The 230,686-nt window shown below is 72.3% G+C and carries 167 protein-coding genes, 1 tRNA gene and 2 pseudogenes (1 of these 170 cut by a window edge); 100 read left to right on the top strand and 70 right to left on the bottom strand.

The features are described from left to right. Together WMF24_RS00850 and WMF24_RS00845 are read right to left on the bottom strand one after the other, a co-directional pair. On the bottom strand, nucleotides 1-344 hold the beginning of the coding sequence (locus WMF24_RS00850) for a cytochrome P450 (RefSeq protein ID WP_437734430.1). Its footprint begins 847 nt before the window's first position; 344 of the gene's 1,191 nt are visible here — the first part of the coding sequence; its start codon is at nucleotides 342-344; its stop codon lies beyond the left edge, outside the window. A gap of 200 nt (nucleotides 345-544) precedes the next feature. Further along, a complete protein-coding gene (locus WMF24_RS00845; protein ID WP_437734429.1) occupies nucleotides 545-1,339 on the bottom strand; it encodes a DUF6585 family protein in 795 nt (264 codons plus the stop codon). A 504-nt stretch (nucleotides 1,340-1,843) separates the two neighbouring features. Between WMF24_RS00845 and WMF24_RS00840 the strand changes: the two genes are divergently transcribed. The 11 genes from WMF24_RS00840 (at nucleotide 1,844) to bla (ending at nucleotide 22,078) form a co-directional block, all read left to right on the top strand. Then, a complete protein-coding gene (locus WMF24_RS00840) occupies nucleotides 1,844-3,700 on the top strand; it encodes an OmpA family protein (RefSeq protein WP_437734428.1) in 1,857 nt (618 codons plus the stop codon). After that, nucleotides 3,697-7,824, top strand: coding sequence for a hypothetical protein (locus WMF24_RS00835; protein WP_437734427.1), 4,128 nt, complete (start codon nucleotides 3,697-3,699; stop codon nucleotides 7,822-7,824). The genes WMF24_RS00840 and WMF24_RS00835 overlap by 4 nt, the downstream gene beginning before the upstream one ends. Before the next feature lie 246 nt (nucleotides 7,825-8,070). Continuing rightward, a complete protein-coding gene (locus WMF24_RS00830) occupies nucleotides 8,071-9,666 on the top strand; it encodes a DUF2169 family type VI secretion system accessory protein (protein ID WP_437734426.1) in 1,596 nt (531 codons plus the stop codon). Between the two features lie 168 nt (nucleotides 9,667-9,834). Beyond that, entirely contained in the window at nucleotides 9,835-11,295 is a 1,461-nt protein-coding gene (locus tag WMF24_RS00825; protein WP_437734425.1) for a type VI secretion system Vgr family protein, read from the top strand. Then, nucleotides 11,292-14,063, top strand: coding sequence for a type VI secretion system Vgr family protein (locus tag WMF24_RS00820; protein WP_437734424.1), 2,772 nt, complete (start codon nucleotides 11,292-11,294; stop codon nucleotides 14,061-14,063). The genes WMF24_RS00825 and WMF24_RS00820 overlap by 4 nt, the downstream gene beginning before the upstream one ends. 57 nt (nucleotides 14,064-14,120) lie before the next feature. Then, nucleotides 14,121-16,505 (top strand): DUF2169 family type VI secretion system accessory protein, encoded by a 2,385-nt coding sequence (locus tag WMF24_RS00815; protein ID WP_437734423.1) that lies wholly within the window; start codon nucleotides 14,121-14,123, stop codon nucleotides 16,503-16,505. Next, on the top strand, nucleotides 16,502-18,508 hold the full coding sequence (locus tag WMF24_RS00810) for a pentapeptide repeat-containing protein (protein ID WP_437734422.1): 2,007 nt from the start codon (nucleotides 16,502-16,504) through the stop codon (nucleotides 18,506-18,508). The genes WMF24_RS00815 and WMF24_RS00810 overlap by 4 nt, the downstream gene beginning before the upstream one ends. Before the next feature lie 44 nt (nucleotides 18,509-18,552). After that, complete coding sequence (locus tag WMF24_RS00805; protein WP_437734421.1) at nucleotides 18,553-19,275, top strand: DUF3540 domain-containing protein; 723 nt, start codon at nucleotides 18,553-18,555, stop codon at nucleotides 19,273-19,275. An 11-nt stretch (nucleotides 19,276-19,286) separates the two neighbouring features. Beyond that, nucleotides 19,287-19,700: a DUF4150 domain-containing protein gene (locus tag WMF24_RS00800; protein ID WP_437734420.1), complete on the top strand. Its 414-nt coding sequence runs from the start codon at nucleotides 19,287-19,289 to the stop codon at nucleotides 19,698-19,700. 65 nt (nucleotides 19,701-19,765) lie between these two features. Then, a complete protein-coding gene (locus WMF24_RS00795) occupies nucleotides 19,766-20,617 on the top strand; it encodes a transglutaminase family protein (protein ID WP_437734419.1) in 852 nt (283 codons plus the stop codon). A gap of 468 nt (nucleotides 20,618-21,085) precedes the next feature. Beyond that, nucleotides 21,086-22,078 carry a class A beta-lactamase gene (bla, locus tag WMF24_RS00790; RefSeq protein WP_437734418.1) on the top strand — a complete coding sequence of 331 codons (993 nt, stop codon included), beginning with the start codon at nucleotides 21,086-21,088 and terminating at the stop codon, nucleotides 22,076-22,078. A gap of 36 nt (nucleotides 22,079-22,114) precedes the next feature. On the opposite strand, the gene WMF24_RS00785 is transcribed toward bla, so the two are convergent. Beyond that, on the bottom strand, nucleotides 22,115-23,110 hold the full coding sequence (locus WMF24_RS00785; RefSeq protein ID WP_437734417.1) for a hypothetical protein: 996 nt from the start codon (nucleotides 23,108-23,110) through the stop codon (nucleotides 22,115-22,117). A gap of 1,181 nt (nucleotides 23,111-24,291) precedes the next feature. Between WMF24_RS00785 and WMF24_RS00780 the strand changes: the two genes are divergently transcribed. Next, nucleotides 24,292-24,705, top strand: a complete 414-nt coding sequence (locus tag WMF24_RS00780; protein WP_437635455.1) for a PilZ domain-containing protein — start codon at nucleotides 24,292-24,294, stop codon at nucleotides 24,703-24,705. Between the two features lie 105 nt (nucleotides 24,706-24,810). Here WMF24_RS00780 and WMF24_RS00775 read toward each other — a convergent pair whose 3' ends face one another. The 3 genes from WMF24_RS00775 to WMF24_RS00765 are packed head-to-tail and all read right to left on the bottom strand — an operon-like array spanning nucleotide 24,811 to nucleotide 25,781. After that, nucleotides 24,811-24,957, bottom strand: a complete 147-nt coding sequence (locus WMF24_RS00775) for a hypothetical protein (protein WP_437734416.1) — start codon at nucleotides 24,955-24,957, stop codon at nucleotides 24,811-24,813. Further along, nucleotides 24,954-25,430 carry an ArsI/CadI family heavy metal resistance metalloenzyme gene (locus WMF24_RS00770; RefSeq protein ID WP_437734415.1) on the bottom strand — a complete coding sequence of 159 codons (477 nt, stop codon included), beginning with the start codon at nucleotides 25,428-25,430 and terminating at the stop codon, nucleotides 24,954-24,956. The genes WMF24_RS00775 and WMF24_RS00770 overlap by 4 nt, the downstream gene beginning before the upstream one ends. 45 nt (nucleotides 25,431-25,475) lie before the next feature. Continuing rightward, nucleotides 25,476-25,781, bottom strand: coding sequence for an ArsR/SmtB family transcription factor (locus tag WMF24_RS00765; protein ID WP_437734414.1), 306 nt, complete (start codon nucleotides 25,779-25,781; stop codon nucleotides 25,476-25,478). 259 nt (nucleotides 25,782-26,040) lie between these two features. Here WMF24_RS00765 and WMF24_RS00760 point away from each other — a divergent pair, with 259 nt between their 5' ends. The 3 genes from WMF24_RS00760 to WMF24_RS00750 all read left to right on the top strand — a co-directional run bounded on the left by WMF24_RS00760 (nucleotide 26,041) and on the right by WMF24_RS00750 (nucleotide 30,183). Next, a complete protein-coding gene (locus WMF24_RS00760; protein ID WP_437734413.1) occupies nucleotides 26,041-26,901 on the top strand; it encodes a class I SAM-dependent methyltransferase in 861 nt (286 codons plus the stop codon). 32 nt (nucleotides 26,902-26,933) lie between these two features. Then, nucleotides 26,934-27,761 carry an SDR family oxidoreductase gene (locus WMF24_RS00755; protein WP_437734412.1) on the top strand — a complete coding sequence of 276 codons (828 nt, stop codon included), beginning with the start codon at nucleotides 26,934-26,936 and terminating at the stop codon, nucleotides 27,759-27,761. A 232-nt stretch (nucleotides 27,762-27,993) separates the two neighbouring features. Further along, nucleotides 27,994-30,183 carry a DUF2169 domain-containing protein gene (locus tag WMF24_RS00750; protein WP_437734411.1) on the top strand — a complete coding sequence of 730 codons (2,190 nt, stop codon included), beginning with the start codon at nucleotides 27,994-27,996 and terminating at the stop codon, nucleotides 30,181-30,183. Nucleotides 30,184-31,073: 890 nt separating this feature from the next. On the opposite strand, the gene WMF24_RS00745 is transcribed toward WMF24_RS00750, so the two are convergent. Then, on the bottom strand, nucleotides 31,074-31,652 hold the full coding sequence (locus tag WMF24_RS00745) for a Uma2 family endonuclease (RefSeq protein WP_437734410.1): 579 nt from the start codon (nucleotides 31,650-31,652) through the stop codon (nucleotides 31,074-31,076). A gap of 238 nt (nucleotides 31,653-31,890) precedes the next feature. On the opposite strand from WMF24_RS00745, the gene WMF24_RS00740 reads away from it, so the two are divergent. The 6 genes from WMF24_RS00740 to WMF24_RS00715 all read left to right on the top strand — a co-directional run bounded on the left by WMF24_RS00740 (nucleotide 31,891) and on the right by WMF24_RS00715 (nucleotide 36,674). Continuing rightward, nucleotides 31,891-32,163: a hypothetical protein gene (locus WMF24_RS00740; RefSeq protein ID WP_437734409.1), complete on the top strand. Its 273-nt coding sequence runs from the start codon at nucleotides 31,891-31,893 to the stop codon at nucleotides 32,161-32,163. Beyond that, entirely contained in the window at nucleotides 32,160-32,540 is a 381-nt protein-coding gene (locus WMF24_RS00735) for a type II toxin-antitoxin system VapC family toxin (RefSeq protein ID WP_437734408.1), read from the top strand. Before WMF24_RS00740 ends, WMF24_RS00735 begins: the two co-directional genes overlap by 4 nt. A gap of 153 nt (nucleotides 32,541-32,693) precedes the next feature. Beyond that, complete coding sequence (locus WMF24_RS00730) at nucleotides 32,694-33,677, top strand: TauD/TfdA dioxygenase family protein (RefSeq protein ID WP_437734407.1); 984 nt, start codon at nucleotides 32,694-32,696, stop codon at nucleotides 33,675-33,677. Further along, a complete protein-coding gene (locus WMF24_RS00725; RefSeq protein ID WP_437734406.1) occupies nucleotides 33,674-34,525 on the top strand; it encodes a dienelactone hydrolase family protein in 852 nt (283 codons plus the stop codon). Before WMF24_RS00730 ends, WMF24_RS00725 begins: the two co-directional genes overlap by 4 nt. A 274-nt stretch (nucleotides 34,526-34,799) precedes the next feature. Next, nucleotides 34,800-35,600, top strand: coding sequence for a dienelactone hydrolase family protein (locus WMF24_RS00720; RefSeq protein WP_437734405.1), 801 nt, complete (start codon nucleotides 34,800-34,802; stop codon nucleotides 35,598-35,600). Between the two features lie 213 nt (nucleotides 35,601-35,813). Further along, nucleotides 35,814-36,674, top strand: a complete 861-nt coding sequence (locus WMF24_RS00715; RefSeq protein WP_437734404.1) for an alpha/beta fold hydrolase — start codon at nucleotides 35,814-35,816, stop codon at nucleotides 36,672-36,674. A gap of 45 nt (nucleotides 36,675-36,719) precedes the next feature. On the opposite strand, the gene WMF24_RS00710 is transcribed toward WMF24_RS00715, so the two are convergent. The 4 genes from WMF24_RS00710 to WMF24_RS00695 all read right to left on the bottom strand — a co-directional run bounded on the left by WMF24_RS00710 (nucleotide 36,720) and on the right by WMF24_RS00695 (nucleotide 40,097). Continuing rightward, nucleotides 36,720-37,196, bottom strand: coding sequence for a DUF2059 domain-containing protein (locus WMF24_RS00710; RefSeq protein ID WP_437734403.1), 477 nt, complete (start codon nucleotides 37,194-37,196; stop codon nucleotides 36,720-36,722). Between the two features lie 78 nt (nucleotides 37,197-37,274). Next, the gene (locus WMF24_RS00705) at nucleotides 37,275-38,096 is read right to left on the bottom strand and encodes an MOSC domain-containing protein (protein WP_437734402.1); all 822 of its coding nucleotides are present in this window, start codon (nucleotides 38,094-38,096) and stop codon (nucleotides 37,275-37,277) included. An 89-nt stretch (nucleotides 38,097-38,185) separates the two neighbouring features. After that, entirely contained in the window at nucleotides 38,186-38,974 is a 789-nt protein-coding gene (locus WMF24_RS00700; protein WP_437734401.1) for a hypothetical protein, read from the bottom strand. Between the two features lie 136 nt (nucleotides 38,975-39,110). Continuing rightward, a complete protein-coding gene (locus WMF24_RS00695) occupies nucleotides 39,111-40,097 on the bottom strand; it encodes a hypothetical protein (RefSeq protein ID WP_437734400.1) in 987 nt (328 codons plus the stop codon). 80 nt (nucleotides 40,098-40,177) lie between these two features. Between WMF24_RS00695 and WMF24_RS00690 the strand changes: the two genes are divergently transcribed. The 5 genes from WMF24_RS00690 (at nucleotide 40,178) to WMF24_RS00670 (ending at nucleotide 44,664) form a co-directional block, all read left to right on the top strand. Next, entirely contained in the window at nucleotides 40,178-40,834 is a 657-nt protein-coding gene (locus WMF24_RS00690; protein ID WP_437734399.1) for a ferritin-like domain-containing protein, read from the top strand. A 32-nt stretch (nucleotides 40,835-40,866) separates the two neighbouring features. Then, nucleotides 40,867-42,024, top strand: coding sequence for a sensor histidine kinase (locus WMF24_RS00685; RefSeq protein WP_437734398.1), 1,158 nt, complete (start codon nucleotides 40,867-40,869; stop codon nucleotides 42,022-42,024). Further along, nucleotides 42,021-42,677 (top strand): response regulator, encoded by a 657-nt coding sequence (locus WMF24_RS00680; RefSeq protein WP_437734397.1) that lies wholly within the window; start codon nucleotides 42,021-42,023, stop codon nucleotides 42,675-42,677. Before WMF24_RS00685 ends, WMF24_RS00680 begins: the two co-directional genes overlap by 4 nt. Before the next feature lie 127 nt (nucleotides 42,678-42,804). After that, nucleotides 42,805-43,527, top strand: coding sequence for a DUF2306 domain-containing protein (locus WMF24_RS00675; protein WP_437734396.1), 723 nt, complete (start codon nucleotides 42,805-42,807; stop codon nucleotides 43,525-43,527). A 147-nt stretch (nucleotides 43,528-43,674) separates the two neighbouring features. Beyond that, nucleotides 43,675-44,664: an AraC family transcriptional regulator ligand-binding domain-containing protein gene (locus WMF24_RS00670; protein ID WP_437734395.1), complete on the top strand. Its 990-nt coding sequence runs from the start codon at nucleotides 43,675-43,677 to the stop codon at nucleotides 44,662-44,664. A gap of 115 nt (nucleotides 44,665-44,779) precedes the next feature. Here WMF24_RS00670 and WMF24_RS00665 read toward each other — a convergent pair whose 3' ends face one another. Beyond that, nucleotides 44,780-46,459, bottom strand: a complete 1,680-nt coding sequence (locus tag WMF24_RS00665; protein WP_437734394.1) for a VWA domain-containing protein — start codon at nucleotides 46,457-46,459, stop codon at nucleotides 44,780-44,782. Nucleotides 46,460-46,623: 164 nt separating this feature from the next. Next, nucleotides 46,624-52,107, bottom strand: a complete 5,484-nt coding sequence (locus tag WMF24_RS00660; protein WP_437734393.1) for a DNRLRE domain-containing protein — start codon at nucleotides 52,105-52,107, stop codon at nucleotides 46,624-46,626. Nucleotides 52,108-52,575: 468 nt separating this feature from the next. On the opposite strand from WMF24_RS00660, the gene WMF24_RS00655 reads away from it, so the two are divergent. Then, the gene (locus WMF24_RS00655; protein ID WP_437734392.1) at nucleotides 52,576-53,331 is read left to right on the top strand and encodes a methyltransferase domain-containing protein; all 756 of its coding nucleotides are present in this window, start codon (nucleotides 52,576-52,578) and stop codon (nucleotides 53,329-53,331) included. Nucleotides 53,332-53,519: 188 nt separating this feature from the next. Continuing rightward, on the top strand, nucleotides 53,520-53,996 hold the full coding sequence (lspA, locus tag WMF24_RS00650) for a signal peptidase II (RefSeq protein WP_437734391.1): 477 nt from the start codon (nucleotides 53,520-53,522) through the stop codon (nucleotides 53,994-53,996). 56 nt (nucleotides 53,997-54,052) lie between these two features. Here the strand turns inward: lspA and WMF24_RS00645 are convergent, their stop codons facing one another. Next, entirely contained in the window at nucleotides 54,053-54,508 is a 456-nt protein-coding gene (locus WMF24_RS00645) for a lectin (protein ID WP_437734390.1), read from the bottom strand. A gap of 790 nt (nucleotides 54,509-55,298) precedes the next feature. Between WMF24_RS00645 and WMF24_RS00640 the strand changes: the two genes are divergently transcribed. The 6 genes from WMF24_RS00640 (at nucleotide 55,299) to WMF24_RS00615 (ending at nucleotide 65,333) form a co-directional block, all read left to right on the top strand. Continuing rightward, on the top strand, nucleotides 55,299-55,637 hold the full coding sequence (locus WMF24_RS00640; RefSeq protein ID WP_437734389.1) for a four-helix bundle copper-binding protein: 339 nt from the start codon (nucleotides 55,299-55,301) through the stop codon (nucleotides 55,635-55,637). A gap of 509 nt (nucleotides 55,638-56,146) precedes the next feature. Next, a complete protein-coding gene (locus WMF24_RS00635; RefSeq protein WP_437734388.1) occupies nucleotides 56,147-56,782 on the top strand; it encodes a LysE family translocator in 636 nt (211 codons plus the stop codon). Between the two features lie 155 nt (nucleotides 56,783-56,937). Then, nucleotides 56,938-57,597: a glutathione S-transferase family protein gene (locus WMF24_RS00630; protein ID WP_437734387.1), complete on the top strand. Its 660-nt coding sequence runs from the start codon at nucleotides 56,938-56,940 to the stop codon at nucleotides 57,595-57,597. Nucleotides 57,598-58,179: 582 nt separating this feature from the next. Next, complete coding sequence (locus WMF24_RS00625; protein WP_437734386.1) at nucleotides 58,180-59,817, top strand: hypothetical protein; 1,638 nt, start codon at nucleotides 58,180-58,182, stop codon at nucleotides 59,815-59,817. 243 nt (nucleotides 59,818-60,060) lie between these two features. Beyond that, complete coding sequence (locus tag WMF24_RS00620; RefSeq protein WP_437734385.1) at nucleotides 60,061-62,295, top strand: ATP-binding cassette domain-containing protein; 2,235 nt, start codon at nucleotides 60,061-60,063, stop codon at nucleotides 62,293-62,295. 530 nt (nucleotides 62,296-62,825) lie between these two features. Further along, entirely contained in the window at nucleotides 62,826-65,333 is a 2,508-nt protein-coding gene (locus WMF24_RS00615) for a penicillin acylase family protein (protein ID WP_437734384.1), read from the top strand. Here WMF24_RS00615 and WMF24_RS00610 read toward each other — a convergent pair. After that, nucleotides 65,311-65,466, bottom strand: a complete 156-nt coding sequence (locus WMF24_RS00610) for a hypothetical protein (protein WP_437734383.1) — start codon at nucleotides 65,464-65,466, stop codon at nucleotides 65,311-65,313. The two genes, WMF24_RS00615 and WMF24_RS00610, sit on opposite strands and share 23 nt — an antisense overlap. Before the next feature lie 51 nt (nucleotides 65,467-65,517). On the opposite strand from WMF24_RS00610, the gene WMF24_RS00605 reads away from it, so the two are divergent. Then, nucleotides 65,518-65,814, top strand: coding sequence for a hypothetical protein (locus WMF24_RS00605; protein ID WP_437734382.1), 297 nt, complete (start codon nucleotides 65,518-65,520; stop codon nucleotides 65,812-65,814). Nucleotides 65,815-66,482: 668 nt separating this feature from the next. Here WMF24_RS00605 and WMF24_RS00600 read toward each other — a convergent pair. Continuing rightward, nucleotides 66,483-67,370, bottom strand: a pseudogene (locus WMF24_RS00600) (PA4780 family RIO1-like protein kinase); the annotation flags it as partial. A 640-nt stretch (nucleotides 67,371-68,010) separates the two neighbouring features. On the opposite strand from WMF24_RS00600, the gene WMF24_RS00595 reads away from it, so the two are divergent. Together WMF24_RS00595 and WMF24_RS00590 are read left to right on the top strand one after the other, a co-directional pair. Then, on the top strand, nucleotides 68,011-69,831 hold the full coding sequence (locus WMF24_RS00595) for a glycoside hydrolase family 43 protein (protein WP_437734381.1): 1,821 nt from the start codon (nucleotides 68,011-68,013) through the stop codon (nucleotides 69,829-69,831). A gap of 368 nt (nucleotides 69,832-70,199) precedes the next feature. Beyond that, complete coding sequence (locus WMF24_RS00590) at nucleotides 70,200-70,790, top strand: MmyB family transcriptional regulator (RefSeq protein WP_437734380.1); 591 nt, start codon at nucleotides 70,200-70,202, stop codon at nucleotides 70,788-70,790. A gap of 14 nt (nucleotides 70,791-70,804) precedes the next feature. Here WMF24_RS00590 and WMF24_RS00585 read toward each other — a convergent pair whose 3' ends face one another. The 7 genes from WMF24_RS00585 to WMF24_RS00555 form a co-directional block, all read right to left on the bottom strand. Beyond that, nucleotides 70,805-71,488, bottom strand: a complete 684-nt coding sequence (locus tag WMF24_RS00585; RefSeq protein ID WP_437734379.1) for a hypothetical protein — start codon at nucleotides 71,486-71,488, stop codon at nucleotides 70,805-70,807. An 87-nt stretch (nucleotides 71,489-71,575) separates the two neighbouring features. Beyond that, on the bottom strand, nucleotides 71,576-72,415 hold the full coding sequence (locus WMF24_RS00580; protein ID WP_437734378.1) for a dienelactone hydrolase family protein: 840 nt from the start codon (nucleotides 72,413-72,415) through the stop codon (nucleotides 71,576-71,578). Nucleotides 72,416-72,540: 125 nt separating this feature from the next. Next, complete coding sequence (locus WMF24_RS00575) at nucleotides 72,541-73,293, bottom strand: DUF4336 domain-containing protein (RefSeq protein WP_437734377.1); 753 nt, start codon at nucleotides 73,291-73,293, stop codon at nucleotides 72,541-72,543. A 90-nt stretch (nucleotides 73,294-73,383) separates the two neighbouring features. Further along, the gene (locus tag WMF24_RS00570; protein ID WP_437734376.1) at nucleotides 73,384-74,976 is read right to left on the bottom strand and encodes a basic secretory protein-like protein; all 1,593 of its coding nucleotides are present in this window, start codon (nucleotides 74,974-74,976) and stop codon (nucleotides 73,384-73,386) included. Between the two features lie 686 nt (nucleotides 74,977-75,662). Beyond that, nucleotides 75,663-76,994 carry a hypothetical protein gene (locus tag WMF24_RS00565; RefSeq protein WP_437734375.1) on the bottom strand — a complete coding sequence of 444 codons (1,332 nt, stop codon included), beginning with the start codon at nucleotides 76,992-76,994 and terminating at the stop codon, nucleotides 75,663-75,665. 255 nt (nucleotides 76,995-77,249) lie between these two features. After that, nucleotides 77,250-77,645: a PIN domain-containing protein gene (locus WMF24_RS00560; protein ID WP_437734374.1), complete on the bottom strand. Its 396-nt coding sequence runs from the start codon at nucleotides 77,643-77,645 to the stop codon at nucleotides 77,250-77,252. After that, nucleotides 77,632-77,895 carry an AbrB/MazE/SpoVT family DNA-binding domain-containing protein gene (locus WMF24_RS00555; RefSeq protein ID WP_437734373.1) on the bottom strand — a complete coding sequence of 88 codons (264 nt, stop codon included), beginning with the start codon at nucleotides 77,893-77,895 and terminating at the stop codon, nucleotides 77,632-77,634. Before WMF24_RS00555 ends, WMF24_RS00560 begins: the two co-directional genes overlap by 14 nt. A gap of 221 nt (nucleotides 77,896-78,116) precedes the next feature. Between WMF24_RS00555 and WMF24_RS00550 the strand changes: the two genes are divergently transcribed. Next, nucleotides 78,117-79,913 (top strand): glycoside hydrolase family 15 protein, encoded by a 1,797-nt coding sequence (locus WMF24_RS00550; protein ID WP_437734372.1) that lies wholly within the window; start codon nucleotides 78,117-78,119, stop codon nucleotides 79,911-79,913. Nucleotides 79,914-79,951: 38 nt separating this feature from the next. On the opposite strand, the gene WMF24_RS00545 is transcribed toward WMF24_RS00550, so the two are convergent. Next, nucleotides 79,952-80,863, bottom strand: a complete 912-nt coding sequence (locus WMF24_RS00545; RefSeq protein ID WP_437734371.1) for a LysR family transcriptional regulator — start codon at nucleotides 80,861-80,863, stop codon at nucleotides 79,952-79,954. 226 nt (nucleotides 80,864-81,089) lie between these two features. Here WMF24_RS00545 and leuC point away from each other — a divergent pair, with 226 nt between their 5' ends. From leuC to WMF24_RS00520, 5 genes are all read left to right on the top strand, one after another. Next, entirely contained in the window at nucleotides 81,090-82,499 is a 1,410-nt protein-coding gene (leuC, locus tag WMF24_RS00540; RefSeq protein ID WP_437734370.1) for a 3-isopropylmalate dehydratase large subunit, read from the top strand. Between the two features lie 27 nt (nucleotides 82,500-82,526). Continuing rightward, entirely contained in the window at nucleotides 82,527-83,144 is a 618-nt protein-coding gene (leuD, locus tag WMF24_RS00535) for a 3-isopropylmalate dehydratase small subunit (RefSeq protein WP_437734369.1), read from the top strand. A gap of 296 nt (nucleotides 83,145-83,440) precedes the next feature. Next, nucleotides 83,441-83,986 (top strand): hypothetical protein, encoded by a 546-nt coding sequence (locus tag WMF24_RS00530; RefSeq protein WP_437734368.1) that lies wholly within the window; start codon nucleotides 83,441-83,443, stop codon nucleotides 83,984-83,986. 555 nt (nucleotides 83,987-84,541) lie between these two features. Further along, nucleotides 84,542-86,125: a hypothetical protein gene (locus WMF24_RS00525; protein ID WP_437734367.1), complete on the top strand. Its 1,584-nt coding sequence runs from the start codon at nucleotides 84,542-84,544 to the stop codon at nucleotides 86,123-86,125. A gap of 309 nt (nucleotides 86,126-86,434) precedes the next feature. Further along, nucleotides 86,435-87,361 (top strand): fibro-slime domain-containing protein, encoded by a 927-nt coding sequence (locus WMF24_RS00520; RefSeq protein ID WP_437734366.1) that lies wholly within the window; start codon nucleotides 86,435-86,437, stop codon nucleotides 87,359-87,361. Nucleotides 87,362-87,459: 98 nt separating this feature from the next. Here WMF24_RS00520 and WMF24_RS00515 read toward each other — a convergent pair whose 3' ends face one another. Genes WMF24_RS00515 through WMF24_RS00500 form a run of 4 tightly spaced genes read right to left on the bottom strand, consistent with a single transcriptional unit; the run spans nucleotide 87,460 to nucleotide 90,812 of the window. Next, on the bottom strand, nucleotides 87,460-88,200 hold the full coding sequence (locus tag WMF24_RS00515; RefSeq protein WP_437734365.1) for a lycopene cyclase domain-containing protein: 741 nt from the start codon (nucleotides 88,198-88,200) through the stop codon (nucleotides 87,460-87,462). 13 nt (nucleotides 88,201-88,213) lie between these two features. After that, the gene (locus WMF24_RS00510; RefSeq protein WP_437734364.1) at nucleotides 88,214-89,125 is read right to left on the bottom strand and encodes a prenyltransferase; all 912 of its coding nucleotides are present in this window, start codon (nucleotides 89,123-89,125) and stop codon (nucleotides 88,214-88,216) included. Further along, nucleotides 89,122-89,856: a ferrochelatase gene (locus WMF24_RS00505; RefSeq protein ID WP_437734363.1), complete on the bottom strand. Its 735-nt coding sequence runs from the start codon at nucleotides 89,854-89,856 to the stop codon at nucleotides 89,122-89,124. Before WMF24_RS00505 ends, WMF24_RS00510 begins: the two co-directional genes overlap by 4 nt. Then, a complete protein-coding gene (locus WMF24_RS00500) occupies nucleotides 89,853-90,812 on the bottom strand; it encodes a prenyltransferase (protein ID WP_437734362.1) in 960 nt (319 codons plus the stop codon). The genes WMF24_RS00505 and WMF24_RS00500 overlap by 4 nt, the downstream gene beginning before the upstream one ends. A 375-nt stretch (nucleotides 90,813-91,187) precedes the next feature. Here WMF24_RS00500 and WMF24_RS00495 point away from each other — a divergent pair, with 375 nt between their 5' ends. From WMF24_RS00495 to WMF24_RS00470, 6 genes and pseudogenes are all read left to right on the top strand, one after another. Continuing rightward, nucleotides 91,188-94,976: a UvrD-helicase domain-containing protein gene (locus WMF24_RS00495; protein WP_437734361.1), complete on the top strand. Its 3,789-nt coding sequence runs from the start codon at nucleotides 91,188-91,190 to the stop codon at nucleotides 94,974-94,976. A 36-nt stretch (nucleotides 94,977-95,012) separates the two neighbouring features. Further along, a pseudogene (locus WMF24_RS00490) lies at nucleotides 95,013-95,258 on the top strand (Uma2 family endonuclease); the annotation flags it as partial. An 88-nt stretch (nucleotides 95,259-95,346) separates the two neighbouring features. Next, complete coding sequence (locus tag WMF24_RS00485) at nucleotides 95,347-95,649, top strand: Uma2 family endonuclease (protein WP_437734360.1); 303 nt, start codon at nucleotides 95,347-95,349, stop codon at nucleotides 95,647-95,649. Nucleotides 95,650-95,861: 212 nt separating this feature from the next. After that, a complete protein-coding gene (locus WMF24_RS00480; protein ID WP_437734359.1) occupies nucleotides 95,862-96,866 on the top strand; it encodes an Rpn family recombination-promoting nuclease/putative transposase in 1,005 nt (334 codons plus the stop codon). A gap of 127 nt (nucleotides 96,867-96,993) precedes the next feature. Continuing rightward, on the top strand, nucleotides 96,994-97,893 hold the full coding sequence (locus WMF24_RS00475; protein WP_437734358.1) for a hypothetical protein: 900 nt from the start codon (nucleotides 96,994-96,996) through the stop codon (nucleotides 97,891-97,893). Next, nucleotides 97,875-98,714 carry a GNAT family N-acetyltransferase gene (locus WMF24_RS00470; protein ID WP_437734357.1) on the top strand — a complete coding sequence of 280 codons (840 nt, stop codon included), beginning with the start codon at nucleotides 97,875-97,877 and terminating at the stop codon, nucleotides 98,712-98,714. Before WMF24_RS00475 ends, WMF24_RS00470 begins: the two co-directional genes overlap by 19 nt. Nucleotides 98,715-98,738: 24 nt before the next feature. On the opposite strand, the gene WMF24_RS00465 is transcribed toward WMF24_RS00470, so the two are convergent. Beyond that, nucleotides 98,739-99,050, bottom strand: a complete 312-nt coding sequence (locus WMF24_RS00465; RefSeq protein WP_437734356.1) for a hypothetical protein — start codon at nucleotides 99,048-99,050, stop codon at nucleotides 98,739-98,741. Nucleotides 99,051-99,672: 622 nt separating this feature from the next. Here WMF24_RS00465 and WMF24_RS00460 point away from each other — a divergent pair. Next, on the top strand, nucleotides 99,673-100,674 hold the full coding sequence (locus tag WMF24_RS00460; protein ID WP_437734355.1) for an N-acetylornithine carbamoyltransferase: 1,002 nt from the start codon (nucleotides 99,673-99,675) through the stop codon (nucleotides 100,672-100,674). A 5-nt stretch (nucleotides 100,675-100,679) separates the two neighbouring features. Then, nucleotides 100,680-102,020, top strand: coding sequence for an acetylglutamate kinase (locus tag WMF24_RS00455; RefSeq protein ID WP_437734354.1), 1,341 nt, complete (start codon nucleotides 100,680-100,682; stop codon nucleotides 102,018-102,020). 45 nt (nucleotides 102,021-102,065) lie between these two features. Here the strand turns inward: WMF24_RS00455 and WMF24_RS00450 are convergent, their stop codons facing one another. Continuing rightward, nucleotides 102,066-102,884: a GNAT family N-acetyltransferase gene (locus tag WMF24_RS00450; RefSeq protein ID WP_437734353.1), complete on the bottom strand. Its 819-nt coding sequence runs from the start codon at nucleotides 102,882-102,884 to the stop codon at nucleotides 102,066-102,068. Nucleotides 102,885-103,089: 205 nt separating this feature from the next. Continuing rightward, the gene (locus tag WMF24_RS00445) at nucleotides 103,090-103,698 is read right to left on the bottom strand and encodes a superoxide dismutase (RefSeq protein WP_437734352.1); all 609 of its coding nucleotides are present in this window, start codon (nucleotides 103,696-103,698) and stop codon (nucleotides 103,090-103,092) included. 418 nt (nucleotides 103,699-104,116) lie between these two features. On the opposite strand from WMF24_RS00445, the gene WMF24_RS00440 reads away from it, so the two are divergent. The 3 genes from WMF24_RS00440 (at nucleotide 104,117) to WMF24_RS00430 (ending at nucleotide 111,351) form a co-directional block, all read left to right on the top strand. Continuing rightward, the gene (locus WMF24_RS00440) at nucleotides 104,117-105,943 is read left to right on the top strand and encodes an OmpA family protein (protein WP_437734351.1); all 1,827 of its coding nucleotides are present in this window, start codon (nucleotides 104,117-104,119) and stop codon (nucleotides 105,941-105,943) included. Between the two features lie 14 nt (nucleotides 105,944-105,957). Continuing rightward, nucleotides 105,958-110,208 (top strand): hypothetical protein, encoded by a 4,251-nt coding sequence (locus WMF24_RS00435; RefSeq protein ID WP_437734350.1) that lies wholly within the window; start codon nucleotides 105,958-105,960, stop codon nucleotides 110,206-110,208. Between the two features lie 276 nt (nucleotides 110,209-110,484). Further along, nucleotides 110,485-111,351 carry an Hsp33 family molecular chaperone HslO gene (locus WMF24_RS00430; RefSeq protein WP_437734349.1) on the top strand — a complete coding sequence of 289 codons (867 nt, stop codon included), beginning with the start codon at nucleotides 110,485-110,487 and terminating at the stop codon, nucleotides 111,349-111,351. Nucleotides 111,352-111,384: 33 nt separating this feature from the next. On the opposite strand, the gene WMF24_RS00425 is transcribed toward WMF24_RS00430, so the two are convergent. Further along, nucleotides 111,385-112,020: a TetR/AcrR family transcriptional regulator gene (locus tag WMF24_RS00425; protein WP_437734348.1), complete on the bottom strand. Its 636-nt coding sequence runs from the start codon at nucleotides 112,018-112,020 to the stop codon at nucleotides 111,385-111,387. Nucleotides 112,021-112,022: 2 nt separating this feature from the next. Further along, a complete protein-coding gene (locus tag WMF24_RS00420) occupies nucleotides 112,023-113,684 on the bottom strand; it encodes an FAD-dependent monooxygenase (protein WP_437734347.1) in 1,662 nt (553 codons plus the stop codon). Nucleotides 113,685-114,057: 373 nt separating this feature from the next. Between WMF24_RS00420 and WMF24_RS00415 the strand changes: the two genes are divergently transcribed. Beyond that, the gene (locus tag WMF24_RS00415; protein WP_437734346.1) at nucleotides 114,058-114,522 is read left to right on the top strand and encodes an SRPBCC family protein; all 465 of its coding nucleotides are present in this window, start codon (nucleotides 114,058-114,060) and stop codon (nucleotides 114,520-114,522) included. A gap of 45 nt (nucleotides 114,523-114,567) precedes the next feature. Here the strand turns inward: WMF24_RS00415 and WMF24_RS00410 are convergent, their stop codons facing one another. From WMF24_RS00410 to WMF24_RS00400, 3 genes are read right to left on the bottom strand one after another with little or no spacing between them, the layout of a single operon-like run. Beyond that, complete coding sequence (locus WMF24_RS00410) at nucleotides 114,568-115,788, bottom strand: sugar ABC transporter permease (protein ID WP_437738948.1); 1,221 nt, start codon at nucleotides 115,786-115,788, stop codon at nucleotides 114,568-114,570. Next, on the bottom strand, nucleotides 115,788-116,558 hold the full coding sequence (locus tag WMF24_RS00405) for an ATP-binding cassette domain-containing protein (protein WP_437734345.1): 771 nt from the start codon (nucleotides 116,556-116,558) through the stop codon (nucleotides 115,788-115,790). Before WMF24_RS00405 ends, WMF24_RS00410 begins: the two co-directional genes overlap by 1 nt. Nucleotides 116,559-116,581: 23 nt before the next feature. Then, a complete protein-coding gene (locus WMF24_RS00400; RefSeq protein WP_437734344.1) occupies nucleotides 116,582-117,727 on the bottom strand; it encodes a sugar ABC transporter substrate-binding protein in 1,146 nt (381 codons plus the stop codon). 288 nt (nucleotides 117,728-118,015) lie between these two features. Between WMF24_RS00400 and WMF24_RS00395 the strand changes: the two genes are divergently transcribed. After that, the gene (locus tag WMF24_RS00395) at nucleotides 118,016-118,828 is read left to right on the top strand and encodes a nucleotidyltransferase domain-containing protein (RefSeq protein ID WP_437734343.1); all 813 of its coding nucleotides are present in this window, start codon (nucleotides 118,016-118,018) and stop codon (nucleotides 118,826-118,828) included. A gap of 196 nt (nucleotides 118,829-119,024) precedes the next feature. Here WMF24_RS00395 and WMF24_RS00390 read toward each other — a convergent pair whose 3' ends face one another. Continuing rightward, nucleotides 119,025-119,846, bottom strand: a complete 822-nt coding sequence (locus tag WMF24_RS00390; RefSeq protein WP_437734342.1) for a hypothetical protein — start codon at nucleotides 119,844-119,846, stop codon at nucleotides 119,025-119,027. Nucleotides 119,847-119,859: 13 nt separating this feature from the next. Between WMF24_RS00390 and WMF24_RS00385 the strand changes: the two genes are divergently transcribed. Then, nucleotides 119,860-120,306 (top strand): cellulose binding domain-containing protein, encoded by a 447-nt coding sequence (locus tag WMF24_RS00385; RefSeq protein ID WP_437734341.1) that lies wholly within the window; start codon nucleotides 119,860-119,862, stop codon nucleotides 120,304-120,306. A 572-nt stretch (nucleotides 120,307-120,878) separates the two neighbouring features. Beyond that, nucleotides 120,879-122,063, top strand: coding sequence for a PLP-dependent aminotransferase family protein (locus WMF24_RS00380; protein WP_437734340.1), 1,185 nt, complete (start codon nucleotides 120,879-120,881; stop codon nucleotides 122,061-122,063). 691 nt (nucleotides 122,064-122,754) lie between these two features. Here WMF24_RS00380 and WMF24_RS00375 read toward each other — a convergent pair. Next, nucleotides 122,755-123,138, bottom strand: coding sequence for a hypothetical protein (locus WMF24_RS00375; RefSeq protein WP_437734339.1), 384 nt, complete (start codon nucleotides 123,136-123,138; stop codon nucleotides 122,755-122,757). Beyond that, nucleotides 123,135-123,917 carry a hypothetical protein gene (locus tag WMF24_RS00370; protein WP_437734338.1) on the bottom strand — a complete coding sequence of 261 codons (783 nt, stop codon included), beginning with the start codon at nucleotides 123,915-123,917 and terminating at the stop codon, nucleotides 123,135-123,137. Before WMF24_RS00370 ends, WMF24_RS00375 begins: the two co-directional genes overlap by 4 nt. 376 nt (nucleotides 123,918-124,293) lie before the next feature. Between WMF24_RS00370 and WMF24_RS00365 the strand changes: the two genes are divergently transcribed. From WMF24_RS00365 to WMF24_RS00340, 6 genes are all read left to right on the top strand, one after another. Continuing rightward, nucleotides 124,294-124,968 carry a dienelactone hydrolase family protein gene (locus WMF24_RS00365; protein WP_437734337.1) on the top strand — a complete coding sequence of 225 codons (675 nt, stop codon included), beginning with the start codon at nucleotides 124,294-124,296 and terminating at the stop codon, nucleotides 124,966-124,968. 159 nt (nucleotides 124,969-125,127) lie between these two features. Then, on the top strand, nucleotides 125,128-126,483 hold the full coding sequence (locus WMF24_RS00360; RefSeq protein ID WP_437734336.1) for a cyclic nucleotide-binding domain-containing protein: 1,356 nt from the start codon (nucleotides 125,128-125,130) through the stop codon (nucleotides 126,481-126,483). 274 nt (nucleotides 126,484-126,757) lie between these two features. Beyond that, nucleotides 126,758-128,353: a protein kinase domain-containing protein gene (locus WMF24_RS00355; protein WP_437734335.1), complete on the top strand. Its 1,596-nt coding sequence runs from the start codon at nucleotides 126,758-126,760 to the stop codon at nucleotides 128,351-128,353. An 8-nt stretch (nucleotides 128,354-128,361) separates the two neighbouring features. Continuing rightward, the gene (locus WMF24_RS00350) at nucleotides 128,362-129,372 is read left to right on the top strand and encodes a tetratricopeptide repeat protein (protein ID WP_437734334.1); all 1,011 of its coding nucleotides are present in this window, start codon (nucleotides 128,362-128,364) and stop codon (nucleotides 129,370-129,372) included. Then, nucleotides 129,372-131,042: an SBBP repeat-containing protein gene (locus WMF24_RS00345; RefSeq protein ID WP_437734333.1), complete on the top strand. Its 1,671-nt coding sequence runs from the start codon at nucleotides 129,372-129,374 to the stop codon at nucleotides 131,040-131,042. Before WMF24_RS00350 ends, WMF24_RS00345 begins: the two co-directional genes overlap by 1 nt. Nucleotides 131,043-131,389: 347 nt before the next feature. Further along, nucleotides 131,390-132,061, top strand: coding sequence for a hypothetical protein (locus WMF24_RS00340; RefSeq protein ID WP_437734332.1), 672 nt, complete (start codon nucleotides 131,390-131,392; stop codon nucleotides 132,059-132,061). Nucleotides 132,062-132,299: 238 nt separating this feature from the next. On the opposite strand, the gene WMF24_RS00335 is transcribed toward WMF24_RS00340, so the two are convergent. Both WMF24_RS00335 and WMF24_RS00330 read right to left on the bottom strand, forming a co-directional pair. Continuing rightward, on the bottom strand, nucleotides 132,300-136,184 hold the full coding sequence (locus WMF24_RS00335) for a lamin tail domain-containing protein (protein WP_437734331.1): 3,885 nt from the start codon (nucleotides 136,182-136,184) through the stop codon (nucleotides 132,300-132,302). Nucleotides 136,185-136,294: 110 nt separating this feature from the next. Further along, nucleotides 136,295-137,638 (bottom strand): hypothetical protein, encoded by a 1,344-nt coding sequence (locus WMF24_RS00330; RefSeq protein WP_437734330.1) that lies wholly within the window; start codon nucleotides 137,636-137,638, stop codon nucleotides 136,295-136,297. Between the two features lie 80 nt (nucleotides 137,639-137,718). Between WMF24_RS00330 and WMF24_RS00325 the strand changes: the two genes are divergently transcribed. The 4 genes from WMF24_RS00325 (at nucleotide 137,719) to WMF24_RS00310 (ending at nucleotide 143,484) form a co-directional block, all read left to right on the top strand. Continuing rightward, on the top strand, nucleotides 137,719-139,455 hold the full coding sequence (locus tag WMF24_RS00325) for a hypothetical protein (RefSeq protein ID WP_437734329.1): 1,737 nt from the start codon (nucleotides 137,719-137,721) through the stop codon (nucleotides 139,453-139,455). Between the two features lie 71 nt (nucleotides 139,456-139,526). After that, the gene (locus WMF24_RS00320; RefSeq protein ID WP_437734328.1) at nucleotides 139,527-140,405 is read left to right on the top strand and encodes a hypothetical protein; all 879 of its coding nucleotides are present in this window, start codon (nucleotides 139,527-139,529) and stop codon (nucleotides 140,403-140,405) included. Nucleotides 140,406-140,572: 167 nt separating this feature from the next. Next, a complete protein-coding gene (locus WMF24_RS00315) occupies nucleotides 140,573-141,466 on the top strand; it encodes a hypothetical protein (RefSeq protein WP_437734327.1) in 894 nt (297 codons plus the stop codon). A gap of 74 nt (nucleotides 141,467-141,540) precedes the next feature. Further along, nucleotides 141,541-143,484, top strand: coding sequence for a glutamate-cysteine ligase family protein (locus WMF24_RS00310; RefSeq protein ID WP_437734326.1), 1,944 nt, complete (start codon nucleotides 141,541-141,543; stop codon nucleotides 143,482-143,484). A gap of 233 nt (nucleotides 143,485-143,717) precedes the next feature. Here the strand turns inward: WMF24_RS00310 and WMF24_RS00305 are convergent, their stop codons facing one another. Together WMF24_RS00305 and WMF24_RS00300 are read right to left on the bottom strand one after the other, a co-directional pair. Further along, nucleotides 143,718-143,924 carry a hypothetical protein gene (locus WMF24_RS00305; RefSeq protein WP_437734325.1) on the bottom strand — a complete coding sequence of 69 codons (207 nt, stop codon included), beginning with the start codon at nucleotides 143,922-143,924 and terminating at the stop codon, nucleotides 143,718-143,720. Further along, a complete protein-coding gene (locus WMF24_RS00300; protein WP_437734324.1) occupies nucleotides 143,921-144,100 on the bottom strand; it encodes a hypothetical protein in 180 nt (59 codons plus the stop codon). Before WMF24_RS00300 ends, WMF24_RS00305 begins: the two co-directional genes overlap by 4 nt. Nucleotides 144,101-144,500: 400 nt before the next feature. On the opposite strand from WMF24_RS00300, the gene fadI reads away from it, so the two are divergent. Both fadI and fadJ read left to right on the top strand, forming a co-directional pair. After that, nucleotides 144,501-145,805 (top strand): acetyl-CoA C-acyltransferase FadI, encoded by a 1,305-nt coding sequence (gene fadI / locus WMF24_RS00295; RefSeq protein ID WP_437738947.1) that lies wholly within the window; start codon nucleotides 144,501-144,503, stop codon nucleotides 145,803-145,805. Beyond that, complete coding sequence (gene fadJ / locus WMF24_RS00290) at nucleotides 145,802-148,036, top strand: fatty acid oxidation complex subunit alpha FadJ (RefSeq protein ID WP_437734323.1); 2,235 nt, start codon at nucleotides 145,802-145,804, stop codon at nucleotides 148,034-148,036. Before fadI ends, fadJ begins: the two co-directional genes overlap by 4 nt. A gap of 42 nt (nucleotides 148,037-148,078) precedes the next feature. Here fadJ and WMF24_RS00285 read toward each other — a convergent pair whose 3' ends face one another. The 9 genes from WMF24_RS00285 to WMF24_RS00245 form a co-directional block, all read right to left on the bottom strand. After that, nucleotides 148,079-149,083 carry a hypothetical protein gene (locus WMF24_RS00285; protein ID WP_437734322.1) on the bottom strand — a complete coding sequence of 335 codons (1,005 nt, stop codon included), beginning with the start codon at nucleotides 149,081-149,083 and terminating at the stop codon, nucleotides 148,079-148,081. Nucleotides 149,084-149,272: 189 nt separating this feature from the next. Next, a complete protein-coding gene (locus WMF24_RS00280; RefSeq protein WP_437734321.1) occupies nucleotides 149,273-150,880 on the bottom strand; it encodes a protein kinase domain-containing protein in 1,608 nt (535 codons plus the stop codon). A gap of 370 nt (nucleotides 150,881-151,250) precedes the next feature. Next, on the bottom strand, nucleotides 151,251-152,342 hold the full coding sequence (locus WMF24_RS00275; RefSeq protein WP_437734320.1) for a formylglycine-generating enzyme family protein: 1,092 nt from the start codon (nucleotides 152,340-152,342) through the stop codon (nucleotides 151,251-151,253). 271 nt (nucleotides 152,343-152,613) lie between these two features. After that, a complete protein-coding gene (locus WMF24_RS00270; protein WP_437734319.1) occupies nucleotides 152,614-153,846 on the bottom strand; it encodes a formylglycine-generating enzyme family protein in 1,233 nt (410 codons plus the stop codon). Between the two features lie 162 nt (nucleotides 153,847-154,008). Then, a complete protein-coding gene (locus WMF24_RS00265) occupies nucleotides 154,009-154,272 on the bottom strand; it encodes a Uma2 family endonuclease (protein ID WP_437734318.1) in 264 nt (87 codons plus the stop codon). Between the two features lie 15 nt (nucleotides 154,273-154,287). Next, nucleotides 154,288-154,647, bottom strand: a complete 360-nt coding sequence (locus tag WMF24_RS00260) for a hypothetical protein (protein ID WP_437734317.1) — start codon at nucleotides 154,645-154,647, stop codon at nucleotides 154,288-154,290. Nucleotides 154,648-154,722: 75 nt separating this feature from the next. Next, the gene (locus WMF24_RS00255) at nucleotides 154,723-159,216 is read right to left on the bottom strand and encodes a restriction endonuclease fold toxin (protein ID WP_437734316.1); all 4,494 of its coding nucleotides are present in this window, start codon (nucleotides 159,214-159,216) and stop codon (nucleotides 154,723-154,725) included. After that, nucleotides 159,203-160,231 (bottom strand): DUF2169 family type VI secretion system accessory protein, encoded by a 1,029-nt coding sequence (locus WMF24_RS00250; RefSeq protein ID WP_437734315.1) that lies wholly within the window; start codon nucleotides 160,229-160,231, stop codon nucleotides 159,203-159,205. The genes WMF24_RS00255 and WMF24_RS00250 overlap by 14 nt, the downstream gene beginning before the upstream one ends. A 23-nt stretch (nucleotides 160,232-160,254) precedes the next feature. After that, the gene (locus tag WMF24_RS00245) at nucleotides 160,255-162,501 is read right to left on the bottom strand and encodes a type VI secretion system Vgr family protein (protein ID WP_437734314.1); all 2,247 of its coding nucleotides are present in this window, start codon (nucleotides 162,499-162,501) and stop codon (nucleotides 160,255-160,257) included. A gap of 456 nt (nucleotides 162,502-162,957) precedes the next feature. Here WMF24_RS00245 and WMF24_RS00240 point away from each other — a divergent pair, with 456 nt between their 5' ends. From WMF24_RS00240 to WMF24_RS00205, 8 genes are all read left to right on the top strand, one after another. Then, a complete protein-coding gene (locus WMF24_RS00240) occupies nucleotides 162,958-165,219 on the top strand; it encodes a DUF2169 family type VI secretion system accessory protein (RefSeq protein WP_437734313.1) in 2,262 nt (753 codons plus the stop codon). A gap of 156 nt (nucleotides 165,220-165,375) precedes the next feature. Beyond that, a complete protein-coding gene (locus WMF24_RS00235; RefSeq protein WP_437734312.1) occupies nucleotides 165,376-166,356 on the top strand; it encodes an SDR family oxidoreductase in 981 nt (326 codons plus the stop codon). Between the two features lie 230 nt (nucleotides 166,357-166,586). Further along, nucleotides 166,587-167,996 (top strand): serine/threonine-protein kinase, encoded by a 1,410-nt coding sequence (locus WMF24_RS00230; RefSeq protein ID WP_437734311.1) that lies wholly within the window; start codon nucleotides 166,587-166,589, stop codon nucleotides 167,994-167,996. Next, the gene (locus WMF24_RS00225; protein WP_437734310.1) at nucleotides 167,983-169,026 is read left to right on the top strand and encodes a tetratricopeptide repeat protein; all 1,044 of its coding nucleotides are present in this window, start codon (nucleotides 167,983-167,985) and stop codon (nucleotides 169,024-169,026) included. Before WMF24_RS00230 ends, WMF24_RS00225 begins: the two co-directional genes overlap by 14 nt. Nucleotides 169,027-169,312: 286 nt before the next feature. Further along, on the top strand, nucleotides 169,313-170,098 hold the full coding sequence (locus WMF24_RS00220; RefSeq protein WP_437734309.1) for an SRPBCC family protein: 786 nt from the start codon (nucleotides 169,313-169,315) through the stop codon (nucleotides 170,096-170,098). Between the two features lie 4 nt (nucleotides 170,099-170,102). After that, nucleotides 170,103-171,299 carry a zinc-dependent alcohol dehydrogenase gene (locus WMF24_RS00215; RefSeq protein WP_437734308.1) on the top strand — a complete coding sequence of 399 codons (1,197 nt, stop codon included), beginning with the start codon at nucleotides 170,103-170,105 and terminating at the stop codon, nucleotides 171,297-171,299. 205 nt (nucleotides 171,300-171,504) lie between these two features. Beyond that, entirely contained in the window at nucleotides 171,505-172,239 is a 735-nt protein-coding gene (locus tag WMF24_RS00210) for a hypothetical protein (protein ID WP_437734307.1), read from the top strand. 164 nt (nucleotides 172,240-172,403) lie between these two features. Then, nucleotides 172,404-173,732: an alkaline phosphatase PhoX gene (locus WMF24_RS00205; protein WP_437734306.1), complete on the top strand. Its 1,329-nt coding sequence runs from the start codon at nucleotides 172,404-172,406 to the stop codon at nucleotides 173,730-173,732. A gap of 19 nt (nucleotides 173,733-173,751) precedes the next feature. Here the strand turns inward: WMF24_RS00205 and WMF24_RS00200 are convergent, their stop codons facing one another. Continuing rightward, complete coding sequence (locus WMF24_RS00200) at nucleotides 173,752-176,187, bottom strand: penicillin-binding protein 1A (RefSeq protein WP_437734305.1); 2,436 nt, start codon at nucleotides 176,185-176,187, stop codon at nucleotides 173,752-173,754. Nucleotides 176,188-176,854: 667 nt separating this feature from the next. Further along, on the bottom strand, nucleotides 176,855-178,069 hold the full coding sequence (locus WMF24_RS00195; RefSeq protein WP_437734304.1) for a serine/threonine protein kinase: 1,215 nt from the start codon (nucleotides 178,067-178,069) through the stop codon (nucleotides 176,855-176,857). Between the two features lie 87 nt (nucleotides 178,070-178,156). Here WMF24_RS00195 and pgeF point away from each other — a divergent pair, with 87 nt between their 5' ends. Beyond that, nucleotides 178,157-178,969, top strand: a complete 813-nt coding sequence (pgeF, locus tag WMF24_RS00190; RefSeq protein WP_437734303.1) for a peptidoglycan editing factor PgeF — start codon at nucleotides 178,157-178,159, stop codon at nucleotides 178,967-178,969. Between the two features lie 9 nt (nucleotides 178,970-178,978). Next, the gene (locus WMF24_RS00185; protein WP_437734302.1) at nucleotides 178,979-180,241 is read left to right on the top strand and encodes a bifunctional nucleoside/nucleotide kinase/histidine phosphatase family protein; all 1,263 of its coding nucleotides are present in this window, start codon (nucleotides 178,979-178,981) and stop codon (nucleotides 180,239-180,241) included. Between the two features lie 91 nt (nucleotides 180,242-180,332). On the opposite strand, the gene WMF24_RS00180 is transcribed toward WMF24_RS00185, so the two are convergent. The 3 genes from WMF24_RS00180 to rpoN all read right to left on the bottom strand — a co-directional run bounded on the left by WMF24_RS00180 (nucleotide 180,333) and on the right by rpoN (nucleotide 183,981). Beyond that, nucleotides 180,333-181,331: a hypothetical protein gene (locus WMF24_RS00180; protein ID WP_437734301.1), complete on the bottom strand. Its 999-nt coding sequence runs from the start codon at nucleotides 181,329-181,331 to the stop codon at nucleotides 180,333-180,335. A 28-nt stretch (nucleotides 181,332-181,359) separates the two neighbouring features. Further along, the gene (locus WMF24_RS00175; protein WP_437734300.1) at nucleotides 181,360-182,352 is read right to left on the bottom strand and encodes a hypothetical protein; all 993 of its coding nucleotides are present in this window, start codon (nucleotides 182,350-182,352) and stop codon (nucleotides 181,360-181,362) included. Between the two features lie 108 nt (nucleotides 182,353-182,460). Beyond that, nucleotides 182,461-183,981, bottom strand: coding sequence for an RNA polymerase factor sigma-54 (gene rpoN, locus WMF24_RS00170; RefSeq protein WP_437734299.1), 1,521 nt, complete (start codon nucleotides 183,979-183,981; stop codon nucleotides 182,461-182,463). Nucleotides 183,982-184,327: 346 nt separating this feature from the next. Here rpoN and WMF24_RS00165 point away from each other — a divergent pair, with 346 nt between their 5' ends. After that, nucleotides 184,328-185,077 carry a Crp/Fnr family transcriptional regulator gene (locus tag WMF24_RS00165; protein WP_437734298.1) on the top strand — a complete coding sequence of 250 codons (750 nt, stop codon included), beginning with the start codon at nucleotides 184,328-184,330 and terminating at the stop codon, nucleotides 185,075-185,077. Here the strand turns inward: WMF24_RS00165 and WMF24_RS00160 are convergent. Continuing rightward, on the bottom strand, nucleotides 185,031-185,702 hold the full coding sequence (locus tag WMF24_RS00160; RefSeq protein ID WP_437734297.1) for a response regulator: 672 nt from the start codon (nucleotides 185,700-185,702) through the stop codon (nucleotides 185,031-185,033). The two genes, WMF24_RS00165 and WMF24_RS00160, sit on opposite strands and share 47 nt — an antisense overlap. Before the next feature lie 545 nt (nucleotides 185,703-186,247). Here WMF24_RS00160 and WMF24_RS00155 point away from each other — a divergent pair. The 5 genes from WMF24_RS00155 (at nucleotide 186,248) to WMF24_RS00135 (ending at nucleotide 191,515) form a co-directional block, all read left to right on the top strand. Continuing rightward, nucleotides 186,248-186,332, top strand: a tRNA-Leu gene (locus WMF24_RS00155). Nucleotides 186,333-186,698: 366 nt separating this feature from the next. Continuing rightward, on the top strand, nucleotides 186,699-189,734 hold the full coding sequence (secA, locus tag WMF24_RS00150) for a preprotein translocase subunit SecA (RefSeq protein ID WP_437734296.1): 3,036 nt from the start codon (nucleotides 186,699-186,701) through the stop codon (nucleotides 189,732-189,734). Nucleotides 189,735-189,874: 140 nt separating this feature from the next. Continuing rightward, nucleotides 189,875-190,525, top strand: coding sequence for a fructose-6-phosphate aldolase (gene fsa, locus WMF24_RS00145; protein WP_437734295.1), 651 nt, complete (start codon nucleotides 189,875-189,877; stop codon nucleotides 190,523-190,525). Nucleotides 190,526-190,533: 8 nt separating this feature from the next. Then, entirely contained in the window at nucleotides 190,534-191,142 is a 609-nt protein-coding gene (gene ybeY, locus WMF24_RS00140; protein ID WP_437734294.1) for an rRNA maturation RNase YbeY, read from the top strand. A 64-nt stretch (nucleotides 191,143-191,206) separates the two neighbouring features. Continuing rightward, the gene (locus WMF24_RS00135; RefSeq protein WP_437635220.1) at nucleotides 191,207-191,515 is read left to right on the top strand and encodes an HU family DNA-binding protein; all 309 of its coding nucleotides are present in this window, start codon (nucleotides 191,207-191,209) and stop codon (nucleotides 191,513-191,515) included. On the opposite strand, the gene lnt is transcribed toward WMF24_RS00135, so the two are convergent. Together lnt and WMF24_RS00125 are read right to left on the bottom strand one after the other, a co-directional pair. Further along, nucleotides 191,502-193,274: an apolipoprotein N-acyltransferase gene (gene lnt, locus WMF24_RS00130; protein WP_437734293.1), complete on the bottom strand. Its 1,773-nt coding sequence runs from the start codon at nucleotides 193,272-193,274 to the stop codon at nucleotides 191,502-191,504. The genes WMF24_RS00135 and lnt overlap by 14 nt on opposite strands. Before the next feature lie 114 nt (nucleotides 193,275-193,388). Further along, nucleotides 193,389-194,306: an outer membrane beta-barrel protein gene (locus WMF24_RS00125; protein WP_437734292.1), complete on the bottom strand. Its 918-nt coding sequence runs from the start codon at nucleotides 194,304-194,306 to the stop codon at nucleotides 193,389-193,391. Nucleotides 194,307-194,541: 235 nt separating this feature from the next. Here WMF24_RS00125 and WMF24_RS00120 point away from each other — a divergent pair, with 235 nt between their 5' ends. The 3 genes from WMF24_RS00120 (at nucleotide 194,542) to WMF24_RS00110 (ending at nucleotide 198,669) form a co-directional block, all read left to right on the top strand. Next, nucleotides 194,542-195,741, top strand: a complete 1,200-nt coding sequence (locus WMF24_RS00120; protein ID WP_437734291.1) for a class I SAM-dependent rRNA methyltransferase — start codon at nucleotides 194,542-194,544, stop codon at nucleotides 195,739-195,741. 10 nt (nucleotides 195,742-195,751) lie between these two features. Next, the gene (locus tag WMF24_RS00115; RefSeq protein WP_437734290.1) at nucleotides 195,752-196,606 is read left to right on the top strand and encodes an HAD hydrolase family protein; all 855 of its coding nucleotides are present in this window, start codon (nucleotides 195,752-195,754) and stop codon (nucleotides 196,604-196,606) included. A gap of 167 nt (nucleotides 196,607-196,773) precedes the next feature. Next, the gene (locus tag WMF24_RS00110; protein ID WP_437734289.1) at nucleotides 196,774-198,669 is read left to right on the top strand and encodes a serine/threonine-protein kinase; all 1,896 of its coding nucleotides are present in this window, start codon (nucleotides 196,774-196,776) and stop codon (nucleotides 198,667-198,669) included. A 116-nt stretch (nucleotides 198,670-198,785) separates the two neighbouring features. Here WMF24_RS00110 and WMF24_RS00105 read toward each other — a convergent pair whose 3' ends face one another. Beyond that, entirely contained in the window at nucleotides 198,786-199,394 is a 609-nt protein-coding gene (locus tag WMF24_RS00105; RefSeq protein ID WP_437734288.1) for a zinc-ribbon domain containing protein, read from the bottom strand. Nucleotides 199,395-199,790: 396 nt separating this feature from the next. Between WMF24_RS00105 and WMF24_RS00100 the strand changes: the two genes are divergently transcribed. Genes WMF24_RS00100 through WMF24_RS00090 form a run of 3 tightly spaced genes read left to right on the top strand, consistent with a single transcriptional unit; the run spans nucleotide 199,791 to nucleotide 204,993 of the window. Next, nucleotides 199,791-201,209 (top strand): hypothetical protein, encoded by a 1,419-nt coding sequence (locus tag WMF24_RS00100; protein ID WP_437734287.1) that lies wholly within the window; start codon nucleotides 199,791-199,793, stop codon nucleotides 201,207-201,209. A gap of 26 nt (nucleotides 201,210-201,235) precedes the next feature. Further along, nucleotides 201,236-203,029: an ABC transporter ATP-binding protein gene (locus tag WMF24_RS00095; protein WP_437734286.1), complete on the top strand. Its 1,794-nt coding sequence runs from the start codon at nucleotides 201,236-201,238 to the stop codon at nucleotides 203,027-203,029. Beyond that, nucleotides 203,026-204,993: an ABC transporter ATP-binding protein gene (locus tag WMF24_RS00090; protein WP_437734285.1), complete on the top strand. Its 1,968-nt coding sequence runs from the start codon at nucleotides 203,026-203,028 to the stop codon at nucleotides 204,991-204,993. Before WMF24_RS00095 ends, WMF24_RS00090 begins: the two co-directional genes overlap by 4 nt. Before the next feature lie 90 nt (nucleotides 204,994-205,083). Here the strand turns inward: WMF24_RS00090 and WMF24_RS00085 are convergent, their stop codons facing one another. From WMF24_RS00085 to WMF24_RS00075, 3 genes are all read right to left on the bottom strand, one after another. Then, on the bottom strand, nucleotides 205,084-205,617 hold the full coding sequence (locus WMF24_RS00085; RefSeq protein WP_437734284.1) for a hypothetical protein: 534 nt from the start codon (nucleotides 205,615-205,617) through the stop codon (nucleotides 205,084-205,086). A 45-nt stretch (nucleotides 205,618-205,662) separates the two neighbouring features. Then, nucleotides 205,663-206,646, bottom strand: a complete 984-nt coding sequence (gene hemB, locus WMF24_RS00080; RefSeq protein WP_437734283.1) for a porphobilinogen synthase — start codon at nucleotides 206,644-206,646, stop codon at nucleotides 205,663-205,665. Nucleotides 206,647-206,859: 213 nt separating this feature from the next. After that, complete coding sequence (locus WMF24_RS00075; RefSeq protein ID WP_437734282.1) at nucleotides 206,860-207,222, bottom strand: DUF4339 domain-containing protein; 363 nt, start codon at nucleotides 207,220-207,222, stop codon at nucleotides 206,860-206,862. Nucleotides 207,223-207,362: 140 nt separating this feature from the next. On the opposite strand from WMF24_RS00075, the gene cobA reads away from it, so the two are divergent. Further along, nucleotides 207,363-209,033 (top strand): uroporphyrinogen-III C-methyltransferase, encoded by a 1,671-nt coding sequence (cobA, locus tag WMF24_RS00070; protein ID WP_437734281.1) that lies wholly within the window; start codon nucleotides 207,363-207,365, stop codon nucleotides 209,031-209,033. Nucleotides 209,034-209,376: 343 nt separating this feature from the next. Here the strand turns inward: cobA and WMF24_RS00065 are convergent, their stop codons facing one another. Both WMF24_RS00065 and WMF24_RS00060 read right to left on the bottom strand, forming a co-directional pair. Next, a complete protein-coding gene (locus tag WMF24_RS00065; RefSeq protein ID WP_437734280.1) occupies nucleotides 209,377-212,250 on the bottom strand; it encodes an ArnT family glycosyltransferase in 2,874 nt (957 codons plus the stop codon). Nucleotides 212,251-212,343: 93 nt separating this feature from the next. Next, nucleotides 212,344-213,408: a response regulator transcription factor gene (locus WMF24_RS00060; RefSeq protein ID WP_437734279.1), complete on the bottom strand. Its 1,065-nt coding sequence runs from the start codon at nucleotides 213,406-213,408 to the stop codon at nucleotides 212,344-212,346. 239 nt (nucleotides 213,409-213,647) lie between these two features. On the opposite strand from WMF24_RS00060, the gene WMF24_RS00055 reads away from it, so the two are divergent. Further along, a complete protein-coding gene (locus WMF24_RS00055; RefSeq protein ID WP_437734278.1) occupies nucleotides 213,648-214,502 on the top strand; it encodes an RluA family pseudouridine synthase in 855 nt (284 codons plus the stop codon). Here WMF24_RS00055 and hrcA read toward each other — a convergent pair. Continuing rightward, on the bottom strand, nucleotides 214,495-215,541 hold the full coding sequence (hrcA, locus tag WMF24_RS00050) for a heat-inducible transcriptional repressor HrcA (RefSeq protein WP_437734277.1): 1,047 nt from the start codon (nucleotides 215,539-215,541) through the stop codon (nucleotides 214,495-214,497). The two genes, WMF24_RS00055 and hrcA, sit on opposite strands and share 8 nt — an antisense overlap. 354 nt (nucleotides 215,542-215,895) lie before the next feature. On the opposite strand from hrcA, the gene WMF24_RS00045 reads away from it, so the two are divergent. From WMF24_RS00045 to WMF24_RS00035, 3 genes are all read left to right on the top strand, one after another. Further along, nucleotides 215,896-216,687: an extensin family protein gene (locus WMF24_RS00045; protein ID WP_437734276.1), complete on the top strand. Its 792-nt coding sequence runs from the start codon at nucleotides 215,896-215,898 to the stop codon at nucleotides 216,685-216,687. A gap of 70 nt (nucleotides 216,688-216,757) precedes the next feature. Further along, entirely contained in the window at nucleotides 216,758-217,828 is a 1,071-nt protein-coding gene (locus WMF24_RS00040; RefSeq protein WP_437734275.1) for a hypothetical protein, read from the top strand. Between the two features lie 178 nt (nucleotides 217,829-218,006). Continuing rightward, entirely contained in the window at nucleotides 218,007-218,531 is a 525-nt protein-coding gene (locus WMF24_RS00035; RefSeq protein ID WP_437734274.1) for a Fur family transcriptional regulator, read from the top strand. A 50-nt stretch (nucleotides 218,532-218,581) separates the two neighbouring features. Here WMF24_RS00035 and WMF24_RS00030 read toward each other — a convergent pair whose 3' ends face one another. Together WMF24_RS00030 and WMF24_RS00025 are read right to left on the bottom strand one after the other, a co-directional pair. Beyond that, nucleotides 218,582-221,020, bottom strand: coding sequence for an HAD-IC family P-type ATPase (locus WMF24_RS00030; protein ID WP_437734273.1), 2,439 nt, complete (start codon nucleotides 221,018-221,020; stop codon nucleotides 218,582-218,584). Between the two features lies 1 nt (nucleotide 221,021). Further along, a complete protein-coding gene (locus WMF24_RS00025; protein ID WP_437734272.1) occupies nucleotides 221,022-222,284 on the bottom strand; it encodes an aspartate aminotransferase family protein in 1,263 nt (420 codons plus the stop codon). A gap of 256 nt (nucleotides 222,285-222,540) precedes the next feature. Between WMF24_RS00025 and grpE the strand changes: the two genes are divergently transcribed. From grpE to WMF24_RS00010, 3 genes are all read left to right on the top strand, one after another. Further along, nucleotides 222,541-223,140 carry a nucleotide exchange factor GrpE gene (gene grpE, locus WMF24_RS00020; protein ID WP_437734271.1) on the top strand — a complete coding sequence of 200 codons (600 nt, stop codon included), beginning with the start codon at nucleotides 222,541-222,543 and terminating at the stop codon, nucleotides 223,138-223,140. Nucleotides 223,141-223,325: 185 nt separating this feature from the next. Then, the gene (gene dnaK / locus WMF24_RS00015) at nucleotides 223,326-225,188 is read left to right on the top strand and encodes a molecular chaperone DnaK (RefSeq protein WP_437734270.1); all 1,863 of its coding nucleotides are present in this window, start codon (nucleotides 223,326-223,328) and stop codon (nucleotides 225,186-225,188) included. 120 nt (nucleotides 225,189-225,308) lie between these two features. After that, entirely contained in the window at nucleotides 225,309-229,223 is a 3,915-nt protein-coding gene (locus tag WMF24_RS00010; protein WP_437734269.1) for a serine/threonine-protein kinase, read from the top strand. Nucleotides 229,224-229,270: 47 nt separating this feature from the next. Here the strand turns inward: WMF24_RS00010 and dnaA are convergent, their stop codons facing one another. Then, the gene (gene dnaA / locus WMF24_RS00005; RefSeq protein WP_437734268.1) at nucleotides 229,271-230,686 is read right to left on the bottom strand and encodes a chromosomal replication initiator protein DnaA; all 1,416 of its coding nucleotides are present in this window, start codon (nucleotides 230,684-230,686) and stop codon (nucleotides 229,271-229,273) included.

Raw genomic sequence — 230,686 nt, 5'->3', positions numbered from 1 at the left:
ATCTCCCCCCGCTCCATGTGCTGATCCAGCAGATCGCGCGAGAGCTCCCGGACGCGCGGCTCGAGGGCCGCGACGGATCGCGCGGTGAAGGCCCGCATCACGATGGCGCGGAGCTTCGTGTGGCGCGGCGGGTCCGAGAAGAGGAGCCAGTCGGGGGCCTTGCCGGTCGCTGGCGTGACGACGGAGCTGAACGCCTCGTGGTCCGTCAGCGCCCGCTTCACGCCCTCGTAATCGAAGAGCATCCAGAGATCGAGCGGCGCGACGTGGAGCACGGGAGCGCTGCTCCGCATCTGGTCATAGAGGGGATAGGGATCGCGCCGCGTCTCTTCCGGGAAAAGATTCATGGCCAGGACCTCCGTCGTCTCGTCGTCTGGAATGGCCGGGAGCTGCCGCCGGCTGGAGCCGGAAGACGATGCTAGGCCATGCAGACGGGGGATGGCGCGCCTGAACGAACCGCGGTTCGAGCGTCCGCGGTGCACCTGCACGCTGTTCGTTCGTGACGTCGGGCTGCCGAAGGGTCGCTCCGAGCGCGCGGGGCCTCACATCACCCGGTCCACGCCGCCCACACGTCGTCGCGCTCCACGCGCGGCGCCCGCTCGGTCACCAGCCTGGCGAACACCGTCGGGTGCGGGACGCTATCGAGGCTCACCGTCCGCCAGGGGAGCACGGTCTGTCCCCGGAACAAGGCGACTCGGCCCGATTGCAGGCGCACGAGCGAGAGATCGCCCCAGGCGGCGTGGGCGTCGCGGATCGCGATCCCCTGCCGGTCGAGGCGCACCGGACCGAACGTGAGGACCTCGCCGTCCTTGACCGCGCGCCGCGCCTCGTCGAGCAGGGGATGAGAGCAGCGCTGGAGTATCCGGCGGGCGACCTCCTGGCCGTCCGCCACCTCGACAGGCACCGAGCGCTGCTTGCCGGAGTGCTCCACGAGGCGGACGCCGCGGAGGAACACGAAGCTCCCGAACGGCGTCGAGCTCCGGTCGAGGTCGAACCACACCTCGTCCACGTCGTCGAACACAGCGACCTCGCGCCCCTCCCGGCGCGCCACGACGAGGCCGTGGTCGTACAGCTCGATCCGCAGGCCCCGGTGGCGCAGCGCAGCGGCCGCGAGCACGGCGGCGCCCGCGATCCCGAACGGCAGCGAGAGGAGGAAGCCTTGCCATCCGGCGATGACCGCGCCGAGGACGCTCGTGAACACGAGGAGCAGCGCGCCCCGCGCGACGTGAAACAGCGCGGCGTTCCGGCGCTGGCCGTGAACGGAGAGGAGATCGCCGAGGCGCTGATCCTCGGGAGGCGCCGTCGGGCGCTCCGCCGGCTGGCGGAAGGGGTGCGGCTGCACGCAAGGGTGCGTAGCACATGGCCGGCCGCGGCCGCGAGTTCTGCGCGGGAGCGCGACAGCGAGTCTCCTCGGCGGCGTCGCCGTCGCGCCACGCCCGAGCGCCGCCCGCGCGACGACGCGCGATGGCGCCGAGCGCCCGCACGTCCCCCGATGCTCGTGGGCCGCAGCGCTGATGCCTGTAGGCCTCTATCGACCCGCCGCGGAGCCGCACAGTCGCCGCGCGGCGCCGGCGTCGACGCCGCGCCGTGCGTGCACACGGATTGCATGGGCAGCCGCTGCGAAGCCCGGATCGCAGCAGGAGCCGCCTGCCGAGGTCGCCTCTTTTCGGTCGACCGCCGTTCGAAAAGTCCACCGGAGACATCCGGCGGCGTCCTATAAGACGGCCCGGGATTCGCGGCAGCGTGCCGTTCCTCCGCTGGAGGATGCGGCCTTTTCCACAACTCGCCTGCGCGCCGGAGCAGTCGACGGCCGCTCGCCCCGTGCACTCAGAAGGTGATCCTGCGCATGAGAGCCCTTTCTCCCCCTCGATGGATCTGCGGCGCCGCCGCGCTAGCGGCGGCGGCGTGGGCCGCGCCAGCGTCCGCTCAGGAGGCGGACGCTGAGCGCGGCCTCGCCCTCGACCGCTTCAGCCCGGCGCCCGCCGGCGACCGGATGTTCGGCGTGCCGTCGCCCTACGCGGCCTCGCCCCGGCAGGACGGCAGCCCGACGCTCCACCTGATGCTGCTCGGCGACTACGCGCACAACCCGCTCGTGCTCACGCGCCTGGGGCAGGACGAGCCCATCGACTCGATCGTGGAGCACCAGCTCTTCCTCCACCTGAACGGCTCGTTCACGATCTGGGACCGGCTGCACGTCAACGTCGACGTGCCGCTCGCCGTGCTCCAGGAGGGCGGGAGCCCGGCGGCGGAGGGCCTCTCCTTCCCGTCGCCGAGCGGCGCGGAGATCGGCGACCTGCGGCTCGGGCTGCGCCTGCGGCTGCTCGGCGAGTACTACGACCCGTTCCAGCTCGCCGTCGGCGGGTACGTGTGGCTGCCGACCGGCAACGGCGATCGCGGCTCGTACGTCGGCGAGGGCACGGTGCGCGGCATGCCCCAGATCATCGCCGGCGGCCGCGCCCCGCACCTCACGTGGTCGGTCGCGGCCGGCGTCGACCTGCGCCCCGCGCAGACGTTCGCGCAGGTGCGGCAGGGCCTGATGTTCAACGGCGGCGCGGGCGTCGGCCTGCTGCTGCTGCCCGAGGAGCAGCTCCAGATCGGGCCCGAGGTGAACGTCTCGACGGTGCTGGAGGACCCGGACGCGCGCAACACGAACGTCGAGGCGCTGCTCGGCGTGCGCTACCGCTTCGCGCCCGCGGTGCGCGACTTCGAGATCGGCGTCGCCGCCGGGCCCGGCTTCACGTCGGGCATCGGCACGCCGGACTTCCGCGCGGTCGCGATGCTCGCGTACTCGCCCGAGGTCCGGCGCGAGGACCCGGACCGCGACAAGGACCGCATCCCCAACGAGCTGGACGCCTGCCCGGACACGCCCGGCGTCGCCGACGCCGATCCGAAGAAGAACGGCTGCCCGCCGTCCGATCGCGACGAGGACGGCATCCTCGACCGCGTCGACGCGTGCCCGGACAACGCCGGCATCGCGAACGACGACCCGAAGAAGCACGGCTGCCCGCCGCCAGGCGACCGCGACAAGGACGGCATCACCGACGACGTCGACGCGTGCCCGGACGAGTCCGGCCCGGCCAACGAGGACCCGAAGAAGAACGGCTGCCCGCCGCCGCCGGACAAGGACGGCGACGGTGTCATCGACGCGGAGGACGCCTGCCCCGATATCCCCGGTCTCCGCACCACGGATCCGGCGACGAACGGCTGCCCCGGCGATCGCGACGGCGACACGGTGCGCGACGATCAGGACGCCTGCCCCGACGAGAAGGGCAAGCCCGATCCGGATCCGGCGAAGAACGGCTGCCCCGTCGCGGTGCGCGTCACCGAGCAGGAGATCGTCATCCTGCAGCAGGTGCAGTTCGACACCGGCAAGGCGACCATCAAGAAGGCGAGCGACGAGCTCCTCGACGAGGTCGCGGGTGTGCTGAAGGAGCACCCGGAGATCACCAAGATCGAGGTGCAGGGGCACACCGATCCGCGCGGCGGACGCGCGTACAATGTCCGTCTCAGCCAGGCGAGGGCCGAGTCGGTCACGAAGGCGCTGGTCCAGCGCGGCATCGAGGCCGAGCGGCTCGCGTCGAAGGGCTACGGGCCTGACGTCCCGATCGCGGAGAACGACACCGAAGAGGGACGCCAGAAGAACCGCCGCGTGCAGTTCAAGATCATCGAGAAGAAGCCGAAGCAGCAGCAGGAGGCGCCGTGAAGAGACGTTGGGTCATAGGTGGTCTTGTCGGGCTCGCGTGCGTGGGCGGGCAGGGCGGCGCCGCGCACGCCGCGCCCGCGCTGCGCGTGCAGGTCGATCAGCGGGGAGACTTCCTCCTCATCGGGAACACGCTCGGCCACGAGTGCGGCAGGGACGACATCGGGTCGCCCGTGCTCGGCGACATCGGCCCGTGCGGGAGCAACACCGGCGACAGCGCGCCCGACACGTTCTGGCGCGCCGACTCGCCCGCGGAGGGCCAGGCGGAGGCGAGCAGCAGCATCACCGCCGCGCAGGCGCGCAGCTCCGCGGTGCTGGAGGTGCCGCCCGGCGCGAGGGTCACGCACGCGTACCTCTACTGGGGCGCGCACCTCGGGACCAGCGGGGACGCGGACGAGGCGGTCACCCTGGAGCGGCCCGGCGCGAGCGGCTTCTCCCAGGAGGTGACCGCCATCGATAGCTTCGAGAGGGTCAGCTCGGGGCGCGTCTACTACCAGTCGGTCGCGGACATCACCGACGTCGTGCAGGCGCGAGGCTCCGGCGCGTACCGGGTGGGCGGCATCGACACCGCGAGCTTCACGAACAACAACTTCGACAACCACTTCGCCGGGTGGTGGCTCGTCGTGTTCTACGAGCTCGCCTCCGAGCCGCCGCGCAACCTCGCGCTCTTCGACGGGCTCGACACGGTGGCCAGCGGGTCGACCCAGAGCGCCACCCTGTCGGGGTTCCTGGTGCCGAACGCGGGCTACGACGCGAAGATCGGCATCGTCGCGTTCGAGGGCGACGTGGCCTTTGATGGAGATCAGTTCTTCTTCAACGGGCCGCCGGCGCTCGGCGACGATGTGAACCCGGCCGACAACTTCTTCAACGGCACGCGTTCCTATCTCAACGTGCCGGTGTCGAACGTCGGGGACCTGCCGCAGCTCGCCGGGACCGCGGGGAGCATGGCCGGGATGGATATCGACGTCTTCGATATCACGTCCAAGGTGACCCCGGGGCTGACCGAGGCGCCCATCCAGGCGTCGAGCAACAACGACCTGTACTTCCTCGCCGGCTTCATCACGTCGATCTCGACCTTCAAGCCGGACTTCACGACCTCCACGAAGTTGGCCGTCGACGTGAACGGCGGGCTGCTGCTCCCGGGCGACCTGATCCAGTACACGATCCAGGTCGTCAACACCGGCAACGACGCGTCGGTCAACACCGTGCTGACCGATCCGCTGCCCGCGGGCGTGACGTACGTGCCGGGGTCGCTCTCGGTCACGGTGGGCGCCAACATGGGCCCGAAGACGGACGCGCCCGGCGACGACCAGGGCGAGTACGACGCGGGGACGCGCACGGTCCGCGTGCGGCTCGGCACCGGCGCGAACGGGACGGCGGGGGGCTCGCTCCCCGCCGCCACCGGGTCGTCGACGGTCACCTTCCAGGTGAGGGTCGACGCCGGCGCCTCGGGCTTCATCCGCAACCAGGCGATCGTCAGCGCGGCCGGGCAGCAGGGCGCGCCGGCCGAGGAGACGCCGACCGACGGCAACGGGCCGACCGACGGCGTGCCGCCGACCGAGAGCGTCGTCGACGAGTGCGAGACGAACGCGCAGTGCACGGCGCCGACGCCGTACTGCGAGACGGCGGGGACGCCCAACACGTGCGTCGAGTGCCTCACCGACGACCACTGCGGGCCGCTCACCCCGACGTGCGATGAGGGCAACACCTGCGTCTGCGAGCCCACGGGCGCCGAGGTCTGCGGCGACTCGATCGACAACGACTGCGACGGCGTGTTCAACAACGGCTGCGACTCGGACAGCGACGGGATCGAGGATCCCGCCGAGGTCGAGGCCGGCACCGACCCGAACGACGCCGACAGCGACGACGACGGCGTGATCGACGGCGAGGAGCCGCGCTTCGACGAGGACACCGACGGGGACGGGCTCATCAACGCGCTCGATCCGGACAGCGACAACGACGGGCTCTACGACGGCACCGAGCTCGGGTCGCAGTGCGACAACGAGGCGACGAACGTCCGCGCGGCCCACTGCCGGGTCGACGGCGACGCCGGGGCGACGACGACCGACCCGCTCGACGCCGACTCCGACGACGGCGGCGTTCCCGACGGGCAGGAGGACGTGGACCTCGACGGCGTCGTCGACGAGGGCGAGACCGACCCGAACGTCGGCGACGACGACGCGCCGCCGGTGGACACCGACGGCGACGGGCTGAGCGACGACCTCGAGGAGACGATCGGGAGCGACCCGAACGACGCGGACAGCGACGACGACGGCGCGCTCGACGGGCAGGAGCCGAACCCGGCCGACGACACGGACGGCGACGGGCTCATCAACGTGCTCGACGTCGACAGCGACAACGACGGGCTCTTCGACGGCACCGAGCTCGGCCTGCCCTGCGACAACGAGGCGACCGACACCGAGGCGGGCCACTGCCGCGCCGACGCGGACGCGGGGGCGACGACCACCTCTCCGATCGACGCGGACTCCGACGACGGCGGCGTGCGCGACGGCCAGGAGGACATCAACCTCAACGGCGCGATCGACGCGGATGAGACCGATCCGAACGACGGCGACGACGATCTGCCGATCGTCGACACGGACGGCGACGGGCTCGTCGACGAGATCGAGGTGCTGATCGGCACCGACCCGAGCGACGCGGACAGCGACGACGACGGTGTGCTCGACGGGCGGGAGCCGAACTTCAGCGACGATCACGACGGCGACGGCGCCATCAACGCGCTCGACCCCGACAGCGACAACGACGGGCTCTTCGACGGCACCGAGTTCGGCCTGCCCTGCGACAACGAGGCGACCGACGCGGACGCGGGGACCTGCATCGCGGACGCGGACACCGAGACGACCACCTCGCCGCTCGATCCGGACACGGACGACGGCGGCGTGAGCGACGGCGCGGAGGACGCGAACCACAACGGCGCGATCGACGAGGGCGAGACCGATCCCAACGACCCCGCCGACGACTCGGTGCCTGACGATCGCGACGGCGACGGGCTGAGCGACGCGATCGAGGAGATGATCGGCAGCGATCCGGACGACGCCGACAGCGACGACGACGGCGCGCTCGATGGGCAGGAGGTGAACCCCGGCGAGGACACCGACGACGACGGGCTCATCAACGCGCTCGACGTCGACAGCGACAACGACGGGCTCTTCGACGGCACCGAGCTCGGCCTGCCCTGCGACCAGGAGGGCACGGACGCCGAGGCGGGCCACTGCCGCGCCGACGCGGACGAGGGGGCGACGAAGACCTCGCCGGTCGACGCGGACACGGACGACGGCGGCGTGAACGACGGCGACGAGGACATCAACCTCGACGGCGCCATCAACGCGGACGAGACCGATCCGAACAACGGCGACGACGACGTGGCGCCGGCGGACACCGACGGTGACGGGCTGAGCGACGCCCTCGAGGGCGAGATCGGCACCGATCCGGAGGACGCCGACAGCGACGACGACGGCGTGCTCGACGGGGCGGAGCCGAACTTCAGCGACGACCACGACGGCGACGGCCTCATCAACGCGCTCGACCCCGACAGCGACGGCGACGGGCTGTTCGACGGCACCGAGCTCGGCCTGCCCTGCGACAACGGGGCGACCGACGCGGACGCAGGGACCTGCATCGCGGACGCGGACCCCGAGACGACGACGAACCCGCTCGATCCGGACACGGACAACGGCGGCGTGAGCGACGGCGCGGAGGACGCGAACCACAACGGCGCGGTCGACGAGGGCGAGACCGATCCGAACGACGGCGAGGACGATCGGGGCCCCGCGGCGTGCCGGCAGGACATCGACTGCGGCGACGCGAACAGCGGGATGATCTGCGAGGAACACCAGTGCGTCGAAGGCTGCCGCGGCGCCGACGGCAACGGCTGCCCCTCGGGCGAGGTGTGCACCTCGACCGACAGCTCGCCGGGCACCTGCGAGCCCGAGGAGCCCGGTCCCGGGGAGCCGAACGATCCGAGCGGCATCTTCGCCGAGGGCAACGGCCTCTGCGCCGCGCGGCCCACGCCCGCCGGCAGCGGCCCGGGCGCGGGTACGCTGCTGCCCCTGCTCGGCGCCCTCGCCGGCCTCGCGCTGCGCCGGCGGCGCCGCGCGGACAGCTAGCCGACGATAGCTGACGAGCGAAGGCCCACGGCCGCGCGTCCCCCGCCTGAAAGGGCGGGGGACGATCCCACCGGCGGCCGTGGGCGCCCCACCCGTCCTTCCCCGAGAATCATCACCGGCGCGATCGCTCATCACAGCGGCTCGCCGCGAGAGCGCGACAGTGAGCGCCGCGGGGAGGAGCGCTCCCACGCAACCATGGTGGCTTGACAGCGGCGTCGGCGAGCCGCTCTCATCGATCGTGGACTCATGGCCACGAGCAGCCCGCCGCGTGCCAGCGTGACGCCCCTCGGAGCTGCGACCGCCGCCGCCGTGAGCTGGCGGTTCAAGGGCGAGCTCCGGGTGACCGCGATCGTGAAAGCCACCTTCGCGTTCGCCAGCGACACGGCGATGCCGCGCGTCGCGCCGCAGGAGATCATCCGGGCGGAGATCCACCACGGCGCCGTGCCCTCGCGGAGCGTCCGGTTCACGACCGACCTGATCCCTCGCCTGCTCCAGGCCGACGTGCTCTGGACCGGCCATGCGCACGCGCCGCACGGCCGCCCTGTCGACACGTTGCCTGTCCGGCTCGGGCTCTTCTCGTCGAGCGGATGGACGCTGCTGGACAAGACGCTGATCGTCCGGAAGCGGGGCGGCTTCGTGCGTCTCCCGATCGATCACGAGCACGCGTACGGCGGGCTCGGCTTCCCGGAGAACCCGTTCGGCGTCGGCCACGCGGAGGGCTCGGGCGAGCCGAACATCCTCGATCCGCGCGACGGGAAGCGCGTGGCGGGCTTCGGTCCGATCTCACAGGCCATGCCTGCCCGCAGGCGGCTCCTCGGCGCGGCCCCGCGCGCCCTGCTCGAGCGCGAGATCGCCGAGATCCCCGACGATCTCTGCTGGGAGTATTTCCAGGCGGCGCCGCCCGATCAGCGCACGCCCCTCCTGCGCGGCGACGAGTGGATCGTGATGGACGGCCTGCACCCGAGCGCCCCGCGCGCACGCATGCGCCTGCCCGGCGCGCGCGGCTTCGCCCGCGTTCATGGCCTCTCGGATCTCGGCGTGGACGAGCGCGAGGCGCTCCCGCTCAGCGCCGACGTTCTGCGCATCGACGGCGACGAGCAGCGCTGCACGGTGACGTGGCGCGGCAGCTTTCCCGTGCCGACCGAAGGCGCGCTCTCTCGGGTGCGCATCCTGGCCGGCGTCGAGCTCCCGGGCGAGCCGATCGCGTGGCCCGCCCCGGGCGCCGCGATCCACGGCGCCGGAGCCGCGGGCCCAGGGCTCGCGCCCCGATCGGGCGCGGACGATGGGGGCGGCGCCGCCCTGGAGTCGACCCCCGAGATGTCCCCCGAGGCGAGCCGGACGGCGAGGCTCGACGGGACGATCGACCTCGCGGACAGGTCGGTCGCGGTGCTGCCGGCCGCGTCGACGCTGCCGTTTCGACCGGCGCCCGCGGGCGCGTCGCCGCTGGCGCAACCGGCGCCGCCGCCGCTCGAGGCGCCCGTCGACAGGTCGAGGACGGTGCCTCTGCCGAAGGAAATCATCGACTTCGCAGCAAGCCTACCGGCGACCCCCTTCGCGGCCGCGACGCCGCCGGCCGCGACGCCGACGGCCGCGACGCCCCCCGCCCCGCCGGCCGCGACGCCGACGGCCGCGACGCCCCCCGCCCCGCCGGCCGCGACGCCGACGGCCGCGACGCCGACGGCCGCGACGCCCCCCGCCCCGCCGGCCGCGGGCCGCGCCTTCGCGTGGTCCACGCCGCCTCCCGAGCCGCCGCCCCCCGGGCCGTCCGCCGGGCCGCCGAAGCGCCCCGCGAAGCTCGACGTGAAGGCCCTCCTGTACGGCCCCGGCAAGAGGCAGAGCTGACCCGCCGATGCGCGCGAGGACCGGGAAGGGCCCCAAGCGGCGCAGTTGCCCACCACGGCTGTCGCGGTTGCCCCCGCGCTCTCGCGGCAAACACACACCGCCGCGTGCGCGGCGCTCGCACCGGATCGGTGCTCCTGGCCCGACCTGCAGTGAAGCGGAGGACGAGCGATGAAGGAAACCTCGGGGACGCTGGACGTTCGCATCGAGTCGGAGCGGGGGTCGTGGGACCACGTCCAGGTCCGCGAGCTCTCCGGGCGAGAGTCGATCTCGCAGCTCTTCTCGTTCGATCTCGACATCGTGCTCGACGAGGACCACGAGCTCCCGGCCGACGCAGCGCCCGGCGCCGAGGTCAGCCTCGTCTTCGAGTCCGACGGCGAGGAGATCCGCCGCGTCTCGGGCATGCTCGGCCCCATCCGGGACCGCCTCGAGCCGCTGGCCGAGCGCCCCACCTATCGCCTGCGCCTCGTGCCGCGCGCGTTCCGGCTCACCCTCGTCGAGACGCAGGAGATCTTCATGGACTGCAGCGTTCCGGACATCCTCCGGAGCAAGCTCGAGCGGCACGGTCTCGGCGCCGAGGACATCGAGCTGCGGCTGATCGAGAGCTACCCGGAGCGCGAGTTCGTCGTGCAGTACGGCGAGAGCGACCTCGCGTTCATCAGCCGCCTGGCCGAGCACGTCGGGATAAGCTTCTTCTTCGAGCACGAGGACGGCCGCGACAGGCTGGTCTTCACCGACCATCCATCCGGCTTCCGCCCCGCCGCGGGCGCGGCGACGGTGCCGTTCCGGGCCCGCGGCGAGGCCGCGGGCGTCTTCGGCCTCGAGGTGACGACCGATCTGGTGCCCACCAACTACGTGGTGCAGGACTACAACTACCGCGCTCCGCAGCTCGATCTGACGGCCTACGCCGGCCTGGGCTCGGGCGACGGCGGCGGCGTCGTCGAGTACGGCAGCCACGTCAAGACGCCCGACGAGGCCCGGAAGCTCGCGCAGATCCGGGCCGAAGAGCGGCTCTCGCGGCAACGCGTGTACGAGGGCAAGGCCAGCCGCGCGGCGCTGTCCGCCGGGCAGCGCGTGACGCTGGTCGAACACCCGCGCCTCCCGGGGCCGGAGGAGCTGCTCCTCGTCGAGGTGGAGCACGAGGCGCGCCTCCCCGCGTTCAAGGACACCGGCGAGCAGAGCCCCTATTACAGGAACGCCTTTCGCGCGATCCCCGCCCACGTCGCCTACCGGCCGCCGCGGCGGACGCCGAGGCCGCGCATCTCCGGCGTGGTGACCGGGATCGTGCAGCCGGGGCCCGGGGGGAAGACGAACGGGATCGCGCAGCTCGACGCCGAGGGGCGCTACACGGTCCAGATCCATTTCGACACGGCGCAGCCGGGCGAGCAGAAGGCCTCGCGCCCGATCCGGATGGCGCAGCCGTTCAGCGGCATGGGGCACGGGATGCATTTCCCCCTGCGCCCGGGCACCGAGGTCATCGTGGGGTTCGCCAACGGCGACCCGGATCGCCCGGTGATCCTCGGGGCCATGTTCCACCCGCTCGCGCCCTCGCCCGTGGTGGCGCGCAACGCCAACCAGAGCCGCATCACCATGGCCTCGGGCGCCATGATCGAGATCTCGGAGAAGCAATGACGAAGCCCACGACGGTCGGGATCCACTTCCGCTCCGAGGCCGCCCCGGCCGGGGCGTTCACCGTGCTGGGGCTCCGCGGCGAGGAGGCGCTGTCGCGCCCCTACCGCTTCGAGATCGATCTCGCCTCGCCCGATCCCGCGCTGCCGCTCGACGACATCGCGGGCGCGGCCGGCGAGCTCGACCTCGCCGGCCGCGCGATCCCGGGGGTCGTGGCCGAGGTGGAGCAAGGCGGCGCGCTGGGCCCCGGCCGGTACGCCTACCGGGTCGCGCTCGTGCCGCGCCTCGCGCTGCTCGGCCTCGCGCGGCAGACGCGCATCTACCAGCGGCTCAGCGTGCCCGACCTGGTGGAGGCGGTGATCGCCGAGAGCGGCCTCGCGATCGAGGTGGAGCGGCGGCTCGAGCGGGCGTACCCGCCGCGCGAGCACGCCGTGCAGTACCAGGAGAGCGCGCTCGACTTCGTCTCGAGGCAGCTCGAGCAGGCGGGCATCAGCTACGTCATCGAGCCGCGGGGCGGGGCGGAGCGGCTCGTCCTCTGCGACCACCCGGGCGGCTTCCGGGGCGCGGTCGAGGCCTCCATGGGCGAGCGGGAGGCCGCCCAGGTGCGCGCGCTGCGCTGCCGGCGCCGGCTGTCGCCGCGCGCGCTCGTGCTGCTCGACTACAACGAGCGCACGCCGGAGGTGCCGCTCCAGGCCGAGGCCGAGGTCGACGGCCGCGGCTTCGGGCTGCTCATCGACGAGGGCGGCCCGTTCGCGACGCCCGAGGAGGGCGCCGCGCTCGCCGTTGCGCGCGCCGAGGAGCTGCGCTGCCGCGCGGCCGTGTACGACGGCGCGATCGGCGCGCCGCTCGCCGCGGGCGCCCGCCTCGGGCTCTCCGGCCACTTCCGGGCCGACTGGAACCGCGATTACCTGGTGACGCGCGCCGTGCACCGCGCCGAGGCGGGCGACGGACCGCGCTACGCCTGCGAGTTCGAGGCGATCCCGGCCTCGACGCGCTACCGCCCGCCGCGCATCACGCCGAGACCGCGCCTCGAGGGCGCGATGGTCGCGCACGTCGACGCGCGCGGCCCGGAGGGCACCGCGGCGGTCGACGCCGAGGGCCGCTACCGCGTGGTGATGCCGTTCGACCTGAGCGGCGCGGCCGAGGCGCAGGCCTCGGTGCCGATGCGCCTGGCGACGCCCTACGGCGGCGAGGACGAGGGCATGCATTTCACGCTGCGCAAGGGCGCCGAGGTGCTGTGGACCGGCGTCGGCGGGGATCCCGAGCGGCCGGTGATCACCGGGGTCGTGCCCAACGCGAAGAGCCGCGTGGTGACGAGCGCCGACGAGGGGCGCGGCCGCATCCGGATGCCGAACGGGGCCATGGTCGAGATGGGCGGCGGCTTCGGGCGCCGGCGCGCCCGAGGCGCCTCGGGCCCGCCGGCGGCCTCGCGGGGCGGCACGGGCGGCGCGCCGGCGGCCTCGCAGGCCGGCACGGACGCCGCGCCGGCGGCCTCGCAGGCCGGCACGGGCGGCGCGCTGCCGCTGGAGCAGCAGCTCGGCCAGGACGACATCACGACGACCGCGAGCGCCGCGGAGGACTGGATCCGCATCGCGGTCCCGCACAGCGACGGGAAGTACAGCTACCTGCGGTACGGCGAGCGCGCGAGCGCGCCGGCCGGCAGCTTCACCGAGTCCGCGCGGCTCGATCCGGCGGACGGGTTCGGCGACAGCGGCTGGACGTGGTCGAGCCTCGACACCGGCTACGACATCAGCTCGGCGGACGGCGACAAGGGGAGCGCCGCGCACTTCGGCTGGGCCGCGAGCGACGGGGTCTACGATCACACGGACGGCAACCGCACGGTCGTGACCCAGGGAGATTACCAGTCGGTCACCACGGGCAACCGCACCGACGTCGTCCTCGGGAATTACCGGCTCGTGATCCCCAACCGGACGCTCGGCATCTACGACGCCGACTTCTACTCGATGACGTTCAGCAACGACTGGCAGGGCTGGCGCAAGACCCAGCGCAGCCACGTCTCGTCGGTCAACCTCACGTACGGCGACAACTCGAGCTTCTTCACCGGCATCAACTTCGGGATGAGCCTCGGCGGGAACTACAGCATCGCGGCGGGCGTGAACGGCAACGTCTTCCTCGGGCTCAACACCGGGATCACGGCCGGGATGGTCTGCAACATCGCGTACGGCCCGGTGCTCGAGTTCGGCAACACGAAGAAGCTCACCACGGCCGACGAGCAGGACATCAAGGCGCGCTCCAGGGTGCACCTGCGCGTGCGGGCCACCGACAAGCCCGCGATCGAGGCCGCGAAGCCGTGGGTCGCCGCGGTGGCGGCGGGCGCCGCGGGCGCGGTGTTCGGCGCGGGCGGCGCGGCCGCGGGCAAGGACGACCTCGACAAGGGCGGCGGGCTCACGGGCATGACGTGGGGCATCGCGACGCTCGGGGCGCTCGTCGGGTCGTACCTGGTCCACAAGCTCGCGCACGCGAACCCGCTGAACGACGCCGAGCTGATCATCGAGCCGACCCAGATCCTGCTGCGCTGCGGCGGGCCGGCCGGCGCGACCATCAAGATCGAGCCCGCCGCGATCGAGCTCACCTGCGGCACGAGCAGCCTCAAGGTCGACGCGGCCGCCGGCGTCGTGGCCCAGTCAGGGCCCGCCGTGCTGGAGCTGAGCGGCTCGAACGCCGCCTCCACCCTGAAGTTCGGCGGCAGCCAGGTCCAGGTCGACGCCGTGGGAGCCCTCATCAAGGGCCAGCAGCTGCAGTTCTTCTAGGAGGAGCGCGCGCGGCGCGCGGGCGTGCGCGCGGCCCCACGCGCGTCGAGAGCTGTCATGAAGATCGTCAACCCTACCCCCACGACGTTCGCCGCCATCTCCTGGCAGCTCCGGCCCCCGCAGTGGGCCCTGTGCCTCATCGCCAAGGGCACCTACCGCCTCTCGCCCGGCGAGCCGGCGGTCCCGGCGGACACCCCGGAGCCGCCGCTCGGCGACCTGTACGACGAGGACGACCCGCGCCGGGCCCTCCGCCGCGCGTCCGATTTCGCGCCCTTCAAGCCGAAGGCGGACCTCCTGCTGTCCGGGAAGGCGCACGCGCCCGGCCGCCGGCCCGTCACGTCGCTGCCGGTCAGCTTCGCCGTCGGCAAGACCTCGCTGGCGCTGCTGGTGACCGGCGACCGCCACTGGATCGATCCGGCCGCCGGCAAGCGCGCCGACCCGCAGCCGTTCGTCGAGATGCCGCTCGGCTTCGATCGCGCCTTCGGGGGCCCTGGCTTCGCGGCCAACCCTGTCGGACGCGGCGTCTTCGACCCGGGCGAGCGCGACCCGCGGCGGCGGCCGCTGCCGAACGTAGACGACCCGCGCGCGCCCGTCGACTCGCCCGCGGCGAGGCCGCCGCCCGCGGGCTTCGGGCCGCTCTCCCCCGCGTGGGCGACGCGCGCGAGCAAGCTCGGCACCTACGACGCGCGCTGGCTGAAGCAGCGCTGGCCGTTCTTCCCCGAGGACTTCGACTGGAGCCACTTCAACGCGGCCGTGCCGGCGCTCCAGGCCGAGCACCTGCGCGGCGACGAGGAGATCGTCTGCCTCAACCTGCACCGCGAGCGGCGCGAGTACCGCGCGCGGCTGCCCGGCGTCCGGATCCGCTGCTTCCTCGACGAGCTCGCGGACGGCGCGGACCGCTTCCGCGAGGTGCAGATGAACCTCGACACGCTCCACGTCGACCTGGAGGCGGGGTCGCTGACCCTCGTGTGGCGCGGCCACGCGCCCGTCTCCGCCGAGGACCACCCCGAGGTGCGGCACGTGCTCCTCGCGAGCGAGCCGCTCGGCGAGGGCCGCCTCGCCGCCGCGCACTACCGCGAGCGGCTCGCGCTCGCGCTGCTGGAGGCGCGCCCCGCCGCCGCGCCGCCCGCCGCAGCGCCCGCCGCAGCGCCGCCCGCCGCAGCGCCCGCCGCAGCGCCGCCCGGCAACGACAACGACGGCGCGCCTCCCCTGGCCGGCGTCGACGACGCCGAGCTCCTCTCGCACATCCGCGCGACGCTCGAGAAGGGCGGCGCCCCGGCGGCGCTCGTCGCCGCCCTCGGCACCCCCGAGGGCGACGCGGCGCTCGAGGCGTGGCTCGACGCGCTCGGCGGAGATCCGGCGCAGCTCGAGGAGGTCCAGCGCAAGACGAGCGAGCAGGTGAAGAAGGCGCTCGAGGCGCAGGGGCACGACCCGGCGCAGCTCGACGCGCTCGACGAGCTCGACCGCGCGGACGACGCGCGGCGCGAGGCGGCCCGGGCGGCCGCGGCGCCGTGGACGCGCGAGCGCGTCGAGCTCTGCCTGTCGATCCACGAGACCATGGCCGGCGCCGACCTCTCGGGGCTCGACCTGTCGAAGCTCGACTTCGGCGAGGCGCGGCTCGCGCGCGCCCTGCTCGTGGGCGCCGACCTGACCGGCGCCCGCTTCGACGCCGCCGACCTCGAGGGGGCGACGCTCGCGCGCGCCAGGATGGCCGGCGCGCGGCTCCCGTCGGCCAGGCTGAGCGACGCGGACCTCTCCGGGGCCGACCTCACGGGCGCCGATCTGACCGGCGCGACCCTCGACAAGGCCCGCCTGGACGGCGCGGCGCTGCGCGGGGCCGACCTGACCGGCGCCGGCGCGGCCGGCGCCTCGTTCCTCGAGGCCGACCTCACCGGCGCGCGGCTCGACGGCGCGCGGCTCGCCGGCGCCCGCCTCGCGCGCGCGGCGCTCGACCGCGCCTCGCTCCGCGGCGCCGCGCTCGAGGACGCGAGCCTCGAGGGGGCGCACGGCGAGGCGGTCGACCTGCGCGGCGCCGACCTGCGCGGGCTGCGCGCCTCGGAGCAGACCCGCCTGCCGGGCGCCCAGGCGCGCGGCGCCCGCGCCGACGGCTCGCGCTGGATGCACGCCGACCTGACCGGCGCCGACCTCGCGCTGGCGAGCCTGCGCCGCGCGGATCTCGGCCGGGCAGAGCTCGGCGGCGCCGACCTGCGCGGCGCCGACATGGCGGGCGCCGACCTGACGCGGGCGCGGCTCGGAGGCGCCCGCCTCGAGGGGGCGAACCTGCACGGCGCCCGCCTCGAGGCCGCCGACCTGCGCGGCGCCGACCTGCGGGGCGCGGGGCTCTACGAGGCCGCCCTGTGGCAGGCGCGGCTCGACGGCGCCGACCTGCGGGGCGCGCAGCTCGCGGCCACCCTGCTCACCAGCGATCGAGGCGCGACATGACCGGGACCGCCGCCGCCGGGTTCGCGCGCGACAGGGACGATCTCCTGGCGCGCCTCGACGCCGGGCCGCTCGACCCGCCGATGGTCGTCGGCCTCGACCTGCGCGGCGTCGACCTCTCGGGCCGCGATCTCTCGGGCGTGCTCTTCAACGGCGTCGATCTGAGCGACGCGCGCCTCGCCGGGGCGACGCTCACCGGCGCCGTCTTCCTCGCCGTGGCGCTCCGCGGCGCCGACCTGTCGGGCGCGCGCCTCGAGGGCGCGGTGCTCGCCCGGAACGCGCAGCTCACCCGCGACGCCGCGGCCGCGGCGCTGCCGCTCGAGGCCGACCGCGACCTCGGCCCCGAGGTCGTCGAGGCCCTGCGCGCCGCGGGGTACGCGGGGTACCGGGCCGGGGCCACCTCGCTCGCCGGCGCCTCGCTCCGCGGCGCCGATCTGTCGCGCGCCCGGCTCGAGGGCGTCGATCTCACCGGCGCCGATCTCTCGGCCGCCACGCTGGCCGGCGCCGGGCTCGCGGAGTGCGCCCTCGACGGCGCGCGCCTCGACCGCGCGACGCTCGGCGAGGTCGAGCTCGACCGCTGCACGCTCGCGGGGGCGAGCTTCGTCGACGCCGAGCTCGCCGCGGTGACGCTCACCGGGGTCGAGCTCGCCGCGCTCGATCTGTCCCGCGCCCGCCTCGTCCGCGGGCTCCGCGCCCCGAACCAGGATCTCCGCCGCGCGGCGCTCCCGCGCGACCTCGCGGGCGGCGATCTCACGGGCGCGAACCTCGCCGGCAAGGACCTGTCCGGCTTCGACCTGCGCGGCTGCAAGCTCGACGCGGCCGACCTCGACGGCGCCCAGCTCCCGTCCGCCGAGCTCGGCGGCGCCTCGCTGCGCGGCGCCTCGCTGCGCGGCGCGCGCCTCGCCGGCGCCGTACTGAGCGGGGCCGACCTCGAGGGCGCCGCGCTCGCGCGCGCCAACCTCGACGGCGCCCGGCTCGACGGCGCCGGCCTCGAGCGGGCCGACCTCACCGGCGCGAACCTGTCGGGCTGCGATCTCTCGCGCGCCCGCCTCCGCGACGCCCGCCTGCGGGGCGCGCTCCTCGCGGCCGCCACGCTGCGCGGCACCGAGCTGACGGGCGCCGATCTCGCCGAGGCGTCGCTGCTCGACGCCACGCTCGACGGGGCGGAGCTGCGCCGCGCCGACCTCTCGGGCGCCCGCCTCGCCCGCGCGGCGCTCGTCGGCGTCGATCTCTCGCACGCCACCCTCGCGGGCGCCGATCTCGCCGGGGCGCGCGTCGCGGGCGCTCGCCTCCGCGGCGCGGACCTGTCCGGCGCGAGCCTCCGCGGCGCGGCGCTCCAGCGCGCGCAGCTCGCCGGCGCCACCGTCGCCGGCGCGGATCTCTCCGGGGCCTCGATCGAGCAGACCTCGCTGCTCGGGCTCGACCTGCGGGGCGTACGCCTGGCCGGCGCGCGGCTCGCGAGGAGCTCGCTCGTCGAGGCGAAGCTCGCCGGGATGGATCTCTCGAACGCGGCGCTCTGCGATTGCGACCTGTCGCGCGCGGATCTCCGGGACGCGAGGCTCGACGGGGCCGATCTGACGCAGGCGAGCCTCGCCGGCGCCGACCTGGGCGGCGCCTCGCTCGTCTCGGCGCGCCTCGGGGTCGCGAACCTGACGGGCGCGAGCCTCAGGGGCGCGCGGCTCACCGGCGCGGACCTCTCCCGGGCGTGCCTCGACGGCGCCGCGCTCGCGCGCGCCGATCTCGCCGGCGCGCGGCTCGACGAGGCGATGGTGCGCAAGGCGGATCTGAGCGGCGCGCGGCTCGAGGGCGCCTCGCTCGTCCACGCCGATCTGTCGCACGCCGACCTGTCCGGCGCCGACCTGTCCGGCGCCGACTGCCGCGCCGCGAACCTTCACCGCGCGATCACCGCGCGCGCGCGGTGGGACGGCGCGAAGCTCGAGGGCGCCCGCGCCACCGATCCGGAGCGCGCCCGCGCCGAGGACTGGCGCCCGCCCACGTCGTTATGAGCCGTCGACGACCGCTGCGAAGCCCCGACCCGAGGACCACCGCCATGCCCACCGCCGCCCTCCCTTCCCTCCCCGCCGAGCCCCCGCCCGCCGACGCGAGCCCCGAGGCGCGCCGCGACGGCGCTCCGCGGGGGGAGCGCCCGCTGCGCATCGTGGCGCGCGCGGGCGCCTCGGCGTCGATCGTCGACCGCGACGGCCACGAGGTCGTCGCGGTGCACGATCCGGCCGGCCGGCTGCTCTTCGAGTACGACGCGGAGACCGGCCGGGGCAGCCTCGTGGCGGCGGGCGGCCTGTCGCTCGCGGCGCCCGGGGGCGACATCGATCTCGTGGCGGGCGGCGCCATCCGCTGCTGGGCGGCCGGCGAGATCGCGATCTCGAGCAGGAGCGGCGCGACCCTCGGCGCGCGCGCCGGGGGGCGGGGGGCGACGGTGCGGGTCGCGCCCGAGCGCGTCACGGTGGCCGGGGGGGCGCTCGCCGCCGTGGCCGAGCGCGGCGAGGTGCGCATCGCCGAGGCGCGCTACGAGGGGCGGGCGCTCACCGCCGTGCTGGAGCGCGCGCACACCACGGTGGGCAAGCTCGAGTCGATCGCGGGGCGGGTGATCGCGCGCGCGGAGGACCTCTTCCAGGAGGTGCGCGAGCTGCACCAGCTCCGCGCCGGGCGGCTGCGCGCGCTGGTGGAGGACGTGATCGAGCTGCGCGGGCGCGAGGTGTCGGTGGACGCCCGCGAGGACGTGAGCCTCGATGGCCAGCGGATCAACCTCGGATAGGAGGGGCTGCGATGTTCCCTGTGACGACGATGGAGGGCGGGATCTGCCAGGCGATGCCGGACACGTGCAAGACCCCGGCGCCGCCTGGCCCGCCGGTGCCGCTGCCGTACCCGAACGTGGCGATGTGCAACCAGGCCGTGCCGAGCACCTGCTCCCTGAAGGTGCTGCTGGCGGGCAAGCCGGTGCTCACGAAGCAGAGCGAGATCCCGATGTCGACCGGCGACGAGCCGGGCTCTGCCGGCGGGGTCGTGAGCGGCAAGATCAAGGGGGAGGCGATGTACCGCACGTTCTCGGTGAAGGTGAAGGCCGAGGGAAACCCGATCGTGTTCCACACCTGCTCGGTGGCGCAGAACGGCAAGAGCCCGAACATGCCGATGGGGGTGCAGGTCGCGCCATCGCAGGCGAAGGTCGTGGTGAGCGGCTGAGGCGCCGGGGGGCCGAGGGGCTGGCCGGGCGGGGCGCCGTCCTGGCGGGGAGTCGTCACCGCGTTGTGCACCGCAGTCGGTACGAGCTCGGGGCTGCGGGCGCGGTCGCGTGCCGGCTGGAGGTGCACCTCACGCCGCGCGCGTTGCCCCACCAGGCCGTCGAGTTTCACCAGCTCGTGGTTCGGCCCTTGCCGTCCTCGCGGCGGCTCGAGGAGGACGCCTTCGGGAACCGCTGCGCGCGCATCGAGCTCGAGGGGCGCTTCGGCGCCGTCGAGGTGACGGCGCTCAGCGTGGTGCGCCTTGGCGAGGAGGAGCCGGGCGGCGGCGGCGATCTCGGGGACGACTGGCGGGCGGTGACGGCGCGCACGGAGGCTGTCGCGTCGGAGGATCCGGCGCTGCGCGCGTTCGTCGAGGGCACGGCGCGCGCGCCGCGGAGCGCCGCGATGGCGGAGTACGCGCGGGGGAGCTTCCAGGAGGGCCGCCCGCTCGGCGCGGCGCTGGAGGGGCTGGTCGCCCGGATCCGGCGGGATTTCGCCTTCGATCCCGGGGCCACCACCGCGGAGACCGGCCTCGCTGCCTTCTGCGAGCTCCGGCGCGGTGTCTGCCAGGATTTCGCGCACCTGGCCGTGGCGAGCCTGCGATCGATGGGCCTCGCGGCGCGCTACGTGAGCGGCTATGTCGCTGGCTCCGCCGCGGCGCCGTCGCGCGCCTCGCACGCGTGGGCGTCGGTGTGGCTGCCGTCGGACGGCTGGCACGACCTGGATCCGGCGGTTGGGCGCCTGGGCGCGACCGGGCACATCGTGCTGGGCTATGGGCGCGACTACGAGGATGTCGCGCCGATCCGGGGGATGGCCGAGGGGGCGCGCGGCGTCCGGTTGCGGACGGCGATCATGGTGGCGCCGGAGGGGCGGGATTGAGGGGTCCCCGCTCCCCCTCACGATGTCACAATTCCCTCTTCCCTCTTCTCTCTTCGTCTCGCGTGCGCGTTCCCGATCCATCTCGTTTTTCGTCACCGAGAGACGTGTAGCGGCACGATCGAGCACGGGAATGCGCACGCGCACGGGAGACGAAGAGGGAGGGCCGGAGACGGGAGACGGGAGACGGAAGACGGGAGTCGAGACGCGAGTCGAGACGCGGGTCGAGACGGAGACGGACGAGTCGTAGGCTGTTGCCAGCTCCGGCCTGCTTCGTCAGCAGGTGCTTCTACGTAACCCTGTCTTCCTGAACCCCGATCTCACGCCCCGTAGCTTTCTTGTCCCAGCGAGCGCCTCGCCGTGATGCGGTCCGCATCGCGCGCAACGAGCCTCGGCCCCCGGTGGGTGACGTGCGCGCCTTTCCGCTCCCGCCGGGAATGAGCTTCGCTCCGCGGGCGTACGGCAGCCAGCATGCAAGCCCCCCCTCGTTCATCACGCCGTGGCTTCCTCGGTGGAGCCGCCTCCGTTCTCCTGCTCGGCTGTGGAGGAGCACAGCAGCCCCGGGCCACCGCAGCCGAAGCCTCGGGCGCAAGCCCGACGACGACGCCCCCGGCGGCGACGCCCGCTCCGACCAGCGCTCCGCAGACGACCTCGCCCGAGCCGCACGCGCAGGCGGCGGCCCTCGCGCGCTTCGAGGCGCAGTTCGGCGGCCGCCTCCGCCTCGGCGTGGCCGCCCTCGACACGGCCACCGGGGCGCGCATCGGCCACCGCGCCGGCGAACGCTTCGCGATGTGCTCCACCTTCAAGACGCTCCTCGCGGCGTGCATCCTCGCGCGCGTCGACCAGGGTCAGCTCACGCTCGATCGCCGCATCGCCTACCGTGAGGCCGATCTCCTCGAGCACGCGCCGGTGGCGCGCGCCCGCCTCGCCGAGGGCAGCCTCACCGTCGAGGAGCTCTGCGCCGCCGCCGTCGAGGTCAGCGACAACACGGCCGCCAACCTCCTGCTCGCGCAGATCGGCGGCCCCGCCGGCCTCACCGCCTACGTGCGCAGCCTCGGCGACCAGGTGACGCGCCTCGACCGCAACGAGCCGACCCTCAGCACGAACCTGCCCGGCGACCCCCGCGACACGACGACCCCCGACGCCATGACCGATACCTACCGGACCCTCCTCGTCGACGATCGCGCCCTGCGCGAGGCGTCGCGCGCGCGCCTGAAGGCGTGGATGGTCCAGGCGACCACCGGCCTCGCCCGCCTCCGGGCGGGCCTGCCGCGCGACTGGATCGTCGGCGACAAGACCGGGACCGGCGAAAACGGCATCGCCAACGACGTCGCGGTCGCCTGGCCCCCCTCGCGCGCGCCGATCGTCGTCGCGTGCTTCGTCGAAGTGCCGTCGGCCAGCGCCGACGCGCGGAACGCCGTGCACGCGGAGGTCGCCCGGTTCGTCGCCGCGGCGTTCGGCTGAGCCGGCGACCCCGCCCCTCGTCACATCGCGTCCACGTCAATTCACCGTGGGCACGAACTCCGTGCACGCCTCCTCGATTGCCGTGAGGGCGTTCGTCAGGCCGTCCTCGAGACGCCCAGCGCACAGATCCCAGAAGAAGCCACGGTCGTCGGCAGCGAACGTGTCCACGAGCCGCTGCAGGTTATCGGCCTCATCCGCGCTTCCGTAAACACCGTCGCAGTCCTCCCTCCCGCCGATGCCGAGGAACACGACGTTCTTTGCCTCGCCCTTCGCGGCGACGAGCCGATCGTGGATCTCTTGCGGGCGCTGGGCCGGGACGGGCTGCTCGTCCTCGTCGGTGATCGCCACCACCACGAGCAGCGCATCGTCGCGGAGGAACCCCTCGTTGTCGCCGGTCGAGAACGGCGGCTCCAGCGAGGCGGCGACGGCGGACGCGGGCTGCTCGTCGTCGCTGTCGCCGCTGCACTCGACGTCCTCAGCATAGAGATCCGCCGCGCACTGGAACTCGCGCTCGATCTCGGAGCTCGAGCTATCCATCCACGGCTTCTGGCTCTGGAACGAGCACTCGCCCGCGGCGCCGCGCGTGTGGAAATTCGCAGGGCGGGGGCAAGCGTCGAGCACGGCCGCGCGGAAGTCCTTGATGCCGCCGATCTGGAGCAGCGCCCGCGCGAAGGCCGGGAACACGACATCGCGCATCTCCTCCTTCTCCTCATCCATGCTCTGGGAGTTGTCGAGCGCGAACACGACATCGACGTGCTCGCAACCCATGGTGTTCGAGCCGCTGCTCCCCGTCCCGCCGTTCGCTCCGCCGTTCCCGTTGCCGAAGGGGTCCCCCCCCTGACCACCGAAGGGGTCACCCCCCTGACCACCGAAGATGTCCCCCCCCTGCCCCTGGCCTCCTCCGGCGGTCCCTCCGCTGCCTGGTCCCGAGGCGCCCGCGCCGCCGCTCTGGTTCTGGCCCGAGCTATCTCCGCACCCCACGAGACCCATGATCCCTGCGCAGAGCGCCGCGCACCATGCCCTGAGCTCCATTCCTCACTCCTTCTCCTTCGGGGCGTCGTGCCCTACCCATCTGTACCCTTCGTAGCACGGTCTCATGAGACATCGACCGCCGGAACGTGGATTGTATCACGCGCGTAGCGCTCGCTCCAGCGAATTGGCCGAGGGCGGGGCTCTCGAGCTCGCCGTCCCTACTGGGCCTTTGCACAGACGAAGAGGACCCTGATCGCCGTGTCACCCTCTCACGCTTCACGCTCTCAGTCCTTTGCCGGCCTTTGCCGGCCTTTGCCGGCCTTTGACGACCTTTGCCGATGAGCCCGAAGGGCCATGAGCGAAACCGTCGCGTGATATCGTCATGCACCGTCTCGGCGGAAGATTCCTCGCCCGCCAGCGCCCTGACGTCCGCCTCCCCGGCACATGCCGCCCCTCGCGGACGGCGCTTTCCCCCGGAGATACCCTGGGCACTTCGGCGCGCACGCACCGCGCGCGGCGGCGCTCCGTCGCGGCGGGTGTCCACCAGAGAATGCGCGCGCCAGACGCCGCGCGGCGGGCCACTCCGCGGCCGACGGCGCGCGGTACGCGGTATCATGGCTGAGGCGATGAGGCCCACGACGGCAGCGCCCCGGGGCACCTCGCAAACCCGAGCCGCCATGCTACATTTGCTGTTTTTGCGAGGCGCCTCGCCCCGAGGAAGGGCAATGTTTCGGGCCGTGCACCGCGCAGGCGCCGTGACCGCTACAGCGATGGTGCGCGAAAGGAAACGCGCCGTGCCCCGGCGGTCTCGGCAGCCGTCCAGCGGCCTTCCGCAAGCGCGCTCACCGGCTCGCCCTCACCTGCGATCCTGCTCGCCCCCCCGGCGAGGATCCGCGCGGCACGCTCCCGGAGATGCACGAGCGGGAGCAGCTCCAGGAGGGCGTGCACCTCGAGCGACCGTCGGGAGGAGCTGTATCGCCCCCTGGCAGCCCATGTAGGCAACGAGCCATGACCGCGCGACACCGACCCACACTGCCCCTGAGCTCCGACGTGTGCAGTCGTGCGCGGCTTCAGCAGGACGTGTGAGGCGCGGGGGAGCTCGAAGGCTCCGGCCGCGGCTCCGGCAGGCGGCGGGCTCGGCCGTCAGCGTGTGCTGTCCGGCGTCGGCTCGGGGTGCCGGTGTAGGTTTCTTGCCCCCCTGTAGCGGACCTCCGTAGCGTAGCGCGCCGAGGAGAAACACCATGGAGATGCTGCTCGCCAGCGAGCGGCGCGTCACGCGCCGCGCCGCGATCGTGGAGTGCCAGGCCGTGTGCGAACGGGGCTTCCGGCTGCTCGGGACCCGGGCGATCGACCTGTCCGTCGACGGGATGCTCGTGCTGACGAGCGCCCGCGCGCTCACGGGCGAGCCGGTGATCGTCTCGTTCCGGGTCCCGGGCACGGACGTCTGGATCGACGCGACGGCGACGATCGCGCGCACCGTCCACGGCCGGCGCGAGGGCGACCCGGGCCGCGCCGTCGGCCTGCGCTTCGACCCGCTCGACAGCGCGTCGGCCCGGCGCCTGCGCGCGGCGCTCGAGCGCTTCCCGCCGACCTACCCGTACCGCGCGCCGCGCGTCGACTACGCGGCGACGGCGGCGATGATCGCGCTGAGCTGACCTGCGCGCGCCCCGGGCGGGGCGACATCGTCCCCGCCGCCGCGCTGGTCGGCGCCGCCGACAGAGGCGCGCTGTCGTGACGCGCTCACCGCCAGCGCCAGCAGATCACCGCCGGTCGTCTCCGACGTTCTCGACCGTGCGAACACAAGCCCAGCCCTCGCGAGAGACGAGCTCGGCCACGCGCGCGCGCACCTCGTCGCGGATCGATCGCCCGCGCTCCACCGGCTTGCCCTTGAAGAGCACGGTCTTCATGGAGCATCTTCCGGAAGCGCACGATCGGACGGGGCGCAGCACGCGGGCGCGCAGCACGCGGCGTCGTTCTTCGACGGCATCGCGGGCTGACTCCCCATCACGGCGGCGTCACCCTTGACGACGAACACCTCCCACGCGTTGCCGTCCGGATCCTCGATCCAGACCTTGTCCTGCACCGCATAGCAGCAGGCCGTGTCCTCCTCCGTGAAGGTCTTGAGCCCCACGGACTCGAAGCGGCGCATGGCCGCGAGCACGTCCTCCGTGCTCGCCACCTGCACGCCGAAATGGCTCGCGTTGATGCCGGTGCGCGGCGCCTCCTGCATCGTGAGGTTCAACGACGGCGTCGCGAGATCGAACTTCGCATACCCGGGACGACGCTTTGTCGCGGGCACGCCAAAGGCCTTCTCGTAGAACGCGACCGAGGCGTCGATGTTGGACACGTTGAGCGAGATATGGGGCTTGAGGATGTTCATCGCGCACCTTCCTTCCAAAAATATCGAAGTAGTGGAGAAAAAAAATCAGCAGCACGCCTTGCCGCGCTTGCAGCAGTCCTCCCAGAGGAACTCCGTGAGGGCGCGGAGCTCCTCGTAGGAAGCGCTGTAGTAGTGAAACGTCCCTTCGCCGCGCGTCCTCAGGATGCCGGCGTCGACGAGCCGCTTCAGGTGGTGGCTCAGCGTCGAGGCCGGCAGTCCGACGTGCGCCTGGATCTCGCCGGCAGAGGCCCCCTCGACGCCCGCCTGCACCACGAAGCGCAGGACGCCGAGCCGCACGCGGTGACCGAGCGCGGCGAGCTGTTCGGCGTGGCGGTCGAGCTTCGACGGCACGCACTACTTCTAACGAAATCGAAGCAGGAGCGCAAGGGCTTCTTCCATGAAATTCGAAGGACCGCTGCTCTTGCTGTTCTTGCCGTGCCAGCGCATGCTCGCGCCGGTCACGCGGGCCTCCAGGAGGTCGCGGCGGACTGCGCGAAGGGCCCGTGCGATGGCACGGGCCCCTGGCGAGGGCATCCAGGTGACCGTGTTCGTCGCGCTCGGGAGGGACGTGAGCAGCTCACCGGGCGCACAACCCAGAGGAGCTCGACCGATGATCGAAGTGGCCGGACCGAACGCCCATCAGATTCAGTACTGGAACGAGGTCGCCGGGCCGAAGTGGGTGGCCCTCCACGACCTCATCTCGGCGCACATCCGGCCGCTGGGCGCCCTCGCCATGGATCGCGCCGGGCTCGCCGCGGGTGAGCGCGTCCTCGACGTCGGCTGCGGGATCGGCGAGACGACGCTGGAGCTCGGCCAGCGCGTCGGCCCGGGCGGCTCGGTGCTGGGCGTCGACATCTCCGCGCCGATGCTGGAGCGGGCGCGCGCGGCGGCGCTGGCCGCGGGCGCCGCGAACGTGGCCTTCGAGAACGCGGACGCGCAGACGACGGCGCTGCCCGGGCCGTTCGACGTGCTCTACTCGCGCTTCGGCGTCATGTTCTTCGCCGAGCCCGAGGCGGCCTTCGCGAACCTGCGGGGGGCGCTGCGGAGCGGGGCGCGGCTCGCGTTCGTCTGCTGGCGCTCGCTCCAGGAGAACCCCTGGCTGCTCGTGCCGGCCACGACGGCGGCGAGGCACCTCGAGGTGCCGCAGGCCGACCCGCGCGCGCCCGGCCCGTTCGCGTTCGCCGACGCCGCGCGCGTGCGCGACCTCCTGGAGCGCGCCGGGTTCGTCCGCGTCCAGCACGAGCCGGTCGACCGGGAGCTCTCGGTGGCAGGCGGGAGATCGCTCGACGAGGCGGTCGACTTCCTCCTGCAGCTGGGGCCGGCTTCGGCTGCGCTGCGCGCGGCGCAGGCCGGGCCGGAGCTCGTCGAGCGCGTGCGCGCCGACCTGCGCGAGGCCGTCGCGCCCTACGACGGGCCCGAGGGCGTGCGCATGGGAGGCGCCGTGTGGATCGTGACGGCGGCCGTGGGCTGACCGCGGACGAGCGAACCAGGAGAGAGAACGGCATGAGAGGGAAGCTCTGCATCGTCACCGGCGGCAACACGGGCATCGGCAAGGAGACGGCACGCGGGCTGGCGCAACGCGGCGCGACGGTGGTGCTGGCGTGCCGCGACACGGAAAAGGGCGAGGCAGCGCGCGAGGACATCGCGCGCACGACCGGCAACGGGGACGTGGGCGTGATGGGGCTGGATCTCGCGAGCAAGGCGAGCATCCGCTCCTTCGGAGAGAGGTTCCGCGCGACGCGCGATCGCCTCGACGTCCTCGTGAACAACGCGGGGGTGTGGCAGGGCTCGCGCAACACGACAAAGGACGGGCTCGAGGCGACGTTCGGCGTGAACCACGTCGGGACATGGCTGCTCACGCAGGAGCTCCTCCCGCTGCTGAAGCAGAGCGCGCCGTCACGGGTCGTGATCCTGTCGTCGAAGCTGCATTATCGCGGCGCGATGGTCTGGGAAGATCTGCAGTTCGAGCGGCGGAAGTACAGGTCGATGGCGGCGTACAGCCAGTCGAAGCTCGCCAACGTGCTCTTCACGAAGGCGCTGGCGCGGCGGCTCGCGGGCACCGGCGTCACCGTCAACGCCGTCCACCCGGGCGTCGTCGCGACGGAGCTCACGCGCGATTTTCCGAAGCTGTTCACGAAGCTCTTCCAGCTCTTCCTCCTCACGCCAGAGCAGGGCGCCGCGTGCTCGCTGCACGTCGCGACGGCGCCGGAGCTCGACGGGGTGACGGGGGAGTACTTCGAGGAGAGCCGCATCAAGCCGGCGGCGGCGGCCGCGCTCGGCGAGGCCGCGCAAGAGCGGCTCTGGGAGCTGACCGAGGCGCTCGCGGCGTAGTCCTCGACGCGCAGGCCGAGCGATCGCCGTGGGAGAGCGCGCTCCGGGGGCTCCGCTCCTCGGGGTCCAGGCGATCCGGACGACGTTGTCGCAGCGTCGTAACAGGCCGCGGCGCGCTACCCATGCTCACAGCAGAGCAGCAGTTTCTCGGGTCGAGGCGACCCACACGAGATTGTCGCGGAGCCGTAACGGGCCGCGGCGCGCTGCCCATGTTAACGAGCGGAGCAGCAGTATGCATGAGACCGCTCTACCCAGCGACGCCGTGACGGCGCTCCCCGGGACGACCGCGACCGCCATGGCCTGGCGCACGGCCCAGGGACAGCTCCACCTCACCACCATCGTCAAGGCGACCTTCGCCTTCGCTCCGGACGCGGAGATGCGGCTCGCGGAGCCGCACCCCATCTTCCGCGCAGAGGTGCACCACGGCAACAACCCGATCCGGGGCATCCGCTTCGCGAGCGACCTCGCCCCCTACCTCGGCCGCGCCGACGTGCTGTTCACGGGATACGCGTACGCGCCGCGCGGGACGAGGGCGCAATCGATGTACGTGCGGCTCGCGATCGCCGACAGCAGCCGGGTCCTCCTCGACAGGCAGCTCCTCGTGCGCGATCGCGACGGCTTCGAGCGAATGCCGCTCACGTGCGACCGCGCGACGAGCGGCGTGGACGGGCAGGAGAACCCGTTCGGGCGGGGCCCCGACCCGGCCGCGGCGAACATCGTCGATCCGAGGGATCCGCGCCGGCCGGCGGGGTTCGGGCCGATCGCGCGCGCGCTGCCGACGCGCAGGCGGCGGCTCGGCTCGACGCCGCGGAGGCTGCTCGAGGCGCCGATCGCCGAGATTCCGGCCGGCTTCGACTGGGGCTATTTCCAGGCGGCGCCCGAGGGACAGCAGATCGATCACCTGCGCGGGGACGAGTGGATCCTGATCGAGGGGCTCCACCCGAGCTTGCCGCGCCTGATCACACGCCTGCCCGGCGCGCGCGCCGCGGCGCGGATTCACGGCCTCGGGAGCCTCGGGGTCACCGAGGGGATGCGCCTCGATCTCGTGGCCGACACCCTGCACATCGACGGCGAGGAGCAGCGGTGCACCGTCGTCTGGCGGCGGAGCGTGCCGCTCCCGCACGAGGGCGCGCTCGCGGCGGTGCGCGTCGTGGCGGGGGTCGAGCTTCCGGGCGCCCCCATCGCGTGGGCGCCGCCTCCGCTGCAGGGCGCGGGTCGGGCCGAGGCGGCGGCGCCCGTGTCGCAGCTCGGGCGGGCGGGCACCATCTTCATCGCGGAAGAAGCGCCCGCGAGCGGGCCGCGCCCGGCCGAGACGGCGTTCCTCGAGCCCGAGGAGGCGCTGGCGACCACCGGGCGCGCGGTGATCCCGTTCAGGCTCGCGCGGGTCTCGCCGGCGGCAACGATGGCGCTGGGACCGGAGGAGGACGCAGCGGCGAGCGTGAGGCACGCGCTGCCTTTCGAGCGTGATCCGGCGTCGGGCGCGGCGTCGGGCGCGGGGCTCGGGGCCTTCGCGGCGGCGCCGGTCGACGCGGAGACACCGGCCGCCGCGGCGGCGCTGCTCGACACGGTGACGCCGGCCGCCACGGCGGCGCCCACAGTAGCAGCGCTGTTCTCCACGTACGCATTGTCTCCGGACGACCAAGCCCGCGTGTCTGCGTCGGCGGTGCTGCCATTTCCCGCCGCCCACGGGGCGCTTCCGGAGCGACAGCCGACAAGACCTGCCCCCGTGGTCGGCGCGCTGTGGTCGGCCGAGAGCGCGCCGCCCCTATCGAGCGTGTCGCCCCTATCGAGCGTGTCGCCTGCGTCGAGCGCGCCGCCCACGCAGGTCGCACCGCCCCCGCTGCTCGCGCCGAGCGTACCGCCCGCCTCGATCACGCCGCCAGCGCCCTCCTCACCCCCCCTCGGCACCCCTCAGGCCCTGGCGACGCCGGCCCCGCCGGCGGACACGGCGGACATCGGCGTCGAACACTATGCGACCCTCGCAGCGCAGCTCTCCGAGCGGCGCGCGCCCCGGGCCGACGTGCTCGGCGCGCATGGGCTCTCCGAGGCACGCTTCGCCGAGCTCGAGCGGCGCTGGACAAGCGCGATGGACGAGGAGGACAGGCGCGGCCGCCACGCGATCCGCGACGCCTACGACGCCGCCTACATCAAGGAATGGGAGGCGCAGCGCCGGCCGTTCGAGCTCGCCGATTATGCGCGGCTCACCGTGGCGGCCGAGCGCGGACACCTCGCCGCCGCGCTCGACTCGCTCGGCATCCGCCGCACCCTCTGGATACGGCTGAAGCGGGTCTGGGCCAGGCGCCTCGCCGAGAGCCGGAGCCTCGCCGGCGCGCTCCAGCGCGAGCTCGCACGCCAGCGCGAGCTACGGAGCACGGACGCGCACGCCACGGCAACGACCCGCATGCGCGCCCCCGGGGCCTGAGGACGACGAGCGGCGAGCCCCTGTGGTCCGGCGATGAGGTCACGGAACACGCGGTGCTTCAGGCAGGGTCGAGGTGAGCTCGTCCCAGGCACGCACCGCCTCGGGGAGCAGCGCCCGCATGCGCGTCACGGTTCGACCGGTTAGCCTGCGCTCGAACACCAGCGCCGCATCTCCGGCATACAACGTGCCGATGGAGTCGCTGGCCTCTTCGACCTCGCTCAGGGCGAGCGCACGGGCGAGATCACGGCCACCTCGTTCAGCTCCGAGACGGAGACCTCGAGCTGTCTCGTTCCACAGAGGGACCGAAGCTCGGGGCCGAACGTGCCCTTCGCTGTGGTTCCGAGGAGGGGATGGCTGAATCGATTCTTCACGTCGGCCCCCAGTCGTTGTTCTCGCCGGTACCTCCGAAGACGCCCGGCGTCATCCCGGCCACGCGATTGCTGCGGTGCTGAATCTCAGCGTCGGAGAGGTCATCGCGCCCTGCGGCCCGATCGGCCTCGAGCTGCTGTCGATACCGCGTCGCGTTGGCCCCACGAGCATCGTCGAGAGCCGCCGTATTTCCCTCGGCGGCCTGCTGCCGCGCGCGGTTCAGCGGCGACTCCGCGCCTGCTGCCCGCCGCGGCCGCCGCCGCCGCCCAGGATGAAGACGCCAGGGTTCATTCCCGGGATTGCGGGGATGTTCGGAACCGGAGCTGTGCGTGCCATGGAACGATGGTCGCGGAAGGAGCCACGGTGTCAATGCCGGGCGAGCGTGAGGAATGCTGCTCGGGCGGTGCAGCACGCGAGGCTCCCAGCACATGCCCGCTGGTGTACGATGCGCCTCGACGGGTTCTTCCGGACGCTCGACGACCTCGCGCCCGTCGAGGAGACCGTCCAGACGCGCTCGAAGCCTAGGCTCCCGGCTCTGCAGCAGCCTCGTAGAGCTCGCGGACGTCGAGCCGGGCGCCGATCGACGCGAGGTGCGCGACGTCGCCCTCGCGCGCAACGGTCGATGTGAAGCCGCCGTCGGCGTCGCGAGTCCACACCTCCACGCAGCGATCCCGGTGCGACACGAGGACGTACTGGCGCAAGGAGGCGAGGGTCTTGTAGTGCTCGAACTTGTCGCCTCTGTCGTACTCCTCGGTGCTTCGGCTCAGCACCTCGACGAGGAGCGTCGGGTTCGTCACGGCGTGCTCGTCCTGGGCGTCGCGCTCGATCGGCCCACACACGACCGTGACGTCGGGGTAGGTGGCGAGGCCGGTCGAGGGCACGCGCACGCGAAGGTCGGCATCGTAAGCCCGGCATCGACCTCTGCGAAGCTCGGGAAAGAGGAGGCCTATGACCGCCGCGGCGAGCGCGGCGTGCTCGGGCGTGCCGCCCGCCATCGCGTAGATCTGGCCGTCGAGGTACTCGTGCTTGACGTTGCTGGACGCCTCCAGGGCCAGGTACTCGGCGTACGTGTAGTGGATGCGGTGGGCCGGGGCGACCATGGTCGCGCAGTATGGCACAGCGAGCGGCGTCCGCCTCGCGCAGCGGACGCGCGGGCGCTACCGCTTGCCTCCCGCGCGTCAGGCAGCATCCACGGCGCCCTCGACTGCGGCTGACCCGAGCAGCTCGCGAGCCTGACGGAGAAGCACGGAGGCCCCGGAGCGGTCAGCTTGGCCGCTCCCGGGGCGCTCGTGGCGCCGGCTGTGGAGCGAGCGCGCGCCATGCAGTAGGCTCACCACCGTGACCGCCCGACAGCTCCTGGTTCAACAGCTCGCTGGCCTCTCCGATGAGGACGTTCATGCGCTGCTCCCCATCGTCGAGCGCCTCAGGGCGAAGCGCATCGCCCTCGCAAGCGCGCCCGCGACGCAGGACACACCACCGACGCCGCCACACCGGCGCCACCCCGAGCGGTTTGGACGGCTCGCCGGCTCCGCTCGGTTCGTCGATGACCTCGAATCTCCCGTTGAGAACGCCGATGCGTGGACATGCGACGAGGAGAACCTGAAACCGTGATCGTGCTGGACACGCACGCCTGGTTCTGGCTGGTGGCGTCCCCGGATCGCCTCTCCGAACAGGCAGCGATCGCCATCGATGGTGCAGACAGTCTTGGCGTATCGGCGATGAGCTGCTGGGAGATCGCCATGCTCGCCGAGAAAGGAAGGATCGCGCTCGACAGACCGGCACACCGATGGCTCGAAGACGCGCTCGCCAGCAGCGCAACACGCCTCTTGCCGATCGAGCCCGCCGTCGCAGCGCTCGCCGCACGGCTCCCGTTGCACGGAGATCCGGCAGACCGGCTCATCGTCGCGACGGCGATCACGGCCGGTGCAGCGCTCGTCACGAAGGCTCAGCAGATCCGCAGCTCTCCCCTCGTCTCGACCCTCTGGTGATGGGCTCCCGCACGGGCTCCTCGAGCGAGCTCGGTCCCTCGCGCGAGCATCTCGCCGGGTCGAGCGGCCGCTCGCTCCCTGGCACGACATCCGCATACCCGGGCTGCCGCTGACCGCCACCACCGTGGCGGGGGGACGACGCGGAGGAGATCCATGAGCCAGAGACCATCCGATCAACCGATCCAGGTGAAGCCGCTCGCAGGGCACATCGGCGCCGAGATCCACGGCGCCGACATCTCGAAGCCGCTGCCCGACGAGACCGTCGCGGCCATCCGCGCGGCGCTGCTGAAGTGGAAGGTCGTCTTCTTCCGGGACCAGCCGATCGGCCACGCCGAGCAGATCGCCTTCGCGGCGCGCTTCGGCGAGGTGACGTACGCCCACCCGCACGAGGACGAGCCGTTCGACGAATACCCGGAGATCCTCGCCATCGACAGCCGCCGCTACGATCGGCGCTACGGCAGGCGGTTCAGCTACGAGAACCGCTGGCACACCGACGTCACCGCGGCCGTGAACCCGCCGGCGGCGTCGATCCTGCGGGCGCACATCCTGCCGCCCTACGGCGGCGACACCACCTGGACCAACCTCGTTGCGGCCTACGAGGGGCTGTCGGCGCCGGTGCGCGCGCTCGTCGACGGGCTGCGGGCCGAGCACCGCTTCGGGCTGCGGTTCGCCCCGCAGGACCAGGACAGCCCGTACCTGCGCAAGGTGCGCGACAACCCGCTGATCTCGATCCACCCCGTCGTGCGCGTCCACCCCGAGACCGGCGAGCGCGCGCTGTTCGTCAGCCCCGGTTTCACGAGCCACATCGTGGGGCTCTCGCCGCGCGAGAGCAGCGCGATCCTCGACCTCCTGTTCGAGCAGATCAGCCGGCCGGCGTACACCGTACGGTTCCGGTGGGAGCCGGGCAGCGTCGCGTTCTGGGACAACCGGGCGACGGCGCACCTCGGGCCGCAGGACCTCGGGCACCTCGACGTCGAGCGCGTCCTCTACCGCGTGACGCTGACCGGGGACATCCCGGTCGGGGTCGACGGGGTGCGGTCGGAGATCGTGGCCGGCGAGCCGTTCGGCAAGCGGCCTCCGAGCAAGCCGAAGGCCGCCCGCAAGGACGGCGCGCCCGAGGCGGAGGTGCGGGCGTGACGGCCGCGGGCGCAGGCGTCGAGAGGACGTCGTTCCTGGGGCCGCGGGGCACGGTGGAGGCGGTGCTGGTCCGCCCGGTCACGGGCGGGCGCGCGCCGACGGCGGCGGTGCTGATCCTCCACGAGGGGCTGGGGCTGACGGCCCACACGATCGAGCTGGCGAGGCGCTTCGCGCAGGAGGGATACCTGGCGTTCGCGCCGAACCTGTACTCGCACGACGCGGCCCACCGGACGTTCACCGAGGCGGAGGTTGCGCGCGGCGTGGGGCTGCTCCGCGCGGCCGACAGGGACGAGGTGGTGGCGCGGCTGCCGGCGGAGGAGCAGGAGCGGCTGCGGAAGGTGTTCGCGTGGTTCAGCGGCCGCGATACGTCGACGTACCTGCCCGACGCGAGGGCGGCGGTCGCGCACCTGGCGGACCGGGCCGACGTGCGCCCGGGGAGCATCGCGGCCGTGGGCTTCTCGCTGGGCGGGGGGCTCGTGGGGCAGCTCGCGGTCGGGGGCGTGGAGCTCGCGGCGGGCGCGGTCTTCTACGGGCAGGCGCCGCCGCTGGAGCAGGTGAAGAGCGTGCGGTTTCCGCTGCTGGTGCATTACGCGGAGGACGATCCGGCGATCACGCCCAGGGCGCCGGCGGTGGAGGAGGCGTTCCGGTCGGCGGGGCGAGAGTTGACGGCGTTCGTGTACCCGGGGACGCGGCACGGGTTCTTCAACGAGACGCGGCCGGCGTACAACGCCGATGCGGCGCAGCTCGCGTGGCGGCGCACGCGGGAGTTCTTCGCCGAGCACACCGGGAGCTCCGCGCAGCGGCGGCCGCAGGCGGCCGCAGGCGAGGGGGCGCGCGCGGGGGGGTAGGCGCCGGGGGGTAGGCGCGGGGGGCCTCAACCCGGGTCGGTCGCCTCAACCCGGGTCGGCCACCTCGGTCGCCTCAACCCGGGTCGGTCGCCTCAACCCGGGTCGGCCACCTCAACCCGGGTCGGTCGCCTCAACCCGGGTCGGCCGTCTCAGCCGCCTCACCTCAACCCGGGTCGGCCACCTCAACCCGGGTCGGTCGCCTCAACCCGGGTCAGCCGCCTCAACCCCGGTCGGCCGCCCCATCCGTGGCACGAAGCCTGCTCGCGGGCCGGCCATGACCGCCTCCACCCCCATCGCCGAGAGCAACGCTCCGAAGCCCATCCACACCGACGACGTCGGCCTCATCGCCGGCGCCGTCACCCTCCCCGCGCCCGCCGGCGACCTCCCCGGCTACCGCGCCCACCCCGCCACCGGCGGGCCCTTTCCCCTGGTGCTTGTCGTCCAGGAGATCTTCGGCGTCCACGAGCACATCCGCGACGTGGTCCGCCGCTTGGCGAAGCGCGGCTACTATGCTCTCGCCCCGGACCTGTTCGTCCGTCAGGGCGACCCGAGCCGCCTCGGCGCCATCGACGAGTTCCGCGCCCTCGCGGGCCGCGTGCCCGACCCGCAGGTGCTCGCCGACCTCGACGCCAGCGTGGCCTTCGCGGACGCCTCCGGGAAGGCCGACGTCACAAGGGCGGCCGTGGTGGGCTTCTGCTGGGGCGGGCGCATCACGTGGCTCTACGCCGCGCACAACCCGTCGCTGAAGGCCGCGGTGGCGTGGTACGGCCGCCTCACCGGCGATCGCACCGAGACGCACCCGAAGCACCCGATCGACGTCGCCAGCGCCCTCCAGGTGCCCGTCCTGGGCCTCTACGCCGGCCAGGACCAGGGCATCCCCCTGTCGACCGTCTCCGAGCTCCAGGATGCCCTCCGGGCGGCCTCCGCGCCCGGCGCCGCGCGCTCGGCGGTCCACGTCTACCCGGACGTCCCTCACGCCTTCTACGCCGACTACCGGCCGAGCTACCGCCCCGAGGCCGCCGCCGACGCCTGGCAGCGCCAGCTCGACTGGCTCGCCCAGCACGGCGTCGCCTGACCGCGACGCCCCCTCCCCGCCCCGCCCGGCCGCCCCGCCCCGCCCGGCCGCCCCGCCCCGCCCGGCCGCCCCGCCCCCGGCGTCCGCTGCTGCCCCGGCAGCAAGCTGCGCCTCCGCTGCACCTCTGCGCGCACCCGCCGCGCGCACCCGCAGCGCGCTCCCCGAGGCGCCCCACGCGCGCCCGGCGCTCGGTCGATCGGGTACCCTCGCGCGATGCGCGCGAAGCTCAGGGACACCGAGATCTACTTCGACGTCGACGGCATGGGCCTCGTCCCCGACGGCCCCGAGATGCGCGAGAAGCCGGTGATGTTCGTCGTGCACGGCGGGCCGGGCGCAGACCACTCCTCGCACAAGGCCGGGATGGCGCCGCTCGCCGACCGGGCCCAGCTCGTCTATTTCGATCATCGCGGACAGGGCCGCTCGGCGCGCGGGCCGAAGGACACGTACACGATCGAGAACAACGTCGAGGACATGGAGGCGCTGCGCCTGCACCTCGGCCTCGACCGCATCGCGGTCATGGGCACCTCCTATGGCGGCATGGTGGCCATGGCCTACGCGCTGGAATACCAGCAGCACATCTCTCATCTCATCCTGGTGGCCACCGCGGCCAGCCATCGCCTCATCGACCGGGCGAAGCAGATCGTGGCCGAGCGCGGCACGGAGCGGCAGAAGGCGGCGTGCGAGCGCCTCTTCGCCGGCGCGCTCGAGAGCGACGAGCAGTTCGCCGAATTCCTCGAGATCATGGGGCCGCTCTACTCGACCACCTTCGATCCGCAGAAGGCGGCCGAGTCGAGCGCGCGCACCATCTACAACGTCGAGGCGTGGAACGCCGCCCTGGAGCGGTTCATGCGAACCTTCGACTTCACGCCGCGCCTCCCCGAGATCAAGGTGCCCACCCTCGTCATCGCCGGCCGGCACGACTGGATCTGCCCGCCCGATCTCTCGGAGGAGATCGCGCGCCTCATCCCCGGCGCCGATCTCCGCGTCTTCGAACGCAGCAGCCACTCGGTGCGCGCCGATGAGCCGCGGGCGCTCCTCGACGCCGTCGCCGGCTTCCTCGTCTACAAGCGGTAGCGCGAGGAGCGGTAGCGCGAGCGCCGCCCTCGCGCGCGGCGCGCGCTACTGGATCCCGGCCTTCTTCATCGCCGCGGGCATCCGCTGGACGATGACCGCCCCGACCTTCTTGCCCACCTCGCCGCTGATCTCGGGGAGCAGCTTCGCCGCCTTCTTCCCGACCGGCGTGCCATAGAACTTGATGAGCTCCCTCAGCTCATCGGCGGTGAACTTCGTCGCGTAGATCTCCGTGTTCCACTGGACGAGCTCGTCGTACGGCAGCACCTCGGTGACGACCCTCTTCAGCTTCCCGGCGTCGCTGGCGGAGATCTTCGCGCCCGCCTGCTGCATCGAGGCCCCCATGTTGGTCATGAGCTGATCGAGGAGCGCGTTGTAAACCTCCTTCGGCATGACGAGTTGCGTGAGCTCCCGGGCGAGCTTCTTCTCGGCCTCTCCTGCGCTGGCGGTGCCGAGCGAGACGAGGGAGAGCACGGTCACGACGGCGAGCGAGACGATCCAGGAACGAAGCGCATGCTTTCTCATGCTCCCTCTGTATCACGGATGCGCCGCGGTCCGCGTCGCCCCGACGGCGCCGCCGCCTCTCCGGGCGCGGTCAGCGCATCATTGCACGAGCGTCACATCGTCCCCCACGCGCAGCGCGCCGGACTTCGTCTCGTGGATGTAGTTCTGACCGAAGTTGATGTCGCCGTGCCTCTGCGGATCGCGCCGGAAGGTGGCGAGCACGCGGAGCGGCTCCGGGCCGCGCTCCGCGGTGCGCTGGTCGGTCGTCGTGACCACGCAGCGGGCGCACGGGCCGCCGGGGCGGAGCACGACGCCTCCGATGCGGACGCGGGTCCACAGGTCCTCCTCGAAGGCGGCGCACCCGCTCACGACGAGGTTGGGCCGGAAGCGATCCATCGGCACCGGGGCGGCGCCGCTGGCCACGAGGCGCGCGTTCAGCTCGGCGAGGGAGGCCTCGGAGATGACGAGCAGCGGGAACTCGTCGGCGAACGACACGACGTCCTCCGGGCGCGCCACCGACGACTTGAGGACGGGCCGGCGGTACGCCTCGCCGATGCGGACGAGCCGCGCCGGGTGCTCCAGGTAGTCGCTGAGCCACGCGGCGGCCTCGTCGCCGCAGTCCTCGGCCACGAGGCCGGTGCTCTTCCAGACCTCGACCGTGAGCAGCGGCGCGCCCTGCGCCGAGCGCGGCACCGAGATCGGCGCGCGGCCGGCGGCGCTCAGCGTGAGCGCGCCCGGGGAGAGCTGCGTCTCGATGAGCGCCATGCGCGGCAGCGGGCGCTGCGTGAGCGGCTTGCCGTCGGGGTCGATGATCATGAAGCGCCGGTCGCCGGCGATGCCGAGCTCGTCGACGGCCGCCGCGTCGAGCGCGATGCCCCGGCAGCCCTTGACTGGATAGATGTGGAGGGCGGAGAGTCGCATTCCGGGGCTTATACCATCCTCGTGGTGCGCCGAGGTCTCCGGCATCACGGGTGCTCGCGCCGGGCGGCCCCCTCGCCCCGTCGGCGGCGTCACTCGACCGTGTCGCAGCACGGCAGCCCGCCGGGAGCGCCGCAGGTCTCCGGGATGTCGCTGCACGGCAGTCCCCAGGACCGGGTGGCGCCGAGGACGACCTCCACCTGCGCCGCGTGCTTCGTCGAGCCGTCATCGTTGCGCGCCTCCGCCGCGAGGATCACGCGGGTCCCCTCGGGGAGCACGGAGGCCGGATCCCATAGCGCTCCGGGGAGGCGCGTGGCGAGCCCGTACGCGTGCGGGAGATCCCCGGGGAGGAGCGGGATCACCCCCTCGTGCATCACGCCCGACGGGAACAGGCCGCCGGTCGCAGGGTCCCTGACGCTGTACCGCAGGCGGACCGCCTCGCCGCAATCGCCGCAGGCGACGGCGAGCCAGAGGTGATAGCCCCCCTGCGGCCCGGCCATCACGGGCAGCGTGGCGCCATCCTCGATGTGCTCGAAGCAGGTCTCGCCTGTCCCGATCTCGAACACCGCGGGATTCTTCGGCAGGCCACACCCGCCGCCGGCCGAGCCGCCCTCGCCGATCGAGCCGCCCTCGCCGATCGAGCCGCCCTCGCCGATCGAGCCGCCCTCGCCGCCCGCTCCGACCGAATTGCCCCCCTCGCCGGTCGCGCTGCTGCCCCCCTCGCCGGTCGCGCTGCTGCCGGCGCCCCCCTCGCCGGCGGAGCTGCCGCCGCCGGTGATCGAGCCCGGCGCGCCGCCCGAGCTGCAGTGAAGACATAGCCATGCAATGGAGATCAGGGAAGCCGCTTGCCAGCGGGTCATGGCACGAAGAAGAGATCTCATGAAGAGCACCTAGAACAGGGGGACGCGCTGTAAAGCGGCATCGGCGAACAGCGGGCGGCTGACGATCCGCGCCGCGCAGCAGGCGGCGGCCGCGCGCCCCTCCGCGCTCCGCCCGCCCGCGGCGCCCGTCGGGCGCTCACGCCACCCCCTGCCCCTCCGCCGCGATGCCGAGCACTTCCCGCAGGTCCATCCCCGCGACGACCTCCGCGTTCTGCTGCACCCATTCCACGAGCACCGGGCGCAGCGCGCGCGCGATCTCCTCCTTGACCAGCCCCTCGACCGCGCTCGGCCCGAGGCGCTGCGGGTCGAGCGCGACGCCGCCGCCCGCCACGAGGGCCCCGAACAGGCGCACGAGCGACTCGATCCCCGCCGCCTGGCCGGCCGCGCCGAGCGGCTCCACCTGCTCGACGACGATCTCGCCGCCGCGATGCACGACGAACCGGCGCAGATCCGCCTGATCCGCGCCGTTCTTGCGCAGCACCGCGGAGGAGCAGTCGACCTCGACGCGCTTCACGCGCGGCGCCGTCTCGATCTCCTCCCGGGTGCCCTCGAGGTCGACGCTCGCGGCGATCGTCGCGCCGGCCGGGATGCGGAACCCGTCCGGGCCCACCGCGCCCGCGAGCTCCTCGCGCAGCGTCGCCCGCGCGGACAGGCGGGCGCCGCGGACCGCGGGGCCGCCGCCGCCCGACTCGAGGTTCGAGAGCACCTGACGCACCGTCAGCACGAGATCGGGATCGCTCGTCGGATCGTACGGGGGAATCGCCATGGGCGTCGACGTGACGAGCCCGCGCAGGAACGCGCGCGCCTCGTCCTCGGCCGACCCCTTCCCCACCCGCACGAGGCCGCCCGTGTAGAAGACGTTGGGGGCCATCGCGCCCGTGCGGAAGTCGTACTCGACCTGCTGGAGCCCCATGTCGCCGAGCGGCGGCGGCAGGTCGATCACGAGGTAAGGCTCGAACGCGACGCGCAGCAGCGACGGCGCGAGCGTCAGGCGGAGCGCCGTGGCGCTCGACGTCGCGAGGGACGCCACCCCGGTGCGCTTCAGGACGGTGCGCGCGGGGAGCTCGAACGAGATCGAGACGGACTCGAGATCGATCCACGAGGGCAAAAAGCTCCAGGCCATTCCAGGAGCGTACACCCTCCTCGCCCGGGGAAAGGGCCGCCTATTGACCCGCCGCCCGGGGCACACCCATCATGTCCCACATGAATGCAGAGGAATTCCTCGACGAGCTCGACCGCAAGGTCGGCGAGCGCCTCGCCCACATCGGCGCCGCGGCCGGCGCGGCCGAGCCCCGGAGCGGCATCGGCATCCCGGAGCTGCTCGCGACAGCGCTCAAGAAGGAGCTCGAGGCGACCGAGGAGGCCGCGCTGTGGCTCACCACCGAGGCCGACGTCGAGGTGAAGCTCGCCCTCGCCCGCCAGTGCGGCGACGAGGCGCGGCACTACCGGCTCATCGCCGAGCGCCTGCGCGCGCTCGGCGTCGATCCGGCGGCGATCCCGGCGAGGTTCGGGCCGCCCACGCCGATGTACGCGTACCTGAAGGGGCTCGGCTCCACGGTCGAGCGCGTCGCGGCGGGCCAGTTCACGCGCGAGGCGCTCGCGAAGGTGCACAACCTGGCCTTCATCGAGTACTGCGAGGCGCAGGGCGACGCCGAGACGGCGCGGCTCTACCGCGACGTCATCCAGCCCGACGAGGGCCACCACCACGAGATGGGCCGGCGCCTCCTCGCGCGCCTCGCGGTCACCGAGGAGGCCCAGGCGCTCGCGCGCGCCGCCGCGCTGCGCACGCTCGAGATCGCCGAGGAGCTCCAGGAGATCGCCCGCATCAAGATGGGCATCTGCCGCGCGCCGGGGTGCTGAGCGCCGCCTTCACCGGAGAACCCCGCGCGCTCATGAGCCAGGCGCGAAGGTTCCTGCGATCCGTGTGGTCCGAGCCGCGAGCGCCGCGCTCACCTCGGCGCACCCGGATGGACTGCGTGCTCGTGGCGGCGTTCGCCGTCATCGGGTCGCTCGAGGCCGCCTTCCGCTCCGATCTACCCTGGCGCACCGCTTCGCTGATCGTCGGCGTCGGGCTCCTGCCGACGCTGCTGTGGCGGAGGACCAGGCCGCTGCTGATGGTGGTGATCGCGTTCGGCCTCGTCACGGTCGTGAAGATCGCGGCCCTCTTCGCCGGCAGCGGGTCGCCAGGGCTGCACGCGATGGCGTACATGCTGCTGCTCCCCTACGCGCTGTTCCGGTGGGGTACAGGGCGCGAAGCGGCGCTCGGGCTGCCTGTCATCGCGGCCGCGGCGTCGTTCGAGCTGATCATTAACCGGGCCGGGATTGGCGACATCGTCGGGGGCTCGGCCGTCCTGCTGTCTTGCATGGCGCTGGGCGCGGCGGCGCGCTATCGGGCTCGCGTGCGGCTGCGAGAGCTCGATGAAGCCAAGCTGGCCGAGCGAGAGCGCCTCGCCCGTGACTTGCACGACACCGTCGCCCACCACGTGTCGGCGATCGCGATCCGCGCGCAGGCCGGTCTGGCAGCCGCATCGGCTCGCCCCGAGGCGCCCGTGGACGCGCTCCGCGTGATCGCGGACGAGGCCTCTCGTGCGCTCGGGGAGATGCGCACGATGGTTCGGCTCCTGCGCCGGGACGAGCCGGCGGGGCTCGCGCCGAGCCCGCGCGTCTCCGACATCGAGCGATTGGCGAGCCAGTCGGCTGCGGGGCCCCCCGTCGAGGTCAAGCTGACCGGGGACTTCGATGACGTGCCGTCGTCGATCTCCGCCGCGATCTTTCGTCTTGCGCAGGAGTCGATCACCAACGCTCGCCGGCACGCTCGCCAGGCAACCCGGATTGAAGTCGAAGTCACAGCTGACAGCGCCTCCGTACGTTTGCGGGTCACGGACGATGGCCGTGTGGTCCGCGCCCGTCATTCAGAGTCCATGGGATACGGGCTCATCGGGATGACCGAGCGAGCGGAGCTGCTCGGCGGCACGTGCCACGCGGGCCCGGGCCCAGAGCGTGGCTGGACGGTAACGGCTGTGCTGCCCCGGAATGGACGGTCCACATGAGCATTCGCGTCATCGTCGCCGACGACCAGGAGATCGTCCGTACCGGGCTCAGCATGATCCTCGACGCCCAGCCCGACATCGAGGTCGTGGGCGTCGCCGCCGACGGACACCGGGCCGTGGAGCTGGCGCTCGCCCTCCGCCCCGACGTGTGCCTGTTCGACATTCGCATGCCCGGGATCGACGGCATCGAGGCCACGCGACGGCTCGCCGGCCCGACGGTCGACCGTCCGCTCGCGGTCGTCGTGATCACCACCTTCGACCACGACGAGTATGTGTATGGCGCCCTCGAGGCCGGCGCCCGTGGCTTCTTGCTGAAAGACGCCGGTCCGGATCTGCTCGCGCAGGCCATCCGCGCCGCCGCCAGGGGCGACGCCTTGATCGCTCCAGGCATCACCGCCCGCCTCCTCTCCGCGTTCGCCGCCTCCCGGCCCAGCCTCCCACGAGCGCAACCGAGCGAGGCCCTCACCGCCCGCGAGGAGGAGGTCCTCCTCACGGTGGCCCGCGGGCGAACCAACGCGGAGATCGCCGACGAGCTCCACATCAGCCTGAGCACCGTCAAGGCCCACATCGCCAGCCTCATGACCAAGCTCGGCGCACGCAACCGGGTCGAGATCGCCATCTGGGCCTACGAGACCGGTCGCGTTCGGGACTGACGCCTCGGGCGGGGGCCAGGAGGCACACCTGGCCGAAAGTACGATCGGACCATCGGACTCCCGGTCGACCCGGATCTGGCCTCTGTGCCAATTGTTCCGTGGCTGGGGCGGTGGCTACGTTTGCTTCATGACGAACAAGAGCCCCACGATCCCGTCGACGAAGCGAGGCTGGCTCGTGCCCGCGTCCCTGATAGCCCTCGGCGCGGTCCCCGTCAGTGCCGGTGCGTATCGCCTGTTCGAGCTCGGCGCCGGCGCCGAGATCACCCGGGACAACGCGCGCTTCTTCGCGGCGCCGCTGCCCGTCGTGCTGCACATCGTCAGCGTCAGCGTGTACGCGGTCCTGGGCGCGTTCCAGTTCTCCTCCGGCCTTCGCCGCCGGAGACCTCGCTGGCACCGAACGGCGGGGTGGGCGCTGGTCCCGGCGGGGCTCGTCGCTGCGGCCTCGGGTCTATGGATGCAGGCGTTTCACGAGCTCCCCGCGAGCGACGGCGACGCGCTCGCCGTCCTCCGGCTGCTCGTCGGCTCTGCCATGTTGACGTCGCTCCTCCTCGGCGTGGCCGCCCTCTTTCGGCGCGACTTCGTCCGCCACGGCGCCTGGATGCTGCGCGGCTACGCCATCGGTATGGGCGCAGGAACTCAGGTGCTGACCGTCGCGCCCTGGGCCTTGCTCGTCGGCCCGCCGGACGCGGGGGAGAAAGCGCTCCTCATGGGCGCCGGCTGGGCGATCAACGTCGCGGTCGCAGAGTGGATCATCCAGAGGAGGTCGACGATCGCTCCTGCCCCCCCGGAGGGCCATCGTCCAGCTCCCGCACGGGACTTCCACGACGCGACAGGCATCTGCCGACTCTGAGCCGCGAGGCTCCCCCTGCTGGACCCGCGTGGCCCGACCATGACGAAGGCGTGGTGTCCACCGGAGCGCACGCTCGCGACGCCTGGCCTCGGTTGCAAGGCCGCTCACCGCCCTCTATCCTGGAGGCTCTTAGACTTGTGAGGAACTGTGCGCAAAGAGCCAGCTCCGGCTGCGTTTTCCGACTTCATCCTGCTCCTCATCTCCGCCGCACCGAAGCTCGGCCTGCCGCTCGAGGCGGTCCTGCGAGGCGCGGCGCTGCCGCCGGCGGCCCTCGGCCAGCGCGGCGTGCCGATCCCCTTGAGCGCAGCGCGGTACGTCTGGTCGTCCGCCGAGCGGGTGAGCGGCGACCCCCTGCTCGGGCTCCGCGTCGCCGAGACGCTCGACGTCGGCACGCTCGACGTCCTCGACTACCTGTCGCGGAGCAGCGCCAGCTTCGGCGACGCGCTCTCCCGCTTCATCCGCTTCGCCCCGCTGCTCGCCGACTCCGGCGTGCTGGGCTTGCACGCCGACAGCCGCCACGCGCGCTTCCGCCACGTCGCGCCGAACAGCGTGCCCGCCGTGTCGGAGCTCCTCGCCGGCATGACCGTGCTCCGGGCGCGGGCGTTCTCCGGCGAGTACCTCCGCCCGGTGGCCGTGCGCTTCCGGCACCGCCGCAGGGGCGGTAGAGGTGCCTACGAACGGCTCTTCGACGCGCCGGTCGAGTTCGGCGCCCCCTGCGACGAGCTGGTCTTCCGGCGCGAGCACCTGGATGTGCCGTTCCGCGCCGCCGACCCCCGGCTGTGCGAGATCCTCGAAGCGTTCGCGCAGATGCGGCTCCAGCAGCCAGGCCCGGTCGACGCGCCGCCGCCCGCCGCGCCGTCCGGCTTCGCCGCCGAGGTCCGCCACGCGCTCCGCGAGTGCATCGCCGAGGGCAACCCGAACATCGACAACGTGGCCGAGCGCATGGGCGTCAGCCCGCGCACGCTCCAGCGGCAGCTGCGGGAGCAGGGCACGTCGCACCGCGCGCTCCTCGCGGAGACGCGCGCCGCGCTCATGGATCGGTACCTGGCCGGCGCCAGCCCCTCGCGGCACACGCTCGCCGCCGAGCTCGGCTACGCGAGCGCCCGCTCCGTGTCCCGCGCGCTGAGCCGCCGGTAGGCGGGCGCGACGCGACGCCGGGAGGCCAGGCCCGCCGGCGCCGCGGCCACGAGTCACCCGCGCCCCCGCGCGCGGGCGCCGCGACGGCGGGCCCGCGCCGGGGGCGCGGCGGCGATCACGGATGCCACGCGAGCTGGAGCTGCCGGTTGCTCGTCGTGCTCACCTCGTAGACGAGGGGGGTCGTCGCGCCCGGGAACGGTGTCGAGAGCTGCGTCGACCAGCTGTTCGCCGCGGGGCTCTGGGCCGGCCCGCCGTTGACGGACACGGTGACGCCGTTCAGCGACTGGCCGTCCATCGAGGTCACCTGGAGCCACAGGTTCGCCGGCGTCCAGCCGGTCGGGTAGTGCGCCGGGTCGATCTGGAAGCACGCCGTGCCGTTCACCGTGGCGGTGGTCGCCGGCCCCGCCTGGCCGAGGCTCTGGCAGGTCACGGTCGGGTTCGGGTTCTTGTAGACCCCGAACGTGTACTCGCGCATGAACCTCGGGACGCTGGAGTTGCCGTCGTGCTCCGCGAACACCGTGATCTGGTGGCTCCCCGTCTCGGTGAACTGGTTGAACTTCAGCGAGTAGACGCCGTTGTTGGCAACCTGGTCGCCGTGCGCGGCGAGCCCGTCGTCATAGAGCGAAAGCTGCGTGACCGCGCCGCTCGGCGCCGTCATCTCCGCGCTGACCGCGGCGCCCGTCACCGGGACGCCCAGGTGGGTGACCTCGGCCTCGACGGTCAGCGGCTGCGCCCCGACGTTCAGGCCGTTGGTCGTGACCCGGAGCTGGATGTTGTCGATCAGCGTCGACACCGAGGAGTAGAGATAGATGGTCGACGACGAGTTGTTGGTGGCGCAGAAATACCAGTCGCCCTCCTCGTACGACTGCGTGAGGTTCAGCGAGAAGCGCTTGAAGTTGTCGGCCGAGAAGAAGGTCAGGTCGGATCCCGACGTCCCGTAGTTCGTCTCGTCGATCTGGGAGGTCGGGTGCTGCGGCGGCGGCGTCAGGCGCACGTCGGGGGCGACGCTGCCGAGGAAGATCATCGTGAAATCCACGATCTGAGCGGCCGAGACGGTCGGCTGGACGCATGCCATTCCTCCCGGGAGGACCGGGGTCAACCCCAGATCGATCATGCCGCCCTCCCGGCAGTCGTTGGCCATGCGGTTGAACGCGCCGAGCAGCTCGAGCTGATCGACGTCGGAGCTGACGTCGGCGCGCATGAAGAGCCCGGGCGAGGTCCCGAAATTCGTCGCGATGTCGCTCATCATCGCCTCGTCGGCCCCCGACCCGAGCGCGATCGAGTGGACCTCGTCCACGCGGCTGAAATAGTCGTTCCAGAAGTCGTCCGGCGCCGGCGGCGTGTTGTGCTGCCCGTCGGAGAGGAGGACGACGCACTCGCGCGGACCCTTGCTCGAGTTCTCCGCGGTGAGCATGTCGAGCGCCTGCTCGAGGCCCGCCCCGATCGACGTCGACCCGCTCGCGACGAGCGCGTCCACGGCCGCCTCGTAGCCGGACGCCGGGATCGGCGTGATCGGGAACGACTCCGAGGCCGTGTCCGAGTAGCTCGCCAGGCCGATCTGCTCGGTGAACAACTGCGCGCCGGGCACGTTGCTCGAGACGAGCGTGTTCAGGTAGATCTTCGCCGCCTGCTGCGCGAGGGCGAGGTTGGTCCCGGTCATGCTGCCGGAGCGGTCGATGATGACCACGTGGTTGGTGTCGAGCGGCGTGACCTGAGCCAGCGCCGTGGACAGCCCCACGAGGCCCGCGAGGAGGCCGCCAGTGATACCTGCGAAGTTTCGAGCTGCGTATCTCATCGTCGTCTCTGATGCTTTCTCTGCGTTCCGCTGCGTTCTCGGACAGAAGCTGAAGATCGGGTGAATGCGGCGCCGCCGGGCCGGGGGCGGGGGGCGGCCGGCGGCGTCACACGGACGCGCTGCCCGCCCCCTCGCCTGCCTGGCCGGCCCGGCGGCGCCGGCTATTACGGGTTGCGGTAGCGAACCACGAGCCTCGGGCGCCTCACGTCGGTCGCGTAGTCGCTCGACGTGAACGAGACCTCCCGGTAGTTCGTCCCCTCGCTCTCGAGCCGGATCATGAATCCATGGTTGTTCCCGGGCGTGGCGAGCATGTCTCGCACGAGCGCGGTCACGTCGATGTTTTCATAGTCCTGGCTCGTCGACGTGCTCTGCGGCAGGAGCACCTGGTTCGCCGTCGACACGCTCGGCTGGTTCGCCCACGTGACGGTGTTCTCCTGCCACGACGAGGTGATGCGCTGGAGCAGGAAGGCGTTGGAGCCGCCGTGCGTCGAGTGCCCCGGGCCGAGGCCGTTGTGGGTCCCCTGGCCGTACAGGCGGGCGTCGGGGTCCGCGTACAGGCTGAGCCGCGCCCGCTCGATCGTGGCGCCCGCCGGGATCGGCGAGAGATCGAAGCGGAGCATGCCCCGGTTCACGTACTGGGTGCCGCTGGCCGTCCAGACGCCCGCCGTCAGGTTGGCGGAGCTGCCGTTGTTCGCCCCGGTGCTCCCGGCCAGGTTGGTGATGGTCGCGTCGAACCCGGCGCTCCCGGGCTGCAGGTCCAGCGTCAGGACCGGGTTCTCGCACGCTCCGTTGACCGTGAACACCCCGCCCACCGCGGCGCACTGCGACGGGTAGGTGGGGGCGTGGCACGTCCCGTCGGCCTCGTGGCAAGCGCCGACAGGCTCGCTGCCGCACGCGTCGACCTCGGAGCAGCTATAGCCGTTCACGAAGTAGCCGCCGGCGTTCTCGCAGCTCTGGCCCGAGCTGATGCCGCCCTGGCCGAGGTCGGTGCAGCCGCCCGACCGGCAGCACGCCCCCTTCGACTCCGGTTTGCAGAGCGCCGAGCAGCCGTCGCCGCTCACGGTGTTGCCGTCGTCGCACTGCTCGGAGGCCTGCTGCACGCCGTCGCCGCAGCACCGCTCGACGGTGACGCCCCCGTTCTCCACGACGGAGCACTCGGCGACCGTGTTCTCCGGCGTCTGGCACGTCCCGTTCACGCAGGTCTGCCCAGGGCCGGTGTTGCAGTCCGCGTCCGTCGTGCACGCGCACGGGATCGTGTCCTCGTAATGGTCGTCGAAGCAGGTCTCCACGTCGGCGAGCCACGCCTCGGAGGTCGCCGTCCGCTTCACCAGGTTCTCCGGCTCGAGGCCGGCGTCCGGGTCGACGAGGACCTTCGTCAGGTCGAAGTGGGGCGTGCCGGGGTTGACGACGGCGCCGCTGAAGTCGCCGCCGGCCAGCGCGAGGGACGTGCCCGTGCGCTGCGTGTCGAGGCAACCCCAGTGCTTGAGCAGGTGGCGATGCGACTCCTGGCAAGGGAAGCTGAGGCTCCCGCGCGAGCCGGTCTGCGGACCGACGTACGAGCAGGTCCCGGTCACGAACGTCTGGGTGAGCGCGTCCTGATCCTGCAGCCAGTCCGTCATGGGCTGGCCGTTGATGCAGAGGTTCTCGGCCGACGAGACCGTCTCGCCCATGTCGAAGCCGAAGCTCACGACGTCCTCCACGCCGCCGACCACGTCATCGGTGGTGGGGGGCAGCGGGTCCGCCGAGTGCAGCGGCATCTCGTCCTTGCACCACGCGAGGAAATCGGCCGTCGACGCGCTCACCTGCGCGTACCGCGTGACCTCGCTCGGCTGGTAGTTGGTGAGTTCGCCGAGCGGCGAGCTGTCCCACTGGTACGTGGCCTCGAGCCCGGGCTGGAACTTGTACTTCGAGACCGAGCCGATATCGAAGGTCCGGCGCCACTTCCACAGCGTGAACTTCTTCCACTTCTTGAACAGCCGCGCCTCGAGGCCCACGTGGATGCCGGCGTTGAGCGCGGCGATGAGCTCGATCTCGGTCAGGCCGTAGGTCGCGATCGCGTGGGTCGGGTCCTCCCCGTTCCTCATGCCCCAGATCACCTCCTCGGCGTACGGGACGTTCGGGCCCGCCTTCGGCTCGCACGTGCCGCCCGGGGTGCAGACCTCGTTCATGCCGCAGGCCGTGTTGGCCGTCGCGGGGCTGTAGGTGCAGTGCCGGGCGCACGCCCCGTTCACGCAGGCGCGGCCGGGCTGGTTCGGGCAGGTGCTCTGCGCGGTGCAGACGCAGTCGACGGGGGTCCCGCCGACGGTGCACACCTTCGCCTCGACATCGCACGTCTCGCCGCTGGCGCAATCGGCGTTCGAGGTGCAGCCGCACGCCGACAGGAAGCCCGTCTGGAGCGGGTGGCACCCGGGGCCCTGCCACTCCGTGGCGTCGACCTTGGTCTCGGACAGGCAGCTGTACGCGTCGAAGTTGCCGGGGCACTCGGCCTCCGTGACGTCGTACACGACGGCGCCGGGGATGCCCGAGTCGCAGTCGCCGCTGATCTTGCGGATCGTCCCAGGGGTCGTGTCGCACAGGTAGATGTCGCCGTTCGGGAGCACGGCCACGCCCGACGGCAGCTCGTAGATCGCGTCGTCGGCCAGGCCGTCCGTCGCCACCGTGCCGGGGGCACCGGAGACGGTCGTCACGGCGGAGGTCTCCGGGTCGAAGCGCCGCACGCGACCGGGCTTGTTGCCCTCGACGACGAGCACGTGACCCGCGCTGTCGACGGCGAGGCCCTTCGGCGCGGTGAACCGGGCGGCCGCGCCGATGCCGTCCGCCGAGCCCGCCGAGCCGCTGGTCCCGGCCACGGTGGTGACCGCCGCCGACGCGACGTCGAACCGCCGCAGCGTGTTGTTGGGCGTGTCGCTGATGTACAGCCTGCCGCGCCCGTCGGCGACGATGCTGGTCGGCTCCTGGAACTGGGCCGCTGCGCCGATGCCGTCGGCGCCGCCCGCCTGGCCCGACGTGCCGGCCACGGTGGTGGCCGTGCCCGAGGGGAGCGCGAGCTTGACCAGCGTGCGGGCGCCGCCGTCGGTGACGTAGAGGGCGCCGTCGTGTACGGCGACGTCCCGCGGCGTCAGGAACACCGTCCGATTGGCGATCGTGGTCACCTGGTTGTTGCTCAGGTTGAGCTTGCGGACCGAGCGAGCGCCGCGATCGGCGATGTAGAGCGAGCCCGCGTCATACGTGATCCCCGAGATCGTGTTGAACCGCGCGGCGGTCCCGACCGCGTCGACGTTGCCCGCCACGCTCGACCCGGCGATCGTCGTCACCTGGCCGGTCTGCGGATCGATGCGGCGGATGGCGGTCCGGTCCGCGACGTAGAGGCGGTTTCCGGTCCGGTCGTAGGCGAGGTCGATGGGCTGGAGGAAGCGGGACCCGCCGAACGTGCCGTCCGTGAGCGCCAGCGTGTAGGCCAGGCCGTAGGGCGACGAGACCGAGGGCAGGCAGCACACGCCGTGCTTGGCGCACGCCGAGATCTCGGGCAGCGCGGGGGCGCGCAGGCTGTTCGGGCAGGTGCCGTCGTCCGCGCACTCCTCGCACGACTTGTTCGCGTTCCACTGGGTCGTGAAGCCCTGCTGGAAGATGTTCTTGTACGTCTTCGCGTCCTTGTCCTTCAGGAAGGTCGAGAACAGCGCGTAGGAGAGCTTCGACGGGCTGCACAGATCCTGCGTGATCCCCGTCCAGTCGTCGAGGCAGGCGCGGCTGCCGTTGATGAAGGTGAGGCAGCAGGAGTTCTTGGTGTCGAGCGGGGAGCAGGCGAGATCGAGCGACGACCCGGGGACGTACTTGCTCGAGCAGGACGCCTCATCCTTGTAGGAGAAGACGGGCTTGCACTCGAGGTCCTCGTCCGGGTTGCTGTTCACGAGCGCCTGCTCGAGCGAGGCGTTGAGATCGACCACGCCGCCGGAGCCCTTCGGCTTGAGATCGACCGAGAAGCCGATGTTGGCCTCCACGCCCACCTTCAGGAACTTGCCGATCGGCACGCCGAGGAAGAGCTTCGCGCCCACCTCCGGCCTCACCGACACCTGCGTCCCGGCCTCCGCGGTCACGTCCGGCGCCTGGAAGCCGTGCATGTCGCGGTTGAAGTCGAGATCGGAGATCTTGTTCGGCGTGTTCTTGTTGAGCGCCTCCTGCAGGCGCTTGCGCATGTGATAGGCCTCGTCGTACCACTTGGCCCCTGCGCCGAGCTTGAAGTACGGGATGAGGTACGCGCCGGGTACCGGCGGGAGGGGAATGGGCGTCAGCTCCTTCTCGATCGGCTTCAGCTTCAGGTCGAGGTTGAGCGCCGCGGCGAGGATCGCGGCCGACTTCCCCTCCCAGTCCTCGATCGCCTCCGCGCCCTCCCGGGGCCAGGTGAGCTGGGCCGGGACGCCGTCGGTCGGCGTGTAGTCGAACGGCATGTACGTGCCGATCAGGAACTCCTGCGGGGAGACGCGGCCGTCGCCGTCGCTGTCGAGGGACGTCATCTGGTCCTCGTCCGCGAGGTAGAAGACGCCGAGCTTCTTCGCGGCGTCGAGGCTGACCCCGCCGCCGGCGAGGTGGCCCAGCTCCTCGATGCCGAGGGGAGCTTCACGGTTGAACCACTTGTAACCGTCAAGCTGCATGTTGAACTCCATCCCCGGCAGGATGCTCAGCGTCTCGCCGAACGCGGTCACGGCGAAGCCGCCGGTGCGCATCTGGGCGCGGCGCTCCTTGCTCAGGGTGTGCGACGTGTAACGGCCGCCGATGCCCCACCGGTCGCTGTCCGACAGGTTGGCGTACGCGCCGTGTCCGGCCCACGGAATGCACATGTGCAGATCGGGCCGCTGGTCCGAGTAGCTGCCGAGGTGGTAGCCCTCGGTGTACTGGTCCACGTAGCACTGGATCTTCGACATCACCTCGCTGATGTTGTCGAGCTCGCCGCCGAACTGGCTCAGGAAATTGGCGAACTGACCGCCGCCGATCTCGTCGGCGATCTTGTCGAGCCACTTCACCGTGCTGAGCGCCCACTTGGCCTTGCCCGCCTGGGTCTGCTGGATGTCGTTCGAGAGCCACACGAGGACGCCGGTGCTGCACGGGTCCGCCGTCGGCGAGCTCGGGTCGCAGAAGTCGATGCACTCCTCGTACGTCGTCTTGTCCTGCTGGATGACGTCCAGGCACTGGGCGGACACCTGCTGGCTGCAGATGCACGTGCCCTTGTCCGCGTCCGCGGCCGGCTCCGACTTGAGGCCGCTTATCGCCTCGGCCGTCTTGTTGACGATCGACGCGAGGAGCTGGATCGACTGGAGGACGTGGAAGTTCGTGGTGATGTTCTGGAGGTCGGCGCCCTTCGGGTTCGGGTTCTCCGGCAGCTTGCCGAGCTGGCTCGGATCACACGCCTGGACCTGGAACGTGCCCGTGCCGGTGCCGGCGTCCGGGGCCTCCCCCTCGATGACGGGGTCCGGCCGATCGGGCTGCTGGGACCACGTCGGCCAGTCGTGGATGGTCGTGTCGTTGCATGCCTTGTCGTCCGGCGCGCACAGCGCCTGTTCCGCCTGGCCGACTGGCCCGTCCAGCTCGACCGGATCGTCGGCGCCGGCCGTACAGGCGGTCGTGAACGCGCCCAGGCACACGAGGAGCGGCAAGCGCCCCGCGCGCCATGGGGCAGCGCGTGATTGAGCAAGCTGACGTATCAGCAAGGATCTGAGACTTGTCATGGAATAAGCCCTCGACGGCCTCGTTCATGTGATGAGATGGCGCGAATCGGCTCTCGCCCGGCCTGCTCGCGCAGCCACAGGCGCTCTCCCATCGCGGGCGCCTGTGTACCCGGCTGTAAACCGGTCGCGAAGGCGACAAATCGCGCCACGCGGCGACAAATCGCGACAGACAAGGAACGATGACGGCCGAGCGCGATGTGATACGGTTCACATTCCTACACGGCGCGTACCTTCCTGCTGGCGATGGCGTTCCTCGAAACCGGCGTGTCCGGAAGAGCGCCGCCTGCGGTCCGGGCACCGCGGGTCGCACCTCCGTACGATGCGTCGAAAAATTCGCCAATCCGGCCGAAAGTGGCGCCCTGCTGCGAAGCTGCCGCTCGCGCTACGAATCGGGTCATGATCGACGTGGTTGACGAGATGACGGGGCGGCTGCTGGCCGACGCAGGCATCGGCGCCGGCATGCGCGTCCTCGACGTGGGCTGCGGTCGCGGCGATGTATCGCTGATGATCGCGCAGCTCGTCGGTGCGCAGGGGCAGGTGGTGGGCGTGGACCGCGACGCGCGGCCGCTCGCCGCGGCCCGGGACCGGGCGCGCGAGCAAGGTCTGTCGAACATGACCTTCGTGGAGGGAGACCTGGGCGCGCTCGGGCCCGAGCTCGGCCTCTTCGATGCGATCGTCGGTCGGCGCGTCCTGATGTACCAGCCTGACGCCGTCGCGGCCGTGCGCGGCCTCTCCGGCGCCCTGCGCCCCGGAGGCGCTGTCGTCTTCCAGGAGCACGACGCCACGATGGTCCCGGCCAGCGTCACGCCCCTTCCGCTCCACGAGCGCGTGCACCACTGGATATGGCGAACGGTCGAGCGAGAGGGCGCCGACATTCACATGGGCTTCCATCTCGCGGCCGTGCTGGAGCAGGCGGGCTTCGCCGTGGAGCGCGTGCGCGCCGAGGCGGTCGTGCAGACGCCCCGGACGCGCTACCGCACCGCGGCCATCGTCCGTGCGATGGTGCCCCGCATCGTGGAGCGGGGCGTCGCCACCGAGGCCGAGCTCGACGTCGAGACGCTCGAGGATCGCCTCGTCGCGGAGCGAACGAAGGCCAACGCCACGTATATCGGTGACGTGGTCTTCTGCGCATGGGGCCGAAGACGCGCCTGAGGGGCCATGCCACGACGTCGCTCGGCGCCCTGGGCGGCGACGGATCCGCCGGGGCGAGCCGTCCCTGCGCCCGGGCTGCCGGGTCGTTCACGAGGCGCTCGCTCGGACCGTCATCGCCGGACAGGCGGGAACATGGCGGGAACAGACGGGCGCTGCCGCGCGTTCTGGCGGCCATGGCGCGACGTGCGATGAGCTGGGTCCTGCTCCTGTTCACGATGGCCCTGGTCGGGTGCGACCACGCGACAAAGGCGGTCGCGCAGGCCGCGCTCGAGCGGCGAGCGCCCCTCTCCATCGTGCCGGGGTTGCTCGATCTCCGCTACGCCGAGAACCGCGACATGGCCTTCAGCCTGCTCCGGAGCATCCACTCGCCGGCGAAGGTGGCGATCCTCTTCGTTTTCTCGATGCTGGCCCTCGGCGTGATACTCCTCGGCTGGTGGCGCAGCCGCCACGCCTCGGCCGCCGAGCAGGCCGGGTACGCGCTCATCGTCGCCGGCGCGATCGGCAACGCGATCGATCGCGTCGCCCGTGGCTACGTGATCGATTTCATCCACCTCCATCGCTGGCCGGTCTTCAACGTCGCGGACATCGCCATCGTGGCGGGCGGGCTCCTGCTCGGGATCGTGATGTTCCGGCGTGCGCGCCAGGAGGCGCGGGAGGTGTCCTGAACCTCGCCTCGCGAGGTGGTCTCGCCGTTCGTCCTTCCCCGCCTGCCAGCCGGCCGCTACGTCGGCGCGTAGATGACCAGGTTGCCGTCGCACTGGACGACCAGGAACGCCCCCCGGTGTCCCTGCGTGTTCGACGCCCACTTCGCCTGGCCCGCGTAGTCGTACAGCACGAGGTTGCCGTCCGCCTGCATGATCGCGTGCTTGATGGCCTGCCCGTTGGTGCCGGTGGCCCACAGCGGCTGCGACGGCACCTTGTACAGCACGAGGTTGCCGTCGTCCTGCATGAACAGGTGGTACTTGCGGTTCGCAGAGTAGACCCCGTACCCACGGTTCAGGTAGTCGCCGCCGAGGAGCTTTGTCTGCGGATCGCAGTGCTCGCTGGACTGGAACGTGTTGCTGGCCCAGATGGGCTTCACGGCCTGGGCGCGCGCGTCTCCAGCCTGCGTCAGGGCGGCGCCGAGGCACGCCGCGGGCAGCAGCGCCCGCCGAACGAACTGCACAGCTCCGATCATCGCATTTCTCCTTCCGACTTCCGACGTCCGATTCCCTTCGTTTTCTTTCCTGCCTTCTTCGGCGATCCGGGTGGCGCGCCCGCGCCAGGGACAAGCACGCTCGCGTGTCTCGCGCTGCCCCCCGTGGCTCGCGGATCTTTCCTTTCGTGTCGTTTGCGTCGAGCAAGGCAAGAGGCAGACCGCAAAGAAAATGCCCCGACGGAGCTCCCCCAGGCGAACGACGTGAGCGCCTCGCGCGGCGCGGACCGGAGCCGCAGCGCGCTGTCGCTTCCCATCGCATGATCGCCAGCCGCACACCCCATCCGCACCGCCCTGCCCGGCCGCGGCTCGACGCGCAGCGCGCGTGAGCCCCCTCGACGGGCAGCGCGCGAGAGCCCCCTCGACGCTCCCCCCACCCGCGCGGATGCCCTGCTCGCCGCGACGCCCGCAGGTCCGCTCCGGATCGACCGCCTGGAGGCGCGGCTGCCCGACCGCAGCCCCGTCCGAGCTCGCCCTCGCCGGGCAGCTCCCCGCGTGAGCGACGGGTCGAGCGGCGCGCCGGGCGAGCGACCAGGGCGGGCGCGGCCGTTCCCACGGGACGACGCGCGCCAGGCGGGCGCCCCGGCGGTCGCGCGGCGCGTTCAGGACACCAGGACTCGGCGCGTCAATCGCTGTTCCGAGCCCCATATGCGGGATGGCCCGACGTGCGAAAGCCGCTCAATCCATTCAACCTCTGGATACCAAGGTTGCCTCTTTGTCGCGAGATACCCCCGCGGCGAGGAGCGGACCGGTTGACCGAAGGGGGGTTCTCATGAGCAGGTTTCCGGGGGACAGATCGTTCCGGGAGGTGGCCCGGTTCACCCAGGATTGCGGTGCGATCTGCACCCATGCAAGCCAGTATTGCCTCGAGATGGGCGGCGCCCACGCCGACGCCACGCACGTGCGATTGCTCCAGGACTGCGCCGACATCTGCGAGGCGGCCACCAAGCTCCTGCTGCGCAGCTCGCCGCAGCGCGCCCAGATCACGAGCGTGTGCGCGGCCCTCTGCGACCTCTGCGCGGCGAGCTGCGACAAGCTCACCGGCGACGTCCAGATGAAGACGTGCGCCGACGAGTGCCGCCGCTGCGCGGCCGCGTGCCGGCAGATCTGACGGCGCGGTGGAGCAGCGCCTCCCGCTTCGCGCGTCCGGACCCGGACGGGCGAAGCGGCGTCCTGGCTCGATCAGGAAGGCAGGAATCTCACGGGATCGCGCTTCCTCGACTTCGCCTGGATTGACAACCGCTTGACGTGAAGCGCCGAGACGCGATCGGAAGACGCGCCTCCTGGCGTCGCGGCCGCTCCTTCCCTTGAGCCGCTCCTTCCCTTGAATCGACGCGTATCCCTGCTTTCCCCACCTCCTGCGGCCCGCCTCCGCTCCAGCAGGCCCCCGCGCCCCGGTCTCGCCCGGGCGCGCGGGTCGGTCGCCGCGCGCCGCGCGCTCCACGCGCAGCGCTCCGCCTCCATGCCATGATACCCTCGCGCGCATGCGCTATCGAAGGACGATGGGGCCGCCGGCGTCGCACCCCGCTGCGCCGGGCGCGGCGCGGACGCGCCGGAGGCGGAAGGCGGATCGAGCCGGGCCACGTGCCGCGGACGTCCCCGGGGTCCCCTGAAATGACCATGACCCCTGGCAGCATCGTCGCGCTGGTGGGAACCATGCTGGTGCTGGCGGTCGTCCCTGGGCCGAGCGACATCGCGGTGGTCGCGAGGTCCGCCGGGTCGGGGCTCACGAGCGCGCTCTTCATGGTCGGCGGGATCGTCGCCGCAGACCTCGTGTTCATCGCGCTGGCCGTCTACAGCCTGACGGCCCTCGCGGGGGCCATGGGCGGCCTGTTCGACCTGGCGAGGTACGCCTGCGCCGCGTATCTCGTCTGGACAGGGATCGGCCTCCTCAGGGCCAGGGCCGATGTCGTGCCCGCCCGGGAGACGACGAACGCTGCCCGGTTCTCCGCGTTTCTCGGCGGCTTCTCCCTGACGCTGTCGGATCCCAAGGCGATCCTCTTCTACATGGGACTGTTCCCCGCGTTCCTGGACCTGTCGAGGGTGTCGCTGGCGGACGCGGTCATCGTCACGTCGATCGCCACCGTGGTGGTGGGCGGCGTCAAGCTCGGCTACGCCTACGCGGCAGACAGAGCGACCTTGTTCTTCGAGAACTCGAGGGCAAGGAGGCGACTGAACATCGCCGCTGGCGCTGTCATGATCGGGACAGGCGTCTACTTGCTGTGTCGAGGGGTGCGACCTGCCGCGATCTGGTGATGGGGCGCGCGCCGGTGGGCATTCACCACAGCGATCACCCGCTGATCGCGACGCCGAGCGCCGGAATGTCCGGCGCCCGAGCGGCTCGATGATCTCCTTGACAGCGAGGGGAACATGCCGTCTGCTGGACCGCCCTGAAGACAGGAGGCCTCCGCATGATCACGCTCTATGGCATTCAGTTGAGCAACTTTTACAACAAGGTGAAGCTCTCTCTCCTCGAGAAGGGAGTCCCCTTCGTGGAGGAGCTGGCGCCGCCGTCGCAGGACCCGTCGTTCCTGGAGAAGAGCCCGCTGGGGAGGGTCCCGTTCATCGGGCGGTCGGGCTCGAGCGACTACCTCGTCGAGTCCCAGCCGATCGTCGAGTACATCGAGGCCATCGGGCCGAAGGAGAACCGCCTGCTGCCCGCCGACCCGTGGGAGGCGGCGCAGTGTCGCGCGATCATGTCCATCATCGACACCAGCATCGACACCCCGGTTCGCCCGGTGCTGCCCGCGGTGCTCTTCGGCCACAGCGCGGCGCCCGATCAGGTGGAGCGCGCGCAGCAAGGCGTCATGCGCGGCGTCGGCGCCCTCAAGCGCATGGCGAAGTTCAACCCCTACATCGCCGGCAGCGAGCTCACTTACGCGGATCTCGCCGCGGTCACGGTCATGCCGATAGCGAGCATCGCGCTCAAGGCGGTCGGCGGCAAGGACCCTTACGAGGACTGGCCGCAGCTCCACAGCTACCTCGCGCTGATGCGACAGCGGCCCCACGTCCAGAGGGTCGAGGCCGAAGCCGCCAGCGCATTCCAGGACTTCATGGCCAGGCGCAAGTGAAGCGCTCGGCGCGCCGCTCGATGTGAGGCGGCGCGCGCGACCGCTGCACGCGGCGTCCCGGTGCGAGCCCGGCGCGCCGCTCCCGACGTCTCGCCGGCGCCGGGCGTCCCAACCCCGGTCGGTTCCCCAGCCTCGGTCGGTTCCCCAGCCTCGGTCGGTTCCCCAGCCTCGGTCGGCCCCCCGACCTCGGTCGGCCCCCCGACCCCGGTCGGCCCCCCGACCCCGGTCGGCCCCCCGACCTCGGTCGGTCCCCCGCCCCTCAACCCCGGTCGGTCCCCCGCCCCTCAACCCCGGTTGGCCCCCCGGCGCGGCGACGGCCGAGAGCCAGCGCGGGTGGAGCACGGCACGGCCGAGCGATTGCGCGGCGCGGCAGGATACACCGAGCCGCCGCCCGGGGTGGCGTCGATGCCCCCACGCGCGCATCGGGCCGCAAGGACACGCCGGACCGACCGTGATATCGTGCCATGCAATCCTGCGCGACCCGTGAGTCCGCGGGAACATTCCCCCGCAGCGCTGGTCTCGCGCCCGACTTCCTTGTGTTCCAGGGGCTCGCGGCCCGCGCGCGGAGGTCAAAGGAGAGTTATGCATAAGCCTTTTGCATTCGTGCTTGCTGGCACATTGGTCCTCGGCGTCGCGTCGACGGCGCACGCGAAGCGCTCCGTCCTCGTGGAGGGCGCGCGGCTCCACGGCACCAACGGGATGAACGTGGGACCCGACGGCAAGCTGTACATCGCGAGCTTCCTCGGGAGCGAGATCGCCGTCGTGAACCGCAAGAGCGGCGCCATCGTGCGCCGGCTCGACGCGTCGGACGGGGTCGATGGCCCGGACGACCTCACCTTCGGACCGGACGGCTCGCTCTACTGGACCTCGCTCATGACCGGAAACGTCGTGCGGCGCTCGCCGTCGGGCGACATCACCCAGCAGCACGTCGCGCCCGGGGCCAACCCCATCACCTTCTCCGATACGGGGAGGCTGTTCGTGGCCCTCGACTTCCTCGGGGACGCTCTCTACGAGCTCGATCCGGACCTCTCGGATCCACCGCGCCTCATCGCGAGCAACCTCGGCTTCCTGAACGGCATGGACTGGGGCCCCGACGGCCGGCTGTACGGGCCGTTCTGGACGCAGGGCCGCGTCGTCAGCATCGATGTTGACTCGTGCACCGGCGCGGTCGATCCGGAGGTGGAGTGCGACATCGAGACGGTCGCGGACGGCTTCTTCATCCCCGCGGCCGTGAAGTTCGACGGGCTCGGCCGGCTCCACGCCGTCGATCAGAGCGGCGAGGTGGTGCGGATCGACGTCGCGACAGGCGACAAGGAGGTGCTCGCGGAGCTCCCGCCCGGCCTCGACAACCTCGCCATCGACGCGCAGAACAAGCTCTACGTATCGAGCGCCTCCGACGGCTTCGTCGTCCGGATCGAGCCGAACGGGCGCGTGCGCACGCTGCTCCCGGGCGGCATGATCCTGCCGGGCGGCGTGGCCGTCGTGAACGACGGAGGCGCCGAGTCGGTCTATGTCGCCGACCTGGCCTCGCTGCGGGAGTTCGACGGGGACACGGGCGCTCCGCTCGACGTCACGCGGTCGTTCCTTGGCCAGACGGACTTCCACGCGCCCGCCACGGTGTCGGCGGACGGCTCGTCGCTGATCCTCAGCGCGTGGTTCGCCGGCGTTGTGCAGGTCTACGACCCGGCGACGGGCTCCGTCCTCGAGACCCACACGGATTTCGCCTCGCCGCTCAACGCCGTCCGGTTCCAGGGAGATCTGGTGGTGGCCGAGCTCGGCGCGGCGTCGGGCGCGGCGCGCGTCGTCCGCAAGACGAGCGGCGGGCTCGAGACGCTGGCGCCGATGGTGGTGCCCTCGGGCCTCGCCGTGTCGGGCGGCGATCTCTGGGCCGCCGACTGGGCCACGGGCGCGGTCCTCCAGCTCGCGTCCGGGGGCGTGACGCTCTCTCCGCCGTTCGAGGTGGTCGCCGGCCTGGACCAGCCGGAGGGGATGGCCGTCGATCTCGACGGCACCCTGCTCGTCGTGGAGAGCGGAAGGCGCCGGCTCCTGCGCATCGACCCGTCGACCGGCGACACGTCGGTCGTGGCGCGGCGCCTCGCGGTGGGGCTCGACGCGACCACCGGGACGGTGCCGACGTTCGCGATGAGCAGCGTCGCCGTGGGCGCGTCGGGCGCGATCTACGTCACCGGCGACGAGGGCAACGTCCTCTATCGGTTCTGAGGGCAAGCGCGGCAAGGAGCGCCCGGGCGGCCCGTCCATCACGATCGCGATAAGAATTGTAAAGCCAGCGCGGTCACCGTCAGCGGGATCCGCCGCGCCGGCGGCTCTCTTCGACGCCCCTTCGCCCCTCCCGGGCAGAGCGCGGCGATTCCGCCTTGACATCCTCACATCGTTTTGGTTTTCCCTCCTGCTTCGCGGTGAGACTGCGAGTTCGGGCACTTCTGGCTCAGCAAGGAGGCAACCGTGGCGGATCGCCAGTTCATCCAGGTCCGAGGCGCGCGCGAGAACAACCTCAAGGACGTCTCGCTGGACATCCCCAAGCAGAAGATCACGGTGTTCACCGGCGTCTCCGGCTCCGGCAAATCCTCGCTTGTCTTCGACACCATCGCCGCCGAGGCGCAGCGCCAGCTCAACGAGACCTTCACGGCGTTCGTGCAGGGCTTCCTGCCGCACTACGGCCAGCCCGACGTCGATCGCATCGAGCACCTGAACGCGCCGATCATCATCGATCAGAAGCGGGTCGGGGGCGGCTCGCGCTCGACGGCGGGCACCTACACCGACATCGCCGCCTCGCTGCGGCTGCTCTTCTCGCGGGTCGGGCAGCCGCACGCGGGGCCGGCCTTCGCCTTCTCGTTCAACAACCCGCAGGGCATGTGCCCGGAGTGCGAGGGCATCGGCAAGACCGTTCAGCTCGACCTGGACAGGCTCCTCGATCGCGAGAGGTCCCTGAACGGCGGGGCGATCCTCCACCCGGACTTCAAGGTCGGCAAGTGGATGTGGAAGATGTACCCGCTCTCCGGCCTCTTCGACTGCGACAAGCCGATCAAGGACTACACCGCCGAGGAGCTCGACGCCCTCCTGTACGGCGCCGACGTGAAGGTCTCCTTCGGCGAGTTCGGCTCGAAGTACGAGGGCCTCGTCGAGCGCTTCACCCGCGTGTACATCAAGAAGGACGCGGCGGCGATGTCCGAGCGCAACCGCGCGATCTTCGAGCAGTTCACGACGTCGCAGACCTGCCCGGTCTGCCGCGGCGCGCGGCTCAACCAGGCCGCCCTCGATTGCCGGATCAACGGCCGGAACATCGCCGAGCTCTCCAACATGGAGGCGACGGAGCTCATCAAGTTCCTTGAAGGCCTCACCGATCCGGTCGCCGTGAGGCTCTCCGCGCGGCTGATCGAGCGCTTGCAGCACCTCGTGGACATCGGGCTCGGCTACCTGAGCCTCGGCCGGGAGACCGCCACCCTGTCCGGCGGCGAGTCGCAGCGCGTGAAGATGATAAGGCACCTCGGGAACAGCCTGACCGAGATGCTCTACATCCTCGACGAGCCCAGCGTGGGGCTTCACGCGCGCGACGTCGCCCGCCTCAACGGCCTGCTCCAGAAGCTGCGCGACAAGGGGAACACCGTGCTCGTCGTCGAGCATGATCCGGACGTGATGGCGATCGCGGACCACGTCGTCGACATCGGCCCGAAGGCCGGCGTGCACGGCGGCCGGGTGGTCTTCGAAGGGAGCTACGAGGCGCTCAGGGACGCTGACACGCTGACCGGGAAATTCCTGAAGCACCACCTGCCGATCAAGCAGGAGGTGCGAAAGCCCACCGGGCAGATGGTGATCAAGGACGCCACGCTGCACAACCTGAAGAACGTCACGGTGGGCATTCCCACGGGCGTGCTGACGGTCGTCACGGGGGTGGCCGGCTCCGGCAAGAGCACGTTGATCAACGATGTCTTCCTGGCGCAGCACCCGGAGGCGATCGTGATCGACCAGTCCCGCGTGACGGCGAACAGCCGCTCGGCCCCTGCCACCTACACGGGGATCATGGACGACATCCGGCAGGCGTTCGCGAAGGCCAACAAGGTGAGCGCCTCGCTCTTCAGCTTCAACTCGGAGGGGAGCTGCTCGAGCTGCAACGGCCTTGGCGTCGTGTACACGGATCTGGCGTTCATGGAGGGCATCGTCTCCGCCTGCGAGATCTGCGAGGGCAAGCGCTTCAAGGCCGAGGTGCTGGCGTACAGCCTGCGCGGCAAGACGATCAGCGACGTGCTGGACATGACCGTGGAGGAGGCCCTGGCCTTCTTCGGCGAGAAGAAGATCAGGGCCGTGGTGCAGGCGATGAGCGACGTGGGGCTGGGCTACCTGAAGCTGGGGCAGCCGCTCAGCACGATGTCGGGCGGAGAGGGGCAGCGCCTGAAGCTCGCCACCGAGCTCCACAAGCAGGGCAGCGTCTACGTGATGGACGAGCCCACCACGGGGCTGCACCTCTCCGACATCGGGCTCTTGATGGGCATCATCGACCGCCTGGTGGACGCGAGGAACACGGTCGTGCTGATCGAGCACCACCTCGATGTGATCCGGCAGGCCGACTGGATCATCGATCTCGGCCCGGAAGGGGGCAGCGCCGGCGGTGAGGTGCTCTTCGAGGGGCCGCCCGAGGAGCTGAAGCGCTGCGCGCGGAGCATCACGGCGCGGTTCCTCTGAGAGGACCGCGCGGCCGGCGCCCCTCGGTGTCCTCGCCGGGGCGTGGAGCGCCCCGACACGAGGGCAGGAGCCTCACGGTCGTCGCGGCGCCCCGCCGACAGGCATGTAAGAGCTGTAGGAAAATGTCTTTACTATCGCGACCTCACAGGTCGGCGACGTCGTCGCGCCCTGAGGCGCGCCGCCGAGAGGACACCTCGGCGGCGGCGCTCTGATCGCATCGGCTCACGAGCCCCGTCATTCCGTGTGCGAGAGCGGCGAGCGGTGTGGTCGGCTCGCAGGATGAGCCCGGTGGAGCACGGGTGTCTGTCGCGGCCACACGCGTGGCACGCACGCCGGACCGATGCTAGGTTGCCGGTTTTGATAGCCGTCCAGCACATCCGGAGCGGCGTGCTGCCATGTCAGCCGTTCTCCGTACATGGGCGTCGAGGCGGAGCTTATCGGCGCAGCGTGAGGGCGGCGCACATGGCCTGTAGAGCACGGCCTCGCGAGAGGACCTGGAGGAGATTCACACGATGAGGCGAATGACCGGCATGGCATTCCTGTTGTCTGCTGCTGCGTGCAGCGTCGCCCACGATGGCGCAGGGCTCGATGAGCCGACGGCGGAGAGGGGAATCGCCCTCGAGATCGACGGGCGCTACGCGGTGTCGATCCGCGTGGATGATCGGGGGATGTCCCACGTCACCGCCGGGGACGAGGTCGCCGGTTATGGTGGCCTCTGCTACGCGATGGCGCGCGACCGGCTCTTCCAGATGGACGAGCTGCGCCGGAGCGCGAAGGGGCGCCTCGCCGAGATCTACGGGCCCGGCGACGACGACAGCATCCTCGCGAAGGACCTCCTCGCGCGCGCGCAGAACCTGTCCGCGTTCGCCGCCGCGCGCTACGCGACGGCCGCCTCGCGGACGAAGCGCATCCTGCAGGGGTGCGCCGCGGGCGTGAACCAGTACATCGCAGACGCCAAGGCCTCCAGCGGCGGCCTGCCGCTCGAGTTCCAGATCCTTGGCTATCAGCCGGAGCCCTGGACACCCGAGGACAGCATCCTCGCCTACATCTACGTGGGGGTCACCTTCGATACCCTGACGTGGTTCACCAAGCTCGAACGTGCGGCGGTGGCGAGCATCGCCGGGACCGAAGTATCGACGACGCTGATCAAGGAGGCGCCCGACGATGTGTCGATGTTCGACGCGGCGGGCAACCTGAACCCGATCTCGCAGTTCCTCGTCCCGCCCGGCCCGAGCGCGCCGACGGCGACCATCGTCAACCCGCCGCCGCCGTCGTGCATCAGCGGCGCGCCCCAGCTCGCAGGGCAGGCCCTGCGCATGGCGTCCGTGAGCGGCCGCGCGAGCAACGCCTGGGCCGTCGACGGACACCTCACCTCGACGGGCAAGCCGCTGCTGGCGACCGACCCGCACTTCCCTCATTCGACCCCGTCCGCCGTCTACGTGGCGCAGCTCAAGGTGACCGGGCAGTACAACGTGGCGGGCTGGATGGTGCCCGGGTTCCCCGGGTTCCTCAGCGGCCACACCGAGCACATCGCCTGGGTGCCTACCTACTCGCTCTTCGACAGCGTCGACCTCTACGTGGAGACGCTGCGCGCGACCAGCGCAGGCGGCGAGGAGGTGCTCATGAACGGCCTGTGGAAGCCCGTCACCCGGCGCGTCGAGACCGTCCGCGTGAAGGGGCGGCCCGACGTGCAGCGGACGTTCCGCGCGACGCCCCACGGGCCCATCCTCAACGACGGTCTGGATGGGCTGGAGTCGTTCGGCACGCTCGCGCTCAAGTCGACGGCGGGTCAGCCGGCGTGGAAGGTCGACGGCTTCTTCGAGATGCCGGCGGCGACGAGCTGGACGCAGTTCAGGGCGGCGGCGCTGAAGCAGAGCATCGGCTGGAACTTCATCTTCGCGGACTACGCGGGCACCCACGGGCACATCGGCTACCAGAACTCGGGCCTCGCGCCGCAGCGCCAGAGCCCGCTGAACGCGCTTTACCCGGTGCCGGGCACGGGCGGGTACGAGTGGACCGGGTACGCCACCAACGCCGAGCTGCCGTCGGTCTACGATCCGCCCTCGCACATGCTCGTGACGGCGAACCACCGGATCGTCCCGCGCAACTACGCGCCGCAGGGGCGCCCCGTCCACCTCGCCAACTACTGGGACATGCCGTGGCGCACGCAGCGGATCATCACGCGGCTCGCCTCGGCGACGGCGCCGCTCACGCCAGAGGCCATGGCGTCGATCCAGCTCGACACGCAGACGACGATCGGGCTGCCGCTGCGCGACAGCTACCTTGCCGCGCTGGGACGCGTCGGGCTGCCGGCGGACGATCCGAGCGCGGCGGCGGCGGCGGCGGCCCTTCAAGCGTGGGACGGCAACGCGGCGGCGAGCAGCCAGGGCGCGGCCGTCTACGAGATGCTCACCCTGATCCTGCTGCGCAACCTGGTGAGCGACGTGATCGGGCCCGACGAATACGCGGCCTTCGCGCCCAGCGTGTTCCTCACGAGCCAGCTCGCCGGCCTCATCGACGTGCTCGAGAACCCGCGCGCGCCGTACTTCGGCATCACCGCCGGCGTCGACCCGGGGGCCGCGCGGGACCAGGCCGTCCGCACGGCGCTCGGCCAGGCGGACGCGATGCTCCGCGACGCGCTGGGCCCCGACGTGAGCGCCTGGACCTGGGGCGGCATCCACACGCTGACCTACAACCACCCGCTCGCCGGCGAGGATACCCGGTTCGCGATCGGCACCTTCCCCGCGGCGGGCGACGTCGCGACGGTGAACATCGGCGGGTGGTTCGAGAACGTCGGAGTCCTCGCGCTCCCGCCCGGCGACTTCGAGGATGCCGGCGGCGTGTGGGCCGCGCTCGATCAGGACTCGCTCAGCGCGACACGGTTGGTCTGGAACCTCGCCCCGCTCGACGGCTCGCTCGGCGTGATGAGCACCGGAATCAGCGGTGATCCGCGCACGTGCCACTACGCGGATCACGCGGAGGCGTGGCGGGCGGGTCAGATCTTCACGATGCCGTTCACGTCCGCGGCGATCCCCTGAGCCGATAGAGGGCGGCGGCGACGGCGACGCCGCCGCCCGCGCGGGGCCGAGGCCGCTCGGGCCCGTCGGGCGCCGTCGCCGCGCTCGACGCGGCGGGCGCCTTGATCAGCCTCGTTGTCGTCGATACAGCCATGGAGTTGCCTCCCTGCGCGCCTGTTCGGCGTCCGAACCTCGCCGTGATTCCGTGGGCACCGAAGCTCGACGGGAATCGAGCGCGTCGGCCCGCGGCGCCTGGTTCCGCGCGTCAGAAATCCCGCCAGAGAAACCGGTCGACAGCGAGGAGCCGCCGGAAGCAGTAGCGATTCTCATGGCTTCCGCCTGTTTCGCCGCCGAGGGCGGCTCCGGTGTGGCCGAGCGGAGCGCCCTCCGCCGCCGCGTCGCCCACGGTGACGGGCTCGCGGCATCACCGTCCCACCGTACAGCCACGCTGCACGCGCTGGACCTGCAGCCGTGGCTGGAGGCGTTCTCACGATCGCTTTGAGCGTGCTTTCTTGTCCGCCACCGTGAGTAGATCGTGCGCAGGAAGTGGGCGCGCGGCCGCGACCGCGACAACACGAATCGACCTGAGACGCGGTGACGCGCGGCCCCGCCGCGGGCGACCCCACGCGGGGCCTATCAGGGGTTCCGGCGCGTGCCCGAATGCCGATCGCTGGTGCTCACCGAGATGACGACACGGCGGCGTGGTCGCGACGCCGCCTGCGGCTCCCCTTGCTGCGGCGGCCCTTGCATCGCCTGGTGCTGTTGAGGCCTTTGCGGCGCCTCGTGGTGCTGCGGCCTTTGCGGCGCCTCGTGGTGCTGCGGCCTTTGCGGCGCCTCGTGGTGCTGCGGCCTTTGCGCGGACTGGCGCTGCGCGGGCCGTTGCGCCGTCGCATGCTGGGCCAACCGGTGGTCTGGCCCATGCTGCTGCGGTCGCTGCCTCGCCTCGTACTGGACCGGCGGTCGTCCGGATGGGTGCTGCGGTGGTCTTTGGGCAGGCGCGTTGCCCGTGTACTGCTGCCTCTGGTCAGGCCCGGCGTTTTGCGGCCTTTGCCGTGGTCCGTGTTGCTGCGGCCTTGGTCCGCCGCCATTCCTTTCATGCGCAGCCGGCCTCTCCGCCTGCCGCGGTCGGTCCCGCCTGTCGGTCGTTCGCCCCTCGGTCGTGGGCGCCTCTGGGGCGGGCGCGGGCGACTGGGCGGTCTTCGGCGCCCCCCGCATGCTGATGCCCTGACGCTCGCGGCGCTTGCGCTCGTCGTGGTTCGCGTCGCCGATGAGGTCGAGCACGGCGCGGGTATCCACCCTTCGCTCGGAGACCCGATGGCGGCCGGTCAATCGGGTCTCAGGGGTGAGCGCGCTGTTGGCGTAGAGCTCCCACATCTCCTCGCCATAGGCGGCTCGCCGTTGCTCGGGCACGAAGCGCGTGAGGAAGCGATGTAGATTGTCGACGTCACGGAGCAGGAGCTTCCTGGCGTTCTGGTTCTTCGCGGCGTCCACCGATTGGGGGAAGTCGATGATCACCGGCCCGTCGGCGCTCATGAGCACGTTGAAGTCCGACAGGTCGCCGTGCACGACGCCGGCGCACAACATCCGCACGACCTCGCCGATCAGGCGATGGTAGACCCACGTGGCCTGATCTCGGTCGAGGCTCGTCTCGGCGAGGCGAGGCGCGGGGTTGCCGTCGGCGTCGGCGACCAGCTCCATCACGAGCACGCCGTCGATCACGTGGTACGGCGTCGGCACGCGGACGCCTGCGTCGCGCAGGCGGTAGATCATGTCGACCTCGGTCGAGCGCCAGGCGGCTTCATCCTGAGCCCGGCCGTGGCGCGAGCGTTTGTCCATCGCGCGCTGGTCGCGGCTGTTGCGTACCTTGCGGCCCTCAGTGTACGCTGCGCGGTTCTTGAAGCTGCGGTTCTGCGCTTCTTTGTAGACCTTCGCGACGCGCAGCTCGCCGCCCGACCGGACGAGGAAGACCTCCGCTTCCTTTCCGCTCATCAGCGGCCGCACAACCTCGTCGATGAGCCCTTCGTCGACCAGCGACGTGAGGTTGCTCGGAATTCGCATGTTCTCGTGTGTCTTCGTTTCGCCTGGGGAAGAATCTCCCGGCGTCCTCTTGCCGCAAAAGGTGGCGCGCTGCAACCGCATCGCATGCTTCGGCGGCTGCGCCGCGCGCTGGCCGCCGCGGCGCGCCCACCACCCCTTGGGGGTCGCTCGGCCCAGCGGGGCTGGGGCCGAACGTCGAGCCCGAGGCCCACATCTTCGCCCCATCACCCACCCTGCGAGCGTACGTGGCGACTCGACCCAAGTTCAGGCTGGGCGGATCAACCGACCCCGTTGAGGTGACCCGACACTGGCTCAAGCTGATTCCTAAATTCCTGGGTTTTTCTCATGCGGAGGTATCAGTACTCTCCGGGCGGCATTGGGCCGTTGCCGGCGAGCCCCGAGGCTTGCCGATGTTCTTGACGTGGTCGGGTCCAGCCTGACCAGCGAGGTGTTCTTCATGAAGAGCTTGTCCGCGATCGGTGCCCCTCCTGGGAGTGAATGGAGGCGCAGGGATGTGCTGTGTGGTCGTGAGAGCGAGCCGAGTCAGGCCCGGTCGTCCGGGGTTTCTGGCAAGCTCCTGTCTGTCGATGGAGGCCGACGGCTGGCGGGGCGCTCCCATCGGCGCGTTGCGCGCCTCGCCTTCGTTCTGCTGGCGCTCCTCGTGAGCGCCTGCACCAGCGAGAACGCACCCCCTGGTACGAGCGGCGATCAAGGCCCCGGCTCGGGCACCGGCGGCGACGGCGGCGACGGCGGCACCAGCCCCGGCTCGGGCACCGGCGGCGATGGCGGCACCGGCGGCACCGGCGGCGACGGCGGCACCGGCGGCACCGACCCGGATACCTCGATGGCCCCCAGCAAGAACCCGCAGTTCCGCTGGTTCGAGTACGAGGGCAAGGACCCGGTCTATCAGGAGTTCACGGCGGGGGAAGGCGAGTACTTGAACCCGATCCTCGCAGGGTTCTACCCTGATCCCAGCATCTGCCGGGTCGGGGAGGACTACTACCTCGTCAACTCGTCCTTTTCCTACTTCCCCGGCGTCCCGATCTTCCACAGCCGCGATCTCGTCCACTGGACGCAGCTCGGGCACGTGCTCGACCGCCCCTCGCAGCTCGACCTCGACAGCCAGGCGATCTCCGAGGGCATCTTCGCGCCGTCGATCAGGTACCACGACGGCGTGTTCTACATGGTCACCACGCTCGTCGGCGGCGGCGGCAACTTCTTCGTGACAGCCACCGACCCGGCGGGGCCATGGTCAGAGCCCATCTGGCTCAACAGCGTCGACGGGATCGACCCCTCCTTCTTCTTCGACGACGACGGCAAGGCCTACGTCGTCAACAACGGCCCGCCGACTGGCGAGCCGCTCTACGACGGCCACCGAGCGCTCTGGATCCAGGAGTTCGATGTGGCGACGCAGAAGATGGTCGGCCCGCGCTCGGTGATCGTCGACGGCGGCGTCGACATCTCGAAGAAACCGATCTGGATCGAGGGCCCCCACGTCTTCAAGGTGGATGGAACCTACTACCTGATCGCCGCCGAGGGCGGCACAGGCGATCAGCACTCCGAGGTGGTGTTCCGCAGCGCGTCGGTGACCGGCCCGTTTGAGCCCTACGCGGGCAATCCGATCCTCACGCAGCGCCACCTCGATGGCGACCGGCCTTTCCCGGTGACCTCCACCGGCCACGCCGACTTCGTTCAGCTGCCGAACGGCGACTGGTGGTCCGTCTTTCTGGGCACCCGGCCCTACGAGGGCGATCTCTACAACACGGGCCGCGAGACGTTCCTGATGCCCGTCCGGTGGGTCGACGGCTGGCCGGTCATCACGGCAGGCACGGAGACGGTGCCCTACGTGCACGACGTCCCAGCCCTGCCGCCGCAGCCGGCGCCGGCCACCCCGACGAGCGGCAACTTCACGTACCGGGATGACTTCGACGGCGACGAGCTCGCCCCGGCCTGGAACTTCATCCGTACGCCCGTCGAGCAATGGCACGATCTCACCGCGTCGCCCGGGTGGCTGACCTTGAAGGCGCGCCCTGCGCACCTCGGGCGGCGCGAGCAACCGTCGTTCGTCGGCCGGCGGCAGCAGCACGGCTGGGCCTCCGCCTCCACGGCCATGAAGTACCTGCCGTCGGCGCCCGGGGACGCGGCGGGGCTGGTCGCGTTCCAGAACGACGACTTCTATTACTTCCTGGGCGTCACGCTGGCGGACGGCAAGCCGGTCATCCAGCTGGAGAAGAAGGCCGGGAGCAGCGCCAACGGCGAACCTCAGGTGATCGCCTCGGCTCCGGTCGATCTCTCCGCAGGCGCGCCCATCCACCTCAAGATCGAGGCGCAGGGCGCCGCCTACAGCTTCTCCTACGCGCGTGAGCCCGGGGCGTGGGTCAGCCTCCTGGAAGAGGTCGACGGGAAGATCCTGAGCACGCAGCAGGCCGGCGGCTTCGTCGGGACGTACATCGGCCTCTATGCCTACACGGAGCAGCCGTGAGCAGATCGGCGCGAGCTCTGCCGTTGAGCTGATGACGAGTCCATGTCAGCTGGCATGCTGCCTTGCGGCGCAGAACGGTACTTTTCCAGCACGGTGGCCCGCGGTTGGGGCAGCGGCGCGACTCGGCCCCATGTCGGCGCCGAGTTGCCATCGTGAATCCGCTTCTGAGCTTATCGCACCTTCATGAGGATCAGGCCCGCTCGGCTTGACGGGCATGCCAGCCCGGAGCGATAGATATCCTCATCGTGTCGCCTGGCGCACGCGAAAGTGAACTTGTCCACCCTGCGCGGCATGGCCGGCGCGGCGGACCGCTCGAGAACCTCGAGCGCGGCGAGCGAACCCGACCTGCGCGAGAGCAGCGTCGAGCAGTGAGAAGCTGGCTCGGTAACGACACGGTACGAACAAGCGGCCGTCCGCCGCCGCGCAAGCCCGCGCCGCCCGCGGCGGTCACGCCGTCGCTCCAGCTCGTGCTCGACAACCTCTCCGTCCCCGCCTTCGTGAAGACGCCGACGTTCCAGATCGTCGCGTGGAATCGCACGTTTGTCGCGGTGTTCGGCGATTACGCGGCGGTACCGGAGCGCGACCGCAACTTGCTGCGCCGGGTCTTCCAACCGGGTTCAGAAAACAAGGTGCACGACGCCGAAGACGTTCGCCGTGTCTGTCTCGCGGCGTTTCGCGTCGACATCGCGCGTGCTGGCCAATCGGTCGAGGCGACGGCGCTGATCGACGAATTGATGGGGACGAGCCCCGCCTTTCGCCGCCTGTGGGACGAAGGTGAGGTCCGGTCGCACGGAGGGTTCCAGAAACGACTCATCCGTCCCGATGTCGGCGAGATCGTGCTCGAGTCGTCGGTGTTCTACGTCGAAGGCAGCGCCGGCCTCTCGATGTTCGTGTTCTCACCCGCGGACGAGGCAAGCGCGCGCGCCATCGCGCAGCTGGTCCAACGGTCCGGAACCTGATCGCCAGGCGGAGACTAGGGATCGACGTCGATGATGTCGTCACCGAGGGCGAGATTCTCCACCTCGTCCTGGCTCAGCTCCTCCCAGCGCCATACACGCTGCAAGAGGCCGAAGTCGAAGGCCCAGTAGTACGCTTCGCCCCCGCGATCGAGCAGGACGCAGCGGTAATCCATGAACGTTCCGAACCCGTCCGCGCTCCTCGCCTCGCTGCACGAGAAGAGAACGTCGTCCTCCACCACGCTCCAGGGCACGACCTCCTCGAACCGGACCCGACGCCCCCTGGGCTCGCCTGCGCCGCGCGCCCGGCGAACCCCCGGACGATCCCCGCGCGCCCGAGGCCCCCCTGCGCGAACGAACTGGATGCCAGAGAGCTCCCCCGCGCCCGAGAACCTCAGCTCCAGCTCGAGCTCCCGGGCCCGCCACACGGGCAGAGCGTAGAACATCATCGTGGTGTGATAGGGCAGGTCCTCCGCCCGCGCCCGCTCGGTGCGCAGCGGCTCTCCGAGGAAGCGACGGTAGTCCTCCGCATGGCACCGGCCATAGAGCGACTCGAGCAGGCCCGCGGCCTCGACCATCTCCTTCGCCTCGGTGACCTCGGACGCGTCGATTCCCAGGAGCCTCAGGCCTTCCGCGACGAGCTCCGCGTTGCGCATACCCGACATGAGATACACCTGATACGCATCAACAGACTTCATCATCCCCGCCCTCCTCCTCGTCACGGCTGAACCTTGCCCCTGCCGCGTCCATTTGCGTCGCCTCGCTGACCGGCCGCGCCAGGCGACGCGCTACGCGGCCAGCAGCTTGTCGCGGAAGAGCTGGAGCACCCTGTCGAGCGCGGCGCGCGTCGGCTCGCCCGGCGCGTCGATCAGCGCGCCGGTCAGCACCGAATGGTGCTTCTTGACCGGCCCCTCGGGGTGCCCGTCGGCCTGCTCCAGCTCCACGGCGACGAACCCTTCCCCGAGGCGCTCGCGGAGGAGCTGGAACCGCTCCTCCGGCACAAGGGGATCGCCCTTGAAGCGGAGCCCTATCACCCGGAGGCCCTCCCGGTCGCAGCGCTGCGCCACCGCGTCGAGGGTCGCGGGATCGCAATCGATGGTCCGCCGCCGGCTCTTCGTGAGCGCGGCCGGGAGCGACGGCTGCGACATCACGGGCGCCAGCACCCGGGCGTCCGCCGCCATCGCGAGCGCGAACCCGCCGGTGAAGCACATCCCCACGACGCCCACGCCCGGCCCGCCGCAGCGCTGGTGCTCCGACGCGGCGAGGGACCGGAGCCAGTCGACGACAGGCGACGAGCGGCCCGTCGCGAACACGGTGAACTCCTTGCTGATGCAGGCCCTCAGCATCGACGAGAGGCCGTAGAGCGCGCCGGACACGCCCGGTCCCAGCGGGTCGCGGCCGGGGGTGCCGAAGAGGCTGGGCAGCACGGCCGTGCAGCCCAGCGCCACGACCCGGTCGGCGAACCCGAGCACCTGGGGAGAGATCCCGGGCATCTCGGTCAGCACGAGGACGGCGGGCCCCTCCCCTTTCCGATAGACGTCGTGCGCGACACCGCCGTGCGTGAAGCGCTCGCGAGCGAAGGTGGCGAGATCTCCCTCAGGCGCCCTGGGCTTGCTCGGTGCAATCACGACGACAATGCACCACAACAGGTGCGCGCGGTAAAGCCCCCCTCCGGCGACGCCCGGCGCCCCGGCGGAGGAGCGCCCACGACGGAGTCATGGAGACTGCGCCGCGCTCGCCGGCGAGGGAGCGGCTACCCTCCGGCGGAGCGCTCCCCGGCCCCGCGGGGCTCCGCCTTCGGCGCCGCCGGCAGCGCCTGCGTCGGTCGGGCGCCGATCCACGCGAGCGCCCTTCGCAGCTGCTCCTTCGCGTCGCCCTCGACAACGTCGCCGTGGGCCATGACGACGCGGTCGAAGTCCCATGCGAGGATGTCGGCGACGCTCCGCGCCGCCGCGGCGCGGTCCCTCATGAGCAGGCGCCACACGTGGTCCTGCGCGGTCTTCTTCCACGCGCCGCCGACCCAGAGGAAGACCTTCATGGCGAAGTTGCGGACCTCGTGCACGTTGAAGAGGAGATCCGTCACGACGAGCGTCCGCGACCGCGCGTGAAGGAAGACGTGCTCCGTGATGTACGGCACGCCCTCGAACAGGCGCACCCCGAGATCGTCGCCGATCTCCGGCGCCACGCCGGACCGGGGCAGCGGGGTGAAGCGAAGGCCGGAGAGCTTCTTCTCGAGCCCTGGCGCCCCGAGCACGCTCGCGCGCGGCCAGCGCTCGCTCGCGGCCTTCAGGAAGAGGTGATGGAGGCAGCTCGGCGCGACGAGGGCGCGCACCTCGCCGAGCGCGTCGACCGCCGCGGCGGACTCGTCATCGAACGCGAGCGGCGAGTGGATGACGAGCCCGCCGTCGGCCCGCCGCACCACGGTCGTGCGCGACGGCAGGTAGCCGAACGGCATCCGGAGGTCCTTCTCGTACGCCCACACGTCCTCGGCGATCGCCCGCAGCATGCGGTCATGCAACGCGCGAGAGGCCGCTCCGTCAAGGCGTATCGACGTCCCTCGTCGTGCTCTCCCGGGGGTGGGCGGGGACTCCGATGCTCAGGGGCTGCCGGGGAAGTCCACGCCCCACCAGTACAGGTCGCGGCACTCGTTCCAGAGCGCCTCGCGCGTCTGCCCGGTCAACGTGACGAAGATGCTCTCGTCGTACGGAATCGAGTCGTACGGCGCGAGGCTCGCGTTGTACGCCGCGATGAAGCCGGGCCTCTTGAACTGCTCGATCCAGAGCAGGAACGTCGCCATGTCGCCGTCGTTGTTCACGAAATCGCCGACCTTCCGGACGGTCAGATCGTGGTGCCCGGCGCGCAGGCGCATCGCGTCGGCGACGCCCTCGACGATGTACCCGTTGTTGGGCCCCACGTCGTCGAGCTGCGCCACGTGGCCGAGCTCGTGGTAGAGCGTGCCGACGATGACGCGCCGCAAGTCGTCACCGCTGTTGTAGACATCGCGGATCCAGTGCGCGCTGAACCCCACGGTGGCCTCGTCGCCGCTGGCGCTCGCCCAGGCGACGCCGCCCGAGTCGACGACGTCGATGTTCAGGATCTTCCTTCGCGCCCAGAACGCGCCGGGCTGCGCGTAGAGCCCCTCGACCACCTCGCGGAGGATCTCGCTCGCGTCCCGCTCGATCGAGGCCCCGATCGCGTCGTCGAAGCGCTGTCCGCCCTCGGTCGTCGACTGGTTCCTGTAGCGGACCGTCTGCGGGATGACCGCGCGGTACGGATCGTCCGTCCGCAGGAGCTCGATCTCGCTGAGCTGGAGGATGGAGCTGTCGCTGGTCAGGTTGAAGCGGTACTTCTTGTACGCGGTGCTGTTGTTGATGAAGTAATGGTTGCGCTGGTACCTGTTCCTGAAGCTCTCGCCAGCGCGCGCGTCGAGCTGGGCCCAGGTCACGCCGTCATTGGAGCCCTCGACCGTCCAGCTCCTCGGGTCGCGCGCCGCGAGGTCATTGGCCGAGGAGATGGCGTATCCGTCGATCGTGACGGCGCTCGGGTACTCGATGCTGATCCAGCCGCTGCTCGCGAACGTGAGCCACTTGCTGGTCGGGCGGCCGTCGAAGGCCTTCGCCGCGCCCTCGCTGGGCCCGTTCTCCCCGCTGGCGGCGATCACGGGCGGCGGCGGCAGGACGGGCGTGCCCGGCGACCCGAAGAGCGCGAGCTCGGAGAGCTGGATCTGGGACCAGCCGCCGAGGTTGCTCTGGATGTCGAGGCGGAACTTCTTGAACGCCTGCGCGCCGCTGACAGGGAACGAGCGTGTCTGGAAGCGCGCCGAGAAGGTCTCGTTCGTGCGCGTGTCGAGCGTCGTCCAGGTCAGTCCGTCGTTCGAGCCGAGCAGCCGCCAGGACTTCGGATCGCGCTCCGGATGGTCGTTCGCCGACGAGATGCTGTACGAGCCGATCACGTAGGCTTCATCGTCCGGCGCGTCGAGCTGGATCCACCCCTGGTCGTCGAAGATGAGCCACTTCGTCCCGACATCCTCGTCGAACGCGTTGCCGACGCGCTCGTTCGCGGGAGAATCGTAGGTGCTCGCGTAGAGCGCGCCGCCCTCGATCCGCTCGTCCACGAGCGCCTGCTCGGCGGCCTCGAGCTCGCCGTCGCCGGGCGCCTCTTCGAAGGCGCACCCCGAGAGCGCCGCCACGGCCGCGAGAGCTGTAGTGTGCCTGAGAACCCTGATCATCGCTTTCGCCTTTCCTTACTGTCCGGATCGCTCGAGGCCGGGAGACACGACGTCTTCGCGTCAGGCCACCGGCGCCGGCCTGCTTCAGTTCATCCTCGCCAAGGCAGGCCGCACGGCCTCGACGGTCCTGCGGATCACGGCATCTCGCCATGGATCCGGTGGCCCCGTCGGGCGCGACGCTCCCCGGAATCCCGTGTTCCCCGGAGGGCCCATCGAGCCGTCGAGAGGGGCGCCGCGCTCGCGCAAAGCGCGTTGTGCGACCTGGCAGAGCGCCACTATGGCACCGCGCCCACGGCGCGCAAGACCGCGGGGACGGGCCGGCATGGCCGCGCCGCGCCGTTCACGCCGTCCCTCACCGTGTTTCCGGCGATTCTCGCGCTCTGTCGCGAGGCCGCATCACACTTCTTCACACGACAGGAACACAGGACAACAATGGCCGTCGCGCCGCTCACGGCAGCTCCGGCGACGACGACAGTCCTTCACGAAACGCTTCACACTTCTTGACGAGAGCGCAAGTCAACGAGGGTTGACGTCATCCGCCGTCCGTCGAGGCCCGGCCCGTCACCGTCGCCTCGTCGATGGACAGCGTCATGGCGCGAGCGCGCCGGACGTCGGCGCCGCCGGCGCCCGGGCCTCGGCCGCCCCGATCACATCCACATCCGCGCCACGACGCCGTATGTCCCGGGCCCAGGGGACATGCCGACGTCGCCGCCCCCGAGGAGGACCTGATCCCCGGAGATCGCCCGCACCGTGTGCAGCACCCCGAACTCGCCGAGGTCGACGGGGAGCAGGCCGCCGTCGCCGAACGCCGGGTCGAGCGCGCCGTCGCACGTGTACCGCGCGAGCAGCGGCGCGGCCGCGCCGCCGTCGCCGCCGTTGCCCGCGACGACGACGGCGCCGCCCGGCAAGAGGACCATGTCCTCGGCCTGATCGTCGCCGCCCGTCGTCGGCCACGCGGCCACGCCGCTCTCACCGAACTGGAGGTCGGGCGCGCCGTCCGCGAGGAAGCGGCGGACCTGGAAGTCGCGCGCCCCCGCGGGGCCCGCGTCGCCGGCCACGACGACGCGGCCGTCGGGCGACAGCGCGACAGCGACGGCGCGCTCGTCGAGCCCGGGGTCTCCGGCGACGATCACGCCCCGGTCGCCGAAGGAGGCGTCGAGCCCGCCGCTCGGGTGCAGGCGGAGCACCACCATGTCGCGCTGGCCGCCTGCCTCGACCGAGCCCGCCACGACGATGCGGCCGCGCAGATCGATCGCGACCGCCTCGGCGGCCGAGGAGGGCCCCAGCGCCAGCGTCCGGTAGCCGTGCGGGCGCGCGAACGACGTGTCCAGGGCGCCGTTCGCTGTGGCGCGCGCGATCAGCAGGCGCCCGTCGCGCTGGCCCACGACCACGATCCGGTCGTCGCGCGCGACGAGGCCGGCCCGGATCACCTCGTCTCCGCCGAGATCGAGCAGGCGCTTGCCGCCGTCGCCGAAGCCCGGGTCGAGCGCGCCGTCCTTCGCGTACCGCGCCAGCGCCACGTCCGCCGAGCCGCCCCCGAACCTGTCGCGCCAGCCGACGGCGACGATCCCGCCGCCGCGCTGGGAGCCGACGCCGGCCAGGTACACATAGTCGCCGGTCGAGGCGGCCCACGAGGTCAGCACCGTGCCGCTGTCGCCGAACCCGGCGTCGGGCGCGCCGCCCCCGGTCAGGCGGGCGACGCGGAACCGGACCCCGCCGAGCCCCCCCTGGCCCCAGCCGCCGGCCACGATCTCGCCCCCCGCGACGTCGAGCGCGAAGAAGCCGCCGTCGTCGTCGGCGCCGAAGCGCACCCGCGCGACCCCGGTCCCCTCCTCGCCGAACGAGGGATCGAGCTCGCCCGCCAGCGCGCCGGCCGCGGCGCCGGCGCAGCGGACGGCCGCGCCGGCGTGCGTGGCGGGCGGGATGCTCGCGGCGGGCTCCTCGGCGAGGAGGTGAGTCGGGACGAGCAACACGACCATTGCAAAGAGAGCTCTCATGAGACGATCTGTTGGACGCGCAGGGGGTGGTGTCAAACGCGCAGGACCGCGCCCCAGCGGGCGGGTCCGCCCCTGGGCGCCGGCGATCTCGCGACGTCCGCACAGGAGCGCGTCATCGCCTCGGACGTATCCTCCGCCGGCTGCCGGGCCCGTCAACCCAGCGCGGCGCGCCGGCATCGGAGGGGTGCTATGGAGTCATGCGAGACGAACGCAGGAGAACGCCGGCCGGCTGGTCGGTCAGGGCAGCTCGCACCCGGGGTGCTTGAGCAATCGCCGATCGAAGGTCAGCAACGTCGTGCTGCCTTCGCCCTGCGCGAGCGACAGGATCAGGTGATCGGCGAGATCAGCCGAGCCCTTCGCATACGCGTCGATCGCGGTCAGCACCTCCGCGCGCTGGGGCACGAAGAAAGGGGGCGTGTTCAGCACGCCTCGCAGGGCGTCGGCGATCTGGGACCGGCCATAGGCATAAGCGCTGCTCAGGACCCACGCGAGCTCGGCGATGACGACCGCGCTCACGAAGACGCTGCCGCCGTCCGCGCGGATCTTGCGCAGCCGCGCGAGCGCCGCCTTCTGCTGGCGCGGGTCGTCCCCCACCAGCACCCGGACGATCACGTTCGTGTCAGCGACGAACACGGTGCTTCTCCCTGAGGCGCTCTCCCACCGCCCGGTCCATCTCCTCGACGGTCAGCGCCCGCTCGGGTCTCGGGAGGATGCTCGCGAGCTCGTCCAGGCTCCGCCCCGTCTTCCGGATCGTGATGGCTCCGGCGTCCGTGATTTCCCACTCGATCTGCTCGCCCGCCTGAAGCCCGACCCGACGGCGGATCGCCTCCGGAATGGTGACCTGGCCCTTGCTCGTGATCCTGGAAACGGCGATCTTCGACACCGGTCATCTCCTTACTCATGGTAAGGATACTGGCCCTCTCGACACCTTCAAGCGCGCCCGTTCCTGCGAGGAGCGGGCCCGGCGTTCGAGACGCCCGGCGCCCCGGCGCGGCGCTCGGCCGGGCCGCGCGCCGCGTCCGCCGCCCGCCGCGCGTGGCATCCCCCGTGCTCTCGCCCGAGCCGTCGCGCCGGCGCTCGCCGACGCGCGGGTCGGGAGCACGCATGCCGCTGCGGATCGAGGACTACGCGCTGATCGGGGACACGCAGACGGCCGCGCTGGTCGGGCGAGACGGCTCGATCGACTGGCTCTGCCTGCCGCGCTTCGACTCGGGCGCCAGCTTCGCCGCCCTGCTGGGCGCGCCCGAGCACGGCCGCTTCAAGATCGCGCCGAAGGACCCGGCGGCCCGCGTCCGGCGCCGGTACCGCGAGGGCACGCTCGTGCTCGAGACCGAGTTCACCACGGCCGAGGGCGCGGTGCGGGTCATCGACTGCATGCCGCTGCGCGGGAGGGCGCCGGACGTCGTGCGCGTCGTCGAGGGCGTGCGCGGCCGGGTGCCCGTCTCGCTCGAGCTCGTCATCCGCTTCGATCACGGCTCGATCGTGCCCTGGGTGCGCTCGGCCGGCGGGGCGCTGCGCGCGGTCGGCGGGCCCGACGCGCTGATCCTGCGCGCGGGGGTGCCTGTCCGCGGCGCGGGGCTCACCACGGTCGCCGACTTCGACGTCCGCGAGGGCGAGCGCGTCCCCTTCGTGCTCACGTGGTACCCGTCGCACGAGCCGCCGCCCGAGGCGCTCGACGCGGACCGCGAGGTGGCGCACGCCGAGGCCTGGTGGCGCGCCTGGTCGAGCCGCTGCACCCACGCCGGCCCGTGGCGCGGGGCGGTCGTCTCGTCGCTCATCGCGCTCAAGGCGCTCACCCACGCGCCCACGGGCGGGCTCGTCGCGGCGCCGACGACCTCGCTGCCCGAGCAGCTCGGCGGCGTGCGCAACTGGGATTACCGCTACTGCTGGCTGCGCGACGCGACGCTCACGCTCTATGCGCTGCTGCTCGCCGGCTACAGCGAGGAGGCCGCGGCCTGGCGCGACTGGCTCCTGCGCGCGATCGCGGGCGACCCCTCGAAGCTCCAGATCCTCTACGGCATCGCGGGCGAGCGCCGGCTGCGCGAGATCGAGCTCCCCTGGCTGCCTGGCTACGAGGGCTCGCGGCCTGTGCGCGTCGGCAACGCCGCGGTCGAGCAGCTCCAGCTCGACGTCTACGGCGAGGTGATGGATACGATGTACCAGGCGCGCCGCGTCGGCCTCCCGCCCGAGCCCGAGGCCTGGCGCCTCCAGCGCAAGCTGATGGACTTCCTCGAGTCGAGCTGGCGCCGACCCGACGAGGGCATCTGGGAGGTGCGGGGCGGGCCGCGCGCCTTCACCTACTCGCGGGTGATGGCCTGGGTCGCCTTCGACCGCGCCGTGAAGAGCGTGGAGCAGCTCGGTCTGGAGGGCCCGGTCGACCGCTGGCGCGCGCTGCGCGGCGCGGTGCACGCCGAGGTGTGCGAGAAGGGGTTCGACCGCGGCCGCGGCACGTTCACCCAGTCGTACGGGAGCCAGGAGCTCGACGCGAGCACGCTGCTCATCCCGCTCGTGGGCTTCTTGCCGCCGGACGACCCGCGCGTCGCGGGCACGGTGCGGGCGATCGAGCGCGAGCTCCTGCGCGGGGGCTTCGTGCTCCGTTACCCGACCGGCCCCGGCGGGACGCCCGACGGCCTTCCCGGCGACGAGGGGGTGTTCCTCGCGTGCAGCTTCTGGCTGGCGGACTGCTATGCGCTCATGGGCCGCGCCGGCGAGGCGAGGGCGCTGTTCGAGCGGCTGCTCGCCCTGCGCAACGACGTCGGCCTGCTCTCGGAGGAGTACGACCCCGCGAGCGGGCGGCTGCTCGGAAACTTCCCCCAGGCGTTCAGCCATCTCGCGCTGGTCGGCACCGCGTTCAACCTGTCCCCCGACAAGGCCGGTCCCGCGGGTCAACGCTCCCGTTGAGGGTCAGACGAGGAAGCCCCGACGCGCGCCGCCCGGCGCTAGTCGCCGACGAGCGCCCGCGTCCTTTGCTCGGCGCGGCGCCCCTCGGCGGCGAGGCGCTCGATGAACCGCTCGATGATCGGGCTGCGCCGGAAGTTCTCGCGCGTCATCAGCTCGACCGGCAGCGGCTCCACCTCGGCGACCTCCACGTCGAGCCGCGAGCGCGCCACCTCGGTCAGCGCGAGCGCCGGCGCCAGGCCGATGCCGAGCCCGCCCGACACGTACGACACGAGCAGCGACACGCTCGACACGTCGATCGTCGAGACCGGCCGGATCCGCTCGCGATCGAGGTACGCGTCGAGCATCCGCCGGCCCACGCTGCCGGGCGCGAGCCGGAGCAGCGGCTCGCGCCGGAGCCGCTCGCCGAGCGGCGGCGCCTCGCCCTTGAGCCGCGGCCCCACCCAGAGGAACGGCTGCACGAACAGCGGCTGCCGCACGAGGTCGCCCCCCGCCGACGACGCCGACGCGAGCCCGAGGTCCACCTCCCCGCGCTCCACCCACCGCGCCGCGTCCACCGAGTTCGCGGTCGTGATCGCGAACCGCACCGGCGCGCGCTGCTCGAGCATCTGGCGGATCACCGGCACGAGCAGCCCCTTGCCGAGGTAGTCGCTCGCCGCGAGCCGCAGCGTCGCCGACGACTCCCCCGAGAGCTCCGACAGGAGCTCGAACACCCCCTCCGCCTGGTCGAACAGCCGCGTGATCGCCCCGAGCGCCGCCTCGCCCGCCGGGCTCAGCCGCACGCCGCGCCCGTCGCGCTCGAACAGCGCCACCCCGAAGTGCTCCTCCACCCGCCGCACCTGCTGGCTCACCGCCGACGGCGTCTTGTGGAGCCGCCGCGCCGCCTCGGCGACCGAGCCCGACCGGGCCACCAGCAGCACATCCTCGAGCGCGGGCAGGAGCGACGCGTCCATGTAGCGCTACTTAACCCATCGTGAAAAAAGTTTCATTCGACTTAATGCTCCCCTTCCCGCATAGTCCTGCCGCTAGCCCGACGCTGCGCCGACGTCGAGCGCGCCGGCCGCCTCCCATGGAGGCCGCCTGCGCGCTCGGCGTCGGCCGACGTCGGCCCGCTGGCGCCCGGTCCGCTCCGCACGCCGTCCCCTTCAGCCGCGTTCAGCCGCGCCCCGAGAGGCCATCATGGGTAAGAGTCTCTATGACAAGGTTTGGGACCTCCACAAAGTCCGCACGTTGCCGAACGGCGAGGACCAGCTCTTCATCGGCCTTCACCTGATCCACGAGGTGACGAGCCCCCAGGCGTTCGGGATGCTCCGCGACCTGAGCCTGCGCGTGCGCATGCCCGAGCGGACGTTCGCCACGCTCGATCACATCGTCCCCACCGACAACCGCAAGCGGCCGTTCAAGGACTCGCTCGCCGAGGGGATGGTCGACGCGCTGAAGAAGGCGTGCACGGAGCAGGGCGTCACCTTCTTCGATCTCGAGTCCGGCCGGCAGGGCATCGTCCACATCATCGGCCCCGAGCTCGGCCTCACGCAGCCCGGCATGACGATCGCGTGCGGCGACTCGCACACCTCGACGCACGGCGCGTTCGGCGCGATCGCGTTCGGCATCGGCACGACCCAGGTGCGCGACGTGCTCGCCACGCAGACGTTGAGCCTCCAGCGGCTCAAGGTCCGCCGCATCCAGGTCGACGGCAAGCTCGGCCCGGGCGTCTACGCGAAGGACATCATCCTCGAGATCATCCGCCGGCTCGGCGTCTCCGGCGGCACGGGCTACGCGTACGAGTACGGCGGCTCGACCATCGAGGGCTTCTCGATGGAGGAGCGGATGACCCTGTGCAACATGTCGATCGAGGGCGGCGCCCGGGTCGGCTACGTCAACCCGGACCAGACGACGTTCGATTACATCAAGGGTCGTCCGTACGCCCCGGCGGGCGAGGCGTGGGACAGGGCGCTCGAGTACTGGCGCTCGATCGCGTCGGACGCCGACGCGCAGTACGACGATGTCGTCCGGATCGACGCGAGCGAGATCGCGCCGACGGTCACCTGGGGCATCACGCCGGGCCAGGCGATCTCGGTGAAGGAGAGGGTGCCGGCGGCCGAGGACGTGGCGAACGAGTCCGAGCGGGCGCTCATCCGCGAGGCGCTCGAGTACATGCGGCTCGAGGGCGGCAAGCCCATCGAGGGGACGAAGATCAACGTCGCGTTCATCGGCAGCTGCACGAACGGCCGGCTGTCCGATTTCCGGGAGGTCGCGCGGCGCATCCAGGGGCACAAGGTCGCGCCGCACGTGCGCGCGCTGGCCGTGCCCGGGTCGATGGATGTCGCGCGCGCGGCCGAGGCCGAGGGGCTCGACAAGGTCTTCCGCGAGGCGGGCTTCGAGTGGCGCGAGCCTGGCTGCTCGATGTGCCTGGCGATGAACCCCGACAAGCTCGTCGGCGACGAGCTCTGCGCCTCCTCGTCCAACCGCAACTTCAAGGGCCGGCAGGGCAGCCCCACCGGCCGCACCGTGCTGATGAGCCCCGTGATGGTCGCCGCCGCCGCCGTGCGCGGCGAGATCGCCGACGCCCGTGACGTGTTCGGAATCTGACGACGCTCGCACCCGAGGGAGATCCAGATGGCACTCGACTTGATCCAATCCGTCACCGGCCGCGCCGTCCACGTTCCGGGCGACGACATCGACACGGACCGCATCATCCCGGCGCGCTTCCTCAAGTGCGTCACGTTCGACGGCATCGGCGAGCACCTGTTCCGCGACGTGCGCTTCGACGAGCGCGGGCAGAAGCGGGAGCACCCGCTGAACGACCCGCGCTTCTCGGGCGCGACGGTCCTCATCGCCGACCGCAACTTCGGCTGCGGCTCGTCGCGCGAGCACGCGCCGCAGTCGATCGCCAAGGCCGGCTTCAAGGCCGTGATCGCCGAGAGCTTCGCCGAGATCTTCTTCGGCAACTCGACGACGCTCGGCATCCCCTGCGTCTCGGTGAGCCGCGAGCACCGCGCCGCGCTCGCCGCCCGCGTGAACGAGGACCCGTCGACGCTCGTCACGGTCGACCTGAAGGAGCAGGTCGTCCGGGCCGGCGACCTCACGGTGCCCTTCACCATCAAGCCCGGCGCGCGCGAGTCGCTGATCCGGGGCACCTGGGACCCGATCGCCCAGCTCCTCGAGGGCGCCGACGAGGTCCAGAAGGTGGCCGCGCGCCTGCCTTACATCCAGCAGCGCGCCGCCGCGCAGTAGGCGCCGCCCGCCGCCCTGCAGCGCGGCCCGCGCGCTCCCTCGCGACGCGGCTGCGTTCTTCCCCCTGCCCCCACCTCGCCCCGGTCGCGGCGTTCTTCGTCGGACGGCGCCGCGCGCCGGCGCCGCGTCGGACGGCGCCGAGCGTCGCGCGCCGGCGCCGCGGAGCGGCACGCCGCCTGGGGCGCCGGCTCAGCGCGACACGCAGCCGGCCGCCTCCCCCTGGCTCATCTCGTACGGAAGTGAACCACGGGGACGCCGAGCTTCTTTATTCTCTGTGCCTCTGCACGGAGGAGCTCATGAATCGACATCGCTCATCCACGTCGATCCCGGCCCTGCTCGCCAGCCGGGCGGGCGCCAGCGCCCTCTTCGCCGCCGTCGTGTCGGGCATCGCCGCGATGGCGAGCGCCTGCGGGTCGACGACGGTCCCCCCCGATCCTGCCGAGGGCGCCGGCGGGGGCGCGGGCGGGCCGGGCGCCACCAGCATCAGCGTCGCCATCGGCGGCTGCTACGACGCGTTCAACGGCGGGTGCGGTATCCCGGACGACCCCGCGACCCGCGAGCAGGGCTCGCTCCCCGCGGAGGCGGGCTGTGCCACCTGCTCGATCCAGACGAGCTGCGCCGCGGAAGACCAGGCGTGCACCGCGGACGCCGACTGCGACGCCCTGCGGAGGTGCGTCGTCGCGTGCGGCGCGTCCTCCTGCATCGCGCAGTGCGCCGAGGAGCACCCGGCGGGCGCGGCCACGTACCGCGCGCTGCTCGCGTGCGGGTACTGCAACTGCACCCTGACCGGCGTCTGCTCGGACGAGATGGCGGCAGCGACCCCGCCGATCGCGTGCCCTTGATCCCGGCCCGCCGGCAGCGTCGGCCAGCACGGGCCTGAGAGACCGCGCGCTGGCGCCTCGCCGCGCCCGGTGAGCGCTCCGCTCGGCAGGTGACCGGCGCGCCGGGGCGGATCCCCGCCCCTCTCCACGAGGCACCACCCGGCACGACAGGACCCCACGCGGTCCACGGCGCAACGCCGCCTGCCAGGTGGATTTTCTTTTGTCCATCCCGGCATTTAGGAGCCGGCACAGCCCGGTGGCGCACCTGGCCCAACGTGGCACGATAGCGACGCCCGCCGTCACACGGCGGCCCTGGCGGGCGCTGCGGCGGCCGCGGCGGAGGCAGCGCGCGGACCCGGGCGCCGGCGGAAAGCGCCGGGATCGGCGGCTGCCGGCGCGCGGAGGAGCGCCGCCGGGCGGCCGGACGGGCGTGGCATGTCAGGTGCTTTATGTCCGGACGAGCTCTCCGGGTCGGCGTCGAGCAGCCGCGGAGCAGCAGCGCTCCGCACGTCGCGGCGCAGAGCCATCGTTGCTTGATCGCGTGTCTGTCACAGGCGCGCAGGACGGAGTACACCCATGCGATTCGCGATCTTCTCCTCCCTTATCTCGCGTTCGTCGACCGCGCGCGCCTCGCTTCAGGGGCTCATGGCGCTCTCTGCGCTCGTGGTGCTCACCGGCGCCAAGGGGCAGGGCTGCGGCGGGGTGGAGGTGCCCGAGCCGCCTCCCGAGCCCGACTGCGGACCAGGCTTTCACTGGGAGACGGTCTGTTCGCCGTGCGACATCGGCGAGATGTGCGAGGCGCAGTGTGTGCCCGACGACACCTGTCCTCCCGGGTGGCTCGAGCAGACCACCTGCGGCGGCGGCGTCACCACCGTCACCACCTCCGTGGGCCAGGGCGGCTCGGCCGGCGGCGTCGGCATGCCGGTCCCTCACGATCCGGGGTGCTGGACCGAGTGCGTGCCGCCGCCGATGTGCCCGCCGGGCACGGTCGAGCAGGTCGTGTGCGGCGGCGGCAGCGCGACGAGCAGCACCACCGCGAGCGTCGGCAGCGGCGGCTGGGGCAGCGCCAGCGTCGGGGTCGGCGGCGGCTGGGATGGCGCCGCCGACGCAGCGCCGCCCCCCGACATGTGCTGGACCGAGTGCGTGCCCGTGCCCTACTGCCCGCCCGGCACGAGGGCGCACACCGTCTGTGAGGGCAGCTCCAGCGTCTCGAGCACGAGCAGCGTCGGCGTCGGCGGCTCGGGCGGCGCCGGCGGCGCCGGCGGCACGGGCGGCGCTGGCGCGTGGGACGGCACGGGCGGCGCTGGCGCGTGGGACGGCACCAACGGGCTCGCGGCCCCGCCCTACCCCACCGGCGGCGGCTGCCGGACCGAGTGCCTCCCCGTGGAGCCCTATTGCCCGCCGGGCACGCGGGAGCAGACCGTCTGCGACGGCGACGTCATGGTCGGCAGCTCGAGCAGCAGCGGCACCGGCTACGGCAGCGGCACCGCCGGCACCGCCGGCACCGGCTACGGCAGCGGCACCGGCTACGGCGCCGGCGGCGCGTACCCCGGCGGCGGCTGCTGGACCGATTGCGTGCCCGTGGAGCCCTATTGCCCGCCGGGCACGCGGGAGCAGACCGTGTGCAGCGGCACGGTCGGCAGCGCGGGCAGCACCGGCACCGGCTACGGCACCGGCGGCAGCGGCGGCGCGTACCCCGGCGGCGGCTGCTGGACCGAGTGCGTGCCCGTGGAGCCCTATTGCCCGCCGGACACCGTCCTGACGACCGTCTGCGAGGACCCGATGCCCGGCACGAGCGCCAGCAGCGGCGGCTACGGCGACGGGGCCTTCGAGGCCCCCATGCCCGGCACGAGCGGCAGCAGCGGCACCGGGTACGGCGGCAGCGGCGGCGCGTACCCCGGCGGCGGCTGCTGGAACGAGTGCCTCCCGGTGGAGCCCTACTGCCCGCCGGGCACCACCGAGCAGAAGGTCTGCTCCGGCGTCGGCGGCGACACCGGCGCGGGCGGCAGCGGCGGGCACGCGGTCGAGTGCTGGACCGAGTGCCTGGAGGAGCCCACCTGCCCCCCCGAGGCGATCAAGCGGACCATCTGCGAGGAGCCGAGCGGCACCGGCGGCTTCGGCCCGGTCTGCCGGACCGAGTGCGTCCTGATGCTGCCGTGACGCGGCGGGCGCGATCGACCCCTCCCGCCCGCGGGCGGGGTCGATCGCGCGCCAGCGGCGCTCGCGCCCTGGAGCGCCGCCGCTCCGGCGCGAGGTGAAGCGACGACGCGGAGAGCGCCGGTGGAGAATTCCAGCTCCCCTGGCGCTCTTCGCGTGTCAACGCGATCGAATTCTTCCCGTATCAGCGCGATCGAACGAGGACGCCGCGGCGCCGCTGCGCGGGCGCTCCTGCGCCCGGAGCGGCGTCGCCGGTACGATTTCGCGAAGGACGACCCGGCCGATCGCATCCAGGGACCAGGAGGCGGTTCCATGAGCCCGGCCCACCACGCGACGTCCCTCTGCCGGGTCTTCAGGCGGCCCATGGCCCTGCTGCTCCTCTCGTCCGCAGCGCTCCCCCTCGGGGGGTGCCCGCCCCAGGACGCCATCATCGCCCACGCGGACGACGCGACGTCGCCCCCCGGGGAGCCCGGCCTCCCCGACGACGAGCTCGGCGAGGGCGAGCGCCCGGAGAACGCCGACGGCGGCCCGCCCGGCGCGGACGGCGGCAGCGGTGACGGCGACGACGAGGAGGCCGGCGACAACGGCCTCGGGCCTCCCGACGACCCCTCCGCGGTCCTGTGCACGGCGAGCTTTCCCATGGTCGTGCGGGACTTCCCCAGGGAGCACCCGGATTTCGGCCCCTCCCAGACCACCGACGGGAGGAAGGTCGAGCTCAAGAGCGAGCTCGAGAACGGCAAGCCGATGGCCGCGGAGACGGCCGCGGACGGCCTCGCTCACGACGACAGCTTCAACGAATGGTTCCGGGACAAGCCGGGCGTCAACATCTCGTTCGACCGGCAGATCCACCTCGACCTGTGGAGCAGCGGCGGCCACCTGGGCGGCAGGGATTTCTACCACGTCGACGACCTCGGCTACGGCAACGAGGGCGACGCGCACAACTTCGGATTCACGGTGGAGTTCGAGGTGCCGTTCACCTACCGGAGGGGGAGCTTCTTCTCCTTCGACGCGAGCGATGATGTCTGGATATCGATCGACGACACCATCGTGGCCAGCCACTCCGTGCGCGACGGGGTGAACGGCAAGACCGTGCGTCTGGACGACGAGGCCGCGAGGCTCCACATGAAGCCCGGGTCGGAGCACACGCTCAAGGTCTTCTACGCCGAGCGAGACGGCCGCTCGTCGGTGTTCCGGCTGAACACGGTGCTCGACATCCACTGCGAGCCGATCCCCCAGTGAGCCGCAGCGCGCCCCGGCGTCAGCCGGCGCGGCGTCAGCCGGCGCGGCGTCAGCCCGCCCGCAGCGTCAGCCGGCGCGGCGTCAGCCCGCCCGCAGCGTCAGCCGGCGCGGCGCCAGCCCGCCCGCGGCGCCGGGCGAGCCGCCTTCGCGTACCTGAAGTCGAACGCCCACGCCGGGAACACCGTGCCCGCGAAGCCCGCGCCGAGCCCGTAGAGGATCTCGTCGAGCGGGACGCCGAGGAGCGCCCTGCCCGGCAGCAGCACGCTGGGCCGCCAGGTGCGCGCGAACACGCCGGGCACGAGCGCCGCGAAGACGAGGCACAGGCCGAGGTAGATGGCCGCCGACAGGAGCGCGCCGAGCAGGCTCGGGACGAGCAGGTCGGCGCGCGCCGCGAGGAGCGCCGCGGCGACCCCCGCCATCGCCGCGACGGCGGCGTAGAGGATGGGCACCCCGGCAGCGAGCAGCGCCCCGGCCGCCGCGAGCGTGAGCGCGATGGCGGCCGCCGCCCTCCACCAGGTTCGCGCCGCCGCCCCCGGCGCCGCCGGCGAGGCGCGGGGCACCGGCGTCCGGCGCAGCACGACGGCATACGCGGTCGAGGAGAAGGCGCTGAGCCCGACGAGGAACAGCACGTCCTCGACGCCGAACCCGATCGTGTCGGCCAGATCGAACAGGAACTTCGGCGTCCAGTACGCCGGATAGAACAGCCGCTCTGTCGCGGCGAACGGCAGCGAGGCGAGCGCCACCCGCTTCATCAGGCCGCGCAGGTCCGGGCGCGCGAGCCAGACGACGCCCCCCGGCACGAGGAAGAGCAGCGAGAGCACCAGGAACTCGTGGGCCATCGCGCCGCCCTCCTCACCGCGCGGCGAACACCAGCCGCGCCGTGACCGCGACGAGCGACAGCGTCGCCGCGCCCGCGGCCGCCACCCGGACGAGCAACCGGCGCGAGCCGGGCGGCGCCGGCCGCGCCAGCAGCACGACGAGCGACGCCGCCGCCGGCACGAGGAGCCACGCGCCGGGGCGCAGCCCCGCCGCGCCGAGGCCGATCGGCGCGAGCGCGAGCGACAGCCCGTTCAGGAGCACGACGCACAGCGCGGCCCGCTCCCCGCCCACGCGCACGGGCAGCGTCCGCTTGTCGCTCGCGCGATCCGAGGGCTCGTCGGGGAGCGCCGTCGCGATCGCGCAGCCGAGGTGGCTCGGCAGCAGGAACGCGAGCAGCGCGAAGGGGAACCGCTCGAGGTCGCCCCCCTGCGCGACGTAGCCGTAGAGCGGCAGGACCGCGCCGACGCCCACCATCTGGAGCAGCTCGCCGCCGCCGCGGTACGAGAGGCGGAGCGGCGGGTAGCTGTAGGCCCAGAGCAAGAGGAGCGCCGCGATCGCGAGCGGCACGAGGAGCGGGGCCGACCGCGCCGCCGCGAGCCACGCCGAGACGGCCACGAGCGCCGCGGCGCAGGCGACGGCGGCGGCGCCGAGCGCGCGCGGCGAGAGGCGCCCCTCGACGAGCACGCGCGAGCCGCCCGAGAAGGGCGTGGCGGTGCGGTTGTGGCGGTCGGTCTCCTGGTCGGCGACGTCGTTGGCGTAGACGATGAAGAGCTGGTCGAGGAGGCCGAACAGGTGGACCGCCGCGAGCGTCGCGAGGTCGAGCGGCCGGCCGGATGCGCGCGCGCCGAGGAGCTGCCCGAGCAGCAGCGGGAGCGCGATCGTCGGCTGCGAGGCGAGCCGCGACGCCCGGAGCCAGGCCCGGAGCGCCCCCGGCCCGGCGCTCATCGCCTGTCGCCCCGCGACAGGCCGAGGCGGTCGGCCAGCTTGGCGCGCAGCTCGGTGAAGGGCAGGTCCCAGCGGCGCTCGCCGTCGAGGCGCCAGGCCTTGAGCGGGAGGAGATCGACCTGGGCGAGGAGGTAATGGATCTGCGACTCCTCGCGCGGCTCGCGGATGAACGAGAACGGGTTGCGGAACTCCCGGCCGTTCAGCTGCGCGTACTTTCGATCGTTGCTGGCCACGAGCTCGAGGAGCGCCCTCTGCCGGTCGTCGAGGTAGTCGAAGAACGCGAGGTCGAACGGCCCGACGCCCGCGCGCTCGTCCGGCTTGCGCATCACCCAGCGGGCCCAGTCGTAGCCGTAGAGGAAGTCGTGCGCGTAGCGGAAGCGCAGCTTCGACTTGTTGCCGAAGCCGACGCAGAGCGACACGACGCGCCGGGCGAAGTCGCCGATCGCGGGCGCGCTCCCGGCCTGCCACAGGCAGCAGGCCAGGTAGTCGATGTCCCAGAAGATGTTGTCGGGGAAGTTGTCGGCGACCGCGCAGATCACCTCGCCGAGCGCGCTGGCGAAGGCGCGCGCGCGCCCTTCGTCGTCGCTGCCGTCCACGATCTGCTCGACGAGCGCGACGGGGGTGGGCGCGCACGACCGACCCGGGGCGACCGACGCCCGCGCGCCGAGCAGCGGCGTGAGGCGCGCGAGCTCGTCGCGCGCGTCGCCGGGGAGGACCGGGCTCCCGCTCACGTCGGCCCCCCGCCGGCGCGGAGCCCGGCGGCGAGCACCGCCGCCGCCAGCGCGGCCGTCCCCCACCAGATCGCGCGGTGCAGCTCGCGCTTGTAGGCCGCCTGCGCGGCGAAGGCGTTGGTCACCGCCGCCGGGCTCTTCCGGACGCCCCGCGCCCGGAAGTAGAGCGCGATGGACGCCGCGGGCGCGACCGACCAGGGCGGCGGGGCGGCGCCGCCGAGGAGCGACGCCGCGGGCCAGAGGGCCGCGCCGAGGCCGAGCAGGGCCTCCGCGGCCCTCCGCGTCGCCGCGTTGCCGAGGAGCGTGGCGACCGTGCGCTTGCCGCCGGCGCGGTCGCTCTGCTCGTCGGACAGCCCGCTGGCCAGGGCGCTCGCCAGGGCGCAGAGGAGCAGGCCCGGCAGGAGCGCGGCGAGCCACGGCGGCGCCCACGCGCCGCACTGGGCGTAGGCGTGCAGGAGCGGGAGGACGCCGCCGACGCCGGCCATCTCGAGGAGCTCGCCGCCGCCGCGGTAGTTGAGCCGGAGCGGCGGCAGCGTGTAGGCGCCGAAGACGAGGAGGGCGAGCGCCGTCAGGGGGAGCAGGAGCGGGCGATCCAGGGCGACGCCGGCTCCCCAGGCGACGAGCAGCGCGGCGGCGCCCGCCCCGAGGCCGGCGAGGAGGAGGGCGCGGGCCGGGAGGATGCCGTCCGGGATGGTCTTTGGCGAGCAGCCGTCCGGGAACATGCGCCGCTTGATGGCGTCGACCTCGCGGTCGCCCCAGTCGTTGAGGAGCACGATGAAGGCGACGTCGGCGACCGTCCACAGCGCGCCGAAGGCGAGCGCGCCCGCGTCGATCCGGCCGGCGACGGCCGCGCCGACGGCCTGTCCGCACAGGGCGGGGACGAGCACCTTGGGCCAGCTCGCGGGCTTGAGCGCATACCGCCACCGCGCTCCAGGGCTCATCGACTCGACGCGCATGGATCAGGTTCTCCTGCTGCTAGCACAAGAACCTCCGCGCTTTGCGGGCCACATGAGATCGGTCCGCGACGGGGGGCGCCCTGCGCTGGACGGCGCGGCGCCGCAGGGCCGCCCCGCGCCTGGGAGCGACGCCGCGGTGCGGCGTTTCCTTCGCCGCCGATCTGCGCCACCTTATCCCCGACTCCCGGACTCCCCGACGGCCTCGACACGCGACCTCGTGCGGTACGCCCCCCTCCCCTCCCAGAGCCCCGCCGGCGCGCCCCCGCGCCGCGCTCCCGAGCCGCGCCCCGCACCCCTGCGCCGCGCTCCCGAGCCGCGCCCCGCGCCCGCGCGCCGCGCTCCCGAGCCGCGCCCCGCGCCCGCGCGGAGGCGCCCGTGAGCGCGGGCGCGGCCTGGGCGCGCGGCGCGCGGGAGCTCGCGGACGAGCCCGCCCGCCGCCGCATCCGCGAGGACCTCCGGACGACGCTCGTCGTCGAGGCCGCCGCGGGCACGGGCAAGACGACGGCGCTCGTGTCGCGGATCGTCGCCGTGCTGCGGAAGGCGCCCGAGGAGGGCGGCGGGACGCTCGATCGCATCGTCGCGGTCACCTTCACGGAGAAGGCGGCGGGCGAGATGAAGCTGCGCCTGCGGGCCGAGATCGAGCGGGCGCGCGGCGACGCGAGGTCCGGCCCGGCGGAGCGCGCGCGGCTCGACGAGGCGCTCGCGCACCTGGAGGCGGCCCGCATCGGGACGATCCACTCGTTCTGCGCCGACCTCCTGCGCGAGTGGCCGGTCGAGGCGCTGGTCGACCCGCTGTTCCAGGTCGCGGCCGCGGAGCAGGCCGAGGCGCTCTTCGATCAGGCCTTCGACGCCTGGTTCCAGCGCACCCTGAACGACCCGCCCGAGGGCGTGCGCCGCGTCCTGCGCCGGCGCCCGCGCGACGGCGCGCAGGGCCCGCGCGACCTGCTCCGGAGCGCGGCGTGGAAGCTCGCCGAGCACCGCGACTTCACGCGCCCCTGGCGCCGCGATCCGTTCGACCGCGAGCGCGCCATCGACGAGCTCATCGATCGCCTCGCGGCGCTCGCGGACCTCGGCGCCGAGGCCGACAGGGAGGGCGACTACCTCGCGCAGAGCCTCAGGAACCTCGACAGGTACCTCGCGGAGCTCCGCCGCCGCGAGGAGGTGACGGGCGGGCGCGATCACGACGGGCTGGAGGCCGAGCTCGGCGAGATCGCCCGCTGGAAGGAGTGGCGCTGGAAGGGCTCGGGCAAGGCGTTCGGCGCGGATCTCTCGCGCGCCGAGGTGCTCGCGCAGCGCGACCGGGTGAAGGACGAGCTCGACGCCGTGCTCACGGCCGCGAGCGCCGACCTCGCGGCGTGCCTCTCGCGCGAGCTCCGGCCGCCGATCGAGGCGTACGACGCGCTCAAGGCGCGCGCCGGCAAGCTCGACTTCCTCGACCTGCTCCTCTGCGCGAGGAACCTCCTCCGCTCGAGCCGCAGCGTCCGCGAGGAGCTGAACCTGCGCTTCTCGCACCTCTTCGTCGACGAGTTCCAGGACACCGACCCGCTCCAGGCGGAGATCCTGCTCCTGCTCGCGGCCGACGACCCGGCCGAGGCCGACTGGACGCGGGCGCGCCCGGTGCCCGGGAAGCTGTTCGTCGTCGGCGATCCGAAGCAGTCGATCTACCGCTTCCGCCGCGCCGAGGTCGCGCTCTACGAGGCGACGAAGGCGCGGCTCGTCGCCTGCGGCGCGAGCGTGCTGTACCTGTCGACGAGCTTCCGCAGCGCCCCGTCGATCCAGGAGGCCGTCAACGCGGCGTTCGCGCCGCTCATGCAGGGGGGCGACGGCGAGGGCGCGGCGAGCCAGGCGCGGTACGTCGCGCTCGAGCGGTTCCGGGACGACCCGGAGGGGCAGCCGACGGTGATCGCGCTGCCGGTGCCGCGGCCGTACGGCGACTACGGCAAGATCTCGGATTTCCGGGTGCGGCAGTCGATCCCGGACGCGGTGGGGGCGTTCGTCCACCACCTGATCCACGCCGGCCGGGGCTCTGGCGCGGGCGAGCGGCGCTGGACGGTGACCGAGCGCGAGCGCCCGAGCCAGCGGGTGCCGCTCGAGGCGCGGCACATCTGCCTCCTGTTCAAGCGCTTCCAGACGTTCGGGGAGGACGCGACGCGCGCGTACGTGCGGGCGCTCGAGGCGCGGCGGATCCCGCACGTGCTCGTGGGCGGGCGGTCGTTCCACGATCGCGAGGAGGTGATGGCCGTGCGGAGCGCGCTGCTCGCGATCGAGTGGCCGGACGACGAGCTCAGCGTGTATGCGACGCTGCGCGGGCCGCTGTTCGCGCTGACGGACGACGTGCTGCTCCTGTACCGCGACCGGTTCCAGCGCCTGCACCCGCTGTTCGCGCCGGACGAGGCCGCGCTGGATCTCGCGGTGGAGGGCGGGGCGCGGCCGCTCCGGGAGGTCGCGGAGGCGCTCGCGGTGCTCGGGCGGCTGCACCGCGAGCGCAACCGGCGGCCGATCGCGGACACGATCGGCGGGCTGCTCGACGAGACGCGCGCGCACGCGGGCATCGCGATCTGGCCGACGGGGGAGCAGGCGCTCGCGAACGTGCTGCGGGTGATGGATCTCGGGCGGCGGTTCGAGGCGGGCGGGGCGACGTCGTTCCGGGCGTTCGTCGAGCGGCTCGAGGCGGACGCGGAGCGGGGCGAGGTGGCCGAGGCGCCGGTCGTCGAGGAGGGGACGGAGGGGGTGCGGATCATGACGGTGCACCGGGCCAAGGGGCTCGAGTTCCCGGTGGTGATCCTGGCGGATCCCGCGTCGCCGGCGGTGTACCAGAACCCGTCGCGGCACGTGGATCCGGCGCTCGGCCTGTGGGCGGAGCCGATCGCGGGCTGCGTGCCCGCGGAGCTCGTCGAGCGCCGCGACGAGGTGCTGCGCCGCGATCGCGAGGAGGCGGTGCGGCTCGCGTACGTGGCGGCGACGCGGGCGCGCGAGCTCCTGGTGGTGCCCGCGGTGGGCGACGCGCGGCCCGGGGACGGCTCGAGCGACGGCTGGCTCGACGTGCTGCACCCGGTGCTCTACCCGGCGCCGCGCGAGCGGCGGAGCGCGCGGCCGGCGGCCGGCTGTCCGCCGTTCGGGAGCGACACGGTGCTGGAGCGCCCGGCGCGGTGCGAGGCCGACGAGCGCGACGCGGTGGCGCCCGGGGAGCACACGCCGATGGCGGGGTCGCACCGCGTCGTGTGGTGGGATCCGGCGACGCTCGAGCTGGATCGCGAGCCGGAGGCGGGGCTGCGGCAGCAGCGGATATTGCAGGCGGACGCGAGCGGCGCCGGGGCGGCGGCGGGCGCCGGCGTGGCGGGCGCGGGGGCCGGCGCGGCGGGGGCCGGCGCCGCGGCGGCGGGAGCCGGCGCGGCGGGGGCCGGCGCCCCGGCAGGGGCCGGGGCACCGGCGAACGGGCGGGCGCTGGGCGGAGAGCTCGGGCAGCGCGGGCACGAGGTGTGGCAGGAGGCGCGGCAGCGGGCGATCCGCGACGGCTCGGTGGCGGCGGTCCGCGTGAAGACGGCGACGGAGATCAGCCACGAGGCGGCGCGGGCGGCGGCCGAGGAGGCGACCGCCGGGGCGGCGGGCGCCGCGGGGCCGACGGGCGGCGGCGGGGCGGTGCGGGAGAAGCGGGCGGACGCGCTGCCGGTGATCTCGTTCGAGCAGACGGCGATCGCACGCGAGGGCCGGCCCTACGGCAAGCGGTTCGGGACGCTCGTGCACGCGGTGCTGGCGGAGGTCGACCTCCGGGCCGGCGAGGACGAGGTGCGGGCAGTGGCCACCGCGCAGGCGCGGCTGCTCGGCGCGCCGGCGGAGGAGCTCGACGCCGCGGTGGCGGCGGCGGTCGCGGCGCTCGAGCACCCGCTGCTCCGGCGCGCGGCGGAGAGCGCGGCGCGCGGCGCGTGCGAGCGGGAGACGCCGCTGCTCCTGCGGCTCGAGGACGGGACGATCGCCGAGGGGGTCGTCGACCTCTCGTTCCGGGAGAGCGTGGGCGACGTGGGCGTCTGGACCGTTGTCGATTTCAAGACCGGCTCGGACGCGGGCACCGCGCACGCGGCGCAGGAGGCGCAGGTGCGGCTCTACGTGCAGGCGATCGCGGAGGCGACGGGAGAGAGGGCGAGAGGGGTGGTGCTAAGGGTGTGAGGGGCGCGCGTCGCCTGGGCGGGCGCCACGGGTGGTATGATCGGCCTCATGGGTTCGAGGTCGACCGCGGAGATCCTCCAGCCTGAGCCGATGACGCTCGAGCAATGGGCCGACCTGGACGAGGACGAGCCCGGCGAGCTGGTGGATGGCCGCCTCGTGGAGGAAGAGGTTCCGACGACGCTGCACGAGGCCGTGGTGAGCTGGCTGATCGAGGTGCTGCGCGCATGGGCTCGGCCGCGGGGCGGCTGGGTGTTCGGGTCGGAGCACAAGCTCGCCGTGTCGGCGCAACGCGGACGCAAGCCCGACGTGTGCATGTACGCCCCTGGCACGCGCCTTCGAGGCCGCGACGCGCTCTCCCGGATCCCCCCGGGTGGTGGCGGTCGAGGTGCTCTCGCAGCGGGCGCGCGACGTGCGGCGCGACCGCATGGAAAAAGCGATCGAGTATGCGCGGTTCGGGGTGCGCTGGTACTGGCTGGTGGATCCCCCTGCGCAGCTCGTCGAGCTGTACGAGCTCGGGCCCGATGGGCGTTACGTCCATGTGCTCCCGGCCTCGCAGGGCAAGGTGCGCGTGGAGGGCCTGGATGGGCTGGAGCTCGATCTCGATGCGCTGTGGGCCGAGGTGGCGCCGCTCATGGACGACGAGGAGACCGGGGCCGAGCGCGACGACGGGTGAACGGGACCGCGTCGGTCCGTCGCCGCCCGGGCGAGGGCGCCATCGCGAGCGCGGAATGCGGCCCGGAGACAGTCCCCGTGGCCCGGATCCCGCTCGCATCATCCTGACGCGAAAGCCCATCTCAGGCGAGATCCCAGATCATCCGGCAGCCCTCCCCGGAACTCAGAGATGGAGCCCCGCCGCCGCGCGCCGTGCCCGCGGGGTGACATCCCATGACGCCGACCCCTCACGACGCCCTGTTCAAGTCCACATTCAGCCAGCCCGAGCACGCCGCCGCGGCGCTCCGTCAGGTGTTACCCGCTGCCCTGGCCGCCCGCATCGATTTCGCGTCGTTGGCGCTCCAGTCCGGCAGCTTCATCGACGAGGAGCTCGCCGCGACCCACAGCGATCTGCTCTTCTCCGCCAGGCTGGCGCACGCGCCGCTGTTCATCTACGTGCTCTTCGAGCACCAGAGCACGACGCACCCGCTGATGGCGTTTCGGCTGCTCGAGTACATGGTCCGCATCTGGAAGGACCACCTGGAGCGCCACCCCAGATCGACGCGTCTTCCGGCCATCCTGCCGGTGGTTCTGCACCACAGCGACGCCGGCTGGACCGCGGCGGTCGCGTTCCAGGACCTGATCGACCTGCCGCCGGAAATGCTGCGGCTGGCGGCGGAGTACGTGCCGCACTTCCGTTTCGTGCTGGACGACATCAGCGCGGAGACGGACGAGGCGCTGCGGGCGCGGGCGATGACGGCGCTGGGGCGACTGGTGCTCTGGTGCTTCCGGCATGCCCGCCGCCCCGAGGAGCTCGTGGCGCGGCTGTCCGGCTGGTACGAGGTGGTCCGGGAGGTGCGCGGCGCGCCCGGCGGTGGGGCTGCGCTGTCGCGCGTGTGGCGGTATATCTTGAACATCGCCGACCCGGTCCGGCCGCGGGAGCTGCTCCAGCGGCTGCTCGTGGCGGCGGGGCCGGAGGCCGAGGAGGAGATCGTGACCATCGCAGACTACCTTCGCGAGCAGGGCCGCCTTGCGGGCGAGCGGGAGGGCCGCCTCGCGGGCGAGCGGGAGGGCCGCCTGGAAGGGCAGCGAAGCACGTTGCTGAAGCAGCTCCGGCTGCGCTTCGGCGAGCTGCCGGAGCCGGTCGTGGCGCGCGTCCGCGCCGCCGACGCCGCGCAGATCGAAGGCTGGACCGAGCGCATCCTCACCTCGCCCACCCTCGACGACTGCCTGACGTGACGCTCACGCAGCTCCTCCGCTCAGCCCGGCGGAGCCGCAACGCTCCCACCTCAGCGCGTCGCAGCAGCCATTGCCGGGCGAGCGGTACATCACCGTAAGATCCCGCAGGCTCCCCTGTTTCATGCCCATGACCCCGCCTGCCCCGCGCCTCTGGCCTCTGCTGCTCCTCTTGATGGGCTGCGCCGGCAGCGAGCCCGCCCCCGCGGGTCCCCCTCGCCCGGGCGCCGACGACCCCTGCGCGCCGGGTGGAGCGCTGCGGTCGGCTCGCCGCAACGTCGTGGCCACCACGGCCACTCCGGACGGCCAGATCATCGACTGGATCCCGATCACCTCCCAGACGCCCGACGGCAAGATCGCTTCGCCTCCCGCGCCGCCGGCGAGCCCCGGCGGCGCCGCACCGGCGCGCTCTCCGGCCGCGACCGCGGTCCAGCTCGGGCCGAGAGGGCCGGCCGGCACGGTGCCTGTGCTGCGCCCTCGGCGACCGCAATGCGATTGCTCGCCCGGCTACATCCAGCAAGCCGACGGCTCGTGCGCGGAGCTCGCCTCGCGCTGCTCGGGGGAAGGAGCGATGGCGTCCGGCAAATCGTTCACCGCCTGCTGCCCGGAGCTCTCCCGCATTCCCGCGATGGATCGCATCGATGGCCAGTGCGTGATCACGGCCCCCGACGCGCACCTCTGCGCAAAGTGCGGCGACGGCGCCTGCGGCGCGGGCGAGAACGACTGCAACTGTCCGAGCGACTGCCACGCACCCCGTCCGGACCATGGCGGCGGTCCCGACGGAGGCGTCCAGGGCCGCGACGACCTCGACGGACGCTCCGCGCCCTCGACGGACGCTCCGCGCCAGGAGCGCCTGTCTTCCTCGACAACGTCACCGTTCTCCACTACCAGCATCGCGTCGCCGTCGCGTGTCATGGCAGAGACGCACCTCCCCTCCTCCGAGCTCGCCGCCCTCCACGCACGCTCGCCGGGAGGCGCTGCCGCCGAGGCGCGCCCCGTGGACGCCACGACATGGCACGTCAGCCCGTGAGCGCCCTCCTCGCCGCCATCGAGCGGTTCTACGATGCCGTCCCTCGACGGCGCGCTGACGCCGAGGACCACGGGCCGCTGACCCTCTTCGTCCGCCGCGGCGACGGCTGGCCCTACTATGCCCGCCCCACCCTGGACCATCCTGGACCCGTGTCGCCGGAGGACGTGGCCTCCGTGCGCGCGCGTCAGCGGGAGCTCTCCGTTCCGGAAGCGTTCGAGTGGGTGCTGGAGACCACCCCGGGGCTCGACGCCGCTGCCGAGGCGGCCGGCCTCCTGGTCCAGCGCTGCCCGCTGCTCGTGCTCTCCGGTGAGCCCGTCCAGATGCCTTTGCCGGCGGACCTCTCGCTGTCGCTCGTCACCCCCGGGGACCCGGATCTCGCCGCCGTGCAGGCCGTCGCGCACGTCGCGTTCGGCGCGCTCAGCACCGCGGCAGGCCCCGCGGGACCGGCGGAGCGGGACGCCACAGCGGCCGCGCTCCCGGCCGGACACGCGGCCTCATGGCACGCGTCGCTCGTCGAGGGGACGCTGGTGCACGCCGCCGCCCGCGGTCGCCACGGCGCGCTCGCCGGTCCGCTGTGCGCGGGCAGCTACCAGCACGCAGGAGGCGTGGCCGAGATCGTCGGCGTGGGGACGCTGCCGGCGGCCCGGCGGCGAGGGCTCGCCGCCGCGGTCACCGCGATCCTGGCCCGCCACGCCCTCGACGCCGGCCATCGCACGGTGTTCCTTTCCGCTCAGAACGACGATGTCGCCCGCGTTTACGAGCGGGTCGGGTTCCGTCGCATCGCCACCGCGTGCATCGCAGAGCCACCCGAGAAGGCGTAGCCCGGAGCTCCACCGCGACCTCCGTCAGCCGGCGGCAGCGTGGTAGTCCGGCCCCGCTTCCCCGCGCAGGATCTCGGTCTCTACAACGGAAACGTCCCGCAGGTGCGCCACCGCCCCGAGCTCGCCGTCACGGCGATACGCCGAGAAGGCTTGTTCGTCCGGAAAGGTGACGATGTGAACCTCCTTCAAGCTCACCCCCGCGCTGTCTGGCGCGGTCACCACGGTCCGCTCGATCGCGCCGCCATACCGTGCCATCACGGCCGCGGCCTTCCTCTCGTAGGCGCGGAACGCGTCGAGCGCCTCGCACCGAACCGTGAGGATCACGACCAGCGTCATCGGGACACCCATGCTCGCGCGACGCAGCCGCAGGAGCACAAAGAAAAAAGAGCGCCCATTCGACGGTGGGGGGGGGAAACCGTCACGGGCGCTCTGCCCTACGTGATAAGCAGGATGCGGGCCAGGGGATGCCCCCTGGTTTCCCGCGCATTTTCCTGGGGAGGTCAGCGTACCCCTTTCGTTCCTGAAATCGGGGCATGCAACCCTGGCATCTCGGGATCTGCAGGCTGACGAGGGGCGCCCGCCCGGCGAGCGGCGCTGCAGATGGCCATCCCGCGGCGGCGATCGTCACCGGGCCAACACGATGCGACGATGGCGCGACGCCGACATGGTGGCTCGGCGGGGCGGCAGCCCCTCCTTCGGCGTCTCGTTCGAGAACCGGTATCCAGAGCACCTGTCCTTCCTCACCCTTCACGCGCCGGTGGACGACACGTTCCCAGGACGGCCGGCTCGGGAGCGCTGCTGGCCGCGCCGCTCCCGGACAGCGCGGCCGCCGCGCGCCGCCGCGCGCTCGAGTCGGCGCGACGACGGCGCGCGCGCCCGCGTGCGTCGTTGACATCGCCGCCAGGATTGCTCCAATGCGAGCGCCCGCCCCGCGCTTGTCCGAACGAGGAGGCATCCGATGCGGCACTTTCTGACGACGATGGACTACACCCGCGCCGAGATCGAGGGCCTCCTCGAGCGTGCGCAGCGCTTCAAGCGGCGGCCGATCGAGCCGCGCCTCAAGGATCGCACGATCGCGCTCGTCTTCTTCAACCCGTCGCTGCGCACGCGCACCTCCTTCGACGTCGGCATCCGGGAGCTCGGCGGCCACGCGGTCGTGCTGGAGCCCGGCCGGGGCGCCTGGCCCATCGAGTTCGACGACGGCGCCGTGATGGACGGCGAGCCGGAGGAGCACGTCCAGGAGGTCGCCCGCGTGCTCTCGCGCTACGCCGACCTCATCGGCGTGCGCGCGTTCCCCAGGTTCCAGCGCTGGGAAGAGGATCGCCAGGACAAGGTGCTCCAGGGCTTCGCCCGGCACGCCACCGTGCCCGTCATCAACCTCGAGACCATCACCCACCCCTGCCAGGAGCTCGCGCTCGCGCTCGCCATGAAGGAGCGCCTCGGCCGCCTCGACGGCAAGAAGTTCGTCCTCACCTGGACGTACCACCCGCGCCCGCTCAACACCGCAGTCGCAAACTCCGCGGTCCTCATCGCCTCCAAGCTCGGCATGGACGTCACCCTCCTCTGCCCCGGCGAGGAGTACCACCTCGACGACCGTTACCTCGACGCCGCCAGGAAGAGCGCGGCGGAGAGCGGGAGGAAGCTCACCATCACCTACGACATCGAGTCCGCCTACCGCGGCGCCCACGTCGTGTACGCGAAGAGCTGGGGAGCGATTCCCTACTTCGGGCGCTGGGAGCAAGAGAAGCCCATCCGCGACAAGCACAAGCACTTCATCGTCGACGAGCAGAAGATGGCGCTCACCGCCGGCGGGCTCTTCTCCCATTGCCTCCCGGTCCGGCGCAACGTCAAGGTCACGGACGCGGTGATCGACTCCCCCGCCTCCATGGTCATCGACGAGGCCGAGAACCGGCTGCATGTCCAGAAGGCCGTGATGGACGTGCTGGCGAACGGGTGGTGACCGCGATGGGCTCGACGCAAGATGTCATCGTCCGCCTGCTCAGGAACCTCGGCAGCCGCAAGGAGGTCGAGCAGTACCTGAAGCAGTACGCGGCCGTCGATCAGCAGAAGTTCGCCGTCATCAAGGTGGGCGGCGCCATCCTCGACGAGGACCTCGAGGCGCTCGCGACCTCGCTCGTGTTCCTGAACCAGGTCGGCCTGTACCCGATCGTCATCCACGGCGCCGGGCCGCAGCTCGACCGGGCGCTCGCCGAGGCGGGCATCCCGACCGAGCGCGTCGACGGGCTGCGCGTCACGACGCCGCGCGTCCTGGAGATCGCCCGCCGCGTCTTCCTCCGCGAGAACCTGCGGCTCGTCGAGGCGCTCGAGGAGATGGGCACGCGCACGCGGCCGATCACGGCGGGCGTCTTCGAGGCGTCGCTGCTGGACGAGGAGCGCCTCGGTCTCGTCGGCAGGATCCAGCGCGTCCATGTCGACGCGGTGAGATCCAGCCTGCGCGCGGGGCACCTGCCGATCCTCGCCTGCCTCGGCGAGACGCCGGGCGGGCAGATCGTGAACATCAACGCGGACGTGGCCGCGCGCGAGCTCGCGCTCGCGATCCAGCCGTTCAAGATGATCTTCCTCACGAGCGCGGGCGGCCTGCTCGACGAGCACGGGCGCATCATCTCGGCCATCAACCTCGAGGAAGATTACGCCGGCCTCCTCGCCCAGCCCTGGTTGAACGACGGCGTGCGGCTCAAGCTGCGGGAGATCAAGCTCCTGCTCGACGGGTTGCCGGCGACCTCGTCGGTCTCGATCACGGCGCCCGATCACCTGGCGAAGGAGCTCTTCACGCACACGGGCTCTGGCACCCTCGTCCGCCGCGGCGAGCGGATCCTGCGGCACGACACGCTCGACGGCATCGACCGCGGCCGGCTGCGCGATCTGCTCGAGGCGTGCTTCCAGCGGCAGCTCGACGCGCACTACTTCGACAAGAAGTCGTTCTACCGCATCTACCTGTCCGACTCGTACCGGGCGACGGCGATCCTCACGCTCGACTCGAGCAACAGGGCGCCGTCGACGCCGTACCTCGACAAGTTCGCGGTGACCACGGAGGCGCAGGGCGTGGGCATCGGCGGCTCGCTCTGGACGCGGATGAAGAACGAGAACCCGCGGCTGTTCTGGCGCGCGCGGAACGGCAACGAGATCAACCCGTGGTATTTCCAGCAAGCCGAGGGCAGCTACCGCAACGAGAACTGGACGGTGTTCTGGTACGGGCTATCGAGCTTCGACGACATCCGCGCCTGCATCGATCACGCGCTGTCGTTGCCCGCGACCCTGCGCCATCACGGCACGGCCGAGCTCTGAGGGCGCGCCGTCCTCGCCCCGCGCGGCGCGATGCCGCGCGCGGGCTCAGGACGACGCGCCGCGGCTGCGCGCGGGCTCGGGGCGGTTCGGCTTCGCCTCCGGCGCGCCCGCCTTGGCGGGGGGCTCGCGCGTCTCGCCGGCCGGTGCGCCCGGCGGGGAGGACTCCGGCGGCTGCGAGGGCGGCGCGGAGCTCGACCTCTTCTCGGCGCCGCGCGCCCTCGTAGCACGGCGGGACGAGCGCTTCGGCTTCGCCGGCGCGGCGAGCTCCTCCGGGGGGCGCGGCTTCTTGAGGGCGCGGGGCGGCAGGAGCTCCGAGTCGACGGCCACCTTCTTCGCCATGAAGATCGCGGCGTCGAGCCGGGAGAAGCTGCGCTTTCGATAGAACCTGAGCGCGCCGATGTTGTTCTCGGCGACCTCCAGCACGAGGTGGGTGCACCCGCGGAGGCGCGCGAGGTGCTCGAGCTGCTCGAGGATGAAGGCGCCGACGCCGCGGCCCTGGTACTCGGGGTGGACCGCGAGCTCCTCGACGAAGAGCGGGCGCATGTCGTGCTTCGTGAAGTACCGCTCGTTCATCCAGTTGTCGGTGCCGGTGATCTCGAACGCGCACTCGGCGTAGCCGACGATCTCCTGCACCTGGTCTTGACGGACCTCGAAGAGGAGCTGCTCGACCCCTTCTTCTTCGTAGACCTCCAGGAACCGCTTCTTGGAGCGTGGCCGCTGGTACTCGACCGTTTCCCGGTTCACGTCCCGGAACACCTTCTTGAGAAACTCCCAGACGCGGTTCAGGTCGCGTCGGTGAATCCGGCGGACGTGGATGAGGCTCTCCTGCCCGGTCTCGGGGGAGCTCGACGCGGCCTTGCTCATTGTCGCGTGCAGCCTACAGGACGGAGGCGGTAAGGGGACATCGCGACGAGCGCCATGTTTCGTCGCGCCGCGCCGTGGAGGGTCTTGCCGGGCGGCCCGGCCCGGCCGGGCCGTGCTCGTCGCGCCGCGCCGTGGAGGGTCTTGCCGAGCGGCCCGGCCCGACCGGGCCGTGTTCGTCGCGCCGCGCGGGGACCCCGCCGTGTAACTACGCCGCCGAGTGCGGGCCGACCTGCTGGAGGCGCGCGTTGATGACGTCCCAGTTCAGGCCGGAGAGCACGTTGGCCACGTAGTCCGCCTTCTTGGTCTGGTAGTCCGCGAAGTAAGCGTGCTCCCAGGCGTCGATGGCGACCATGATATGCGTGTTCGCAAACAGGCCCACGTCGTGCTCGGTCCGGATGAGGTTGTTGAAGAGCTTCTTCTCCTGATAGTCGTACACGAGCACCGTCCAGCCGTGGGCGCTCATGAGCGCCGCCTTCGCGTCAGCCAGCCAGTTGTCGAAGCTGCCGAACGACGCCTCGATGAGCTGCTTCGACTTCGCGCTCGGCTGCGTCGAGCCGTTGCCGATGTTCTCGAAGTAGAGCTCGTGGAGCACCGTGCCGTTGAAGGCCACCGGCTCGCGGCGCTTGAGCTCGCTGTACGCGTTGTACGAGTAGTTCGGCGCGCTCCGGTCAGCCTTGCCGAGCTGCTCCCAGATCTCGTTGAGCTTCTTCACGTAGCCCTGGTACAGGGTGAAATGCGCCTTGAGCTGCAGATCACTCAACCCCTTGGCGTTGCCGCCGAGGAGGTGGTCGAAGTTCTTCGGTTCGCGGGCCATGGATGCCTCCTGACGAGTGCCGCGAGCAGCGCGTGCCGCGGGGTCAAGTCGCCGCTCTACCGCTGCTGCTGTCCGGTAGCAACCCTGGCGTGGCGGTGACACACGGCCGCCTCGACGCCGGACACCGGAGCTCCATGAGGGAAATCCGTACACCAGCGCAGGGCGCGCCGTGATTCGGGTGCAGGCGCCGCTCCGGTGCTCGGCGCGCGCCAGGTGAGCCCGCTCCCGATCGCACGCGAGCGCCGCGCACATGCGCCTGCGGCCGTCGGGCGGTCGGAGGTGCGCTGTGCCCCGCCATCGAACCGGCCCCGACGCCGGCAGGCGCCCGGAAACCTCGCGAAACATTGAACGCCGTGCCCGTTTCGGTCGATACTTCCCGGGCTTGCTGTTCCTTCCCGCAAGGAGGCGACCTCGTTCCATGCCGGCTCGTACACAGGGGACCCATCCGACGGCCGCGCTCGCGGCGGCGCTGTGCCTGCTCGGCGCAGCGGACCGCGCCGAAGCACAGGAACCCGCGAGACCCGAAGGGTTCGCGCTCGACAGGTTCCAGCCCGCGCCCGCCGGCGACAGGATGTTCGGAGTCCAATCCGCCTACACGGCAGGCGACAGCTCACCCCACATCATGCTCCTCGGCGATTATGCCCAGGATCCGCTCGTGTTGCGGAGGGAGTCGGGCAACGAGGAGATCGACGCCGGCAAGGTCGTCGGCAGCCAGCTCCTGCTCCACCTGAGCGCCTCGCTCTCGCTCTGGAAGCACCTCACGGTGAACGTCGATCTGCCGCTCGCGCTCCAGTCCGGCGACGGGGGGGCCGCCTCGGGCGCGGTGCTCGCGCCGCCGACCACGAGCGCGCTCGGGGACCTGCGGCTCGGCGCGCGCGCGACGCTCTACGGCGGCTACCACGACCCGTTCCAGATCGCGATCGCCGGCCACGTGTGGCTGCCGACCGGCAGCCCCGAGGCATACTCCGGCGACGGCGGCGTGCGCGGCGGGCCGCAGCTCGTCCTCGGCGGCCACCTCGATCGCGCGGTGTGGTCGCTCGCCGCGGGGCCGGAGTTCCGATCCGCCCGGCAGTTCGCCAACGTCGAGCAGGGGATGATGGTGCACTGGGGCGCCGGCGTCGGGCTGCTGCTCGACGACGAGCGGCGCCTGCAGATCGGGCCGGAGATCACCGGCTCCATCACGGTCTCCGACGTCCAGCAGCGCACCACCAACCTCGAGGCCCTGCTCGGCGGGCGCTACCGCTTCGCCGACGACTTCGAGGCCGGCCTCGGCATCGGCCCCGGCCTCACCGCCGGCGTCGGCACGCCGTCGTTCCGCGCCGCCGCCCTCATCGCCTACTCGCCCGAGGTGAAGCCGCCCGTGAAGGACCGGGACGGCGACGGCATCCCCGACGCGGACGACGCCTGCCCGGACGTCGCGGGCATCGGCAGCGCGGATCGCGCGAAGAACGGCTGTCCGCCGCCGAAGGACGCGGACACGGACGGCATCCTCGACGCTGTCGACGCCTGCCCCGCCGTGGCCGGCGTCGCCTCGCCCGATCCGAAGAAGCACGGCTGCCCGCCGCCCGGGGACCGCGACAAGGACGGCGTCCTCGACGACGTCGACGCGTGCCCGGATCAGGCCGGCCCGGCGAGCGACGACCCGAAGACGAACGGCTGCCCGCCGCCGCCCGATCGCGACAGCGACACGATCCCCGACCCGTCGGACGCGTGCCCGGAGATCCCCGGCGTCGCCACCACCGACCCGGCCACGAACGGCTGCCCGGGCGACACCGACGGCGACGGCATCCGCGACGACAAGGACGCCTGCCCGAACGAGAAGGGCAAGGCCGACGAGGATCCGAAGCAGAACGGCTGCCCGGTCGCGGTCCGCGTCACCGAGACCGAGATCGTCATCCTTCAGCAGGTGCAATTCGATACCGGGAAGGCGACCATCCGGCCGGTGAGCAACGAGCTGCTCGACGAGGTCGCGGGCGTGCTCAAGGACCACCCCGAGATCGTCAAGATCGAGGTCCAGGGCCACACCGACGACCGCGGCGCCCGCCAGTTCAACACGAAGCTCAGCCAGGCCCGCGCCGAGTCGGTGCTGAGGGCGCTCGTCGAGCGCGGCATCGCGATCGAGCGCATGCAGGCGAAGGGCTACGGGCCCGACGTCCCGATCGCGGACAACAAGACCGAGGCGGGGCGGCAGAAGAACCGGCGCGTCCAGTTCAACATCATCGAGAAGGCAAAGAAGCAGCCATAGGGCTGGAGGCTTCGATGGCAAAGCGATTGGCATACACGGGGCTCACCAGCGCCGCGCTGCTCGGGGCGCTCGCGGGGACCGCGAGCGCGCAGCCGTTCAACCGGATCCAGGTGGCGCAGCGGGGCGATTTCGTCCTCATCGGCAACACGCTCGCGCACGACTGCGCCTCGACAACGCCGGCGCCTGTCGTGGGCGCCGTCGGCGCGTGCGGCACGAGCTCGACGCTCAGCGACTCGGCGCCCGACATCTACTGGCGGTCCGACAGCCCCCTCGCCGGGCAGGCCGAGGCGAACAACACGATATCTCCCGCGGCCGCCCGCAGCACCGCGGTGCTCGGCCTCCCCACCGGCGCGCGGGTGACGCACGCGTACCTCTACTGGGCGGTGAGCCGCTCCTCGGGCTCGGCCGACCTCACCGTGACCCTGGATCGGCCCGCCGCCTTCACCTCCGAGGTGACGGGCACGCTCTCCGCCGAGACGGCGATCTCGGGCCTCACCCATTCCCAGGTGGTCGCCGACGTCACCTCGCTCGTGCAGGCGCGCGGCGCGGGCGCCTACCGCCTGAGCGGCATCTCCAACGCCGCCGCCCTCAACGGCGTGAACCAGGCGTTCACGTTCGCCGGCTGGTGGATGGTCGTGCTCTACGAGCAGACGACCGCCCCCGCGCGGAACCTCGCCATCTTCGACGGGCTGGATCCGGTGATCGACGGCGTCACGGTGGACTGGACGGTCTCGGGGTTCGTCGTCCCCTCGGGCGGGGGCCAGGCGAAGCTCGGCGTCATCGGCTACGACGGCGACAGCTCGGCCGGCGACGCGCTCGAGTGGAACGACACGGCGCTGTTCGACGCGCAGAACCCGGCGAACAACTTCTTCAACAGCTCCCGCTCGTTCCTCGGCGCGATGATGTCCACGGCGGGCGACCTGCCGAGGCTCACCGGCGGGCCGCTGAGCATGAGCGGCATCGACATCGACGTGGTCCAGATCCCGTCCAATCTGCTCAGGGCCGGTGACACGGAGGCGCAGATCGGCGCGGTCGTCTCGGGCGCGGACAGCTACCTGCTCGGCGGCATCATCACGTCGGTGCCGACGCTCCTGCCGGATCTCTCCACCACGAGCAAGTCGGTCCTCGACCTCGACGGCGGCGGCGTCTCGCCCGGCGACACGCTCGAGTACACGATCATCGTCGCGAACACCGGGGACGATGAGGCCGCGGAGGTCGTGCTGAACGACCCGCTGCCCCCCGGCGTCACGTACGTGGCGGGCTCGCTCGAGATCGCCACGGGCCCGAACGCGGGCGGCGTCACCGACGCGGCGGGCGACGACGAGGGCGAGTACATCGCCGGCTCCAGGCGGATCCGCGTCCGGCTCGGCAACGGCGCCAGCGCGGCCAGCGGCGGATCGCTCGGCGTCGGCGAGACCACGACGGTGCGGTTCCGCGTCACCATCGACGAGGACACGGACGGCGAGATCGTGAACCAGGCCGTCGTCACCGGGCAGAGCCCCGGGGGCGGGGCCGCCCAGGACTACCCGACGGACGGCGACGGCGCCGCGCCGGGCGCGCAGCCCACGGCGATCCTCGTCGACAGCGACAGCGACGGGCTGAGCGACGGCGACGAGATCCGCGCCGGCACCGATCCGAACGACGCCGACTCGGACGACGACGGCATCGGCGACGGCGACGAGGAGCTCTGGGATCGCGACACCGACGGCGACGGCCTCGTGAACGCGCGCGACGTCGACAGCGACAACGACGGCCTCTTCGACGCGACGGAGCTCGGCCTCACGGACTGCAACGGGCCGGGGACGAACACGCTCGCGGGGCACTGCGTGCCCGACGGCGACGGCGGGGCGACGACGACCGATCCGCTGGACGCGGACACCGACAACGGCGGCATGCCCGACGGCTCGGAGGACGCGAACCTGAACGGCGTGCTCGACGCCGGCGAGACGGATCCGACGAGCGGGCGCGGCGGCGACGACACCCAGAACGCCGACGCGGACGGCGACGGGCTCAGCGACGCCCTCGAGGAGCACCTCGGCACGGCGCCGACCGACGCCGACTCGGACGATGACGGCGTGATGGACGGCGCCGAGCCGAACCCGACGGACGACAACGACGGCGACGGGCTGATCAACGCGCTCGACATCGACAGCGACAACGACGGCCTCTTCGACGGGACCGAGCTCGGCCTCGGCTGCACCGGACCGGGCACCGACGCGGCGGCGGGGCACTGCACGCCGGACGGCGACGCCGGCGCCACGAGGACGTCGCCGCTCGAGGCCGACACCGACCGCGGCGGCGTGACCGACGGCTCGGAGGACACGGACCTCGACGGCGTCGTCGACGCCGGCGAGACCGACCCCCGCGCCGGTCAGCACGCCGACGACCGGCTGGTCACGGACAGCGACGACGACGGGCTGAGCGACGGCCTCGAGGCAGCGCTCGGCACGGATCCGAACGACGCCGACACCGACGGCGACGGCGTGCGCGACGGGCTCGAGCCGAACCCGGCGGACGACACGGACGGCGACGGGCTCATCAACCCGCTCGACGTCGACAGCGACGACGACGGCCTCTTCGACGGCACCGAGCTCGGCCTCGGCTGCGACGGGCCCGGCACCGCGCCCTCGGGGCGCTGCGTCGCCGACGCGGACGCGGGCGCCACGCGGACGTCGCCGCTCGACGCGGACACGGACAACGGCGGCGCGACCGACGGCTCGGAGGACGCGAACCTGAACGGCGTCGCGGACAACGGCGAGACCAACCCGACCCGCGGCCACGGCGACGACGACGGCGGGAACGGCGACGCGGACGAGGACGGGCTGAGCGACGACCTCGAGGAGACGCTGGGCACGGACCCGGCCGACGCGGACTCCGACGACGACGGCGTGCAGGACGGGCACGAGCCGAACCCCAGCGACGACACGGACGGCGACGGGCTCGTCAACGCGCGCGACGTGGACAGCGACGACGACGGCCTGTTCGACGGCACGGAGCTCGGCCTCGGCTGCGACGGTCCGGGCACCGACGCCGAGGCGGGCCACTGCACGGCGGACGCCGACAGCGCGGTCACGACGTCGGCGGTCAGCCGCGACAGCGATCGGGGCGGCGCGACCGACGGCTCGGAGGACGCGAACCTGAACGGCGCGATCGAGGCGGGCGAGACCGATCCGAGCGCGGGCCACGGCGACGACGACGACCAGAACGCGGACGGCGACGGCGACGGGCTCGGCGACGATCTCGAGGTGTTCCTCGGGTCGGATCCGGCCGATCGCGACAGCGACGACGACGGCCTCTTCGACGGCGAGGAGCCGAACCCGAGCGACGACGGCGACGGCGACGGCCTGGCGGACATCCTCGACGCGGACAGCGACGGCGACGGCCTCTTCGATGGCACCGAGGCGGGGAAGGGCTGCGACGACGCGGACACCGACGCCGAGGCCGCGAGCTGCACGCCCGACGCGGACGGCGGGCTCACGACGACGAGCGCGGTAAATCCCGACACGGATCGCGGCGGCGTGGTCGACGGCGAGGAGGACCAGAACCACAACGGCGTGGTCGACGAGGGCAGCACCGAGACCGATCCGAACAACGCCGGCGACGATCGCGGCGATCGCGACGGCGACGGGCTCTCGAACAGCGAGGAGACGGAGCTCGGCACGGATCCGGACGACGCCGACAGCGACGACGACGGGGTGCTCGACGGCGAGGAGATCGATCGCGGCGCCGACACGGACGACGACGGGAAGATCAACGCGCTCGATCCCGACAGCGACGGCGATGGGCTCCTCGACGGGACCGAGATGGGCAAGGACTGCTCGCACGAGGACACCGACGTGAAGACCTGCGTGCCCGACGGCGACGGCGGGGACACCACGACCGATCCGACCGTGGCCGACACGGACGGCGGCGGCGCGATCGACGGCGAGGAGGACGCGGATCACGACGGCGTTGTCGACGAGGACGAGCGGGATCCGAACGACCCCTCGGACGACGTGCCCCCGGCGTGCGAGGAGGACGGCGATTGCGGGACCGGGATGGTGTGCGACGGGGCGACGAAGGAGTGCGTCGCGGGTTGCCGCGCTCCGGACGGGTCGATCGCTCCGTGCCCCACGGCGCCGCCGGGCGACGGCGTCCTTGTGCAGGGCGGCGGCTGCGCCTGCACGGTGGGCGCCGCCGACGACGGCAGCCGCTCGGCGCCGTGGGCCCTGCTCGCGGCCGGCGCCTGCGCCGCCGCGCTCCACCGCCGCCGCCGGCGGAGCTGAGCGCGCCTCCTGGACGGCGCCCCCGACGCGGAGCAGACGGGGGTGCCGGCGTTGTAAACCAGCACAGCCATTGCGATTTCTGACCACCCGGGCCGTCGCTGCCGGCGCGGTGACCCCGCCCGTCCGAGGTCGGCGCCCGCCCTCACCCGGGTTGCCCGCGCCGGCCTCGCTGCCCGGCTCGACGGCCCCGTCCTTCCCCAGCCCCCGGCCCGATACGCCGCGGGTTGCCATCTGCCGTCCGTGGCTTAACGATAATTTTTCACGGGAGAATGCATCTTGCTCCGACCTTCTGATTCCGTCGTCCGCGCCATCACGATCGATGGCGCCTTTCGAGTCATCACCGCGCTGACCACCGAGACGGTGCGCGGGGCGATCGCCGTCCAGTCGGCCACCGGCGCGACCGCGCAGCGGCTCGGAGAGCTGATCACCGGCGCCATCCTCGTGCGCGAGGCGATGGCGCCCAACCTGCGGGTGCAGGCGATCGTCAAGGGCGCGACCGGCCACGGGACGCTCGTGGCCGACTCGCACCCCGACGGCACGAGCCGCGGGCTCGTCAACCTCGGCAAGGGCGCCGCCGACGGCAGCACCGTGGAGGTCGGCGAAGGGTCGCTGCTCCAGGTCATGCGCACGCTCCCGAGCGGCATGCTCCACCAGGGCGTCGTCGAGGTCCCGGCCGAGGGCGGCATCTCCGGCGGCCTGATGACCTACATGCAGGAGTCCGAGCAGGTCGTCTCGATGATCGCCGTGGCGACGCTCCTCGGCGAGGGCGGCGTCGGCGCCTCCGGCGGCTACCTCGTGCAGCTCCTCCCCGAGGTCGAGCGCGGCCCGCTCATGGTGATGACCGAGCGGCTGAAGGACTTCGAGCGCCTCGACGACGTGCTCGCGCACGAGGGCGCGTCGGCCGACGTGCTGCTCGAGGAGCTGCTCTACGGCATGCCGTTCTCGCGGCTCGACGACTCGCCGCTCAGCTTCAGCTGTCGCTGCAGCGAGCTCCGGGTCATGGCCACGCTGGCGAGCCTGCCGAGGAGCGACGTCGAGGAGATGGTCGAGGACGGCAAGGTCCTCGACATCCGCTGCGACTACTGCGGCAAGGACTACCAGGTCTCGCCCTCGCAGCTCCGCTCGCTGCTGACGACGAGCTGATCGCCCCCTCCGCGCCGCTCGCGCCGCCGCGGATCACGCGGGCCGGCCGGGCGAGAGGCCGCGGGTCACGAACGCGATGACCCGCTCGACCTCGGCGTCGTCGTCCCACGCCGCGTCGGGGGCGACGAAGACGCGGTGGAGGACGTACCCCGCGAACGCCGAGGCGATGCAGCGCAGGACGAGGGGCGGCGGCCAGTCCACGATCTGCCCCTCGCGCTGGAAGCGCTCGATCAGGGCGAGCCCCCTCGCGAGGAACGGCGCGTACACCCGGCCGATGATGCCGACCCGCAGCTCCGCGTCGAACGGCAGCTCCTGCGCGAGGATGCGCACGAGCTGCGGGTGCGCGCGCGCGAAGGCGGTGCGCTCGGCGAGGAGCGCCCGCAGGAACGCCTCGAAGCTCGGGTACGTCGCGTCGAAGAGCGGGTCCATGGAGCGCGCCATCGCGGGCCCCACGAGCTGCTCGATGGCCGGTCCGAGCACGCCGAGGAGGAGGTCCCTCTTGCTGGGGAAGTACTTGAAGATCGTCGCCTCCGCGACGCCCGCGCGCCGGGCGATGTCCCGCGTCGCGGTCCCGTTGAAGCCCTGCTCCGCGAAGGCGGCCACCGCGGCGTCGACGATCTTCTTCTGGGCTTCGGTCAGCGTGTCGCTCGAGCGCGGGCGTCGGCTCATCGTCATCCTCTCTGCTCGGCGCCGGGCGCCGCCGTCCTTCGCGTGAAGATCCGGTCGAGCGCCCGCCCGAGCTCGCGCTCGTCGAGCGGATCGCTGCGCACGCCGATGTAGCCGTCCGGCCGGACGAGCACGGCGGCCGCTCCCTCGACGCCGTATGCGGCGTGCGCGTGCCCGTCGGGGTCGGCGTATCCGCCGCCGTCCCCGGGCGCGCCGATGACCAGGACCCTGACGTCCGGCCCGCCGAGCTGCGCCGCGAGCCGCCGCGCGCGCTCGCGCGCCGCGCCGTCCGGGCTGCCGTCTGCCTGCTGCCGGCCGGTGAAGAGCAGCAGCGAGGATCCGACGCCGCGCAGCAGCTCGAAGAGGTGGACCTGCTCGCCCGCCTCGTTGCGCAGCACGGCGTCGGGCGCGCGGTCGCCGGGCCGAGGTCCGCGCTCCGGCGGCGTCCCGATCTGCACCGACAGGGGGCTCTTCCGGTAGCGGACCTTGAGCTGGGAGACGAACCCCAGGATCCGGCGCTGCACGGCGGGGATGCCGAACGCGCGGGACACGAGGCGCGGCGCGACGGCGCGCAGCGTCCGGCCCACCGGGCCGTGCCCGGCCAGGAGCCCGAACAGGCGGTCGGTGAAGTCGATGAGCCGGCGGGCCACGGGCATTCGTTCCGCCTCGTAGGTGTCGAGGACCCACGCGGGCATGCGGCCCTGCTCGACGGCCGCGAGCTTCCACGCGAGATTGTAGGCGTCCTGGATCCCGGTGTTCATCCCCTGCGCGCCGGCCGGGCTGTGGATGTGGGCCGCGTCTCCGGCGAGGAACACGCGCCCTTTGCGCAGCCGCGCTGCCACGCGGTGGTGCAGCCGGTAGCGCGAGAGGACGATCGCCTTCTCGACCGTGAACGGCACGGGGATCATCTCGCGCATCGAGCCCTCGAACTCCGCGAGCGAGGGCGGCGCGCCGTGCGCCGGCGACGCTTCGGGCCGGATGAGGATGACCCGGAAGCGGTGGTCGCCGGGCACGGGAAAGGCGGCTGCGACGCCCCGGCGCGAGGGGCTGATGTAGATCTCGCCGTCCGGCAGCGGCCAGTCCACGACGAGGTCGCCGAGCATGCAGTGGTCGTCGTAGGTGTCGCCCTCGAAGGCGATGTCCGCGCCCTTGCGGACGGCGCTGCGCGCGCCGTCGCAGCCGAGGAGCCACCGGGTGCGCACCTCCTCGACGCTCCCGTCGGCCCGGCGGAGGGAGCAGGTGACGCCGTCGCTGTCCTGCGCGTAGGAGGCGAGCTCGACGCCGCGCTCGAGCCTCACGCCGAGCCCGGGGAGCCGCGAGGCCAGGACGTCCTCGGTGTCGGATTGCTGGATGACGAAGAGCCCTGGAACGGGCGTGGCCAGCTCCGGGAAGTTGAAGATGGGCAGCCGCGCGCGCCGTCCGCTCGCGAGCAGCACGTTGAGCCCCTCGACGCGCCGGGCGTGCGCCATGGCTGCATCGGCGAGGCCCATGTGGCCGAGGAGCTCCATCGTCCGCGTCTGCACGCCGAGCGCCCGCGAGTGATCCGGCGGCGGCGCCGACGCCTTGTCGACGATCCGCACGGTGAGCCCTCGCCTTGCGAGCTCCCCGGCCATCGTGAGCCCCGTCGGCCCTCCGCCGACCACGAGCGCGTCCAACGCTTCTGTCATGGCGTGCCTCCCTTTTGGTGAGTGAGTGCTCACTCACTCTAGGAGCAACTGGCCTGGTGGGCAAGACCGCGGGCAGCCGCAACGTGGTTGGGGAGCGGCTCCGACCGAGGTTGAGCCGCCGGTCCGACCCAGGTTGAGCAGCCGGTCCGACCCAGGTTGAGCAGCCGGTCCGACCCCGCCCGGTCCGACCCAGGTTGAGCCGCCCGGTCTGACCCAGGTTGAGCCGCCCGGTCCGACCCAGGTTGGGCCGCCCGGTCCGACCCAGGTTGAGCTCCACCGCGCTCGGTTCGATCCCCACCGCAATTTTCCCCCCACACCGCACCGCCCCCGGCAGTCCGTGCTTGCCTGGCGGGATCCATGCGATGGTCGCCGCATGGAAGAGGTCCACGTCAACGTCTACATCCACGCCCCGGTCGACCGGGTCTTCGACGCGGTCGCCGACCACGAGGGCTTCCTGCGCGCCGGCTCCACCACCCAGACCAGGGTCATCCGCCCGGGCCTCACCGAGCGCAACGGCCTCGGCGCCGTGCGCGAGGTCCGCGTCGGCAGGCGCATCCGCTACGTCGAGGAGATCACCGCCTTCGAGCGCCCGTCGTCGTTCGAGTACCGCATCCTCGAGAGCACCCCGTCCCTCCGCCACGTGGGCTCCCGCCTCCGCTTCACCCCGCGCGGCGACGGCACGGAGGTCGACTGGACCTCGCGCTTCGAGATCCCGCTCCCGCTCGTCGGCAGCTTCCTCGGCCCGCTCTCCAGGCGCATGTTCACCGCCGCCTTCACCGAGCTGCTGCTCGCCGAGAAGGCCCGCCTCGAGGCCTCCTCCTCCGGCCACGCCGCCTGACGCCCCCGCGCACCTCCGGGCGGGTGCCCCGCCCCGCCCGCCCGATCACCCCCGCCCGGCCGGCTGGCGTCCGGATCTCGCGATCGCGTCGATGGTCACCGCCGCGAGGAGCGCTGCCCCGGTCACCATGAACTTCACCGACGACGGCAGCGCCAGCAGATCCATCCCGTTCGAGATCGACCCGATCAGCAGCGCCCCCGTCAGCGCCGACCACACGGTGCCTCGCCCCCCGAACAGGCTCGTCCCCCCGATCACGGCGGCCGCGATCGCGTTCAGCAGCACGTCGCCACCCCCGGACGACTGGTTCACGGCGAGCAGCCGCGACGTGGCGAGGATCCCCCCCGCGGCCGCCATCGCCCCGCTCAGCGTGAACACGGCCACGCGGATCGCGTCCACGCGGATCCCGGCGCGCCGCGCCGCCTCCGCGTTCCCGCCCACCGCGAAGACGTACCGCCCGAACCGGGTCCTCCGGAGCAGCAGGTCGAAGCCGATCACGAACCCGAGCAGCAGCAGCAGCGCGAGCGGCACCCCCCGGTCCGCGTTGAGCACGCTGACGACGGCCGGCACCAGCGCGAGCACCACCGCCACGCGCGCCGCCATGGCGCCCCTCGGCAGCGGCGGCAGCCCGGCCTTCGTCCGCCGCTGCAGCGTCACCGCCTGCCCGGCGACCGCCATGCCGACGCACACGGCGCCGAGCGCCCACCCGAGCGCCGGCGACAGGAACGTCCCCGCCAGCCCCGAGATGAGCGGATCATAGACGTTCACGGTGCCCGTCGTGCCGAGCACCCACAGCAGCGCCCCTTGCCAGGCGAGGAGCCCCGCGAGCGTGACGACGAACGACGGCACCCGGAACCGCGTGAACCAGAACCCCTGCGCGAGCCCGATCGCCGCGCCGGTCCCCACCCCGGCGAGCAGCGACAGCGCCGGGCTCACCCCGTGCTGCACGTTCAGGATCGCCATCACCGCGGCGCTCATCCCGCTCACCGCGCCGACCGACAGGTCGATCTCGCCGAGCAGCAGCACCAGCACGATCCCCACCGAGATCGTCCCCATCGCGGCGATCTGCAGCACCAGGTTCGTGAGGTTGCGCGCCGACAGGAAGTTCTCGTTCTGGGAAGCGAAGATGCCCCAGATGAGAACGAGCCCGAGGAGCACCGGCAGCGAGCTCGCGTCCCCCTGGCGCAGGCGCCGGGCGAGGGCCGAGAGCCCGCCTGACCCCGGCGGGACCGCGGCCACCACCTCACGGGTCTGTCCCTGGACCTCCATCACCCTGCCCTCCGCGGCGCCCCGGCGTCCGCCCCCGTGATCCTCGCGACGACCTGCTCGCGCGAGGCCGCGCTCGTGTCGAACGTGCCGGCGAGCTGGCCGAGGCGGAGCACGACGATGCGGTCCGAGACCTCGAACACGTCGGCGAGGTTGTGGCTGATGACGAGGACGCCCAGGCCCTGCTGCTTGAGGCGCGAGATGAGCTCGAGGACCTGCCTCGTCTGGGCGACGCCGAGCGCGGCGGTGGGCTCATCCAGCATGACGAGCTTCGCCTCCCCCATGACGGCGCGCGCCACGGCCACCGACTGCCGCTGTCCGCCCGACAGCGCGGCGACCGGCGCGCGCACGACAGGGATGTTCACGTTGAGCGTCCTCAGCACCTCGAGCGCGCGCCGCTCCATCTGCTCCTCGTTCATGGCGCGCGAGAGCGGGTCGATCTCCTCCCTGCCAAGGAACAGGTTCGCGACGACATCGAGGTTGTCGCACAGCGCGAGGTCCTGATACACGGTCGCGATCCCGAGCCGGGAAGCGTCCTTGGGCCCCCGCAGCGCGACGGGCTGCCCTGCGAACCGCATCTCGCCGCCGTCGGGCGGGAAGATGCCCGCGATGGTCTTGATCAGGGTCGACTTGCCGGCCCCGTTGTCCCCCACGAGGGCCACGACCTCGCCCGGGAAGACCTCGAGATCGACCCCCGAGAGGGCCTGCACCGCGCCGAACCGCTTCCTGATGCCGCGCAGCTCGAGGATCGGAGTTCGCCGCGCAGCGCTCATGGATGCCCCCGGGCTCTCCCGACCTAGAGGATGCCCGCCGCCTTGCAGGCCTCGGCGTACTGGGCCGTGCAGATCTGCTCCGCGGTCCAGAAGGCGTCGGCGATGACCGTGTCCTTCACGTTCTCCTTGGTGACCGCGAGGGGGACCAAGAGCACGGAGGGGACGTCCTTCTTCCCGTTGTTCACCGTCTTGCCGCCGGTGATGTCGGTGGGCACGGGCTTGCCCGTGGCGAGGTGGTACGCGATGACCGCCGCGGCCTCCGCCTGCGGCTTGATCGCCTTGTACACCGTCATGTACTGCTCCCCGAGGAGGATCCGCTGAACGGCGGCGAGCTCGGCGTCCTGTCCGGTCACCGGCGGCAGGGGCTTGATGCCGGCGGCCTTCATCGCGGCGATCGCCCCGCCGGCGGTCCCGTCGTTGGCCGCGTACACGCCGTCGATCTGGTTGTTCAGCGCGGTGAGGGCCTGGGTCATCTGCTCCTGCGCCTTGTCGGGGCTCCAGTCCGGCGTGTCGTACTCCTTGACGACCTGGACCTTGCCGTCGAGCGCGCTGTGCGCCCCCTTCTTGAAGAGCATCCCGTTGTTGTCGGTCGCCGCGCCGTTGATCATCACCACGCGCGCGTTCGGCTTGTTGCCGAGCGCGGTCAGCAGCGACTCGCCCTGGAGCCTGCCCACGGACTCGTTGTCGAACGAGACGTAGTAGTCGATGGCGTCGGTCTCCGGGACGAGGCGGTCGTAGGCGATGACAGGCACCTTCTGGGCCTTTGCCTTTGTCGCGATCACGGCCGCCGAGGCGCTGTCGACCGCGTCGAGCACGAGCACGCGCGCGCCGTTGGTGAGCGCCGCCTCGGCCTGGGCCTGCTGCTGCGAGGCGTCCTGGTTCGCGTTGCTCGCGAGGATCTGGCAGTCCGGACAGAGGGACTTGATCTGGGCCTCGAAGTAGGGGCGGTCCTTGGACTCGTAGCGCGCCGTCTTCGACTCCGGCAGGAGCAGGGCAATCTTGATCTCGGCCGGCTTGGCGGCCTTGTCGCCCGCGGCCGAGCCCTTGTCGCCCGCGGCTGCGCCCTTGTCGCCCCCGGCCGAGCCCTCCTGTTTCTGAGAGCACGAGGCCAGGACGAGGGCACTCAGAGCCCACGCGCCCAGTCGACCGCTGATCGCCTTGGTCTTCATGAACTTTCCCCTGAACGTGAACTGCCGCCGGGCGGACGTATACCCTCGCTGGAGCTTGCCGTCCATAGCCGGCCGCCCCGGGACACATGACGCAGGCTGTCACGGCGTGCGTCGGTCGGCGCCGTCACCGCGGTCAGCGCCGTGCGTGGGGCCAGCGCGTCAGCGTCGGACTGCGTCGGACTGCGTGGATTGCGCGCGCCGGGCGGGCAATTTCTCGGCTTCGGCGCTACCGTGCAACGGGCTGCCGTGCGGCAGACTTCCCCGGTGAAAGAAGGGTGGATGGCATCCATGCGAGAACCGAACTTCCAAGCGCACCATCTCAGGACCGTCTCGCGCCTCGTCGAGCGGCTCAGCGCGGACCCGTGCTCCGTGGCGATCATCGTCGGCGGCTCCCAGGCGAAGGGCCTGGGGAAGGAGACGTCGGATGTCGACTTCTGCTGGGTGGTCACCGACGAGGAGCACGCGCGGCGTCGGGCGCGGGGGGAGCTCGTCTACTTCGCCAACGACGAGGGCCTCGTGGACTATCCAGGCGGGTACGTCGACGGCAAGATCGTCACCCTCGATTTCCTGCGTGAGGTCCGCGACCGCGGCAGCGAGCCGGCGCGCGCGGCGTTCCTCGGCGCGATGGTCCCCTGGTCGCGGCGCTCGGGCGCCGACGGGGTCGAGGCGCTCGTGCGCGCGATCGCGACCTACCCGGAGCACGAGCGCGCCCACAAGATGACGGGCTTCGTCGCGCAGCTCGAGGCGATGCGCTATTACCTCGAGTCAGCGGAGCACCACGGCAATCGATATCTCCTCACCTGGGCCTCGGCGCGCGCGGTCCTCTTCGGGTACCGGCTGATCCTGGCGCACAACCGCATCCTGTATCCGTACCACAAGTGGGTGAGGGCCTTCGTGGCCGACGCGCCCGAGAAGCCCGCAGATCTACTCCGCCTCTCCGACGAGCTGCTCGACGCGCCGGGAAAGCGCACGGGGGAAGCGTTCTGCGGTGCGGTGCTCTCGTTCCGCGACTGGGAGAAGCCCGCCCAGTGGCCGACGCGGTTCATGCTCGACTCCGAGCTCAACTGGCTCCATGCGCCGCCTCCGCTGGAGGACGCGTGAGACGGGCTCATCAGGCACGATGAACGTCTTCATGGGAGCAGCGGAAGGCCCGCGTCATCAGCGAGGGAAGGGAGGGATGAGCGGGAGACAGTGAAGAAGGAAGGGGCAGCGAGATCGCGTGAGCGCGTGAGCGCGTGAGCGCGATATCTCGGCGCCGCCGGCGTCAGCGTGTAGCCGGGACACGCAAAAACCCGCGTCAAAGACCGCGGCACACGGGCCACATCTTCTGACACCAGCAGAAAGTTACCACATCAAACCTCTTGCTGATGTCTGGTGAAGCTGTATAAACTGCCGGTCTCGATTCCTTCCGTTCGACCTTCGGACTTGGTCGGGCGCTCGCAGGAGTATTCAGGATGCGACCGATGCCAAGGTGTGCGTCTCTGCTCGTCCGTACGACGTCTGGAGCAGCCAGCCTCCCGGGTTCTCGGACGAGGGCGTCGACGCGCCCCGGAGCGCCGCTGCCGTCCGGCGGTCGCGGCGATCGAGCTCGACGGTCGAGCTCCTGGCCGGGTGGGGCGACGGCGCTCTCGGCCGCCTCCCTCCTGCTGATCGCGGCGTGCGCCGAAGGCCACAATCTGGACGAGAACACCGGAGGCGGGAGCGTCGCCAGCACCAGCGCGGTCGGGGTGACCTCCTCCAGCTCGAGCAGCACCAGCTCTGCGGTGTCCACCACGAGCAGCTCGACCACCGCCGCGAGCGGCTCGTCCGGCACCGGCGGCGGCACCGCGAGCAGCTCGTCCGGCACCGGCGGCGACGGCGGCTTCGGCGGCGCAGGCGGGGCTGGAGGCGACGGCGGTGCCGACGTCACGAGCACCACGGCGAGCAGCTCCGTCAGCTCCACCACGGCGAGCAGCTCCGCCAGCACCACGGCGAGCAGCTCGGCCAGCTCCACCACGGCGAGCAGCTCGGCCAGCTCCACCACGGCGAGCAGCTCCGTCAGCTCCACGAGCGCCTCTACCGGCGGCGGGGGTGGCGCCACGAGCACCACGACGAGCGCCTCCACCGGCGGCGGCCCCACGGGCGAGCTCGAGGTGCAGTATGCCGTCCGGGAACGCGCCGACAGGGTCCAGGGCCTGTCGTTCAAGGTCCAGGTCAGGAACACCGGGAGCCAGACCGTCGCGCTCAGCGACGTCACGATCCGCTACTGGTTCACGGCCGACGGCGCCTCCTCGGCGTTCGACAGCGAGTGCGATTACGCGTCGATTCCCGGCGGGTGCGCCAACGTCAGCTGGGCGTTCGGCACGGCGTCCGGCACCGAGGCCGATCGCTACTTCGAGCTCAGCTTCGCCTCGGCCGCCGGCAACCTCGCCCCGGGCGCCACGTCGGGAGAGGCGCAGATCCGCATCTTCACCGCGACCTACGAGCAGATGATGCAGACGAACGACTACTCCTTCGACGCCACGCTGACCGCCTTCACGCCCTGGGAGCAGATGACCGCCTACCGCGACGGCGAGCTCGCCTGGGGCACCGAGCCGTAGCCTCCTCCCCGCGCGGCGTGCACCGCGCTGCGCCGCGAGCCGCTGCGCAAGCCGCGCCGCGCGCGGCTGTCCGCGCCGAGCTCCGCGTCCGGCCGCCGTCCGCCCGGCACGCCCCCGACATTCGCCCTCCCCGGTCTGACGTTCTCGCCCTCACCCCTGCAGCGCTCCGGCCGCGCGCCCCCACTGCACCGCGCCCGTGGACGCTCGTCGTCGGGTTCGGCCACATGGCCCACACCGCGCTTGCTGTGGCGCAAGACGTCGCACAACGGCGAGCTCCGGACCAGGGATCTCCGGGCAATCCCATGGTGCGCAGGACGGTGGCTTCCGTATTTCCAGGTCGTGTCACGCCCGCAGTGCGCTTCGCGCACACGGCGATGCCCCGTGGCAGGCTGACACGGCGCGCGCTCACGCCACACCCTGCACACGCCCTCGCCCGACCGAGGTTGCAGCAATGTGACGAATTCTCCAGCGAAATACGTCCCGCCGCTGCGCTCCAGGTCGTCCGCTCCGTCTGAAGACGGACAGCGCAGACGGCACCGTCCTTGAATGGGATCCGCTCGGATCCCGAATCTATGAACGCCACCGCGCTCGCACTCAATTCCCCTCCCTCGTCCCACACCCGCCCATCGCCGGCCCCGCCCCCCAGCGACCCGCCGCGGAGCGGTCCGCGGTTCGGCCTCGGCGGATTCGAGGGGCTGAAGCGGCGGGCCGCCGACACGCCGGGCCTCATCAGCTTCGCCGGTGGGCTGCCCGCGCCGGGGGAGTTCCCGCGGTCGAAGCTCGCGGCCTCGTTCGTCCGCGCGCTCCAGACCCCGAGCTGCCCGGCGCTCCAGTACGGCTGGCCCGAGGGCGACGAGGACCTGCGCTCGTGGATCGCCGGGCAGCTCCGCCGGCGCGGCGCCAGCGTCGCCCGCGACGACATCATCGTGACGAGCGGCGCGCAGCAGGCGGTGTCCCTCGCGGCGCAGATGGTCCGCGGGCCGGGCGCCAGGATCGGCGTCGACCCCGAGAGCTACCCCGGCGCGCTCGATCTGTTCCAGGCGCTCGGCATGAACGTCGTCGACGACGGAAGCCACGTGGACGCCTATTACCTCATGCCCGCGGTCTCCAACCCGCGCGGACGCAAGCTGTCGGCGTACGAGCGCGCGCGGGTCCTCTCGACGCTCCGCCCCATCATCGAGGACGACGCCTACGCCGATCTCTGCTTCGACGGCGCCGCCCCGCGCCCGCTCCTGGCCGAGGCGCCCGATCGCGTGTTCCATGTGGGGACCTTCTCGAAGACGCTGTGCCCGGGCCTGCGCGTCGGCTGGCTCGTGCCGCCGCGGGCGCTCCGGGCCGATGTGCTCAAGCTGAAGCAGGCCGCCGATCTGCAGGCCGCGAGCCTGCCGCAGGCCATCCTCGAGGACTACCTCCGCAACGAGGACTTCGATCAGCGGCTCGTGCGCCTGCGGGAGTTCTACGCCCGCCGGGCCGCCCGCATGGAGCAGGCGCTCCGCCGTCACCTGCCCGGCTGGCGCTTCGAGTCGCCCGTGGGCGGGTTCGCGATCTGGGTCGAGCCCGACGCCGAGCCGAACGAGGCGTTCTTCCTGGCCGCCGCCATCGAGCACGGGGTCGCCTTCGACCCTGGCTCGCTGTTCCGCGCGAACGGCGCCGTGCGGCCCTTCGCCCTGCGGCTGTGCTTCTCGTCGGTGTCGGGCGACGAGGACCTGGACGAGGGCGTGCGCCGCCTCGCGCGGTGCTGGGCCGAGGTCGCGTGATCGGGCAAGGCGTGGTCGATTGACCTGGTCAGGCGAGGTCGCTTGACCTGATCGGGGCCCGAACCTCGGCGTCCTCCGTTTCTTCCTGGCAAACAGGGGTTCGCTGCCCCGCGGCGGCGCTCGACCGGCGTGGACAACACCTGCGCTCGCCCCAGAGATCGTCGAGGGCCATGAGCACCGCACACCGCCGCTCGACGCGGCTCGGGCGCATCGCGCGACGCGGGCGACGCGCGTGGATCACCCCGCTCCTCGCGGCGCTCGCGGCCCTCCTCGCGTCCGCGTCGCCGGCGCGCGCTCGCCAGACCTTCTTCGATTACGGAGATCACGCGCGCGCCGAGGATGCACTCGTGTTCTCCGATGTCCGTCCTTCTCGCATCGTCTATTCCGAGCTCGGCTGTCCGAGCCGCCCTGTGTGGATCGCGTTCGACGCCGCGCGGGGAGATTCGCTGCTCGTCCAGCTCGGCGTGCCGGCGATCCCCGCGCTTCGCCGCGAGCGTCCGTCGCTCGCCCTGCTCGGCCCCGGCCTGCCGCCGTCGACGGCGCTGCCCTTCGAGGCGCCCGCGGGGCATGGCGCGCGGATCCTCGCGACCTGGAGCGTGCGCGTCCCGACGATGATCCGCGAGCCCGGCACCGGGGCGCGCTCCTGGCTCCTGCTCGAACGGCGGATCGAGGTGCCGGCGCGCGGGCGCTATCACCTTGTCGCGTGGAGCCCCGAGGAGCGCCGCGCGCGGCTCTGGATCGCGGTCGGCGAGGAGCCGGCCGAGGACGCGACCAACGTCGGCGACCCCGTGGAACGCGCGGCGGCGTTCCACCAGCTCTGGACGGCGCCGGACCTGGGCATGCCCTGCGCGGCCGCGCCGCGCCTCCCGGCCCTCGCGAGTCCTCCTGCGGGCGGCGCCTCGACGGCGGGCGGCGCCTCGACGGCGGGCGGCGCCTCGACGGCGGGCGGCGCCTCGACGGCGGGCGGCGGCGAGGCGGCGTCCTGCGCGCACGCCGCCGGGCCCGCGCGCGGCGCGCTGTCCGCCCTCGCGGCGCTGCCTGCCCTCGCGGCGGCGCTGGCCGCGCGGGCGCTCACTGCTCGGGCGCGCCGCCAGTCTTGTTCGGGACGGGCGGCCGGCGCTCTAGGAGCTCCCGCGCCGCCGCGCGGACGACGGCGGGCACGTCCGGCGCCGCCACGAGCTGCAGGAGCTCCGGCCGCAGCAGCAGGCGCACCATGGGCACCGCGATCTCGGGCGGCGCGCCCGGGTTCTGCACGATCGCCATGCGCACCCGCGAGCGCTGGGGCCACTCCGGGTGCCGCGCGATCTCGGTCACGACCTCCGGGATCGCCGGGCGCCGCGCCGCGAGGCGGACGACGTCGTCCTCGGTGAGGCGCGGGTTCGCGAGCAGGTTGCGGATGACGAGCGGGTGCGGGTCCCGGAGCAGGGCGTCGAACGCGGCGCGCGTCGGCCGCCGCGCGAGCGCGCGCCGCTCGCCCAGCGTGAGCGCGCGGCCGGCGGTCGACGTGGCGACGTGGCGCTCGTCGGGCGCCGGCGAGGCCGACGGCGCCTCGTGCCGCCGCGGCTTGCGGCGCAGGAGCCGCGAGAGCGACAGCAGGGCGCCCGAGGCGGCGAGCTCGCGGAGCTGCTCGACGCGCCCTGCGAGCGCCGGATCCGCGAGGACCGGCACGGCGGCGCCGAGCACGTCGCGCGCGACGGGGCTTGCCTGCTCCGCGTCGCGACAGAGGTCGTCGAGCGCGCGGGCCACGGAGGAGAGGTCGTCGCTCAGCAGCTCGCTCCGCACGTAGGCCACCCGCAGCCGGAGCTCCTTCAGGGAAGAGACGGCCCGCCTCCATCGCTCCGCCAGCGGATCCACGCGGTCAATCTAGCTCGCCGACGCGCCGGCGAGGAGCGCGCCCGGCAGATCGCGGTGCGCGACGCCTGGGGGGCGGTTATCCTGCGCCGCGCCAGAGGGGCCGGCGTCAGCCGAGCCCCGATCGTTCGCAGGGGCCGGCGTCAGCCGAGCCCCGATCGTTCGCAGGGGCCGGCGTCAGCCGAGCCCCGATCGTTCGCAGGGGCCGGCGTCAGCCGAGCCCCGATCGTTCGCAGGGGCCGGCGTCAGCCGAGCCCCGATCGTTCGCAGGGGCCGGCGTCAGCCGAGCCCCGATCGTTCGCAGGGGCCGGCGTCAGCCGAGCCTCGACCTTGCACAGGGAGCGGTGCGCGCCGGTCCCGTCTTGAAGGGAGGAGTCGCATGTCCGAGAAGGTGTCATTCCCCGCGAAGGATGGATCCGCGGCGACCGGCGAGATCGTCTGGCCGAAGCAGGCCGGCAAGTCGCCCGCCGTCGTCCTGATCCAGGAGTGGTGGGGCCTGAACGATCACATCCGCTCGCTGCTCGACCGCCTCGGCGCCGCCGGGTTCATCGCCCTCGCGCCCGACCTCTACCACGGCAAGACCACCGGCGATGCGACCGAGGCCAACCGGCTCATGACCGAGCTCGACAAGCCCCGCGCGCTCGAGGAGATCGCCGGCGCGGCGCGCTTCCTCGCGGCGCACGAGCGGTCGAACGGCAAGGTCGGCGTCATGGGGTTCTGCATGGGCGGCGCGCTGAGCTTCGCCGCCGCGGCGAGCGTCCCGGAGCTCGCGGCCGTGGTGCCCTTCTACGGGGTCCCGAGCCCCGCCCCCGACTATTCGCGCGTCAAGGCGCCGATCCTCGCCCATTTCGCCGCGCGCGACGCGTGGGCGACGCCGGCCGCCGCCGAGGCGATCCGGAAGGAGCTCACGGCGCGGGGCCAGTCGATGGAGCTCCACGTCTACGACGCCGACCACGCGTTCGCGAACGACACGCGCCCCGAGGTCCACAACCCCGACGCGGCCAGGATCGCCTGGGAGCGGAGCATCGAGTTCCTGAAGCAGCACCTCGCCTGAGGGCGTCGGCGCGCTCCCGCGCGCGCCGGCGCAGCGCCTCCCGCCGGCGCGCCGCGCCGATGCGGCTGCGCGTCGCCGGCAGGGCGCGCCGGGCCGGCGACGCGCCGGCGGAGCGGCCTTCTTTGCCGTCGCGCAACGAACCCTGATATACACGCTTACATGGCCCTCCCCCCGGTGCTCCCGGGCTCGACGCAGCAGGCGGAGTCGCCGATCGACCGAGCGCTCGCGCTCGCGCTCGCCGGAGAGCGCGACGCGGCGCTCCGATGGGCCGCGGCGCTCGTCCGGCACGACCCGACCATGCCGTCGGCGCTCTGCCTCTGCGGGCGCCTCCTCGGCGAGCTGAACCGGCACGAGGCCGCGCGCGAGGCGTGCTCCACCGCGGTCGTCCGCGCGATCGACCTCGAGAACCTGCCGCTCGCCGTGGCGGCCGCGCGCGAGAGCGAGCGCTTCGGCGGCGATCCCGGGCCCTCGCTCGACCTCATCGCCGAGGCGTTCTGCAGGGACTCGCCCCGGCTCGGCGAGGGCGCGCCGCCGCCGCCGCCCCTCCCCACCGCGGAGGCGTTCCAGCCGCTCGCCGCCGTGCTCACCGGGGCGCTCCTGCTCAACAAGGCCACCGAGATCATCCACGACGCGACCCGCCGGCTCGCCGCGCAGGCAGACCACCCCGGCATCGCGCCCCAGCCCGTCTTCTCGGCCGTCGGGCGCGACGCGCTCCGCGCGCTCTGCGCCGCCTTCGCGCCGATCTGGGTGCCGGCGGGCACGACCGTGATCGAGCAGGGCGCCGCGCGCAGCGAGGCCTACTTCGTGGCGCGCGGCGAGCTCGAGGCGCGCCGCCGCCGCGGGAGCGAGGAGATCGTCCTCGCCCGGCTCACGAACGGCGCCATGTTCGGCGAGATGGCGCTCCTGTCGCGCGCCCCGCGCACCGGGAGCGTCATCGCCACGCGGCCGTCCATCGTGCTCGAGGTGAAGCGCGACGCGATCGACGACATCGCGCGGCGCGAGCCCGAGGTGGGCGCCGAGCTCGCCGACTACTGCCGCGACCGCATGGTGGAGAACCTCGTCCGCATGAGCGACGTGCTCCGCGTCGTGCCCGAGGCCGACAGGCCCGTGCTCGTGAAGCGGTTCCGCACGCGCACGTTCGAGAAGAACGAGCGCCTGCTCGTCCAGGATGAGCGTCCCCCCGGCCTGTTCCTCATCGCCTCCGGCGAGGTCGCCGTGGTCCGGCGCGACGCCGCCGACGGCCCCCGCGGCGAGCCGCTCGTGCTCTCGACGCTCGGCCCCGGCGACGTCGCCGGCGAGATCGCCATGGTCCTGCGGCGCGCGGCGAACGCAGACGTCATCGCCGTCCACCCCACCGTGGCGCTGTACCTGCCGGCCACCGAGTTCATGGGTCTGGTCGAGGATCACCCGGCCGTGCTGGCGCAACTCTACAAGCTCGCCGTCCAGCGCGACGACGAGACCACGAGCATCATGGCCGAGGAGGTCTCCGTGGCCGAGGACTTCGTGTTGATCTAGAGTACCGCCCGGCCCGAAAGACCAGAAATGAACCGCGGTTGCGCAGAGTTTTTGTTGTTGTTCCCCCTGTGCCTCTGTGGTTCAAACTCTCTCCTGCAAGGCGTTTCAACCTGTTCAGTGCTCTAGAAGCGCCCTGCGAGCACGCGACGCGTGGGCCGATTGACGCCTCGCGCTATACCCCGTAGATTTTCAGTCCCTCTGTCACTGTTGTTGAACAGCACTGAACAATCACCGGCGTAGGGTAGGCCACGCGCGCACCACAGGTCCTGCGACAATGACGACGAACGCGTTCGGGCTGGAGGGACAGGTGCTGGTCGGCCGGTATCGGCTGATCCGCCCTCTCAGCTCGGGCAGCATGGGCACCGTCTGGCGCGCGGACGATCTCACGCTGGGCTCGCCGGTCGCGATCAAGATGCTCGGCCCGCTGTATGCGAAGGACGAGGCGGTCCGCGCGCGCTTCTACCAGGAGGCGCAGGCGGCGGCGGCGCTCCGCAGCCCGAACGTCGTGCAGATCCTCGATCACGGCGTCGACAACGAGGTCCCTTTCATCGCGATGGAGCTCCTCGAGGGCGAGGATCTCTCGCGCCGGATCCAGCGCGTCGGCCCGCTCTCTCCGGCCGACACGGCGCGCATCTTCGCCGACGTCGCGCGCGCGGTGCGCAAGGCCCACGACGCCGGCATCGTCCACCGCGACCTCAAGCCCGAGAACATCTTCCTCGCGCGCGACGACGACCGCGAGGTGGCCAAGGTCCTCGATTTCGGCGTCGCGAAGACGCGCCTCTACGGCAACGAGGGCATGGGCACGCAGGCGGGGGTGCTGATCGGGACGCTCCCGTACATGAGCCCCGAGCAGGCGCAGGGCGCGTCCGTCGATCACCGGTCGGACCTGTGGGCGCTCGGCGTCATCGCCTTCGAGTGCGTGTGCGGCCGCGCGGCGATCACGGCCGAGGCGCCGGGCGCGATGATCCTCGAGATCTGCAGCGAGCCGCTGCCCGTCCCGTCGCAGGTCGCGCCCGTGCCCGTGCCGCCGGCGTTCGACGAGTGGTTCCTGCAGGCGTGCAGCCGCGATCCGGCGGCGCGCTTCCCCTCGGCGACCGCGATGGCCGAGGCGCTGCAGGCCGCGCTCCTGCCGGCGGGCGAGGCGCAGGAGACCGGCAGGGCCTCCGTGGCGTCCGCCGTGCCCTCCGGGCCGGTCTCGGCGCCGCCCGCCTCGGCGCCGCCGGCCTCCGCGTCGCCCGCCTCCGCGTCGCCCGCCTCCGCGTCGCCCGCCTCGGCGCCGCCGGTCTCGGGCCCGCCGAGCGGGGACGCGGCCCCGCGGCCGAGCGTCGCCCTCGAGGCAGCGGAGGTCGACTGGAAGCCACGCCGCACCGGGCCGGTCGCCGTCGCGCTCGGGCTCGCGGCCTCGGTCGTCGGCGTGTGGCTCCTCGTCGGCCGAGGCGCGCCGGACGGCGGCGAGGCCGCGCCGGACCGCGGCCCGGCCGCGCCGGAGCAGGCGTCGCGCGCGGAGCCGCCGCCGGTGGCGCTCAACGGGCCGCCCGCCGCCTCGACGAGCGGCGGCCCCGCGCCCGAGCCGGCCCCCGCCCGGCAGGCGCCCGAGATCGCGCCGTCCCCGGCCCCGGGCGGCGCGGAGGCCGTGACGGCCGCGGGCCAGGCGGGGTCCGCGCGCGCTCACGCCCCCGTCCCGAGCTCCACGTGGGCGCCGCGCGCGCTGTCCGGCGCGGCGGCGGCCCCGACGCGACAGGCGGCGGCCCCGGCGCGACAGGGCAAGCCGGCCTCCTCCGCGCAGCGGACCAAGACGCAGCCCGCGTCCGCGGGCTCACCGCCGGCCGCCAGCGCGCCGGTCTCCGCGGACAGGCGCCTCGGCTTCTGAGAAGGCGAATGAACGCGCGATCGAGGGCCCTGGGGACCGCAGTCATCGCGCTCGCGCTCGCGCTCGCGGCGCCGGCGCGCGCCGCCGACGTCGACCCTGCGACCGTGAACGCCGCCCGGGCCCTCGCGGAAGAGGGCCTCTCCCACTACGACAAGGGCGAGTACGAGGCGGCGCTCGACAAGCTGCAGCGCGCCGACGAGCTGATCCAGGCGCCCACCATCGGCCTGTACGCGGCGCGCAGCCTCGAGCGGCTCGGGCGGCTCATCGAGGCCTCCGAGCGCTACCTGCAGGTGAGCCGCATGCAGCTCGACGACTCGGCCAGCGACGTCTTCAAGGCGGCGGTCGCCGACGCCGAGCGGGCGTACAACGATCTCAAGCCGCGGATCCCGAAGCTCGCCGTCGCGGTGCGCGGCGCCCCGGAGCGCGAGGTGCAGATCACCATCGACGGCAAGCCGGTGCCGCCCGCGCTCGTGGGGGTCAGCCGGCCTGTCGATCCCGGCAAGCACGTCGTCGAGGGCGCGTGGGCCGGCCGCGTCGTCCGGCGGGAGATCACGCTGCCCGAGAGCGACGAGTCGGCCGTCACGCTCGAGTTCCCCGTCGCCCCCCCGAAGCCCCCTGTCGTCCCGCGGCGCGCCGGCCCCTCGCCGGAGATCGCGCAGCGCGTGTTCGGCTGGACCGCGGTGGGCGCGGGCACGGCCGGGCTCGTCGTCGGCGGCATCACGTTCGGCGTCGCCAGCGCGCTGCGCGGGGACCTGATCGGCCTCGGGTGCACCGAGCGGGTCGAGTGCCCCGACACGCCGCAGACGCGCGACAAGCTGGGCTCGTACAACAGGGTGCGCCTCGTCCCCGCGCCGGCGCTCATCGTGGGCGGCGTGCTCGCCGCGGGCGGCGTCGCGCTGCTCCTCACCGTGCCGTCCGCGTCGTCGACGTCGTCCACGTCGTCAAAGTCAGCGTCCGGCGGCGCGGCGGCCCATGCATGGATATCGCCGTGGGGCGCGGGGATCGCGGGGGTCTTCTGATGGAACGCAGCGGCTTGCTGATCGTTTGCGGCGCGCTCGGCGCGACGGGCGCGCTGGGCGGGTGCTTCGACAGGGGCATCCTCCTGCCGGGCACCGGCGACGGCGGCACCGCGCAGGGCGGCCAGGGCGGCGTGGGCGGCCAGGGCGGCGCCGGCGGCCAGGGCGGCGCCGGCGGCCAGGGCGGCGCGACGTCGACGACCTCCTCCGCCGGAGGCGGCGGGGGGGAATGCGAGCCCTGCTACCAGGGTCCTGCCGAGACCAGGGGCGTCGGCGCGTGCAAGGACGGCTGCCGGCAGGGCGAGGCGTGCGTCGGCGAGGTGGTCCCCGGAGCCGAGAACTGCGCGACGGCGGAGGACGAGACGTGCGACGGCGGCACCGGCGAGTGCACCGGGGCGCACGGATGGAGCACCCAGATCGGAGGGATCGGGGACCAGCGCGGGCTCGACATCACCTTCGACGGCGGAGGCGACCTCCTTGTCGCCGGCAGCTTCTCCGGGAGGACGGATTTCGCCGAGAGCCAGGGTTCGACCGACGGCTTCGTCGTCAAGCTCATTCCCCACAGCGACGACGTGGACTGGCCGAGGGCGTTCGGCGGGTCGGGCACGGATGTCTGCAATGCGGTGGCGCGCGACGCGGACAACAACGTGATCGTGGCAGGGAATTTCGACGGCACCGTCAACTTCGGCGGGACGACGTTCACGAGCGACGGCAGCACGGACGTGTTCGTGGCGAAGCTCGACCCGAAGGGCACCCTGCTCTGGATCAAGCGCATCAGCGGCCCGAACGCCGATAGCGTCCACGGGGTCGCGGTGGACTCCAAGAACAACGTCGTCGTCGCGGGCATGTTCTCCAACACGGCGTTCGTGCTGGATCGGGGGACACGAATGCAGGGCGCCGGCGGAGAGGACATCTTCGTCGTGAAGATCGACCCGGAAGGCAACCACGTCTGGAACAGCCACTTCGGCGACTCGAGCCCTCAGATCGCGTTCGACGTGGCCGTGGCGCCCGGCGACGACGTGGTCGTGGCCGGCCGCGTGGCGGGCACGGTGCGCTTCGGGACAAGCGTGTACGCCGCGAATGGCGACGACGCCTTCGTGGCGAAGCTCGACGGGGCGACGGGTGAGCCGCGGTGGTCCAAGGGCTTCGGCGACACGATGGAACAGGAGTTCACGAGCGTCGCGGTGGGCCGCGACGGCACCATCGCCGTTGCGGGGAGCACGAAGGGAGTGCTCCGCCTGGACAATTCTCCCCTGCCCTACCGCGGAGAGACGGACGCGGTCGTCGCGGCCTTCACCCCCGAGGGGACGTATCGCTGGGGCCACACCTACGGCGACGCGGAGCATCAGCGGGCGCTCGGGGTGGCGATCGACCCGGCGGGCAACGTCCTCGTCGTCGGAGAGTTCGAGGGCACCATCGACTTCGAGCCATCGCGCCACACGTCCCGCGGCGGCTTCGACCTGTTCCTCGCGAAGCTCGCTCCGGCCGACGGCAGCACGGTCTGGGCGAGCGCGTTCGGCGACGCAGAGGAGCAGCGCGCCGTGGCCGTCGCCGTGGACCCGATGGGGAACATCGCGCTGACGGGCAGCTTCCGCGGCAGCATCGATCCCGGTGGAGGATCCCTGACGAGCCCCACGAACCAGGACGCGTTCGTCTTCATCCGGCAGCCCTGAGGGGTGCGCGCGGTTCTTATCGAAGAGAGGCGGATCTCCATCCGTTGTCCTGTGGACAGGCTCATTGAATCAATGCGCCGAGCAGGGGCAGGACATCCGTTGGACCAGGGGAACACGCGGCCGTCCGGGTGGGCGCTCCGTGTACCAGCACGATGGATCCACCCGGATCAACGGTGACTCGCCCCCTCCCTCCCCGCGCGCTCCTCGATCATCGCACGCGCCGTGCCCCGCCCGCCGCGCCCGCGCGCCGCATGCGCTCGTCCACGCGTGGCCAGATCCTCGCACCTGGCACCACACTTGCCTTGCGGGGAGTCGCTCACGGAGGAAGAGGGAGGAGGTCTCGCGCGATGATCAACAGGCAAGAGGGCCCGGGAGCGCATTCCTATCAGCCGCTCATGCACGTTCAGGGGACGGTGACGGGCGTGCACGCGGCGGTCCAGGCGCCTCACAGCATCGCGCCCGTGGCGGCGAGCGTGCCGCCCATGTCCACCACGGGGGACCTGGACCGCGAGCTGGAGGCGCTGGCCCAGGGCGCGCAGCAGAAGCGGCGGAACCGGCTCGTCTTCGGGATGGGGCTGATCCTGACGGCCGCGGCGGCGGTCGCGGTCGCCACCTTCGCGGGCAAGGTCAGGGAGGCCGAGGCGGCGCAGGCCGAGGCGGTCGCCGCCCGCATCGCCGAGCAGGACCGGATCGCGCAGCTGAACCTCGAGATCGAGGAGCGCAACAAGAAGATCTCCGAGCTGACCGTCGCGCTCGAGACCGCCAGGAGCGACGCGGAGAAGGCGCAGAAGGCGTTCGCCGCGTACAAGGCCGAGGCGCAGACGAAGGCCGCCGCGGCGGGCGAGGAGGACGAGGCCGGCGCGAAGACGTCGAAGCCCACGACGAAGGCGGTCGGGGTCCTGCGCGGCCGGGCGGCGTCGGCGAAGGTCGCGCCGCGGGGCGCCCGCGCGGGGGCGTCGACGAAGAAGGCCGGCAAGTGCGTGTGCAAGCAGGGCGACCCGCTCTGCGGCTGCCTGTGAGCCATCGCGCGCGGCGCGCCACGTGCGCGTGAAGGCAGGGCGACGCGCCCTGCGGCTGCCCGTGGGCCACGGCCCGCGGCTCACCCTCTCCTCCAGACGAACCTCGAGACGAACCTGGCGAACCTGACGCCACGGAGGCGCCAGCAGGGGCCGCGCGGCGACGGCCGCGCGGCCGGACCGGGGGACCGCGCCCGGCCGAGACGCGCTGCGCAGAGGAGCGCAGCGCCTCGGCCGAGGCTCACGGCACGTTCGCCGCGCCGGGCGTGATGGTCGCGGAGAAGGCCCAGTCCGAGGCGGCCTGGTTCGTGTCCGTCCCGTTCGGCAGGCGGCAGAGCGAGCCGGGCTCGTCGGCCCGGTTGCTGTCCGCCACCGAAGCCGGCAACGCGGTGCCCTCGACGAGGCTCACGGTGGCGTCCTCGATCGCGACGGCGGTGATGGCGCCCTCGTAGGAGAGCGCGTCGATCAGGGTCCCCGTGGCGGTGTTCATCAGCGCGATCCCGTCGGGCGCCCCGTTCTGGACCCGGTCGGTCTGGGCGCCCTCGAAGTCGATCTTCAGCGCGCCTTCCGCCACCTCGACGGCCGTGCTGCCGACCACGAGGTACTGGCCCGCCGCGAGCGTCCCGGCGGGGCTCAGGTCGAACCTGGCGTAGACGACGTTGCCGCTCCCGTTGACCAGCACGAGCGCGTGCTGCGCGAGATCGACGGGCTCGCCGGTACCGTTGTAGATCTCGATGAACTCGGCCCCGTCGGTCATCGCCTGGTCGTAATCGACCTCGTTGATCACGAGCCGTCCCGTCGCCGGATCGGCCCCGATGCTCGCGGTGAGCGCGCTCGATCCGAGCGTGGCGGTCACCGTGGCGCCGGCCGCCGAGCCGCCGTCCACGTAGTCGAACGTTGCGCTCTGCTGACCGCCAGGGACCGTGACCGATGCAGGCAGGGTGCCAGCGCCCGGCGGGTCCAGCGCGAGCTCCACCACGGCGCCGTCCGGCGCCGCCGGGATGTCGAGCGTCACGGTGAACACCGCCGTGCCGCCGGGCGCCACCGTGGCGGAGGCCGGGTCGAGCGAGGCGAGCGCCGGCTCCTCGGCCGGGTCGAGGACACGCACGGACGCGGTAAGGCTCCCCTCGCCGAGCGTGGCCGTCAGCGTCACCGCCTCGGCCGCCGCCACGCCGTCGAGCAGCACCGGAGCGCTCACGGCGCCCGCGGGCACGGTGACGCCGCCGCCCACCACCACGAGCGCCGCATCCTCCGATGTCACCGCCACGAACGTGTCGGCCGGCGCAGGCCAGGAGAGCGTCACCGCGAGCGGCTCCGGGACAGACGGCGCGGCGGCCTGGCCGACGTACGCGAACGACGCCGCCGGCCCGAACGCGGAGAGCGGTGGGGGGGCCAGGACCAGGTCCTCCGCGCCGCGCGGCTCCACCTTCGAGTTGTCGTTGCGGAACGTGAGAATGCCGCGGATCCTCGTGAATTCGTGGCCGACCTCGGGGAACGGCGCCGCCCGGTACAGGAGGTCGTCGACGCGCAGATCGCCCGTGACGATGAACTCGTAGTACATGGTGTCGAGCCCGACCACGTCGACGTCCTCCACCTCGACGAGGACGCCCTCGAGCTCGGCGGCCCGCGGCCCGCCCGTGGCGATGTCGGCAGGCGCCACGCGCTCCGGCGGGGGCGCCGCCTCCCCGAGCGACGCGATCACCTCGACAGCCGCGGAGCCGAGCTGGATCTGGCCGTAGAAGGTCGACACCACCGCGCTCGTGATCCGCACGCGATCGCCGACCTTCACGGTGTTCATCGGGCTGTACACGTAGACGCCCGAGTAGGCCGCCGCCGTGTAGCCCGGATCGCCCGGCTTCACCTGCACGAAGAAGCCGCTGTCGTGCCGCCCGGTCACGAGCGCGTTCTGCAGGGCCACCGTGGCGCCCTCGGCGACCGTGCCATTCTTGATATCGTAGATCGACACCGTGCAGCCCCGCGCGCCCGGGTTCGCCTCCGCCGGACAGGCGTCGCACGGGTCGCCCTTGCCGTCGCCGTCCATGTCGGCCTGCTCGTGGTTCTGGTGGACCGGGCAGTTGTCGGCCTCGTTCAGCACGCCGTCGTTGTCGCTGTCGTCCGGGTTCAGCGCCGAGCAGACCGCGCTGCCCGCGTCGAGCGGACACGCGTCGCAGGCGTCGCCCTCGCCGTCGGCGTCGAAGTCGGCCTGGCCCCCGTTGTCGAGCGGCCGGATGGGGTTGAAGACGCCGGGGCAGTTGTCCGCGTCGTTGGCGATGCCGTCGCCGTCGCGGTCGTCGTCCGTCGGCTCCCCGGTGTAAACGGTCGAGCCGTTCACCGAGGCGCTGACGGGCGCGGTCGCCGTGCGGGACGGCGTGCAGAGCGGCTCGCGCTCGGGCTCGCCGCAGAAGAAGGCCGGGTAGATCTCGCCCGCCGCCTCCTGGAGCTCCGCCAGCGTCATGCCGATCTCGTCCTGCAGACAGACCTGCTTGGAGACGCCGCACACATCGAGCGCGTCGCACGCCGCCTCGCCCCGGACCGCGGACACGACGGCCTCGTCGCCGTAGAGGACCTCCCCGCCGCGCATCACGAGGACGACGTCCTGCGGCTCGGCGGCCACGATCGCGCCGTGATCGGCGCGCTCCGCGCCGTCGAAGATCGCGATGTCCGCGATCTTCCCCGTGGCGAGCGCCCCGATCACGTCGTCCGTGGCGGTGACCGCGGCGGCGTTCCCGGTCACCATCGTCCATAGCTCCTCGTCGGTGAAGAAGCCGCCGTAGTAGGTCGCGTTGAGCGACGCCGCGCACCGGAGCTCGCGCAGCAGGTTCATCGACCCGGTCGCGATCCAGTCCGTGCCCAGCGCGATCTGCACCCCGAGGCGGGCGGCCGCGGTGACGACCGCCGTGTCGCCGTAGAGGGTGATGTTGGAGCGCGGAGACCAGATGAGCCCCGTGCCGTTCACCGCCATGGCCGCGTAGTCGAGCGCGGTCAGGCCGATCCCGTGGATGTACGCGCTCTGCGGCAGCAGCACGTCGTTCGGCGCGGTCTGCAGACAGACGAACTCGTTGCGCGCCGACGCCTCGATCCCCTCGGCGACGTGCGGGCAATAGGCGTCCTCGCCCTCGATGTCCTCCCGCGTCACCATGTTGCCCGAGTAGCCGCAGCTGCTCGCGAGCTCGCGGCCGCTCGAGTCGCCGAGCGGGAACGTGTCGAAGTTGACCTCCTTCTGGCCGAGGCCCTCCTGGTCGGCCCGGTCCAGGTTCCGGAGCAGCCCGGCCGCGCCCCCGGAGCCGACGATCGACGTCGCCCCGCCCATCAGGAAGCGGAGCTCGCCCCACCGGATCTGCGCCTGGGTGGCCGAGCCGGGGGTGTCGATCTGCGTGTGGTCGCCATTGCCGGTGCGCCAGTCGTGCCGGTGCTCGTAGCGCTCCTCGGTCGGGGTATACGGGCTGTTCTGCGTGAAGGTGATGTGGTCGTGCGTGTTGATCAGCGCCGGGGACACGACGCCGGTCGGACACACGATCTCCGTCGCGCCCTCCGCCTCGCAGTCGCAGCCGACGCACGCGATTGTCCCGCGCTCGTCGATGAGCACCCGCCCGCCGCGGAGCACCGTGTCCGGCGTGAGCACGACGCCCCGGATCAGCGTGGCGCCCGCGCCGGGGACGACCTCGCACGTCCCCTCCGAAAGCGGCGCCAGCTCCTCGCAGACGATCTCCTTGGGCGGCGTCTTCGTGCAGACGACCTCGCACCCGTCGCCCCCCGCGACGTTGCCGTCGTCGCACTGCTCGCCCGGATCGACGGCGCCGTCGCCGCAGCGCGGGGGCACCTCGATCTGGCACTCCGCCGAGCAGCCGTCGCCGTTCTCCTTGTTGCTGTCGTCGCATTGCTCGCCCGGGTCGAGCGCCCCGTCGCCGCAGCCGGGCTCCGGCGGCTCCTCGCGCTGGCACGTCGGCGAGCAGCCGTCGTCGTCGGCGGTATTGCCGTCGTCGCACACCTCGCCCTCGTCGACCACGCCGTCGCCGCAGATGCCCGACAGGGTTTCGCCCCCGTCGCTGTCCGCGCAGCCATTGAAGAGCAAGAGGCCCACGAGCACGGCCATCAGCCGCGCGAAGCGCACCGGCGTGTGAGGCATGACGTCAATGTAGGCTATATAAGCGCCCGGCGCTGTTTCGGTTGGGTGACGCGCCGCTCATCACGTCGGCATGACGCGCCGCTCATCACGTCAGCATGACGCGCCGCCCATCAGACGGTGTGCCGCGATCGTCCGCGCCGGAGCGCGAGCGCTCCGGCCCCCAGCAATGCGAGCCAGCCCACATCCGCCAGCGCTCCGGTGCCGCGGGGTGCGCCGGCGGCGAGGCTGCAGGAGCTCTCCCGCCGCTCTCCGTCGATGGGCCGACCGCCAGGGCCGCCGCCATAGGGCTTCGGCGGCGTGCCGCTCACGCCGCCGCTCACGCCGCCGCTCGATCCGTTGCCGCCGGTGCCGCCGCCGCTCCCCGGCGCCTCGCCCTCCCCGGGCTCGCAGCCGGCGGCCGACGCGCGGAGCGCGGCGAGCGCGAGCTTGTCGACGCCGGTCTCGTCGACGAGGCCGTAGGCGTGATCATCGCGCACGGTGTCCTGGAAGCCGGACCAGACGACGCCGGCGACGTCCTGCCGCGCCGAGAGCAGGTCGAAGGCGGCGGTCAGGTTCGCCGCCTGGAGCTCCTCACCGACGAGCGTCGTCTCCCACCCGATCCCGGTCACGACGACCGCGCTCTCGTCCCCCGCCCGCCCGGCGACGTCGCGCACCTCGCCGAGGAGGGCTTCGACCGTCACCGGATCGACCTCGCCGAGCTGATTCACGAACAGCTGTTGGCCCAGGTAGGACCACGGATACCGCTCGCCATAGCTCGCCTCGAGCTCGTCCCACACGGGCTGGTCGTGGAGCTCGCGCAGGTAATCGCCCGCTGGAGACGGCAAGTCGTCGTCGGACGCGAGCAGCCCGCCCGTGATCAGCGAGAGCTCGCCGGTGTTGAAGAGCGCCTCGTTGCGGGTCCGGATCTGGGCGAGGATCTGCGCGAGCACGCGGGGCAGCACGTAGGTGCAGCCGGCGTTCGCGGGGTCGACGGCGAAGTCGGGGCTCACCGCGCAGTTCGGCTGACTCCAGATCTCCCAGCGCACGACGCGCCCGGCGAAATGCTCCATCAGCTTCTGTGCCGTGTCGGCGAACGATTCCACATAGCGGTTGTTGCCGTCCCCGTCCCTGTCGTCGTTCCAGAGCGCCTGTCCTCCCTGGACCGCGCGGTGGGACAGCAGCCCGAGCGGCTCGAGGCCCGCGGCGAGCAGGGCCTCGATGACGGCCTCGTAGTCGTCGAGCCTGTCGTCGTCCCACGCCTCGCCGCCGTCGAGCCGGAACTCGACGCGCACCGCGCCGGCGCCCGCGCGCGCGAGCTGCTCCGCGCGGCCGTCGTCGAGGATCACCCTCCCTGCCTCGACGGGCGCGCCGGGATCGATGCCATAGAAGCCGCACGGCACGCCCTGCGCCCCGAGCGCGGGCTGCGCGAGGAAGAGCGCGGAGGAGACGGCAAGAGCGACAATGGCTGTACGCATGTTTCGAGGATAGCTGGACGGCGCGCCTCGACCAAGAAACGACCCCGGCATGAAGCGTCCATGCTAGGGAAGCGCGTCGCATGGCTTTCCTGGAACAAGAGCTGGAGCAAGGGCGGGGACGCGGTCAGGAACCGCAGGACGAGCGCGCGCGCGCCGACGACGCGCCTCCCGGCGGCGCCATCGACGGCGACGCGGACGAAGCGGGCGGCGTCGAGCAGGAGGCGCCCCCTGCGCGCAGCCTGCGCGAATGGCTGGGCGGCGCGCCGCTCTCCCGCCGCCTGCACCTCGCGCTCGGCCTCGTGCTGCCGACCCTCGTCCTCGTCGCGAACATGGTGCGCGTGCGCTCGTTCACGATCGACGACGCGTACATCTCCTACCGCTACGCGCGCAACCTCGCCCGGGGCCTCGGGCTCGTCTACAACGCCGGCGAGCGCATCGAGGGGTACACGAACTTCCTCTGGACCGTGCTGCTCGCGGGCGGCATCAAGGTCGGCCTCGACCCCGACGTCCTCGCCAAGGTGCTCGGCGGGCTCGCCGCCTGCGGATCGCTCGGCGCGCTCTACCTGCTCGCGGACCGGCTGCGCCCGCTCAGCGCGATCCCGTGCATCGCCACGTGGCTGTTCGCGAGCTCGATCGTGCAGAGCGGATATGCCGTCTTCGGCCTGGAGACCCCGCTCTTCGTGCTGCTCGTCCTCGCCGGCACGGAGATGATGTTCCGCGAGCGCGACCGGGGGACCGGCTTCCCGTATTCGGGCCTCGTCTTCGGCCTGGCCGGCCTGACCCGCCCCGAGGCGCCGATGTTCCTCGGCATCCCGATGCTGTTCCTCGGCCTTCGCTTCTTCGGGCGGCAGAACCTCCTGCGCGGCGTGGTGTTCGCCGCGCCCATCGCGCTCCACATGCTCTGGCGGCACAGCTACTACGGCACGTGGCTGCCGAACACGCTCAGCGCCAAGACCGGGAGCCTCGCCCAGCAGCTCGCCGGCGGGCGGCACTACCTCGGCGAGTACGCGGAGCACACGTGGCCGGTGCTCCTGCTCGCGCTCTTCGGCCTCTGCGTGGCGATCGTCTCGCGGCATCGCGACGCGCTGTGCGTCGCGGCCCTCGCGCTCGCGGTGGGCGGCTACGTGCTCCTCGTGGGCGGCGACTGGATGCCGTTCTACCGCTTCATGAGCCCGTTCGAGCCGTTCTGCTTCCTGCTCGCCGGCCTCGGCGCGCGCTCGCTGCTCGAGCCGATGCTCCCCGCGCTCTCGGCCCGCGCGGCCGGGGAGCGCCCGGGCGCCGGCCTCGCCCTCGCCGCCGGCGCCGGGCTGCTCGCGGCCGGCTGCATCGTCGCGCTCGGCGCGTTCCGGGCGCAGCGGATCGGCGGCGCGCAGCACCGGATCCTGGACGACGAGAAGCGGTTCTGGGACAGCGCCGCGGGCGGCGCGGCCGCGTGGTTCCAGCAGCACGGCCAGCCCGGCGAGATCGCGGTGGGCGACATCGGGTACATCGGGTACACGACCGACTATCCGGTGCTCGACCTGCTCGGCCTCGTCGACCCCGTGATCTCCAAGCTCCCGGGCGGTTACACGCACAAGACCGGCCCCGGCTACGTGCAGCGCGTGTTCGACAAGGCTCCCCGCTATTTCGTCTTCGTCGGCGGCGCCGACACGTGCGACAAGCTCCCGTTCCCGGCGCAGGAGAAGCTCCGGAGGGACCGTCGCTTCCGGGGTGTCTACGACGTGGCCGGGATGGTTCGCCACAGCAAGAACGGCTACTGGTGCATCTTCGAGCGGCGGGCCGACGCGCCGCCGCCCCCCTCGGCCGCCGCGCCCTGACCGCCGCCCCCGCCCCGCCCGTGCGCGCGACCCCACCGCTCCTGCGCGAGGTTTGCTAGCATCGCCGCCCCATGCCCTGGCTCTGGTACGTAGGTCCCCTCGCGTTGCTCGTCGTCTGGTACCTGACCGGCTTGCGCGGTCGGCACGAGTCGCGGCGCGGCGCCGAGCTCGTGCGGTGGCGCGCCCTGATGACCCCGCAGGCATCCTCGCGCCGGCCCGCGGCGCAGGGCGGCGGCCGGAAGACGACCGCCGAGGTCGCCGGCCCGCGCCCCGTGCGCTCGATGCCGTCCAGCTTCGAGCGGATGCTGCAGGAGACGGGCGGCGGCACGGTCATCGCCCGCTACGAGCTCGTCCCGAAGCTCGCCCACGTCGCCGTCGTCGGGCCGGACGCGAAGAACGGCAGCGAGTACCAGGTGGTCGTCGCCAAGCTCGCCAAACCGGCGCCCCGGCTCACCGTGTGCCCGCTGCCCATCCTCGACGGCAGGCGCGTCCCGAACACCGGCATCCAGTTCAAGAAGGACCCGGAGTTCATGGAGCAGTTCCTCGTCGAGGGGGCGGAGGCGAAGGCCATCGGCCGGTGGCTCTCGAAGCGCGTCCGCGATGCGCTGCACGACTTCCCCGACGCGTGGCTCTTCGTGCAGGACCGCGTCATGGCGCTCGCGGCGTACGGCCCCGTCGACGCGGAACGCATGGAGGAGCTCGTGATCGCCGCCGACGCGATCTTCGCGGAGCACGGCAGCGATGGCGCGCCTTCCCTGCTCTTCGACGACGACAGCGACGACGAGGACGACGACGACGCGAGGGACGAGGACGACGACGACGAGGAGGAAGGCGACGACGAGGACGACGACGGCGACGAGGAAGAGGCGCCCGCGTCGGCCCCCGCCGGCAACGCCAAGCAGGGGGCGCCCGCGTCCGCATCGAGCCGCCCTGCCCCGCGCAGGTCGTAGCGCCTCCCCGCGTCGGGCGCCCTCGTGGCGCGCCGCCAGCAGCGCGCCACGACATCTCCCTTCATCCCCCTCGCACCTCGGCCGATATGCCATCTCGCAGCCACGGCAGGCGCCGTTCCACGACCACAGCGCGGCCGAGCCATGTTAGTCATCGCAGCCGGGCCTGATTGAACGCGAAACCGCTTCTCTCCTCCGCCGTCCTGCTCTCGCTGTGGCTCGCGGCGCCGTCGGCCGCCCCGGCAGAGAAGAACGGCTGGGTCCAATCCCAGGGCTCCCGCGCGCAGATCGAGCTCGACGTCCTGAGCAAGTCGGCCGACTGGTCCATGGACGACGTCGACGCCGAGGTGAGCACGTTCGGCCTCGGCTTCGCCCTCGTCGGCCAGCTCCAGTGGCGCGGCCGGCTCCACCTCGACGCGGAGCTCCCGCTCGCCTACGGCAGCGTCGACGCCTCGTTCCGGTCGACGCGGCTCGGCGTCGACGAGAGCAGCAGCGCCGGCAGCCTCCTCTTCGGCAACCCCACGCTCGGCGCCCACTACGCGCGCGACCTCTCGCGAAAGCTCGCCGTCTTCTTCGGCGGCTCGCTCTCGCTCCCCGTCCTCAGCGACCCCAACGCCGACGCGCGCGCCACGCTCCAGGCGACGCTCCCGGCGCGCGCCTACTTCGACCTGTACCGGCTCATCCCCCAGCATTTTCCCGTGAGGATCCGCGGCGGCATCGAGACCGAGGTCGCCACCCGGCTCGTCTACCGCGCGGACGCCGCGGTGATGCTCGCCCTCCCGACCAGCGGGGGCGACGCCGAGCTCGTGCTCGAGCAGTCGAACGAGCTCGAGCTGCGCACCCGGGGCGCCTTCGGCGGCGGCCTCCGGGTGCAGACGGCGCTGACGCTCACGCAGGAGGACCTCGCGCAGGTCGCGATCGAGCCGTTCGCCGTGTACGCCCCGGCGAAATCCGCCTTCTACGGCCGCGCCGGGCTGCTCGTGGCGCTCGACCCGTCGCTCGGCTTCGGCCTCGCCGAGGACAAGATCGCCACGCTCCGGCTCGCCGTCGGCCACAGGTTCTGAGCGCACCCGCCGCCGCCCGTCGTACGCTGCTGCACACAGGGAGCGCACGCGGGCGAAAGGCGGGTGGGTCGGCGATGGGCGAGCATCAGGTCTCCGAGCAGTCGAACGAGGAGCAGCTTCAGGCCTTCATGCGGGCGCTGCTCGACGACGTCGAGGCGCTCGAGCGCCTCCTCCAGGACGATCGAATCGAGTCGGGCGTCCGCCGCATCGGCGCCGAGCAGGAGATGTTCCTCGTCGACCGCGCGCTCCGGCCCGCGCCGCTCGCGCCGGAGGTGCTCGAGCGGGCGGCCGACGGCCGCCTCACCACCGAGCTCGCGCGCTTCAACCTGGAGGCGAACCTCTGCCCGCTGCCGTTCGGCGGCGACTGCCTCCGGCGGCTCGAGGCCGAGCTCTCCGACGTCGTCGGCCGCGCCACCGAGGCCGCGCGCGCGCTCGGCGCCGACGTGCTGCTCGCGGGCATCCTCCCCACCCTGCGCGCCGGCGATCTCCGCCTCGACAACCTCACGCCGTCGCCGCGCTACCACGAGCTCAACCGCGCGCTGCTGAAGCTCCGCCAGGGCCATTTCCGCGTGTCGATCCACGGGCTCGACGAGCTCGAGATGGCGCACGACAACATCCTGCTCGAGGCGTGCAACACGAGCTTCCAGGTCCACCTCCAGGTCGGCGCGCGAGAGTTCGCGCCGCTCTACAACCTGGCGCAGGTGGTGACCGCCCCCGTCCTCGCCGCCGCGGTCAACTCGCCGCTGCTCCTCGGGCAGCGGCTCTGGCACGAGACGCGGATCGCCCTCTTCGAGAGCTCGATCGACACGCGCCCGACCGACCGCGAGCTCCGGCAGCACCGGCCCCGCGTGCACTTCGGCGACGGCTGGGTGAGCGAGGGCGCGCTCGAGCTGTTCCGCGAGGACATCGCCCGGTTCCGCGTGATCATGACCGCCGAGACCGGCGAGCCCCCCGCGGCCGTGCTCTCGCGCGGCGAGGTGCCGGACCTCAAGGCCCTGCGCGTCCACAACGGCACCGTCTACCGCTGGAACCGCCCCTGCTACGGCGTCGCGGACGGGATCGCGCACCTGCGCATCGAGAGCCGCGCGCTCCCCGCGGGCCCCACGATCCTCGACGAGGTCGCGAACGCCGCCTTCTTCTTCGGCCTCATGTCGGGCCTCGCCGGCGAGCACCCGCGCGTCGACCTCGAGATGCCGTTCGCGGACGCCAAGGCGAACTTCTTCGCGGCGGCGCGCCACGGCCTCAAGGCGCAGCTCACGTGGTTCGGCGGGCAGAGCCTCCCCGCCGCCGAGCTCGTCCTCTCGCGCCTCCTCCCGGCCGCCCGCGCGGGCCTGTCGGCCGCGGGCATCGACGCCGCGGACGTCGACCGTTACCTCGGCGTCGTCGAGGAGCGCGTGCGCCGCGGCCAGACCGGCGCCCAGTGGGCGCTCGGCTCGCTCGCGGCGATGGCCGGCCAGGCCACCCCGGAGCTGCAGCACCGCGCGCTCTGCGCCGCGATGCTCGCCCGCCAGCGGGAGGAGGCCCGCGGCGGCGGCGCCGCGCGCCCCGTGCACACCTGGGAGCCCGCCGCGCTCGAGACCGACCTCGACCTCCTGCGCGACAGCTACCGGACCGTCGGCCAGTTCATGTCGACCGATCTCTTCACGGTGCGGCCGACGGACATCGTCGACTTCGCCGCGAGCGTCATGGACTGGCGGCACGTGCGCCACGTGCCCGTCGAGGACGACCAGGGCCGCCTCGTCGGCGTCGTCTCGCACCGCGCCCTGCTCCGGCTGGTCGCCCGCGGCGCCGCGCCGCAGAACGGCGCCGCGCCGCCCACGGTCGCGTCGATCATGCGCCCCGATCCGGTGACGATCACGCCCGAGACGCCGACCCTGGAGGCGATGCGGATCATGCGCGAGCAGCGCGTCGGCTGCCTCCCCGTCGTCGCCGGCGAGCGGCTGGTCGGCATCGTGACCGAGCGCGACCTCCTCGACGTCTCCGCGAGGCTGCTGGAGGCCTTCCTGCGCGACGGCTGAGCGGCCGCGCCAGCCGCGGAGCGCGCGCCGGCGCGGCGGCGGAGGAATGAAACGCAAAGGCGCAAAGGTGCAAAGGCGCCAGAAGAAACCGAGACAGTTCTTCTCGGGATCTTCTACGTCTCCTTACGTCTTTTTGCGCCTTCGCGCCTTTGCGCCTTTGCGTTTTTATTCTTTGTTGTTCGACCGGCGAGCGCTCTAGCGACGACGCGCGGAGCAGCGCTCCCGCGCCTGGCTCACAGGTCGTTGAGCTCGGTGCACGTCATCGCGTCCCCGCGCGCCTGGCACTCGAGGATCGTGCCGTAATGCTTGAGGAAGCCCTGCTTCACGCGGGTCACGTGGTATCGATTCGCATCGATCTGCCGGATGCTCGTGTAGCTCGCCTGACACCCCGTCGCAGCGAGCCCGGCGATCAGCAACCCCAGGATCCAAGAACGCTTCATTCGCCGACCTCCGTCACCTCGACCAACGTGCACTCCCCCTTGCCCGCCTGATCAGGGCACATCCAGATCTCCGGCTTGGCCCCGATGAACGGGTACACCTTGTAGCCGGTGACATACATGTATCCCGGCGCCGCCGGCGCCGAGCTGGACGCCAGCGTCGAACACCCACCGATCACCGGCAGCACGCAAAGCAGCGCTGCGAATCGAATCCGTTTCCCCATGACCGGTCACGCTATCGGGAATATTCCGTGTGGGCCAAATTAGCGCTCGCGCTGCTCCGGCCGGTCTTCCGCCCCCTACGCCGCTTCGTGGGAGCGCGCTCTCCGCCTCTCCTCCCCTCCACTTCCCTCGACTTCCCTCGAGCCCCCTCGAGCGCGGTTGACACGCCGCGTCAGCCCTTCTAAGGATCTCCCCCCGACCGGCGTGCTCTGGCCAGCCGGAACCCGGGGGGCTGCGCGGGGGCGCGCGGGGAGGGCCCGCGGCGGGCTCTCCGGCAGAGGAGGAGTCGGCATGGCTTCAGGCAAGAAGGGGAAGGGCGGCGGCAAGCTCGGCGGGGCGAGCGGCGGGACGGGCGGGGTGGCGAGCAACGGAAAGGGCGACGGCGACCGCGTCGCCGTCGTCGCCGGGCTGCGCACCCCGTTCACCAAGGCCGGGACGGCGCTCAAGGCGCTGCGCACCGTCGATCTCGCCGCCACGGTGGTCAAGGAGCTCATCCAGCGCAGCGAGGTGAGCCCGCGCGACGTCACGCTCGTCGTCTACGGCCAGGTGGTGCCGACGCTCGACTGGCTCAACATCGCGCGCGAGGTCGTGCTGCGCACGGGCCTGCCGAAGGACATCGACGCCTACAGCGTCTCGCGCGCCTGCGCGACCTCGCTCCAGGCCATGACGAGCGCCGCGGAGGCGATGCTCTCCGGCCAGCACGACGTCGCGATCGTCGGCGGCGCCGACAGCATGAGCGACGTCCCGCTCGGCGTCTCCCGCAAGCTCGCCGCCGCGCTGACCGAGCTCCAGAAGGCGAGGACGCTCGGCGCGAGGCTCGCGATCCTCTCCCGCCTCTCGCTCAAGGACGTCGTGCCGCCGATCCCCGGCTTCTCGCGCGAGCCGACCACCGGCGAGCAGATGGGCGAGGCCGCCGAGAAGATGGCGAAGCAGAACGGCATCTCGCGCGAGGAGCAGGACGCCATCGCCCACCGCTCGCACACGAACGCCGCGCGCGCCTGGCGCGACGGCACGTACGCGGCCGAGGTCATGCACGTGATCCCCCCGCCCTACGACAAGCCGGTCGAGCGCGACAACGTGGTCCGGGACGACTCCACCCTCGAGGCCTACGCGAAGCTGTCGCCGGCGTTCGACAGGCGCCACGGCACCATCACCGCCGGCAACGCGTCGCCGCTCACCGACGGCGCCAGCGCGCTGCTCCTGATGCGCGAGTCCAGGGCGAAGGCGCTCGGCTACAAGCCGCTCGGGTACGTGAAGTCCTGGTCCTACGCCGCCGTCGACCCGGGCTGGCAGCTGCTGATGGCGCCCGTGTTCGCGGTGCCGCGGGCGCTCGATCGCGCCGGCCTCTCGCTCGCGGACATGGATCTCGTCGACATGCACGAGGCCTTCGCCGCCCAGGTCGCGTCCAACCTGAAGGCGCTCGCGTCGCCGTCGTTCGCCGCGGAGAAGCTCGGCCGGTCCGAGGCCGTCGGCGAGATCGACCCCGACAGGCTCAACGTGAACGGCGGATCGATCGCGCTCGGCCACCCCTTCGCGGCCACGGGGGGGCGCATGGTGCTCTCCACGCTCCGCGAGCTCAACAAGCGCGGCGGCCAGCACGCGCTCCTCACCGTGTGCGCGGCGGGCGGCCTCGGCGCCGCCGTGGTCCTGGAGGCAGCATGACGACGACGTTCGAGCAAGCGACGCAGCCCTCCGCGGAGCGGGGTCCGATCTCCCTCGAGGTCCGCCCCGACGGCGTGGCCGTCGTCACCTACGATGTCCCCGGCGAGTCGGTCAACACGCTGAAGCCCACGTTCGCCGGCGATCTCGAGCGGGTCATGGACCGGATCGCGGCCGACCCGCTCATCAAGGCGGCCATCCTCGTGTCCGGCAAGGCCGACACGTGGATCGCGGGCGCCGACATCGACATGCTGAAGAGCGTCACGACGGCCGCGCAGGCCGAGGCGATCTGCCGGGCCGGCCACGAGGCGGTCCTGCGGATCGTGCGCTCGCCGAAGCCGATCGTCGCCGCGATCCACGGCGCCGCGCTCGGCGGCGGCTTCGAGGTCGCGCTCGCGTGCCACGCCCGCGTGCTGAGCGACGACAGGAAGACGGTGCTCGGCCTGCCCGAGGTGCAGCTCGGCCTGCTCCCCGGCATCAACGGCCTCCAGCGGCTGGCGGAGCGCGCCGGCCTGCAGGCGGCGCTCGATCACGGCCTCACTGGCAAGAACATGCGCCCCTCGAAGGCGCGGCAGCTCGGCGTCGCCGACGACGTGGTCCCCGCGCCCATCCTCAAGGAGACGGCCGCCGCGCTCGCGCTGAAGCTCGCGCGCGTCGAAGGCGGCCCGCCGTTCCGCCCCGCGCGCGCCGCGAAGAAGGGCCCGAAGCTCGACCCCGCCGCGCTCACCCGGGTCGCCCTCGAAAAGAACCCGATCGGTCGTGCTGTACTTTTCCAGCAAGCACAGAAGCAGACGCGCGAGAAGACCGGCGGGCACTACCCGGCGCCCGAGCGGATCATCGAGGTGCTGCGGGCTTACGCGGAGCGGGGCTTCGAGGCGTCGAAGGACGTCGAGGCCCGGGCGTTCGGCGAGCTCGTCGTCTCGAGCACGGCGCACCGGCTGATGGAGATCTTCTTCGCCACGACGGCGATGAAGAAGGACACCGGCGTGGACGACGCGTCCGTGCAGCCGAGGAAGGTCGAGAAGATCGCGATGCTCGGCGCCGGCCTGATGGGCGCTGGCATCGCCTATGTCAGCCTGAACGCCGGCATCCCGGTGCGGCTCAAGGATCGCGACGACGCGTCGCTCGGCCGCGGCCTCAAGTACGTGACCGACATCCTCGGCGAGCGGGTGAAGAAGAAGCAGCTCACGCCGCTCGAGCGCGATCAGAAGATCGCGCTGCTCACGACGACGACCGACACGACGGGCCTCCGGGGCGCCGATCTCGTGATCGAGGCGGTGTTCGAGGATCTCGCGGTGAAGCACGCCGTCCTGCGCGAGGTCGAGGCGGGCGGCAAGGACGACCTCATCTTCGCGTCGAACACGTCGTCGATCCCGATCGCGCGCATCGCGGCCGCGTCGAGGCGGCCGGAGAACGTGGTCGGGATGCATTACTTCAGCCCGGTCCACAAGATGCCGCTGCTCGAGGTCATCCGGACGGACAGGACGTCTCCCGAGGTGGTCGCGACGGCGGTGGCGGTCGGCAAGCGGCAGGGCAAGACGGTGATCGTCGTGAACGATGGAGTCGGCTTCTACACGAGCCGCGTCCTCGGCCCGTACATGAACGAGGCGAGCTGGCTCCTGGCCGAGGGGGTGGCGATCGAGCAGATCGACAGGGCGCTCGTCGCGTGGGGCTGGCCGGTCGGCCCGCTGGCGTTGCTCGATGAGGTGGGCATCGACGTGGCCGCGCACGTCGGACCGATCATGATCGAGGCGTTCGGCGAGCGGCTCGCCCCGCCGCCCACGATGGCAAAGCTCGTCGCCGACGACCGCAAGGGCCGCAAGAACGAGCGCGGGATGTACCTGTACGGCGCGGCGGCGAAGAAGCGGGGCAAGGGCAAGCACGCGGACGAGAGTGTCTATGCCGTGCTCGGCCTGCCGGTGCCGAAGGCGAAGGAGAAGCCGCCGGTGCCTGTCGAGGAGATCCAGATGCGGTGCTCGCTCCAGCTCGTGAACGAGGCGCTGCATTGCCTCGGCGAGGGCATCCTGAGGAGCCCGCGCGACGGCGACATCGGCGCGATCTTCGGCCTCGGCTTCCCGCCGTTCCGCGGCGGCCCGTTCCGTTACGTCGACGGCCTCGGCGCCGCGGAGGTGCTCCGCCGCATCGAGGTCTACGAGCGCCGCTTCGGCAAGCGCTGGACGCCCGCCCCGGCGCTCGTCGAGGCGGCGAGGACGGGCAAGCACTTTTACGACTGACGCGCCGGGGCGCGGGCGGCGCTCGCCGGGCGGTGGCCTTCGTCAGAAGCTGCCCTTCGCGCCGAAGACCGCCCCCGCCGGCCCCGCCTCCAGCACGCCCGCGCTGAGCCACATCGGGCGCGCGCCGGTCGCTGCGCCGGCGTGCGTCGGCTCGGTCCACAGCAGCACCGCCGCCGCTCCGAGCGCGGCCAGCCCCACCCCGAAGCCGAGGGTGCTCACCAGGGCCATCGTGCTCCCGCTGTTCGCGGCGTCGAGCCCTGTCGCATCACAGGCCTTCTCGTCGCTGGCCTGGATGCCGCTGCCGCAGTGCCGGTCGACGACGCCCTTCTTCCCGAGCACGAGCGCGCCCGTGATCCCACCCAGCACGAGCCCCGCGGCGCCGACCCCGCCCGCGACGTAGAGCGCCGCGCGACGGCCCGCCGGGGCATCCTGCGCGCCGGAGGTCGGCGGCGGCGCTCCATTCTTGATGTCCAGCACCATCTCCTTCGACTCGCCTTCGGCGATCGTGATGCGCTGTTCCTGGACAACCCCTCCCGGGATCTCGATCGATATCCGGTGCTCTCCTGGATCCACCGGCAACGCGACGCCGAGCGAGGCGTCTCCCAGCACGTGGCCGTCGCGCCGCACGACCGTCCCGGCCGGCGTGTCCGGCGGCAGGGAGAGCGCGAGCCGCGGGACCCTTCGAGACAGCGTGTCGATCTCCTGTCTCGCGACCTCCGGCCGTCTGCCTTGACGGGCCTGCTCTGCCCGCGTCATCCGCTCGAACAGCGCCATGTAATCCTTGAAGCGCGCCACCGCGGTGGCGATACGGCCCCACCTCGCCTCGCAGGAGGCCAGCGTGAAGAGCGTGCCTGGCTGGGGGTCCAGGCGCCCGCTCTCGGCGAGGGCCGCGCAGCCCGTCTCGTAGCGGCCTGCCTTCATGTCGGCGAGCCCGCGATCGAAGAGCGCCTCGGCGGCCGCGATGTCCTGCGCCGCGGCGGGCGCGGGGAGAGAGAGCAGGCCGAGGGCGGCGAGGAGCTGCGTGGGCCGGCGGAACCAAGGGGTCATGTTCTGGCGCTCAGCGGGCAAGGGAGCTGGGGACACGGGCGCATGGGGAGAACGAGCGACGCGGAGAACGAAGGCGGAAGGGCAGGCAGGTGAGATGAATCCTCATCGCGCCTGTGCGCCTCGCCGAAACGCATCAGGCCGGTCGCGGCGCGCGCGGGGAGCGAGGCGGCGTCGCGGCGGATCTCCAGATCAATGCCGCCCATAGAGGTCGGAGGTCGAGTCGGGTTTGCGCGGCGGTGGCTTCTTGCTGGCGGACGATGCCGAAGGCGGCCTGGGCCTCGAAGGCGCAGGCGTGCTCGTGGGCGCCGGCGGATGTGCGCTCGGGCGGAGAGGGGCCGCGGCGGCCGCCGCCGCGTCCGGAGGCACCGCGGGTCCAGGCGCGGTGACGGGTCCGGGCGGCGCGGTGACGGATCCGGGCGGCGCGGTGACGGGTCCGGGCGGCGCGGTGACCTGTCCGGGCGGCGCGGTGACCTGTCCGGGCGGCGCGGTGACCTGTCCGGGCGGCGCGGTGACGGCCCCAGGCGCTGCCGCGGCGAGTCCAGGCGCTGCCGCGGTCGGCCCGGGCGCTGCCGGGCTCTCGGAGACGGTGCCGGGAGCCGCCACCGCCGGATGGCCTCCACCATGAGCGCCCAGCAGGAGCCAGCTCCCGGCGCCCAGGACCCCTAACCCCAGCACCGCGAGCCCGGCGGCAAACGGCCCTCGGACGGGCTTCGCCGCGCTCGTCGACCTGGCCGACACCGCGGCCTCGGTCTGGGTCCTCGCGAGCGGCAGCCCGGGAGAGCGCGAGTCGCGCTCCGGGTACGGGATCGTCCCCGGCGCTGCCATCTCGTGCGCCGGGGCCGTCGTCGTGGCGGCGGGGACCACGCCGGGCCAGGACGGCGCCCCTGGGATCGTCCACCGGTCGACGCCCACCGGGAGGCCGAGCACCTCGCCCAGGGCCTGCACCGCCTCCACCGCCCGGCCGAACCGCGCCGCCGGATCGACCGCGGTGGCCCGCGCAAACCATGCATCGAAGCCCGGCGGCAGCATCACGCCCTGCGCGTGCGCACGCGGCACCGGCGGCTCCTGGGGACCGCGGGCGGCCAGCAGCGCGAACGCGACCATGTCGCCGGCGCTCCTCGCTTCCTGCCGCCAGTAAGGTGTCCCCACGAGCAGCGCATAGGCGATCATGCCCAGCGCATAGATGTCCGCGGCTCCCGTGAGCCTCGCGCCGACCTGGAACTGCTCGGGCGCCATGTAGATTGGCGTGCCGAGGTTGCGCGTCGCGCCGGCCGCGGCCGTGCCGTCGGCGATGAGCTTCGCGATGCCGAAATCGAGGAGCTTCACGCGGATCGAGCCGTCCTCCCGCTCCGACAGGAAGATGTTCGCGGGCTTGAGGTCCCGGTGCACGATGGCCGCGGCATGGGTGCGGTCGAGCGCGAGCGCCGTCTGGTGGAGGTAGGTGACCACCTCGGCGGGCGGCAGGCGGCCGGCGCGCTTGAGGCGCTTGCCGAGATCCTCGCCGCGAAGCAGCTCCATGACCAGGAAGGGCGTCCCGGTCGCCTCGTCGACGCCCGCATCGAAGACCTCGACGATGTACTCGCTCTCGACGTTCGCCGCGATGCGGGCCTCGAGCTTGAAGCGCTCGCGCATCTCCTCGTCTTCGAAGATGTGCGCGTGCATGGCCTTGAGCGCTCGGCGGCGCGCCGTCTCCAGGTGCACCACCTCGTGGATGCTGCCCATTCCGCCGGTGGCGATGAGGCGCACCACGCGATAGCGCCGCGCGAAGACGGTCCCCTCCGCGAGTGTGGCCGACACGGCGGAAGGCTCCCTTACCGGGCTGGCGGCGTCAAGGATCCATGGAACCCGCGAGGATCCAGGGGATCCGCGATCGGTCACCGGCAAGCGCGACGGTGCTTTCCCTCCGTGCCCGCCGTCACGCCTCGCCTCGCCGTGCCGCCGCGCAGCCAGCCGGGCTCGGCGCGCAGCGGTCTTGCAGCTGGACGCCAGGCCGCCGGCGTCGCGCTCGTCAAGGGTCGTGGATCGCCAGGGCAACCTGGCGACGTGGCCCATCACCCGGCGGCCATCGGCTCCACCCGGGGGGCATCACCGGCGCTGCGACCGCGCGGGGTGGTGCTGTACGTCGGGCGCTCACCCCGAGGGAGCGCGCTCCAGCGAGCCTCGACGACTACCGGTCTCTCGCGCACCGGACTCCGGTGTCATTTTCGATGTCCGCCGGATCGTCGTTGGTGCGTTCGTACGTGAGCAGGTACGAGGCATCGTTGACGAATGATCCGCCTCGGACCACCCGGCCCGAGGCAGGGGCCAGGTTGGCACAGTCCACGCACGACCCGGGATAGGCGGCGTACCAGTCGAGGCTCCACTCCCACATGCTCCCCACCAGGTCCGCCTGCCCCCATCGTCCATCACCCTTTGGCCGGGCCCCGACGGGCAGTATGCCTTCATACCCACACTCGCCGGCCGGAGACTCATAGTCGGTACAGTCGTACACCGCGTAGCTCCCGTCGATGGGCGCATCCGGATCTGCCGACCACGGGTACTTTCGCTGCTGGTCGCCGCCGGCCGCGGCATAGTTCCACTCCAGCTCCGTGGGCAGCCGTCCCCCGTCCCACGCGCAGAACGCGAACGCCAGGTACCAGCTCAGGCAGTTCATCGGCAGGTTCTCCTGCGCGTCGGGCACATCCGTCCATGTCTGCAAGGCCTGGTCGCACTTCACCGCTTCCTTGAGCTCCGCCGCGTTCACGGGCAGCCAGCTGCCATCCCAGCCTGCATCCCACCCGCTCCGGTCGAACAACGGGTGCCTCCCCGCGCCCGGCTTGGGCTTGCTCTCGGGATACGCCTCCACGAACTTTCGAAACCGCCCCACCGTCACCTCGAACCGATCCAGCGCGAACCCGCTCACGCTCGCCGGATACAACTCGCTGTTGTCTCGATAGAAGCCCCCGCCGGCCACCGGCATGCTCGCGCAGCAGCTCTCCTTGCCCGTGGGGCCGCATGTCTCGTCCAGCCCGACACAGCTCGGCGGGGTGGAGCACGCCTCTCCCATGCAATCTTCTCCAGGACCGGTCCCGCCGCCCGTCCCTTCCTGCATCCGGCCGCCCGTCCCTTCCGGTATCCCGCCGCCAGCCGCTTCCTGCCGCCCGCCGCCCGCCCCTTCCTGCAGGTAATAGCCGTCTCCGAGCCCCACGAGCGTCCCGCACCCGCCGGTCATGACAGCCCACGCCGCCCCTATCCATGCCGCGTGCTTCGACTTCGCCATGGCGTCGTTCTACCGCCGCCGCGCGGAGGCTGTCCACCGCGGCTCATGGCCGGGATCACACCGTCGTGCACCAGCCAGCGACGCGCTCGCCGCAGCGCGCCTCCCCGGTCCCGCGGCGAAGCCCACCGGCGCGCCGCTGGTGCGCCGCCGCCGCGACGCCGCGCCCGAGGTCCCGCGCGTCTCTCGTGTCGGCGCTGCCGCTTCGGGACCGGCTCGCACAGCGCGCAAGCTTCAAGCGAGGTGCCACGTCAGGCAATCTCAACGCCGAACACTACGGATTCCTCGCGCACCGGACCCCGGTCACCGTGTCGCGGTACATCGGGGGGAAATTCTGGCGAGCGGACGAGCGCAGCGCCTGCGCATCATCGAGGAAGCCCCCTCCCCGGACCACCCGATCATCGTCGTCATTCATGCTGGCGCAGTCGCTCTCGCAAGCAGGGTCGTAGCGGAGCGGGTGCGAGTCCAGGACCCACTCCCGTACGTTCCCGGCCAGGTCTGCCTGCTCCCACCTTCCATCCCCCGTCACGGACAGCGACCCGACGGGCATGATACACGAGCCGGCGTCAGACCCCTCCGCGGAGCAGCCGTACACCGCATGCTTCGTATCGATGGCGTCCGAGCTCGGGGACCACGGATACATCCGCTCCTCGCTTCCACCCGCCGCCGCGTAGTGCCACTCCGCATCGGTCGGCAACCGCCCCCCGTCCCACGCGCAGAACGCGAAGGCTTCGTACCAGCTCAGGCAATTCATCGGCAGATTCTCGTTCTCGCCAGGCTCATCCGTCCAGGTCGCGGCCGCGCTCTGGCCACACGTGATGGCCTCCCTCAGCTCCGCCGCACGTTGAGGCAGATATTGCTCCCATTCCCCCCCGGCCCATCCACTCATCTCGTGGCGCGGGTGCCCCCCCGCGCCCGGTTCCGGCTTGCTACCGGGATACTGTTCCACGAACTTCCGGAACCGTCCCACCGTCACCTCGAACCGATCCAGCACGAACTTGCTCACGGCGACTTCCGAGCTGATCCCGGCGTCGTCCTGACGTGCGAAGGTCCCCCCGGGCACCTCCCTCACCGCGCAGCAGGTCTCGTCGGGCTTCGCCGCCGGGCCGCAGGTCTCGTCCAACCCGTTGCAGCTCCGGGGCGGCGCCGTGCACTTCCCTGCGTCGCACACGGGGGCTGCCGCAGGGCACGGCGCTGCGGCCACCCACGCCCCGCGCTCGTCGCACCGCTGCGGCTGGCCCCCCGAGCAGCGCACGTCGTCAGGGCCGCACTCGCCGGTACACTCCCCCTCCACACACGCCTGGTCGACGCATTCGGTTCCGCCGGGCGTGCATGCCTCGCCGCCTCCGGCGCCCCCGGTGCCGGCCCCGCCGCCTCCGTCGCTAGCCCCGCCGCCCGCTGGATCGTGCAGGTAATGGTCGCCGTCCAGCCCCACGAGCGCCCCGCAACCGCCGCCCGCGAGGATCGATGCAGCCGATATCCATGCCTCGCGCGTTCTGTTACGCATGGCCTCGTGTCTACAGCGCACGCGCTGGCGTTGTCCACCGCGGCGAGCACCGGGATCGTACCCGGTTGCGCGAACGGATTGCGTTCTCGCCGCAGTCCGCGCCCCATGAATCGCGCGGTGATGAACCGCGCCCGATGCGCCTCCGCGCCGCGATGGCCCCGTTCAGGGCGCCATGACCAGGATGCCTCGCGGACGCTCTGGTACGCGGTCTCGTCGCCAGCCGACGACATCGGGGCGGAACGTGTTCCTCTCGTCGAAGTAGACATCCACCTCGGTAGCGACCCAACAGCCCCCTGGCCGGCGCCCGCCGGGCCGCTGATCGTACGGACCGATGTAGACAAAAAGCTTGCGCTGCACGGCGCCGTGCTCGCCCGTCGCGGCGTCCTTCTCGACGATGCTGCCCTCGATAAGCTCGTGGCACGTCACCAGAGCCCTACGCATTTAGCCCGATAGCTGGGATCCTTCTTCGATCAGAGCGTCGTTCTCAATTCTGAGGATCAGGCTCTGCTTCCCGTCCTCGCCCTGCACGTGAAAATATCCAGACAGATCAAGCCCGAGAGATACCATGTTGCTTATCACGCAACGAAGCATCCCCACGCCTTCCTCCACCACATCCGCCCCGTAAAAAATGTAGCGTGTCCAATTAACTGGCTCGCTGCTCCAGCACCATCCATTCATGTAGAGCTGCGCCCTCTCGTTGCCGTGCCAACGCTCGCGCATTGTTGAGATGATGGCTATGACGTCCGAAAAGGCGTCGGGCGAAATCTCCAGCCAGCCGCGAACCGAGTAGAAATACGACATGAGGATCGCCTACTGAGTGCATTCCTGCGCGACGATCGATAGGATCTGGGCAGAGGCGGGCTCTGCGTTGGAACATCAGGAAGAGCAGCCACCTTTCCCCGCCCCTCCTTTCTTCGAGACTTTTCCAGATCGCACCTCGGCCCCCTTCTCTTCAATATAGCTCCGCACCTCGGGGTGCGGCTCCTCTTTGAACCAGTAAACCGGCTGCTTGCCGAGCTCATCTGCAATGCGCACCGTCTCCTTGATCTGTCTTCTCGTGCTCTTGCCGAGGAAGTTCCTTGGACTGTTGACCGCAGATGATGAGTCCTTCGCCTGGATGAGCTCCGTGGATGTCACCGAGTCGAACTCGCGCCCCTCGATCACGTCTGATATTCCGTCGCTCATTGCCCTGACATCTTCCTCCCAGTCCGCGCCTGCCCCCCAATTATCTACTCTATTGCCCCTGGTAAGACCGAGAGGATCGACGTGAACTGTTGGGCTACCGTCGAATGCGAACAGGTGAAGTCCGCCGTTGATCCTCAGCGGGTCCGAACTGCACCAGCTCCCCACCTCCGGATCGAAGTACCGGAATCGCGTGTAGCACAATCCGATCTCTTCGTCCGCATACTGCCCCAGCAGCCGGAACGGGCTCTCCACCGGCCGCGCGTGCCGCGCCGCCGGGTCCCTGAAGACCTCGGCCACTCGGCCCCACGCCGAGTGCGCCGCCGACCAGGCCACCCGACCGTCCGGCCCCACGAGCTCCTTCGGCATCCCCAGGTGATCGCTCACCACCGCGAACACCTGTCCCTGCTCCGCTTGCAGCAGCGGCACGAACGTCCGTGGATCGTGCACGAACACGCGTGCTCCTCGCGTTCGCTCCAGATCCGCTGCCAGCTCATCTCCGTCCCAGACGAACTCGATCGCACGGTCGGCCGCCTCAGCTCCCGCTGGTAGGATCTCCTTGCGCATCCGCCGCCCGAACGCATCGTAGGAAAAACGCACTCGGGTCCCGTCAGGCCGCCGTACCTCGCGCAGCCGGTCCCGACAATCCCACGTGTACTCGGTCGCCGCCCGTTCAGCGCTCTCTCCGCGCACGCCGAGGTCGAGCTTGACGACGCGCCGCCCGCGCCTGTCGTACGTGTACTTGGCCTTGTCCGTCTGGCTCAACAACCCCCCCGGCGCGATCTCCCACTCCGGGGACCCCGCCTGCGCCTCGAGCCCCTCGAGCATCTTCTGCAGCGAGCCCGCCGCGTCGTACGCGAACACCTCGCGCAGCGATCCGCGCTGCGCCCCGAGGAGCTGGTCGATCCGGTCATACTGGTACGTGGTCGCGCCCCACCGGCCGTCCTCGATCTGCGTCACGCGCCCGAGCGCGTCGTAGCTCCATCTCCGCTCGACCAGGCCCTTGGTGATCTCCGCCCCAGACGACGACGCCGATACTCTCTGCTCGATGAGCCGATCCATCGCGTCGTACCCGCTCTGGATCGACACCTGCTCATCCGGACGGCCGCGCCGGACCTCCCGTCCGAGCACGTCGCGCTCGATCTCCATCCGGTAGCCGTCGTGCTCCACGGCGATCAGCGCATCCAGCGCGTCGTACACGTAGTTCGTGGTCGCGCCGTTCGGCAGCACCCGCCTGGTTCGCCGCCCGAGCGCGTCGTGCTCGAACCGAAGCGCCTTGTCTCCCTGTCGCTCCGTCACGATCCGCCCGAGCTTGTCTCGCTCGAACATCGTGACGACCTTGCGCTCCCCTTCCTCCACGACCGCGCCGAGCAGCCGCCCGAGCGCGTCGCGCGGATAGGTCGCTATCCCGTCGGTCGACTCCTCGAAGACGATGTTGCCCAGCCGGTCGTGGTTGAACGATCGGAAGCTCCCGTCCGGGTAGTCGATCCGCGCCAGGTCGCCGGCCTTCGAGTAGTCGTACTTCAGCGCCCGCCCGTCGAACGTCTGCTCCTCGACGACGCGACCCGCAACGTCGTACACGAACGCATACACCTCTCCACGCGGATTCTCTATCTCCCGGAGCCGCTCCTGGGACGTGTACCGGAAGGACCACGTGTGCCCGTCAGGCCGCGTGACACGCGTGAGCACGCCCGTGCCGGCATACTCCATCGCCGTCACTTGCCCCAGAGCGTCCGTGACCTGCGTCACATTCCCCTGCGCGTCGTAGGCCTGCCGCGAAACGGTTCCATCCGGACGCTGGATCTCGATCGGCCGGCCCAGCCGATCATACGTGAGCCGCGTCACCCTCCCGAGCGCGTCAGTCATCGACACGGGCCGTCCGAGCGCGTCGTATTCGAACGTGGCCCGCGCTCCGCGCGCGTCCGTCTCTGCGATCACATTGTGCCGGGCGTCGTATTCATACCGCATGACCGGCCCGTCAGGTCCCTCGATCGAGCACAGGAGCCCTCGGCCGTCGTATGATAGCTTGTACGTCACGCCCGTCGGGTACTGGATCTCGATGAGGTTCCCGCGCGCGTCGTGCGTATAACGCGTCTCAAGGCCGTCGGGCCCCGTGCGCTGGACGGGGAGATCCCCCTCGTAAGTCCACGCCGTCACATTCCCTGCCGGATCCACGACCCGCACGAGGTTGCCGCGCTCATCGCGCTCGAAGCGCGTCGTGTTCCCCGCGCCGTCGCGCTCCTCGACGAGGAAGCCATCCTCGTCGAACTCGCGCTCCTCCAGGACGACGCCCGTCGTCGTCTCCTCGCGCGTGACGAGCCCCTCGTCGTCCCATGTATATATCCTCGGCTCCTCGCTCTCCGCCCTCGTCGTCTGCGTCCGCTCGTCGGCGTACAGCTCCACCTCGTGCAGCCCGTCGGGTCCCCACGTCCGCACGCACCGCCCGGTCTCATCGTCGTAAGCGTACTGGAATCGCGCGCCACTCTTGCGCCGCACGGCGGTCATCCGATCCGCGCCGTCGTACTCGTACTCCTCGGCGTTCCCGAGCGCATCGACGACGGCGGCTAGATTCCCGCCCTTCGAATAACGGTACTCCACAGATTGTTCGATGTGGCCGTCAACGCAAACGTCGAGCCGCACGAGCCGGCCGCGGTCCCACCTGACGAGGACCTCACGCCCGGTCGTGTCGACCACGCGTGAGAGCAATCCCTCGTCGTATTCGAGCGTGATCGCGTTACCGTTCGCGTCCTCGATCGAGCGGAGCAGCGCCTTGCGCCCCGGGCCGGCGAAGACGCGGGTAACGCGGTCATCTGGGCTATAAACACGATAGCTCCCGTCGCTGCCGACGCGGAGCTCGATCCGCTCGCCGCGGTGATACGCTACCTCGCCAGCGCCTACCTTGTCGAAATAGATCCATCGACCTTCGCCGTCGCGCAGGTCGAGCGTCTCCTCGCCCTCCTCGATCCACTCCTCGAGAGTGTGGGCCCACCCCGGCCCTAGCGCCGCGTCGCGGTCGCCGCAGCGCGAAGAAGCATATTGGCGTTCGATGGCGAGCGGAATGATACCGGGCAACGAGAGATCTGTCGCCTGATTGACGACCTCGCCTGTCGCCACGTCGACGGGATCTCCTACGCACTTTTGGTGCGCCGGCTTCTTTGACGGGTTCTTGTGTTTCTTTGGGCGCTTCGGGCGCCCTTTCCCGCCACCCGCTTTGCTTCCCTTGCCGGGGGTCCCCTTGACCACGACCCCGTTGTTGCCCTTCTTCTTCGGCTTCTTCGCACCTCCGCCGGTGGCGTCGTCGGCCCCCTTCTTGCCCGCCTTCTCGGCGCCCTCCTTGCCCGCCTTCTCGGCGCCCTCCTTGCCCGCCTTCTCGGCGCCCTCCTTGCCCGCCTGCTCCGCCCCCTTCTTGCCCGCCTGCTCCGCCCCCTGCTTCCCCGCCTGCTGGGCGGCCTCTTGCGCGCCCTGCTTGGCTCCCTGCTCGCCGACCCCTTCCGCGATGGCTTTGCCCGCCTTTGCGGCCAGCCTCCCACCCGTGGCCGCCGAGCCCGCGAACGGGATCATCCCCGCCGCGGAGATGGCCGCGTTCGCATAGTCGCCTTCCGCGAGATAGATGACCGCGTTCAACCCATCCGCAATCTCACCGACCCCCGGGATGAAGCCGGCGAGATCGAGCCCTGCGTGAACCCACTCCGAGGCCCCGTCCCAGAATTTTCCGAACCAGCTCTTCTCGGCCTCCTCGCGCATCTTGTTGAGGTCCACGAGCGGCCCTGCATAAGGCGCCAGCCCGTGGGCCATGAACACCGCCTTGCCGAGCGTGTTCTCCGGCCCATCCGGGCCCGCGCAGTTCATCGCGTACAGCGATGTGTGATAGGTGACGTTGGCCCCTCCCGCGTGGACGGTCGTGCTGTGCGTGATCGGCCGGCAGTACCCCAGGTTCACCCCGCTCTTGACGCCGCCGCCCGTCCCCGGCTCGTCGCCCTGGACGGTGGTGATCCGGCTCGTCATCGTCGCGGTGTCGAACGTCCCGAGCCTCACCGTGGTCGCCTCGTCCACGCCGGCGGCCAGGCAGGCGCGGATCTGGTACGGCACCGGCTTCATCTCGTCGCCGATGGGCGTCTTGCAGACATCCGGCTCGGTGCAGACGACCCACGCGTTCCCCGTCTTGCAAAGCGCTTCATTCTCGGCCACGAGTCGTCCCTCCCGGCGCCGCCATGCATGCCTCGAGCGCCTCGATCGGGCGCCTCTTGCTGTACGCACCGCGCCATGTCATGAACAGGCGCCCTTCCGGCACGTCGATCATCAGCGTGTCGAGGAGCATCGGCACCACCGCGCGCGAGCCCGTCTCGAGCAGCGCCAGGAGGCCGAGCTCGTACCCTGGCAGCCGGAACTCGAGCACCCCGTCCGGGTGCAGGTTCTCGAGGACGATCTCCTCGTTGCCGCGGAGATAGCCCGGATAGACGAGATCCGGATGAGCGCTGTTGTAGAACCGGTAGTCGAAATCGAGCGGCACGTGCGGCCAGCGCTCGTTGAGCCACGCGTCGTCGTACGTCCCCGCGTACGCCCGCCGCGGCAGCCAGACCCCCGGCATCGGGCCGAGCCCCTCCGGCTTGTGGATCCGGCCGAGCTCGGTGACGGGGTCGTCGGGCGACTCGATCTGCGGCGCCTCGAACGCGACGTCGGTCGGCGCCTTCCCCTCGGGGAGATAGCCCTTCCCGACGGGGTTCTGCTCGAACGCATGGCGCGCCCCCCAGGCGTCCTGGAACGTCCCGCCGAACGCGTGCTCGTACCGCATGGGCACCTCGCGGCAAGGCTCGGGGTCGGTCAGGCGGTACTCGCCGCCTTCCTGCACCCAGCGCCGCGGTCCGGTCACGCGGAGCGTCTTGTCCACCTTGCCGACGCGCGCGCGGACGAACCACGCCGGCGCGGGCCAGCCCCCCGGCGCGTGCGCCGTCGCGTTGATGTGGATGTCGCTCCGCTGCTTGAACGGCGCGAGATCGCCCTCCATCCGCAAGCTCGACGCGCTCGGGTCCCCGTGGAACACGTTCTCCCCGGACACCTCGGGCTGCTCCGGATCGAGCTGCGCGACGCCTCCAGGGACGATGCGAAAAGCCCCGCGCAGCACGAACACGCCGAACTCGCGCCCCTGCGGATCGATGCTGTCGAAGAGGAAAGGCCAGAAACGGGTGTAGTTCCGTAGGATCATGGCAGCGCCTGTCCAGCGTCTGATCAGTTGAGGTCGATGTACTCGCCGTCGATGTCCACCACCCCCGACGCCGCGATCAGGACATGATCCCCGTTGACCTCCACCGCCGCGGCCTCCACGCTCGCGCGCTGGCCCGCCTTGACCTCGACGACGGCGCCCGCCGTGGTCGTGATCGTCACCCCCGCCGCGTTCGTGATCGTCACGCCCGCCGACGTCTGGATCGTCGAGCCCGCGCTGATCTTGATGTTCGCGCCCGCGCTCATGCTGATGTTCTCGCCGGCGCTGATCGACACGCTCCCCTCGGCGGTCAGGCTCACGTCCGGCCCCTTCATCGTGAGCGTGGACCGCCCCGTCGTCTGCGTGATGAGCTGATCGATCATCAGCGTCCCGGTGGGCGGGATCTCCGGCGGCGGCTCGGCGGGTTGCTTGATCGTGACCGTGTGCCTCTTGCCCACGAGCGTCGAGTCCACGACGCCGATCGCCGCGGCCCGGTCGTTGCCGACCGTGGTCGTCTGGTTGTGACCGACCGCGATCGTCTGGTCGTTGCCCACGGTGATCGCCTCGTCGTGCCCGACCGTGATCGTCCGATCGACGCCCGTCGTCTCCGTCTCGTTGTTCTTGACGAGCTTGTTGAGATCTCTCTGCGCCTGGACGTTGACGAGCTCCTTCCCCGCCGCGTCCTCGAACATGATCTCGTTGTAACCGCCTGTCCCGCCCGTGGAGTTGCTCCTCCACCCGCTCTGCGTCTTGTTGTCCGGCAGCTTGTACGGCACCTTCTGCAGGTTCGTGTACACCCGTCCCACGATGACCGGCCGGTCCGGGTCCCCACTCAGGAAGTCCACCAGCACCTCCTGCCCGACCCGCGGCAAGGTCACCCCGCCGTACCCGGCGCCTCCCCACGACTGGCTCACGTGGATCCAGCACGAGCTGTTGTCGTCCATCTGGCTCTCGCGATCCCAGTGGAAATGCACCCGGACCCGCCCGAACTCGTCCGTGTGGATCTCCTCCCCGGGCGGCCCCACCACGGTCGCGCTCTCGACCCCGTTCACCCTGGGCTTCGGCGTCACGAGCTCCGGCCGGAAGGGGACGTCCGTCCCCCGCGCCTTGCAGCGATGCGACCACTCGCCGTGATGGCTCCCGCTCATCGACGACTCGACGACGAGCAGCGTCCGGCTCTCGGCGAGCGCCTCGTGCGGGTGCCCCGCGATGCTCACCACGCTCCCTGGCGCCAGGTCATGCGCGTTCGTCTCGAAGGTGCAGACCTTCGCGCTGCCGCGCTTCGCGTCGAGCCGCCGCTGCGCCAGGCTCGCCCCCTCCTTCTCGTCGGTGCGCGCCTTTCCCTTGTCGTCGGCGCTCGGCGTCGCGTCCCCCTGATCCGTGCCGAAGAGGAACGCGCCCGGCGTGTACTGGTAGCGCTCGAGCTTCTCCTCGATCCCCCGCCCGCCCGAGGCGCTGCCCATCAGCTTGTAGCCCGGCGGCCGGCGATAGTCGTGATCCCGCAGCGTGTATTTCCCCGGCCGCACGCGCTTGCCCATCCGGACGTCGGTCACGAACGAGATGCCGTGGCTGCGCACAAGGCTCGTGTCGTCGAGGAACATCAGCGGAGCCCCGCGCTTCGCGTTCGTGTGCGGCGCGTCCGACAGGACGAGCCTCGTCTCTTCCCCGATCTGCTCGAACGCGTACGTGATGCCAGCGTCCTCGAGCATCCGGCTCACGAAGGCGAAGTCCGACTCCGCGTATTGGACGCGGTATTTTCGTTTCTTGTAGGCGCCGCCGTCGATCCGCACCTCGGGCGCGATGCCCCACTCCTTGAGCACCTTGAGCGCGATGTCCGGCTCGGAGATGTGCTGGAACATGCGGTAGTTCTTCCGCTGGGTGAGGAGCCACATCGTCGGCACGAGGGTGAGCTGATACGTCGAGAGCCCGCCCGGCTCGACCCGCACCTGCTCGAGGTGGTTGCACAGGCCCGACCAGGACCTGTCGTGCGCGCCCGCGCGCAGCGTGAAGCGCGCCGGTTGGCCCACGACGGCGTCGAAGTCGATGCTCGGGTTGTCCGAGACCGCGACGAGGTTGACCTCGAACAGGGACGAGAGCCGCTGCTGCACGGAGAAATTACGCACGTCGAGCGCGTCGCCCGAGGCGACCTCGATCTCGAGGTTCTTGCCGCCAAGGCGGCTCGCGGCGGCGCCGGCCGCCTTGCCGAGGTCCTTGACCGACACACCAGCGGTCGCCTGCGAGGGGTCCTCATCATGGGTCTTCACGTACGTCATCCTCGCGCCCTCCTGCGCTCCGGTCCAGTCCGTCTGCTCACGAGCCTCCAACGCTCCTGCGGAACCAGGCAAGTCGAATCATGTGGCTGTGAGTGCGCCGAGGAGCGTCTCACGAGATCTGGTTTCCTGTCCAGGACCTGCCGTCCAGGTGGGCCGCGCGCGATCGCCGTATGTGCTCGTCCGGAGCACAGTGGCCTCTCCACGCGCGGCGATGCCAGGGTATGCGTGCTGGCGCCGCGCCGTCGATGATCCCGACGATTGCGACGCGAGCGCACTCTATCGCTGATCCTGCAAAATTGCACCTCAGGCGCACGGAGCAGCGAAGCTTCCACGTCGGTAGATCGCCGCACGATGCCGCATCCGTCGCATTCCTGCCATGCGGGGACGCGCGCGGCGAACGTGGTGTAGATTTTCAAGTCTTAACGTTGCACTTCGTTCCTCGTACGCTCGCGTCCGATGGATGTGGTGTCGCTGTGCCCGTTGCCGGCGTCGGGGTTCGTCTGGCAGTCGCAGGACGGGAGAGCTGCGCAGACCGTCGTTGTGAAGGCGACGTTCGCGCTCGTGCCTGGAACATCGTGTCTCGCGGCGGAGCAGCTGGCGCCGAACGAGGAGGACAGGCACTGGGACGACGATGCGTCGCGCAGCGTCGTCGCGCCGAGCGACAGGGCGCCGTACAAGCCGCGCGCCGACGTGATGCTCGTCGGGCATGCGTACGCTCCGGGCAAGCGTCCGGTGCGATCGGCGATGGTGCGGGTGGTGGTCGGGGACATCGATAAATCCATCGAGGTGTGGTGCGACCGCGTCTTCCGGGCGCGAGACGGCCAGCTCCTCGAGGGACAGGGCTTCACGAAGATGCCGCTCTGCTGGGAGCGCGCCGCCGGCGGACCCGACACCAGCAACCCGGTCGGCGTGCGGTTCGATGCTCCCCCGGACATCTATGGCAGGGTCGCGGTCCCGAACCTCCAGCCGCCCGGGACCCACGTGGTAAGGCCGTCGGATACCTTCGCTCCGGTGTGCTTCGCTCCGATCGGGCGAAGCTGGCCAGCGCGAACATCGTGGCTCGGGCATCTGGCCGGGAAGTTCCCGCAGCCTGGATGGGAAGCGCGGCCGCTGCCGGAGGGGCTCGACCCTGTGTACTTCCAGGCGGCGCCCCTGGACCAGCAGGTGGAGCAGATCCGACCCAACGAGCACATCGTCCTCGAGAACCTGAACCCCGAGCACGCCCGCCTGGTGACGAACCTGCCGGGCGTTCGGCCGAGGGCGGTCGTGCACCGGGCCACGGGGGAGCACGAGGAGGTGGCGCTCGTCGCGGACACCCTGTGGATCGACACCGATCGTGGGCTATGCGCGGTGGTCTGGCGGGGAAGGATCGGGCTCAGGCACCCGAATGAGGCGGGGCGGATCGCGGTGACGATCGAGGGTGACGCCGGTGGCCGGGCTTCCGTCGACGAGGTGAAGCCGCTCCCGCCAGAGACACGGGACGAGGCGGAGAAGCGCGGCGTGGAAGAGGACGCGGAGGGAACGCTCCAGCTCGGGGATCAGGTCAGCGCGGCGGTGACGCCGGTGATGCCGTTCCAGGGCGGGGGCGAGCCGCGGCAAGCGCCCGCGCCGGCGATGTCGAGGCCACGGGACGCGGCATTGCCGTTCGGGCCGGGCGGTCATCCGCCGCGCACGGTGGATCCGGCGCCGCCGTCTGCGCCGCTCGCCGTGACGCCGCCGCCCCCGCCGCTCGTGGTGCTGCCGCCGGCGGCGGAGGCCGTCGCCCGGCCTGCGACAACGGGCCCGTGGAGCCGTCTGGAGGCGGGTGGGAGGCCTTCCATCGGTCAGTCCGCGGTCGAGGCCATGGGGGGCTCGATCGTCGTTCCGAGCAGCCCCCCGTCGCCGCCGGTGGAGCCGATCCCTGCAGCGGCCGCGCCCGTCGTCGCGCCGAGACGCAGCGGGCGCGAGATCGTCGATCTGCTCTGGTTCAGCCCTGCGGCGATGCCGCGAATCCGGAAGCACCCGGCGTGGAAGGGGATCCTCGCGAACGTGAAGCCGCGGCCCGACGACGAGGAGCTCGACGACGACATGCCGCCGGGCAAGCGGCCGTCGGCGAAGGATCGCCGGGACGTGCTGGCGATCCTCGCGCGCGGGCAGGCGATGCGGGTGGAGGACCTGGAGCAGGCGATGACGGATGCCGTGGGCGAGGACGGGGCGTTCGTACCGCCGCTCGTGCTGGTCGCCGGGGAGCTGGAGTTCCCGTTCGATGAGCTGGAGACGTTGAAGGCGCTGGTGGCCGCGGCGAGCCCGCTCACGATGGCGGACAAGAAGCTGAAGGAAGCCGTGGAGGCGATCCACGAGGTCTTCAAGATGCCGTGGGTGCAGGGGGCGACGGGCGTGGTGGAGGGGATGACGGCGCAGCTACGCGAGGCGCTGGGTCAGAATCGGGTGGTATCGCCGAGGACGATCGAGGCGCACGCGGAGAGGGCGTTGCTCGAGCACAGGCATTTCCAGAAGAAGCTGGTGATGGGGCAGATGAGATTGCGGGCGCTGCTCTCTTCCCCGGGGGGTCACGCGAAGGTGCCGGTGTACTGGCCCGAGGCCGTGGGGAAGGAATTGCCCGGCTTCCAGAGAATGCAAGTGAGGGTGATCGCCGCGCTTGGAATGCGCACCGAGCACCAGGAGAGCGCTGGCTGCGCTCTGCGCGCTTGCGCGCTCGCAAGACGAGGACTGGCTTGAGCTGATTGGATGAGAGATCCGGCGCGGCGAGCGTCACCCGCGCGGCGTGTGGAGCGGCGCGCCGGCCCCGGATTCCCTGGACGCGCCTCGGGCCAGCGTGGCCCGCGGCTTGCTCCCCTCCCTGTGCGGGACAGACCGCGCGGGAGGGGGCCAGTCATGAGGAAGTGCGTTCGCGACGCGGTGGTCGTCATCACCGGGGCGTCGTCGGGTATCGGCAGGGGAGCGGCGATCGCGTTCGCGCGCCGCGGCGCGCGGGTGGTCGTCGCCGCGCGGAACGCGTCGGCCCTCGAGGAGGTCGCCGCCGAGTGCGCGAGCGTCGGCGCGCGGGCGCTCGTCGTGCCCACGGACGTGCGGGACGAGCGCGCCGTCAGGGACCTCGCCCGCGCCGCGTGCGAGGCGTTCGGCAGGATCGACGTCTGGGTGAACAACGCCGCCGTGTTCCTCTACGCGCGCGCGGACGAGGCGCCCTACGAGACCTACCGCCAGGTCATCGAGACGAACCTCCTCGGCTACGTGCACGGCGCGCGCGCGGCGCTCCCGTATTTCCGCAGGCAGGGCGCCGGGGTGCTCATCAACAACGTCTCCGCCCTCGGCAAGTTCGGCGGGCCGACGATGAGCGCCTACGTGAGCGCCAAGTTCGGCGTCCTCGGCCTCGCCTCCTGCCTCCGACAGGAGCTGTCCGGCACCCCGGACATCCACGTTTGCACGCTCCTCCCGTCGGCGGTCGACACCCCGATCTACCAGCACGCCGGCAATTACACGGGCCGGGCCGTCCAGCCGATCTCCCCGGTGCTCCGCCCCGAGCAGGTCGTGGAGGCGATGGTCTCGCTCGCCGAGCGGCCGAGGCGCGAGGTCCACGTCGGCGCCGCCGGGCGCTTCACCAGCGCGGCGCTCGCCCTGTTCCCGGGCCTCACCGAGCCGGTGATCGCCGCGTACGTGACGAGGTCGACCTTCCTCGACCGCGCGGCGCCGCACACCGACGGCAACATCTTCGAGCCCATGAAACACTGGACCTCGATCAGCGGCGGATGGCGCTCGACCTCGGGGATCGCCGCGCTCCTCGACGCCGCCCGCGCGGCCGCCCGGCTCGCGCTCGCGGTCCCGTCCGCGCTGGTCGAGCGCGTCAGGCCACGATGACATCGCCGCGCTGGCACCTTCCGGACGCGATCCCCCAGCCGTCCTGACGCCCCGCCCTCCCCGGCGTGTCTCCCAACCTCGGGGATCGTGTGACGCGTTCTCCACGGTCGACCGGGATGCTGCGCCCACCGCCGCGGCGCCGGCGGAGCTTTTGGCCGACGCCGCGGAGTGAAGCGGCCGGCGCGCATTCCTGGCGTATCCGGGCGCGTGTTCCGGCTATCCTTCGGCGTGTGAGCGCCGCCTCTTCCCGCATGCCGACGACCGTCCGGGTCACCCCGAGCGCGGCAGCAGAAGGCCCGGCCAGCGCGGACGCGTCGGACATCTGGCAGCACGAGGCCGACGAGGTCGTCGACGGCAAGTACCGGCTCGTCCGGCCGCTCGGGCGCGGGGGCATGGCGGAGGTCTGGCTCGCCGTCCACGTCACGCTCAAGACCGAGCTCGCCATCAAGTTCCTCAGCCTCGCGCTCACCGGCGACGCGGAGCGTTGCCGCACCGTCCTGGAGCGGTTCCGCTTCGAGGCGCAGATCTCGGCCCGCCTCGGCGCGCGCACGCGGCACATCGTCGCCGTGCACGACGCCGGGATTCACGACGATGTGCCCTACCTGGTGATGGAGTACATCCGGGGCCGGACGCTGTTCGCCGAGCTGAACGAGAAGGGCCCGTTCGATCCGCAGCGCTTCGCCGACGTGCTCGACCAGATCGCGGACGCGCTCACGGTCGCGCACGACATGGGCATCGTCCACCGCGATCTCAAGCCGTCGAACGTGATGCTGCTCGACGAGCCCGGCGCGGCGCTCACGGTGAAGGTCGCCGATTTCGGCATCGCCAAGGCGCTGCACGGCAACCTCGGCCTCGACCGGCCCCGCGAGACGGACGCCGACGTCATGCTGGGGTCGCCGAACTACATGAGCCCGGAGCAGCTCGCCACGCCGCTCTCGGTCGACGCGCGGGCCGACATCTGGGCGCTCGGCGTGCTCGCCTACGAGGTGCTGACGGACTGGCCGCCCTTCCAGGGCAACACGATCGCCGAGCTCATCGTGGCGGTGAGCACGCGCGAATTCGAGCCCGTCACGAAGGTCCGCCGGTCGCTCCCCCAGGGGCTCGACGGCTGGTTCGCGCGCGCGCTCGCGAAGGAGCCGGCGCAGCGGTTCTCCACGATCCGCGAGATGGTCCAGGCCTACCGCGCCGCGCTCTCCGCGCCGCCGCCCGAGCCGCCCGCCGCGCAGGCCCCGCCGGCGCGCCGGCGCCCGACGGCGATGGCCGCGGTTGCGCTGGCCTGCCTTGCGACGCTCGTCGGCGCGAGCGCGCTCGCGTGGCGCCTGCTCGACCCGCCGCGCGCGGATCGGCCCGCGCGGCGCCTGGCCCCCGCCCTGCGCGGCGCGCTCCAGGAGGTCGCGCGGCGCCCGCCGCCGCCGCGACAACCACCGCCCGAGCCCGGCGCGGCGGAGGAGCCTGCCGCGGCGCCCGCGGAGGAGCCCGCTCGGCCCGCCCTGTCGGCCGCGCCCGCGCCGCCGCGCTCGGAGCCGCCGCGCCCCGGGGGTGACAGGGCAGCTCCCCGCGCGACGGCCGCGCCCTCGTCGCCGCCCCCGCCCCTTTCGCCCCGGCGCCGCAAGGAGATCGACAAGAGTGAGATCCTTTGAGCGACAGCTCCTCACGTTCCTCGGCGCCGCCCTGCTCGCGGCGGCGCCGGCGCCCGCGCTCGCCGCCGGGGCCGAGGAGGACGCAAAGACGCTGTTCGCGCGGGGCCGTGAGCTGCGGGGCGCCGGCGACTGCGAGCGGGCGATCATCGCCTTCCGGAGCGCGCTGGAGATCTACCCCGAGGGGCTCGGCGCCCTGCGGAACATCGCCGAGTGCGAGGAGGCGCTGGGCCTCTACGCCTCGGCCCGGCGCGACTGGTGGGATCTGCGGCGCGCCGCGCTCCAGTCCACCGAGGCCAAGTACGCGGGGTGGAGCGAGGACGCCGAGGCCCGCTACAGGGCGCTCGGCAGCAAGGTCGGGACGTTGACCCTCGAGGTGCAGGGCGCCGAGGGGAGGCAGGTCCGCGTGGCGCTGGACGGCAAGCCCCTCGATCCGAGGCTCCTCGGCGTGGAGCTCGAGCGCGATCTCGGCGCGCACACGGTCGAGCTGTTCTACGGCGGCGCCGCGCCGCTCACGGAGCGCGTCGAGCTCACGCCCGGCGCCCACCGGGTCGTCTCGCTCACCGTGCCCCCGCCAGTCCCGGCGCGCGACGCGCCCGCCGCCCCGATCGCCCCCGCGCCGCGATCCTCTTCAAGCGGCCTGCGCACGGGCGGCTACGTCGCGCTGGGCATCGGCGGCGCGGGCGCGGTCGCGGCCGCGGTGGCGCTGGCGGTGCGCGCCGGCGCGGTGTCCGCGGTCGAGGGCGGCTGCGCCCCGTCCGGCGACGGCTACGTGTGCCCGCCGTCGCTCCAGGGGGACTACGACACCGGCAGGACCGCCTCGACGCTCTTCGGCGTCTTCGCCGGCGTCGGTCTCGTCGGGATCGGCACCGGCGTCACGCTGCTCCTGATGAGCCCCTCCAGCCCGCCCGCGGCCCAGGGCGCGTCCGCCGCCCAGGGCGCGCCCGCGCCGCGCGGCGCGCTGCCGTCGGCCGAGCTCTCGCTCGCGCCGTGGCCCGGCGGCGTCGGCTCGCGCCTGCGCGTGAGGTTCTGACGCGCGGCGCGCGGGCGCGTGCGGCTTCGCCGGCGCGGCGCTCCGGGCGCCCTCGGGCGTGGGCTGCAGCCCCGCCGCGGGCGCGGGCCTTGCCTCGCCGTGCTGCGAACAGGGGCTGACGTCTGCGCGTGCACAGGGCGCCCTGCTCGAGCCGCGCCCCATGAGGTCGCGCGCCGCGCGGCGGCGTGAGGCAGCGCTCGCCGGCGGGGAAACGCTCGCCGGCGGGGAGGAGCTCGCCGGCCCGCGCAGGCGAGCTGACCCGTGTCCGGAGGGGAGGAGTGGTCCCATGACGATGCTCGAACCGATCTCCGACGCGCCGCCGCTGGCCGAGCGGGGTCCGGCCGGCGAGGCCAGACGACCGGCGCAGCGCTGGCTCTCCACGATCGGCGGCAGCGCCCTCGTGGCGTACGGGCTCGCGCGCCGCAGCGTGCCCGGCCTGCTGATCGCGCTGGCGGGCGGCGCGCTGATCCAGCGCGGCACCTCGGGCCGCGCTGCGCCGGCCCGCCTGCCCGGCGATCGCGCCGCGCCGCGCGCGCCGCTGCTCCGCGCCGGCCGCCTCTTCGGCGCGCTGGCGCCCGCCGCGACGCGCGTCTCGCGCTCGGTGACGATCGCAAGGCCCGCGGACGAGCTCTACAAATTCTGGCGTAATTTCGAGAACTTGCCGCGTTTCATGGAGCACCTCACGCGGGTGGAGCTCATCGACGGCAGGCGCTCCCTGTGGACGGCGCGGGCTCCCGGCGGCGGGTCGGTGTCCTGGAAGGCCGAGATCATCGACGACCGGGAGAACGAGCTCATCGCGTGGCGATCCCGCGAGCCGGCGGACATCCACAACGCGGGCTCGGTGCGGTTCGTCCCTGCGCCGGGCGGCCGCGGCACCGAGGTGCATGTGGCGATCGACGACGAGGCGCCGGCCGGCGCGCTCGGCCGCGCGGTCGCGAAGGTCCTCGGCGAGGAGCCCGATCAGCAGCTCCGGGACGACCTGCGCCATTTCAAGCAGCTCATGGAGGCGGGCGAGATCCCGACGATCGAGGGGCAGCCCAGCGGCCGCAGGTCGGCCGTGCTCGGAGGGTGAAGCCATGCGCGCGCTCTGCTGGAACGGGGTGAACGATGTCCGCGTCGAGACGGTGCCGGATCCGCGGATCCTCGCGCCGCACGACGCCATCGTCCGCGTCCGGATGTCGTCCGTGTGCGGCTCCGATCTGCACCTGATCGACGGGTACGTGCCCACGATGAAGAAGGGGGACATCCTCGGCCACGAGTTCATCGGCGAGGTCGTCGACGTCGGCCCCGACGTGAGCAAGCTGAAGAAGGGCGATCGCGTCGTCGTCTGCTCGATCGTCGGCTGCGGGCATTGCTACTACTGCGAGCACGGGCTCTGGTCGCTCTGCGACAACTCGAACCCTGGCCACGCGGCGCTCGACAAGGTCTACGGCGACACGACCGCGGCCATCTTCGGCTGCAGCCACGCCTTCGGCGGCGTCGCCGGCAGCCACGCCGAGTACGTCCGCGTCCCGTTCGCCGATCAGGGCGCCTTCAAGGTCCCCGACGGGGTCCCGGACGAGCGCGCGCTGTTCGTGTCCGACGCCTTGCCGACGGGCTACATGGGCGCGGACATGTGCGGGATCCGCCCCGGGGACGTGATCGCGGTCTGGGGCGCCGGCGGCGTGGGGTTGATGGCGATCCTCAGCGCCTACCTGCTCGGCGCGGAGCGGGTGATCGCCATCGACCGGATCCCCGAGCGCCTCCGGCTGGCCCGGGAGCGCGGCCGCGCGGAGGTGCTGCATTGCGACGAGGTCGACGTGCACGAGGCGCTCCGCGACATGACGGGGGGCCGCGGTCCGGACGCGTGCATCGACGCCGTCGGGATGGAGGCGCACGGGAGCGGCCTCGAGTACGCCTACGAGCGCGCCAGGCAAGCGGTGCGGATCGAGACGGACCGGCCGATCGCGCTGCGCCAGGCGATCACGGCGTGCCGCAAGGGCGGCACGGTGTCGATCGTCGGCGCGTACGGCGGCTTCGTCGACAAGTTCCCGCTCGGCGCGGCCATGAACAAGGGCCTCGTCTTCCGGATGGGGCAGCAGCACGGGCAGCGCTACATGCCGCGCCTCCTCGAGCACATCGAGCGCGGCGAGATCGATCCGTCGTTCCTCGCGACGCACCGGATGCGCCTCGAGGACGGGCCGCACGGATACAAGCTCTTCAAGAAGAAGCTGGACGGCTGCGTGCGCGTCGTCTTCACACCGGCCGCGTCGGCGCCCGCGGCGAGCGCCTGATCCGGCGCGTCGGCTCAGGACCAGCGCACGTCGCGGCGCCGCGCGGACGGGCTCATCGTGGCGCCATGCGCCCGGTGCGCTGGGACGGATCTCGCCGACGCGCGCCGCGTGCGCGCGCGCGGCGCTGAGCTTGTCTTTCCGCCCCGGGGCGCTACCCCTTCTCGACGCGATGCGACGTGGCGGCGCGCGGGATGCAGAGGTCGAGATGAGCTCACGACGAAACAAGATCCTTGGTTCGGTTGCGGGGAGCGGCGCGGTCGCCGTCCGCGGGGCGGCAGAGGCGCTGTTCTCGGCGGCGGGCAAGGGGCTCCTCGACGAGGGCGCGCGGGAGGGCCTGCGGCGCGCGATGGTCGAGAACACGACGGCGGTCGTCGACGCGTTCGCGCCGGGGCTCTCGCTGGGCCCGCAGACGACGGCGGCGGCGAAGATCATCGTGGATCAGGGCGGCAAACAGGCGGGCGCGCTCGTCGCGCGCGAGGCGGCGCGGCAGGCGGGCCAGGCGGCGCTCGCCGACGGCGCGTCGGCTGCAGCGGCCAGGGCGCTGGCGCGCGAGGCGATGAAGACCGCGGGCCGGGAGGTCCTGAAGGGCGCGGGCAAGGCGGCCGGGATCGGGTTCGTCATCGACGGCGCCTTCGGCGCGTACGAGGGGGTCACGGCCTTCCAGCGAGGCGAGATGACGAAGAAGGAAGCGCTCGCGCACGCGGCCCAGGAGGCCTCGACCGGCGCGGTGGCGACCGGCGCCGGCGTGCTGCTCGCGGCGGGGCTCGTCGCGGTGACGGGCGGCGCCGCGGCGCCCCTCGTCTTCGCCGTTGGCGCGGGCGGGGCGATCGGCGCGAAGCAGATCCTGCGCCGGCTCGTCGGCCGCGCGTCCTCGAAGGTCCTGGTTCGCCCTGCTGTCCGCGCTGTTCACGACGGAGCTCCCGACGAACAGGCCGGGTGAGCCAGCGCCGGCGGCGAGCGCTCCCGGCGGGCGCTCTCCCGGCTCGCCAGGTCGGCGCCGGCGGCTCCGGGTGCATCCCTGCTCCCACGCCCGCCTCGCGTCGGCCCCGCAGCGCACGAGGGCGATGGCTTTCGCCTGACCGCTCGCCGGCATACAGATCTCTCATGCAACAGCGCGTCCCGAGGCGATCGTTCCTGCGCGTCGGCGGGGCTGCGGTCGCGACGCTGGCCCTGCCGTTCTCCCTGGTCTTCTCGCGGAGGGTGCCGACGCGGGCGGCCGGCCGGTTCGGGCCCCTCGTGCCCGATCCCGCGGGCGTCCTCGATCTTCCCGCGGGCTTCACGTACCGGATCCTCGAGCGCGCCGGCGCCGACATGGACGACGGCTACCGGGTGCCCGGCCGGCCCGACGGGATGGGGTGCTTCCCTGGGCCCGACGGCACGGTCGTCCTGCTCAGGAACCACGAGAACGGTCCGGCAGACAGGGCGATCGGCCCGTACAAGGCCGGCCAGCGCGCGCCGGCGGAGGCGTACGACCCGGCGAGCATGGGCGGCGTCACGCGGCTCGTCGTCGACGCGACGACGTTCGAGCGCCGCTCGAGCAACCTCGTGCTCGCCGGCACGAACCGGAACTGCGCGGGCGGCCTGAGCCCCTGGGGCTGGCTCACCTGCGAGGAGAACGTCGACGCGCGCCACGGCTACGTCTTCGTGTGCCCGGCGACGGCGTCCCGGGTGGCGCCGCCGCAGCGCGTGACCGGCTATGGCCGCTTCTTCCACGAGGCGGCGGTCGTCGATCCCGCGACGAGCATCGCCTACCTGACCGAAGATCGCGCGGACGGCTGCTTCTACCGCTTCAAGCCCGCGGACCCCGCGGCCCCGTTCCAGGGCAAGCTCCAGGCGCTCGGCGTCGTCGGGGCGCGCGGCGTCGACACGTCGGACTGGGCCCGCGGAGACCGGCGCGAGATCGCGTGGGTGGACGTCGACGATCCCGACCCGCGGGACGACACGGTCCGCAAGCAGGCCCGGGCCAGGGGGGCCGCTGTCTTCCGGCGCGGCGAGGGCATCTGCCTCTCGCAGGGCGCCGTGTACTTCTGCGCGACGACCGGCGGCCCGGCCGGCGCAGGGCAGATCTTCCACGTCGTCCCCAGCGGGGACGGCGGCACGCTCGAGGTGCTCGCGCACGCGGCCGACCGGGACGCGCTGGACATGCCCGACAACATCACCGTGGCCCCCTGGGGCGAGCTCTTCCTCGTGGAGGACGGCCCGCTCGGCAACTTCGTCCGGGTCCTGACCGTGGACGGCCACGTCTTCGACTTCGCGCACAACGCGCGGAGCCTGAGCGAGCTCGCCGGCGTGTGCTTCTCGCCCGACGGCAGGGCGCTGTTCCTGAACATGCAGGAAGACGGCCTCACGCTGGCCGTGACGGGCCCGTTCCCCGGGACCGCCGCAGGCCCCGGCGGCCCGCCCGCGCCGGCGCCCGCGCCGGGCGCCGGCTAGCGCGTCGGCCCGGCGCCGCTCAGAACGGCGGCGGCGCCGGGTCGCCCGCCGGCAGCGGGCCTGGCTCGGGCGCGTGCTCCGACTCGGCCGGCGCCTGCGCCGCTCCCGGCGCCGCCGCTCCCGGCTGCGGCCCCTCGCCCGGCGCCGGCACGACGCCCTGCAGGTCTTCCGGAGCGCCGGCGTCCGCTGCCTCCGCGCCCGCGTCCGCCTCCGAGACCGGCGCCTCCTCGGCGGGCTCCGTGCCGGCGACGAACACCTCCTCGACCGCGTCCTCTTGCCCCTCGCGCGCGAGGAGCCCCGTCTGCGGATCGATCTTCACGCGCACGACGCCGCTCGGCACCGGGAAGTCGGCCGCCGGGCGCTTCGCGTGCGCCTGCTTCATGAAATCGACGAACGCCGGCAGCGCCGACGTGGCGCCCGCCTCGCCCTTGCCGAGCGGCGCCGCGTCATCGTAGCCGGTCCACACGGCGCACGCGATGTCGGTCGAGAAGCCGACGAACCACGTGTCCTTCGCGTCGTTCGTCGTCCCCGTCTTGCCGGCGATCGGCCGCCCGAGCGAGCGCGCCTGCTTCGCGGTCCCGCCCTGCACGACCGACGTCAGCAGGCTCGTGAGCACGTAGGCCTCGGCCTCGTCCATCACGCGGTGCGCCGGCGGGCGCGGCGGCAGCGGGATCTCCACGCCCCCGGGCCCGACGATCTTCGTGATCAGGACCGGCTGCTCGTGGACGCCGCCCGCGGCGATGCTCGCGTACGCGGCCGCCATCTCGCGCGGCGTGACCTCGTAGGCGCCGAGCGCGAGCGACAGATCCGCGCCGAGCTTCGACCGGATGCCGAGCGCGCCCGCGAAGGCGGCCACGTTCGAGGCGCCGAGGTGCGACAGCGCCGACACAGCGGCCACGTTCACGCTGTGCGCCAGCGCCTCGCGCAGCCGCGCGGGCGACTTCCCCTCGCTCTCGTCGTGGTTCTGCGGGTTGTACCCGGAGATCGCCGACGGGTTGGTCTCCAGGATCGTCGCCGGCGTCAGCGTGCGCGCGTGGATCCCGTACCCGTACACGAACGCCTTGAACGTCGACCCCGGCTGTCGCCGCGCGAACGTCGCCCGATCGAGCCCGCCGCGCACCGCCTCGTAGCCGCCGACGAGCGCGACGATCTCGCGCGTCCGCACGTCGATCGCGACGAGCGCTCCCTCGGGCCCGAGCTCGAGCCGCAGCGGCACCGGCGCCGCCGGCTTCGCCGCGCTGATCGTGTGCGCGGCGCGCTTCGCGTCCCCGGCGGCGGCGTCGTCGTCGTCCTCTGCCGGCGCGGCCGCCGCGGCGACCGGCTCCGGCGCCGGGCCGATCAGGCTGACGCGCACCACCTTGTTGATCTCGGCGAACTTGCTCGGCGCGAGCCCGTTCGGGTTGTACCGCTGCGCGCCGCGGAGCGAGACCGTGCCCTCGAGCGTCCCCACCCGCACCGACAGCGTCCCGCGCGCGTCGTCGGCGCCGGTGACGATGCCCCGGAACACCTTGTGCCCGGAGGGCGTCCCCTCGAACGGCGCCGGCTCCTTCTTGGCGCGCGCGAGCGGCCCGAACAGCTTGTGCCGCTTCGCGTACGCGTCGAGGTTCTTGCGGACCGCGGCGCGCGCCGCCGCCTGCATCGCCGGGTCGATCGTGGTCGTGATCGTGTAGCCGCCCTGCTGCGCTGCGGGCCCCACGACCTCGCGCAGCACGCGCTGCGCCTCGGAGACCACCTCGGGCGCGAGCTCCGCGAGCGACTCGGTCTCGATCGCGAGCACCACCGGCTCGCGCTTCGCCTGCTCGACCAGCACCTCGTCCGCGAAGCCCTTGCGCTGCATCTGATCGAGCACGAAGTCGCGACGCCCCACGGCGCGCTCGAGGTTCGCGCGGGGCGAGTACACGGACGGCCCCTTCACGACGGCGACGAGCAGCGCGGCCTCGGCGAGCGTCACGTCGCGCACGCTCTTGCCGAAGTAGTAGCGGCTCGCCTCCTCGACCCCGTAGCGGCCGTGGCCGAAGTAGATCTTGTTGAGGTAGAGCTCCAGGATCTCGTCCTTCGTGAGCTCCTGCTCGATCCTGCGGGCCAGGATGATCTCGCGCGCCTTGCGGCCGTACGTCCGGTCCGGCGTGAGCAGGACGTTCTTGATGACCTGCTGGGTGATCGTGCTCGCGCCCTGCCTTGTCTGGGTCGAGCGGAGGTTCACCGCGAGGGCGCGGAGCATGCCGAGGTAGTTCAGCCCTGCGTGCTCGTAGAAGCCCGCGTCCTCGGCGGCGAGCGCGGCGAGCTTCACCTGGTTCGGGATCTCGCCGATGCGCACCACGGTGCGCCGCTCGGTGAAGAGCTCGCCGAGGCGCGTCCCGTCGCGCGCGAGGATGCGCGTCACCTGCGGGGGCCGGTAGTCCTTCAGCTCGCGGGTCGAGGGCAGGTCCGCCTCGTAGTGCCGGACGACGAGCACGACCGCGGTGGCCGCGAGCGCGAGCAGCGCTGCGAGCGCGATCCCGATGCGCTTCGCCCAGATCGCGAGCCTGGCGTTCCTGTCCTGCGCGGCCGCCCCGTCCGGCGGGGGCGGCGCGCCCTCGAGGTGCGGCGCGCTCGTCGGCCGCGGCGCCGCGCTGCCCCGCTGCGGCGGCTCGCTCCCTCGCCCCGGCGGCCCGGATCTCCGCGGCTCCGACGCCCGCCATGCCGGCTCCGACGGATGCCGCGGCGGCTCCGACGCGCGCCGCGGCGGCTCCGAGCCACGCCACGCCGGTTCCGACGGCTGCCGCGCCGGTTCCGACGCTCGCCACGCCGGTTCCGACGGCTGCCACGCCGGTTCCGACGGCTGCCGCGGCGGCTCCGACGCTCGCCGCGGCGGCGCCGAGCCACGCCACGCCGGTTCCGACGGCTGCCGCGGCGGTTCCGAGCCGCGCCGCGGCGGTTCCGAGCCGCGCCGCGGCGGCTCGGCCTTCCCGATCGGATCGTTCCCGTTTCCCCCAGGGTTCCCTGATTGGTCCGAGGCCATGACGCCGTCCCCGTGAACGCTGGCGCAGGCGATGCGCATCCAGAGCGCCCGGCGCGCCGGAGCGGCGACGCTAGCACGCCCGCGGGGGCTCGCCTCGATCCTGGGGCGCTGTCGACGAGGATCAGCCCTGGAACAGCCGCATGGCCACGATCGTGATCAGGATGCCGGCGATCAGGCACCCCGCCGCGATCCCGACGAGCAGCAGCGGCTTCGTCTCTGCCCTGGCCGGCGTATCGGCCTTCGTCGGCGTCTTGGCCAGGGGCGCCGGCGCGGGCGCCGGTCTGGCGGCCGGCGCGGGCGGCTGCTGCATCATCTGCACCGTCTTCGCCGGCGACTTGAACGCGGGCGCGGGCGCGGACCCTTTGCTCGCCTGGAGCGCGGCGGCGTGCTGCTTCGACGCCTGCTCGAGCGCCGCGTTCGCTTTCTTCGGCATCATCGCCGTGTAGCCCTTGCCCGCGCCGCCTGCGAACGGCTTGAGCGCGTCCGCGAACTCCGCGGCCGACTCGAACCGGTCCTCGGGCCGCTTCTCGAGCGCCTTGGCGAGCACGACCCCGAGCCCCGGCGGGAACTGCTTGCCGGGCACGCGCTCGTCGAGCGGGATCGGGTTCTTCGTCACGTGGTGCTGGATGTACTCCATCGGCGTGCGCGCCTCGAACGGCAGCTTGCCCGTGAGCACCTCGTACAGGATGGTCGCCAGCGAGTAGATGTCGCTGCGCGCGTCGAGCACCTTCCCTTGCGCCTGCTCGGGCGACATGAACTCCGGCGTCCCGAAGACCATGCCCTCCTGCGTGAGCATCACCGACCCCGGCCTGAGCTCGCGCTCCGTCACCTTCGCGAGCCCGAAGTCGAGCACCTTCGGGTAGTCCTTCAGCCCGCCGTTGGTCGACAGGAAGATGTTCTCGGGCTTCAGATCGCGGTGCACGATCCCCTGGATGTGCGCCTCCTGCAGGGCGCCGCAGACCTGGATGAGGATCGGGATCGCGCGCTCGACGGGCAGCGGCCCTTCCTTGCGGACCACCTGGTTCAGGTTCTTGCCCTCCAGGTACTCCATGACGATGTACAGCGAGCCGTCCTCGAGCTCGCCGTAGAGCAGCACCTTCACGGTGTTCGGGTGCGTGAGATGGCTCATCGCCCGCGCCTCGCGGCGGAAGCGAGAGACAAGGTCTTTTCGGTTCGCGAGCTTGGGGTGGAGGATCTTCACCGCCACCATCCGGTTCATCGCCGGTTGTGCGGCCTTGTAGACCGACCCCATGCCGCCGGAGCCGATCTTCTGAAGAATCTGGAACTGCCCCCCGAGCAGATCGCGACCGATGTTCGGGTCCGGACCGGCGGCCATGCGTGGAGCCGGAAAATACCACGCAACCCACCCGTATCGTCTATGACCGAAGCAGCGGACCCCTCCGATCGCGCCGTGACAGGACAAATGACCGCAAAACTGGACGCCCGCGGGCCGGCCGAGGCGCTCGAGAGCCCGCTCCTCGGCGCCGCCGGCTTCTCGCACGCCTTCTTCACCCGGCGCGGCGGCGTGAGCGCCCCCCCGTGGGACACCCTGAGCTTCGCCGTCGCCCTCGGCGACGACCCCGCCGCCGTGCGCGAGAACCTGGAGCGCGCCGCGCGCCGCCTCGGGATTTCCGCCGCGCGGCTCTACTACCTCAGCCAGGTCCACGGCGTCGCCGCGCGGGTGCTCGCCGGCGGCGAGGATCGCGACGACGTCGTCCGCGAGGTCGGCGACATCACGCTCTCGCGCGTCGCCGGGGTCGGCTGCGGCGTCCGCAGCGCCGACTGCGCGCCGATCCTCCTCGCCGACCGCCGGAGCGGCGCCGTCGCCGCGGTCCACAGCGGCTGGCGCGGCACCGTCCTCCGCGTCGTCGTCGAGGCGGTCCGCGCGCTGCGATCGCTCGCCGGCTCCGACGCGGATCTCGTCGCCGCGATCGGCCCGCACATCGAGGCGTGCTGCTTCGAGGTCGGCGACGACGTCGCCGCCGAGCTCGCCGCCTGCTCTCCGGCCGGCGGCTCGGCGGTCGTCCGCGGCGCACCCGGCGCGCGCCCGCACGTCGACGTCCGCAGCATCCTCAAGGCCCAGCTCGCCGAGGTCGGGCTCGACGCGGCGCGCGTCGATGACGTCCGGGGGTGCACCGCCTGCGACCCCGCCCGCTTCTTCTCCTACCGGCGCGACGGACAGCGCAGCGGCCGGCTGCTCTCCGCGATCGTCGCCGGCCGCAGCGTCATCGGCTAGAACCTCCTCATGGTCTCGCTCGCGCGCGACTCGTCGCCGATCGTCCTCGCCATGGTGGGCCTGCCCGCTCGGGGCAAGACATCCATCGCCCGCAAGATCGCGCGGTACCTCTCGTGGCTCGGCCACCCCACGCGGCTCTTCAACGTCGGCAACTACCGCCGCGCGCACCTCGGCACCGCGCAGCCGCACCAGTTCTTCGACCCGGACAACAACGCGGGCCGCCAGGCGCTGCTCGGCATGGCGATGACGGCGCTCGACGACCTCATCGGCTGGCTCAGCTCCGGCGGCGAGGTGGCGATCTACGACGCCACGAACAGCACCCGCGCGCGCCGGAACCTCGTCACCGAGCGCTGCCAGGCGCACGGCTTCCCGGTCGTCTTCATCGAGTCGATCTGCAACGACGAGTCGATCATCGAGACCAACGTCCGCGAGACGAAGCTCCGCTCCCCGGACTACCAGGGCGTCGATCCGGAGGCGGCGCTGCGCGATTTCCGCGCGCGCATCGCCCACTACGCCCGCGCGTACGAGCCGCTCGGCGAGCCCGAGAAGAGCTACATCAAGATCATCGACGTCGGCCGTCAGGTCGTGCTGAACCGCATCCACGGCTACCTGCCGGCGCGGCTCGTCCCGCTCCTGATGAACATGCACCTCACGCCGCACCCGATCTGGCTCACCCGCCACGGCGAGAGCGTGTTCAACGAGAAGGGCCTGCTCGGCGGCGACTCGGATCTCAGCGCGCGCGGCGAGGAGTACGCGAAGAACCTCTCCGTCTTCATCCGCGAGCGGGCCGGCGACGAGCACGTCAACGTCTGGACGAGCACCCTGCGCCGCACCATCCAGACCGCGCGCCCGATGACGCAGAACCACGTCGCCTGGCGCGCCCTCGACGAGATCGACGCGGGCGTCTGCGAGGGCATGACGTACGAGGAGATCAAGCAGCAGATGCCCGAGGTCTTCAACGCGCGCGCGGCCGACAAGTTCCGCTACCGCTACCCGCGCGGCGAGTCGTACGAGGACGTCATCCAGCGCCTCGACCCGCTGATCATCCAGCTCGAGCGCCAGCGCTCGCCCGTGCTCGTGATCGGCCACCAGGCGGTGCTGCGCGCGCTCTACGCCTACCTCGTCGATCGCCCCGCGCCCTCGTGCCCGACGCTGCCGATCCCGCTGCACACCGTCATCGAGCTGACCCCGACCGCGTACGCCTGCGAGGAGCGCCGCTTCCAGCTCGCGCCCGCGGTGCAGGGCGCCGACTCGAGCACCGCGCACCCCTGACGCGACGGCGCGACGGCGCGCGCCGCCTCGTCAGCACAGCGCTGCCGCGCGCCGCCTCGTCGGCACCGCGCTGCCGCGCGCCAGCGCGGGCTCAGCGCTCCCGGCTGATCAGCTTGCGGAGGAGCTCCAGCGGGTGGAACGGCAGCATCGCGGCCATCTCGCTGTCGGTGCCGGCGCGCTCGAGCACCGCCCGCACCGCGGGCGCCACGATGCCCACCGGATCGATCCGCTCCGCGATCGCGCGGAGGGCGCTGAGCGCCGCGCGCCCCGCGTCGATCCCGAGCGGGATGGCGAGGGCCGCGGGCACCGGCGCGAGGATCACGTCCCGCACCGCCACCGCCCGGGCCCAGGCGCCCGGGCTCGGGTCGACCTCGAGCTTCCGGATGGTCTCCGCCTCGGCGAAGCAGCCGAGCGACAGCTCCCCTGCCCGCTCCTCGATCGCGCGCGACAGGTGCCGGTAATCGCGGCGCCAGTCGCCCGCGAGCAGCCCCATGTCCTTGCGCACCTCGTCCGGCCCGAGGATCAGGTTGAGCCCCCGCGCGTCGCGGCGCATCGCGACGCTCGTCCACAGCTCCCCGCCCTCGAACAGGCCGATCACCATCGTCTTGCCGACCCCGACGAGCGACTCCTGCGTCCCCCGCACGATGCCCGCCGACGGGATCGGCACGCCGCGCAGCCGCGCCGGCCAGAGATCGATCCTGCCCGCGAGGAGCTCTTCCCGCGCGAGCTGCAGCAGGAGGAGCGTCTGCGCGAGGAGATCGTCGCCGCGCCGCGTCCGGGCGCCGAACCGCTCCACGATCGCCTCGAGGGCGCCCGCCTCGATCACGGCGGCCCAGCTCGCGTGGTGGCTCGCCGCGAGCTCCTCCGCGGAGCGCGGGAGGGCGCGCTGCGCGTCGTCGATCCGGAGCCGGCCGGCGTCCGTGTGCATGAGCTTCCTCAGCTTGCCGCCCGTGTGGACCGCGACGACGCCGCCGCGCGGCCGGTCGGCCTCGCGCTCCTCGCTGCCCGCGCGCCGGGGCCTGAACAACGACAGCACACGGACCCAGTCGGTCGCGGTGAACCCTTCGAAGCGGACGTCGGGCGACAGCACGGGGCCGAGACTACCCCAGGGCGGCCGGCTACGCCCCCCACCAGAGCATCTCGTGCACCTGGCTCTCGCCGCGGACGGGCACGATCACCCGGATCTTCTGGTCCTCGATCTGGACCACGTGCGCGGGGAAGCTGTCGGCCGGGTAGTACACGGATTTCACGAAGCCGCCCGCGTCGAGCCAGAACAGGTGGACGCCCTCCGCGGTCGCCCCGTGCAGGAGGAGCATCCGCCCGCCGCCGAGCAGCGCGAACTCGAGGCTCTTGAAGCCCATCTCCTCGAAGCGCTCGGGGGACGGGAAATCCTCGCCGACCGACCTGAGCTCCGGCAGGTGCGCGCGCAGGTGCTTGTAGAGCGTGTCGTACCGCACCTTCGCGAGCCTCGGGATCCGCCGGTCGCCCGCGGCGATGATCGGGAGCTGCTCGGCGTCGAAGGTCGGCACCTCCACGTGGGTGCGGTAGCGATCCACGAGCCTACCGCGGCCGATCTCCTCCTCGCTGAGCGCCTTGAGCCACCACTGGAAGATCGCGAGATCGCCCGTCCCCGCCCGCGACTCGAGCCGGACCAGCGACTCCCACAGCGGCCGCCGGACCTGCCATTTCCCGCCGTGGTTCCTGACGACGCACGCCCCGACGTAGAGCGCCCCGTGCGTCGCGAGGGTGACGATCATGGGCGGCTCCCCCGCCCTGCCCGCCGCCGGCGCGCCGCCCGCGCCCCGCGCATCCCCTGCGCTCGTCGCCGGCGCGAGCCACGCGTCGCGCCGCTCGCGCGTCAGCGCCGCGCCCAGGCGGTGGACCGAGGCGTCGGAGAAGTCGAGCCCGAGGTCGGGCGCGCCGAACGCCCCGGGCGCGAGCCGGGCGAACACCTCCGCCGCGTGCTCGATCTGGGCCAGGATCGACGGGTTCCCGGCCGGGTTCGCGTCCGTCGAGCGCGCGCGCGCCAGGTCGGCGAGCGCGTCGGGCGGGTAGTGCGGCGCGAAGTAGCGCTCGAAGAGCTGTGCGGCCGTGATCGGATCGGCGGGCATGGCGGGAACCAGGGCGGGGACAGGAGCAGGGATAGGCGCGGGGACAGCCGCGGAAATGGGGACCGGAATCGGGGCGGAGATCGCGGGGCGCCCGGCGGGCGGCCCGGCTCAGAACATCTTCTTGCGCTTCGACGAGCTCAGGATGCCGAGCATCTCGCGGTACTTGGCCACGGTGCGGCGGGCGATCTTGATGCCGTCCGTCTCCTCGAGGATCTTGACGATCGCCTGGTCGCTGTACGGATTCGACTTGTCCTCGGCCACGATGATCTTCTTGATCGCCTGCTTGACGCTCTCCGAGGCGATGTCCTCGTCGGCCACCCGGTGGATGGATGAGTTGAAGAAGTACTTGAGCTCGAAGAGCCCCTGGGGCGTGTGCACGTACTTGTTCGACGTCACGCGGGAGATCGTCGACTCGTGCATGCCGACCGACTCGGCGACGTCCCTCAGGATCATGGGCTTCAGGTAGCCCACGCCGCGCTCCAGGAACTCGCGCTGCTTCTCGACGATGCACTCGGTCACCTTGATGATCGTGCGCCGCCGCTGCTCGATGGCGCGGATCAACCACTGCGCGCTCCGGAGCTTCTCGCTGATGAACTCCTTCGCCTTCGGGTCCTTGAGCATCCGCTGGGCGAGGTTCTCGTTGATGTACAGCCGCTGGAGCCCCTTGTCGTTGTCCGTGACGACGAACTGATCGCCGTCCTTGATGACGTACACGTCGGGGGTGATGGCGATGGTCTTCTCGTCGACCTCGGCGAAGTTGCGCGCCGGCACGCTCTCCAGCTTCTGGATCTCCTGGACCGCGTCGTAGACGTCCTCCAGCGAGATCTTCAGCGCCTTCGCGATCGCGGGGAAGTTGCGCCGCTCCACGTTGTGGAGGTGGTCCTTGATGATCGCCATCTCGATCTCGTCGAAGCCGAGCACCTCGGCCTGGATGCGCAGGCACTCCGACAGGTCGCGCGCCGCGACCCCGACCGGGTCGAAGCGCTGGATCATCGCCAGCACCTCCTCGGCGTCGTCCGGGTGCAGCTCCGCCTCCCGCGCCAGGTCGGCGAGGCTGAAGTCGGGCCCCTTCGTCCCGTCCGGACGTTCGCCGCCCTTGAGGTCCAGGTACCCTTTCTCGTCGAGGTTACCGATGACGAGCAGGGCGAACTGCCGCTCGTTCTCGACGAAATCGCTCATCTGGAGCTGCCAGAGCAGGTGATCGCGCAGGTTCGACGGTTTCGTCAGGTTCTGGTCGATCGGCGGCAGCTCCTCGAAGCCGCCCCGGTGCGCTGGCATTGCCTGCTGGAGCTGGCGATTTTCCAGGAATTGCTCCCAGTCGACCTCCTTGACCCGCTTTTCCGTCTCGCGCGCCGCGATGTCGGTGTCGCGGTCGAACCGCTCGCCGTTCTCCAGCCGCTGCTCCGTCGGCAGGTCGGCGTTCCTCCCCCTCTGATCCCCCTTCTCGCCGTCCCGCGCCTTCGGGTCGGTCATGTCGTCCGCGAGGACCGGGTTGCCGTCCAGCTCCTTCCTGATCTCGTCGACCAGCTCGAGCCGCGAGAGCTGCAGCAGCCGGATGGCCTGCACCAGCTGCGGGGTCATCACAAGCTGCTGGGACAGCTTGAACTGGAGCTTCATCTCCATGCCCATGAGGAGCTCCTTCTCTCAGTTCGCCGCCTGAGCCACCCGTCGACGGGGGCCCGGGGCATTGCGCGAGGTTCGTGCCATCGAGTGTTTCATTGGTGGCCTCACCCCCAACGTAGCATCGAACGGGGCTGCGGCCCGGGTCTTGCTTTCACGTCTGCACCAAAAAATAGCGCAGCGCCTGGGTCCTGCATCGCTGAACACATGTCAGCCATCGACCGAGGCAGGATTTTTTCGCCCTGCCTGGGAGCTCTGCCCTCGACCTGTTTGGATTGGCCCCCGTCCTCGGATCGTTGCACCATCGGCGATCGAACGGGAGGCTTGAAATCCCGAAAGGCTGGGCGAAGGCGCGATGGAACGGCCGAAGGAGCGCGGACCTACGCTGGGGCTCGAGGGGGTGCGCGGCGAGGCATCGCAGGACCCCGAGAAAGAGCGGATCCTGTCGCGCTCACCGCTCGCCCGCCTGACGCCGATCAGCCGCCAGGCGCTGCTCGGTATCGGCAGGTTCGAGCGGCTCGCGCGCCGGCAGACGCTCGTCCAGCAGGGCGCGCCGGCGCGGCACCTCGTCGTGCTCGGGGCGGGCCGCGTGAAGGTCGAGCGCGTCGCCGACGGGCGGGTCTTCCCGCTCGGGCACCGCGGGCCCGGCGATCTCGTGGGCGAGAGCGCTGTCGCTGGCGCGGAGCTCGCTTCCGAGAGCGCGACGGTGCTCGACGAGGGCGACGCGCTCTTCGTGCCGCTCTCCGGGCTCGACCGGCTCCTCGCCGCCGACCCGACCCTCCGCGCCGCGCTCGCGGCGGCGCTCGTGGCGCGCCAGCTCGAGACCGAGGCGCGGCTCGGCTCGCTGCTCCTCTGCACGGTCGAGGCGCGCCTCCTCGAGTTCCTCCGCGCCGCCGCCCGGCGGTGGGGACAGCCTCACGCCGCCGGCGAGCTGGTCTCGGCGCCGTTCACGCACGCCGACATCGCGCTGCTCATCGGCTCCACGCGCGAGACGGTCACCCTGCTGCTCGGCAAGCTGAAGCGCGCTGGCCTGATCTCGTTCGACCGGCGGCGGATCGTCATCCGGGATGGCGAGCACCTCGCGGCGCGCGCCGCGTCGACCTGATCGTCCGCCCGGAGGGGCCGCTGCGCGTCCTGCGCGGGAGCCGGATCACGGCGCCGCCGCGCGTGTCGGCGGAGGCGGCGCTGCGCGCCTCGACGGCGGCGCCGCGCGGCGCGGCCGGGGCGGCCGCCGCCTCGAGGGCGGCCGGGGCGGCCGCCGCCTCGAGGGCGGCCGGTACGTCTCGCTCGCCCGGTCCGCACCGCTCCGGCTCGCCGAGCTCGCCGCGGAGCAGCCGGAGGCGCGGGAAGACCCCGGACTTCGTGGAGGGCGGGGCGCCGAGGTCGACGAAGATCGTGCTGAGGAGCCGGCCGAAGGCGTACGGCTTGAGCAGGACCTCGCTCACCTCGTCCGCGCCGTCGCACGAGACCGGCTCGTCGGCGCAGAAGACGATCCGCCGGGGCATCGTGCCCTCGCGCCGCAGGCGGCCGAGGATCTCGCGGGCGCTCTTCGTCCCGGGGGCGAGATCGATCAGCGCGACGTCGTAGACGCGCTCGCGCGAGAGGGAGATCGCGTCGTCCAGCGTCGCGGCCGGGCTGACGAGGGCGCCGCGGTTGCAGAGGAGGAGCGCCGTGGCCCTCCGGAGGACGTGGTCCTGATCGAGGAGGAGAACGTTCGGTTGGTACGTCATCGGTATCCCTGCGGCTTGCAGTCGAAGTGCGCCGCATCGACGGGGACGGCCACGAAGGCGCTCCCGTCGTTCAGCGGCAGCATCCGCGTCCGCGGACGGTGCCCCCTCTTCGCAACGCACGTGCCGACGCAGGGCCGCCGCCGTCGCCCTCCCCTCCTCGGCCGTGGATCCAGGCGCCAAATGCAGCCCTTCGCGCGGCGCCGCGGGCCGTGCTGCCCCGCGGCCCCCTCGACCGTCGCTGTGCCCGTTTCGCGCTCCTCGCGCGGCGCCCCTCCGCCCCGGCGACGACCGCGCCCCCATGCTGTCGGCTCGCCCACCGCGCGCCTGCTGGCCGGTGCGCGGTTCGTGCGCACGGGCCAGCCCAGGTTTGCGGCCCCTCCGGGGCGGTGCCCTCCGCCGATCCGCCCGGTGCTCCAGGTTCCGCCCCGGCGTGGACCTCCCGTCCGGGTCGCCTGCAAATCTCCGCCCTGACGCGATCAGCGCAACGCGGCAAACTAATTTTCCCGCTTGATGAGGCTGGCGTGGGGTGCCACAAGCGTCCGCGCGCACGAGTGGCGGAATTGGTATACGCACCGGTTTTAGGTTCCGGCGCCGCGAGGCTTGGGGGTTCGAGTCCCCCCTCGTGCACCACGGCTTGAACTCGACCGCCTTGCGGCACGACGCGCCGTAGCTCCTCTTCGACGGGGGCGGCATCCCTGGGGCGGTCCGGGCTGGGCGTGGGACCGGCTGGCGCGTGGGAGCGGGTGGGCGTCCACGCAGCCCTGCGCGCCGCGCGCGCTCCGCGGGCCGCCCGCCGCCGCCCGCCGAGGACCGGCGATCCGGGGCGCCGGCGCGTCGGTCGGGCGCCGATCGCGCGCCGGTCGGATCGACGCGGCGGCGCAGTCGACGGCGCGCGCGGTCCCGGAATTGCGCGGCGCCCGCGGCGCGACTACGTTCGCGTTCCTCGGCCGGACCCTTTCCTCCCACCTGACCGCCGCGGAGCCAAGGCACGTAAAGATGTTCACTTGGGCGATGAAGAAGATTTTCGGCACCTCGCACGAGCGTGCCATCCGCCGCATGCGACCCCGGGTCGAGGCGATCGGCAGGATGGAGCCGGAGCTGCAGAAGCTCTCGGACGCCGAGCTTCGGGCCAAGACCGCGGAGTTCAAGGAGAAGCTCTCCAACGGGGCGACGCTGGACGACATCCTGGTCCCGGCGTTCGCGGTCTGCCGCGAGGCGTCGAGGCGCGCGCTCAAGATGCGCCATTACGACGTCCAGCTCATCGGCGGCATGGTGCTCCACAACGGCTGCATCGCCGAGATGCGCACCGGCGAGGGCAAGACGCTGGTCGCAACGCTCCCCTGCTACCTGAACGCCCTCGAGGGCAAGGGCGTCCACGTCGTCACGGTGAACGACTACCTGGCGCGGCGCGACGCCGAGTGGATGGGCAAGCTCTACGGCTTCCTCGGCCTGTCGACGGGCGTGGTCGTCAACCAGCAGGGCGACGCCGAGAAGCGCCAGGCCTACCGCTGCGACATCACGTACGGCCAGAACAACGAGTTCGGCTTCGACTACCTGCGCGACAACATGAAGTTTTCGGCGCTCGAGTACGCGCAGCGCCCGCTCCATTACGCGATCGTCGACGAGGTCGACTCCATCCTCATCGACGAGGCGCGGACTCCGCTCATCATCAGCGGCCAGGGGGAGCGCTCGAGCGACAAGTACCGCACGATCAACGAGGTCATCCCCCAGCTCCGGAACGAGGAGCATTACGCCGTCGACGAGAAGGCGCACTCGGTGACGCTGACCGACGAGGGGGTGGAGACGGCGGAGCGGCTGCTCGCCGCGCTCAAGGTGCTCAAGGGCACGAACCTCTATGATCCGGTGAACCTCGAGACGCTGCACATCCTGAACCAGTGCCTGCGCGCGCACACGCTCTACAAGCGCGACGTCAACTACATGGTGCGCGAGGGCAAGGTGCTCATCATCGACGAGTTCACCGGCCGCGTCCTCGCGGGCCGCCGGTGGTCGGACGGCCTGCACCAGGCGGTCGAGGCGAAGGAGAACGTCCGGATCCAGGAGGAGAGCCGGACGATGGCGACGATCACCTTCCAGAACCTCTTCCGGCTCTACAAGAAGCTCTCCGGGATGACCGGCACCGCCGACACGGAAGCCTCGGAGTTCCACAGCACGTACAAGCTCGACGTCGTCATCATCCCCACGAACAAGCCGGTGCTCCGCGTCGACTACGAGGATCTCGTCTACAAGACCGAGAAGGAGAAGTTCACCGCGGTCATCAACGAGATCCTCGAGAAGCACGAGCTCGGCCAGCCGATCCTGGTGGGCACGACGAGCGTCGAGAAGAGCACCGCGATCAGCCGGATCCTCACGAAGCGCGGCGTGAAGCACAACGTGCTGAACGCGAAGCACCACGAGAACGAGGCCTACGTGGTCGCGCAGGCGGGCCGCAAGGGCGCCATCACGGTGTCGACCAACATGGCCGGTCGCGGGACGGACATCATCCTGGGCGGCAACCCGGAGATGCTCGCGAAGCTCAAGTTCAAGGAGCAGAACCGCGTCCCCGAGGCGGAGCCCGAGGCGTTCGAGGCGCTCGTCGAGGAGCTCAAGAAGGAGTGCAGCGCGGAGGGCAAGGAGGTCCGCGAGCTCGGCGGCCTGTACATCCTCGGCACCGAGCGGCACGAGTCGCGCCGCATCGACAACCAGCTCCGCGGCCGCGCCGGCCGCCAGGGCGACCCGGGGACGTCGAAGTTCTACCTGTCGCTCGAGGACGACCTCATGCGCATCTTCGCCGGCGATCGGGTGAAGAACCTGATGGAGCGGATGGGCATGCCCGACGACGAGCCCATCGAGCACCCGTGGGTGACGAAGAGCGTCGAGAACGCGCAGAAGAAGGTCGAGGAGCGCAACTTCGACATCCGCAAGAACCTGCTCGAGTACGACGACGTGATGAGCGCGCAGCGCAAGACGATCTACGACATGCGCCAGGCGCTGCTCGTCGGCCGCTACTCGCCCGAGATCCTCGACGAGGAGGGCAAGCCGACGGGCGAGAAGCGCGTCGTCAAGCCGCTCGCGTCCATCGTGGAGCTGGTCCGGCCGGACGTCGGCTACCTGCTCGGGATGTTCGCGAACGACCCGGTGATGCCGCTCGACAAGGACGGCAACCGCCGCGAGATCGTGCGCGCGGACTTCGAGGGGACGGAGCGGTTCGTCGAGCTCGAGAACCTGCAGCGCGAGGTCTACACGCGCTGGGGCGTCAAGGTCGAGCTCGAGTCGCGCGCCGACAAGGTCCTCGAGATCTACGACGAGTGCATCGAGCTCGTGCCGCAGGCGCTCACGGAGCAGCGGGAGCGGCTGCTCGATCTGATGGACCGCATCATCGGCGCGATGGTCGAGGAGTCGTGCCCGCCCAGGAAGCCGCCGGAGGACTGGGACTGGGGCGGCATCTTCCAGGGCTTCCGCGAGCACTTCGGCGTCGATCTGCCGGACGACGTCTCTCACATCGGCGACCAGGAGACGCTGGCGCGGGAGCTCTACGAGCGCGCCGAGAAGGCCTACGAGAAGCGCGAGGAGGAGATCGGCATCGAGCTGTCGCTCCGCATCTTCCGCCACCTCTACCTGGAGGAGCTCGACAAGGTCTGGGTCGATCACCTGACCGACATGGACCACCTCCGCGACGGCATCGGCCTGCGCGGCTACGGGCAGAAGGACCCGAAGCAGGAGTACAAGAAGGAGGGCTACAACATGTTCGTCAACATGGTGGCCCGCGTCTCCTCGAACGTGGTCACGAAGCTCTTCAGCGTGAACGTCAGGCGCGCCGAGCAGGAAGAGGCGCAGATCGAGGCGGCCGATCGGCAGCGGCACGCGGCCGCGCTGCTCGACGCGGTCGCGCAGCACGAGGAGTCCCTCCCGATCGGCGCGAACCCCGCGCTGGCGCTGCCGCAGCCTGCGGTCACGCAGGAGCAGGAGTGCCCCTGCGGCAGCGGCAAGCCCTTCAACCAGTGCCACGGCGCCGAGGACGAGGCGACGGTCTGAGCCGCCGCCTCCCCTGCTGCCTGCCCGCCTGACGGGGCGCGATCTGGCGGCGAGGGCCTCCCCGAGGCCCTTGCTCCTGCGCCCTGCCCCCGCATGAACACCGGCGGAGGGCCGGCTCACCGGCCCGGGGAGGCAGGGCCATGAAGGTCTTCATCGATTCAGGGGACATCACGGAGATCAAGGAAGCGCAGTCGATGGGGGTCATCGACGGCGTGACGACGAACCCGTCGCTCCTCGCCAAGGGGGGCAGGCCGACGAGGCAGGTGATCGCCCAGATCTGCGAGGTGGTCGACGGCCCCATCTCGGCAGAGGTCGTGGCGGTCGAGAAGGACGCGATCCTCCGGGAGGGGCGCGAGCTCGCCAGGATTCACCGGAACGTGGTGGTCAAGGTCCCGCTCATCGACGAGGGGCTCAAGGCCGTCCGGATCTTCGCCGCCGAGGGCATCAAGACGAACGTCACCCTCTGCTTCTCGGCTGCCCAGGCGCTCCTCGCGGCCAAGGCCGGCGCCACGTACATCTCGCCGTTCGTCGGCCGGGTCGACGACGCGGCCGGCGACGGGATGGATCTCGTCTTGCAGGTCGTGACCATCTACCGGAACTACGGCTTCCCCACGCAGGTGCTCACCGCGAGCGTGCGGCACCCCGTCCACTTCGTTCAGGCGGCCATGATCGGCTCGCACGCCGCGACGATGCCGCTCAAGGTCATCAAGCAGCTCACGAAGCACCCGCTGACCGACGTCGGGCTCGCCCAGTTCCTGGCGGATGCGAAGAAGATCCCGGAGCTGGTATAGCGGAAGCCGTGGCGGAGAAGCGCAAGGAGAGCTCGGGGCTGAAGCGAGGCGGGAGCCGCCCGGCGGCCCCCGCGGTCGTGGCGATCACGACGCAGGGCGGGCCGTTCAAGGGGGTGTCGACGGCGGTCGTGCGCCGGCGGGCGGGCAAGATGCTCGATCACCTCGCGCTGCACGGCGTGGAGCTCTCGGTGGCCCTCGTGAACGACGAGGCCATCCACGAGCTGAACCGCACGTACCGGCGCAAGGACAAGCCGACCGACGTGCTCGCCTTCCCCCTGCGCGACGAGAACAGCGCCACCGCGCGCCGCCGCGGCCGGCGCGGCCCCGTCGATCCGTCGGCATGGCACGGCCTGCTCGGCGACGTGATCGTCTCGGTCGACACGGCCGCGCGGCAGGCCGCTGAGCGCGGCCGGCCCTTGCTCGACGAGATCACCATGCTGCTCGGGCACGGCCTGCTCCACCTGCTCGGCTACGACCACAAGACCGACGCGGAGGAGCGGGAGATGACGGCCCTGACCCGGGAGCTCGAGGCCGCCGCCGCGTCACGGGGCAGCAGTCCCACTGGAATCCGGCCGCGCACCGGCGTCGCGAGGCCGAATAAGACGGGGGCGCAATGACTTATCGCTTGCGATGCGAAACCTCGCTTGTTAAACGGACGCCCCCTTTCGACTTGGAGGAAACATGCCCGGTTCGAACAAGCTGACCAAGGCACAGATGATCGTCAGTCTTGCCGAGACCACCAACCTCGACAAGAAGTCCGTGGCCAGCGTGCTCGATGCGCTCAGCGAGCTGGTGAAGAAGGAGCTCGGTCCGGACGGGCCGGGCGAGGTCACCGTTCCCGGCCTGGTGAAGATCAAGGCGAAGGAGACCCCGGCCACGCAGGACCGGGAGGGCATCAATCCGTTCACGAAGCAGCCGATGACCATCAAGGGCAAGCCGGCGAGCCGCAAGCTCCGCGCGGCGCCCGTGAAGGCGCTCAAGGACGGCTGAGCGGCACATCGGCCGCAGCGTGCGCGGTCGCATCGGCCGACGCGCGCTCCGGCTCTCCTGCGGACTGGCGCGCATCCGAGGGGATGCCTGCGGCCCCCGGCGATGCGTTCGCCGGGGCCCGGCGCGCCCGGAGCGCGCAGGCGACGACCGCGAGGACGAGCAGCGACGCGAGCGGGACGTCGCCCAGGCGGGTGTAGAGCGTGAGCGGCGTGTCCCGGATCGTCGGGCTCGCGAAGGTGATCTCCGGCGCGGCGCCCTCGCTGCGGCTGCGCACCACGCCGCGGGCGTCGACCCACGACGTGACGCCCAGGTTCACGGCGCGAACGAGGTCGCGCCGCAGCTCGATCGCGCGCATCACCGCGAGCCGCGCGTGCAGCTCGGGCTCGGCGCTTCCGGTGAACCAGGCGTCGTTCGTGACGTTGACGAGGAGGTTCGGGGTGAGCGTCGCGGTGATCCACCGCCCCACCCCTGTGAGCGTGTCCTCGTAGCAGTTGAGCACGCCGATCCGCAGCGAGGGCCCCTGCTCCCGGGGGAGCGTGAGGGCGCGCGGCTCCGCGCCCGGGATGAGCCCGCCGCTCTTCTGGAAGGTGCGCCGCAGCCAGGGCAGGTAGGCGCCGCCCGGGACCGTCTCGCCGAACCAGAGGAGCTGGAGCTTGTCCTGCGTCGGCTGCATGCTCCCGTCCGGGAGCACGAGGGTCGCGGAGTTGTGGCTGTTCCGTTCCTCGACGCCGTCGGCGGCCTTCACGGGCGCCGCCTGCGTGATGAGCCCGGCGAGGACCGGGCCGCGGACGCCAGGCCCCAGGATCGCGCGACGGCCGCGCGGCGCCTGCCGGGCGCTGTGCGGGAGCGGGTACGGATACGCCGCCTCGGGCCAGAGGGTGAGCTCGGCGCCGCCGGCCTCGGCCTCGCGGGTGAGCTCGTGCAGCGTGCGAAGGATCCGGGGGTGGTTCTTCGGCTGCCAGCGCTCGTGGGGCCCGACGGCCTGGTTGACGAGCGCGACCCGCGCCGTGGGCAGGCCGGCGCTCGCGCGCTCCACCGCGGCCATCCGCAGCGCGCCGTGGGCCGCGAGCAGGCCGAACAGCCCTGCGCTCGCGAGCGCAGGGTAAGCGACCGCGCGGGACAGGCGCGGGCGGGCGGGACGCGCCGCCTGCGCGGGCACGCCCGCGAGCGGGCGCCCGCCCGGCGCCTTTCCGAAGGCCGCGAGCCCCGCGCGCGCGAGCAGGGCCGCCCCCACGGCGAACAGCACGGAGACGCCCCGCTCGCCGATGAGGTCCGCGAGCTGGACGAGCGCCGGCCAGGGGCTCATGAGGCCGGCCGGCGTCCATCCGAAGACGGTGGGGATCGCCACGGCGGCGAACACGCCGGCCGCGAAGGCGAGCTCGAGCGGGGCGCGCAGGCGCCGGAGGAGCGCGCTCGTGATGCCGCCGCAGACGGCCCAGACCAGCGACTGGGCGGCCGCGAGCAGGACCAGCGCGAGGTACGACGCAGCCGAGCCGAGCGGCGTGAAGCGCTGGATGACCTCGGGCACGAAGCGCAGCCCCACGATGCCCGCCGCCGTTCCCCAGGCGGCACCGCGGCCGAACGCGCGCCAGAACGTCGGCGCGTCGTGGACGGCGGCCGCCAGCAGGGCGAGGCCGGCGATGACCGCGGGGTAGAGATCCGTGGGCGGAGCGGTCAGGGCGAACGTCGCGCCGCCGGCGACGGAGAGGAGCAGCGGGGCGCGGCCGCGAGGCGCGCGCTGGGTCGAGGCCTTGGGCACGAAGCGGCGTTATACCGCGCGGAGGGCGCCCGGGCCGCGAAGGCGCCAGGGGGGAGAGAGAAACCGAGGCGAGCCCCGCCCGATCGAGGCGGGGAGGAGGCTACGACGCGCCGCTCACCAGTACACGCTGAGACCACCACGGAAGAGGCCCCCGCCCGACGTATCGGTCGTGCGGCCGGTCGCGGGATCCCGGAACTCGGGAATGAGCCCGTCGTCCGTGCGTCCGCGCACGAAGCCGAGCGCGTCGATGTTCAGGGCGAGCCGCGGGGAGAGCCGGAACTCGAGGCCGATGCCGCCGTGCACGCCGAAGTAGTCGTACTCCGTGTTCGGAACGAACTCCTCGCCGCTCGACGCCGCGCCGAGGCGCTGCTCGACCTCGGCGTGCGACATGTTGAGGCCGCCCGTGAAGTAGAACTGCGTGCGGCTTCGCGGGTTGACGAACAGCATGCCGCTCAGCGACAGCGGCACCTCGGTCCTCGCGTCGCCGTTGTAGTCGGTGCCAGCGAGGAAGTCGGCGCCGAGATCGAGCGCGAACGCGGGAACGGGCCGGTAACGCAGGCTGATCCCGACGCCGCCCATCCCGGCGTCCTCGGCCCCGCCGTGCTCGCGGCCCATCATGAGGCCCTCCATGCGGAAATTGACGCCCCAGTGGCGCCGCCAGCGCTTCTTCGGAGGCGGGGGCGGCACGGGCGGGGTCGTGCGGCGCACGATCACGCGGGGCGGAGGGGCGGTCCCGGGCGCCACAACGATGACCTGAGGGGGCGGACCCGAGGGGGACTGGTACACGACGACCGGCGGCGGGGCCGGGCGGGTCGCGCGCCTGGCCCGCGGCGGGGGCGGGGCGGGCGGCGGCGGGGGCAGCGCCTCGGCGGGCGGGGCCTCCTCGGCGGGCGGCGCCTCCGCCGCCGGGGGCGGCTCCACTTCCTCGCAGAACCACGCGCCGGGAGGACAGTTGGCGTTCTCCTGCGCGAGCGCGCTCATCGGCGCGGTCATCGCCACCGCAACAAGGGCATGGGTCAAGCAACGGCGCATCGGGCGACTCCTCTTCGGTGCAGGGAAGTTAGCAACCGGGATGCCATCGACCATCTCGCGGGACTGTCGTCACAATGGCCTGGAAGCACGCCGGCGTGCATCGGCCGCCACGGCGCGCTGTGGCGGAAGGTTCACACGCGCGCCGTCCAGCAGGGTACTAGCTCGAACGGCAAACGTCACGGCGCGGCCGCCCCCGTCGGCGGCCCTGCCAACATCGAGAGCAATCGGATCCACCATGCCTACGGTTACGTTGAAGCAGGGCCATGTTCGGCCCGTGTGGTCGGGGCATCCCTGGGTGTTCGCCCAGGCGATCGCGCGCATCGAGGGCGGCGCCGTGGCCGGCGACGAGGTCGTGGTCACCGACCCCTACGGCAGCGTGCTCGGCCGCGGGCTCTACACCCCGCGCTCGGCCATCCCGGTGCGCATGTACACGCGCGAGGACAGGCCGATCGACGCGGCCCTGTTCCGGCACCGGATCGAGCGCGCCATCGCCCACCGCCGCGAGCTCGGCCTTCCCGCGCGGGCGCCCGGCCACGAGACCGACGCCTTCCGGCTCGTCCATGCGGAGGGGGACGGCCTCCCGGGGCTGATCGTCGATCTGTTCGGCGACGTGGCGGTCGTGCAGCTCGGGACGATCGGGGTCAAGCGCCGCGAAGGGGTGATCTTCGACGCCCTCCAGGCGGCGCTCTCGCCCCGCGCGATCGTGGACAGGACCCCGGAATCGCTCGCGAAGCTCGAGGGGTTCACCCCCGACGCCGGCGTCGTGCGCGGCGACCCCGGCCTGGATCAGCTCCGGTTCGTCGAGCGAGGGCTGCGCTACACGATCCCGCTCGCGCTCGGCCATAAGACCGGCTTCTACCTGGACCAGCGGACGCTGCGGACCCGCGTCGAGCAGCTCGCCCACAACCGGCGCGTGCTCGACGCGTTCTGCTTCGTCGGCACCTTCGCCATGGCGGCGGCCCGCGGCGGGGCCAGCGAGGTCCTCGCGATCGACGAGAGCGCGACGGCGCTCGAGGTCGGCGCGGAGTGCGCGCGGGAGAACGGGCTGATCGACCGGATCACCTTCACGCGCGACGACGCCCGCAAGGCGCTGCAGAACGCGTCCAGGCTGGGGGGCTACGACCTCGTCATCTGCGACCCTCCGAAGCTGGCCGGCACGCGCGCGTCGAAGGACGCCGCGCTCACGGCGTACCGGCGCCTCGCGGCCGCGGCGTGCCGCGCCACGCGGCCGGGGGGCGTCCTCGTCATGTGCTCCTGCTCTAGCGCCGTGAGCCTCGACGACCTGACCCGGGTGCTCGCGCTCGGCGCGCGCGACGCGCGCATGCAGGCCGCCGTGTTCGACCGGCACTTCCAGGGAGGGGACCACCCCGTCCCCGCCGCCTTCCCCGAAGGCCTCTACCTGAAGAGCCTCCTCGCGCGCATCGACGCGCTCTGACGATCGGCCAATGCAACCTCTCTCCCTGCTGACCCCGGACGCCGCCCGCTCCCTCGCCGGCGTGATCTTCGACCTCGACGACACCGTGCTGGACCACGGCGCCCTCACCGAGGTCGCCTACGGCGCGCTCTTCCGTCTGCGCGAGACGGGCCTCGCGCTCATCGCCTGCACCGGCAGGCCCGCCGGATGGGGTGAGGTGATCCAGCGGCAATGGCCGATCGACGCGACGATCGCCGAGAACGGGGCCGTCGCGCTGGTCCGCGAGCCGGCGGCGCCCGGCGCCGGCCCCCAGCGAGGGCTCGCGCCTGGCGCCGGCAGCGGCCGCGTCGTCCTGCTCGACGGGCTCGATCGCGAGGCCCGGCGAACCCGCCGGGCCGAGCTCGTCGCGCTCGCCGATGACATGGTGCGTCGTTTTCCTGCGGCGACGCTCGCGGACGACAACGATCAGAGGGTGACCGATGTCACCCTCGACATCGGAGAGCACCGGCGGGTCCCGCAGGAGGACATCCAGAAGATGCGCGCGGAGCTGCGCGAGCGGGGGGTGAGGACGCTGGTGTCCAGCGTGCACCTCCACCTCACGCGCGACCCGTCCGACAAGGCCACGGGCGCCGTGCGCCTGCTCGCGTCGCGGTTCGGCGAGGATCCCACCCGGGCGCGGCTCCGTTACGCCTTCGTGGGGGACAGCGGCAACGACGGCGTCGCTTTCGCCGCATTTCTGTTGACCTTCGGCGTCGCCAACGTGCGCGCCCACCTCGGCAAGCTCTCGGTGCCGCCGCGGTTCGTGGCCTCGCTTCCCATGGGGCGCGGGTTCGCGGAAATCGCCCACCGGATCGCCGAACTGCGGAAGAATGCACCCGCGCCGTGATCGCCCCGTGCTGCGATCCTCCCCACACATGGAGCAGGTACCCTAGCCGCGACGCGCGCCAAAGGAATAGGATCGAGCTTTCGGGAGGAGCGTGCCTCCCAACCCTTTACAGGGGCGCGTGTTCTCGGGGACCATGACTTTGGTCCCTCGCCCGCCAGCGGCAGCAGATGGCGTTTCGACCCCCGACCCCCGGCCTCCTCGTCGACAACAAGTACCGCCTCGCGGAGCGCATCGGCGGGGGCGGCATGGGCGACGTGTTCCGGGCGGAGCACGTGCTCGCAGGTCGCGCCGTTGCGATCAAATTCCTCCACCCCGAGCTGGCGGACAACTCGGAGCTCTCGCACCGGTTCTTCCAGGAAGCGCAGGCGGTCAACCGGATCCGCCACCCGAACATCGTCGACGTGATCGACGCGGGCGTCGGCGACCTCGGTCCGTACATCGTGATGGAGCACCTCGACGGCGAGTCGCTCGGCATGGCGCTCGCGCGCTTCGGCCGCCTCGACATGGAAGCCGCCGTCGGCGTCGCGATCCCGGTGCTCGAGGCGCTCGACGCCGCGCACCGCGCGGGGATCATCCACCGCGATCTGAAGCCCGAGAACATCTTCATCGCCTTCGACCCGAGCCGCGGCTCGGCCGTCGTCCGGCTGCTCGACTTCGGCATCGCCAAGGTGCTCGACTCCGACGGCCCGTCGCCGCGGACGCGCACGGGCGTGGTGTTCGGCACGCCGGACTACCTGTCGCCGGAGCAGGCCACGGGGGACTCGCCGCTCGACGGGCGGAGCGATCTCTTCTCGGTCGGCGTCCTGCTCTACGAGGTGCTCACGGGAACGCGGCCGTTCCGCGCGCCGACCGCCGTGGCGACCGCGTTCCGCGTCGTGCACGCGGAGGTGCCCACGCTCGCGTCGGCGGGCGTGACCATCGACCCGCGGCTCGAGGCGATCGTGCAGCGGCTGCTCCAGAAGGATCCCGCGAAGCGCTTCCAGACGGCGGGCGACGTCGTCCGCGAGCTCGAGCGCGTCGCGCCGGACGCCGCCCGCCGGACGGCGGCGCTCGGCAGGTTGATCAACGTCCAGCGGCGGATGGCCCTGAGCCTCGGGAACGCCCCGCCGGAGAACGAGCGCGATCGCCTCTCGTCGTCGCGCGACCGATCGCGCGTGGGCCCGCCGTTCGACGTGAGCTCCGCGCCGCCGATGCGCATCTCGCCGCCGCTCGTGTCCGGCAGCCGCGTCACCGAGGCGCCGCCCGTCATGCGGCCGTCGTCCGAGCCGGCGAAGCCCGCGCCCGGCGTGACGCTCTCGAACGCGCTGCGGAACCGGGGCTCCGAGCCCACCCTTCTCTCGCAGCGCGGCGAGTCGCTGCCGACGGTGCGCAGCGCCGACCTCGGCCTCCGCGCCGAGCCGACCGTGCGCAGCGCCGACTTCGGCAGCCTGATCAACCGGCAGCGCGACACGCGGCGGCCCAACGTGACCCCGGTCCGGCCGCTGCCGGCGCGCTTCGCGGGCCAGTACCAGGTGCGCGGCCCCGTGCTGCGGAGCGTCGATCGCACCATCGTGGACGAGTACGGCAGGAGCGCGCGCGACGAGGTCGTCGCGCAGATGCCGCTCCGCTACGCCGACGACTTCCGGCACGACTCGATCAACGCGCTCGTCGGCTACGATCTCGAGGCGCTCGACGCGTACATGGAGCTCGCGACGTCGCTGGTCCTGCGCGATCTCGAGCGCTGGCGCGACATCGGCAGGCTCGGCGTCGGCGGCGAGCTGCACAGCCTCGTGCGCACGCTGTTCGCGCGCCCGCTGACCGACATCGCGTCGCTGATGCGCCGCGGGACGTCGATCTGGTCGCGGCTCTTCACGTTCGGCTCGTGGCGCGTGGCCACCGGCCCGACCGGGCGGGTCACCCTCCACATCGGCGACTTCGATCCGGCCTCGCTGCCGCTCCGGCTGTGGGTCGTCGGGATGGTCGAGGAGACGGCGCGCCGCGCGTCCGGGGGCGGCGTGAAGGTCACGATCACCCTCGGCGAGCTCGGCTTCACCTCCGAGCTCGCCTGCGAGATCAGCCTCTAGCGTCGCGGTCGCGCGCAGGTCGCGCCGCAGCGCCGCGTGACGAGGGCCCCTGCTGGGGCACGTGCCCGCCGATCGTCGGCGGGACGCACGCGGCGCCGGGCTTGTCTACAGGAACTTCAGGCAGGCTTGCGGGCGCGGTAGCACGCCTGACAGAACACGTCGCGGCCCTCGACGGGCTTGAACGGGACCTCGCCCTCGGAGCCGCACGACTTGCACGTGATCGAGAACGTCGGACGGTTGCGCGGAGCGCGGGGCTGCTGCGCCGCGGCGCGGGCCGGCGGCGCCGCGCGACGCTCGCCGGCGAACGACGGGGCGCGGTAGTTGCCATCGTCGCGGACAGGCGCGCCGCCGCGCGGGCGCTGGTGGAAGTGGCTCGGCGCCGTCCAGGCAGGCGTCATCCCCGAGTACGCGTCCTGCATCGGGCTGCGGTACTCGTTCACGTCGCCCGTGTAGCGAGGCTTCCGAGGCTGTCCGCCGCCGCGCGCCGCGCCGCGGAACCCTCCGGCGCTCCGGGCTGTTCCGGGGCGCTGGTGCTGCGCCGCGCGAGACGTCGACGCGCTCGCGTGCTCCCCTCGGTTGTCCTTTCGCGCGCGGCGGCAGGTCCGGCACCGCTTGGGCGGGGCCGCGAGCTTACGTTCGGCGTAGACGGCCGCTTCCGCAGCCGAGAACAGGAACGACGTGCCGCAGCTCGCGCAGACAATGTGCTCGTCTCGATGCTGTTCCATGATTCCTCTTTCGTCAGGCCGACGGGCCTCGCAGGCTCACGGGCTCGGATGCTCGGGCAACTTGCGGAACGCACGTGACCGGAGCGCCCGGGAGCTGCCCCGCTGCGCCGGAGGAGCGCACTTTACGCGGGGGATCTGGATGGTACGGGTGGGATCGCCCTCTTGATGGGGCACGGGAGCGCCTACGGTGACATGCTTGTCAGGGCGGTCAAGCGTGCCGCCTCCACACATCACCGGGATCGATCGCGCGGCGTGGAGGCTTTGATTTCGAAGCTCCTCACGATACCATCCGCGCGACTTTCGCCGAGGAGCGCGGCTCCTCATGTACAGCTCCTCCCGTGAAGGACCACGGGCAACACCCGCCCACGCAGCGCCCCTCCCAGCCCAGTCGAAGCAATGAGCCACCCCTCCCTGCATCTCACCGCTCGTGACTTCGACGCGTACGCCGCCGAAAAGGCGACCTCGAAGGCCTACTCGCGCCCCCGCCTCGAGGTGAAGCAGCGCGCGCTCGCCTGGGCGCGCGGCGTCGTCTCCCGGCTGGCCGAGCTCGGCATCTCCGTCGACGTCCACGGCTCGGACGAGCACCCCTCGATCCGCAACAAGCACCGGGCCGACTGCCAGTGGGTCTTCTTCTGGCGCGACCAGGCCGCGCGCGACGAGCTCGATCGCCTGCTCGACCGCGGCCGTTCGATCTCCGAGGCGATCGACGATCCGAGCCCCTACACGCGGCATGCGTTCCTCGCGCTGCGCATCTCGGAGGGCGAGGTGCAGGTGTGCTTCGCGGTCCACCCGGACGCGAAGGTCGATGTCGACAACCTCCGGGCGCGCGTCTCGGCGACCGAGGACCCGACGGGCGCGCCGGCGTCGCCGCTCGCCGCCGAGCTCACGAGCGCGCTGCACGCGCTCCCGGAGCAGTTCTCGTTCGGCGCCGGCGGGGGCGAGCGCGTGGCCTGCAGCGCCGCCACGCCCGACGCCATCGCGGAGATGCTCCGCCGCGCCGCCGATGGCCAGGTGCCGCTCTGGATCGGCTGGGCAGTGCCGCGGGAGACGGCGATCGAGCACGCCGACATCCTCGACGAGCAGCTCGAGGACGCGATCGTCGCGCTCGCCCCCATCTACCGGCTCGTCGCGTGGTCGCGCGAGAACGACCGGATCGCGCTCGATCGCAAGCTCGAGGGCATCGAGCAGGAGCGAGCGCGCGCGCACGCCGAGCTCGAGGCCGAGAACGAGCGGTGGCGCGCCGAGCAGGCCCGCGCGCGCGAGCGATCGATGGAAGAGGCGCGGGCGCGCGGCGACGAGCGCGTCGAGGCCGCCCTCCCCGCCCGCCGGCCGACCCTGGCGACGCTGTTCAAGTCGACGAGCGCCGCCGGCGGCGGTCGCGGAGAGCCGCGCCCCGCGCCGAGGCACGGCGGAGAGGGCGGCGCTCCGGCCCGGCGAGCGCAGCACGCCGAGGCGGAGCACCCGGCGAAGGCCGAGGCGCCCGCTCCCCAGAGGCCGTCGGCCGAGCACGCGCCGCGAGCGCAGCGCGCGCCGTCCGGCGAGCCGGACACCGCCGCGCGGCTCGCGCCGGAGCCCGCGAAGGGCGGCGTCATCGAGAAGGGCAGCCGGGTCCGCGTGCGACGAGGGCCCTTCGGCGACAAGATCGGCGTGGTGAGCGAGCTCGACGGGCGCGGAGGGGCGCGCGTCCTGCTCGGCTTGCTCTCGACGAGGCTCGAGATCGACGACCTCGAGCTCATCGTCGAGGGAAGAGAGCGCCCTGCCCTCGCGACGTCGCACCGCAAGCCGCTCGCCCCGACGCCGCGCAAGGCGCGCTGAGCGTCGTCCGCGCGGCTCTCCCCGAAATGGTCAAGCAAGATCCTTCAACTTATCCCGTCGGCCTCGGCGCCCAGTTCCGCGACAAGCTCCCGCTCTACCTGGCCGGCGCGGCGCTGCTCGCGGCGCAGCAGCTCCTCATGGCCAAGCGGGACTTCCTGGTCAGGGACGCCGTCGACGCGGCCGTGAGGCTCCAGTCGACCGCGGCCTCGCGCGCCGCGCTCATCATGCTCGGCGTGAGCGTGGCCGCCGCGGTCATGCGCGTGTTCTCGCGCGTCACCATCTTCACGGCGGGCCGCAACGTCGAGTACGAGCTCCGGGCCGTCCTGCTCGCGCGCCTGCACAAGCTCGGGCCGGCCTTCTTCCGCAAGATGCCGACCGGCGAGATCATGAGCCGGGCGACGAACGATCTGACGCAGGTCCGGCTGCTCCTCGGCTTCGGCCTGCTGAACGTCGTCGGCTCGATCTTCGCCTTCGCGAGCGCCCTCTACGTGATGCTCAGCATCTCGAAGCGGCTCACGCTCGCGGCGCTCGTGACGATGCCCGCGCTGATGCTCGTCACCCGATCGTTCTCGACGAAGCTCTTCGTCCGCACCCGTGACAACCAGGAGGCGATCGGCGCCATGAGTGACCGCGTCCTCGCGAGCCTCGCGGGCGTCAGGGTCGTCCGCTCGTTCGCGCTCGAGGCGTCGGAGATGGCCGCGTTCTCCAGCACGAACCAGGCCTACCTCGAGAAGAGCCTCGCCCTCGCGAAGCTGCGCGGCTCCATGGGGCCCCTCATGGGGGCCATCAGCTCGGTCGGCGTGCTCATCGTCTTCTGGTACGGCGGGCAGCTCGTGCTGGAGGGGCAGATGACGCAGGGCGACTTCGTCTCCTTCTGGCTCGCGCTGCTGCGGCTCACCTGGCCGGTGCTCGCCCTCGGCTTCGTCGCCGCGATCGTGCAGCGCGGCCGCGCCGGCTACGCGCGGCTGAAGACGATCTTCGATGCCGTCCCCGAGGTCGTGAGCGGCCCGACGCCCGCCCCCGAGGTCGTCCGCGGCGCCATCACCGTCAACGACCTGACGTTCTCCCACGGCGCCAGGAAGGTGGTCGACGGGGTGAGCTTCGCGATCGAGGCGGGCGGGTCGCTCGCGATCGTGGGCCGCACCGGCTCGGGCAAGAGCACCATCGCCACGCTGCTCGCCCGGCTCATGCCCACGCCGCGCGGCACGGTGCTCCTCGACGGCATCGACATCTGCGATCTGCCCCTGGAGACCGTGCGCGCGAGCATCGGCTACGCGCAGCAGGACGCCTTCCTCTTCTCGACCACCGTGGCCCGCAACATCGGCTACTCGCTCGACGACCCGGACTCGCCCGCCTCGTTCGAGGTCATCCGCGCGGCCGCGGCCGAGGCCGAGGTGCTGAACGAGGTGCTCTCGCTGCCGGAGGGCTTCGACACGGTGGTCGGGGAGCGGGGCGTCCAGCTCTCCGGCGGACAGCGCCAGCGCGTCGCGCTCGCGCGCGCGCTCGTGCGCGAGCCGAGCGTGCTCGTCCTCGACGATCCGCTCTCCGCCGTGGACGCGAAGACCGAGCAGGCCATCCTCGCGGCGATCGAGCGGCAGGCCGCGCGGCGGACCGTCATCCTGATCACGCACCGGGTCGCGGCCGCGCGGCGGTGCGACGCGATCGTCGTGCTGGAGCAGGGTCGTGTCATCGAGCGCGGCACGCACGACGAGCTCGTCCGCGCGGGCGGGCTGTACGCGTCGTTCGCCGAGGAGCAGCAGCTCGAGGAAGATCTCGCGAGCTTCGAGGCGCCCGCCTCGCAGCCGGTGGGGCTGTCGTGACGCAACCGGGAACCGGAGAGGGCGCGGCGATGCAGGCGAAATCGAGCGGCGGCCCGGCCGCCGGAGAGGCCGACGCGCGCCCGCGGCGACCGGCGCAGGTGGCGACGAGCAACGGCCGCGGGGCGAAGAAGGCGAGCCGCACCGAGGACGTGCTGAGCCGCTTCCACGAGGAGTCGCAGCTTGGCGAGGCGTACGACGCGCGCATGCTGCTGCGGCTGTGGCCGTTCGTCCGCCCCCAGGGCAAGCACCTCGCGCTCTCGCTGGCGCTGCTCATCGTCACGGCCTCGCTGGCGCTGCTGCGTCCGCTCATCATGCGCGACGCGCTCGACGCGTTCGACCAGCCCGGCGGGCTCGCTCACCTCACGCGCGCCGGCGTCCTGCTCACGGGCATCATGGTCCTGGAGCAGTCGCTCGCGTTCCCGCAGCTCTACCTGATGCAGCTCGCCGGCGCGCGCGCGATGGCCGACCTGCGCGTGCGCGTCTTCGGCTTCCTGCACACGCGCCGGCTCGGGTTCTTCGATCGCACGCCGGTCGGCCGGCTCGTCACGCGCGTGACGAACGACGTGGACGCGATCGGCGAGATGTTCGCGTCCGGCGCGCTCAACGCGTTCGGAGATCTGCTCCGGCTCGCCGTCATCGTCGCCGTGATGCTGTCGCTCGACTGGCGCATGTCGCTCCTCGCTTTCGCGGCGGTGCCGCCCGTCGCCATCGGCGTCAACTGGACGCGGCGGCGGATCCGCGACGCCTTCCGCGAGGTGCGGTCGAAGACGGCCCGGATGAACGCGTACCTGAACGAGCAGGTGTCCGGGATGGCCGTCGTGCAGGCCTACGCCCGGGAAGAGCGCTCGGCCGAGGAGTTCGACGAGATCAACGAGGCCTACCGCAGCGCGAACAACCGCTCCATCGTGCTCGACGCGACGCTCGACGCCGCCATCGAGATGGTCTCGAGCGTCTGCATCGCCGCCGTGCTCTGGTACGCCGGCGTCAAGAGCCTGAAGGAGCAGGTCTCGTTCGGGACGCTGTTCGCCTTCGTCGCGTACATCGACATGTTCTTCGTCCCGATCCGCGATCTCTCGGCCCGGTACACGCTGCTGCAGTCGGCCATGTCCGGCGCGGAGCGCATCTTCGAGCTGCTCGACAACAAGGACGAGGACGCGATGGCGTCGACGGCGGCCGCGACGACCGGTCGCGGCGAGGCCGCGAAGGCCGCGGACGAGAGCGTCGCGTTCGAGCTCGACAACGTCGTGTTCGGCTACAAGCCGGGCGCGCCCGTGCTGCGGCAGGTCTCGATCGCGGCGAAGAGCGGCGAGAAGATCGCGCTGGTCGGGGCGACCGGCGCCGGCAAGAGCACCGTGGCGTCGCTGCTGCTCCGCCTCTACGACGTCGAGGAGGGCGCCGTGCGCGTGTTCGGCCGCGACGTCAGCGCGTACCCTCGCGACGAGCTGCGCCGCAAGTTCGCCGTTGTCCCGCAGGACGTGTTCCTGTTCCCCGGCACGGTGCTCACCAACATCGCGGCGGGCGACGCGATCCCCGATCGCGCGAAGGTGGTGAACGCGCTGAACCGCATCGGCGCCCTCGATCTTTTCGAGCGCCGCGAGGGCGGCCTCGACGGCCCCGTGCTGGAGCGCGGCAGCAACTTCAGCGCAGGCGAGCGCCAGCTCATCGCCTTCGCGCGCGCGCTCTACCGCGACCCACCGATCCTCATCCTGGACGAGGCCACGGCCAACGTCGACAGCGACACGGAGGCGCGCCTCCAGCGCGCGCTCGAGGGGGCCATGGCGGGGCGCACCGCGCTGATCATCGCGCACCGCCTCTCGACGATCCGCGCCGTCGATCGGATCGTCGTCTTCCACAAGGGGAGCGTCGTCGAGCACGGCACGCACGAGGACCTGCTCGCCGCCGGCGGCGTGTACAGCAAGCTGTACAGGCTCCAGTTCGCTCGGCAGGCGGCGGCGCACGCCTAGGGTCGCGGCAGCGGCGCGGCCGCGCTCCGTCGGAGAGACACGTCCGACGGATACCGCGCGCGGCCCGCCCCTTGGGCCGTGCGCTCTCTCTCAGCCACCATCGCCGGCGTAGCACCGCGCGCCAGCAGCGCCCGCACCGCCCGCCGCCCCCGCCGTACCGCTGTCCGTGCCGTCCGCGCCGCCGCCGGCCCCGCTCGCGCCGTCGTCGGCGCTGCTCTCGCTGTCCGCGCCCTCTGCGCCTCCGACGACCACCCGCAGCCAGTACTCGGAGCAGCTACCGTTCATGACGACCACGTGCTGGTCGTCCACGCAGATCACCTCCGCCTGGTTGCCCGCCGCGTGCGCCAGCGTTCCGCCGCTCCTCGTGCCGTCGGGCTCGAACGACAGGTACACCTGCCACCACGTCGGCCGCCTCCCGAGGTGATGCTTGAGCGCGTACCGCATGCCGCCCGGGAAATGGAGGAGCTCGCCGTCCGGCGCCGAGGTCTCGTAGATCCCTCCCTCGGGCACCGCCTCGGTGAACTCGATCGGCGGGTTGGCGCTCTCGGAGCGATCGCACCGGCTCGACCCACACCCCGCGGCGAGCGCGGCCGCCGCGCCCACCGCGCACGCGGCGGCGCACATCGAGCGTCGCGCAGCCCCCCTGCCCGCGCCCCGGTCTCGCATGGATCAGCCGAGCCAGCGCGCGGCGTCGAGCGCGTGGTAGGTGAGGATGAAGTCCGCCCCGGCGCGCCGGATCGACGTGAGCAGCTCGAGCACCGCGCGCTTCTCGTCGATCATCCCGCGCTCCGCGGCCGCCTTGATCATCGCGTATTCGCCGCTGACGTTGTAGGCGCCGAGCGGCAGCGTCGTCGCCTCGCGCACGCGGGCGATGACGTCGAGGTACGGGAGCGCGGGCTTCACCATGAGCATGTCGGCCCCCTCCTCCTCGTCGAGCGCCGCCTCGCGCAGCCCCTCGCGCGCGTTGCCAGGGTCCATCTGGTAGCCGGCCCTGTCGCCGAACTTGGGCGCGCAGTCGGCCGCCTCGCGGAACGGCCCGTAGAAGCCGGACGCATACTTCACGGCGTAGGAGAGGATCGCCGTCCTCGTGAGCGACTCGGCGTCGAGCGCGCGCCGGATCGCCGCGACGCGGCCGTCCATCATGTCGCTCGGCGCGACGACGTCGGCCCCCGCCCTGGCGTGGATCACCGCCGCCCGCGCGAGCACCTCGAGCGTCGCGTCGTTGTCGACGTCGACCGCGCCGGACGCGTCCTCCCGGAGCAGCCCGCAGTGGCCGTGGTCGGTGTACTCGTCCACGCACACGTCGGTCACCACGAGGAGCTCCGGCACCGCGTCCTTCATCGCCCTCACGGCGCGCGGGACCGGGCCGTCCGGATCGTAGGCGCTCGTGCCCGACGCGTCCTTCGTGCGCGGGAGGCCGAAGAGGATCGTCCCGCCGATGCCGAGCTCCTTGCAGAGCCGCGCCTGCGCGGCCGCGGCGCTCACCGGGAGCTGCGAGACGCCGGGCATCGTCCCCACCGGGCGAGGCGCGTCGAGCACCTCGTTGAAGAACAGGGGGAGGATGAAATCCCCCGGGTCGAGGGACGTCTCCCGCACCAGGGCGCGGAGGGCGGGAGAGCGACGGAGCCGGCGCGGTCTCTTCGTGGGGAACACGGCGGCGGAGCATAGCAGCCCTGCGCCCGGGGGCGCCGCTCCGGTCGCGGCGCGCGCGATCCGCAGATCGCGGACGCCGGGCGAATCGGCTAGGGTTCGCCCGAAACCGCCCGCATGAGACAGGCTCCCCCACTCCCCGTCATCCGGCCGCGCTCGCCCCGCCGTGCGCGGCGCGCCCGGCCGGCGCCAGCCGGGCGCGCGGAGGGAGATCGCTCAGCGGTGCGCCGCTCCAGGGCGCACGGCCGGGTGCGCCGCCGCTCCGGCGCGCAGCGAGGTCCTTTCTCCGGACAGCGGGACCGTGTCGTCGTCGTCCGCCGCAAACTCCTCGTCCGGCTGCACCGCGGGCGTCGCCGCGTCGACGACCGTGACCATTGCGATGTCGGACAGCGGGCGCCACACGGTCCACGCCTCATTGCGGACGAAGCTATCGAGCGGGACCATTCCGCTCTCGATGCCCCGCGCGAGCTGGTCGAGATTGACCGGCCCGACCGATCGCTCGCCGTTGCTGACGTACCATCGGTCCGGAAAGCCGCGCTCCGAGCTCCGCAGCTCCTCGAACAGTTTCACAGATCTCATCGAATGGACTCCAGAAACCGCCGGACGTTGAATCGAACGGGTGCGATTCTATACCCCTAACGCAACGAGTCAACATCACTGCAGAATCGCTATGACAATCAACGTCTGCCATGAATGAGCGACAGAATGACGGGAGTTTGATGGCGCTTTCCGGGCGTCACGATGTCTCCGACGAGGGCCATGGCGCGGGGGCCGCGCTCGCCCCGCCGCGCGCGGCGCCGGGCGCGGCGAGCCCCGGCGTCGTGTACCTCGTCGGCGCCGGCCCGGGCGATCCGGGGCTCTTCACGCTGCGCGGCGCGGAGCTCCTCGCCACGGCCGACGTCGTGCTGCACGACGAGCTCGTCCACCCCGCGCTGCTGGACGGCGTCCGGGAGGACGCCGAGGTGCGCTCGGTCGGCAAGCGCGGCGGCGACCGGGTGCAGAAGGACGCGAAGCAGGCGGAGATCGACGCGGAGCTCGTCGCGCTCGGGCTCGCGGGCCGCAGCGTCGTCCGGCTGAAGGGGGGCGATCCGTTCCTCTTCGGGCGCGGCTCCGAGGAAGCGGAGGCGCTCGCGCGGGCCGGGGTGCCGTTCGAGGTGGTGCCGGGCGTCTGCTCTCCGCTCGGCGCGACGGCCTACGCCGGCATCTCGCTGACGCACCGGAACATCGCCTCCAGCGTGATGATCGTCAGCGGCGTGACCCGGGCGGGCAAGTCCTTCGACTGGAGCGAGCTCGCGTCGGTCCGCGGGACCATCTGCGTGCTGATGGGCATGCAGGCCCTCGACGCCGTGGTCGCGGGGCTGACGGGGCCGGGGCGCCGCGATCCCGCGACGCCGGCGGTCGCGATCCAGTGGGGGACGCGGGCTGACCAGCGCGTCGTCTCGAGCCGCCTCGACGAGCTGCCCCTGCGCGCCCGGGAGGCGGGGCTCCAGAGCCCCGCGGTCATCGTCGTCGGCGCCGTCACCGGCCTGCGCGACGCGCTGCGCTGGTTCGACCGCAAGCCGCTGTTCGGCAAGCGCGTGCTCGTGACCCGGCCGCGCCACCAGGCGCGCTCGACGTCCAGGCTCATCCGCCTCCGCGGCGGCGAGGCGGTGGAGCTCGCGACCATCGAGATCCACCCGCCGCCCGATCCCGCGCGGGTCACCGACGCCGTCCGCGGGCTCTCCGGCTACGACGCCGTCCTCTTCACCAGCGAGAACGGCGTCGCCTGCTTCTTCCGGGAGATGGATCGGCTCGGCCTGGACGCGCGCGCCTTCGGCTCGGCGCGCCTCGCCGCGATCGGCCCCGGGACGGCCGCCGCGCTCGCCGCGCGCGGCGTCCGCGCCGACATCGTCCCGGGGGAGTTCCGCGGCGAGGAGCTCGCGCAGGCCGTCCTCGCCGACCCGGTGCTGGCCGAGCGGCTGGCGGCGCGCCCGGCGACCGGCGTCCGGGTCCTCCTCCCGCGCGCGCTCGTCGCCCGGGAAGTGCTCCCGGAGCGTCTCCGCGCCGCCGGCTGCGAGGTCGACGTCGTGCCCGTCTACGAGACCCGCCCCGCCTCGGCCGCGCGACGCGAAGAGCTGCTCCGGGCGCTCGCAGCGGGGGCGATCGACGTCGTGCTGCTGACCTCGAGCAGCACCGTCGACAGCCTCTGCGAGCTCCTCGGCGAGGGCGCCGCGGCGCGGCTCGACCGCGTGCTCCTCGCGAGCATCGGACCGATCACGACCGCGACCGCCGAGAAACGCGGGCTCCGGGTCGGCGTGACCGCCGAGGTGAGCACCACAGCAGGTCTCCTGGACGCGCTGGATCGGCACTTCGCCGCTCTCCAGGCTGCCCCTGCAAGCGTCGGCCAGTGACGTGCTGGTCGCACGATGTGCGGCCAGCGCCTCGGCACAAAAAATAAAGAGCGTCGCAGCGGACCTGGGGGGGGGAAGGTCTCCGCCGCGACGCTCGGACTCGGTTTGAGCACGGAGCGTGCCTGCGCCTTCCTGCAATCAATTCAAGCACTTGGGATGCGTAGACAGGAGACACCTTTCGCTCCTGCGCGTTCATGGCGACAGGCATGCTAGGAATTTCCTTACGCAGCAATACGACCTTGCGTCGATAAAGTACTTCACACCCGAGCAAACGTACAGCGCCACAGCTGGACAGCGCCTGTGGGCCGAGCCCCTTCAGGAGCCGCTCTGGCCAGACGAACGCTCACTCGAACGTCGCGCGAACGACGAGGAACTTGTTGTTGAGCTCGATGGTGGTGAGCTTCTCGAAGAAGCGGGGATTGCCGAGCTCGTTCGAGAGCGAGCCGGTGCGCCCGTGCTCGGTGACGAAGTAGAAGGTCTTCACGCCCTTCTTCTTCTGCTCATGGATGTGGTCCTGGAACTTCTTTCCGCTCGACACGAAGGCCGCCAGCTTGTTGCCGGCATAGAAGTTCTCGCCCTTCCAGTTCAGCTGGTAGGCGATGAGCGGCCCGGGGATCTCCTGGCTCGCGCGCGTGTAGGCGAGCAAGGTCTCGCGCTGGCCCCAGTGCGGTGACGTCCGCACGAAGTAGACGTCGAGCCCCCACGCCGTGAACACGACGGCGAGCGAGAGCAGCGCATAAAGGACGTGGCGGCGAAAGCGCGCGACCACCAGCAGCAAGCACAGGACGGCCGCGGCGATGGTGAACGCCCACAGGGTCGCGGAGAAGTCGAGCGACTGCGGCCAGGGGCGCTTGTAGTTGTACGTGAAGAGGTGCAGCAGCCTGGCCTGGCTCGGCTGCCCCTCGCGGGCCATCGCGAGGTCGCGCCCGACGAAGAAGACCAGGATCGCAGCGCCGATCGCGACCGCGCCGAGCATGGCGCGCTCGTAGACGACCGCCGCGCTGGAGCGCGCCGACGGCGGCGCCGAGGAGGCTCCGCCCGAGCGGCGCGCGAGCCCTCGCGCGCCGTCCTGAAGGCGCAGCATGTCGTCGAGCAGGATGCCCGTGAGCATCGCCGCGGGCGGGACGGCGGGCAGGATGTAGTGGTGGAACTTCGTCAGCATCAGCGAGAAGAGCGCGAAGCCGAAGATGAACCACATGGCCAGGAACACCGAGGCGTCGCTCTGGCGGACGTCGGCCAGGCCGGGCTCACCCGAGGCTCGGCTCTCCCCGGCAGGGCCCCCGGCTGCGGCCTCTCCCCGTTCACCGCCCGTTCCCCCCTCCCCTGCCGCTGCCCCCTCGCGCCGCCTGAGCCACCACACGAGCGAGGCGGGCACGAGCCCCGTCCACGGGAACATCGCGTAGCCGAGCTGCCACACGTAGTAGCGGAAGCTCACGTCATCGCCCTCGTTCGTGTCGTGGACGTGCGTGAAGGCGCGCTTGAACATGTCGTGGAACAGCAGCCTGTCGGTGAAAGGCTGCCCGTGCCGCGCGTACATCGCGACGAACCAGGGCAGCGCGACGCACGCGAGCACGAGCAGCCCGACGGGGATCTCCATCTTGAGCAGGTCGCGGTACCGGCGCGAGACGACGACGTAGCCGAGCGCGCAGAGCACCGGGAGGCCGAAGCCCGCCGGCCCCTTGGCCATCGTGGAGAGGGCGGCGAAGAACCACGCCGACAGGAAGAGGAGCCGCTGCACGCGCCGCTCTCCCCAGCTCGCGTAGAGGACGATGCCGAGCGTCTGCGCCCAGACGAGCGCCTGGAGCGCCGGCTGCAAGCCGGGGAGCACGGGCACGAACGCCCGGCAGGCCTCGTTGCCCGGGAGCCCGCAGTTGCCCGCGGAGCCCGAGCTGAAGACGTCGCCGTGAAGGCGCACGCCGAAGGGCGCCGCCTGGATCTCGACGTGCCTCGAGAGCAGGTAGAGGATCTGCGGCAGCGCGCACGCGATGATCGCCCCGAGCACGAGGTGGTAGGCCGAGAGGCCGACCTTCAGCCCGCCGACGTCGACCTCGTGGACGCGCGCCTCGCGCGCCTCGTCGGTGTGGATGCCGAGCAGGAGGAGCGCCATCGCCGCGGCCATGGTCGCGACGAACGGCATGTCCGTCATGGTCTGGTGCGAGACCAAAAACCACTGCGGCATCGTCGCGAGGACGACCCCCGCGAGCAGCCCCGCGCGGCGGCTGAAGATCGTCGCGATGGCCTTGTAGAGGAGGTAAACGGCGATGAGCGTCAGCGCGAAGATGGGCAGCCTGACCGCCCACTCGGGCCACGGCGTGCGCCCCTCGGCGACCGCCGAGAGCATCTCCCCCGCGCGGTAGCGGACGCCGAAGGCCGCCATGGCGAGCGCTTGCATCCAGAAGTCGAGCACCGGCTTCGACCAGAACCAGCCGTCCTGCGCCCACCACAGGGAGATCCAGTCGTTCCGCGCCAGGATCTCGCGCGCGACCTCGCCGTAGTGCGTCTCCCACGGATCGGTGAGCGAGTGGCTCCCGAGCATGGGCAGGTAGAGCAGCGTGACGAGGGCGACGAGCCAGAAGCCATGCCGCCGGAGCAGGGGGCGCGGGGCGCCCGTCTCGTCGACGCGGAGGGCGCCGAGGCGCTCGCCGAGCCGGAACGCGCCGACGACCGCGGCGAGGAACGCCGCAGGGATCGCGACCGCGGGGATCGCCAGCGAGAGCAGCGCAGGCGCGCCGCCCCGCGAGAGGGAGAGCGGCGAGAAGTAGCCCGCCACGGTCAGCGTGATCAGCGCGAAGAACGCGGCGAGCCCGCCCCCGAGCAGCGCGAGCGGGCCGAGCAGATCGCGGATCCCGACGCGCGCGGCGACGCGCTCGGGTGGGTCGTCGAACGTGCCGAGCAGATCGAGCAGGCCGAGCGTCGCGACGCCGACCGCGAGCGCGCCGAGCGGGACCCCCCAGCGAAACTGGGGCGCGAGCGCCATCACGACGAACGCGACGAGCGAGCCCGCGCCGAACACGGCAGCGCCGCGCCAGCGGAGCGGGTTGCCCTGGGGGACGAGGCGCTCCTCGTCGGCGTCGGGCTCGACGTCGTCCGTGCCGCCCGCGCGGTCGTCCTCGGCCGCCTCGCCCTCCGGCGACGCAGCGCGCGGCCCGTCGCCGGAGGTCGTCTCGTCGCGGGCGTCCGCGGTCGCGCCGCCGCTCTTGTCGTGCGTTTCGTTCATGGCTGCGCCGGACGCGGAACGAGGCGCGGCCCTGACGTAGCAACTCTACGTCGCCGGGCAAAGCAGCGGCCGCGCGTCGGGCGCGGCGCGCGGCTACTTCGTCAAGCGCGCGATCTCTTCCTTGATGATCGTCTCGGCGAGGACCGGCACGACCTCCCAGACGACGCGCTCCACGACGTCGCGGGACAGCGCCATCACGGCCTCGATCTGCTCGGCGGTGAGCCCGAGGCCCTCGAGCTTGCCCGCCATCTGGCCGTTGACCTGCGCCGAGGCGGTGGCCGCGACCGCCGCAGGCCCCGACGCCGTCTTCGGCACGCCAGACACCGGCGTCGGCGAGAAGGCCATCGTCGTCTGCGGCAGGCCCGACGACGCGCCGGCCGGCGCCGCCGCCTTGACCGACGCCTGGGCCGGCGCGGCGCTGGCGGCGGCAGGCGCGTTGGGCGTGTAGATGAGGGTCTTCGCGCGCTGGAGCGGGCTCGCGGCGGCCCCGGCAGGCTGCGCAGCAGCGGCCGCGGGCTGCGCGGCGGCTGCAGGCTGCGCCGCGGCGGCAGGTGCGCGCGCGGGCGTGGCCGCTGCCGCGGCGGGGGCCGCAGCAGCCGCGGCCGGCTTCCCCTCGCCGCGCGACGCCAGCAGCTTCTTGACCTTGTCGATCATCTGCTGCGTGTCGAACGGCTTGTCCATGTGATCGTCGGCCTGCGCGCTCGAGCCCTTCGCAGGGTCGAACGGGTTCTGCTTGGACGACAGGATCAGGACCGGCGTCGACGGGGATGCCTGCTTGATCGCCTTGCACAGCTCGTAGCCGTTCTTCGGCTCGAGCGTGACGTCGGCGATCACCAGGTCGGGTTTATCGCTCTTGAGCTTCTGCAGCGCAGCGTCGGCGCTGCTCGCCGTCACGACGCGGAAATCCTGACCCGCAAAGGTGATTTCGAGCACTTTGCGCATGGTCACGCTGTCGTCTACGGCGAGAAGGGTGCTGGCCACGAACGGGTCTCCTCTCAGATGGCGAGAAAGCGATGACGGCTCTGGATATCTTCGGCTCCGGTCGCGCGATGTGTCAACATTCGCGGTCGATTTCGCCCCGCGGGCCCCGCGGATGAGCGTTTTTTCGCGCCGGTCGAGCCCGGCCCCACGCTGGTGGGCGGGGCCGAGGCGCCCCACGACGAGCCCTCATGCGCCCGCCCCGACCCGCCGTTCCGCCGCTTTCCCCGCTTCCCCCGCGCAACGCTGACGATCACGCCGAGCCGACCGCCGCCGACCCGGCCGCGGCCGTGCGACCGCCGCAGGACGGCCACTGGATAGTTCCGGCAGAGCTGGACCGGCGGCCGCTCGACGGCGCGGTCCGGGCGCTCGCGTCGGTCTCGTGGTCCGACGCGCGCCGGCTGATCGAGACAGGCAAGGTGCTGGTCGGCAGCGCCGTGGCGACGAGCCCGCGGCGCCGGGTGCTCGGCGGGGAGCGGATCGAGGTCCGCCTGCGCGCGCCGCGGCCGGAGACCGTGCGGCGGCGCAAGCTCGAGGGCGAGCTCGTCGTCTACGCGGACGCGAGCGTCGTCGTCGTGAACAAACCCGCCGGGGTGAGCACCATCCCGTACGGCGACGAGGACCCCGCGGAGCAGGCCGCGACGCTCGACGCGCTCGTGCGGGAGGTGCTGTCCCGGCGCGACCGCCTGCGCGGGCGCGCGCCGCTCGGCGTCGTGCAGCGCCTCGACAAGGGCACGAGCGGGCTCCTCGTCTTCGCGCGGACGCTCGCCGCGAAGAAGCACCTCGCGCAGCAGCTCCGCGTCCGCTCGATGCACCGGCAGTACCTCGCGCTCGCGCACGGCGCGGTCCCGCGCGGCACGCACCGCAGCTACCTCGTCGAGGATCGGGGCGACGGGCTGCGCGGCTCGGCGCGGGACGGGCGCCGCGAGGGGCAGCTCGCGGTGACGCACGTCGAGCCGGTCGAGGCGCTCCGGGGGCTGCAGGGCGAGGCCGCGGGCGCGACGCTCGTCGCCTGCCGCCTCGAGACGGGGCGCACGCACCAGATCCGCATCCACCTCGCGGAGTCCGGGCACCCGCTCGTCGGCGAGGCGGTCTACGTGCGCGATTTCCGCGGGCCGAGGATCCAGGCCCCGCGGCTGATGCTCCACGCGGCCGAGCTCGGCTTCAGCCACCCGGCCGACGAGCGGCCGATGCGGTTCCAGGCGCCGCCGCCCGCCGACTTCGAGGAGGTGCTCGATCGGCTCCGCGAGCCGCGGCAGAAGGGCGCTACTTGACCTTGCCGCGCGCCTCGCTCATCGCCGCGGCGGTGGCGTCGACGAGCGGCATCACCTTCGCGTAGTCCATCCGCGTCGGGCCGAGCACGCCCACGGTCCCCGCGACGCGCCCGTTCTCCATGTACGGCGCGGCGACGAGGCTGAGCTGGCCGCCGCCCAGATCGCCCGCCTCGCTGCCGACGAAGACGGTGACCTCGCCCGCGCCGGCGGCGAGGGTCCGGTCGAGCAGATCGACGAGCTCCTCGCGCTCCTCGAGCGCCTTCATGAGCTTCTTGAGCCGGTCGACGTCGGCGTACTCCGGCAGGTCGATCAGGCGGTTCTGCCCCTCGATGACGACCTCGCCGCTACGCCGCGTCACGTCGGCCGTCGCCTTGCTGCCGAGCTCGAAGGCGCGGCGCCTCAGCGCGTCGATCTGGAGGCGCTCGTCCGCGAGGCGGCGGGCGAAGAGGTCCCGGATCTCGCCCAGCGTGCGCCCCTCGATGACGTCGGCGAGCAGGTTGTGGATCCGGGTGAGCTCCCCCTCGCTGACCGCCTCGTCGACCGAGATGAAGCGGTTCTCGACCGAGCCGTCGGCGAAGACGAGCACGGCGAGGAGCTGCCCGGGCTTCGTCGGGATGAAGCGGAGCTGGGCGAGGGCGCGGATCTCCGCCCGCGGCGCCGCGACGACCGCCGCGGCGCCCGACAGCTCGGAGAGGTAGCGCCCCGTCTCGCGGAGCGGATCGCTGGCGACCGCGTAGATCTCGGTGAACCGGGCGGTGAGCTCGGCCTGCTGCTCGTGGGAGAGCGACCGGAGCTCGACGAGCGCGTCGATGAACAACCGGAGCGCGCGGTCGGTCGGGATCCGCCCCGCGGAGGTGTGCGGCTGGTGGAGGTAGCCGGCCTCCTCGAGGTCCGCGAGCACGTTCCGGATCGAGGCAGCCGAGAGATCGAGCCCGTACTTCCGCGCGAGCGTCCTGCTGCCTACAGGGTCGCCCGTCGCGATGAACTCGGTGACCGCGGCGAAAAGGATCTTCCGAGCGCGATTGGAGAGATCTCCCATGTCAGCTGCATGCGGCGCATGCGCGCGCCGCGGTGGCTACCTGGCCCAGGGACTGCCCGGACCGGGAAGCCATGCGGACCGGGCCTTCGCTCCCATACGTCAAGACGCGCGGGCGGGCGCTGGGCCCACGGAGGCGCATGCGGTCTATTTTGAGGCGATCGCGCGGCCCGGTCAAATAGCGCGGTAGGATGGGCGCGGCCGCCGCACCGGAGGTCGTGGTTCCCGCAGTTCCGCAGTTCCGCAGTTCCGCAGTTCCGCAGTTCCGCAGTTCCGGTGGTTCCCTTGTCGCTCGAGGCTCCCTGGTCAGCCCGGGCCACCCGGGAGCTCGATGCGCGGTGAGGCCCCCCAGCACCGATGCCGTCCGCACGTCACGCCGCCATCGCCTGCGCGCTCGCCCTCGCGCTCGGTCCGCTCGCGACCGCGCCGAGCGCGCAGGGCAAGCCGAAGGTGAAGTTCCATCAGGACTGGGCCAGGCACCCGTCGGCGCGCTACGCGGCGATGAGCGCGGCGCAGTGCCGGGAGGCGCTCGTGCGGCGGAAGATCGCGTTCGAGCCGGTGCGGCGCGCGCCGGGCGTGCTCGCGCCGGTGCGGCTGATGCAGGGGGTCGGCGGCGTGCTCTACCGGACGGCGCTGCCGGCCCACCGGCGCGCGGACAACCCGTACGACGTCTTCGACTGCCGCCTCGCGCTCGCGCTCTCGGACTTCAGCCGGATCCTGCGCGTGCACGACATCACCGAGGTGCTGATGTACTCGGCCTGGCGGCCTCCGCACGCCATGTGGCCCGAGGGCAAGCTGGCGACGAGGCACCCCGGCGGGCTCGCCATCGATCCCTACAGGTTCGTCAAGCGGCGCGTCGGCGACGCGTTCGCGGAGGAGTGGCTCGACGTCGAGCGCGACTTCGTGGGCAGGCGCGGCGCGCCGGTGTGCGGCGAGGGCGCGGGCAAGCCCGCGGGCCGCGGCGCGGCCGGCCGGGGGACGAGCGGCCTGCCGGCGGACGCGGCCGCGCGCGAGCTGCGCTCCATCGTGTGCGAGGCCGCGGACCAGCACATCTTCACGTCGATCCTCACGCCCAACTACGACCGGGCGCACAAAAATCACCTGCATCTCGAGGTGACCCCCGGCGTCCAATGGCAGCTCGTGCGCTGATCCGGGGGGCGCAGCCCTCCCGGGCGCAAACCCGCTCTCGCCCCGAGGTCGACCCGCTATGTTAGCCCGCGTGCCCGCACGAAGACCCTCGCCCCCCCGCGCCTCTGTCGCGTCCGCCGCGCTGGCGCTCGCCGCCATCGCGCTGTCGTTCACGTTCGTGGGCTGCCCGTGCCTCAGCGGCCCGGTGAACGCGAGCCCGGGCCTCAGGTGGTTCCTCTTCTCGAACTTCGGCGCCAGCAAGATCTGCCCCGAGATGCTGAAGAGCGGGGTCTCGCTGCGCCTGCAGGACAGGTCGTCGTCCATCGGGCGGTTCTTCCCGATGCAGTGCTCGTACGACGTCAACGACGCGGCCCAGACGGTCACCGTGCACATCGCCGGCACGGGGTACGGCTACATGCAGCCGGCGAAGCGGGTGGGCTTCTCGCTCACGACCTCCGTCGAGTACCGGCCCGACTTCCAGATCGCGGGCGACGACATCTACGTGTGGGGGCGGCTGAACCGGATCGTGCAGGGCCCGAGCTTCCAGCTCGGCTACGTCGAGAACCCGGTCATCGACGTGATGGCGAACGTCCCCCCGTTCGGAGGGCTCGCCAACCTGCTCGGCAACCAGATCGTGGCCGGCGAGATGACCCGCGGGTTCACCGTCGTCTACAACGAGGAGACGGGGAAGGACTTCACGCTCGGGATCCTGACGCCGCCCCAGCGGCCGCACCACCCGTTCGAGGTGGAGGACGACGAGCGGTACACGTTCGCGAACGAGGTCGTCGAGGTGCACGCGCACCAGCGCGACTACCTCGGGCCGTTCGAGGTCGCCGACGTGGACCAGGCGCTTTACCTGAAGGTGAGCGCGCAGGGCGCGCCGGTGGACATCATGATCGTCGACAAGCCCACCGGCGACGCGTGGCGCGAGGCCTACCAGACCGGCAAGCCGCTCGGCCCCCCGCCCGGCCCGGTGCAGGCGGGCGGCCCTCTGCAGCCCGGGATCATCGAGACGCGGCGCTACGCGCTGCGCCCGGGCCTCTACTACGTCGTCATCGACAACACGGCCGCGGCCGGGCTCGTCGCGCCCCCGGTCACGCTGCTCAGCCCCCTCGGAGGCTCGGCCGCGCAGGTCAGCTACATGGCGCAGGTCGGCGAGTGACGCCGGACGCCGGCGCTGGCACCGGCTCGGTGCCGGATCAGAACTGGATCGGTGCCGGATTGCTCGCCGGATCGGTGCCGGATCGGTAGAAGCGTGACGCGACCCGGAAGGGCGCGTCGCGCCGAGCAGCGTGGCCGCCGGCCTTGACGCGGTTCGCCGCGAACGGGATAAACTCGTCATGGCCGTCATCGCGAGAGAGGGGGACAGCGTGACCCACGTCGACAAAGTTGCCCTCGACCGGCTGCGCGCTCGCCTCCAGGCGTACATGGAGAAGAAGGGGCTGAGATCGACGGCGCAGCGCCGGCTCATCGTCGACACGTTCTTCTCGGGCGCCCCCCACATGACGATCGAGGACCTGCTCACGGAGGTGCGCGCGCGCGACCGGGGCATCGGGTACGCGACCGTGTACCGGACGCTCAAGCTGCTCGCGGAGTGCGGCGTGGCCTCGGAGCGCCGGTTCGGAGACGGCCTCAGCCGCTACGAGCTGGCCGACGACGCCAGCGCGCACCACGACCACCTCATCTGCGTGAGCTGCGGGAAGATCATCGAGTTCGAGGAGCCGCGCATCGAGGCGCTCCAGGACGAGATCGCCGCGAAGTACGGCTTCGAGGTGAACTGGCACAAGCACGAGATGTACGGCGTCTGCCTGGAGTGCCGCACGGGCGACGCCAAGGAACCCGCGGAGTCGGCGGACGTCTCGTAGCCCGCCGCGCCGCCGGGTGAGGGACCGGCGGCGGCCCGCGCGCGCCGCGCTCAGCTCTTCGCGTCGAGCGCGCGGGCGTGGACGACGGCCATGACGCCGCCGAGCAGCGAGGCGATCGGGGCGTAGGCCGGCGGGAGCACGAAGGCGGAGATGACCGCGGCGCCGACGAGCGCCGGGGCGACGCTCAGCGCGAGCCCGACGCGCGCCTCCAGGCGCGTGCGGTGCGCGAGCGCGAGGGAGAGCGCGGCGTCGCGGACGTCGTCGGAGGCGAGGACCACGGAGAAGTCGGCGGGCGCGGAGCCGGCGGCGCCGAGCGCCACCGAGACGTCCGCGGCGCCGAGCGCGGCGTCGTCGACGCCCGCGTGGCCGAGCACGGCGACGCTCGTGCCCGCGTCGATCAGGCGGCGCACCTCGGCGCCGCGATCCGCGGGGAGGATCTCGGGGCGGATGTGGTCGATGTCGAGCGACCGGCCGATCGCCTCGCACGTCTCGCGCGCGTCGCCCGACATCAGCACGGGCTCGACCTGCGCGTCGAGCAGGTGCTGGATGGCGGCCCGCGCCCCGGGGCGGAGCCCATCCTGCAGGCCGATGAGGCCGACGAGGCGAGCGCCCACCGCGACGAGCACGACCGTGCGCCCCAGCGCCTCGAGCTCCGCCACGCGGGTCTCGGCCGCGGCGATCGAGATCCGCTGCTCGAGCATGAGCGCGCGGTTGCCGACGCAGAGCTCCTCGCCGGACGACGTGACGGCCGTCACGCCGAGGCCCGGGTGGAAGTTGGGGTTGCGCACGCCGTCGGGGCGCAACCCGCGGACGCGGGCGGCGCGGACGATCGCGGTCGCGACCGGGTGCTCCTCGGTGCGCTCCGCGCCGGCCGCCAGCGCGAGCACGTCGCTCGGCGTGAGCTTCTGGCCGGTCGCCTCGAGCTCCGCGAGCTCGGGCTCGCCGAGCAGCAGCGTGCCGCGGGCGCAGAACACGGCGACCGAGACCCGGCCGGCGCGGTCCCAGGCGTCGGCGCTCTTGTAGACGATGCCCCGGCGGAGCCCGAGCAGGATGCCGCGCGCGACGTGGACCGACGCGATCGAGGCCGTGATCGCCGTGGCCAGCGCGGCGAACACGGCGGTCGCCGTCATCGCGATCTCGACGGGCGCGCGCCCGGCGACGAAGGCGGAGAGCGCGGCGATCGCCGCGGCGCCGAGCGCCCAGCGCTCGGTCAGGGCGCGGGACGCCTGCGCGATGGGCGCGAGGGCGTCCGCGCGCCGGCGGGCGTCGAGCAGCACGCGCGCGACCGCGCGATCGCCGCCGGAGAAGGTGCAGGCGCCGACGAGGCGGCCCCGGACCACGGTCGCCCCCGCGATGATCGGATCGCCGTCGCGGCGACGGGCCGGCGTGGCGGCGCCGATCCAGGGGAGCACCTCGACGTCGCCCCCCGTGACCACGAGGTCGACGGGGACGATCTCCCCGGCGTCGACCTGGACGCTCTCGCCCGGCCGGAGCTCATAGAGCGCGTCGTCGGCCCCGCTGGCCGCGCCGTCCTCGCCGCCGCGCGGCAGAGATCGGTCGGAGGGCGCCGGGCCCTGCGCCCACGCGACCGGCGGCCGGCGGGCCGGCGTGGAGAGCGCCGACGCGATCCAGGCCCGCTCCGCGAACACGCGGTGGCGCGCGCTCTCGATGAGCCAGGCGCTGATCGCGCTGGCGGTGGCGATGACGCCCGCGAGCGACGCCGCCTCTGCCGCGAGGGCGCGATCCTGGCCGAAGAGGGCCCAGACGGCGACCACGAGCCCGCCGAGGACGGGGGCGAGCATCGGCGCCGGGTGCGGATCCGTGGCGTCGCGCGCGGTCGTGGCGGCGCGGCCGAGGAGCATCCCCGCGCTCACCGTGGCGAGCACGATGCGCGCGCCGATGACGAGCTTCGCGTCCCCGGCCAGGGTGAGCGCGACGGCGAGCGTCCCCGCGATGATCGCGAGCACGAGCAGGAGCGCGCCGATGTCGCGCGCCTCGATCGCCTCGTAGCGCTGCGGCTCCTCGCTGAGGATGGTGTTCCCGATCGGCTCGAGCAGCGCGCGGTCGTCGTCGAGGACGGGCAGCTCCGGTAGCCGCTCGTCGATCGACACGGGCGGGAACGCGTCGACGATCGGCGCGTCGAGATCGGCGGGGCGCGCGGCGCCGTCGTCGGCGCCCGCCCGCGCGGGCTCGGCGCGCGGGGCGGCGGCGTGAGGCCCGGCGGTGCCGGGCGGCGCCGCCGACGAGGGCCCCCGGGCGGGCGCGCCGTGGAGGGGGGCGCCCGCGGCCGCGAAGCCGGCGGGCCGGGCGTCACCCGGCGCGGGCGGCGCCTCGCCGAGGAAGGCGTGGCGGCACCGGGCGTTGCAGAAGTAATGGAACCGCAGGTCGAAGATCGCGACGTGCCCGGCGCGGAGCGGGTCGATCAGCTTGCTGCAGCCCGAGCACGGGAGGGGCGCGACGGTGGGCCCGGCTGCGCGCGGAGAGGCCACCTCAACCCGCAGCCGGCATCTCGGCGAGCGCGGCCTCGACCTCGGCCAGCGCCTCGTCGATCTGGGCCTCGCTCACGACGAGGGGCGGCGTGAACCGGAGCACGTTGCTGCCCGCGACCGTGAGCAGCACGCCCCGGTCGCGCGCGCGGCCGAGCGCGACGCGCGTGTCGATGCCGGGCGCGAGGATGAGCCCGCGGAGCAGTCCGCGCCCGCGCTCGCCGGCGCACACGTGCGGCAGCTTCGCGGCGATCGCGGCGAGGCCGCGGCCGAGCTGCTCGCCGCGCTTCTCGGCCGCCTCGCAGAGCTTCTCCTCCTCGATCACCGCGAGCACCGTGCGCGCCGTGGCGGAGGCGAGCGCGTTGCCGCCGTACGTCGAGCCGTGCGAGCCCGGCGGCAACGCGCTGTTGAGCTTCTCCCGCAGCACGAGCGCGCCGATCGGGAACCCGCCGCCGAGCCCCTTCGCGAGCGCCGCCGCGTCGCCCTGGACGCCGTCGTGGTTCGCGCCGAGCCAGCGCCCCGTGCGCCCGATGCCGGTCTGCACCTCGTCGAGGAGCAGCAGCGCGCCGTGCTCGTCCGCGATGCGCCGCAGCTCGGCGAGGAACCCGGCCGGCGCGGGCAGGACGCCGCCCTCCCCCTGCACCGGCTCCACGAGGATCCCCGCGACGTCCGGGCCCATGGCGGCGCGCACCGCGTCCACGTCCCCGTAGGGCACGTGCGTGACGCCCTCGAGCGAGGGGCCGAAGCCCTCGCGGTACTTCGGCGTCCCGGTCAGGGCGACCGCGCCGAGCGTGCGGCCGTGGAACGCGTTCTCGAACGCGATGATCCGGTAGCGCTCGGTCTGCCCCTGGTTGAAGAAGTGGCGGCGCGCCAGCTTGAGCATCGCCTCGTTCGCCTCCGCGCCCGAGTTGCAGAAGAAGGCGCGGTCGAAGCCGGTCTTCGCGCAGAGCTCCTCCGCGAGGCGGAGGTTCTCGGCGTTGAAGAAGTAGTTGGAGACGTGCATGAGGCGGCCCGCCTGCTCGGCGATGGTCGCCACGAGCCGCGGGTGAGCATGGCCGAGCGACGCCACCGCCACGCCGGCGAACATGTCGAGGTACCGGCGCCCCTCCGTGTCGAAGAGCTCGCAGCCCCGGCCGCGGTCGAGGACGAACGGCGGCTGGCGGTAGTTGCCGAGGAGGTGCTTCTGCGCGGCGAGGAGCCGCGAGGTGGCGGGCGTCGAGGCGTTCGCCGGAGGCGGTTCGCCGGTGGGGCTTGTGGCGATGCTCATGGGGCCCGATCTAACGCCGGGCAGGGGGTCGGAGCAAACGGTCGATGCACGCCGGCCGCGGATCGCGGAGACCCGGGCAAAACCTGCGAGAAAGCGCGTCCGGAGCGCCCGCGCGCCGGCGCCCGCGGCCGCCCGAGGGCGCCGGCGGCCGACCCCGGGGGGCGCCGCGGCCGAGCGCGCCGGCGCTCGCCGCCGGCCCCCCCTCGGGGCCTGGCGATTGCCAGCGGATCGCGGCTGGTTATAGTGCCGCCGTCCTATGAGCGATTCGGAACAAAATGGGTCGAGCCAGAACACCGAGGAGCAGGCGGAGGTGCAGGCGGAGCGCGCAGAGCCCGCAGAGCCCGCAGAGCAGCGAGCCCCCACCCTCGAAGACAAGCTCGCCGAGGCGCAGGCCGAGGCGGCGCGGACGCGCGAGCAGCTCCTGCGCACCGCGGCCGATTTCGACAACTTCCGGAAGCGCTCCCGGCGCGAGGTCGAGGAGGCGCAGCGCCGCGGCCGCGAGTCGATCCTGAAGGATCTGCTCCCGGTCTTCGACAACCTCGAGCGCGCCGCCAGCCACGCCGAGAACGCGCCCGACGTGAAGTCGGTCGCCGAGGGCGTGCGGATCGTGGCGAAGCAGTTCGTGGACACGCTCGATCGCATGGGCATCAAGCGCATCCCCGCGGTCGGCAAGCCCTTCGATCCGAGCGTGCACGAGGCCATCCAGCAGATCGAGTCGACCGAGCACCCGGCCGGCGTCGTGATCGCGGAGGTCCAGCCGGGGTACATCCTCGGCGATTACCTGATCCGCGCGGCGATGGTCGTCGTCTCGAAGGGCTCGCCCGGCGGCGAGTCGTCGACGTCCGAAGCGAACTGAGGCGCGTCGCAGCGCGACGGCTCCCATCGGCGCACACCTCCCGCGCCGCGCGCATCATGGCGGTGGTCCTCTCCGGGATCTGCTGTGCCCCGCCACCTCGCCGCACGATCTCCTCAAATATCGCGGACGCCGAGGTCGTCTCCCCACCCAGCGACCATCGAGGCCTGTAGTATCTTTCGCCGCATATGGGGAAGGTGATCGGCATCGATCTCGGGACGACGAACTCGTGCGTGGCCGTCGTCGAAGGGACAGGGGTCGGCTCGGCGAACGACGTGCGGGTCATCCCCAACGCCGAGGGCGCGCGCACGACCCCCTCGGTGGTCGGCTTCCCGGCGAGCGGCGAGCGCCTCGTCGGGCAGGTCGCGCGGCGCCAGGCGGTCACGAACCCGCAGAACACCGTCTACGCGGTGAAGCGCCTGATGGGCCGCAAGTTCAGCGCGCCCGAGGTCAGCAAGCAGATCTCGCTCGCCCCCTACAAGATCGTCGAGGCGCCGAACAGCGACGCGTGGGTCGAGGTCAAGGGGCGCAGCTACTCGCCGCCCGAGATCTCCGCGATGATCCTCGGCCAGATGAAGCAGGTCGCCGAGCGCTTCCTCGGCGAGCCGGTGACCGAGGCGGTGATCACCGTCCCGGCGTACTTCGACGACGCGCAGCGACAGGCCACGAAGGACGCAGGGCGGATCGCCGGCCTCGACGTGCGCCGCATCATCAACGAGCCGACCGCCGCGGCGCTCGCCTACGGCCTCGACAAGGCCAAGGCCGAGACGATCGCGGTCTACGATCTCGGCGGCGGGACGTTCGACATCTCGATCCTCGAGATCGCGAGCGGGGTCTTCAGCGTCAAGGCGACCGGCGGCGACACCCACCTCGGCGGCGAGGACTTCGACCAGCGCCTCATCGACCTGCTCGCCGACGATTTCGAGGGCGCCCACCGCATCGACCTGCGCCGGGACCGCATGGCGCTGCAGCGGCTCAAGGAGGCGGCGGAGAAGGCGAAGCACGAGCTCTCGTCGTCGCTCGAGACCGAGATCAACATCCCCTTCATCGCCGTCGGCCCGGGCGGCGGGCCGCTCCACCTCGAGCGGACGATGCGGCGCAACGAGCTCGAGATGCTCTGCGAGAGCCTCATCCAGCGCACCATCGACGTCTGCCGCGCGACGCTCGCGGACGCGAAGCTCCCCGTCGCCGCCGTCAACACGGTGGTCCTCGTCGGGGGCATGACGCGGATGCCCGCGGTGCAGGCGGCGGTGCGCGACTTCTTCGGCCGGGAGCCGAACAAGGGCGTGAACCCGGACGAGGTCGTCGCCGTCGGGGCGGCGCTGCAGGGCGCCGCGCTCTCGGGGCACGTGGACGAGGTGCTGCTCCTCGACGTCACGCCCCTGTCGCTCGGCGTCGAGACGGGCGGCGGCGTGATGTTCAAGCTCATCCCGCGGAACACGACGATCCCGACCGAGCGGAGCGAGATCTTCACGACGAGCGTGGACAACCAGAGCTTCGTCCCCGTGCACGTGCTCCAGGGCGAGCGCGAGATGGCCGCCGACTGCCGGAGCCTCGCCCGCTTCGAGCTCACCGGCATCCCGCCCGCGCCCCGCGGGCTGCCCAAGATCCAGGTCACCTTCCGCATCGACGAGAACGGGATCGTCCGCGTCGAGGCGCGCGATCTCGGCACCGGGCGGGTGCAGGAGGTCCGGGTGACCCCGACGAGCGGCCTCACGCCCGACGAGGTCGACAGGCTCGTCTCGGAGGGCGAGCGGTTCAAGCAGACCGACGCGCTCCGCCGGGAGCTCGCCGAGCTCCGCAACCAGGCGGAGACCCTCGTCTACACGACCGAGCAGGCCCTCGAGGGCTACGGGGATCTGCTCGACGCCGAGCTCCTCGGCGAGGTCCACGCCGACTGCGCCGCGCTGCGGAAGCTGCTCGACGGCGGCGGCGACCTCGACGCGCTCCGGGCCGCGTACGCGCGCCTGGAGGGGGCGGCGTTCCGGATCGCGGAGTCGATGTATGGAGGGGACGATGACGCCGGCGCGAACAAGGCCGTTGAGACATGACGCGCGGCCCGGCGACGCTGCCGTCGGGCGCGCGCGGGCTCGCGCGGCGGCCGCCGGCCGCCCCCTCCGGAGCGCCGCGCGCGCTCTAGGCGCGGGGCCGCGCGGGGCGCAGGCGGGACGATGCTGAACGAGACCTTCGGACGCTATCGCCTGCTCGAGCGCCTCGGCGAAGGCGGCATGGCCGAGGTCTTCAAGGCCAAGAGCTTCGGCGTCGAGGGGTTCGAGAAGGTCCTCGTCATCAAGCGCATCCTGCCCAGGCTCGCCGAGCAGGGGCGCTTCGTGGACATGTTCGTGCACGAGGCGAAGCTCGCCGTGCGCCTCTCGCACGCGAACATCGTCCAGGTCTTCGACCTCGGCCGCGTCGACCACCCGAACGGCGACCCGACCAGCTACTTCATCGCGATGGAGTACGTCCCCGGGCTCGACCTGGCGACGCTCCTCGCCCGCTGCCGCCGGGCGAAGCGGCCGATCCCCCTCGGGATGGCCGTGTTCATGACGGCCGAGATCGCGAAGGCGCTCGACCACGCCCACCGACGGCGCGACGAGCAATCGCGCCCCCTCGGCATCGTCCACCGCGACATCTCGCCCCAGAACATCCTGCTCTCCTGGGAGGGCGAGGTGAAGGTCACCGACTTCGGCATCGCCAAGGCCACGCAGTCGATGACCGAGGAGGAGGTCGGCGAGAAGCGCGCCGGGCGCATCCGCGGCAAGCTCGCCTACATGAGCCCCGAGCAGTCGCGCGCGGGCGCGATCGACGGCAGGAGCGACCTCTTCTCGCTCGGGACGGTGCTCTACGAGATGCTCGCCGGCTCGAACCCGTTCGCGGCGCCGACCGCGTTCGAGGTCATGCGCAGGCTGCAGGCGAGCGAGTACCCGCCGCTCGCGCTCGTGCGCCCCGACGTGCCGAGGCCGCTCGTCGACATCGTGAGCACGATGCTCGCGAGGAACGCCGAGGATCGGTTCCCCGACGCCGGGCGGCTGCACGAGGCGCTGCTCGGCTTCTTCTACGCGACGGGCGAGCGGTTCGGGGCGAACGACCTCGCCGAGTTCCTGGCGCCGTTCCACGAGGAGAAGGCGGGCGCCGAGCTCGAGGCGAGCAACGCGCTCGAGGAGGAGCCGATCGGCGCCAACGAGCGCACGCCCGTCGAGGTGCCGCACACGACGAGCTCGCGCGCCCGCGCGGCGTCCGGGCTCCTCCAGCTCCTCGAGCGGGGCGACAGCAGCCCGGCCGCGCGCGGGCTCGGCGAGCGGCGCGAGGTCACGGCGCTCGTGCTCATCTTCACCGGATCCGGAGAGGACGCGGCGCGGCGCATCGCCCGGGCGCGCGAGGTGCTCGCGCGCTACGGCGCGCTGCTGCTCGAGGAGGAGGCGTCCCAGCTCGTCGCCGTCTTCGGGCTCGGCGACGCGGACGGCCGCGACACCGAGGCCGCGGTGCGCGCCGCGCTCGTGATCCTGCGCTCGCGCGGCGGGGGCGCGGCCGTCTCCGCCGGCATCCACCTCGCCCGCATCCTCGTCGACAGCGCGGGCGCCCCCGTCCGCGACGAGCGGCTCGCCTCGCTCATCGCCTCCGCCCAGGCGCTCGCCCGCGCGACCGAGTCTCAGGTCGCCGTCTCACACCTCACCGGGCGCGTCCTGCGCAACGCGTTCACGACCGAGGAGCTGCCCGGCGCGGGCCGGACGGCGCCCGAGGGGGGGCGCGTCGTCACCTCCGCGCACCCGCCGGACGGCGCCTACGGCCGCTTCGTCGGCCGCCGCGAGGAGCTCAAGCAGCTCGGCGACATCCTCGCCGCCGCCACGCGCAAGCGCGCGCAGATCGCCGTGATCCAGGGTGAGCGCGGCATCGGCAAGACGCGGCTCCTCGCCGAGATGGAGCGGCGGCTCTCGAAGGGCGACTACAACGTCGGCGTCTACGTCGCGTCGTGTCCGCACAACGGCGCCGACGTCCCGTGGAGCGGCCTCACCGCGATGCTGCAGGTGCTCTGCGGCATCCAGGAGGGCGACGACGAGGAGCGCATCCGCGCGGTGCTGCCGCGGCTCAGGGCGCTCGGCCTCCGCGAGGACGAGTCCGCGGCGGTGCTCGGCCAGCTCGGCGCGTCGCTCGTCGACCAGCGCGCGCCGCAGGGGACGAGCGCGATCCTGCGCGCGGCCTTCCCGCGCATGGTGCAGAGCCTCTGCGAGGATCGGCTCCACTGCTTCGCCTGGGATGACGCGCAGGCGATGGACCAGCTCACCGCCGAGACGCTCCTCGCCACGGCCGGCCGGGCCGGCGGGCTCCGCGCCGTGCTGATCCTGGCGACGCGCAGCGACCCGCCGCCGCTGCTCGAGGCGCACCCCCACTTCTACCGGATCCGGGTCGGGGAGCTCTCGGACAGCGACGGCGCGCGCCTCATGGCGGCGCGCATCGGCGCCACGCTCCTGCCGCCCGAGCTGCTCGCCTTCTGCCGCGAGCGCGCCGGCGGCCACCCGCTCTTCCTCGAGGAGCTCATCAAGGAGCTCAGCGACTCCGGCGCGCTCGGCGTCTCGGGCGGCGTCGTGAAGGCGCGGCTCGACGGCGCGTCGGCGGTGCCGCGCTCGCTGCGCACCCTCATCGCCACCCGGGTGCGGCGGCTCGAACCGAGCGACCGCGCCGTGCTCCAGGCCGCCGCGATCCTCGGCGATCCGGTGCCGACCGAGGTCCTCGCGGCGCTGCTCCAGCAGAAGCTCTCGGCGGTGAACCGGGCGATCTCCGGGCTCGCGACCCGCGATCTGCTGCGGCTCAAGGGGCCCGCGCAGGCGGGCTTCGCGTCGCCGATGCACGGCGAGATCGTCCTCGACGCGATCCCGCCGGAGCTCCGCCGGGAGCTGCACGCCGCCGCCGCGGCGGCCTACGTCGCGGTCGTCGGCGAGGACGGCGCCGAGCACGCCGAGCGCATCGGGCAGCACTTCTACCAGGCCGGCGACCGCGACCGCGCCGCCACGTTCCACGCGCGGGCGGCGCTCCACAAGATCCGCGCGAGCCAGCTCGATCCCGCGCTCCGGCTGATCTTCCAGGCGCTCGACCTCGCCGACCACGCCCGGCGCGCGCCGGCGGAGCTCGCGGCGTGGCTCGGCGCGCTCGCGGACGTCGTCGTGCGCGTGCGCTCCGCGCCCGATCTCGGCGACGTCGTCGCCCGCGCGCAGCGGCGCATCGACGAGGCCGGCACCCCGGAGCAGAAGCTCTCGGCGCGCGTCGACGTGGCGCGCGCGCTCGGCGCGGTCGACCTGTTCGCGGACGCCTACGCGAAGCTCGAGGAGGCGTACGCCCTCGCCGGCGACCGCGAGGACCTCCGCCGCAAGGCGCTCGCGTGCGAGACGGAGATCGGCGTCAGGACGGGCGACTACGCCCGCGCGGTGCGCGCCGTCGAGCAGCTCGAGGCGATGGGCGAGATCGGCGACGCCCGGCTGCTGCTCGCGATCTCGCAGACGCGCGCGGCGATGGGCGACATCGGGGCGGCGCTGCGCGCGCTCGACCGGGCCGAGGCGCTCGCCGCGCCGGGCGATCTCGCGGCGGCGAGCGAGCGCGAGAAGCAGCGCGTCCTCGTGCACGTCTTCCTCCGCGACTTCGAGGCGGCGGTGAAGACGTCCGCCCGCGCGGTCGACCTCGCCCGGTCCGCGGGCCTGCGCTTCGAGACCGCCGCCGCGCTGCACAACCTCGGCGACGCGAGCCGGCGGCTCGGCGATCTGCCGCGCGCGTACGCGGCGCTCACGAAGTCGCGGGAGCTCGCCGAGGAGAGCGGCCACGAGCGCCTCGTCGCGATCAACCGCGCGCACCTCGCCTACCTCGACGGCCTGAACGGCGCGGCCGACGCCGTCGATCTGCTGAACGAGCTCGCGCGCTACGCCGACGCGCGCTCGTACAGGACGGACGCCCTGGAGAGCCGCTACCTGCTCGGCGCCCTCCTGAAGCACCGCGGCCTCGCGGAGGAGGCGCGGCGCGAGCTCGAGGAGGTGCTCGAGCTCGCCTCGGCGTACGGCAACAAGCTCATCGCCGACGACGCGCGCGCCGCGCTGTCCTGACGCTGACCGCGCGGCCCGCGGTCGTCGACGTGGGCTTACGTGGGCGCTTACTCGTCGGCGAGCTTCTTCTCGAGCGCCTCGAGGTGGGCGCGGACCTGCGGATCGGAGTCCCGCTGCGCCTCGATCTTGCGGACCGCGCTCATCACGGTCGTGTGGTCGCGGTTGCCGAAGGCCCGCCCGATCTCCGGGAAGCTGCACTTCAGCCGCTGCTTGCAGAGGTACATCGCCACGTGGCGCGCGAAGGCCACGCTCTTGTGGCGGTCCTTCGAGGTGAGGTCGATCGAGCGCAGGTGGAAGTGGTGGCACACGGCGCGCTGGATGTCCTCGACGCTCATCATCTGCGCCCGCGGCGGCGACGTGGCCGTGATCTCGGCGCGCGCGAACGGCAGGTCCACCGGGCGGCCGGTGAGCGAGCTCTTGGCCGCGAGCCGGATCAGCGTCCCCTCGAGCTCGCGGACGTTCGAGCGGACCATCTGCGCGAGGTAGAGCGCGACGTCGTCGGTCAGCGCGATGCCCTCGAGCGCCGCCTTGTTCCGGACGATCGCGACGCGCGTCTCCAGCTCCGGCACCTGGATGTCGGCGACGAGCCCCCACGAGAACCGCGAGACGAGGCGCTCTTCCATGCGCTCGAGGTTCTGGGGGTACTTGTCGCTCGTCACCACGATCTGCCGATCGAGCGTGTGGAGCGCGTTGAAGGTGTGGAAGAACTCCTCCTGCGTCTGCTCGCGACCGGCCAGGAACTGGATGTCGTCGACGAGCAGCACGTCGCAGTTCGACCTGTACCTCGCGCGGAACTCGTCCATCCGGTGGTGCTGGATGGCGGTGATGAAGTCGTTCGTGAACTTCTCGGCCGAGACGTAGATGATGCGCGCGTCGGGCCTCCCCTCGAAGACGCGGTGCGCGATCGCGTGCATGAGGTGGGTCTTGCCGAGGCCCGTGCCGCCGCAGATGAAGAGCGGGTTGTACCGGCGCCCCCCGCCGCCCGCGGCCGCGATGGCGGCCGCGTGCGCGAGCTGGTTCGAGGGGCCGACGACGAAGCTCGCGAAGGTGTGCTTCGGGTTGAGGTCGTCCGGCAGCGGCGAGACGCGCCGCACCGGCGGCTCGGGCCGGGGCGCGGGCGCCGGCGCCGCGCTCGTCGGGCGCACGACGAGCGCCCGCGGACGCACGGGGGTGAGCTCCACACGCCGGGCGACCGGCGCGTCGAGGTGCTGATCGATCGTCCACGCCACCTGGACCGACCAGCCCGTGAGCTCGCGAATCTTGTCCGTCAACGCGGGCAGGAAGTTGTCCCTTACCCACTCGAGGACGAACTCGTTCTGGACACGCAGCGTGAGGACGCCGTCCGTCAGATCATCGAACTGAACTCCGCCAAACCACTGATCAAAAGTTGCGGGAGAAAGCGCCCGCGTATGCTCGATCGCCCGATCGAAGACTTCGCGCGGCTCGTGTTTCGGAATCGTCAT

The sequence above is a fragment of the Sorangium sp. So ce1335 genome (assembly GCF_051521615.1).
GTDB lineage: Bacteria > Myxococcota_A > Polyangia > Polyangiales > Polyangiaceae > Sorangium.
This window is presented reverse-complemented; position numbering and strand designations above follow the sequence as displayed.

Excerpts from the sequence above, each read along its gene's own strand:
- WMF24_RS00840 (WP_437734428.1), top strand. The coding sequence starts at position 1,844 with ATGAGAGCCCTTTCTCCCCCTCGATGGATCTGCGGCGCCGCCGCGCTA.
- WMF24_RS00830 (WP_437734426.1), top strand. The coding sequence starts at position 8,071 with ATGGCCACGAGCAGCCCGCCGCGTGCCAGCGTGACGCCCCTCGGAGCT.
- WMF24_RS00825 (WP_437734425.1), top strand. The coding sequence starts at position 9,835 with ATGAAGGAAACCTCGGGGACGCTGGACGTTCGCATCGAGTCGGAGCGG.
- WMF24_RS00820 (WP_437734424.1), top strand. The coding sequence starts at position 11,292 with ATGACGAAGCCCACGACGGTCGGGATCCACTTCCGCTCCGAGGCCGCC.
- WMF24_RS00815 (WP_437734423.1), top strand. The coding sequence starts at position 14,121 with ATGAAGATCGTCAACCCTACCCCCACGACGTTCGCCGCCATCTCCTGG.
- WMF24_RS00810 (WP_437734422.1), top strand. The coding sequence starts at position 16,502 with ATGACCGGGACCGCCGCCGCCGGGTTCGCGCGCGACAGGGACGATCTC.
- WMF24_RS00805 (WP_437734421.1), top strand. The coding sequence starts at position 18,553 with ATGCCCACCGCCGCCCTCCCTTCCCTCCCCGCCGAGCCCCCGCCCGCC.
- WMF24_RS00800 (WP_437734420.1), top strand. The coding sequence starts at position 19,287 with ATGTTCCCTGTGACGACGATGGAGGGCGGGATCTGCCAGGCGATGCCG.
- bla (WP_437734418.1), top strand. The coding sequence starts at position 21,086 with ATGCAAGCCCCCCCTCGTTCATCACGCCGTGGCTTCCTCGGTGGAGCC.
- WMF24_RS00785 (WP_437734417.1), bottom strand. The coding sequence starts at position 23,110 with ATGGAGCTCAGGGCATGGTGCGCGGCGCTCTGCGCAGGGATCATGGGT.
- WMF24_RS00780 (WP_437635455.1), top strand. The coding sequence starts at position 24,292 with ATGGAGATGCTGCTCGCCAGCGAGCGGCGCGTCACGCGCCGCGCCGCG.
- WMF24_RS00775 (WP_437734416.1), bottom strand. The coding sequence starts at position 24,957 with ATGAAGACCGTGCTCTTCAAGGGCAAGCCGGTGGAGCGCGGGCGATCG.
- WMF24_RS00770 (WP_437734415.1), bottom strand. The coding sequence starts at position 25,430 with ATGAACATCCTCAAGCCCCATATCTCGCTCAACGTGTCCAACATCGAC.
- WMF24_RS00760 (WP_437734413.1), top strand. The coding sequence starts at position 26,041 with ATGATCGAAGTGGCCGGACCGAACGCCCATCAGATTCAGTACTGGAAC.
- WMF24_RS00755 (WP_437734412.1), top strand. The coding sequence starts at position 26,934 with ATGAGAGGGAAGCTCTGCATCGTCACCGGCGGCAACACGGGCATCGGC.
- WMF24_RS00750 (WP_437734411.1), top strand. The coding sequence starts at position 27,994 with ATGCATGAGACCGCTCTACCCAGCGACGCCGTGACGGCGCTCCCCGGG.
- WMF24_RS00745 (WP_437734410.1), bottom strand. The coding sequence starts at position 31,652 with ATGGTCGCCCCGGCCCACCGCATCCACTACACGTACGCCGAGTACCTG.
- WMF24_RS00730 (WP_437734407.1), top strand. The coding sequence starts at position 32,694 with ATGAGCCAGAGACCATCCGATCAACCGATCCAGGTGAAGCCGCTCGCA.
- WMF24_RS00720 (WP_437734405.1), top strand. The coding sequence starts at position 34,800 with ATGACCGCCTCCACCCCCATCGCCGAGAGCAACGCTCCGAAGCCCATC.
- WMF24_RS00715 (WP_437734404.1), top strand. The coding sequence starts at position 35,814 with ATGCGCGCGAAGCTCAGGGACACCGAGATCTACTTCGACGTCGACGGC.
- WMF24_RS00710 (WP_437734403.1), bottom strand. The coding sequence starts at position 37,196 with ATGAGAAAGCATGCGCTTCGTTCCTGGATCGTCTCGCTCGCCGTCGTG.
- WMF24_RS00705 (WP_437734402.1), bottom strand. The coding sequence starts at position 38,096 with ATGCGACTCTCCGCCCTCCACATCTATCCAGTCAAGGGCTGCCGGGGC.
- WMF24_RS00700 (WP_437734401.1), bottom strand. The coding sequence starts at position 38,974 with ATGAGATCTCTTCTTCGTGCCATGACCCGCTGGCAAGCGGCTTCCCTG.
- WMF24_RS00695 (WP_437734400.1), bottom strand. The coding sequence starts at position 40,097 with ATGGCCTGGAGCTTTTTGCCCTCGTGGATCGATCTCGAGTCCGTCTCG.
- WMF24_RS00690 (WP_437734399.1), top strand. The coding sequence starts at position 40,178 with ATGAATGCAGAGGAATTCCTCGACGAGCTCGACCGCAAGGTCGGCGAG.
- WMF24_RS00685 (WP_437734398.1), top strand. The coding sequence starts at position 40,867 with ATGAGCCAGGCGCGAAGGTTCCTGCGATCCGTGTGGTCCGAGCCGCGA.
- WMF24_RS00680 (WP_437734397.1), top strand. The coding sequence starts at position 42,021 with ATGAGCATTCGCGTCATCGTCGCCGACGACCAGGAGATCGTCCGTACC.
- WMF24_RS00675 (WP_437734396.1), top strand. The coding sequence starts at position 42,805 with ATGACGAACAAGAGCCCCACGATCCCGTCGACGAAGCGAGGCTGGCTC.
- WMF24_RS00665 (WP_437734394.1), bottom strand. The coding sequence starts at position 46,459 with ATGAGATACGCAGCTCGAAACTTCGCAGGTATCACTGGCGGCCTCCTC.
- WMF24_RS00655 (WP_437734392.1), top strand. The coding sequence starts at position 52,576 with ATGATCGACGTGGTTGACGAGATGACGGGGCGGCTGCTGGCCGACGCA.
- lspA (WP_437734391.1), top strand. The coding sequence starts at position 53,520 with ATGAGCTGGGTCCTGCTCCTGTTCACGATGGCCCTGGTCGGGTGCGAC.
- WMF24_RS00645 (WP_437734390.1), bottom strand. The coding sequence starts at position 54,508 with ATGATCGGAGCTGTGCAGTTCGTTCGGCGGGCGCTGCTGCCCGCGGCG.
- WMF24_RS00640 (WP_437734389.1), top strand. The coding sequence starts at position 55,299 with ATGAGCAGGTTTCCGGGGGACAGATCGTTCCGGGAGGTGGCCCGGTTC.
- WMF24_RS00635 (WP_437734388.1), top strand. The coding sequence starts at position 56,147 with ATGACCCCTGGCAGCATCGTCGCGCTGGTGGGAACCATGCTGGTGCTG.
- WMF24_RS00630 (WP_437734387.1), top strand. The coding sequence starts at position 56,938 with ATGATCACGCTCTATGGCATTCAGTTGAGCAACTTTTACAACAAGGTG.
- WMF24_RS00625 (WP_437734386.1), top strand. The coding sequence starts at position 58,180 with ATGCATAAGCCTTTTGCATTCGTGCTTGCTGGCACATTGGTCCTCGGC.
- WMF24_RS00615 (WP_437734384.1), top strand. The coding sequence starts at position 62,826 with ATGGCATTCCTGTTGTCTGCTGCTGCGTGCAGCGTCGCCCACGATGGC.
- WMF24_RS00610 (WP_437734383.1), bottom strand. The coding sequence starts at position 65,466 with ATGGCTGTATCGACGACAACGAGGCTGATCAAGGCGCCCGCCGCGTCG.
- WMF24_RS00585 (WP_437734379.1), bottom strand. The coding sequence starts at position 71,488 with ATGATGAAGTCTGTTGATGCGTATCAGGTGTATCTCATGTCGGGTATG.
- WMF24_RS00575 (WP_437734377.1), bottom strand. The coding sequence starts at position 73,293 with ATGCTGCGGGCGATCGCCGAGGACGTGTGGGCGTACGAGAAGGACCTC.
- WMF24_RS00565 (WP_437734375.1), bottom strand. The coding sequence starts at position 76,994 with ATGGTCGTGTTGCTCGTCCCGACTCACCTCCTCGCCGAGGAGCCCGCC.
- WMF24_RS00550 (WP_437734372.1), top strand. The coding sequence starts at position 78,117 with ATGCCGCTGCGGATCGAGGACTACGCGCTGATCGGGGACACGCAGACG.
- WMF24_RS00545 (WP_437734371.1), bottom strand. The coding sequence starts at position 80,863 with ATGGACGCGTCGCTCCTGCCCGCGCTCGAGGATGTGCTGCTGGTGGCC.
- leuC (WP_437734370.1), top strand. The coding sequence starts at position 81,090 with ATGGGTAAGAGTCTCTATGACAAGGTTTGGGACCTCCACAAAGTCCGC.
- leuD (WP_437734369.1), top strand. The coding sequence starts at position 82,527 with ATGGCACTCGACTTGATCCAATCCGTCACCGGCCGCGCCGTCCACGTT.
- WMF24_RS00530 (WP_437734368.1), top strand. The coding sequence starts at position 83,441 with ATGAATCGACATCGCTCATCCACGTCGATCCCGGCCCTGCTCGCCAGC.
- WMF24_RS00525 (WP_437734367.1), top strand. The coding sequence starts at position 84,542 with ATGCGATTCGCGATCTTCTCCTCCCTTATCTCGCGTTCGTCGACCGCG.
- WMF24_RS00520 (WP_437734366.1), top strand. The coding sequence starts at position 86,435 with ATGAGCCCGGCCCACCACGCGACGTCCCTCTGCCGGGTCTTCAGGCGG.
- WMF24_RS00515 (WP_437734365.1), bottom strand. The coding sequence starts at position 88,200 with ATGGCCCACGAGTTCCTGGTGCTCTCGCTGCTCTTCCTCGTGCCGGGG.
- WMF24_RS00510 (WP_437734364.1), bottom strand. The coding sequence starts at position 89,125 with ATGAGCGCCGGGCCGGGGGCGCTCCGGGCCTGGCTCCGGGCGTCGCGG.
- WMF24_RS00500 (WP_437734362.1), bottom strand. The coding sequence starts at position 90,812 with ATGCGCGTCGAGTCGATGAGCCCTGGAGCGCGGTGGCGGTATGCGCTC.
- WMF24_RS00480 (WP_437734359.1), top strand. The coding sequence starts at position 95,862 with ATGACGCCGACCCCTCACGACGCCCTGTTCAAGTCCACATTCAGCCAG.
- WMF24_RS00475 (WP_437734358.1), top strand. The coding sequence starts at position 96,994 with ATGACCCCGCCTGCCCCGCGCCTCTGGCCTCTGCTGCTCCTCTTGATG.
- WMF24_RS00470 (WP_437734357.1), top strand. The coding sequence starts at position 97,875 with ATGGCACGTCAGCCCGTGAGCGCCCTCCTCGCCGCCATCGAGCGGTTC.
- WMF24_RS00465 (WP_437734356.1), bottom strand. The coding sequence starts at position 99,050 with ATGACGCTGGTCGTGATCCTCACGGTTCGGTGCGAGGCGCTCGACGCG.
- WMF24_RS00460 (WP_437734355.1), top strand. The coding sequence starts at position 99,673 with ATGCGGCACTTTCTGACGACGATGGACTACACCCGCGCCGAGATCGAG.
- WMF24_RS00455 (WP_437734354.1), top strand. The coding sequence starts at position 100,680 with ATGGGCTCGACGCAAGATGTCATCGTCCGCCTGCTCAGGAACCTCGGC.
- WMF24_RS00450 (WP_437734353.1), bottom strand. The coding sequence starts at position 102,884 with ATGAGCAAGGCCGCGTCGAGCTCCCCCGAGACCGGGCAGGAGAGCCTC.
- WMF24_RS00445 (WP_437734352.1), bottom strand. The coding sequence starts at position 103,698 with ATGGCCCGCGAACCGAAGAACTTCGACCACCTCCTCGGCGGCAACGCC.
- WMF24_RS00440 (WP_437734351.1), top strand. The coding sequence starts at position 104,117 with ATGCCGGCTCGTACACAGGGGACCCATCCGACGGCCGCGCTCGCGGCG.
- WMF24_RS00435 (WP_437734350.1), top strand. The coding sequence starts at position 105,958 with ATGGCAAAGCGATTGGCATACACGGGGCTCACCAGCGCCGCGCTGCTC.
- WMF24_RS00425 (WP_437734348.1), bottom strand. The coding sequence starts at position 112,020 with ATGAGCCGACGCCCGCGCTCGAGCGACACGCTGACCGAAGCCCAGAAG.
- WMF24_RS00420 (WP_437734347.1), bottom strand. The coding sequence starts at position 113,684 with ATGACAGAAGCGTTGGACGCGCTCGTGGTCGGCGGAGGGCCGACGGGG.
- WMF24_RS00415 (WP_437734346.1), top strand. The coding sequence starts at position 114,058 with ATGGAAGAGGTCCACGTCAACGTCTACATCCACGCCCCGGTCGACCGG.
- WMF24_RS00410 (WP_437738948.1), bottom strand. The coding sequence starts at position 115,788 with ATGGAGGTCCAGGGACAGACCCGTGAGGTGGTGGCCGCGGTCCCGCCG.
- WMF24_RS00405 (WP_437734345.1), bottom strand. The coding sequence starts at position 116,558 with ATGAGCGCTGCGCGGCGAACTCCGATCCTCGAGCTGCGCGGCATCAGG.
- WMF24_RS00400 (WP_437734344.1), bottom strand. The coding sequence starts at position 117,727 with ATGAAGACCAAGGCGATCAGCGGTCGACTGGGCGCGTGGGCTCTGAGT.
- WMF24_RS00395 (WP_437734343.1), top strand. The coding sequence starts at position 118,016 with ATGCGAGAACCGAACTTCCAAGCGCACCATCTCAGGACCGTCTCGCGC.
- WMF24_RS00380 (WP_437734340.1), top strand. The coding sequence starts at position 120,879 with ATGAACGCCACCGCGCTCGCACTCAATTCCCCTCCCTCGTCCCACACC.
- WMF24_RS00365 (WP_437734337.1), top strand. The coding sequence starts at position 124,294 with ATGTCCGAGAAGGTGTCATTCCCCGCGAAGGATGGATCCGCGGCGACC.
- WMF24_RS00360 (WP_437734336.1), top strand. The coding sequence starts at position 125,128 with ATGGCCCTCCCCCCGGTGCTCCCGGGCTCGACGCAGCAGGCGGAGTCG.
- WMF24_RS00355 (WP_437734335.1), top strand. The coding sequence starts at position 126,758 with ATGACGACGAACGCGTTCGGGCTGGAGGGACAGGTGCTGGTCGGCCGG.
- WMF24_RS00350 (WP_437734334.1), top strand. The coding sequence starts at position 128,362 with ATGAACGCGCGATCGAGGGCCCTGGGGACCGCAGTCATCGCGCTCGCG.
- WMF24_RS00345 (WP_437734333.1), top strand. The coding sequence starts at position 129,372 with ATGGAACGCAGCGGCTTGCTGATCGTTTGCGGCGCGCTCGGCGCGACG.
- WMF24_RS00340 (WP_437734332.1), top strand. The coding sequence starts at position 131,390 with ATGATCAACAGGCAAGAGGGCCCGGGAGCGCATTCCTATCAGCCGCTC.
- WMF24_RS00335 (WP_437734331.1), bottom strand. The coding sequence starts at position 136,184 with ATGCCTCACACGCCGGTGCGCTTCGCGCGGCTGATGGCCGTGCTCGTG.
- WMF24_RS00330 (WP_437734330.1), bottom strand. The coding sequence starts at position 137,638 with ATGCGTACAGCCATTGTCGCTCTTGCCGTCTCCTCCGCGCTCTTCCTC.
- WMF24_RS00325 (WP_437734329.1), top strand. The coding sequence starts at position 137,719 with ATGGCTTTCCTGGAACAAGAGCTGGAGCAAGGGCGGGGACGCGGTCAG.
- WMF24_RS00320 (WP_437734328.1), top strand. The coding sequence starts at position 139,527 with ATGCCCTGGCTCTGGTACGTAGGTCCCCTCGCGTTGCTCGTCGTCTGG.
- WMF24_RS00310 (WP_437734326.1), top strand. The coding sequence starts at position 141,541 with ATGGGCGAGCATCAGGTCTCCGAGCAGTCGAACGAGGAGCAGCTTCAG.
- WMF24_RS00305 (WP_437734325.1), bottom strand. The coding sequence starts at position 143,924 with ATGAAGCGTTCTTGGATCCTGGGGTTGCTGATCGCCGGGCTCGCTGCG.
- fadJ (WP_437734323.1), top strand. The coding sequence starts at position 145,802 with ATGACGACGACGTTCGAGCAAGCGACGCAGCCCTCCGCGGAGCGGGGT.
- WMF24_RS00285 (WP_437734322.1), bottom strand. The coding sequence starts at position 149,083 with ATGACCCCTTGGTTCCGCCGGCCCACGCAGCTCCTCGCCGCCCTCGGC.
- WMF24_RS00275 (WP_437734320.1), bottom strand. The coding sequence starts at position 152,342 with ATGGCGAAGTCGAAGCACGCGGCATGGATAGGGGCGGCGTGGGCTGTC.
- WMF24_RS00270 (WP_437734319.1), bottom strand. The coding sequence starts at position 153,846 with ATGCGTAACAGAACGCGCGAGGCATGGATATCGGCTGCATCGATCCTC.
- WMF24_RS00260 (WP_437734317.1), bottom strand. The coding sequence starts at position 154,647 with ATGTCGTATTTCTACTCGGTTCGCGGCTGGCTGGAGATTTCGCCCGAC.
- WMF24_RS00250 (WP_437734315.1), bottom strand. The coding sequence starts at position 160,231 with ATGATCCTACGGAACTACACCCGTTTCTGGCCTTTCCTCTTCGACAGC.
- WMF24_RS00245 (WP_437734314.1), bottom strand. The coding sequence starts at position 162,501 with ATGACGTACGTGAAGACCCATGATGAGGACCCCTCGCAGGCGACCGCT.
- WMF24_RS00240 (WP_437734313.1), top strand. The coding sequence starts at position 162,958 with ATGGATGTGGTGTCGCTGTGCCCGTTGCCGGCGTCGGGGTTCGTCTGG.
- WMF24_RS00235 (WP_437734312.1), top strand. The coding sequence starts at position 165,376 with ATGAGGAAGTGCGTTCGCGACGCGGTGGTCGTCATCACCGGGGCGTCG.
- WMF24_RS00220 (WP_437734309.1), top strand. The coding sequence starts at position 169,313 with ATGACGATGCTCGAACCGATCTCCGACGCGCCGCCGCTGGCCGAGCGG.
- WMF24_RS00215 (WP_437734308.1), top strand. The coding sequence starts at position 170,103 with ATGCGCGCGCTCTGCTGGAACGGGGTGAACGATGTCCGCGTCGAGACG.
- WMF24_RS00210 (WP_437734307.1), top strand. The coding sequence starts at position 171,505 with ATGAGCTCACGACGAAACAAGATCCTTGGTTCGGTTGCGGGGAGCGGC.
- WMF24_RS00205 (WP_437734306.1), top strand. The coding sequence starts at position 172,404 with ATGCAACAGCGCGTCCCGAGGCGATCGTTCCTGCGCGTCGGCGGGGCT.
- WMF24_RS00195 (WP_437734304.1), bottom strand. The coding sequence starts at position 178,069 with ATGGCCGCCGGTCCGGACCCGAACATCGGTCGCGATCTGCTCGGGGGG.
- pgeF (WP_437734303.1), top strand. The coding sequence starts at position 178,157 with ATGACCGCAAAACTGGACGCCCGCGGGCCGGCCGAGGCGCTCGAGAGC.
- WMF24_RS00185 (WP_437734302.1), top strand. The coding sequence starts at position 178,979 with ATGGTCTCGCTCGCGCGCGACTCGTCGCCGATCGTCCTCGCCATGGTG.
- WMF24_RS00175 (WP_437734300.1), bottom strand. The coding sequence starts at position 182,352 with ATGCCCGCCGATCCGATCACGGCCGCACAGCTCTTCGAGCGCTACTTC.
- rpoN (WP_437734299.1), bottom strand. The coding sequence starts at position 183,981 with ATGGGCATGGAGATGAAGCTCCAGTTCAAGCTGTCCCAGCAGCTTGTG.
- WMF24_RS00165 (WP_437734298.1), top strand. The coding sequence starts at position 184,328 with ATGGAACGGCCGAAGGAGCGCGGACCTACGCTGGGGCTCGAGGGGGTG.
- WMF24_RS00160 (WP_437734297.1), bottom strand. The coding sequence starts at position 185,702 with ATGACGTACCAACCGAACGTTCTCCTCCTCGATCAGGACCACGTCCTC.
- secA (WP_437734296.1), top strand. The coding sequence starts at position 186,699 with ATGTTCACTTGGGCGATGAAGAAGATTTTCGGCACCTCGCACGAGCGT.
- fsa (WP_437734295.1), top strand. The coding sequence starts at position 189,875 with ATGAAGGTCTTCATCGATTCAGGGGACATCACGGAGATCAAGGAAGCG.
- WMF24_RS00135 (WP_437635220.1), top strand. The coding sequence starts at position 191,207 with ATGCCCGGTTCGAACAAGCTGACCAAGGCACAGATGATCGTCAGTCTT.
- WMF24_RS00125 (WP_437734292.1), bottom strand. The coding sequence starts at position 194,306 with ATGCGCCGTTGCTTGACCCATGCCCTTGTTGCGGTGGCGATGACCGCG.
- WMF24_RS00120 (WP_437734291.1), top strand. The coding sequence starts at position 194,542 with ATGCCTACGGTTACGTTGAAGCAGGGCCATGTTCGGCCCGTGTGGTCG.
- WMF24_RS00115 (WP_437734290.1), top strand. The coding sequence starts at position 195,752 with ATGCAACCTCTCTCCCTGCTGACCCCGGACGCCGCCCGCTCCCTCGCC.
- WMF24_RS00110 (WP_437734289.1), top strand. The coding sequence starts at position 196,774 with ATGGCGTTTCGACCCCCGACCCCCGGCCTCCTCGTCGACAACAAGTAC.
- WMF24_RS00105 (WP_437734288.1), bottom strand. The coding sequence starts at position 199,394 with ATGGAACAGCATCGAGACGAGCACATTGTCTGCGCGAGCTGCGGCACG.
- WMF24_RS00100 (WP_437734287.1), top strand. The coding sequence starts at position 199,791 with ATGAGCCACCCCTCCCTGCATCTCACCGCTCGTGACTTCGACGCGTAC.
- WMF24_RS00095 (WP_437734286.1), top strand. The coding sequence starts at position 201,236 with ATGGTCAAGCAAGATCCTTCAACTTATCCCGTCGGCCTCGGCGCCCAG.
- WMF24_RS00085 (WP_437734284.1), bottom strand. The coding sequence starts at position 205,617 with ATGTGCGCCGCCGCGTGCGCGGTGGGCGCGGCGGCCGCGCTCGCCGCG.
- WMF24_RS00075 (WP_437734282.1), bottom strand. The coding sequence starts at position 207,222 with ATGAGATCTGTGAAACTGTTCGAGGAGCTGCGGAGCTCGGAGCGCGGC.
- cobA (WP_437734281.1), top strand. The coding sequence starts at position 207,363 with ATGGCGCTTTCCGGGCGTCACGATGTCTCCGACGAGGGCCATGGCGCG.
- WMF24_RS00065 (WP_437734280.1), bottom strand. The coding sequence starts at position 212,250 with ATGAACGAAACGCACGACAAGAGCGGCGGCGCGACCGCGGACGCCCGC.
- hrcA (WP_437734277.1), bottom strand. The coding sequence starts at position 215,541 with ATGGGAGATCTCTCCAATCGCGCTCGGAAGATCCTTTTCGCCGCGGTC.
- WMF24_RS00045 (WP_437734276.1), top strand. The coding sequence starts at position 215,896 with ATGCCGTCCGCACGTCACGCCGCCATCGCCTGCGCGCTCGCCCTCGCG.
- WMF24_RS00035 (WP_437734274.1), top strand. The coding sequence starts at position 218,007 with ATGGCCGTCATCGCGAGAGAGGGGGACAGCGTGACCCACGTCGACAAA.
- WMF24_RS00025 (WP_437734272.1), bottom strand. The coding sequence starts at position 222,284 with ATGAGCATCGCCACAAGCCCCACCGGCGAACCGCCTCCGGCGAACGCC.
- grpE (WP_437734271.1), top strand. The coding sequence starts at position 222,541 with ATGAGCGATTCGGAACAAAATGGGTCGAGCCAGAACACCGAGGAGCAG.
- dnaK (WP_437734270.1), top strand. The coding sequence starts at position 223,326 with ATGGGGAAGGTGATCGGCATCGATCTCGGGACGACGAACTCGTGCGTG.
- WMF24_RS00010 (WP_437734269.1), top strand. The coding sequence starts at position 225,309 with ATGCTGAACGAGACCTTCGGACGCTATCGCCTGCTCGAGCGCCTCGGC.
- dnaA (WP_437734268.1), bottom strand. The coding sequence starts at position 230,686 with ATGACGATTCCGAAACACGAGCCGCGCGAAGTCTTCGATCGGGCGATC.